Raw genomic sequence first — 168,550 nt, 5'->3', positions numbered from 1 at the left:
TTGAGCTTTAATTCGCCTCTGGAAACGGGTGGAATTGTCGTTGGAAATGAAGTGAACATCGAGCTTTATATCGAAGCAATTCGAATAGAATAGCATTGTTACATGATATCTGAACATGCACTCGCCATAATTATGGCGAGTTTTTCGTTGTGTATACCACAGTCCTATTTCTAGTATTTTTTGCCTATACATTAATGCGAATGTGTATACAACTTTTTTACCAAAATATATACAAGTTGTTCGTTTACTGTATACTCTTTCGATGTTATACTCACAGTATTCAAAAAGAATTTGTGAAAATATGTCGAATTGAGGCTTAACTAGGATGATTATAGATAAAAGTGAAGACGGCAAAACGATCATCCTTATTCCATCGCTTGAGCCAGATGAGAGACTTCTAGCCTATGTACGGCAATTGCGAGAATATGGCTTGACCCATATTGTCATTGTGGACGACGGATCTGGTGAGGCGTATCAATCGATTTTCGAAGAGCTGAGTGAGAACGGGTGTGTCTTGCTTCGGCATGCGGAAAATCTGGGAAAGGGTGCTGCACTTAAGACCGGATTTAAGTATATCGGACAGCAGTTCGGTGCGTCTTCGTTCGTCGTCACTGCGGACTCAGATGGGCAGCACGCAGCAGAGGATGTATACAGACTTGCCAAAGAAGCCAGACAGCACCCTGATGCATTGGTTCTCGGGGTAAGGAACTTCAGTGAGGGAGGCATACCGCCGAAATCTTTGCTGGGTAATCGGATGACGTCCTTTATTTTTGCTATGCTTTACGGTAAAAAGCTATCAGATACCCAAACCGGACTTCGAGCCTTTGGCCCCGGACTACTTGCTTTCATGCAAGATGTTCGCGGCACTCGTTTCGAATATGAGCTGCAGATGCTCATCTCGTGCATTCAATCTGGTATACCGATTCATACCATGCCGATTCAAGTCATCTATGAGAATGGAAATGCAGGGACACACTTTAAAGCTGTTCAGGACAGCGCTCGGGTAATGGGTGTGCTGTTTTCCAACTTCCTGCGCTTTATTTCCTCTTCCGTTGCGAGTTCTGTCGTTGATTTGGGAATTGCATGGTTTTTGATCGACTTTTTGCGGCCTATATTGGGTCAGCAGGATTATCTAAGAATTCTGCTCGCAACCGTGATTGCGAGAATTATTTCTATTGTCGTCAACTATGTACTAAATAGGCACTTTGTATTCCGTAAAGAGGATAGCCAGGGCAGTCTATGGCGCTATTTGACGTTGTGCGGATTCGTGATTGTGCTTTCCAGTACGGGGGTATATTTGTTCCATACGGTTTTCTTCGTGGATGAGAAAATCGCGAAATTTGTCTGTGATGCCTTGCTGTTCCTGCTCAGTTTTCAATTGCAGCGAAGATGGGTATTTGCAGCAAGGAGGAAGCAGCTGTAGTGCAAAACGAAAAAAGACAACATATTTTCTTTGTCATCACCATGATCCTGATGTCGATTTATTTGCTATGGCGGATGTTCTTTACACTGCCATGGGGAGAAGGTGTTCTGAACGTCATCTTCGGCATGCTCTTAATTGTGGCTGAAACGGTAACCGTACTGACCACCTTTGAATTGTTTTTTCAAAAGATGCAAAAGGAACGTACCCAGCTCGACTTTCCCATCGTCCCTCCCGATTTTTATCCTCATGTGGATGTGTTCATTGCCACCCATAACGAGCCGGTTGATCTTTTGTATAAAACCGTCAATGCTTGTACGTTCATGGATTACCCTGACAAGCAGAAGGTTCACATCTATCTGTGTGATGATGGAGCACGACCTGAGGTGGAGGAGCTTGCGAAGCAGTTTGGCGTAGGATATCTGGGTTTTCCCGGCAACAAACATGCCAAATCAGGTAACCTGAATAATGCCCTGAGCAAAACCTCTTCTCCACTCATTGCAACCTTTGATGCAGATATGATCCCGCAACACACCTTTTTGATGAAAACCGTCCCGTATTTCCTGCTCTCCACGTTTATAGAAGAGAACGGGAGATGGCGGCTTCGCCGTGAGGATGAAATAGATAAAAAGTTCAAGCTGGGGCTGGTACAGACCCCTCAAAGCTTCTATAATCCGGATCTGTTCCAGTTTAACTTGTATGCAGAGCAAGGAATTCCGAATGAACAGGATTTCTTCTCCAGAGAAGTGAACATCCTGCGTAATGCCTCGAATGCGGTAGCCTATACCGGAAGTAATACGATCATTTCCCGGCAAGGCATGGAAGACATCGGCGGTTTTCCGCTGAACACAATCACCGAGGACTTTGAGACAAGCATCCGCCTACAGCAGGAAGGCTATATTACCTATGCGACTCAAGAGGTTCAAGCTGCCGGGCAGACGACAACAACAGTCCCGAGCATGATTAAGCAGCGAATCCGCTGGGCAAGGGGGATTATTCAGAGCCTGCAGAATACACGTGCTCCTATATCCGAGAAGCTTCCTTTCTGGACGAGGGTAACCTATTTAAGCAGTTTCTTATACTGGTGGTCCTTCTTTAACCGTTTGATTTTCATTCTGGCTCCTATTTTATTTGCATTGTTTGATTTCAAGATTGTAAACACAACCTTCTGGCAAATCTTAATATTCTGGCTTCCGTCCTATTTCTTCTACAGTGTATCGATGCGTTATCTGTCGAGCAATATTCGGAATCAGCGCTGGAGTCAGGTTATTGATACGATATTTATGCCTTATCTGATATGGCCGGTTCTCCTTGAAACGCTGGGCATCCGCGAGAAAAAATTCAAGGTTACGAATAAAAGCAGAGCGAACGGTCGGAAATGGATGTCTGCTTTGTTATATGCACTTCCGCATATCTTCCTGCTTTTGCTTTCGATTGCGGCTGTGATTCGGTACGTTAACGGTAAATATGGCATCGCGCTGTTCTTCAGCAGTATCATTATTTTCTGGCTCATTCATAATATGATTGCGCTGTGTTATGCCCTGTTCTTCATGATCGGGCGTCGTGCGTATCGGGAGACAGAGCGGATTCGGGCGCAGGAGGATGTCATGATCCACGACCAGGACACGAATCTGCGCTATCAGGCCAAGACAGTAGATGTATCTGAACAAGGTATTGCCTTTTATGTGCCGTATCCCATTTATCTACCTGAACAGAAGACGATCTCTCTGGTCGTAAAATCCGAGCGGTATGAGGCCAATCTTCAAGCGGTCATTGTTTATGTGAAACAGGATGGAGAAGGCTGGCGTTATTCCGCGACGGTTCAGCCGATGGATGAGACGGATAACCGTCAATACATGCAAATCATCTACGATCGTAAACACTCATTGCCAGAGAAGATGAATCTGTGGGATACGGCTTACGACGATATGCTTCGCAATGTAAAAAAACGTATTGTTCAACCTAGATCGGATCAACGAAAAATGCCGAGGCTTTCCCTTCAGCTTCCAGTTCATTTCACCAATCATGCTGGATGTACGCTGCGCAGCTTCAATTATCGTTTCTTTTCCGCCACGGGTCTTCATGGTGATATTACGGCAGGAGAGGTCGTTACTTTTTATACGAAGAGTAATATTGAAGTCATCTTGCAGCATACAGGGAAAACAACAGCCAATCGTCGCGAAGTGCTTCTCTCGGTGGAGAATATTGATGATATCGTGGAGCGCGGTTTGATTGATCAATTGCTGAGTGATTTGACCCATCCACATGCCGAGCGTTTCACCAGAGAGGGTTAGGAGAGATAGATATGCTGTATTTGCTTCAATTTGTGATGGGAGTTTTATTGATATTCTCCTTTATGGGTTACATGCAGTTTGTTCGAAAGGCACTATCGATACGTTGGGAGTTCATCCCTGTATTTGTGTTTTCCTCCATAGCATGTATTGTCTTTCTTAGCGGTTTGGCAGGGCAGCTCTACATTGGCAGCCTTGTCCTTCTTTTCGTCGGATTACTATTGTATGGAGGAATGGTGTTTCTCGGAATGCGCCGAGGAGCATCCTTTCGCATTTCTTTTTCCTTATTCCAGTTTTCATTCCTGGCAGGGACGTTCATTTTCTTGCTGGTACTCTTCCAAAATCAACTAACGCACTACGATAATTTTTCCCACTGGGCGATTGTCTTGAAGCAGATGCTCAGCACAGATACTTTTCCGACACCGGATTCGAACCTAATTGATTTTAAAAATTATCCGCTAGGGACCTCATCATTTATTTATTACGTCTGTCGCTTCATGGGACATTCCCAGTCCGTGATGCTCCTGGCACAAGGTCTGCTCATCTTTTCCTGTTTTTACGCCATGTTTGGTATCGTATCCGAGAAGAAACGTTTTCTGCTGTATGCATTTCTTGGACTCGGGTTATCTACACTCTCTTTCTTCAACCTAACGATTCGGATTACCAACCTGCTTGTGGATTTCTTGCTTCCTATCTATGCGCTCGCCATCCTGACGGTCATATACCAATATCGTCATGATATCAAGCGAGCATGTATCATCATGCTCCCACTTGCAGGTGTGCTGACAGTCATTAAAAGCACAGGCATTATTTTCGCGGCCATCAGCCTGATCTTCCTGGTGTATACATGGCTAAAACACAGACAAGAGTTCAGTTGGAAAACTGCGCTGGCTGTTATTGGCACCATCTGCGGTTCACTGATTCCATACTTCGGCTGGAGCTGGCGGATGGCAACGGTGTTTCAGGGCGTCGATAACAAATTCGATGTGGCCACTTCCGGAATTCAATCCGGCAAAACGGCGGAGCAGATGCATGAGATTCTGTGGCTGTTCTTAAAATCGAGTACGGATATTACGACACGGCCGGTCATCGGTATTGTCATTTTCGAGATTGTAGCGATTGCGGCTTCGATATTTGCCTATGTGGTGCTCAAGAAGAAGTGGAATTTGTGGAAAGCACTGATTGCACTGGATGTTGTATTGCTGCTGTATTATGCAGGCATTCTGGCGCTGTATCTCTTCTCCATGCCGTTGGATGAGGCGATCGTACTGGCAGGTTTTGAGCGTTATGCCTCGAGTATTGTAGTGCTGTTCGCCGGCGGGCTGGTGCTGTGTGCTGCAATCGACCTGGAGCGTTCATTCCACTATCGGATTGGTGAAGTGCCTGATTATCAAGCCTTTAAGACGGTCGAGACGAAGGGGCACTATCAAAAAGGAATCATCGGCTGTATGGCGATTGCGGCGACCATCCTTTTATCGGAATACAACGGGATTGTCTCGATTGCCAAAACCTACGATACAACGCTCCCTTACAAAATCCATGCGGTTACCGGCGATCGCTGGTATAAAGATGGGCAGGAGGACAACAACAGATATCTGTTCTACGCCTCGGATAGGGACCAGCAGGTCACGAATTATTACATGCAGTATGTCGGGAAGTATTTCTTGTATGCTCCACATGTGGACGGGATCGTGTTGTTCTATGAGGATAATATGGACAACCTCCTGAGTGGCTACGATTATCTGGTCGTCGTGGAGACGGATCGTAACGCAAAGTGGTTGCTGAAAAAGCACTATGGCATTGATATGCAAGAGGGGATCTACAAGATTACCCGTTCCGGAGAACAGATCATTCTTACGCTGACTTGAGATCTTTAGAGTGGAGACTGATTTGGTCAAAATTCTTGGTATAATGTAAATAGCCTGGAAATGAAGGGACTGAACTATGCGCAGATATCAATATCTTAAACCTAACTATTAAATCCTAATGGAGGTAAAAGTATTGATTACAGAGTTACACACAGAACGTTTACAATTGAGAAAAATGAAGGTGTCGGATTCTTCGAGCTTGTTCACCGTTTGGTCTGATCCCGAGGTTACTAAATTTATGAATGTTAGTTGTTTTACTGACGTAGAGCAAGCGAAAGAAATGATCAAACTTCTGGATGATCTCTCTCAAGATCGTAAGGCTATCCGTTTCTCCATAATTAAAAAAGAGTCCAACGAAATTATAGGTTCATGCGGTTACAATTCTTTGGATTTTGACAATTTAAAAGCAGAAATTGGATATGATATTGCTAAATCTTCGTGGGGAAGAGGATATGCTTTTGAGGCGGTCTCTACTTTGGTAGATCATGCATTCTCATCTTTAAAACTGAACCGAATCGAAGCCAAGGTTGATCCCGAAAATGTGAATTCGATAAAGCTCTTACAAAAGCTCCGTTTCACATTAGAAGGAACATTTAACGATCTCCATATGTATTCAAGATTAGTAGATACATGAGTTTTATATAAAATTTAAAGAGGCCGTTCCGTAGCTGGAATGGTCTCTTTGTTAATATACAGAGAAACGGGTGAGTCACACGGTGTCTCATAGGCGAGTTATTCAATAAGGTTTTTCGTTGCGTTATACATAGTTTCTGCGTATTCATCGACTTCATCTCGGGACATGCGCAAACGAACGATAGAGGTACCATAGCCAATTTCCTTATGACCCTCCTGTAATCCTTCGAAAATTCCATCTGCAAAGGCATCCAATGGTTCTCCATGCGTGTGCAGTCCTGCTCCACCAAGATCTGTAATTACTGCTGGAGGAGCAACTTCAATGACCTCTACAGACGTATCTGAAAGCTGGTGTCTCAGGCTGATCGTAAAGGAGTGAAGTACCGCTTTGGTTGCAAGATAAGGAGCGAACAGCATGGATAGATGAAAAGGAGCGTAATTAAATTTCTCTTTAGGATAGGGATATACCCCACGGGTAAAGGAAAATCGGACTCAGTTATAGCTTATAACTATAACCTGCTATAGCCCATTCATAGAACATTAAATCCGATCGGATATGTTATATTTAATCTTATAATTAATTTACGGGGAGATTAAATGATGAGCATTCAAACAGAACCTAAACAGCGGACCGTCACTCCATTTCGATATGATATTGTAGGCAGTTTCTTGCGCCCAAGCACGTTGAAAGAGGCGAGAGCGAAATACCAAAACGGTGAAATTACTTCTGGGCAACTAGAGGAAGTAGAAAACGCTGAAATTGTGAAGCTCGTGCAAAAACAAAAAGAAGTTGGCCTTCAAGCTGTAACGGACGGGGAATTCCGTCGCTCTTGGTGGCATCTGGACTTCTTCTGGGGACTTGACGGTGTTGACCGGACCATCATTGATCAAGGCTATGAGTTTAACGGTGCCAAATCCAGACCCGAAACAGCACGTCTGACGGGCAAAGTAAGTTTCAGCAGCCATCCGTTTGTTTCACATTATGCATTCTTAAAAAGCGTTGCTGGCGATGACGTCGTTGCGCGACAATCTATTCCTGCTGCAGCACAATTCCTGTTTGAATTGGACCGGGCAGAAAATAAAGAAAGTACGCAAGCCATTTACCCGAACCGTAAAGAGTTGCTTACGGATATTGCTAAAGCTTACAAAGAGGCAATTCTAGCTTTGTATGAAGCGGGCTGCCGCAGCATTCAAATTGACGATTGCACGTGGGGAGCACTCTGCGACCAGCAGTTCATGGCATTCATGGAGCAGATTGGCGTAAAAGTGGCCGATTATGCGAACGAGCTTGCGAAGTTGAACGAGGAAGTTGTATCCGGTTTGCCGGAGGACCTCGTCGTAACGACACATGTATGCCGTGGGAATTACGTATCAACATATGCCGGTGTCGGTGGAGGCTATGAGCCGATCGCGCAAACGCTCCTGAACATTGATAACTACTCCGGTTACTATCTGGAGTTTGATACCGAACGGGCAGGCGATTTCAAACCACTTCGTTTCCTGAAGGACAACCAACAGGTCGTGCTTGGGCTGTTCTCTTCCAAATTTGGTGAGCTTGAAAACAAGGAAGATATTCTGAAGCGTATCGAAGAAGCGAAGCAATATGTGGATCTGGACCGGATTTGCCTGAGCCCGCAATGCGGATTCGCTTCCACGGAAGAAGGCAACCATCTGACAGAAGAGCAGCAATGGCAGAAGCTTGCGTTTATTAAAGAAATTGCTGAAGAGCTCTGGGAATAGTTCATAAGCTGAAAGCATATTTTCAACCAAAATTAGCCGTACGGACATTGATCCGTACGGCTAATTTGCATTTTGAGCCTTGCCCTAGTATGACCATTAATGGGTTTATGTTGTTGGGAATCGTTTATTTCAAATTTTCATATTATATAGGTAGTTAAATGAGATACAATGCTATTATAGATAAGGGCATCCAGTTGGATGCCTTTAAATATAGGAATGAAAAGGACTACATACATACCGAAGGTGTCGACATTAATTTAAAGTGGTGAGTGGATGAAAGAATTGTACAGTCAGGTGAACCGAAAAACATATTATATTTCGATGTTAACTCTCATTGCTCTTATGTTATCTGGATTAATCCTATCGACGACAGAATTAAGCGGAATTACAGTGGGCTATGTTATCCATTTTTTTTGTGTGGCCATTCTAGCGGTTTGTTTGTTGATCTACCCCAAGCATGAAACCTATGTTTTCAGAAAGATCATCATCCTGTTTGGCTTTGCTTATTTTTATACCATGTTCTTCTTATATCCAGAGACCTGGACTACGTACATTCTCATTTGTTTGATTCCCTTACTTGCCATTTTGTTTTTTGATTTAAAATTGTTTTATTTCTCCATCATTCTGAATGGAGTTTTAATTGTGATCACGTTTGGCTATATCATCCTGATTGATCAAGGTAAAATATATTCGTATGTACATCATGACATCGTGGGGAACCTCATTAATATTATAGCGAGTCAGGTATTATTATTTCTCATTTTCCATTTGTCCTTTAGTCGTATGAAAAAGCAGCAGCTCTATCATGAACAATTACAACAATCGGAGCGTTTAAAGATGATAGCCCATTTGACGGCAGCTGTGGCGCATGAGATTAGAAATCCAGTCACCGTTGTCCGAGGTTTTTTGCAGTTATACAGAGAAGATCCTGCATTTGATGATCCAATCAAAAAGAAGTTTAATTTAATGATTGATGAGTTAAATACCGTTGAACAGATTACCTCTCAGTTTCTAACCCTTTCCAAGCCCAATAGAGATCAGCAACCAGAAAAAGTGGATGTGAACGATGCTCTTCAGAGCGTGACAGGTCTGGTTCGTTCCTATGCGATGTTATCTGATAATCAGCTGAATATCGAGGCAGAGGAGAATTGCTTCATTTTTATTAATCCAATCGAGTTTAAGCAGCTGATGATGAATCTAATTAAAAACGCTTTGGAAGCCTCGACTATGGGGAAACCCGTCACTGTGATTGCCAAGAGGAATCATCATTATATCGAGATCAAAATCATTGATGAAGGAAGTGGAATGTCAGAGGATGAGGTGAAGTCACTCGGGACTCCGTTTTACTCATTAAAAAGTAATGGAACCGGATTAGGATTAATGATCTGTTTTAATATTGTAGAAAAATATGACGGGGAAATTAATTATGAAAGTACGAAAGGTGTTGGAACAACCGTTACGGTACGTTTCTTGGCTACGGATGGGAAGTAAAGGATACATGAAGGGTCTTATGTTAAAAGCTTACGATAAATGAAGGGCAAGTTAGCGTCAGTCGTGACAACGGCGCTAACTTGCCCTTTTAAGGTTAGAGATCTGTTGGGTTTAAATCCTGTTAGGAAGTTACCTCATGATTCACATGATATCGCCCTTTTGGTACAACCATCGGAGATCCCGAAATCGGGTCATCAATTACCGTGCAGTCCAGGCCGAAGATGTCTTTGACCCGTGTGCTTGTAATGACCTCTGAGGGTACTCCTTCAGCGACCAGCTTACCTGTATGAAGTGCGAAGATATGATCTGCATAACGTGCGGACAAGTTGATGTCATGAAGCACCATGACGATCGTTGTTCCGTGTTTCCGATTAAGCTCCGTGAGCAGGTCAAGAATCTCGACTTGATAGGTGATATCCAAAAAGGTTGTCGGCTCATCGAGAAACAGGATGTCCGTTTGTTGCGCTAATGCCATGGCTATCCAGACACGTTGTCGTTGGCCGCCTGAGAGCTCATCAATATTATGATTGGCAAACTCGGTGATATTCATGATGGTCATTGCTTCGGCAACGGCCTCGTAATCCTTTTTGGTCCAGCCACTGAACAAGGATTGGTGAGGAAACCGTCCTCTGCCGACCAGATCTGCTACAGAGATCCCTTCCGGGACAATGGGAGACTGGGGTAGCAGCCCCACCACACGAGCTAACTGCTTGGGTGGGATTTTGGATAGGGGCTTACCGTCTAAAGTGACCTTGCCGGATATGGGCTTGATGAGCCTGGCCATCGTTTTAAGAAGCGTGGACTTACCGCATCCGTTGGATCCGATAATAACGCTTATCTTATGACTGGGTATAACGAGGTCCACACCATGTATAATCGTTTTGTTCTCATAGCCTGCGACGAGTTGTTCGGCTTGAAAAACATGTGTTGCTTTCATTATAGTTCCCCCTTTCGATTCATTCGGATTAACAGGAAGATCAGATAAGGCGCTCCGAGTAATCCGGTAATGATGCCTACGGGGAATCTGTACTCAAAAGCAAATTGTCCGATAAGATCGGATGCCAGGACAAGGTTGACGCCAACAAGACCTGCCGGAATAATGTTGGAGGAGCCCACACCGACGAGTCTTTTGGCAATAGGGCCCGAAAGGAATGAGACAAAAGCGATCGGGCCTGTGGTAGCCGTAGCAATCGCAACCATACAGACAGAGCTTACAATAAGTGCAATTCTGGTCTTGTCCGTGTCTACGCCCAGGGAAAATGCCGATTGTTCTCCAAGCTCCAAAATGCTGAGATGTTTGCCCAGCAAGATGATGATCGGCGAACAGATGATGACGGTGATCACAAGAGGCGGAAGCTCGTGCATCTGTGAACCGTTAAGACTACCTGTGAGCCATCTGAGCGCTGAGGGAACATCCTTTTCAGAACTAACCAGAAGAAGATAGGAGATGACAGCATCAAGCATCGCTTGTATGCCGATACCGATCAGGATCAATCGTCCGATGGAAAATACTTTTCCTCTTGATAGTACATAAATGAACAGAACGGTGACCAGGCCTGCAATTACCGCAGCGAAGGACACGACGGCTCCACTTGCATGAAGAATGACGATGCAAAAAACAGCAGCAGCACTTGAACCAGACGTGATCCCGATGACATTGGGGTTTGCAAGGGGATTCCGCAACATGGTCTGGAACGTGTAACCTGCAATACCGAACGCAAATCCGGCAAAAAGGCCGGTCAGCATTCTGGGTAGACGTATGGTACTCACGGCAAAAGAGACACCCTTGATTTTTTCACCGGAAAGGGCTTGAATGACGTCCTTCACCGGATATATCGTGTTTCCTAATAAAAGCATGGCGCAGCATAGAATGCATGCCAGTACGGCAAGGAGACTAGTGACAAGGATCCATCGGCGGCGTCTTTGACGTCTTCCCGCCATAATAAATTCAATAGAATGATTGGTCATAATGAACGCACTTTCGATCGCATAGCTAGAATAATGAGTATGGGAGCACCTATAAATGCAGTCACTACGCCGACTTCAAGCTCGCCAGGGTTACTGATGAGTCTGCCCCCTACATCGGAGAACGTCAGAATGATCGCACCAGCAATGGCTGACATGGGTATGACGAAGCGTAAATCAGGCCCAATAATAAGGCGTATGACGTGAGTGGATAACAATCCGATAAAACCAATAGGTCCAGCTAGAGCGGTAGCCGCTCCGCATAACAGTACACCCGCAAGGGCGGAAATAAGCCTCAGTGTTCCGGTTCGAACGCCCAATCCCGTAGCCACATCATCTCCCAGCGCTAACGCGTTAAGTGCCGGAGCGGTAATAAACGCAATGAGAATTCCGATGATCAGAAACGGGATGAATGTGCCGATCCCACTCCAGGTTGCCGAGCCGACGCTTCCCACTTGCCAAAACCTGAATTGGTCCATGACATACGAGCGGGGAATCATGATGGCGGTGACCAGAGATGAAAGAGCAGCGCTTACAGCAGCTCCTGCCAAAACAAGCTTAATGGGCGTGGCGCCGCCACGCCCCATAGAGCCGATTCCGAATACAAACACTGCAGTAATCGCAGCCCCAGCCAAAGCCAGCCATATATATTGCCCCGCGCTGCTGATGTTCAGGAACGCAATGCCGCATACCACAAACAAAGATGCGCCTGTGTTAACACCCAATATACTTGGGTCAGCAAGCGGGTTTCGCGTGACGGCTTGCATAATTGCTCCCGATACTCCGAGTGCCACCCCACATAATAAACTGAAGACAGTTCGGGAAATCCGTTTGCGCACGATGTTTGCCCCATAGGAGTCTACTTCCGGGTGAAATAATCCGTCGATTAGTTCATGAAACCCCACTGGCCGAGAACCGAGGACCAGTGAGGCTACCACACTTACGATGAGCAGGATAAAGCAGATGACCAGAACCAGCCCGAAATTTTTCGGGATATTCAAGCGTGGTTGATTGTTATTCGGAATCGATGAACTATTCATTTATTTTATCAATAGCTCCGCCGATCAGTTTCAGATAATCATCGATCGTATAAGAAATCGACAGTGGGTTTGGCGTTCCAGCAGCAACCAAAGGTGTATCTGCTTCAATGAATGCTACTGAACCACGTTTAACTGCTGGAATTTTACCAAGAAGCGGATCAGCCTGAAGAGCTTTCAACAACTCGGCATTTCCGTATCCAACAAGGATATCCGCATCATTAAGGGCTTCAGCATTCTCAGCACTTAGACTTAGGGAGTAGCTGTTAGGGTCCGTAATTTGGCTAGTGATGCTTTCTGGAACAACCAGTCCCAACTCATTCAGGAATGAGACGCGGGAGTCTACAGGTGTATAAATATGCAGTTTAGACATATCTTCAGCTGAGAAGTTTACCCAAACCACTTTTTTGTCTTTAATCTGAGGATAGGCGCTTACTTTTTCATTAATCATAGCCTCAGTGTCTTTAATCAGTTGCTCGCCTTCTGCTTTCATGCCCATACCTTCGGAATTGAAGAGAACCTGTTCACGCCAAGTTGTTGCCCAAGGAGCAGTCGGATAAGCTACAACTGGAGCAATCTCACTAAGAAGATCGTAATCTTCCTGAGTAATACCGGAGTAAGCTGCAAGAATAACATCCGGGTTGGAATCGGAAATGGCTTCAAAATCAAGACCGTCTGTGTCTTTGAAAACATTCGGGTCTGTTACGCCGAGATCTTCGAGTTTTTTCGCAGTCCAAGGCAGCAATCCGCTGTCATCCTGAACGCCGAAGTTTGCCGCCGAGAAGCCTACAGGTACTTGTCCAAGAGCGAGAACGACATCATGGTTAGCCCATTGAACCGTAGCTACACGTTCAGGCTTTTTCTCAATAACGGTTTCTCCCAAAGCATGCTTGATCGTAATCGGATATTCAGTATTCTCATCTTGAGCGGCTGGTGTTTCGGTCGTTTCGGTCGTTTCGGTCGTTGCTGAATCACTCGCAGCCGGACTCGCTGCAGGAGTTGCTGGCTTGCTTCCACAACCTACCAGGGCTAGGATCAGCACTACCGAAATAAGTAGTGTCATTAAAGAGAGCTTTCTTTTCGTGTTCATGTGTTTCCCCTTTCTAATCTGTAATATATTTGTTGATTCTGACTTTCAGGCTGTGAAAACTCATCAAAGCAGATGAATATAAAACGTTTTACATATGAGAATGATTATCAACATCAATAAATATATCTTTATTTGAAAGGGAGTGTCAATGAAAAATTTGTAAATGGTAACCTCCGGTTAAGTATCAATTTCTTCATTAAACAAGTGAATATCGATGGAAAAGTGCAGTTTTACGACTCGAAATAATTGACATAATATCCCTTAACTAATATAGTGTATCTAATTACTTTGCAATTAAATGCAATGAAGAGGACAAGTAGATACGGAAATGCCATTCAGAGAACTGCCGGTTGGTGCGAGGCAGTGGGTATCCGGATCAAAAATCGCCTCAGAGCAGGCCTTCGAAATAATAGTAGACGGGCCCGGTACTCTACCGTTATATAGAAGCATCGTTGTTGGACGATGGCAGAGAGGGTGTATTCATTCATACACCAATCAGGGTGGTAACGCGGAATAGACTCCGTCCCTAATGGGATGGGGTTTTTTGTGTTTTTTATGAACCGAGGAGGAATGGGTATGTGGCAAAAGTTTGGTGTAAAAGATCCAGTACTTCGTCAGAATATGTTTATGGCCGATGAAGTTCAGTACAATCTTATCCATCGTATTTGCGAGTCAGAGCGTTCAACCTGTCTAAAAGCATCTAATGAAACAATGATCTTTGCCCAGACCGAAGGACACAACGCTTGGTTGTGGATTTCCAAAGAACTTGCAGCTGAACCAAAGAACAAGCTCTTGCAAGAACTTTTAGAAATTCTCAAGGGAAATGAGCTTCCAGGTATATCAGGAGATCGGGCGACTGTTGAACATTTTGCTAACGTATATTCAGAGGCTAATGGGCTCCAATTCGTTCCTTATATGATTATGGAATCCTACGTTTGTTCAGAGGTAAGAAAGCCAGCTCATATAGAAGGTATATTGCACCTAGCTACAAGAAAGCATTTGGAGACCGTGGCGGAATTTTTAGCTGGCTTCTCAGAAGCAGCTTATGGAGTCAAAGTAGAACCGTCTAGTCAAATCTCAGCAGCAGAGTCGGCTATAGAAACAGGTAATTTGTATCTATGGTTAGTAGATGGTCACCCTGTATCCATGGCTAATATTGCACATCGCTCTCCAAGACATGCGAGAATTAATGCAGTATACACACCGTCTGCCTTTCGTAAGAAAGGATATGCAAGTGCAGTTGTGGCAGAATTATGTTCTATCCTCATATCAGAGGGTTTAGATCCGATGCTATACGCTGATTTGAAGAACCCTGATGCGAATAAGGTTTATCAAAATATAGGTTTTGTTAAAAGTGGTCAAGTGGCTGATATTAAATTCAAATAGGAGAAAAGTAGTTTAGAGCAGTTCAAATTTCTTCATCATGGACAAAGTTGTAGAAAGGAGGTACCATCGTAAAAGATGTACTTTTCTGGGAATTTCATATAAACATATGACACATAATCTAAGATGCTTAAAGGAGACTGAAATGCCTACTCAATTCGTAAAAAATATGATTGTATTTTGTTTGGTTCTCATATTATTACCGGCAACAACCATGTCGGCTGCACCTGTTATTAAAGATGTGGCTCTGTCAAAAGTTATTCGGACAACATTGAAGATATCATCTAAAAAAGAAGTCAAGACGAGCGATCTGAAGAAATTAAAATCGTTATATGCCGAGGATACCAAAAACAAGATTTCCAATTTGCAAGGACTTGAACATGCCGTTAACCTGGTGGATCTAATTATGCCCGGTCATAAAATAAAAAATATTACATCGCTCAGCAAGTTGAAAAAACTAGAGTTCTTAGTTCTTGAAGGGAATCAGATCTCAGATCTATCCCCACTCTCCGGGTTAAGTAATCTAGAAAGTCTCTTGATTAGTGGTAATCAAATTAAAAATCTAACACCATTGAAAAATTTACATAAGTTGACCAGTTTGCTTGCCAGCGGCAATCAGGTAGCAGACCTAAGTCCTCTTCAGAAACTAAATCTAGAGTGGATCATTATGGATGGTAATAAAATTCAAGATTTAAGTCCGTTAAAGAACCATCCGACACTGGAGTATCTTTATGTGGAGGATAACCTCATTCAAGATATTGCAGTGCTCGACACCATACCCCATTTAATAGAGGTATCGTTGGCCGGCAATCCGTTGAATGAACAGGCGGAGCAGGTTATAAAAAAACTGGAGAAGAAAGGCGTCATTGTGAGTTTGGGATATGACGATGAAGCTGAAACGAAGTAGATTCGGTTTCTCTTCAGTGGGAGTAATTTAATCACTTATATATGGATAGGAGGCCGTTGAACAATTCAACGGCCCTTTTTTCATGCTTAGTCCCAAAACTATTCCAGCACAATTTCTTTTACTGTCTCGCCCTCAATCAGCACGGGCTGGTAATAGGTGTTGGTGGGCAAATCCTTTTTGCCTTGTAGTTTCTTGATGACCCAATCCGCAGCATCACGGCCCATTTGCTCTTGGGGGTGAGTTAACGTCGTGAGTTTGATGTTGGCGTTCTTGGCGATATAAGAATTATCCTGGCCGATAATGGATAACTCGTCTGGAATGGAAATGCCCAGCTTTCTACATGCATGTACGACTTCTAGCCCCACCTCATCGTTGTAACAGACAAGGGATGTTAGCGCATCTCTGTTTTCCTCCAGGAACACCTCCAGATTAGTGGAGAGGTCCGGCTTCGATGCCGTATCGAACGAAAGCACTTGCTCGGGATGAAACCGCAACTTGGCTTCGCCCAGCGCTTTGATATATCCCTTCATCCGATATTTCCCTTGTAAATCATCCATTTTCGCGATAATGCCGATCTGGCTATGTCCCTTGGCGATCAGTTCCCGAGTAGCTAGGTAGCTGGACTGCACGTCATCCAGACAGAAGAAAGGCACCTCCAGCTCTTCATAAAAGGCATTAATCATTGTAAACGGTACATCCTGCTCTTTAAAGGAAAGGTAGTACGCTATGTTGGGATTGTACAAATTACTCTTGGTCGGTTCGACAATTAGGCCATCCACACCGTAGGACAGCATCATCTCGAGCGCCTTTTTCTCTTGTGCAACGTCGTTGTTGGTGCTGGCTAACAGCAACGAATAATTGTCCTCATTCAATCGGCCTTCAATGCCGCGGATGATGGAGGGGAAGATGTAATCGGAAATATACGTCGTGATGACGCCGATTGTTTTTTTCATCGTGTTCCCGCCGGTTCTGGATCGATACAGATTGCTTACATAGGTGCCGGAACCTTTCTCACTTCTCAAAAAGCCCTCGTTTGATAGCTCCAAAATGGCCTTTCGCACCGTCTGGCGGCTCACGTTGTAACTGTCCTGAAGTGCGGATTCGGTAGGGATTTGTTCGCCTACGCTATAGGTTCCCGATAGGATATTGCTTTTGATATCGTCAATGATGACCTGATACTTTGGCTTCACGCAGTCCACTTCTTTCATCGTTACTTATCTATAAAAAAACATCGTCATATTCATAGTTGTACGTACATATTTTATCATGATTCGAATAGAATGGCTATGTAACAGCCAGTTTCACAAAATAAACCGTACAATTCCCATCCTTAAACAGAAATGTGTACCCTACAAAATAACCTTTTAAGCAAAGAAATGAGATCGTTTAGACGTTATATCTTAACTAATGTAAGTATAACTATTATATATTATTGACAAATGTACGTACAAAAAATATACTAAGGCTGTCAGAAAAGGAAAGCGCATTCTTTTCAATAAACCGAAATATGAATCCAATTTAATCATCTTTAAGCCAATTATATTTTTACTTTTACCTAATGTGGTCAGAGAGGGGACTACGTGATCATGAGTCATGTGGATATGAAAGAAGCGATTACCAAGGGAACCACTTCACTAGGCATCGAATTTGGATCGACGCGGATCAAGGCGGTGCTGATTGACGAACGTTTTGAGACCATCGCGTCAGGCAGTTATGAATGGGAGAACCTCCTGAAAGACGGATATTGGACGTACAACCAAGAGGATATTATCACAGGTCTTCAGACTGCGTATCGTGAGATGAAGCAAGACGTAGAGCGGAAATACGGAATCACGTTGCAAACGGTAGGTTCCATCGGATTCTCCGCTATGATGCATGGATATATCACATTGGATAGCGAAGGAGAACTGCTGGTACCGTTCCGGACGTGGCGTAACGCGACCACCGGGAGGGCTGCGAGGGAGCTGACGGATCTTCTACATTTCAATATCCCGGAACGTTGGAGCATCGCTCATTTGTACCAAGCGATCTTGAACGAAGAGACCCATGTGCCTCGCATCAACCACCTGACAACTCTGGCTGGTTACATACACTTGCTGCTGACGGGCAATAAAGCCATCGGTATCGGCGATGCTTCGGGCATTTTCCCAATCGACGAGTCTACGCATAACTATCACCCATCCATGATCAAGCAGTTCGATGAACTGATCGCAAGTAAAGGTTATCCGTGGAAGGTCGAGGACCTTCTTCCCAAGGTTTATCTCGCTGGTGAGAATGCTGGTGAGTTAACCGAAGCGGGAGCTAAGCTACTCGACCCTTCGAATGATTTACAGTCAGGCATTCCGCTCTGTCCGCCAGAAGGCGATGCCGGAACGGGCATGGTAGCAACGAATAGCGTGAGGAAGCGTACGGGCAACATCTCCGTCGGCACGTCCGTTTTCGCAATGATCGTCTTGGAGAAGGAATTATCCAAAGTGTATCCCGAGATCGATATGGTTACGACGCCGGACGGCAGTCCGGTAGGCATGGTGCATGCCAATAACTGCTCCAGCGACATCAACGCCTGGCTTGGATTATTCCGTGAATTTTCAGAGGCGATGGGATACGAAGTGGATACTGGCAAATTGTTCAGCGTGATGTTCAATAAGGCTTTGGAAGCTGACCCGGATGGTGGCGGTTTGCTGAGTTACGGTTATTATTCGGGTGAAAACATTACGGGCATCGACAAAGGCCGTCCATTGTTCGTCCGCTCACCGGAAAGCAACTTCAATCTGGCGAACTTCATGCGTACACATCTGTTCACCGCTTTTGGTGCCCTCAAGCTTGGCATGGACATTTTGACGAAGAACGAGCATGTGGCGATTGACAGCATTTTGGCTCATGGTGGTCTGTTCAAGACCCCTGTCGTCGGTCAGCGGATTGTAGCCGCAGCGATGAACGTGCCGGTGTCAGTGATGTCTACAGCGGGTGAAGGCGGCGCATGGGGTATGGCGCTTCTGGCCTCGTACATGATCAACAAAGATCAGCAGGAGAGTCTGGATGTGTTCCTAGAGCAGAAGGTTTTTAGCGATGTCCAGGGTGAGGAAGTTGCGCCGGATGCATCGGATGTCAAAGGGTTTGAAGCATTTATCGAACGTTATCGGAAGGGCCTCGCGATTGAGCAGGCGGCGGTAGATCATCTGGTAGAGAACGGGAGGGACTAACACATGTTAGAACAACTGAAAGAAGAGGTCTATGAGGCGAATCTGGAGCTGCCGAAGCACGGACTCGTGAAGTTTACATGGGGTAATGTCAGCGCGATGGATCAGGATAGCGGCCTGTTTGTCATCAAACCGAGCGGTGTCAGCTATGACAAGATGAAACCAAGCGACATGGTTGTGGTTGATCTGGACGGCAATGTGGTGGAGGGCGAAATGAGACCTTCTTCTGATACCGCCACACATGCTGTGCTATACAAACATTACCCGGAAATCGGTGGTATTGTGCATACTCATTCCACTTGGGCGACCATCTGGGCGCAAGCTGGTCTGGACGTACCCGTGATGGGGACGACGCATGCTGACACCTTCTATGGTGCCGTACCTTGTGCCCGTTTCTTGAACCAGGATGAAGTTGATCGCGGATACGAAGCGGAGACGGGCCGTCTCATTATTGAAACATTTGAACAGCGCGGGCTGGATGTGATGGCAATCCCGGCAGTTCTGCTTCATGGTCATGCACCGTTTACATGGGGGAAAGACGCCAAGTCGGCGGTTGTGAACAGCGTCGTGCTGGAGGAAGTGTGCAAAATGAACCTGTATGCGCGGCAATTGAATAACTTTGCAAAAGAACTGCCGCAAGGCATTTTGGATAAACATTATTTGCGGAAACACGGAAAAGACGCCTATTACGGACAGAAGTAATTTGGTTATGTAGCGATCGGTTGATAATAATTCAAGCGAATAAGTTGTTTGTTACTACTTCCAATGAAGTTGTATAAAACTTTTACACGATAACGGAGAGTGCAGTACCAATTTGTAGAAGCGAAGCGCTCGCCTTTATAACCGGATATCATCCTTATTAAAATTGATCAAAGAAATCCGGGGATAACCAGCGATCGGAAGATGGTACTGCAATCGGAGTGGTAAGTGTAACCCATTTGTTCAACTATAAAAATGAAATGAGGATGATTACATGTCAGCAACAGCAGCTAAACAGTTTTGGTTTGTCGTAGGTTCGCAGCATCTGTACGGGGAAGAAGCGCTGGGTGAGGTTAAAGCCAACGCACAGAAAATTACGGATGCCCTTAATGCAAGTGGCGTTCTGCCATACCCGCTCGTATTGCAGGATTTGGCCGTAAGCGCAGATAAAATCACGAGCATTATGAAAGAAGTGAACTATCGCGACGAGGTAGCGGGTGTGATCACTTGGATGCATACGTTCTCACCTGCGAAAATGTGGATTCGGGGTACGAAATTGCTGCAAAAACCGTTGCTTCATCTCGCGACACAATTCAATGAAAGCATTCCATGGGCGACCATCGACATGGATTTCATGAACCTGAACCAAGCGGCTCACGGTGATCGCGAATATGGCTTCATCAATGCACGCCTGAGAAAACAAAACAAAATCGTCGTTGGTTACTGGGAACGCCCTGAAGTGCAACAGCAGGTTGCTGACTGGATGGACGTAGCCGTAGCTTATAACGAAAGCTTTAACATCAAGGTTGCTCGCTTCGGTGATAACATGCGCAATGTGGGCGTAACCGAAGGCGATAAAGTGGAAGCACAGATCCAATTCGGATGGACAGTCGATTATTTCGGTATCGGCGACCTCGTGCAATACGTGAATGCCGTAACGGAGCAAGAAATCGATGAACTAATCGCTCAGTATGCAGAGCTGTATGAATTCGATTATGGCACGAACAGCAAAGAAGCTTGGGAAGCTAGCGTACGTGTACAAGCAAGTTATGAAATTGCGATCAAACGTTTCCTGGACGAGGGTGGATACAGTGCCTTCACCACGAACTTCGAAGATCTGCATGGCATGAAGCAGCTTCCGGGTCTGGCTGTTCAACGCCTGATGGCCCAAGGATACGGCTTTGCTGGAGAGGGTGACTGGAAAACGGCTGCACTCGATCGCCTGCTCAAAGTCATGGCCCATAACGAGAACACGGGCTTCATGGAGGATTACACGTACGAGATGGCAGCTGGTCAAGAGGCTATCCTTCAATCCCACATGCTTGAAGTTGACCCGACACTCGCCAGCAACAAACCTAAAATCATCGTGTCCCCACTGGGTATTGGCGATCGTGAAGATCCTGCACGTCTCGTATTCGATGGCAAAGCAGGAGAAGGTGTCGTGGTATCCATGGCAGACTTCGGTACACATTACAAACTGTTAATCAACGAAGTATCCGCATTTGAACCGACCGTTCCAGCACCTAACCTGCCGGTAGCGCGTGTATTGTGGAATGTGAAGCCTAACTTCCAGGATGGGGTTAAAGCCTGGATCGAGAACGGCGGCGGTCACCATACCGTAGTATCTTTGAACCTGACTACTGATCAAATCGTGACCTATGCGAAATTGGTGAACCTGGAGTACGTTGTGATTAAATAGTTTTGTTATTCAGGAACTTATACAAATTCTTTCCTTATGGCCGGGGGGTTCCCCGGCCCTTTGTCTTGCCATGAGGCGCATGGTGTATGGCCTGAAACGGATCTTGTGCTCTCTCCAATACAAAGGATAACGTTAGTACCGTCGTCTACGCTCTATTTTGCTATAATAGCCCAAAGGAGGTTATCTATTCATGATACATACCCAAGAAAGTTTGCTCCACCAACTGCGCCAGCTTGGCATTGACGATCAAGGGACGCTGCTCGTTCACTCTTCCATGAAAAGTATGGGCGAAGTCGAAGGCGGTGCGGATACGGTGTTGGATGCATTGACCGAGTATATGAAGGACGGACTGCTGGTATTGCCAACCCATACATGGTCCACGATCAATGCGGACAATCCGATGTTCCACGTGGAATCTTCGCCATGCTGCGTCGGTATTCTTCCAGAACTATTTCGCAAACGACCTGAAGTAGTACGTTCTTGGCACCCTACACATTCGGTAGCCGCTCTGGGACACGACGCCGAAGCATTTACGAAGGACGATCATCTTTTCGATACACCATGCGCACGAGGCTCAGCCTGGGGCAAGCTGCTTGATCGGAAGGCAACCATCTTGTTGGTCGGCGTTGATCTGAAACGGAACACGTTTATCCATGGTATCGAAGAATGGGTCGACATCCCGGGCAGATTAACGGACGGGCGTGAGATGTTAAAAACGGTTTTACCTGATGGAACCGAAATTTCGGTGCCTTCCCGGAGACATTGCGGATTGTCGTGGTCGGAGCATTTTTGGAAAGTAGATGACGTTCTAGAACGTAAAGGTGCGATGCGTAAGGGGATGCTTGGCAATGCGGTTGTCAGAGTGTGTGATGCAGCCTTGTTGACGGAAGTAATCACGAGCATGCTCCAAGATAATCCGGATTTGTTCTCAGACAATTTGCCTTTGGCTTCTGTATACGAATGAGGAGAGGGCCGTCCGGTGACGGAGGGCTCTACATATGTACCTACTTGCCTCTTACGACAGCTAACAAGGTCTTCTTTCCCCCCCGGTTTACATCCAAACGTTCAATTTCATTCACAAAAACGCAAAAATTGCGCAAAATTCAATCAGAGGTTGGTTGGTTTGCCATTGTATGGGCTACTCACCCCATTAGCGGTGTGATAAGATGTGGTTAAATTAACCAATAGCAATAATATAGGAATATCTTTTATAGGTTTATCGAAGGTTCATATAGCGTTAAGGAATACCCTAATTCAATACTATCTTCGTTGTCGCATGCAAAAAGGAGAAGATTCGTGAGCCCATTAGTATGGTATGATCTCTTTCTATTCGTCCTATTGTTTGGTGTATACGTATATGTTTTTGCAACGGTTAGAATTACGAACTTACATAAGGTTTACTTTTTGTTTCATGGGTTGATGATGCTCTGGCCATTCTGTCAATTTGCGAGTACGTTGACGAAGGACCCCGGCTTGCAGTTGTTCTATGTTACGTTATCTTTTGTCGCCGTTTCCTTACTAGGGAGTGGTTGGCTGCTGCTTACGATCTTCATTACGGGTGAAGCGGAGCGATTAGGCCAAAAAAAATCCTTCCTATTGTTCATCCCTGCGGTTATTGGAGCGGTTGGCGTGATCCTGAACCCGTGGGGCTGGTTTGTAACTCCGCTGGAAGGCGGTTATATCGAGCGGGAATATGGACACTGGTTCTGGGTTGTCATGGCTATACTCGTGAGTTACTTTGTAACGTCCCTCTTTATTTTGTTCCGGGCACTTTATTCTTCTCGAACGTCCTCCATGATTAAAAATCAGGTGAAAGTTACGCTCTGGGGCATATTCGTGCTGGCTGCTTTTGCAACAATCGACGCTCTGCTTAATGTGGTTCTAAGAGCGTATTTACCGTTCATTATTCCCGGACTGACTTCGCTGGGGATTTTCGTGTCCGACCTTTTCTTCGTCTATGTCATTAAAAGGTACAATGTGTTCGATCTGGTTTCCATCGCCCATGAGGATGTGATCAATACCATTCCTTACGGCATCCTTGTACTGGATGAGAATGAGATGATTATTGAATTGAACAAAGCCTCCCGATCCTTCATGGATCTGCATGTGGGGGATTCTTTTGATATGGAGGCATTTCTGGGTTCTGTTCGTGTAGAGGGCAGCCGCCAGAAGTTTCTGGACGAGTATAAGCAAAAGGACAATACCTTGTCTCAAATTGAAGTACTCGTGGGGCGGGATGACATCCGTCATTATATCCTCCAAGCGTCTCCCATTGTTGATGCTGCTCGCGCGCCTATTGGACATATCCTTACGTTCCAGGATGTCTCTCAAGAGCGCTTCTATGTTAAAGAAATGAATCGGCAGAACGAGACGCTTCAGGAGCGTAATCATGCCCTGGATCGCATTCGTCTGGAGTTGTCCGAGGCCAATCGCAAGCTGGAAGAACTCGCCCTGACGGACAGTCTAACCAACTGCTATAACCGTCGTTATCTGACCCAACATCTGAATCACGAGGTCATCACCAACATTCAATATAAAACGCCGTTTTCACTCATACTGCTGGATATTGATTACTTCAAAGCGATCAATGATCGCTACGGACATGTCATCGGCGATGAAGTGCTGCATCGCACGGCTCAAGCTGTCAAAGAATCCATCCGGAGTACCGATATTCTAACGCGATATGGCGGGGAGGAATTTATGATCTACCTTCCACACACAGAGCATGATTTGGCGAACCAAATCGCGGAGCGCGTAAGATTAGCTGTGGAATCAAACCTCATAGTAGTGGATCACGAGATTGAACAGGTGTCCATTACGATTAGTATAGGCATTCTATCGATTGAGGATTTTGAATTGGAGCATGTACCGGACAATCCGGAGGGGTATCTGATTCAGCTGTTCGCTGCGGTAGATAAGGCATTGTATCAGGCGAAGCAGAATGGGCGTAATCGGATTGAATTTGCGGAGTTTGAGCGGGTGGTTTTGTAGATTCATGAAATTAAAAAAGAGTGTGAGGGTTACTCCACTCTTTTTGATTTCGATGCTGATGTGTTTAATCAGAGCTTTTTTGTAGCTTTTCTATAGTATTCAGAATCTCTTTATTGATTTTCGTTAATGATGCGATTTCATCTGCGCTTTTACCACTTATTAATGTTATATGTTCATCCAAAGCTCTTTTGTACTCGGATTCTTCGTTGAATTTGAAGATTTCTTCAGCCGGAACCTGAAATCCATTTATTATTTTTTCTAGAGTCTCCAGAGAAATATTTCGATCTCCCCGTTCAACCCCACCAATATAGCTGTAATGAAGACCTGCTGCTTCTGCTAGTTGTTCTTGAGTCCAACCCTTGGCCTTTCTTAACTCGCGTATTCGATTCCCTACACTTTCTGGTAAATTCATATGATCACCTCCACTTAAGGTTAGAAGAGGTTATAGAATCGTTACAGACTAACAGATACAAATTGATTGTGAATATAATAGTACTTATAAGTACAATTTATATTGATCTTCTTTTGATTTAACTATACAATTATTTGATAATGGATAATTAAGGAGGAATCCCTTTTGCGAACTTCTATCTTGAAATCACTTAAACCGGACATCATTGTTGAAATGTTGGACATGGCTTATGCTTTTGAAAATTGGAGCAAAGTGATGGAGAGGGCGGACATGTTGTACCAGTGTGTGCAGTGCATCCATGAAGAGCGACAGGAGCATCGAACCAAGGGGTTACCTTTACCCTATATTCATACCGAGCGTCCGTTGATCTATTATCACGGGTTCAGTCTCCAAATGCGGGGCGTGGCTCACCAGAAGATGGGGCAGGTGGATCAAGCGCGGGCGTGTATCATCCGGTATGCAGAACTAGCATGGATAGAAGAGCTGGATGAGGCGGGAATGCAGGTAGTGCAGGAGTTTAGGCATCGAGCCCAGGTGAATCGGTATGCGTTGGAGATTGAAGTGGGGCACGCAGAGATGCTGGAGGAGTATGTGAATATTCTGCTAGAGCATCCAGAGGAATGTATAGCAGGACTGAGAACGATTGTGGAGGCGGCGGTTCGGTATCGTTGGCAGATTGATCGAGTTTTACATATGTTTGCGAGTCAGGATCAGGTTGTCGGCAGACAAATAGATTCTTCAAAAAAAGGAAATATGTACCATTACTGTTATCACCGGGCTTTATACGAACAATGCATGGGAAGGCAAAAGAAAGCGGTGGAGTTCATTTTGCAGGCACTCAGATTAGCAGATGAGCTTGAGATGAATCGGTATTTCAAAAAATGCGTGGCCCTATTGGAATCGTTGCGGGAATGTGCGACGGAGGAGCAGGTTGGGCGGTATCGGGCGTTTTTGGAGGAGATAGGGTAAGGGGATTATTTGCTGGTGATAAGTGCTTTGAAATGGGTAAAGGCATATAGGACCATAGCACCGATGAGGGGTACAGCATCTGTTTTAAAATGGTCAAATCAGGATGTTAGCCGGATGGTCTGTATTAAAAACTTCTGCTAACATAGGTTAATCATATATTAAATGAGCGGAGAAACGTATGAGTACAATCAAAGTTACCCCTGAACAACTGCATCACGTATCGAATCAGGTGGATCAAGCCAGACAACAGTTGGAGAGTATACGTGGTGATCTGACGAGACAGATCATGTTCATTCAGATGATGTGGATGGGTGCGATGCAGGAGCGGTTTTACTATGAGTTTGAGCAATCACGCCCTATACTGGATAAAGCGCTGGAGAGTATGGTGAATACATCCAAGGAATTGAAGGACATCGCTACGCGCTTCCAGGATGCAGATGCTCAGTTGGTAAGTCTGGGTGGTGCAACTGGAGCAGTCGGTGCCGCAGCAATCATGACCAATTCAGCAGGTGATTCAAGCTCGGGTGATAAGGGATATCGGATGGCACGAATCAATATGTTTGGAAAGTGGGTGTGGATGCCTGTCAACGAGGATGGTGATGCGGATCAGGCTGCCCTTCAGGCGTATGAGAAGGATCATGGACATCTGGATGTTAATCGCATGGAAGGTGTGAAGGTTGAACCACCTGGGGATGATATATTTGCGTTACAGATCAAGGCGTTTGAGATGGGGATTCATCCTACGACAGGAGAGCCTGTATCAGATAAGTATGCTCAGATGATGGTGACCTCTCTGAAATTTAGTCAGATATTCATGGCGATTCAGATGGTTCGTGGGAGTATGCCCGGTGGTAAAGGGCCTTATCGATTGCCATCTTCTAATCCCGCAGTGGCGAAGATTAAGCAGAATATTGAGGCTGCAAGTACAGGTGGTAAGAGCCCGAGAAATATAGTATCATCACAAAAAATCAATAATAGGTTTCCTGATGATGCTCAAGCTGGGAAAGAGTTCACCTTTAGTATAGAGAGCGGAAGACTGAAAGATGTAAATGGACTTAATGAGATGGATTTTGTTGTAGACATGAAAAACAAACTTCATATAGGAAGAGGTCATTCTTTTCTAGCAAATGGTGAGTCTGTTCAAGCAGCAGGGAAGCTAAAGATAAATGCGGATGGACAGGTTAGAAGAATCACTAACTTATCTGGACATTACACGCCCTCAGTTGAACAAACAAGAGCATTTCCACAAATTCTGGAACAGGCTGGGGTAAAAACCAAAAATGCATGGTTAGAAATATTCTCTATAGATACAACTCCTTCAGGATATGTTAATACCAATGAACTTGTTAAAGTCTCAAGTACGAAAATTTCAGGGAAGTAGGAATGACTTTGGAACAGATAAAACAGATGAATAAAGAAATATTCAAAGAAAATTTATTAAAGACAATTCAAGAAATTTCGAATGAAATTGGGTTAACATCTAATGAATATAGATTCATTATCGAGCCTGTTAGGGAAAAGGATAAGCCTTTGAATAGTGCAGATGATATGATGCGATTGAATATTTTGAGTGAGGATAATATAGGAGGAAAGCAGTTACCGTTAATCAATACGGTGAATGTTCTTTGCGGTTTAGAGCCAATGGTGCCTATATGGATTAATGTAATCTTTATAGGTTTAGATGAAGCAACAGCGATCTTTAAATTACAGTGTAGTCTAAGGTTTAGAAAGCCTACTTTGTTGAGAAATGTTGAAACAGGACATGCTCCCTTTAAAGCGATTATTGAAAGAACAGATTAAAGATAATGACTTTTATAGTCAACTAACCCACATAGATACCGATGAGGGGTTGTGAAAAGATTATGTATGAATATCATGGCTGGGCAACCATTAGAGAAAGTGCGTCGTTTGAAGACGATGAGTATCACTATGGTTTAGTTATTCAACATCTGCGTAAATATGTAGAGGAGCTAAATTGGCCTGCGGGTGTTTTGGACTTGAGAGCAGTTAATGGTGACTTTCAACTATGGATAGCGGGCCTAGATAATCGCAAACCTGTATCAAAGTATGATCCCGCTGAAGTGTTGAAAAAGGTAGGCGAAATAGCTCCGGGCTCCTATGGAATTCTTTATGTAAGAGATAGTGATGATCCGTTTCTCTCCCCATTCATACCTAACATAGAGGATGAAGAGCCATAAAACAAGAGTTAGATCTTAAATTTGAGCTTCAAAAAAAGTGGTTAGAGACTAGTGGTCAAGAAGGTGAGAAGCTACGATTACGGGAAGTTGATTTTCAACATTATGAGTTATCTGGTGGGTGTTTGGAACAATCGTATATGACTAGCTGTAATATTGATAATCTTAGTCTGAACAACATGGATTTCCATGCCTCAGTTTTAAGTTCGGTGGCTGATTACGATTGGGTCTTCACCTGGGAAGATACACAAAAGATACATTCAATGAGTTATGACTCTGATTGGTGCTATAAAGATCCGAAGATGATTTAATATTACAAATAGAGCTGAACCTTTTGTTTATCTTTGAATAATAAGTTAATCCTGCCAGCGGGAGATTAGAATAAATGAACAAGCCAATTAAAGAGATTTACGCACTAAATCAAAATATTCAGACCGAAGAATCTGAGTATCCTTTGGATCAGTGGTACAACAGACTTATCGATAAAACAATAGATGAGATAGAATTAGAAGATGTTAGTAGAATGCTAGCTCAAAATGTTTTTATGGATCTTGGTATAAAAAAAGCTTTGGAAATTTTAAAAGGTGATCCACTTGCTGGGGAAATGTATGATGGTCATTTATTAAAAATACTCTACTCGATTGAATTAAATCAATTTGAAGAATTATCACAGCTTGCATCTTTGCTCCAGGATATTAACAGAAACCTGTCTAATATTGAATGGGCTGACGAAGAGGATCAGGAAGAGTATACTGAATTATTGACTAATTTCATGAAAAAATTAGAACTTTATCAGGGATAACATTGGAGAGTAGCATCTTGATCTTTTTTTAATTATTAAAGGCAAAGGTACCAACACGCCCAACTTTCAGAGACAATTCAGGGAAAGCAACCAGAATTGTCTCTTTTTATTGAACAAATTAATCTTTCAGCCCTATAACCGGGTTATCTATCTGACATAAACTAGCGTATACTGATGGAATAGCAAATATCTTCAAATTGCATATTTAAATTGACCCATATTATTGATACACTAGATCAAGGTTATATCATTCAGAGAAGGGGCGGGCCTGTTCAAGAATGGGGCTTGCTGCAATGCCAAATCGATAACGCTTACATCCTTTTGGCAAATATAGGATATAAGGACGGTAGACATGAGCCAGGGACAAACGAGTACAGATGTTATCTTGATTGGTGCCGGAATTATGAGTGCAACTTTGGGAACTTTGCTTAAACAATTGGCACCAGACTGGAATATTAAGGTTTTTGAGAAGCTCGCCAGTGCGGGGGAGGAAAGCTCCAACGAATGGAATAATGCCGGAACCGGGCATTCAGCATTGTGCGAACTTAACTATACCGTTGAACGACCAGACGGATCCGTAGATATTAGCAAAGCGATTAAGGTGAATGAGCATTTTCAAATCTCAAGGCAATTTTGGTCCTATCTCGTCAAAAGCAATCTGATTCGTAATCCACGGGACTTCATTATGCCGCTTCCTCATTTGAGTTATGTACATGGAGAGCAGAATGTCCTGTTTCTAAAAAGACGCTTTGAAGCGTTATCGAAACATCCGTTATTCGTTGGCATGGAATTCTCGGATAATAAGAAAAAACTGGCGGAATGGATTCCGCTGATGATGAAAAACCGCATGGGCAATGAACCGATTGCAGCCACCAAAATTGACTCCGGTACGGACGTTAACTTTGGTGCTTTAACGCGTATGCTAATGGAACACTTAAAGAGCCAAAACGTGGATATCCACTACCAACATAGCGTGAAGAATATGAAACGCACAAGCAATGGATCTTGGGAATTAACAGTGAAAGATCTGGGCAGTGGTGCAGTCAAGCGCCATACGGCGAAATTTGTGTTTATCGGGGCAGGGGGCGGCAGCTTACATTTGTTGCAAAAATCCGGCATTCCTGAAGGTAAACATATTGGCGGTTTCCCGGTTAGCGGCATCTTCATGGTGTGCAAAAATCCGAAAGTCGTGGAACAGCATCATGCCAAAGTATATGGAAAAGCTTCGGTGGGTGCTCCGCCAATGTCTGTTCCGCATTTGGATACCCGATTTATTGAGAATCAGAAGTCGCTGCTATTTGGACCGTTTGCCGGGTTCTCGCCAAAATTCTTAAAAACAGGCTCCAATGCCGATCTGATTACGTCCGTGAAGCTGCACAATTTGCTCACGATGCTCGCGGCAGGCGTCAAAGAAATTTCACTAACCAAATACCTAATCCAACAACTCATGTTATCCAAGGAACAACGCATGGCCGAATTGCGTGACTTTGTTCCAGATGCCAAGAGCGAGGATTGGGATATGGTACTGGCGGGCCAGCGTGTGCAGGTAATTAAGGACACGGCTCAAGGCGGCAAAGGAACCCTTCAATTCGGCACGGAGGTAGTTACTGCGGCGGATGGCTCGATTGCAGCATTGCTCGGAGCTTCACCGGGGGCTTCAACTGCTGTTCACGTGATGCTGGAGATTCTCCAGAAGTGCTTCCCGCAGCATATGGATGCCTGGGAACCAAAGATCAAGGAAATGGTTCCTTCGTATGGCGAATCACTGGTTGACAATCTTAGTCTTCTAAACCAAGTACATGCTTCAACCGCTCGGGTGCTTGGGCTGACGGCTGAGAAATCAGTCGTTCGGATGTAACGAGCTGTATGTAACCTGTTTACCATGCGTGTGTTAAAGAGCTAAGCCGGCTAAAAACCGTGCTTAGCTCTTTTTTTATGTACCATCAGTTGTATGCTGTTCTTCAGTACTGCTCGACACAAGTCAGAGAATTCTCCATTAGTTTCGCATGTCGTAATACTTTCGCCCTGTTGGGAGATCGTGGAATCTGAGATGATGGGTTCATCAAAGGTTCGGGTCACAAGCTTCGGACCTTTGGCCTTCAGGCTATGGCGATCCTTCCTTCTAACTTCATTGGCGAACTTAGGGTCGCCGCTTTCCTGAAGATCTCAATTCAGAGAGGAGGCGTCCAGGCTATCATATTCCTTCCTTCTACAGCAGACCACCAATTGTAGGGATATGGCTTTCCTGGACTCTTTTATCATGAACAACACAATCTATTTGCGCAGAGCGAACAAACTCATAATCGAGCAAGAACAAGGGGAGAAACAGCTGCCGAAGGTTTATTTGGCGACTGCCCTTAAAAATATAGAAACGCTTGGATACACATTCTCGGATGAATTGATGCAGGCCGTGCGAACATTATCCAAGGAACAGTTTGAAGCATTTGTTGCCCAGGTTGTGGCTGATCTGAGAATCATGGTCGGTGCACATGTGGACTACAAACCGATGTACCCTGGATTCCCGGCGCAGGTGATGGAGGAAGATGAGGTGGAACTCTACCTGAATGCTATCCTTCATTATCTGACCTTGGTATATCCGAATCATGAACCTGTGGAAAGAGTACCTTTACTGGATAAAATAAATCTAAAAGTCATTGACCTTGGAGACAAGGCAGACTTTCAGACGCTCATCCGCCAACTGATCGAAGCCAACGGCTCCATCTCGGAGACAGACAAAGCAGATATCGATACTGTGCTGGAACTTGCGGAACCGGATGAAGTGGATGCGCTGTTGCCGGCCGAGATTCCTTTCAAGGAAAATGTGGGGTTTGTAGTAGCTTCCTTATTAAAGTATGAAAAGGCTAATATCGACCGAATCGGCCCGTATTTCAGAACGGCAACGGATGTGCTTCGTCTTGCTGTGGCCTGGTCGGATGGTGATGTCAGCCTGGCTCTGGCTTCGCCTTTTCGCAAATTCAAGCGGCGTGAGAGACGCCTGTTGCTCGGTTTGCTGGAGCAATGCGGTTCAATTACGGAAGACATGCTTCGATATAAGGATCGCTGGATTCGTCTGGGCGAAATTCTGCATCCATCTGAATATAAGCTGCGGTACCCGCGATGCGAGGAAGCTTTTGATATTTTGCGTAATAACAAGTCGTTTACGACCTTTAACGGGAGTGTGGAGCTTGCCTTCCAATACCAGAATGTGTGGAGTTTGATTGAGCTGCTGAAGCAGCGCCCTGGTGAATTTGCGAGAAGATTGGATCACTTGTTGCGCTCTACCACGGATAAGGAGTATGTATTGCTGGCGTTCGGAGAAATTCTGGAGCACGTATCGACCCCGGTTTTGTTGCAGGTGAGGGAGCATTTTGCCCGGCGTAATGAACCGCAGGATCTGCGTGTATTTTTTCCGAAAGGCAATGTAGCGAAGGCTTTCGCCATTCCGAATCAGCTTCCCGAGATGGACGATGACACTTGTCGTGCCGTCGTGCAGATGTGTGAGCAGGCGCTGGTGCAGCGTTTCGCCGCCCTTCCTTCGCTTGGAAAGACGTATGTTGATCCACAGCTCCATGATTATCTGGTTCCCTTTTCCCAAAGATCGGCGAGCAAGGCCCTTCATACGATTGTTCGGGGAAGCCGGGTGCCGATGGCCGAGGGAGATACGATTCGTTTCTTCAACTGGTGGAAGGAAGGCACCGTGAATGGTCAAGCAACGGGGCGTGTAGATATCGATCTGTCTGCGGTGATGTACGATGAGAACTGGAACTATGTGGAGCATATTTCCTATACGAATCTGCGTTCATCCAACTACAAGGCCGTTCACAGCGGGGATATCGTGACAGCGCCTCATGGTGCGAGTGAGTTCATTGACCTGCATATTCCGTCGATTGTTGATTATGGTGGGCGTTATGTGGTGGCGAGTCTGCTTTCCTTTACGAGTCATCCATATTGCGATTTGCCGGAATGCTTTGTGGGCTGGATGATGCGTAAGAAGCCGGGTTCTGGCGAGATCTTCGAGCCGTCCACGGTGGCAAACAAGATTGATATCACGGCAGATACACAGATTGCCATTCCCGTCATTATGGATCTAGTGGAGCGTACGGTCATTTGGACGGATCTGGCACTGACTAGGCACCCGGAATATTACAATAATGTCGAGGGTAATCAAAAAGGGATGGTCCTGATGGGCAAAGCACTGACCACGCTACGCAAACCAGATCTCTACGACTTGTTCACGCTTCATGCCAAGGCTAGAGGTGAACTGGTGGATACGTTGGATCAGGCCGATACAATCTATTCGGTGGAGCAAGGAATTACCCCGTTTGATATCGAGCAGATTATGGCTGAATATTTGGCTTAAGTACATCACATATGAATACCGGGATCGAGAAAAGAGAAGAGCAGCGAAATGCTGCTCTTTTTTTGATATTCAACCTGCCGTTAACAGAATCATCGATCTGTAATTGCTAAATAAAGTTATCGGGTTGGCATATAAATTTTCTTGGGTTTCTCACTTTCAGCACTTTAACATTTCTTGTTAAAAGCTCTTTATCGCTTACGATCCACGTATGATCTTTGGAGTTCCTCCTGCGAATCGCAAGGAAATGGGATGAACCTCCTGAATAAATTTTATAGCCCTTTGCCAGGCTGTCCGAACAAAACGTCACGCATTCCCCTCGATTTTGGTCGGGAAAGCCAACCTCGCTTATTACATGTCGTTTTACGAGCAGGGTCGCTCCTTGAATCAGGGGAACATATTGATTCGCCTTGGTAGGGTAACGTAGCAGAAGGAGTTTTTTGCTGCTCAAGTACATGTAGTGGGCTCGTTTCCCTACAATATCTGCTCTGGTCTTTCCCAGGGTATGCACGCTATCTGTTAAATAGAGAGGAGCATAATAATCATCGTCATCAAACTTAGCGATGAGATTGAAATTAGATAATGAAGCTCCATAATTTAGGCAATGTCCAAGCGATACTTGTTCCGGCAGAGAAACTACCCTTACATTTATATATTGTTTTGCCGCCTGGATATATTCGTTTACACGCAGATTATTATTATTTAATATGATGATAAGCTCTTTGATCTTGTAATTCTGTCTGCTGTAGTTACGAAAAAGGTTGCCCATGCATTGTCGCCGTTTGGTACAAACAATGATAGAAACTCCATTCAAATCAAGAGAACGGTCTGGGTTCACCATTATAATAAGCCCTTTGGCTTTTTCTGCACATATTTCTTGTAATTCGTAACAGAAGGTATTTTTCGGCTCTGAGAGATCAGTTCTTTATCGCTAATGATCCATGTATGGTTGGATGAGTTTCTCCTGCGGATCGCGACAAAGTTATTTTTTCCAGCAGAATAAACGCGGTATCCTTTTCGTTTGCTTCTAATGCAAAAAAGATCATCCTCACCGACGCTTTGATTTGGGAAAGGCACTTTGTTTATCACCTTGCGTTTAAAAACTAGCGTTGCGCCAGGGATTAGAGTCACAGGTCGATGTTCATCTTGTGGAAAACGAAGAATAAACGTCTTTGACCCACGTAAATACATATAATGAGACCGCTTGCCAATGACATCGGCTTTGGTTCTTTGAAAGGTCAGCAAACTTTCCGTCAAATAATAGGGAGCGTAGTAATCATCATCATCAAACTTGGCAATATAGTTGTATTTCGTTTTCTTGATCGCGTAATTAAGACAGGCACCTAGGGAGATACGTTCCGGAAGACGATATACGTGTACGTTTGGGAACTTTTTCGCTAGACTGAGATAAGGCTTGAGGGGGATGTTATTGTTGTTGATAATAATGATAAGTTCTTTCTTGGCGTGGATCTGTCGGCTGTAGTTCTTAAATAGGTTTCTTATATAGCTTTGGCGTTTCGTGCAGGCAATAATAGAAACTCCCTGCTTTTTGATAGAGCTTTTTGGCATGACTCCCATGTGGACCGCTCCCCTTATCCGTTATGTTCAAAACTATCTCTCTTCAAAATATGTGGACAGCAAATAAGAGGAACGGCATATCTACAAAATGGAGAATTCGCACATAAGGCTCTCTTCAACTAATAGTGGTGAAATAGGAGACTCCATTTTACAATTGGTGGTGAGAGAATGGAACGATTAAAGAACAGTGGATTTTATAAACTGAAATTTTTCATTACGCCTGAAGAGCTCAAAAGCCTGCTAGCCCTTTTCGAGCAGAAACAGGTTCAATTTATCAGACCCAATCATGCGCAGACCAAGTATGATTATGATCAGGTATATGAAACGTATAGCCGATTTTATCAATCTTTTACTGCTACGAAGGAAGAGAACAGAGAGGAGATTCCCCCTCATTTCGTATATTCGCTCTTGAGTAAGCTGGATCAGGGGAAGTCTGGATTTTTCTTGAAAAACGAGGGTGTCAGCTTCCCGTATCTTGGACAATGGGCGGAGGATGAATTGCCGTCTATCGTGCTATCGTTTCCTAAAGGGGTCCAAATGGATTTGGAAGATGAGATTGGGAAATATTATATATACGAGGATATTCGGGAGCATCGGCCGTTAACGTATGGGTTATATCATGAAGTAGCAAATGAAATAAAAAAAATAGCCAAATTGCTGCGGTTTTCCGTACCTGCACCAGAAGGTTTACACGAGCAAAAGACTTCTGTTCGGGTTAGCAAAGAAGCTATGAATGATATGAGGGAGTCTTGGATTTTCAATAAATATTCGCTTGTTATGAATACCAAATAGGTTACAGCAAGGTAGGCGTAAATTATCGATATCTATCATTCGATCACTTCACGATGATTATTGTTCGCAGCTCGATGAAGCTGCGTTTTTTTTATTCATAATTTATTGATATAATTTCTACAACGAATAAGACAGGGAGGCAAGGTCAATGAATGATGAACTCTTGGAACGGCTAGAGGCTTGGCATGAACAGGATGAGTATGAAGAGATTATAGATGCGATTACAGAGGTTCCGGAAGAGGATCGGAATTATATTCTGGTCAACCATCTGGGTAGAGCGTTGAATAATATGGAGCGTTACCAGGAGGCGGTGGAGCAATTCCTGTCGGTTGAAGAAGAGGGACAAAATGACCCGCTTTGGCATTACCGCATTGGTCTGGCGTATTATTATTTGGAGCAATATGAGAACGCGCGTGAAGCTTTCGAAGCAGCGGACCGATTAGAGCCGGGAGATGAGGATACACAGGAGTTCCTGGAATGGATTCGGAATAAAACAGCAGACGAGCTCACAGAAGAAGCGGTAGAGGTGCCTGTGGATACAGTCCATTCAATCACTGAAACCACCATCGAAGCTGCACCTGGTATCCACCCCGAATCGACGAGCTTCTGGAATGACAGTCCAGCAAACGTCGATCAATATGTGTTGTCCCCTCCTACCGATGAGCAAATTGAAGCAGTGGAGGATCAATTGGTGTTCAAGCTGCCGACATTCTATGTGAACATGATGAAACTACATAATGGTGGTGTGCCCCACTATCGTTATTTTCCGGTTAGTCAGGCGGAGAGTGATGGGAAGATTCAAGTTGAAATTTCCAATATCCTGGGTGTTGGACGGGAAAAGGCACATTCACTGTGTGGAGAAGCGGGCAGTCGAGCGATCATAGAAAAAGGGGGTTATCCTGAGATTGGTGTCATTCTATGTGAGTGTTCTTCCAATTCAGAGGTCGTGATGCTGGATTATCGTGAATCCGGCAATGCCGGCGAGCCCGAGGTTGTCCATGTGAATAAAGCAGAAGGCTACAAGATCACTTGGCTTGCGCCCAATGTTGAGACCTTTATTCAAGGTTTGGTGAATGAGGGAAATCAACCTGCAAACCTTGAGGGTTCACTGTAAGAAGGTGATAGCTTCCTGTGATATAAAATATTGAAGAGGCTGCATCCGTAACAAAGGGTGCAGCTTTTTCAGTTAAAACCTCTCATTCATGCTGTAGAAGAAGAACGTAATGTTAATGGTGAGATCACCGGTGTATTGTTTAGCTGCGTTCAGGTAGCTCAGTCGTCAGATCTTCCCCATAAAGCTCGTTCAAATGATCGATGTGACCCTCGCCCCAATCATTCATGGCCTGTAATAAAGGGGTCATTCGTTGACCGTACTCCGTGATGGAGTACTCTACTTTGGGAGGAATCTGCTGATAGACCTCACGATGGACGATGTCGTGGTACTCCAATTCCCTTAATTGTTGGGTGAGCATTTTCTTGGTAATGTCAGGGATGGCCCTCTGAAGCTCGCTAAATCTCATGGTGCCATTGGCGAAAAGCCGAAGTAAGATCACCGGTTTCCATTTTCCAACAAGAATGTCCAACGCCGTTTCAAACTTGCAGTAAGTACTCATATGATGCCCTCAACTCCTTTATTTATCTAAGGTTTCTTTTTGTATACTATGTTTAGTTTAAGTGCCTACTTCCAAATAGTTACCCCATAAAATATTATATGCCTAGGTGTTGATCATATACAAGAAGAGGGGCTTACGAGTTATGAATATGGCGTTATGGATTGTTCAAGGTATATTGGGTTTAGGATTTATTTTCTCGGGATGGATGAAGGCGTTCCAGTATGAACAGGCAAAGAAATCGTGGCCTTGGGCAAGCGAAGTTTCGAGAGGGTTAGTATTTTTTATCGGGATCTTGGAACTAGTTGGGGTCATTGGACTTATTGTTCCTCAAGCAACAGATATCGCCCCTGGATTGACGCCACTGGCGGCCATTGGTCTTGCTGTCGTTGTACTGTTAGGAGCCATATTCCACATTGCCCGTAAGGAGTATAAGCAAATTGGCGTGAATATCGTGTTCCTGGCGTTAGCCGTGTTCGTAGCGATAGGCCGCTTCTAAGTTCTAAGATCACGATAGGGACAATGAACAAATATTTTGGATAACGGGAAGTAGAGGCGAGGCGATTGATTTCCGGTAGGGTTACGGAGAGCGGTCGCTATTTTTTATCTGGATAAGATACAAAAAAACAGAGAGAGATTACGGCAGGCTGATAGCTATTTTCATTGCCATGGCATGTAATATAATGGTATTATTTTAATGATATTACCAGTAATTTGGATCTATATTATTTCTATATAGGAGGTGGTGGTATAAGAGACTGATATGGAAGAAAGTTGACCCGGTTGATATGCCGCATGCAGCAAGAATACCGAGATGAGACATAGGCTCGTTTGTCATACATTATAATGTAAGCGCTTTACTTTTAATTCAGCTATCACATATACGATATTTAAATCTGATTTTGGCTCATTACGAAAACGTTAAAAAAACTATTCCAGGGAGGGATTAGCTCGTGAGCAGACGTTTAATGAAGAAGGCATTCAGTTCGTTTCTATTACTGGTGATGATGGCAGCAGCGGTATTATATCCAACATCCACCGGACACGCGGCCACCATCTATGTTACGGATAACGGGTCGAGGATTGAAGTGAACACAGGAGCAGGGCTGGTATACACGGTGAATAAAACCAATGGAGATATCATATCTGCCAAAATGAACGGAACGGAGCTGAACGGCTCCAGCAAGGCGTCCCATATCGGCTCTGGTTTGGGCTCAGCCAATGTAACCTGGAACACATCTCCTTCGGGATCAACTGTATTGATCACCGTATCAACCAGCACGCTTACCCACTATTATGCGTCACGGGGCGGTGAGAACATTATCTATATGGCCACGTATGTCACAGCAGAACCGTCTGTGGGTGAATTACGCTATATTTTCAGGGGCAACGGCAGCGTATTAACAGGAGTTCCGGCCAATTCGAATAATCGGAATAACACCGGCGGGATTGAGAGCCAGGACGTTTTTGGTTACGCTAACGGACAGAGTACATCGAAGTATTACGGCAATGATCAAGCTAAGGATCTGACCATTCGAGGCGTTACGGGTAGCGGTGTGGGTGTGTTCATGGCCTATGGCGACCGAGAGAAAAGTTCGGGAGGTCCGTTCTTCCGTGATATTCAGTTCCAGAGCGGTGGAGATACGGAGGTCTACAATTACATGAATTCAGGACATGCCCAGACTGAAAATTGGCGCATGGGTCTGCATGGGCCGTATGCCTTGATTTTCACCACCGGTGCAACGCCAAGCGTACCTGATTTTAGCTGGATGTCGGGTCTGAACCTGACAGGTTGGGTATCCAGCCGAGGTAATGTCGTGCTTAATGGGCTCTCTGGCATGGATACGGGTTATGCGTATACAGTTGGTTTTGCCAATAGCAACGCCCAATATTGGGTGAATGCCTCTTCGAGCGGGGCAGCTGCCAAATACAGCATGATTCCAGGTACATACACCATGACGGTGTATAAGGGGGAACTGGCCGTCTATACGGAAAGTGTGAACATCACTGGAGGATCAACGACAACGCTGAATACGCGTACGATCAACAATGACCCAAGTAAAGCATCCAGCATCTGGCGCATTGGGAATTGGGATGGTACACCGTCAGAGTTTCTAAACGGCCAGACGATTCCAATCCGTCATCCTTCCGATAGCCGTAATCCAAGTTGGGGCCCCGTCAGTTATGCGACTGGCAGTGCAACCAACAAGTTTCCAGCGATTCAATTCCGCGGCCAAAACTCACCGACAACCGTTACCTTTAGCTTGAACTCTTCCCAAGCGGCATCTTCGCATGTTCTTAACATCGGTATTACGGCAGCATACAACAATGGAAGACCGAGCGTAACGATTAACGGTCATACGTTAACCAATCCAGCAGCCTCATCCCAACCGAATTCGCGGAGCTTTACGATTGGGACCTATCGGGGCAACAATACAACCTTTTCCTGGAATATCCCGGCATCCTATTTCGTTAATGGGTCCAACACGATAACCATTACGCCAATCAGCGGATCCAGCGACTTGGGCAATTGGTTAAGTGCTGGGTGGGTGTATGACTGTGTTGAATTGTTGAATTAATTTAGTCGGGGTGCTGAGGGAGGTTTATCTGCATACGTTCATATATATTAAATAAAGCCGGTGACTATATGTCTGGCATCAAACATTGTTCAGGAATATTGCACGTAGTGAATATTCTAGCTCTGATTCTTTGCTTGACGGCCTGCCGATTCTGGTAACGCGACATATGCTCAGTGGTACGTTCAGACACCAGATGATACGGTGGGCAAGCCTTACCCTTACTCTGGGATGGAGAATGAAAAGTGACATTATCAAAATTTTCAGAAAACTTGGATCAATTTATTGATTAAGAGACTTGATGCTATACAGCCCTCAAATCCATGAGGGCTGTATTTATATAACACTTCGCTTGTTTCGCTAAAGGCATCCAAAATAAGGATACAGGGCCGTATGCGTTGCAGAAAGACCATTCCTCTGCTATTATTTAGACATCTAATATTTAGTCATCTAAATAACTGAATAATAGAGCTGCTATTTATTTTCGGTTTCTTTATGAAAGGAGCTTGAGAACCATGTTGAGAATGAAAGACAAAGTAGCCCTTGTAACTGGAGGTGCTTCTGGAATAGGATTGTCCGCAGCCCAATTGATGGCGAGAGAAGGAGCGAAAGTCGTTATTGCTGATTTCAATGTCAATGGGGCAAAAGAAGCGGCAGCGAACATTCAAGCTGAAGGCGGAGATGCAGTAGCCGTTTTTGTTGATGCGGGAGACGAATTTTCTATTAAGGAAGCTGTGGAATTTACGGTGCAACAATATGGTAAACTCACGAGTCTGTTCAACAACGTTGGCCTGACCAACCTGAAGAAGGATTTGGACGTGGTTAACGTGGATCTGGACGAGTGGGATCGGCTGATGAACGTGAATCTGAAAAGCGTGTTGCTCGGCTGTAGATTCGCCATCCCTCATATGATTGAAGCGGGTGAGGGTTCCATCATTAATACGGCCTCCATGGCTGGCTTTACAGGCGATGCGGTTCGGGTTGCTTACGGTGCCTCAAAAGCAGGAGTAGTGAATCTAACAAGGTATATTGCCACCCAATATGGCAAGCATAACATTCGTTGCAATGCTGTCGCACCTGGATTGATCTTGACCCCGGCAGCCCAGAATAACATGCCTCCAGATGTATTGGATATGTTCGCAAAATATAACGCACTGCCTTATCACGGGGAACCCGATGATATTGGATACACCGTCGTATTCCTGGCCTCAGATGAGTCCAAATTCATTACCGGTCAGACCATCCAGGTTGAGGGCGGCCATTATATTGCCAACCCAACCGTTCCGGATTTTGAACAGTTTATGAAATCACACAATACGCCTAGCAACTAAAGCAGCGTCGTATAAATAAATTACGTTAGGAGCGTTTCATATGGGAAGATTAGACAATAAAGTAGCTATTATTACTGGTGGAGCATCAGGAATTGGTGAAGGCATGGTGGATCTCTTTGCAAAGGAAGGCGCCATCGTTATTGCTGCAGACATTAATGAGGAAGCACTGGAGAAAGCAAGCCAAAAAGAGAATGTGTATGGAATGAAGTTGAATGTTTCCTCGGATGAAGATTGGGAGATATTAGCGAAAGTAGTTAACGAACGTTTTGGTAAAATTGATATTCTGGTCAACAATGCAGGTATTTCTTCAGAGAAGCCGTTTGAGGAAATCAATGCGCAGGATTGGCAGAAAATGCTCTCCATTAATGGCTTTGGCCCATTTGCTGGCATGAAACATGTAGCTCCTTATATGGCAGCACAAAAGAAAGGTTCCATCGTCAATATCTCTTCATACACCGCATTGATTGGACAAGGCTTTAACCACTATTCGGCATCCAAAGGGGCAGTGCGCGCCTTATCCAAAGCAGCGGCGACAACCTTTGGTCGTCAAGGTGTTCGGGTGAATGCTCTCTTCCCTGGGATCATCGAAACACCAATGACTCAAGCCTTGAACACGTCGAAGGAATTGCTTGATCGACTCGTTCAGGCAACGCCTTTGCAACGTCTGGGGCAGGCTATCGATATTGCCAACGCTGCATTGTTCCTGGCATCGGATGATTCTTCGTACATTACAGGATCTGAGCTGGTTATCGATGGTGGATACTCAGCCCAATAGCGTGTAAAATGATGACAGCCCTTAAGTAAAATGAGGGCTGTTGTTTTATTTTTGCGAGGAGGATCACATGGAAGAACAGAACATTTTTGAGCTCATACACAACATGGACAATTTCACCAATAAATTGATTATACAGTGGAACAAATCGTTTAATGAGGACCTCGGCGTCTCTCATGTGCTGGTACTCAGTCATCTCAATCAAAATGGAAAAAGCCGACCTTCAGATATTGCTAAACTATTGGGCCTTACCCCACCTACACTCAGTTATTTAGCTGATAAGTTGGTTGCCAAGAAATTAGCCGTCAGGATTATAGATGAAGCTGACCGCCGCATTATATATTTGAACATTACCGATAAAGGGATCGAAGTCCTCGAAAGAGCAATATTGGAGGGGCAGAAGCTGCGTAAAAATTTATTCCAGAAACTGACCCAAGAGGATCGAGCACAATTAGTTAATATTTTTGAGAAGATGAATCGGGATGATTGAAGAATAGCCTGGAAGGGAGACAGAGGGTGATATGGAGGAACCGCTCAAAGTATATAACACCGCAGTTGAAGCTTTTCTTGAAGTGATCGGGGGAAAGTGGAAGCCCGTTATTCTATTCCATCTTACCTTTGGCAAGAAACGTAATGGTGAGCTGATGAAGCTGATCCCTGCAATCACCCAGAAAGTGTTGACTCAGCAACTTGGTGAACTAACGGAGGCGGGGGTCATTGTCCGTATTTCCCATCACCAGGTCCCGCCTAAAGTGGAGTATGAATTAACAGAGTATGGGTGGAGTCTTAAAGAGATTCTTCATCTGATGTGTAGGTGGGGCGATATACACGTGGAGAATGTTTATGGTGATCGAGGAAAAATTCTGTTTAAGCCGCCAACTACTACGGACCGTTGAGGAACTTATATAAGCCGATTCTGGAATTCACGAATCGGCTTATTATGCATTTTATTTACTTTACGGAAGGATCTTGCGCTCACGTAGATTTCTGAAAATATCCATAAACATAGCCTCAGTGTCAATAAAATCATGAAATCCGAAGCGGCGAGCTTTGGAACCATCTGCGAAGAAGTCATAATCCCACGAGAAGACAAAGTCACCAAATACCCAGGAAGAGACATCATCATAAGGGGTGTTTACCATACCATACTTTTCAATCATGGAATTCCAAAGCACCTCTTTATCTGCCATAACGGTTGCAAGCGAGAGAGGCAGGGGTGGCGCCGTTTCCAGTTCGAAAAATGCAGCAATTTTGGGCCAAAGTTCATTCCAGCGAAACAGATCGCCGTTGGTGATATTAAACGCCTGATTAGCACAGCGTGGATCGGTTGCCGCCCAGACAGTCGCACGAGCGAGCAGTGATGCATCGGTCATTTCAAGTAGGGAGTGGTAAGCTCCGGGTTTTCCGGGAAAACGAAGTGGCAAGCCAAGCTCCTTGGAGATTGACGCATACACCCCAATAACCATGGCGAGGTTCATTGGATTACCCAGAGCAAATCCACATACAACGGATGGACGCAGAGCAGACCAGGTCCAACTGCTTCCAGATTGCCGTTCCTCGAGAAACTGCTGCTGGTCGATATTGAATTCAGGGGGCATATGATATGCATCCGTTTCCCTGGCAGGTGTTTTAAATGGGCCCAGATGTGCACCGTACACCTTATAACCTTGCATTAGACTGATATGTTGGAGATTGGGGGCGATCGGTTCAATGGTATTCACGACATTGACGAGCATGTCGAGATTGGGCTGGACCAATTCGGCCCAGGTCGGGCGATCCTGATACGCGGCGTAGAAAATATGCGTAACGGTCGTTAAATGACTCAGTTTGTCTTGTGTGTCTGCTTCGTTCAGTAAATCAGCTGATATATAACGTAACTTGGTGGCATCTTCTCCTCCGCGGCGAGATACACCAATGATATCCCATTGCGGAAGTGTCATCAGATAATCGATGAGGTTTCTTCCAATGACACCTCCAGCACCAATGACAAGCGCGGTGTAACGGGTAACCAATTGTTCGGTTTTCAATGGACATGCTCCTCTCTTCTTCTGTTCATATTGTGGGTCAGAAAAAGAAGGATGAGAAGTACGCACCTCAAAGTCATATACGTACTTTGAAGTAATATATGAGCCTGGAGCAGGATATGAGCGTTATAATCTGCACTTCAATGGATGTCACTTGCCTATAACCACAAGAAGCTGTAAAAGGAACAATCGTCCTTTCACAGCTTAGATGTATGTGTCTGTAAATTCGTCCAATTGATCGGATGTAAATAGGGTTACGCTGGGAAACCGCCTCCTGGTGGTGGCCATGCCCCGTAGAAGCGACGCAGCAGCACAATCTCGCCCAGATGGTACGAGTTATGAGATGCGATGTTGCGCAAAAGTCCGGCTTTGGTTTCGCCTGGGAAATACGGCAGAGAATCATCCAACTGCACCGTTTCGGCAATCGTTACTGCTCGATCTACCCCGTCCAGGAAGGCCTGAATATCTGCCTCCCACGCTGCTTCATCCTGAGGACCCGTATCTTCTGGCCAACTCTCCATCACATTCGCTGGAAGCTGCGGCTTTCTTCCTTCCAAATGCTCCAACATAAATTGTTGCCAGTAATGCATATGTTTCACCAATTGATAGATACTGTATGGCATATGTTCGTGTTTGCGACTAGCTAGTTCTACGCTAATGTCCGGTAGAGCGCGTGCAATACGAATATGTCCGCGTTCTCCGACTAGTGATTTGACTAGGGCTTGTCCGAACAGTTGATTGGTTTCCGACATGTGAAATCATCCTCTCTTTGTTCATCTGGTTGAGCTTAATGGATGTGTAATTAATAGTATACAATTAAATTTTGCAAAATCAAAATGTGTAACTATTTTCAGCCACAGGATTTCTAAAGGATTCTTCATATGTTAGTATTTTTACTTAATCGGATGTATGGTGGGTGGAATATGATGCGCAATTGGGTTCGTAATGAAAATGTGCAAATGACTGCAGTTGCTTTTGCGACTGCTGTGGGGGCGCTTTTTAAAATAAATCCTTTTCGGGAGGATTACTTCCGGATTGGTCTGGGTGTAAGTATACTTTTATTTTTGCTGATGCTTATGCCGCATCTGCCTTATGTAAAGACAGGGATTTTGGCGGGGATTGCGAATTTCATTTTTCAATCGGCTGATTTACTGAATCATGTGAATTCGATCTCGGTCATCGAAAGCATGCAGGATAATCTCGGTGCAGGAATGTATTATGTCGTGTTCACCTATGGCCTCAGCAAACTCAAGAACAGATTCCATGAGATACCGCCTCTTGTGCTGGGTGGATTGATTACGTGCATTGATTTTTCCTCTAATCTCGTGGAGCTATTCATTCGTGGTGTGTTGAGTGGGACAAATATCTTTTATATGAAAGAATGGCTTTATCTGCTGGTGCTCGGTGGTTTGCGAAGCTACTTTATCATCGGGCTGTATAACAGCTTTGCGGTGAGGCAGATGCGATTGCTACATGCTGAACAGGAGAAGCGGATGGAGCAGATGCTGAGCGTTAACTCTGGTCTGTACGGTGAAGTCTTTTATCTGAAAAAAGCCATGAATACAATTGAAGGCATTGCCGTAGACAGCTACGACCTTTATCGTGATCTCAGAGAGCAGGAATTGAACCATTATAGCCAGCGAACGCTCGGCATTGCTCAACAGATTCATGAGGTCAAAAAGGACTCCCAACGTATCCTTGCAGGTCTGTTGAAATTGTACGATAGCGAAAAATCAGTGAATATGAGCCTTTCCGAGGTACTGAACTTTGCAACCAAAGGAAATCGGAAATATAGTGAAATGCTGAACAAAAAGATTGAGATTCATATCGACCAGCAATATGATTGCGACTCCCCTTACTATATTCCTCTCTTAACTGTAATGAATAATCTGATCGCCAATGCCGTGGAAGCCATTGAGAACGACGGAACAATTCGGATTCGAGTATTGGAAGAGGGAGCGGATGTGCAATTTGTGGTTATCGATTCTGGAAAAGGTGTACCCGAGGCGAAGCGAGAAGTGATCTTCGAACCGGGTTATACAACCAAATTCAATGAAGTGGGCATTGCAGCAACCGGAATTGGCCTGTCCCATGTACGTGATATCGTTCAGTCTCTGGAAGGCCGAATTAGCGTGAAATCAGCGCCGCAAGGCGATAGGGGCTCCGCGTTTGTCGTATCGATTCCGAAAGCTAATCTTGTTAAGGAAGATGGTGCAGACGATGCTTTCTATCCAGATCGTGGGTGATGAATATAGGGTGTTATTTTGTGGCAGTCTTTATATTTCAAAAGTAAATGTATTCCCCGTCCTCAGGAATCACGACTGAATCTAATAACTGCTGCTGTTCTATGTACTGTAATAGATCCTTTCTTGATGAAGTACAATGTCGGATGGCATCCATATGTACAGCGACAACTTTGGTGGAGGGTGAAGTCTTCAGGATTGTACCGATATCCTCGGGTATCATTGTAATGACGGAACCAAATAACAATTGAGCATTTGGTGCATTGACGATGCATATCCGGGGTTTGTGCTGCTCAAATACTTGCTTAATCTGATCTGTAAGGACACAATCACCCACAATATACAACGATCCGTCGTCAGGTGTATTCAGGATAAACCCGGATACGGGGCCAAGCAGTTTGGAGATGTTTCCTTTTGCGTGCTGACCACGAATTCTTGTAAAATCTATCCCCTCCCAGTGTTTGAACTGCTCGATAGGGAATACATTCTCGAACCCCCACGATAAAATGCGTTGTTGATCTTCCGGCTGACAAAGTACAGGCATCTTTTTGTTGAGTATTTTCTTTGCCGTTTTGTCAAAGTGGTCAACATGTAAATGTGTAACGAGTATCGCATCAATGTGTTTGAAAGTTTCTAGTGGCACAGATAATGGGACGGTTGGGTTTCTACGAACGTGACGTGTAAAGGGGATAGGCGGAAGTTCTCCCGTATCACTTAACATTGGATCGAGTAGAATCGTTTTTCCTTGTATGGTGATCAGGGAGGTAGCATGGCGGATATGCTGAATGGTTAGCGTCATGGCGAATATTCTCCTTAGATGGAACGTGTATTTGTTTAATAATACCGACCGGTCTGTTTTAAAATAACATAAACTACGCTCCTCATGCAATATCCTTGAATTTCAGTTTTCATGTACAGCATACGTATGAATACATGCTTGTATTAGGCCATAGGCGTATGATATTTTAAGACCAATCGGTATGAATGGAAAAGGAGGGAGCATTGTGCGCAAAGGCCAAATCACCAAAGAACATATTATTCGTGAGTCGGCAGCACTTTTCAACACGAAGGGATATACCGGTGCCTCCCTGTCTGAAATTATAGAACGTTGCGGCGTTCGCAAGGGCGGGATTTATAATCATTTTGAAAGTAAAGATGAGATAGCACTGGCTGCTTTTGATTACTCGGTATCACAGATGCTGCAATTCCACTCACAGGCTCTTGAAGGCGTCACAAGTTCCAAAGACAAACTACTCGCCATATGCGGTGTTTATATTGATATGATGGAAAACAATACGCTGGAAGGGGGATGCCCCCTACTAAATACTGCGGTTGAAAGTGATGATGCACACCCTTTGCTGAAAGAAAGGGCACAGCATGCCATGACCAATCTGCTGAATGAGCTGACACAGGTCCTTATTCAGGGTACGGAGCAAAAGGAATTCAGAACAGATATTGCACTAGAGGAAGTGAGCAGCAACATCATCGCCATTATTGAGGGAGGCGTTATGTTAAGCAAGCTTTATGAAGATAGCAAGTATATCCGGCATGCCGTACTTCATATCACTCAATTTATGGATGACCGAATATTAATCCAATAATTTAATAGGAGAAAGGTGGATTAAAATGAATATAATCATTGATCAACAGGGCCGCTCCAAGGTCGCTATCGTCGAAAGCAATGACATCGTTATTAACAATGTTCAAGACGCTCTCGATCTGATGGCCTCAGTGAACTATACAGATGACGCACATAAAATCTTGATTGATAAATCCAACCTCACCGAAGATTTCTTCGAACTGAAGACCAAACTTGCAGGTGATATTTTGCAGAAATATGTGAATTACCAGGTTAAACTTGCCATAGTCGGAGATTTTGAAGGATACAACAGCAAAAGTCTCAGAGACTTCATCTATGAGTGCAACCATGGCAAGCATGTTTTCTTTTTGAAAAACAAAGAGGAAGCGCTTAAGGCTTTGCATAATATCGATTAATTCCACATGCAGAGCGGCAAGTCATCGATTAATTCCTTATGGAGGAGGTACTATTATGATTGCAAATTTGAAGCGAGTACCGAATGGCACCCTGGCTTGTTTTGAACGTCATTGGAAGCACGCTGCGGAGGATGTATGGTCCTTTTTGACGGAAAACGAAAAGCTTGCAAAATGGTTCTCCGAACTCGAAGTAACGGATCTTCGGGAAGGTGGAAGCATCAAGTTTAATATGCCGGATGGCACCTTTATGGAACTCAACATTATCGAGCTTATCCCTGGCTCTGTTCTCGAATATACTTGGGCAGAAGACCGGGTTCGATTTGAGCTGTATCCAGAGCCGAATGGGTGTCGTCTGCTACTGATCGAAACCATTCATCACATCACAAGCCATACACCTAAGGATCTAGCGGGGTGGCATGTCTGTCTGAACGTCATTGAGGCATTACTGGATGGCAGTACCTTGGAATCTCGTGAAGCAGAATGGAAAATCTGGTACGGGAAGTACCAGAAGCATGTAGACCATTTTCTCAAAATCTAGTCATATGAGACCGCCCTTTGGGCGATAATCATACGGGAGGAATACATCGTGAAGGCTAATGAGAAATTACAGACGTACGCGTTATCTGATGTCAGCAATCTTAAAGTACATGGCAGAACGACAGGACAACGGTCGCCCCTAACCTTGTTTTGGACTGGAAGTGCGGTTGAACTTAATGTAAAAGGCTCTGAGTTGTGGGTGGAATTCGAATCTGATTATGACCTGTATGAACCTTGGATCAGCATTCTGATTAACGGTGTCCCGGTGAGCAGACAGATGTTAACGGCGGGAAGGTATTGGATCTGCGTATTCCGAGGAATGAACGAGAATGTGGTGAAAAATGTACGCATCGTCAAAGATGTACAGGCCATGAATGGAGATCCGGGCTGTTCCTTGCAGATTAATGCAGTGAAGTCCGATGGTGTCTTCGTGCCTGTTGAGAAGAGACCGTACAAGATTGAATTTATCGGCGACAGTATTACATCCGGAGAAGGCGCAATTGGAGCCAAAGCGGAAGAAGATTGGATTCCGATGTGGTTCAGCGCCATACATAATTATACGGCCATGACAGCAGAAACGCTGAATGCAGAATACCGCGTCATCTCACAGAGCGGCTGGGGTGTGCTGACGAGTTGGGATAACAATCCGAATGCAAATATCCCTGCTTATTACGAGCAAATCTGTGGATTGGTGACCGGAGATAAGAACGCAGCGCTTGGGGCAGGGGACAAGCATGATTTTAACGCCTGGCAGCCAGATGTAGTGGTGATTAACCTGGGAAGCAATGATGGAGGAGCTTTTCAAACCCCGGCATGGAAGGACCCCGCTACCGGAAAGGTGTACAAGCAACGCCTTAACGCAGACGGGACTTACCATGAAGAGGATCTTGCTGTTTTTGAGAATGCTGCGACCCGATTCCTAATTCAACTTCGAAAAAACAATCCTGAGGCGCATCTCGTATGGGCATACGGCATGCTTGGGTTCCCGATGATGCCAGCGATTTATCGTGCTGTTGACGCTTATACGAAACAGGCTGGAGATACGAAAGTCTCGGTGATACAGCTTCCCAATACGAACGAGGAGACGGTAGGCGCCAGAAGCCATCCGGGTGAGTTATCTCATCGAAGAACTGCTGATGCGTTAGCGGAATATCTAAAGGAAATTTTAAAATAAATTTTAATTTACATTTGAAATCGGAAGAGCCAGACCTCTCTTAGTTAGAGAGGCCTGGCTCTTCTTTTAGTACACCTTATACATCGAAAGGGATGTGTTAACTACGCTAAAGTTACTTCCCTTGTACCTGATAGCGGATCGAAATGATCTGCCCCAGCGTGTACGTATGAATCATTTTGAAATGAGTTGGTACCGTTCCTATTGGAAAGAGGGGAATTCCTTCACCCAGAACCTTCGGAATAATGGCAATCTCAACCTCATCGAGCAAGTGTTGTTCCAGAACGGCTTGCACCAGCTGGCCTCCGCCAACAATCCAAATGTCACCGCTGGAGTCCTGCTTCAACCGAGGAATCAGGTTCTCTACAGCTTCGTCCGTAAATTGTACGTGTGGAGCAGGGGCTTGTTGGGAACGGGAAAGTACATATGTCGGGCGATCCGCATAGGGGAAATCCTCTGACAGCTTGAGCACCTCTTCATACGTAAGACGTCCCATAACCACCGATCCAATCGTTGAATAGAACTCGCCATACCCGTTATCGCCACCATCACCTTCCACATCGAACAGCCAATCCACCGAACCATCCGGTCTTGCAATGTATCCATCCAGACTCATCGCAATATATAGCACAACTTTATTGTTAGACATATCAATCGCTCCCTTCTGAAATGTATGATACACTCCAACTATGACAAAAGTTGACGTAGTTAGGTGGGGTGAATATGAATAATCGAAAACTCGCATTAATGCGACTCATGGATTCGAGAAAGAAGTTTACGGCTCGTGAATTGGCGGAGCGTTTTCAGGTGTCGATCCGTACGATCCAGCGAGATCTGAATGATCTGCAGGAGTTGGGCTTTCCTTTGTATACGGAGGTTGGAGTGAACGGGGGTTATCGAGTGCTTCCTAATCGGATTTTGCCACCTCTTCAACTCACACAGCATGAGGCGTTGGGTTTGTTTATGATGATTGAATATTTGGAGAACGTCCCGGATTTTCCGTATGGATCGATTCGTGAGCATCTCGCCGAGGAATATTATTCAACTTTACCTCAGGATGTACAGGATCTGATTACACGGATGAGGCAGCACATTACGTTCCTTCAACATCATGCTGTGCAGGTCGAGGCACTAACAACAGAGATATTAAGCGCGGCAGTAGATAAAAGAGAGATCGAATTTATATATCATTCCCGGCAGGGACATAAAAAAGTACAGGCTTTCCCCATAGGCATCTATTACGATCACGGGTATTGGTATATGCCAGCCCGGAGGAAGGATCGGGTGCTGTTGTATCGAGTGGATCGAATGCAGGAGCTGGTTATGCTGGATTCTATCGACGAGTCGGTTCCTAGTTTGAAAGAGTGGCTGAATTATAAGGAAAACAGAAAAAGCGTAGAAGTCGTACTACAATTCACGGATTTTGGGGCGAGAATGGCAGGATCAGATGTTCTGTTCAAGTCGGTTGAAGGGAATGAGTGGAGAGGACTTGTCCCTCCTGAGGAGTTTCCTTTTACAGCGCGGAAGCTGCTCTCCTACGGACCAGAAGTGAAGGTGATTGAGCCGCTGGAGCTGCAACAACAAGTGAGAGAGATGCTGGAGCGGAGTTTGAACCAGTACTGAATGTTGTAAAGGATATTGTGTTCTCATATGGAACATATAAGAGTACCATGAAAGTAACTAATATAGGATTCACCGAATGGGGGGCTACCATGATTCAATTCATAAGAAGTTTCACGATCCGCTCTATGCAGAGTCCATGCGATGAACAACGGCGGTTGTTTGTATAGAGCTTGAAATCTATTTCCGCCACACCACTATAATGCGTATAACAAGTGTTCATCGGTTGACTCTGCTGCCTTAAAGATCTTAACTTTTAAGGAGCGGAGCAAATATGAAATATATTAACGCAGACACGATCTTTCCGGAATCATTGCTAAAGGAGATCCAGCGCCACATTCCTGGTGGATTGGTGTATATCCCTAAACCGAAGGAAACCCATCAAAAGTGGGGCGAGAGTTCGGGCAGTCGGATGATTTTGAAGCAAAGAAACGATGAGATTCGCCAGCTATTCGCTGCGGGCATGTCCATCGACCAACTCATAGAAAAATATTGTTTGTCCATCGACAGCATTAAGAAAATTGTATATTCCAAAAAGTGATTTAAGGGTTAGAGCTGCATTCGAGATATCGAATGTGGCTTTTTGTGTAGGGATTAGTTTAAATGGTTTGCTGCCTATATTGTGCGAAAGGAGACCAATACAATGAGTTTATAGAACTGTTACTAACAAAACATTACGTTATCTGTGGGGGAACAACATGAAAATTGAAGTACAGTTAGCGCATAACCATGAGGCATATATCATCAAAAACATGTATCCTCTATACCTTCATGATTTATCCGGACATTATGGGCTGAAAACAGAACACACTCCGAATCAACATGGGATTTTCGAAATGGGTGATGATTATAAAACGTTGCAAGATCAATATGATGTCCAGAACATATGGTGGGAAAAACCGAATGTCCTCTATGCATTTTTGATTAGAGTAGATGGCGTACCAGCAGGTTTCATATTTGTTGCTACTGCGCCGCATTGTTCGGCAGACACGGATTTCTTTGTACATGAATTCTTTCTAATGCAGCCATTCAGAGGTGTGGGGATTGCAGAGCACGCTGCAAAAGAGGTATTCCAGAGGTATCGGGGCCGGTGGGAGTTGTTCACGAATCCTTCGGAGAAAAATAAAGTAGGTCAACACTTTTGGCGAAAAACTGTATCGAACTATACCCAGGGAAACTATGTGGAGCTTCAGGACCAAACGCATGATGGAGAAAAGTTGATCTTCAGATTTTCAAACCGTTAATCTTTATTTTAGATAATATATTTGATTATATCTAAGGGCCTAAAAAGTAATCTGGTAGGCTCTTTTTTTGTTTGTGGATATTTCTACGCTTTTAACCAGCAGCATTCGCAAGGTTTGTCCTTCCGGAATATGATATAGCATGCCAAGGTCGCAAATCTTCATTATTCTTCTTAGTTTCATCGACTGCTTCTTCAGATTTGAATTCTATACGGATCTCAGAAATCAACTTAGGGGGTCGGACAGCATGGAGTGGTTATCCTTTTTGAAGCAATACATCCAGGGTCCCCGATGGATTGGGGCCATTGCCCCCAGCTCAAAATATCTAGCAGCTAAAATGGTGAAAGACATCGCATTTGACCGTGCATCATGCATTGTGGAGTATGGGCCAGGCACGGGGGTATTTACGGAAATGCTGCTTGCGAACATGCAGCCAGGGACGGTTCTGATCCTGATTGAAAACAACGCCCGCTTCTGCCAGTTGCTTCGCAAAAAGTACGGTCATCTTCCGAATGTACACATCATTCACGATTCTGCCGTGCATGTCGATCAGCACATACAACAATATGGACTGGATAAGGTTGATTACATTGTATCCGGACTGCCTTTTGCGAGTCTGCCTGCGGAGGTATCACTGGACATTTTATCTAAATCAAGGCAATATTTGAAACAAGATGGCAAGTTCATTACTTTTCAGTACACGTTACTTAAACGGGGATTACTCAAGCAATTTTTCGAAAACGTAAGCATGACAAGGGTGTACCGTAACCTGCCGCCTGCTTATGTATTCAGCTGTAGTCAATAACAAGAACGCACAGGATGGAGGATGATTTTGCGTAAATTAAATTATATCATCGGAACAGTTACTCTGATGTCTGTCGTAATGATGGGGTGTAACGAGTCCCCAAAACCCGAAAGTATTCAAGAGCCAGCTCCATCTTCAACGAGTCAGTTGAGTATATTGACGAACCAAAAGGCATCTGCCCAGGAAGAGCAGCAGGCTCTTGAAATGAGCTTGGAATATAAAAAGGCGGAGTTTGCAGTGGATAACACGAAGGGTGAAGAATTATTAACCGTAGAAAAGGTGCTAGCCAAAAAAGAGATCTTGAAGCCCTTCCTGACTGAACGGAATCTTGAAAGAAACAGTATGGGTTTGCCTTTTCAGGTGGCAGACAAAGAAGATGCGTCACTGCATGCTGAAGATATAAAGGCAAAGATGAAAGAAAGTAAAAATGATTGGATGCTCGTGGAGTACACGCTAAATTTGGTATTCACGAATTATGATGGAGTAGAAACGAAGACCATTCCGTTAGAAGGGGAGATTACCTTTTTACAAGAACAAGGAGAATGGCGTATTCAGGACGACACATACAATATGAAGGCATTCTTGGATATCGTCAATAAGTCTTCCAGCCAATGATGGACTGGTGTAGTCAAATGGGTTCAGCGCTTCCTCGTACACACCAATCACAAATTTTATATAGCAAACGAGGCCACGTCTCCAGTTAAGATTCCTGAAGAAGCAGCCTCTCTCCCGAGATGTGGATGTGCATTCTCATCTCCAATTTCTAAACTAAAAATCAGCTCGCCCAAACGTGGCATCACTCTTCACCGTTGCACTACTGGAGGCATTGATGGCATCCAGCTGCAATACATAGTCGTAATGCCGGATGTAGTATCCGGGCTGGCTGTACGACTGGAGGGATACTTTGGAGCTGTCAGCCCAGCCGGCGCTGCTCAGGAAAGTGGCATCTCCTTTGTAGGTGGCGGTATCCGTGTACGCTTCAAGTAAGATTTTGTTGCTGGCATTGCGCTTCAGGAAGTAGCCAGGGAAGTTGATGGACTCCAGGGAGATGCCTGTAGAGCTTGCCAAGCCGGTTACAACGCGGAACTGGGAATCCAGTACAGGTGAGACGTTGGCGTCGATCCGTGCAGTGAAGTTGGAATGACGGATGTACCGATCCGGATAATTGAAGGAGCTGAAACGGCTGTAATTCGTCGCATCAGGTGTTGCTGGGCCTAGCATTTTGACCTCGTGAAGGGTTGGGGTGTACCAGTTACCCGGATTGTTCCACAGGACAGCGTTGACCATATTGATACGTACATACCGGGCGGTAAAATGAACAGCGTCGGTCGTAAACCCATAGGTGGTATTGCTGGTTCGATCCAGCGAAGAGTAGTTGACGCCATCGTTGCTGATCTCAATTTTGTACTTATAATAGCCTTCCGATCCTTTATACATAAACCAGGAGATATCGATCTCTGTGATAGTCTTCGGTGCACCGAAATCGACCTGCCACCAGGCTGGCCAAGTATTGGACGACGCTGTCCAAGAAGTCTGATAGTTGCCGTCATTAACATTGGATGCAGTTGAGCCAGAGGCTGTGGAGATGGCGGTAGCTGTTTTGCCTTGGGCATGATTAACAAGAGAAGGTGGCGTTACCGTGCCTGTTACAGCATCGATATTCCACTCTTTGTACCATTCCAGTGAGGCGGTTCCGTTTGAATCATTCAAGGTTAAAGGAAGCCAAATATGTTTATGTTCACCAAGATTGAGTGGATTCCAGCGGTCGCCCATATAAATATACGATGTGGTGTTGCTGCCTGTAATCGTGGCAATATCATGGATCTGGGAGCCGAAGGCCGATGGATTGCCATAAGGTGTAAGAGCGGACCATGTGCCTGTCATAGACGATGCGGTTGCATACGCGCCCTGATTCGGATACCAGCCAGCAGCCTGGGAGGTGAAGAGGTAATATCGATTGCCCTTTTTCACAACGGCAGGAGCTTCGCGATAGGCGTTCTCGAATTGCCAACCCACAAAGGATTCCACACCGGTATAGCTGGCATTCATTTTGAAAATAGCCATGGTATCATTGGCCCCGCCATTCTTGCGGGATGCTGTGATCAGATAACCTGTACCGTCTGTATCTACAAAAACAGTCATGTCGCGTGACTCGTAATCCAAAGGCCGAAAACTTCCCTCATACGTGAATTTACCGTTTGGTGTGCTACTCGTTGCTACCGCGACCCGTCCCAGATTGTAATCTGTACCGTTCTCGTAATGTGCCCATAGCACATACTGCTTTGTGGCGGCGTTGTAGATGACTTTGGGACGTTCGATTTTGCTGGAGGCCAGCTCGGTGGCTGAATCCTTGGTCAGAATGGCATTGCTGAACGTCCAATTCTTCAGATCGGTTGAAGTATAGACATTAACGCTGTCAAACTTGCCACCGACCGCATGCTCGCCGTACCAATAATACGTGCTACCGACTTTCAGAATGTTTCCGCTATTGGCCTGAATGGGGTTGCCTGCGGTATCCAGCCAATCGGAACCGTTAGTGATGGTCACGCTTGCCGCACTGGTCCGTTCGGGATGAATGCCAAACATGGTTAGCGTGAGCGCGAAGACCAGAAACCAGACTGCTTTCCTATTGCCCATTACACACACCTCCTAATATCGGTCCTTTGTGAAGCGTTTACATATTTAGTGTAATTAAAATGGAATCTTGTACAAGTGAACAATGTGTACCCTGATGAACAAATGGAACTTTATCCCGAATATAGCGGCGATAGCGAGTAATTTACCTCATTCAATATATAAAAAAAGGGATTGTAGACTTATAAAATAAGCCACTATCCCTTTTTGAATAACACTCTATTTAAAAAGATTCAAAATCTATTTATGACCTTTGCGAACCTTGAGCTGCATCTTTTTGATCGTTGTATTCTGCATAACCTCAAGCACGAGTGGGCCTTTGCCGTTCAGAATTTCCACATCGGTTACATTATCCAGAATGGTAATAATCCCGATGTCGTCTGCAGTGACGCCTTCAATCTTGGCGATGGTGCCCACGAAGTCTACCGCACGGAGTTTCTTTTTCTTGCCTCCGTTGAAGTTCAGCTTCATGATCTGTTGGTTCAACTGTTCACGCTTGTCCTTTTTGCGTTCAGGCACGATCTTCAAACGCTTCTCGAACTCTTCCCGACGACGGTCAACAGCTTCCTCGGAAGGAGCTTTAACGACAGGGATCTCAAATCCGATATAAGATTCGATCTCGGCCAGACGTCTGCCATCCTTCGGGGTAACCAAGGTAAAGGCTTTGCCTGTTTTACCAGCGCGACCTGTACGACCTGTACGGTGTACGTATCCCTCTTTTTCCAAAGGAATATCGTAGTTGATGACATGGGTAATATTCGTGATATCAATTCCGCGTGCGGCTACATCCGTTGCAATCAGATAACGGAATTGTCCTCTTCTGAATGCATTCATCACTTCGATGCGCTCATCTTGTTCCATGCCTCCGTGGATGCGATCCGCTGGATAATCGAGGTCAGCCATGACACGGAACAGTTTATCCACGTTCTCCTGCGTACGACAGAACACGATACAGCTATCTGGATTTTCAACAATAAACAGGTCTTGAAGCAGCGCCGTTTTGTTCACCTCTGGCACGTGAATCACGGCATGTTCAATCGTTGCTGTGGTAAGACCACTTGCCTTGATCTCAATCTCCACCGGATTGTTCATGTATTTGCGAGACAGCTTGGCTACATCTTCAGGGAACGTAGCGGAAAATAACATCGTCACTCGCTCGCTAGGCAGTGCTTGAATAATGGATTGCACCGTCTCGATGAAGCCCATGTTCAGCATCTCATCGGCCTCGTCAATGACAAGGTATGAGATCCGATCCAGCGGCAGGGTGCCACGTTCGATATGGTCCAGTACCCGTCCCGGTGTGCCTACAGCGACATGCGTTCTTTGTTTTAACTCGGCTTTTTGAACATGAAAAGGAGACTGACCGTATAGTGCGGTTGCTTTAATACGCTTAAAGCGTCCGATATTGGTAATATCTTCGTTCACTTGCAAAGCCAACTCGCGGGTTGGCGTGAGAATCAAAGCCTGCGGTTTATTTTCGTTCCAATCTACCAGCTCACAGACTGGAATACCGTAGGCGGCTGTTTTCCCGCTGCCTGTTTGGGATTTGACTACAAGATCTTTATTTTCAAGGGCAACTGGAATAACTTTGGTTTGAACCTCCGTTGGGGTTTCATAGCCCAGGCTATCCAGCGCTTTTACGATTTCTTCGCCAAGTCCATAATCTTTAAATTGTTGCTTACTCATCGTTAACCTCTTTTACGTTAGTTTTGAATACAGGGGCGTTTGGAATCGCATTTTGCGATATGCTTACATATAAGCATTGCACCGTACATTTATCGTATACCTCTTCATTATACTCTATATATAGATGCGCTAACGGAGTAATTGCTATAATCATCTAGTTTAATGCTGCCAAACTTCATTTTCCGAGAAAAACTGTGAGCAGCACCTATGGGAAGTGGCTTACCTCCGAAGGGGGAAGGTGTATCAAAGCGTTCCACGTGAAACGAAATGTATCGAATGTTATGCTTTCTATTAATGGATGACCATCTTCAAAGCCTTAGTCTGCGGAGGATAAGATTTGGCGATAACCCCACCTGTCCATACATCTGCACTTCGACCAACCAGTGTATCATCCAAAGGTGCTGCGACAATCTCTCCTTCAATGATAAGTTCGGCATTTGTATGAAGAGAAATCAAGATGGGGCCTGATTTATTACCGTTATCTTCTTCATTATCGATGAGGACCTGTCCCTTTTCTTCATAAAAATCCGTGATCACCCCGCTAACAGAAGCTTTCCCCTCCTCCTTTTCTGCTGATTCTTCTGAACATCCTAGCGTTAACAGAAGTAAAATGAGCGGCATTAGGGATAATTTTCGCACAATGGACATTCGTTGCTCACCTCATTCTTTGTAATGTATCTATACGTATGACGGTTTTTGAGCTACCAAGGTTCCTACACATCGCTTAAAAAATAACAGAAAAACTGCTATTTAAGCTGGAACTAGAAAATGGAATATGTTAACATATGGTTAACTTACGGAACGGAGGGATATGTGTGGTAAATTTTTTCCGATTGAGATAGTATGGCGAAACGTTTGTTTGCGCTTGCTGTATTTCTGCCTGTGTGCAGCTCATCGGGATCGGTTTGCCTATTTACACGTATGCCGCTAGTCATTAAAGAAACGCTCTTTAAGAGTGGTTCTTTAGTGTACTACTATTTTTTTGGCGAGCATTCAGGTACACCCAATATCCGAAATGAACTGCACAGGCATGGATGTCTGTGTTTTTTATTTTATTGAGGAAAAGGGGAGAGCCTGAAATGACAAAATTGAACGTGAATGAGCAGTTGGAATTTCAAAAGGAACTAACATCTTTAGCTGCACAGAATGGGCTTCATATTGCTGAGGAATCCATGAAAATTAACGAGTCCGGTATGGACTTTCGGGTAGCGTTTGCCACCGATGAACAGGGACAACAGTGGATACTGCGCCAGCCACGGCGCGAGGATGTATGGGAAAGAGCCGAAAATGAGCGCAAGGTGCTGGAGGTTGTTAAAAGCCGTCTGCCGGTAGAGGTACCAGAGTGGCGGATTTGTACACCGGAACTGATCGCTTATCCTTTACTTGATGGAGAACCGATTGCGGTCGTTGATCCGGCAGGGGGAGGATACGCATGGCGATTTTCACAGGATAGCTTATCCGACGATTTCTTCGATTCGCTCGCTACTTCACTAGTGGCATTGCATAACATTGATCCTGATGAGGCGATAAAGGGCGGAGTGCGCAGCAAGACGCCTACAGAAGCTCGTGAAGCTTTTGCAGCCAATATTGAAGAGATTAAACAAAGCTTTGAGGTGCCAGAACAACTGTCCAAGCGGTGGGAAGCTTGGCTGACAACGGACAGCTATTGGCCTGAACACTCAACGTTCAATCACGGTGATCTGCATCCGCCGCACATTATCGTCGACGATGCCCAGCGGGTTACCGGGCTGATTGATTGGACGGAGGCAGAGATTGCCGACCCGGGTAAGGATTTTGTCATCTATTATGCGCTCTTCGAAGAGGAAGGCTTACGGAATTTGCTTAATCGCTATGAGAAGGCAGGGGGAAGGACATGGCCGCGGATGCTGGAGCATATTCGGGAGCAGTGGGCGGCATACCCGGCAATCGTTGCGCAGTTTGCATTAATCACTGGGGAAGAATCCAATATGGAAATGGCGAGAGGCATGCTTGCGAGCTGGGACGTTAAGCGGGATTAATATAAGGTTGAGGAAACGCTGGGAGGAGAAGGGTGCGTGACACAACTTCGTGTAGTGTGTTGGTTGTTTGCAATCACGTTAACATTCGGTCTATTGGGTTGCTCGGCCTCTTTTTCTAACTCGGATGCTGAATCAGATTTTTTAGATGTTCTCTCCCAAAAACGGTTACAGGAGCTGAGGGAGGAGTACCCATTCTCACCACAGTCTCTCGTGACTCCATGGATGAAAAAAGTGACCTTTAGAGAGATCATGGACTTCGCAGATGCAGTTGTTGTGGCAGAGGTTGTGAGCGTTCTTCCGGATTTCAGCATGGTGATAACCACTGAACCAGATACACCCGAACGCACAATGACAGAAAAGCAGGAGACTACGGGAATGACTCCCTACGAAGCTGAGTTCGTCTCTTACAAAGTAAAGGTGCACGAAGTGATTACAGGAGGAGATGTAGCCAAGGAAACATTTCTGTTCTATAACGCAGCGTTTGCGGCGTTCGATCCAAAACTTATGCCTGGTCAGAGAATAGTTACAGCAATCAAAAAGGGAGTAGAGTCCGAGCAACGTGGAGGTTATTACTCCTCTCGTTATGGCACGTACTATATCGTCGATGGGGATTATGTCCTTTCTGCCTACGAAGGGTTCTCCAATGAGGCGCTTGAATTCACCAAACAAACGAATGGAATCAAGCTGGATCAGTTTGTGAAAAAGGTTCGAAGCTTGGCGCAGGAGTAGGTGGACACGTAACGTATGGCTCTAATATCCAAAAAAGAAAAGACCTCTTCCACATGCATTGTGGAGGAGGTCTTTCAATCTATTTCAGCATACTTACATATTTTCCGTAGACATAAGCTACGCGTCCATCCAGTTTCACTTTGACCCAACCATACTTATCTGTACTGATTACTTCAAGGACGGTGCCTTTCGGTACGGCAGTAACTACTTTGGCTTTGGATGAAGCGCTAGAGCGCATGTTCAGGTAGGCTGCAGTAACCTTGGCTTGTTTACCTTTTACGACTGTACCCGGTTTACCTGTACTTGGTGATGTAGATGGTTTGCCGGGTTTCGATGTGTCTGGTTTCGGTACCGTTGGTGTTGTCGGCTTCTCAGGTGTATTAGTCTCTTCCTCAGCACTGCCAGTGGACGCCTTGCGAGCTTTATTCAGCTCTTGATAGAACTCACCTTTGGTTTTTACGCCAGAGAATTTCGCGATACTTACGTTCGCTTTGGCGGCAAGTGCAGTCATTTCTTCTTCAGTCACCGCATCCAAAATGTTAATGGACGCAATATTGGTATACTTGCCATCTTCCGTTGTCGGAACAGACATGATGCCATCATTAATCAGCTCTACGATATCTGCACGTGCAGGTGCTGTCAGATCAACACCCGTGATTTTCCAGTTGTGCTGGATTTTCGGTTCATAAACGCCTTTCATCACGTCTTTGAGATAAGCAATGGACAGATTACGGATCGTACCTTGAATCTCGCCAAATGCCGAAGCATCCTTGGAGGACCACAATTGCTTGAACTTACGTCCTTCCAGTGCCCCACCTTTGGCAATCAGGGCTTCCATCCGGTAGGCATTCATGCCGAGCTTGAGTGTATCTTCTTCTTTAATCACTTTGCCATTGCTGTATTTGAGGTTCGTAATCCGACTGCCGTAAGGCTTGGTCAGGTCAATTTCATACGTCACCCCGCCAAAGAAATCGTCGGTGCTGTATTTGGAAGCACGTCGTTTCGGATCAAAACTGATCGTCACATCACCAGGGCGTGTGGAGTTAAAATAACCCGCAGACCATTCCATGTAATCCTTCAGATCACGTCCGGTCACTTCATATACCGTTACTTCACCAAAGGTAAATTGGTAGTTGAACGCAATATCCTTTTTCTTGATCGGTCCGACATCCAGCTTGGCCTTATCGTTATCGATCTGGTGAGCGACAACATCGGCATCGCTATAATGCAGCATGACTTCAGTGAAGAAGTCAGAGAGTGGTGTCTCCTGAATCTGCACAGCAGGAATGCCCTTGATCTCATCTGCTGGTACCAGATTGGTTCCTTTTAGCTCGGCTACTTCAATGTTGGCATCGGCACGAGCGAACTCGTGGAACGGATGCAGTGTATCTTCCAGTCCGGGATCGGACACTTCATAAGAGCCATCAGCTGCTTTTACAGCGAGTGCTTGTGCTTCCTTGCTTTTCAGTACAACCTTGTCGCCTTCTTTGGCAAACGTGAGGTCAATCCGTGAAATGTGTGAACCATATTTGTTCGGCTCGGAGATCAATACGCCGTTAACCGTTTGGGATTCAATCAGCGTATGCATGTGTCCGGCAAAAATAGCAGCCAGCTCCGGGTTGGCATTGGCAATATCCGTAACCCCGGTGCCCGGGTTCCCGTTCTCGTTATCGAGCCCCATATGCATAAGTCCAACCATGACGTCCACTTTGCCTTTCAGCTCAGCGATGGCCTTCTTGGTCTCCTCTACCGGGTCTTTGACAATGATGCCGTCCAGGTGATCCGTACCTTTTTCGAACTCGGTAATCATAGGTGTGTTCATTCCGATGACGCCAACCTTGATACCGTCCTTCTCAATAATCGTATAAGCAGGCATGTAGCGGTCGCCGTTTTCTTTGAAAATGTTACCTACCAAGGGTTGTCCCTTGAACTGTGAGGAAATCTTCTCTAATACGTCCAATCCAAAGTTAAATTCATGATTCCCCATGACCCATGCGTCATATTTCATTTCGTTCATTGCGACCATCATGGGAGATTGAGGTTGATCGTTGAACAGTTCAGCAGAATTGTCCTGAATCATATCGCCTGCATCCAACAGAATCGTATTTGGATTCTCAGCACGTACTTTTTTCACGATCGTATACAACTGCGTCATGCTGCCGGTTGGATTTGGACCGTCCAGGGCATAGTCCCACGGCATAAATCGGCCATGAATGTCCGATGTTCCCAACAATGTAATCTTGGTTTCCTTGTCTGCTTCAGCAGCCTGAGCCGGAGTGGAGGCAAAAGGTGCGAAGAGGATGGAGGCACATAAGAGGAATGATAAGGGCCATCCGGCGTAACGTTTTGGTGAAAATTTGCGCATGTTGTAATCTCCCTTGTTATCTAGTGTTATGTAAAGATATGTATCATTGGAGTTAATACTAGATAAACATTTGGTAAATGTAAACCACAAAATGACAAATAAAAGAGACTACTCTGGATCATCCGATAGGAATTCACTGGAAATGATTAGAGTAGTCTCTACACGTCTCTTTATATGTTTAAACTTCTTCCTCAACAACACCCAAATCATATTTGATTGTAGATGACGCTGGGCACTTAACTTTTAAACCGTCTCTATTGAACTACGACTACGAGAGGTGAAAAATTTTATTTTGACAACGATGGATACCAAAGCAAGCAGACCAAAGATTATTCCGCTCCAGATGACCTGATGAATTCCAAGTTGGGCAATGAACCAGCCACCAATGGAGGTTCCGAGGGTAATCCCCAGATTAGAGAAAGAGACAAAGAGGCTATTTCCGAATTCAGGTGCTTCCTGAGACTCCGTCGTAAGCCAAGTTTGGCTGACAATCAGACCGCCAGAGTGAATCGCACCCCAGACGAACACCATGATAATCATCGGAATGAAATAGGAACCTGCATAGAAAACGAGTAAATAAGCCGCCATGTATAGCACCGGGAAGAGGAGAACAGTTCTCGGAATATTCCGATGCAGAAGCTGTCCGAATACCAAATTTCCGGCAATCATAATAACACCAAAGGCCAAGAGCATCACACTAATCCATGAACCGCCCATTTGGGTGACTTGCCCTAGGTATTCGGCGAAATAACTGTATACGGAGAACATCGCTGCAAAAATAAAAATGACAGTAGCAATATTTAGCCACAGTGCAGGTTTACGCAAAATGCCGATCTGTTTGCCATAAGACATCTTCTCTTGCACAGGCATTGAGGGCAGCCAAATCCATATACCGATGAAAGCAATGAGACTGACAACCGCTCCGAACCAGAACGCAACCTCCAACGAGAAGCGTTCTGCAAGGTAGGAAGTTAAGGGCACGCCAAATGCAAAGCCGGCAGTGATCCCGGTAAACACTTTGGCAACGGCCTGACTGCTTTTTTCCGGTGGGACCAGCTTGGCACCCGTGACGAGAGCAACGGAGAAGAAGATCGGATGGAAAATGGCCGGGATAATCCGAAAGATTAGCATCATGTCGAACCGGGTTGTGTAGGCATATACTACGTTGGAAATGGCAAACAACAGCACGGCAGTTAACAAAATGGTTTTACGATTGATACCAGATACAAGCAAAGTCAGAAAAGGGCCAGAAACGGCAACGACGAGAGCGAAAATACTTACCAGCCACCCAGCTTGTGCAGCGGTGATGTTGAATTTCTGTGTGATCAACGGAAGCACTCCGATAATGCCTACTTCTGTAGTGATGATGGCGAACACACCCAGCGCCAGAATGAGGATGAGTAACGGATTAACCTGTTGTGATTTCGATTTCATGTAAAGTGTAGACCTCCAAATTAATTTATATATATAGAAAAATAGATATAATGGACTAAAAAAAGCCTCCTTACCTATAGAAAAATATACGGCCGATATAATAAGTTCTCAGAATTACATTATATCTATATTTATAGATTTGTAAATATAATAAAATGTAACTCATTTTAGATAAGTCACCATTTTAGTGCCCCAACATCTATACTTTCTGAGGGACAAGCTATACTTTCTACGTGGACGATTACATATTTATCCAGTAAAATGGGATTTGTAAGCGCTTACTAATAAATCGAATACTAAAATTCAAAGGAGGAAGATCATGTTCAAGTCCAAATGGTTTAAGACTGTCGGTTCACTGGCTTTGGTAGGTGTGCTCGCTACCTCAGTAGCCGTTGGCAGTGTGAGTGCAGGTTTGGCCAAAGGAAGCAAGTTTTTGGGCAATATCATTGCAAGCAGTGTTCCCTCCAATTTCAGTCCCTATTGGAACCAGGTAACCCCGGAGAATTCAACGAAATGGGGCGCAGTCGAAGCCACGCGTAACAATATGAACTGGTCTCAGGCGGATATCGCCTACAATTATGCCAACAACAATGGATTTCCGTTCAAGTTTCACACGCTTGTCTGGGGAAGTCAGGAGCCAGGTTGGATTAGTGGACTCTCCGCTGCAGATCAGAAGGCTGAAGTAATCCAGTGGATCAAGGCAGCAGGCCAGAGATATTCCAAATCAGCGTTTGTCGATGTAGTCAATGAACCATTACATGCCAAACCTTCCTATCGTAACGCCATTGGTGGTGATGGAGCGACAGGGTGGGACTGGGTTATTTGGTCTTTTGAGCAAGCAAGACAAGCTTTCCCGAATGCCAAGCTCCTGCTGAACGAATATGGGATTATTGGCGATCCGAATGCAGCTGATCAATACGTTCAGATCATCAATATTTTGAAGAACAGAGGCCTGATTGACGGCATCGGCATCCAGTGCCATTACTTTAATATGGATAACGTCTCTACCAGCACAATGAACACTGTATTGAACAAACTTGCGGCAACCGGATTGCCGATCTATGTATCCGAACTGGATATAACCGGCGATGATAACACACAGCTGCAGCGCTACCAGCAGAAATTCCCTGTCCTCTGGCAGCATTCGGCCGTTAAAGGTGTGACGTTGTGGGGCTTCAATCAAGGTCAGACTTGGGTGAGCGGTTCCCATTTGGTGAATACGAATGGTACAGAACGTCCAGCGCTGCAATGGCTGAGAAATTATCTTGCGAACAATCCTTAAGCTAGGCAGGCAGAACCATTTACAGAATCATTTCTTTCCATAGCTTACACAAAAATATAGCGTCATGTGCCCACATCAAGTAGGGCGACATGACGCTATTTCGTGGTTTGAATGGGTATTAGGATTGAGGAATGATAATACTGTTGAAGGAATCCGCCTCCAGCTCGAACCGGAGTGTCTGTCCTTCATACGCCAAATGCAGGTCCCGGCTGTCCTTGAACGGATTGTTGATGACAATGACGAGACTATTGTCCGGGTTGCGGAAAGCCACGGCTTTGCCACTCCAGGCTCCAGACAGTCCGACTCTTCGTGCACCAGGCACGACATCATGAGCAAAATGCTTCATCACATAATACTCGGGATTCCGAATGATTCCTTTGGCATCCGGGTCTACCGTAATCATAGAGTTTTGCTCCCACCCCCATGTGCTGCGGCCTTTTGGCTCCAGAACCATGTTCCAGTAAATATACGCATTCACTCCATTACTGAAATAGTGCTGGTACAGATTAAATACATACTTGGCGTAGTTCCACGAGTTGTTACCGTCACCGCACTCATTCTCGGTCTGCATGTAACGAAGCTCCGGGTAGCTCGCGGCTGTACGTTGGATGGCATTTTTGCCTGCCCACTGATAACCGACTCCCTTGATATAGGCGTAGGCTTTGGGATCACTAAGCACCAGTCCGGCATATTCGTCAAAATCATTTGTTTTCTTTTTGATCAATTCTTCCCATGGATCAGGTGCGTTGATCGTTCCCAGCCAAATTTCCGTATCCAGACCGTGCTGATCAAAAGCAGGGCCCAGGTAATCGGCGATAAACTCACGCAGCTGCTCACCTGTCCACATGCAGGAAGGGAATTTCTGATCCGCGATGACTTCGTTTTGTACATGGACCTGATGGATGGTAATGCCAGCGTCCTTGTACGCCTGTACGAATTTGACGAAATACAGCGCATAAGCTTCCAGAATATCCTTCTCCCAGCGCAGCGTTCCATAGTTATAGGCTTTTGGTGACTTCATCCAGGTAGGTGGGCTCCACGGTGAGGCGAAGAATTGCAGATTCGAATTATAGGTCAGGGCCTCTTTGATGTATGGAATCAGATATTTGAAATCGCGTTCGATCGAAAAATGTTCCATGGCCACATCGCCGTCCACCTCATTGTGACTGTACCATTGCTCTGCATAATCACTCGCGCCAATGGGCAGGCGACAGATGTTGAATTTATGTTCTCCTTCCGGGTGGAAGAGGGAATGAAATACGTCATGACGCTGCTCCTCATTCAAGTGGGACAGGGCAATATAACCAAGCTCATTAAAGCAACCGCCAAATCCTTCTACAAGCTGATGCTGTTCACCTGTGAGCTTTAAGTTAGCGTTTTCATTTGTAGTTGTATAAGAAATCTCTTTCCACGCATGATCTGGTGTAGTGGAATAACCATGTAATGTCAGGGACATTGGAATTTCCTCCTCGCTTGAATCTCAGGTATGATGTACAGTCAGTATATCAAGTCCCTTTGCAAAAGAAGATACGCTGAACCGCGTAAAATTTGCCCTAATCCAAGGTGGTGAAATGCATGATCATTCCTGAATCATACCGTTCTTATCTATCTCCGGAGAGCCGATGGCTACCTGCGACGGACTGGAACGTCAAGCTGTTTGGTGCTCATATGCAGAAGGTGAAACAGGGCTGGCAAGTGCCGCTGGAATCGCATTTGGCCTTTGAATTGATATTGATTCTGGAAGGGTCGCAGACGACGATACTGGAGAATATTCGTTATGATCTCCACGCAGGAGATATATTGCTCATCCCGCCTGGGTGCAAACATACCAATGAATGTAATCAGGAGCAAGGGCTTACCTACTTTATTGCCCATTTCAATGTTGATGAGATTCTGTTTCGCCAGGAGATGAGTAGACATGTGCAGATGTTGTTTCCATGTGGCGGCGAGGATAATCAGCGATTAACGGAAGTCATGATGAAATGGGTGGATCTGCTTCAGCACAAAGAAGAATATACAACATCAGATTTGTTCCGTATGCAGGCTGGTTTGTTGGAGATTTTGGCGATATTGGCAGAGCAAAGCTCCTCCCGTTCCCAAGAAGGCGTATCGCCTACTGTGGCGCACTATGCAACACTGATTGCCGAGGCAATCAAAAGCCGTTTCAATGCCGGGAACATCCAGCGGGAAGGGCTGGGGGATAAGGAAATTCGGATTGAAGAGATTGCGGCCTCGCTTCAAATCAGCCCTGGATATGCACTGGAGACATTTCAGAAAGTATACGGCATCTCTCCGCGCAGATATTTGTCCGAACTGAAGCTTCACGAAGCCAAGCAGCTGATACACCAGCCTGATCTTAATCTCACTCGGGTTGCCACCATGCTTGGGTATTCCAGTCTTGCGCACTTCAGTCGGCAGTTCAGAAGATGGACTGGCATGAGTCCCAGTGAATACAGGCAGACCCTGGGCAGCATCCGTTTTTTTGATTAAATAATCGCTATTCCGCCAATCGTATTACTGCCAGCTCGTATCTTGTATACTGCTCACCAAAAATCCCCGCTGATGTTCAGACGGGGACTTCGCTGTGCATGTAATTGTGCATTTGAGAAAAGTTGAGATAAGTGCTCGGTGCTTGATGATGCTTGGCTTAATTAAGGCTGTACATTCTCGGCCTGCGCTTTGTTTTCGAAGATCAGAATCGTTTTGCTGCTTCCGATATACGCAATCGTCGTATTGAATTGCTCCGAAATAAAACGTACCGGGACAAACGCCTTTCCATCCTTCATCAACAGTGGTGCATCGTTTATCGCAAGTGTATCGTCTACAATCACCTGTTTGTTGCCCACGGTCCACCGAACCACTGTACCATTCTGCGCAATCTGAACCTCCTGTGTATCCGGATTCCAGTTCACGCTGGCATTCAATTGCTCGGAGACAAAGCGGAGTGGTACATAGGTCCGTCCTTCATCGATAAAGGGGGCAGCCTCCAGTGCGTAAGCACGATCCCCGACATAGGCTGTGGTAGATCCTTCAATAAGCCGCTGGAAGCTGCCCTGTGGAGTACGTTTCTGCTCCCGCACATTCATCTGGTTTAGCAGGCGCATCGTGTCACTGCCGCTCGCAACATCCAGATAATTATTTTGTACCGTGAGTCCGGCAGGTTCCGGTTCAGAGACCGAGGTCTGCGTACCGGAGGATAAGGAAGTGGAAGCCGAGATATCCGTTATCGTATTTGTATTTGCAGAGCTGTTTCTTGTAAAAGTAAAACCGGCAATCGGTGACAGATCCCACACCCGGTTATTGGACAGTTTCAGTACTTCCAGCTTGGACAGCTGGCGTAACGGCTCCAGATCATAGATCTGATTGGACTCCGCATTCAGTTCTTTCAACCCTACCAGGTCTTCCAAGGGTGCCAGATGCTGAACCTGATTCCCGGAGAAGTCTAGCGCCTGCAGGCGTGTCAAATGCTTCAAGGGCATCAGATCGGAGATCTCGTTGCCTGCCACATTCAGCTTCTGAAGTGTATTCGGCAGATCAGCCAGTACATCCAGTGTATGAATGTGGTTGTTGGCCACATTGAGCTGTTTCAGTTTTCTTTTATCCGCCAGTGGTGTCAGGTACGTTATCGCATTATTCGAGATTTCAAGCCATTGAAGATCATCTGCATCCGCCAGTGCGGAGAGACTGGTAATCTGGTTGCCGCTGGCGTGAAACGTATGTAAACGGGTGAATCCACGTACAACTTCTATGGAAGAAATGGAATTGTTGCTGATATACAGCCGTCCCAGGTCTTTCAAATCAGCGAGTGCATCAATCGATGTAATGTAGTTATTGCGAACGTCAACCTCGCGAAGCTGAGTCAGATGCGCCAGCGGTGTTAGGTCTTCAATCTCATTGCCATATAACCGGAGGTGTGTCAGATTCGTGGCGTATTCCAGGCCGGACAGGCTTTGAATGCCTGCATTGCTGAGATCCACTACGTTCAACTGCTCCAGATCGGAAGAGGTTAGCGGGGAATCTACCGGTTTGTTCAGAATCAGCTTCAGTCCGTTCTCTAGTGCAGGATCTTTGATGATTCCTTCGCCCAAGTCTGCCGTAGTATAGGCCATCGCTTGCCCAGCCGCCCCGAGACTCAGGATGAAGACTAGAAATAGTAGAGTCATTCTTCTCATTGCATGAATTCCCTCCGATTCCGATTTTGATGATAGGTAAGTGTACCGTTCTTATGTAATTTGTGAGTACCAATTTATGTCGGTAAACTACTATAGTTACGATATGGACAGATATAATAGATAAACACATCTATAGTTATTAACCCATCATGGGGCAAAAGGAACAAGAAATTCATGACAGGCAGAACATCTACTTCTATTCTATATGATACAAACCCCATACTGCACTCTTCCAGTCATCTTTTTCAAAAAAAATTGTACAACTCCCCCAGATGCTATTCAACTCCATGGCAGAAAGGGTATAGATGAAGTAAGAAAGCCATTTGGAGGAGAAGATGCAGGTATGCGCCAAGCCATGATCATTAGTAATCCATCGTCGGGTAAAGAAGAGGCTCAGCAATATGTGTCCCAGGTACAAGAAATTCTTGAATCACAGCAGTATGAAGTGGTGGTCAATGAGACGGCTGGTGAGGGTGATGCGACCAACTACTGTCTGAGTGCCTGCAAAGATGGCTGTGATCTCGTCATTTCCATCGGAGGGGATGGGACGCTGCATGAGACGATTAACGGCATGATGGATCAGGAGCATCGTCCCAGACTGGGAGTGGTGCCGCTGGGTACGGTGAATGATTTTGCGCGTGCGCTGAATATCTCGCTTGATCCGGAGGAAGCCATTCGGCAGTTACGTTCGGAGCAGATCCATAAGGTGGATCTTGGTAAAATCAACGATCGTCTGTTTGCTAACGTGGTGGCAGCGGGTTCATTGGCAGAGGCGTTATTCTCGGTATCCTCTGAAGAGAAGTCGAAGCTGGGTTCATTCGCTTATTTGAAAGAAGGATTGAAAGATTTGATGAACACACCGGCCAAGCCACTCACTATTGAGTATGATGGGCAGTTCTGGGAAGGGGAGTCTCCACTTTTTCTCGCGGCACTGACCAATTCGGTTGGAGGTTTTGAGAAATTGTCCCCGGAAGCAGCGATGGATGATGGATTAATACATTGTTTTGTAATCCGTAGCATGAATGTCTTTAATACGGTAACACTCGGAACGTCCCTGTTGTTTGGCAATCTGAAGAATCATAAGGATGTTGATTATTTTACGGCAAAAGAAGTTCACGTCCGTTCTACAGAAGCCATTCGCACAAATGTGGATGGAGAAGAAGGGCCCTCTCTGCCCATTCAAATCAGTGTATTGCCTCGGCATATTGAAGTGATAGTTCCGGAAGAAGTATAGGTGGAGGAACGATGCAGAAAAAAACCTCCATTATTCCATATAAGAAATCTAAAATTCCATTGAAACCGATTGCAGTTCTGTGTCACAATCATAGACGGAAGACAAGTATATACTAGTTGGCAAAGATCATGAGAATGAATGTACGATACTATTCGAATATGGAGGGAAATCATCTTGAGAACAATTAAACTTGGCAGCAGCGCACTTGAAATACCGGTTGTAGCCGTTGGCTGCATGAGAATTAATTCATTAAGCAGCAAAGAAGCTGAACATTTTGTTCATTCCGCCATGGAAGCAGGCGCGAACTTCTTCGACCATGCTGATATTTATGGAAACGGGGCTTGTGAGGAGATCTTTGCAGAGGCTGTGCAGATGAATCCCCAAGTTCGTGAAAATATGATTCTTCAATCCAAATGCGGTATCCGCAAAGGCATGTTTGATTTCTCCAAAGAGCACATCTTGAATTCGGTGGATGGCATTCTGCAACGCTTGAAAACCGATTACCTGGATGTTTTATTGCTGCATCGCCCGGACACCTTGGTGGAACCGGAAGAAGTAGCTGAAGCCTTTGATCAGCTGGAACGCGAAGGCAAAGTGCGTCACTTCGGGGTATCCAACCAGAATCCGAACCAGATCGAACTGTTGAAAAAATACGTTAAACAGCCACTGGTAGCCAACCAGCTGCAGTTGAGTATTACCAATACCACGATGATTGATAGTGGAATCAACGTAAATATGGAGAACGATGCCGCGGTTAACCGTGATGGCAGTATTCTTGATTATTGCCGCCTGCATGATATCACGATTCAACCATGGTCCCCGTTCCAATACGGTTTCTTTGAAGGCGTATTCCTGGGCAGTGATAAGTTCCCGGAACTGAATGCGAAGATCGACGAGATTGCTGCAAAATATGAAGTGAGCAACACGACCATCGCAATTGCCTGGTTGCTGCGTCACCCGGCACAAATGCAGCCAGTGACAGGTACAATGAACATCCAGCGTTTGCAGGATTGCATCAAAGCTGGCGATGTTCACCTTACACGCCAAGAGTGGTACGAAATCTATCGTGCAGCTGGCAATGTGCTGCCTTAAACCCAAATCAATACATAGCAGAATGATCTGCTGTATTGCATATAAAACACGAGCGTATATAGCGCTCGTGTTTTTATTTTATCCTTTATTTGATGCTTATTCGTTCCCGGTATAAAATAAGGGTAGGGCCTCTATTTTAACAAAAGGATTATTTTGTAATTAATACAAATTAGTTGAATTTATCTTATTGACCCTTGCTTAATTATTACATATAATTACTTTTGCATACCGTTAATCCTGTTTATGGTTTTTTATTTTGGAGGGTGGTGTTAGTTTGGAGCCGACAACCACGATACGCGATCATTTAGAGAGTTATCTGAAGCGTGAGCAGATGTCCATTAGTCTTTTTTCGGAAACGTCAGGAATTAACTCGGGTACGCTGAGCAACATTTTGAACAAGAATCGTCCGATTGCGATGCAGCAGCTGGATCGAATCACTTCAGCTATGAGACTTGAAGAAGGTTACTTCTATGAATTGTATATAGATGAGTGTTTTGTCCATGCTGCCCCTGACTGGCGAAGACTGGGACCATTCCTTCATCGATGTGCAGAATTGAATAAATTGAATTGTATTGAAGATGTTATCCGGTTGATGATGGATAATCTATCTTATATTCCTTTGTTATTTGATCTGGCTGAAGAATTCTACCATGCTGGTAAATTCAAACCGGCCGTTCTACTATATGAAACGATAGCCGAAAGTGAGAAAATGCAACACTCCGAACGGCTTGCACTATGTCAGTATCGACTATTCAGATTGGGGCTGAGCAATGATCAGCAACGAAATTTAATCATTGCGGCCCAATTCGAATACTATGTGGATCGGCTGGATGAACGCTATCAGCTGGATGCGCTCAACGAACTGATCAATGCCTTCGCATCTCTTCACAGGTGGAGCAAGGTTCAGGAGCTCTCAGAAAAGTTAAAAGTAAAAGCGACCATTCATTATGAGTTGAATGGAAGACGGAAACAGGAAGAGACGAAACGACCGATTATCTTTTATATTATGTATGCCTATTTGGCATCTGGAAGTGCTAACTTCCATCTAAATAATTATGAAATTGCACTGAAATATGTTTCTTTATATACGGACTACAGTTGGGTGAAAAAGCCTGATCCGGATGAGATGGTTGTCATTAATCAATTCCAGGAATGGGCTGAAGGAAATCGCTATATATATCAATTAATGGCTGGACAGTTTGAGATATTGCCTGACTATCTCGATTACATCTCAACGAAGGAAAATGAGATTTTCCCTGCACTATGTGACATTGTAACTGCTGCAAACCGCTATGATATGAATATTGACTATGTACTAAAGGAATACGAATCCTACTTCACTTATCAAGAACAAAGTAATCGAATTGGGAAAGTTAGCAAACAGGTAACGGATGATCGTTATGTTCGGCTGTTGGCAGGATTGGGAACCTATTACCTTAAAAAAGATGAATTTGCCAAGGGAATAGATTTTGTTCTTAATAGTTTGAGGTTTTCACTTGAAATTAGCGACGGACGAGGTATGCTTAGAGGTGTCGGGCTATTTGAGCAATATAGGGATTATGCGTCTGACACAGCTATACAGCAGTACAAAATTTTAATTAGTGAGGTGCAGAAACTCAATGAAGAGAAAGCTGGCTTTGCTGATAGTTACATGTAGTATAGTGGTGAACATCGTTGCTCCTGTTATTGGACCTGTCCCCACTGAGGAAGTTCCGAACCCTTCAATTTACCGAACTAATGACCACGGTTTAGGGACATAAGCCTAAACCAAGGGACGCTTCTGAATATTCATTCAGAGGCGTCTTTTTTTGCGTCTGGTGGAAGAATAAGTATGTCGTACCCCTTGCGGCCTATCGATTGGCATAATAAACTAAAATATGACAAAAAGGAGGGGTACTATGGATTGCCTGGAGTTAATGTCACAGATCGAAGAAGCCAGACAACAGCTTCACCGCTTGCAGTCGGAATACGGCAGTTTGCTTCATCCTGAAGTCATCCAGCAATCTGTAGTTCTGGACGGTCTTATTAATCAATACAATCGAGCCAAAATGAAAAAGTTGATTAATTAGTGCTTCGCCTATTTACATATTGGTTTCCGTATACTATAGTTAGTCACATGAGTAACTAACCGACTAACTAATTAACAATGAATGAAAGTTGGAATCGCATGAAATCGAATTTGGATGAATCTCAGCCTATTTTTCATCAGATATCCATGATGATTATGGATGACATTGTAGACGGCAGATTGAAGGTGGAGGAACAGGTCCCTTCAACCAATGAACTCTCTCGCTTTTACAATATTAATCCAGCCACGGCACGCAAAGGGCTTCAAATGCTCGTGGACAAAGGTATCATTTACAAACAGCGAGGTGTTGGAATGTTTGTTGCGAAGGGAGCCAGAGAAGCATTGCTTGTTGAACGAAAGCAGCATTTCTACGAAGAATATATCAAACCTTTACTTGAAGAGGCCAGACGGATTCACATGAATGAGGACATGATTATCGATTTGATCCGGGGCAAGAAAGATAAGGAGAGTGAGTTATGATTCAGATCGAGCAGGTGACCTACAGCTATCAACAGACGCCGGTGCTAAAAAACGTGACGTTACATGAGAGTGAGCCGATCATTAGTGCAATGTGGGGAAGAAATGGTGCAGGCAAAACAACCCTGATGAGTCTGCTCGCAGGCCATAACCGGCCTGATACTGGAACCATTGAAGTGATGGGCCAGGATCCATACAACAACTTGGCTGCGCAGGAGAATCTGTGTTATATCCAGGAGAACCATCCCCTGGGTAGAAATTGGACGATCAACGACATGGTTCGATTCGGTCAATACTTCCATCCTCAGTGGAATCAGGGTCTCGCCGAGCAATTAATCGACATGTTCGAACTGCCAGTGAAGAAAAAGATCACCAAATTCTCAAAAGGCATGAAGACCGCCGCTCAGATGATATTGGGTCTTGCCAGTAACGCAAGAGTAACGATTCTGGATGAGCCCACCAATGGACTTGATGCTGAGAAACGTAAATATTTCTACAATACTTTACTGGAGACGTATGAAGATAACCCGCGTCTAATCCTAATATCAAGCCATCATATTGAGGAGATTCAGCCTTTATGTGAGTCCCTCATCGTTCTGCAAGCCGGGGAAGTGTTATTTAATCAGCCGATGGAAGAGATGCGCGAAAAAGGAGTTCTTCTAACAGGGAGAATTGAAGATGTCAATCGAGTCACCGCAGACGTGAAGGTCATAGAATCTTCCCAGATGGGATCGACCTTGAAAGTGATGATTGATGAGCCATACTCGAAAACGTGGAAAGACATCGCTCATACGCAGGGGCTTTCCATTGAGAAGGCAACATTACAGGATTATTTGGTCAACAGGACGCGTAATCAGGAGGGGATTAAGCGATGAACTCGGTGAAAGGTACGAATCGGCTGATTCTGGACGATATGCGCTGGTATTTAATGATTTTCTCGTCAATTACACTCATGCTTACAGTTGTCTATCTGGCCATTGGATTCATCTTTGATGTGACGTATACTACTCAACTATTCGGTCCAATGTACGGAGGAATCTGTGCTTTTGCGGTCGCGGGCATCATCACATTGTTTCCGGTTGCGATCGGTATGGGCAGTACACGAATACAGTTTATGAAATCCTTTTATATCATTTCTGTATGGATGGTCGTAGGAACAATTACGATACTGAACGTCATCTATTTTATTATGCATCTTCTCCATGAATATGGGACGCTTGGCGTAACCTTTTATCAACCAGGTATGCTGTATTCAAGTGAATATCATTTTTTTTCCTATCTATGGTTTGATCTGATGATTGGTTTTCTGGTGCTGGGGTTATCCATCTTCTCAACTGTTTGTTGGATTAGATTGGGGATGCGCAACTTTTTTGTCCTGTTCTTTGGGGTTAGCTTAATCGTTACGCTGGTAATTGTTCTATCAGATCTGAGCACGTGGGTCCAGTGGTTTACAAATGTCAATCTCATCGCATTGTTCACCACTCTGGGGGTCATTGGAGGTGCTTTGCTTCTGAGCACGTACCCGATGATGAAGAATGCGCCGCTTACAATGAAAGGCAGAAAAGACTGATCAGATCAGAAAAACACGAGTGTGTACATACACGCCTCGTGTTTTTTTGTATAGGTTAGGCTTGAGCTTGTGGTTTGAATCCTTCTTCTTTGAGATACTCGCCAGCTTCGCTACGTGTTTCGAAAGCCATATCCAGATTAACACCGGAATACACATACCACATGTCATCTTCATATTTTAAAGTCAGCGTATGTCCATCTTCATCGACCCATGTTCCGCCACCTGTAGAGGTTGTAGCCAATGCAGGAGCAGCAGTTTTTACTTGTTCTGGCACCTCGAATTCAACTGCGTTGGGATTGTGAGACATCGCTTTGATTGTCTCATCTAATAATGTGCGTAGATCTTCTTCGGAGTAATCACGAATATTGACGAATCCTTTAGCATCGGTCTCATAGTTGGGCAGTAGCCCTGCATAGATATAACCGTTACCGTTAGGGTGAATATGGAGAGCAACAATCTTTTTATCATACGCACTTTCTTCGTAGTGGAAATTAACACGACCGAGAGAAACATCTTTGCGTTGCAGTTGGGGATACGATTGTAGCACTTCAAGCTTTTGTTCAACGTTAAGCATATTTTCCTCCTGTTAGTGTTGGGTAGTGGTGATTATAACATACATAGGTGAAAAGATAAGCATCAAAAAACAGGCGCAGTCTAGCACCTGTTTGAGGATTCACATCATAGATGATCGCTTATAATAGTAGCATTAATTGAATATCGTGAAAAAGTACGCTTCCCTCTGGTGAAAAATGAGAAGCACGCCTTTGTGTTAGTTTCCAGATAGAATACTTTGTCCCAGTTCTTTCAGGTATTCCATTGCTTGCAGATAAGGATAAGGCCCATAGCTTACGCGTGCCACACCCAGCCCAGCAAGTTGTTTTGGTGAAGGCTCATGGGATGTAACCATCACGTTGACCGGAAGCGACGAACGTTCACACAATTCCTGAATCAGTTGTAGATTCTGTAAGCCTGGAACGAACAGACCACTGGCGCCTGCTTCTGCATATGCCTTGGAGCGAATAAGTGCTTCTTCCAGGAGTGCGTGATTGTGTCGTTCAGGTGCATTTTGCAAAAAGATATCTGTGCGGGCGTTAATGAACAGCGGAATGCCTACCTGCTCCGCAGCTTCTCGGGCAGCCGACAGTCTCAGACAGTGCTCCTCCACAGCGTACAGTCCCGCGCCAGAGGGGAGCTGATCCTCAATATTAATTCCTACCGCACCGTGATGGATCACTTGGCTCACATTTCCCTTCACTTCTGACGCAAACCTGCCATACCCTCCCTCAATATCGATCGTAACAGGCAAATCCACGCTCGCTATAATACGGGCCAGATTGTCCAGTACCAGCTGGAATGGCATCGCCTCTCCATCTTGTTCACCGTGGGCAGCAGCTACAGACCAGCTTCCAGTAGCGATTGCTGCTGCTCCAGCAGATTGGATGGCGAGTGCACTCCCGGCATCCCAGACATTGACCAGAATCAATGGATTGCCTTTCGTATGGGATTGGTGGAACATCGCCGCTTTTTCTTGTTGCGTACTCATAAGACTTATCTCCTCCGTTACATAGCTAATCCTTTTCATACCACATGCCGTTCATTTCATATCTCTTGAGTTATTCAGGAGCCTGCTTCTCGTGGGTTAAAAGCCAGTTTTTGCGTGTCAGGCCTCCTCCGTATCCTCCCAGTTCTCCACTGGCATTGATCACACGGTGACATGGAATAACAATGGCCAGCTGATTGGCTCCATTGGCCTGTGCTACCGCCCGACATGCTGTAGGTTTACCCAGTGCATTCGCGATATCTTGATATGACCTCGTCTCGCCCGGTGGGATCGCAATCAATTGCTCCCATACACTCTTCTGGAATGGTGTTCCTAACCAGAACAACGGGGTATGGAATACAGTTAGCGTGCCCTCAAAGTACTGCGCAAGTTCCCGTTCAATGGAACGAATCGGTTCTGTTACTCCAGGTACAATGGCTGACTTCGTTCGTTTACGCAAACGTTCCACCTCACGCTCCAGACCTCTGCGATCCACGAATTCGAGCAGATATAGCGCCTTCTCATCGGCTACAGCCATCATGGGTCCAAGACGTGTGTCGATCCAGGACGCCTTCAAGACATTTTGTTCATCTACTTGTGTAGGCGCTGCGCCCATGATTCGCGAGAAGGCATCCCGGAACCCGCTGCCGGACTCGTAACCGGTGGACAGCTGGGCATCAATGACCGTTCGACCGGAGCGAATATTTTTCAGGGCCAGTCCCATACGACGGGCGCGGGCATACTCCACAAAGGTCATGCCAAATCGCTTCTTGAACTGACGTCTGGCCGTCGATTCGTCGATAGATAATGCCTTGAAATCCTGGCCTTTCCAGCGTTTCTCCGGATGGTTCTCCACGGCTTCCACCAATACGCGTACCACATCAGATACCTGATTGGGATGAGACAACGGGCGGCAGCGCTGGCAAGGACGATACGAAGCAAGCAAAGCCTGCTGAGCCGTCTCATAGAATTCGCAGTTTTCGAACTTTGGCTTCCGCGCGGGGCATGTAGGTCGGCAGAATACACCCGTCGTTTTGACGCCTACATAGAATAAACCTTCGTATTCCGAATCCTTAGCCACAAGAGCCTCATAGTATTGTTCTTTCAGTTCAGCAGAAATCATTGGGCGCACGTCCTTATATCAGTAAAGTTTATCCTTGTTGATATTATAAAAAAACGATGCACTGGGCATCGCCGAAAATCAGGCATGAATATTTTATTTTATCAATACGTCCTTATTATTTGCTCGTCCAGTCCAGTTTACCAGAAAGATCCCCAGGAATATGCATAGCCCGCCCATATAAACGTAATCCCGAATGACTTCGCCCAGAAGCAGCCAACCGGATAAGACACCGAAGAAGGGAGCAAGAAACAAAAACGCACTTGTCTTGCCCGGATCGCCCTTGCTTAACAGGTAAAACCACGTAGCAAACTGAACAATCGAACCGAGAATCGCCAGATACAGAATCACCCCTATGGACGTGGTGTTCAGGATGAGTTTTGTTGATTCCATGGTAAAACTGAGCAATAACAGTGTTAATCCGCCGAATAACATCTGATATGCCGTTAGGACCCATGTGCTGAAGCGTGAGCCCCATTGTTTGACCAAGAGAGTAGCGATTGCCCAGGACAAGGCAGAACCCACACCAAGTAATGTTCCTCCGGAGAATTGAAGATGGAATCCAAGCGTGATGAACACCCCCGTTATACCGATGAGCACCCCAAACCACTGGTATGCCCGATATTTCAAACCAAGAAATAAACTTCCGAGAAGAACCACCAATAGCGGATTTGTAAACGTGAGAATGGACGTCTGCCCGGAAGGTATGGTGCGCATACTCAGGAAAATGCAGGCCATTACGCCCGTCGTCTGGAACAGACCGATGACGAACAACCGGAGCCAGTCAGGCGAGGTTACGGGAAGGTTTTTATTTCGTACCCACAGCGCCATTAGTCCTCCAGCGAGCGTAAATCGAATGCCAACCAGCAGTATTGGTGAGATATAAGCCAGTCCGATTTTGCCCACAGCAAAGGATGAACCCATAAGCGAAGTGGCGAGTATAACAAGCATCATAAAAGCAAAGCGATTCAACCTTTTTCCTCCCTCATATAACTTATTTTCTAACTCTTTCAGGGTAACACGCCAACATTTCAGGGTTCATCGAAGTGTAAAAACGAACTGAATTATAACCCATTTACATAATATGGAGCTTAATGTGAGACGATATGGTGTAGTAATTACTATAGAAGGTGCTGATTGGAAAGTTCTCTTTGGATGAATGCATCGTGCTTGTTACTTTAGATCAATGGAGGGAGTTCCAATGATGAAAAATAATAAAAATAAATCTATACTCTGGGTGTCTGCTCTATGTATTCTGCTGTTGACCAGTGCATGTGGGGCGAAAAACAACAACGAATCCGTACAGGAACACGCCTATCCACAATCAAAGCAGCCCATAGAGGAAGCGGGAAGTAGTTCCGTCCCCAATATTGAGGCGAAGAATAACAATAATCAGGCGAATGAAAGTGGGAATGAAGGCAAGCCTACGGCCCAATCGGAATCCGCTGATGCGGAAGGACAGGTCATGATCGTCATTGACCAGACGGATAAGCCGTCCGAGGGCAATAGCTTTGATTTTGCGATAAAACAAATTCCTGAGGGCTATGCTTTATCCGAGATGCGCTGGACGTCCAACACGGTAACGATTGTGAATTCCTACAAGGAAGCGATCGAGCATGGCGCGAATGGAAAAGAAGGATTTTATATCAGTGGTGACGGGCAATTCTCCGGATTTATCTATTCGGATGAGATGAAGGGTGAACGCGGCAAAGCGACGTTTGTGTTTACCAATGAAGAGGGGAAAGAAGTGACCTCGGAGAAGGAAATTAAATTAAAATAATCAGGCATATCATAGCCGTGTTCGGTGCTTTCTGTTAATTCAAAAATGGAAAATGAAATAGGCACATTATACGTATGCCTTCATTTCTCCCATAAATGAGTAAAAGCAGCCGTAAAGGCTGCTTTTTATTGATGACGCGAGCTCTCACTTTGTTCTATCGACTGAGCGTCTCCGCACCTCGTATCTGTAACAGATACTGCTGTTCCTACATAAAGTCGAAGAAATAACGCACCACGTGGAACATGACTGGAGAGGTGTACGTCAGGCTGTCGACCCGGCTCAGGTAGCTTTTTTTCAGCGCATCGAACTTATTGTCATCCCCAATTAACAAATCCCGCTTCAGAACAGAAACCGTCAGACTTCCGAAGAACCCAGCCAGAGCGATTAACACACCGATGAAAAGCGCGAAACGTGCATCAAACGGAGTCAGGAAAGGGTGAATGAAATAAGAGGCGGCGGTGGTTACAACGAATGCACAGGCGAACCCTTCCCATGTCAAAAAAGGATTGGCCGTGGGCACCACTTTTCGTTTGCCCAGATAGAGCGAGGCCAGATAATGCACCACATCATTCAGCTGGGTTAACACGACCAGGAACAGGACCAGCTTTGAACCATATTCCGGTGTTGCGAACGGGAAGTAGGCCAGATGACTAAGTCCAAATACCATTAGCATCAAACCCCATTGCGTCGAGCTAACACTGCGCAGGAAACCAACCGTGCCCTTATTAATTAGACGTGGCAGGGGTAACACCAGGAAGACATAGAGCGGAATAAACACGATAAACATCCCATACCATCCAATATAGATCCAGTAGAACTGTACCGGAATCGCCAGATACGCCCATAGAAACAACCTGCGATCAGCTTTGCGGGTGCTGCGGATCATGGAGAAGTACTCTTTCAGCGCGAAAAAGGTAAGTACCATGAGGGAGATCAGGGAGACAATCGGATTGAAGAGGGTGGCGAGACAAAAGATGACAAACATGCCCCACCAGGTTTTGATTTTGTTGCCAATGCCCGAATAATCCTTGTCCGGCTGAAGCCTCGTAATGATTTTGTACACGATATGTATGACCAATAAAGCAATAAAAATCAGTGTTAAGGTAAAGAGTGAACTGCTCAAGTACAATCACCTGCTTATCCAGAAGTAAGATTCCAATATAGGGTACCTATGTTATTATGAAGGAATAGTACCAACTTGATAAGGGGAAATTTCGTTATGACAGAACCACGCTCCATCTATATCCTGCTTACGAATACGGGAACGTTGTTTACCAAAGTCATTCAGAGTTACACCAGAGCACCATACAATCATGCCTCCATCTCATTTGACCGCGAATTATCCGAGCTGTACAGCTTTGGGCGCAAGCATCCCAGCAATCCGCTGAACGGCGGGTTCGTGAAGGAAGATATTCAGACAGGTACATACAGTAAGTATCCAAATACCACATGTGTGATTTATGAGCTTCAGGTGACGGAGCGTGAAGTGGAAAAAATGAAACGAGTGCTGCACATCTTCATTCGCAGCCGCCAGAAATATATGTACAATCTGCTTGGTGTGATTGGCATTACGTTGAAGGAGCCAGTAGAGTTCAGCAACTCCTACTTTTGCTCGCAATTTGTTGCCGAGATTCTGCAACGTTCAGGCATCAAGCTGTGGAACAAGCTGCCTGCGCTGGTGACCCCGGATGATTTTCGCCAAAGTGAACAACTGCAGCTGGTGTATGAAGGGAAGTTAAGCGATTATACGCCGGATTGAAGAGAGGAAATGAGGGCAAGGAGTATGTCTTATGCCCATACGCTCGCTGTCCTATTGCTCAAATAACATAGTATAAAACAGCCTGCCGCCACGGATTTCCGTGCAACAGGCTGTTCGGTTTGTGTAACGCTAGATAGATGATATAGAGGAACGGTCAAAATCAACCTCTTCGAGGAATTCGATCACTTCACCATTCGGGCTATGCACAACCGCATTTCGAACTTGAAGCGGGGGTTCACCAAGTGAGATCCAATCGGGTTGAATATAAGGTTTAGCACCATGAGCAAGCGCTCGCTCGTATATCTCTTCCACATGGTCTACGTAAAAGGCGAAATGCAGCAATGCCCCATGCTTCACTGCTTCCGGAGAGTCTGCTGGTTCGCCTTCTGCCGCGATTACGGCTCCGGGGTCAAACAGTTCAATGCAGGTGCGTTGATCCGGTGAGATCAGCATGCACGCCTCGGTAATTTGAAAGGCGGGCAGACTCCAGGAGTGACCAACTTTAAATCCTAATACATCGGTATAGAATGAGAGGGTATCCTCATAATTACGTGCTTGAATGGCTACGTGAGCAAGTCCGTTTACACTCATACTCATCACTCCTTCTACAGATTGTTTTCTAAAGTATAAAGGGAACGCTGCATTGGAACCATGCGATATCAAAGGATATAATGGGGTGAGAGTTGCAATTTATGAGCTCTTTTATCTCAAAAAGCTTATTAAATTAGCCTGATGCTCAGGAGGGTCTACAAATGGGTTATGTTATAGATGAGATTGACCAGCAAATTATGCGACTGCTGCAGCACCATGCACGCATGCCAATTGTACAGATTAGCAAAGAGGTGAACATGTCCCAACCTTCGGTCAAGGAAAGAATCCTCAAACTGGAGGAAAATGGGGTCATATCGGGATATTCAACCATCTATGATCTGGCCAAACTAAATCGTGGGACAACGACTTTTATTTTACTCAAAACAGAGCATTGTGAGGAATTCGTTCACTTCTGTGAACAGGCTATTGAGGTCACGGATTTATATCGGATTAGCGGTGAGTACAATTATCTGATCAAGGTTCAGACGGCAACCATTGAAGAGCTTGCTGAGTTCCAAGACTCGCTTGTGAAGCTTGGTCCATCCAAATCCCATATCAGTATGAAAAATATAATGGAACACCGTGTGCTGCTCTAGGAAGCAGCGACGCACGTTAGTGTAATGGTGGCAGGATATTCGGTCTTGCCACTATTCGTTGTGCATATGCACAACGAATTTCGTCTGATCATCAATATTTATTTGGCTCACCAGCAACTATAATGAAAGCGTGTTCAACAAGTGCATGGGGGGCAATGAACAATGGAACCTTTAACAATTAGCTGGATCGGCGCGCTGGCAGGACTTGCAATTGCGATTATACTGATTCTGAAGAAGCTTAATCCGGTCTACTCTTTATTTCTGGGCGCAATTGTAGGCGCTTTAATTGGCGGAGCTAATCTAGAAGAGACTGTAAATATACTAGTGAACGGCACTCAAAGTGTCATGGGCACCGTGCTTCGTGTACTGGCTGCTGGGGTATTAGCTGGAGTCATGATGGAGTCGGGGGCAGCAGAGACAATCGCCCAGGCCATCGTACGAAAGTTTGGCGGCAGTAAGGCCATTCTGGCTTTGGCACTGGCAACGATGATTATTACAGCCGTTGGGGTATTTATTCCCGTGGCCGTCCTGATCGTAGCGCCAATTGCGCTGTCTGTTGGTAACAAAATGGGTATATCCAAGCTGGCCCTTTTGCTTGCTTTATCCGGTGGAGGCAAGGCGGGTAATATTATATCCCCGAATCCGAATACGATCGCTGCAGCACGGGGGTTCAATCTGGATCTCAGCAATGTCATGCTGGCAGGCGTGATTCCAGCCATCTGCGGGTTAATTGTAACCGTTATCGTAGCTTCAATGCTTAGAAACAAAGGTGTAATGGTAACCGATCAGGAAGCAGAGCAGGGTGAAGTGGACACTTCACAGTATCCACCACTGAGAAAAGCGATTGTGGCACCGTTGGTTGCGATCATCCTGCTGATGATTAATCCAATCGGCTCCATTACAGGTATCACAGCACTATCCACATTCAAAGTGGATGCGATGTACATTCTCCCGATTGCGGGTATTATCGGCATGCTGGCGATGGGTCAGGGCAAAAACATTGTGAAATACACGACATCCGGATTGAATAAAATGACTGCCACCGTGCTTATTCTGATCGGAGCCGGGGGCATCGCGGGACTGATCTCTGCATCCGATCTGTCTGGTCAGGTGGTTAGTCTTATTGAAGCGTCCGGGATATCCGGTACCTTCCTGGCGCCGATTGCTGGTATTCTGATGGCGGCAGCGACGGCTTCCACCTCGACAGGAGTTATACTAGCCACCGGTTCATTCGGAGATGCAATTCTGAACATGGGAACCGCTCCGCTCGCGGCGGCGGTTATGGTACACACGGGTGCGACAGTTATTGATTCCCTGCCACAGGGAAATTACTTCCACGTCTCGGCTGATAGCATGAAGATGACAATCAAGCAGCGGATGGGCGTTATTCCTTATGAAGCAATCGTGGGTGGAACGATGGCGATTGTAGCGACGTTAATCTACGGATTTATCCTTTAATAACACGGATGGGGTGGGAGAAGATGAGAGAGACAACATTTGTACTGGCACCGGATTCATTTAAAGAGAGCATGACAGCGAAAGAAGTATGTGTGGCCATGGAAAAAGGATTGCGTAAAATCTATCCAACCGCCAACTATATTCATGTACCGATGGCTGACGGAGGCGAAGGCACCGTGCAGTCGCTGGTGGATGCTTCTGGCGGCGTAATTCACCAGAGAGAGGTGAGCGGGCCACTAGGGCAGCCTGTATCAGCGCAGTATGGCATTCTGGGCGATGGGTTAACGGCGGCGATTGAGATGGCATCGGCGAGCGGCATTCATCTGGTGACCAAGGAAACCCGGAACCCGCTTCGCACGTCAACCTATGGCACGGGAGAGCTGATTCGAGCGTGTCTGGATCAGGGTATTCGTAAAATCATTATCGGAATCGGTGGCAGTGCGACCAACGATGGGGGTACAGGCATGGCGGAAGCGCTTGGTGCAACGTTTCTGGATGCAAACGGACAGCCACTTGCACGTGGAGGCGGCGAACTTGATCAACTGGCGCATATCGATGTGACTGGGCTGGATGAACGATTGCAGGATGTGGAGTTCATTGTCGCCTGTGATGTAACGAATCCGTTATGCGGAGAGCATGGCGCCTCCCGGGTGTTTGGACCGCAGAAGGGTGCTACACCGGAGATGGTGCAGGTGCTGGATGCTAATCTTTCCCATTATGCAGATGTGGTGAAGCAGCAGCTACACAAGGATATACGTGATGTGCCGGGTGCTGGTGCGGCAGGTGGTTTGGGCGCAGGGCTTTTGATTTTTACACAGGCTGTGTTGCGCAAAGGCATTGAAATTGTCATTGAATACACTGGATTGCGTGACAAGCTGGTACATGCGGATGTGGTGTTTACGGGCGAAGGCGGCATTGATTTTCAAACGAAATTTGGCAAGACACCTTACGGTGTAGCGCGTGCTGCAAAGGAAGCAGGCAAGTCGGTTATCGCCATTGCAGGTTACGTTGGTGAAGGGATAGATACGTTGTACACTGAAGGTATTGACGCGGTGTTTGGTATTGTGCCGGGGGCGGCTGATCTGGAACAACTTCTGCGCGAAGGCCCAGAGAATGTGGAGCGTACAACCGAGAATATTGCGAGAGTGCTGAAATTGGGTCTGATTTCTTAACATTCTGTGGTTCGGTTAGTGGGGTTCGAAGAGTATAAAGAGACTGAACGTAGGGACGTCCACAAGGAACAGGGCATTCCGGTTCAGTCTTTTTTTGTTGTGGACTCTATTGATAAGACGCGAGTAGTCCGTGCGTAAGTTCAATGAGCTCCAGCCAATTGCGCGGGTCTTTGCCTGTAAGGGTTTGGATCCGTTTGAGCCGATATTGCAGTGTATTGCGGTGGATGTTGAGATCCTCTGCAGTCGTTGACATGCTGCCATTGTGATGAATGAAACTGCGAAGCGTGTCAAGCAGATCGGCTGTGTCCTCCAGTTTACTGACGACGTTGTTATGGCGAACTAGGTTGGCCGTGCTGAAGCGCACCAGAAACTGCACATCATCATAACGGATCAATGGTGCCGCAGGTCGAAGTGCGAGCAAGATGTTCATTGCAGATCTCGCTTGTTCGTAACAGATGGCAATACTGGCGTCACGCCTACTAACAGAGATGAAGGCTTGAGGTTGTTCCTGATGTACAAGCTGGATTATCGAATCAACGTCCGATTCGCTCTGGATCAGAATAAGCTGCACGTGGCCATCCTCCTCCATTGAGAACGAGGGAAGCTGTAGGAATACCCGGCTTGTCTCCGTGCCAAAATCAGGGGCTTCATGGGGAAAGCGAATGTATAGAAGAACCGTTGGCAGCTGCAGATCGATATGGTATTGCGCCGCTTCCCGCCGGATCTTCTGCGAATAGGAACCCGAGTGGGCAAGCAACCGTTCCAGAAAGGCTTTTTTCCGAGAAGCTTCATGGGCCAGACTTTCCAATTGATTACGTTGTTCGATCAGGAGAGATACGGTTGTGCGCACAATGTTGCAGAACGGACGGACTTCATCCGGATGCCCGGAAATGCCGATGACACCGACATACTGATGATTGATCCGAATCGGTTCGTTGGTGCCCATCTTTTCCAGTCTGCCATCCTGCCAGACTTCGACGCGGTCTCCGGTGGTCAGGGCACGGACCGCTCCCTGGTGAATCGTGCCTACGCGTTCCTTCTGTCCGCTTCCAATGATAATGCCCTGTTCATTCATGATATTGATGTTGTACGGAATGTCCTGCATCATTTTATCGACAATATCCTGTGCCTGTTTTTCCGAAAGTTGCAACATTACATATCCCCCTCTCCCGTTGTGCATCTGAACGAAAGTATAGCTGACGTGCTTGTCTTAAACAAGTTTGTTTCCTAAATGGTAAAAGGCTAAGAGGGCTACCTTGTTGTTTTTTTATTAAGCTTTTGCCTCGTTATGGGATTCCCCGGCTAATTTCTCTGCATTAATCATCTGCTGATTTCCGTTCAAGTATTCCAGATGCGCCTTGCCCCAGCCGCACATGCCATCCAACAGCGTACCAATCGTCTGCCCGTGTTCGGACAGTCTGTACTCGACCTTCGGTGGAACATCGCCATAGAGAGTGCGCACAATAATCTGATCCTGTTCCAGCTCGCGCAGCTGTTTCGTTAACGTGCCCTGCGCTACATCAGGAATCATGCGTCTTAGTTCACCAAACCGTTTCGTGCCTTCCTTCAATAAAATAAACAGGATGAGTGGTTTCCATTTTCCATTAATGGCTTCCAACGTAACAAGAACACCTTGTAACCGTGGCTCCTGCAAATCCATAGTATTCACCTCGATTTAAACAACTATATATAACTCCATCATACCTGATTTTTTCGCGTTCCGCTTGTTTTGTCTATGTGAATAGGGCAGGAATAACTGTGTCATCTGGTTCCAATAGTACGAATTTTCGTACCTGGTACGATCCAATTGCGTACTGTTCAGCGCTAATCTTTTCAATAATAATGAACAAAACAAACGCTGGTACAACGAAAGTTCTGGCGCTACGAGGAGAAGATGCAGAATGAGTCCATTTACATTGGAGAATAAACGTGTCGTGATTATAGGAGGAAGCTTTGGAATTGGACTTGCAACAGCTGTGCAGGCTGCTGAGGCTGGTGCACATGTAGTTATCGCGGGACGATCGGAGAACAAGCTAGAGGAAGCAAGGGAGCAGATTGCGCAAGTCGCAGGCGAAGGCAAGACTGGAGCGTTATCCATCGAAGTTTATGTGTTGGACAATCAGGATGAACAGCAAATCGAGCAATTTTTCATTCAGGTTGGCAAATTCGATCACCTGTTTACCCCTGGAGCTGCATACACCCGTGGTCCGTTAACTTCAGATCGGGAGACGGCCGAAAGCTGCTTCAAGGGCAAGTTCTGGCCTCAGTATTTTGCTGCCAAATACGCAGCTCCATATCTATCGGCTTCGGGTTCGATCACGTTAATGTCGGGTGGCTTCAGCCAACGCCCACTGGATGGTGGCGCTTCTTACGCAGCGTGTAACGGAGCGATTGAAAGTCTGGGCAAAGCACTTGCAGTGGAGCTGGCGCCTGTTCGTGTGAATGTCGTATCCCCCGGAACCATCTGGCGTGAGGGGCAGGAGGGTACACCTCGCGGCGAACATTTCAAAGACTATGAGAAACTGTCTGTGCTCAAGCGTGTGGGCTACAATGAGGAGATTGCACATACAGTTACGTATCTTATGACAAATACATTTACGACAGGCAGTACGTTATTTGTGGATGGCGGCTATACGATGATTTGATGCGTCTACTTGTTTGTTGTGCTAGGAGCGGTGGGATGAGTACAGGGACGACGTGACAAGAATCTTGAATTTTATGGAATATAGGACTCTATAATTAAATACAGAAGTAAAAATGATGAATAATGACGAAAAATATTTGAAATCCGGCCTGTTTTTCACCTACAGGCCGGATTTTTTTCCGTTTATTGGAGTGAATGTTCAGAATCCGTTCAGAGTTGCGTACTACACTAGACCTAGATTGATAGGCAATTAGACATGATGCCTAAAAAACATGAGACAAGGAGGACAACGTTTTATGTATTACAAGAAGCTTATAAGTTGTTTATTAGCTGTAGTTTTGGTATTACAGGTAGTTAGTGTGGGAGGGGTTGCAAGTGCGGGTCCAGCTCCTACCGCATTGGAGCAGCTTAATGAAATAAGGAATTCATATGAGGATATTGAAGGAGCAATTTCAAGTGTCCAAAGTATCCTGACAAGCGGAAGTTTAATAGATATTACCGATATAATGACTACCTATAACCTGCTGACTCAAGAGCAAAAGAATGAACTGGTACGAGGAATGATTCTTTTGCTGCCACGTGAGATAGAGTATGAGAATCAAAGCCAAGTAGAGTATGTTTTTGCACTATTATATAACTTGGTCAAGCTGCCTAAAGAAACTAGTCCAGATACTGTACAGTATATTGTAAATGAGATATATGGTTTGTATAGCCATGCTGGTGGTTTTCTCCCTTCTGACCAAGCAGAACCAATGGTTGAGGCAAGTGCTGCCTACAACATGTTAAGAGGCGCCGATAAGGTGATGTATACAAATATCGTGATGTTCGAACCTGTTTTAGGTGAATATAAAACGCCGATTGACTATAATGGACAACTTCAAGCTATGATAATTAAGCTATCAGAATACCTTTCAATTAATGCTGCAAGCACTGTTTCAGAGATGGATGCCGTGCTAAATGGAATGTATTGGAGCCACTTTATGAGTGTGAGTTTTGCTCAGGCACATCATGAACTTAACTTTTACACTTTCCCAGTGGATATGGAGAAAATGTCTACAATTGAGAATGAATTCAGGAGATCCGAATTGGCTCAATGGATGATTGATCACAAGCCGCAGAACGGTTATGAAACGGTATCGGAAGTTCAGGCAGCCTTTGATGCGTTCTTCGAGCCTGAAGGTGATTCTTTGTTGGAACAGTATAACGAAATTAAAAAGAATGCAGACCGGGGCAATACCGATGACTTTATCCAGGACATGATTACAATACTGAGCAATGAACAATTCATAAGTGAACTTGATTTCAAGTCTTTACCTGTTCAAGATCAGGAGGACATCGCAGTATATTTATTGGGCATAGATCCGCCAACCAATGACGGTTATGAGAACAGGGAGCAAGTTCAATATTTGGCGCAATTGGCTCAGAAAGCCCTTGAAGTGACTCGCCAAATCGATGGACCGAATGCACTAGTTGCACTTAATGACCTGTATAGTAAGCAAGCAGAAAGAATAAATCATTTTGATTATCCGAGTGCTGAAGATAATTTCTATCCACTCATTGCTGCATATAGCACTGCCTCCGAGGTAGATAAACACACAACTGCTTATGTATATGAATTGAGACTGAAAAGAAAATCATCCATTTCACGTGTTTTGAAATATATAGACACAGCTGTGGAAAAAACACCTTTCATTAACCGTGCAAACACGACTGAGCAAATGTTAACGTCATTGGATAAATTCCAAAACATTTATGAGGATACGAAGGCTTACAACAGCGAGTATATCGAAAGTCCGATAACGAGCTTCGCTTTGGACACAGGCAAGATGGATAACCTGACGCCAGAACAGAAGGAGCAGTTGGCTGATCATATGCTTACTGAAAGACCGATTGGTGGATATGCAAGTTTTGAAGCCATTCAGACTGCATTTGATCAATTTTTCCCTGGTAATGAAGTTGATGCGTTGGCCGCTGTAAATGCTGCAAAGAGCAACAGCGATAATATTAATGATATGATTTTGGCCATGGAAAATCCTGATCTGAAAATTAATTTTCCTAATGGATACTATGAATCTTTGCAAGTTAAGAAATTCATTGCTAAATTCCTGATCGATTATGTGAAAAATGATTATAAGAATAAAGATCAGGTTCAATATATGGTTGATCTGGGAGTTTTGGCGCAATCCATTTGGGGGCAGAAGGAACTCGATCTTATCCAGAACAAACTGGATTTATTTGCACAGCAGCTGATGGATGGAACGAAATATTTTAATGACCAACAAACATATGTGCTGCGCAGCCTGGGGCAACAACATCTGGACCGTAGCCAAGTAGATAAAGGTGTTTTTGCTTATAAATACCTGCATCAGGTGGCTTTTGAAAGGTTGGAAGGAGAATTTAAAGGGAATATTGTTAATCCGGAGATTGTACTGAGTCTCTTTTCTATGCCTTTGGAATCCTTTGAGAATGCTACTTCTATTCCGCTAATGGATGAATGGCTTGATCATGCCATGAACGAATGGATTGCAGGGGAAGCATTCTTCGATAACTATAAATTTAGACGTACAGGTGCCCTTGATTTATCCAAGAGAGCTGATCTTAGCCCGGAAGGCAAGAAAGAACTGGCCGAATGGGTGCTTAATGAACAAGACAGATACGAGGATGTTGGGAATTTACAATATGTAATCAACCAATTTTTCACGGCCCCTAATGTAACGGGAAATGATATCAACAACACCATAACTGGCTTGGATGACACGATGGAGATCTCCCTCAATGGTAAACAGACCTGGATTGATGTTGCTTCCATTCAGAAATTTGATTTTAGCGGTGACAAAACGGTATGGGTTCGTTACAAAGCCATCAGTGACTTATTACCAGGACGCGCGGTGAAGATTGTCTTCACGGCAAATGGCGATAGCAATAACGGAAATGGTTCAACACCTAACCCTAACCCGGGTGGAAACACAGGTGGAGGATCGTCAGCGACTACACCTGTAACGACTACACCGACGACGAAGCAGGAACAAATCGTTGTGGACGTGAACGGAGCGAATGGCACCAATTTGACCAAAACGCCAATTACACGTACAACCGAAGTCGACGGCACGATCAAGGACCTTGTGAAAATGTCTGAGGCGATTGCCAAGGAATCAGTGGAAAAAGCGAAGCAATTAAACATGAACACTGCACGCATTGTCATCCCTGACGCCAAAGATGCTGTATCTGAGACACGCATCGAACTGCCAAAAGCAGCGGTGAAACAGCTGAATGATGGTGGGCTTAACCTTGAGATTTCCACAGAGAACGCTATTATCTCGGTTCCAACGAAGTCGATTGCCGGATTCGACCAGGATCTATACTTCCGCGTCGTTCCGTTGAAAAAGGAATTCGAGCGTAAAGAAGTGGAAGAACGTGCGAAGAAGGAGCGATTGATTCAACAGATTACTCCAAATTCAAACGTGAAAGTACTGGCTCGTCCAGTTGAAATCGAAACCAATATGCAAAGCCATGAAGTAACACTGACATTGCCGCTGCGCGACAGTCTGCCAACTGATCCTGCTGCCCGCCAGCAAGCTTTGGACAACCTGGCTGTGTACATCGAACACAGTGACGGTACGAAAGAGTTGATTCAAGGCAAACTGGTGAAACTCAGCGATTCCAGTGAAGGCATCGAGTTTACAGTTAACAAATTCAGCACGTTCACGCTCGTTGTGGTGGATGGGCTGAAAGCTTCCCAAGGTTCGCACAACCCGTATATCAACGGATTTGGTGCTGATTTCCGCCCGGATGCATTCGTAACCCGTGCGCAAATGGCAGCGATGCTGGCTCGTAATCTGTCTGATGATGCGGGAACTGCATCTGCGAACGTTGTAAACTACGACGATGTATCTGCAACTCATTGGGCAGCAAGCGATATTGAAAAAGCGCAATCCGCAGGCATCATGAACGGTATGAACGCTACTCAATTTGTGCCAGAGGGTTCAATTACCCGTGCACAAATGGCGACCATTGCATACCGCTGGATACAGCAACAAAGCGCAGATGCATCAAGCAGCACAACACAAGCAACAGATGGTGCTGGATTTACAGATGTGTCCGCCGACCTTTGGGCTTCCGATGCGATTGCTTACGTACTATCTGCTGGCCTGATGACCGGATATAACGATGGTACATTTAAACCGGACAGTAAACTGACCCGCGCTGAAGCAGTGAAAGTACTAAATGTACTGTTCAAACGTACGCCGGCAACAGGCGTAACTACGCCAACTTTTACAGACGTACCAGCAACACACTGGGCTTATGCAGACATTGAGGCTGCGGCGCAGAAATAAGATAACCATATCTATAACAAAAGGGGAGCCCCAACCATGAAAACATGGCGGGGCTCCCCTTTTAATTATTTAAAGCCAGCTCAGCAAGCACATCGTTGCTCGCCGAGTTGGCTTTTTTTATAAGGTGTATACACTTTATTAATCACTTTCATGTGGAGCGTCTTTGTAAAAAACACCATCCCGCAGTTGGTCTACAAATCCCTGCAACCAATCATAATACTGCTCGGCATGCTGAAGTTTATGCAAATCCCGCAAAGCGTCTTCCCGTTCCTCCGGCGGAGTTGTTCTGGCGAGAATAATCTCCGATAACTGCGGAATGACCTCCCGAAGGCTTTCCTGCATCACGTCGATTTCCCGTTGAAGCTTGGCCCCGAAGAAGTTCTGAAACGTACGGAAAAAGTTGGTTTCGGCCAGATACTGATCCTGACGTTCCCGCTTTTCCTCCAATTTATAGATCATCTGAGATTCGGTAAGCGAACGTACAGCATAACTCATATTACTTTTGCTCATGTTCATGGACGTTTTCATCTCTTCCAGCGTCATCGGGCGATCTTCAAAATACATAATGCCATACAGTTGACCAAATGAATGATTGACTCCATACAGATCCATGGTATTGGCAATGGCGTCAATGACTTTCTCCCTCAGCTCGGGCCGATAGGACAACGAGGAATGGTTCTGGTCCTCGGCAGCTTCTTTTCCCACAATCTCACCTCTAGTATATGGATGGGACTCCCTGTTTCCTTTTCATATTTTACATGACCTCGCGTTATTTTAACATAACCCGGAATTAGTTTTTTCAAATGTATTATACAATCATTTTTGTACAGAAGAGATTAAAGGGAGTTTGAAGGCATGATTTTTAGAGAAATTAAATAAAATTTGGACGATTAGGAGTGTGCAAATTGCGTGTGAAATTATGGAGGGAGACAGAAGCGGTTCTCTTCACCCTTCCTGCCCTTATCCCATTACTCATTTTCTGGCTGGGGCCTTTGGGATACATTGTATATCTGAGTTTTACGGATTGGGACTTCATGAGTCCTGACAAATTATTCGTCGGTTTGGATAACTACAGCTATCTGCTAACCAATTCTGAATTTTACCGTTCATTAAAAGTTACGCTGTTGTTCGGTCTTGGAAGTGTAGTGCCTACGATTGTGGGTGGATTGGCGCTGGCCATGCTCATGAACAGCAAGATGAAGTCCTCCGGCCTGTTCCGGACCCTGCTATTCTCCCCTTGGGTGACTCCGACTGTCGCAGTCTCCATTGCGTGGTCCTGGATTTTCGAACCTGAAGTGGGGCTGGCCAACCTGTTGCTTGGATGGGTCGGCATATCCCCGATCGGCTGGCTGAAAGATCAGAACTGGGCACTGGTAGCTGTGCTCATCGTCACGCTGTGGAAGTCGATTGGCTGGTCCATGGTATTTTACCTGGTTGCATTGCGTAATCTGCCATCCGATTTACTTGAAGCGGCATCGATTGATGGGGCAGGCAGTTGGGACAAGTTCCGAAGCATTACACTGCCGTTGATTTCACCCACCACGTTCTTCCTGTCCATCATCCTGACGATCCAGTCGCTTCAGGCTTATGACCAGATTAACGTGATGACGCAAGGGGGACCGGCGGGATCAACAAGAACACTGCTTTATATGTATTATCAATCTGCATTTGAGTCCTTCAATGTGGGCGAGGCTTCTTCCATCGCCGTCGTTATTATTCTGATCTGCGTTCTGCTGTCGGGAGTATCCTTCCTGCTCGGCCGACGCCTGGTGCATTACTAATGAACATGACCACTTTAACCAACCAAACAAGAAAAGATAATAGTCGTGAAGAAGTGCAGAAACGGAAGGTCCCTCGTGCAGGAAAAGGATTTGCTACTGCACTTCGCTATCTGCTGCTTGCTCTGGTGAGTCTGACGATGGCATTTCCGTTCTACTGGATGGTCATTAGCGGTTTCAAAACGAATGACGAGATCTGGCAGTTCCCGCCAACCTTCTGGCCCGAAACGTTCCGTTGGAACAATTATGTGGATGCGTGGCAAGCTGCTCCGTTTGCCCGTTACATTCTGAATAGTACAGGGGTAGCGGCTGCGATCTGTCTGATCCAGGTCATTAACTCCAGCATGATGGCCTATGCACTCACCCATATGCGATTTCGTATAAAAGGGGTACTCACCGGACTGATTCTGGTAGGCTACATGATTCCGAGTACCGCCGTTTATTTGCCCAGTTATTTGGTGCTCAGCGAACTTAAATTACTGGATTCCTACACCGGACTGATTGTGTCCAACTGTGTCAGTGTGTTCTCTATCTTCCTGATCCGTCAGGCGTTCATGCAGGTATCCCACGAGTTGGTGGAAGCCGGCCAGTTGGATGGAGCGTCGCACTTCCGCATTCTGTGGACCATTATGACGCCGCTGGTTCGTTCGTCATTTGCCGTGATGGTGTTGATTACATTCATTGACCAGTACAACAACTATTTCTGGCCGATGCTCATTACCAAAGACCCGAATCTGCAATTGGTATCCGCAGGTCTGCGCAGCTTTTTCGTGGAAGGTGGAGCCTACGGTCTGGCATGGCCGCAGATCATGGCTGCCAGTGCTTTTACCATCGCACCGCTGCTTATCCTTTTCCTGTTTACCCAGAAAACGATCATGCAGAGTGTGAATATTACTGCCGGCGTGAACAAGAACTAATTTTCACAACATACTTTATATAGGAGGAATCAAAATGAAATTGGGTCAAGCGAGTATGAAATGGCGGAACAAATTAAAGCTCAGGTGGAGAGGGGGTATGTCGCTGGTACTGGCTGCGAGTTTTGCCCTGATCACCGCCTGTGGTTCCTCTGCTGATAGCGGCACGGGCACGGGTTCAGATGCAGCTGCTGCGAATGGAGCTGATTCTGCATCAAGTAGTCCGGTCGAGATTGAGTTCTGGTATGGTCTGGGTGGTAACCTGGGAGATAACATGAAGAAGACGATTGACGCCTTCAATGCATCCCAGAACGAAGTTGTTGTGAAAGGGATTGTACAAGCAGATTACACGGAGACAGAACAAAAACTGCAGGCAGCCATTGCCTCGAAAAAAGTACCCGCCGCTGTACTAAGCTCCAATATCGACTGGGCGCGCAAAGGCTACTATGCGCCTCTGGATGAGCTGATCGCTGCCGATCAGAGCTTTAACAAGGAAGATTACGTGCAAACCTTCCTGGAGCAGGGAAAAGTAGACAGCAAGCAATATTTCTTACCGATGTACGGAACAACCCAGATCATGTATTACCGTATGGATGCGCTGAAAGATAATAATATCGACCCTGCCACTCTGACCACGTGGGAGGCACTTGCTGAAGCGGCAGCGAAGATGAGCAAGCAGGAGAATGGCAAGACAACCTTCTACGGCTGGGAGCCGATGTGGGGTAGCGATAACATGATCGACGCCGTGCTGGGTAAAGGCGGGAAAATTCTGAGTGATGACGGCAAGACCGTAACGATTGATTCACCGGAATGGGTAGAGACGTGGGAGCTGTTCCGCAAGTGGATTAATGAGGACAAGACCATGGGTATTCATTTTGGCGGCCAAGGCTGGGAGTACTGGTACAAAACCATTGATGATGTGATGAAAAATAAAGCAGCTGGATACACCGGTTCCAGCGGTGACCAGGGAGATCTGGATTTCAGCATCGTTGCAGCTATGGAACAGCCAGGCTGGGAAGGTGTAGGCCAAGGCAAACCTGTAGCGAGTGCGATCATGGCTGGTATCCCGGCCGAAGCAAGTCCGGAACAGCAGCAAGCAGCTTATAAATGGCTGACGTATTTCTCGGAAACAGCGAATACAGCAGCTTGGTCCATGAACACAGGTTACATTGCAGTCCGTCAATCTGCTCAAGAAGATCCTGCTTTCAAAACGTTCAGTGAAGAGAACCCGCAAATCAAGGTTCCACTGCAGCAGGCTTCCCATGCTTCGGCTCCGTTCCAGGACCCGACTGGAGGCAAAATCAATGACGCACTTAAGGATGCAGCAGATCAGGTGCAGATTAATAACATTCCAGCGGCACAAGCGCTGAAGGAAGCCAAAGAAAAGGCTCAAAAAGAATTGGATCGCGTGAAATAACAAGGGAAACAAGCTTAACTTGGAGGAGCGGTGCAGTCATGTGCCGCTTTTCTGACTTAGTAATTCAGCAGACAAGGAGCGTAACCGATGCCCGATTTAATGCTGGGGAGCCTTTCTACCCCAATTGAGGCTATTTTATTTGACAAGGATGGGACATTGCTTGATTTTACAGCGATGTGGGGCTTCTGGACCGATCGTGTGATGGAGAACTTCCGGGAAGAGCTTGCTGCTCGTGGCCTTCAGTTCAATGCAGCAGAGATTCCTCATATATGGGGAACATTCCATGATGAGCAGGGACGAATGAACGGTTATGATGTGCGAGGGCCCCTTGCCATGGGAACGATGGAGGAAGTTTATGCCGTATTAACTTGGCATGGCTATCGTGCAGGATTAAGCTGGGCGGAAGCGAAAATTATTGTGAGGGAATGTTTGCTACAGGCAGAATATGCAATGAATAAGGAGCGCCCTGCTCAGCCCCTCCCAGGCGTCCTTGCCTTTCTTGAGCAGTGTCGCAGCAAAGGACTGAGAATGGGCGTCGTCACAGCGGATGAGACAGAAAATGCGCTAAGTCATTTGAAGTGGATGGGGATTGAATCTTTTTTCACCGTAGTTGTAGGAACGGATCAGGTTGGACGGGGAAAACCGTTTCCTGACATGTTGTTGCTGGCGTGTGAGCGTCTGGGTGTACCTACTGCAAGAGTTGTCGTGATCGGCGATACGGATGGTGATATGGAGATGGCTCGTGCTGCCGGAGCTGCCTGGAAAATTGCTGTCGGTGAACCTGCTCATATCAAACTCGCGGATCTTACGGTTCGTTCGTTTGATGAATTGCTGGAAGTCGAGGTAAACCGATGACGAGTCATTCATATACAGGATGGATACTGCTTGCCCTAGCGATTGGATTGGAGCTGAGCGGTACGATTCTGATGAGGGTCTCGGATGGTTTTACCCGCGTATGGCCTTCCATTCTTATGTTTGCTTGTTATGGAGCGAGCTTCACCCTGTTGAATTTTGCTGTGAAGTATATGCCGCTGGGTGTTGCTTATGCCATCTGGTCAGGCGTAGGCATTACATTGATTGGAATCGTGGGACATTACTTTCTGGGTGAACGTCTGAAGGCGATGTCGATCGTCTGGATGGGCTTTATTCTGATTGGCATTATTGGACTGAAATGGAGTGATTCCTGATGGGAAATGATAATAAACACGAACAACCGATAATCAGCTTCCAGGTCATCACAGATACTCATGTGAGAGAGCAGGCTGATCATATCCATAACCGTCATCTGGAGAAAGCGCTGGAAGACATCGCAACGTATAGCCATGGCAGCAGCGGAATTATGCATGTGGGCGATGTGACCGATCGTGGACTGCCTCAAGAATACCAAGAGTTGCAGCGTATATTGGAGGCTCAGGGCGATTCACTGCCTCAAATACGTTACACCGTAGGTAATCATGATATCGGAGCCATTCTATGGGGAGATCCGCCGCTGAACTTGACCACAATGAACCAGCATGAGGTGGGTGAGGTGTTGGGGCATTCAGGGGATATGGGCCAAGTCGAGGCTCATGATATTGAAAAACTGCAAGAATCGATCTCGATTGAAGAGTTATGGCAGAAGCGGTTGAGCGATTTTACAGCAATCACAGGTATGAACGGATCGTATCACGACCACTGGATCGACGGGTATCATTATATCTTCCTGGGTACGGAGCAGCCTCATCCAAAAGATTGTGATATGTCTGCAGATCAACTGCAATGGCTGGAAACGAAACTGTCGGAGCAAGCATTGCCGGAGCAGCCGATTTTTGTCTTTCTCCATCAACCACTGATGGATACAGTCGCGGGTTCCATGAAGGAACAGGGTTGGTATGGCGTGAGTCAGGACGCAGCATTAAAGGCTGTGCTAAGTCGTTATCCGCAGGTCATCCTCTTCTCTGGGCACACCCATTGGCAATTAGAGGCTAAGCATACCATCTACGAAGGTGGCGGACAGATGCCAACGATGTTTAATGCTTCCTCTGTAGCTTATCTCTGGACGGATGAGGACGAGCATCTGGAGGGAAGTGAGAGTTTGCATGTCGATGTATACCGTGATCGGGTTGTCGTTAAGGGACGTAATCATGTGACCGGGAGCTGGATTGAAGGCGCAGAATATACGGTTCATTATCCGATAAAAGTAAACGGCGGTAATTGATCCATACATCGGGTAAGTTGATGAAATATGCAGGGCAACAATAGAAGACTTCGCTCGTTAATTGAAGCGGAGTCTTTATTATTGCTGTAAAAGTTCCACGTGAAACGTAGCAGTGGTACTTGAATCTGGACAAACTTGTAAATGGGTATCGCGGAGATCTATACTCAAATAAGTGGAAACGCGCCTGCCAGTGAGCACGAAAGGGCGTTGAAGCAATACAAAATTATTCTTCGTGTACGTTATTAAACAAACCTTGAGACAGAATTTCATCAGCTCAAAGTTACACCCAGATCTGAACAATACCAGTCGTAAACTGGAACTATCGATCAGTAGAGAGGATGTATATGCGCATGAGGGAACTTCAAGTGAATACAAGATATGGAACGGTTCAAGGAGAGCTTCTGCATGGAGCACGTGTATGGAAAGGCATTCCTTACGCTAAACCACCCGTGGGTGAATTACGCTTCCAGGCTCCGGTCTCACCCGAGTCGTGGGATGGAGTCAGAGAGGCGACGCAATTCGGCCCTGAAAATATACAGCCAAGAAATCCTCAAACCGAGGCCATATCCGGACAGCCTCCGGTGGACTCGGAAGATAGTCTTTACCTGAATATCTGGGCACCTGAAAAAGAAAGCCATGATCCACTTCCCGTGATGGTATGGATTCATGGCGGATCGTTCGTTTCAGGCGCTGGCAGCCAGCCCATGTACGATGGAACACAACTTGTTCTCCGGGGAGACGTTATCGTCGTGACGATCAACTATCGTCTGGGGCCGCTAGGGTTCTTGCATCTGGCTCCGCTTGGGGAGGGTTTTGCATCCAATGTGGGTTTACTGGATCAGATTGCTGCACTGCAATGGGTACAGGACAACATCGAAGCTTTTGGCGGTGATTCGCATAACGTCACTGTATTCGGGGAATCTGCGGGCAGCATGAGTATTGCGGCTTTGATGGCGATGCCAGCAGCCAAAGGATTGTTTCATCGTGCCATTATGCAAAGTGGAGCCTCACAAGTCATGCCAGCAGAGCAGGCTTCAGCCATTCGTGATGGTATGTTGAAGGTTCTGGGTGTAACACCAGATGACCTGCACAAACTCAAAACCATTCCAGTGGAGCAAATCATCGCTGCTGGCGAGACGGTTAAACAACAAAGCGGTGCAGGGATGGCCCTGTTGTTCCAGCCCGTACTGGATGAAGTTACACTTCCGAAGTCGCCTCTTCAGGCGGTAGAAGAGGGCGCGGCACAGGATATCCCTGTACTGATCGGAACCACTTTGCATGAAGGCTCGTTGTTTATTCAACCTCAGGTGCCTTACTCCGAAGAGATCAACATGGTGAAGGCTGTTGATTTCATGACACCTGATCTGGAGAATCGGGTAGCAATTGCGGCCAGTTATCCCAAAACTGCAGATGGCCAGGCCCAGGTGATGACGGATCTGTTCTTCTGGCGCTCGGCTGTGCAATATGCGGCAGCTCAGCAGAAACATGCACCTGTATGGATGTATCGCTTTGATTGGGTGATGCCGGAGCACCCACTGCTGCATAAATCAATCCATAGCATCGATATCTTCTTTGCTTTTAATACGTTACCTGTATTGAAGTTTATGAATGCCGAACCGGATGCTGCCGCGGTAAAACTTGCAGGTAAAGTGCAGGATGCATGGATTTCGTTTGCCAAGCAGGGCAAGCCTGAGACAGCGGGAGTAAATTGGCCTGCCTACGAAGATGATCGCGCTACGCTGATTTTTAATCATGAATTGGAGTTGGTCCATGATCCGGAAGCTTCCAAACGTGAGCTGCTGGGGCTATAGTTCGGCGACCTCTGAACTTCATCTCAACATAGTTAAAAGGTGTGCCTCGTCATTAGTTGACGAGGCACACCTTTTTTTACGATGGACCAACTTGACGACTTTAATGGCAAACGATACAGTACTATCTTTCACCTGAACCTATGTGCTGTGAGTGGAATGAGTCCAGCATTTATTTTCGGGATGCTCTTGTCTTAGACACATCATCACAGTAAAAGGCTCGCTTGCCCCGGGAGAACAGCACCAGCATGACATGAACGAACAACACCAGAAGAATCAGCACATGCAAACCAACAATGCCAACAGAAAGCCATATTTTATAGGGCTCAAGCATCGCATTTTTGTTTAGCAAAGCATACTCGTTTATGATTTGAGCAATGGTCACAAACAGCCAAGGGACGTAAAGCGCGAGCAATCTTTTGAACAGGGAAGTGCTGGAAGGACCGCCTGTCCGTTGATCAATATATCTGAATCGCATCAGGGCTGAGCCTGGTGTTTTGCCTTCTCGCAGCGATGGGATAAAGAAAAATACAACCACCATCGCAATCATGGTATTTAGCATACTAATCATGGCATTTGTATGGGATAGATTGAAAATGGACATCAGATTGGACAGGAATACAACAACTACACTGTCGATAATGAGTGCGAGTACTTGGGCTACAGGGTAGACCTTGTTTTGTTCGATGATTTGTTCGCTTTTCGCCTGAATACTTGCACGAGATGGGAATAAGGCAAGCGCGATGGGTGCTGCGAAAAATCCCAGTACCGTTCCTGAAGTATTCAGCAGCAGGTCATCCACGTCAAACAGCCGATACGGGCAATCATAATAACCGTAGAAGCCGGTGATCTGGGTAATCTCAAAGAACAGGGATAAGCCGAATCCGCTTAACAAAGCCTGTTTCCAGTAAGATCTCTTTTGCCAAAAATAACGGATATACACGCCAAGTGGCATGAGAAGCAATACGTTGAACAGAACCTGCAGAAAAGCTCTGCCCTGAATCATTCCCATATAGCTGGCGGGTTGAGACCAGACAATTGGTGTTTCTTTCATAATATCTTTTACAAAGGTGAATGGAACAAGGTTGTAATAGACGGTATCCGCTGCTTGCTGTGCACATGTATTACGAGTCGTCGGGAAAGGAAGAATAACCAGACAATATGCAGCCAGTAGGTAGAAAATAAATGAAAAGCTGACGCCAAACCGCGACCAGCTAAAAAATCCATCTTTTCGATATCCGTAGATTAACCAAGGCACCAGCAGAAACATGGCGATAAGGACAAAAATAAAGAAAGCCGTTTGGACAGGAAAAACATAGGGTGACATGAGCAGAAACTCCTTTTATAGGATGTATATCAGCATTTCGTGTGAGACACGACTTTTAAGAATAGTATTTCGTTGTGATACTCCACCATTTTTCTTCTATAGCTTCAGTATAAGGAACCTTCCTTAAATCAGGGGGCGGGGCAATCTTAAATTTAGTTTAAAATCAATTAACCACTGTGGCCTATGTGGAACAATGGACTGCATTCCCGTATACTTGCGAGGAAGCCACAAAATGAATGGAGAGTTTAATACATATGTCTAATTTGCCTAATTGCCCCAAATGTAATTCCGAATACACTTACGAGGACGGTAATCTGTTGGTGTGTCCAGAATGTGCGCACGAATGGGCGCTAGCATCAGAAGAAGAGAATGCGGAGGAAACTAAAGTAGTACGCGATTCCAATGGTAATGTCCTGAATGATGGCGATACCGTTACGGTCATTAAGGATTTGAAGGTGAAAGGCAGCTCGCTGGTAGTTAAGCAGGGAACCAAAGTCAAAAACATCCGACTGATTGACGGTGACCATGACATCGATTGCAAAATCGACAGCCTAGGCGCAATGAAGTTGAAGTCCGAGTTTGTGAAAAAAATCTAGCTTCTCTTTAGGCATGGCTGGATTGCCATGTTAGTGGACTTGTCTTAAACCATAAAGAACGTTCATTTCTGCAATGATGTGGAAGTGAAGGTTCTTTTTTGTTGTGTGGAGAAAGGACCCCAGATGAATAAAGTAGTATTATAATGTTATAATTAAGTGATTATAATGATATCGGAGGGAAGTTATGCAGATCAAACCATCAACTACAATACGCAAGGACTATAATGGGTTCTCTAAATATTGTCATGAGCTGGATGAGCCCGTGATACTTACCCGCAATGGAGAAGCTGATTTAGTTGTGATGAGCCATGAAGCGTACCGAAGAATGGAAGCCAGAACCGCGTTGCAATCCAAACTACTCGTCGCTGAGAAACAGGTGGCCGAAGGTGAAGAGTTGCCCAGTCACGAGGAAGTGATGACACGATTACGGAGAAAATTGGATGCTTCCAAAACAGAGTAGCATCCGATATACTCCTGCTGCTGTTGATGATCTCGACGAAATTTTCTCTTATATATCTAAGGACAACGTAGAACAGGCAGAGAAGATGCTTGATAAACTGGATGGAAAAATAAGGAACATCGCCGATTTTCCCAATATAGGTTCTGTTTTGTCAGAGGATGATTACAACCTGATTCAGCGAGGATACCGGTTTATCGTCGTTTCTCCCTATCTGGTTTTCTACCGCATTACTCTAGAGGGTATTATCATTTATCGCATCTTACATGGGCGGAGAGATTACCTCAGAGATTTATTTGAGATGAATTGACAGGAAATATTTAGAAGTACTATACTGGATAAAATTTAACAGTCAAATGCAATGATCAGGAGTAATAAGGCACAAGGTTTGGTCCAGAGAACTGTCGTTATGGTGCAAGGCAGTCCAACCTATCCCCAACTCACCTGTGAGCAGCAGAATCGAACCGTAGTTACGTGAATATCGTCATTGCTCAGCAAACAAAGGGCTGGATGTTAAAAATGATGCTATACGCTGACTTCATGTAGATTCTGACGGTTAACCTCCGTCATCAGGTCCTGAGATGTTATGGCAGGGTAGGTTGGAGTATGATGTAACCAATCCTGTTCATGGATCAAGAAGAGTGGTACCGCGAAGGTCAGACCTGTCGCCTCTTAGTTGAGGTGGCAGGTTTTTGTTTTTTTATATGGCCTTAATGTTGAGAAAAGGCAGGTGCAGAATCATGGAAAGATCACGTGTGATTGAGTATTATTCCAGATTTGACGAGTGGGGAAGGCTGGACCGAGAACCGCTGGAATTCATCATTAATATGCATTATGTCCGAGAGTCACTTCCGGCAACCGGACTTGTGCTGGACAATGGCGCAGGACCAGGCAAATATGCCATGGAGCTTGCCAAACTTGGATACCATGTCACGCTGTCAGACTTGACCCCTGCATCTGTGGATTTGGCTCGACAGAAGGCAAAGGAATTGGATTTGACACAGCAGTTTGACGGATTTCATGTGTTGGATGCGACCCATCTGAACGGTATTGCAGATGAGACATATGATGCGTCTCTGATGCTGGGGCCGTTGTATCATTTGCAGACGGAAGAAGAGCGAGTGGCTGCGGTACGGGAGCTGCATCGGGTCACCAAGCGTGGGGGAACTGTGTTTGTAGCGATGCAGAGCCGTATGCGAATGGGCATTACCTCTTTACAATTCCCGCAGCAATGGAAACCACATGACCACATGGAAGCTATCCGGTCTTTTGTGGAAAAGGGTACATTCGATCATCTGGATCAAGGGCGGTTTACAGGGGCGTACTATTTCAACATACAGGATATTAACCCTTTTATGGAGCAGCACGGATTCGAAACGGTAGACCTGATTGGATCGTCCAGTCTGAGAGCTATGCTCACAGAAGAGCAGCAGCAATATTGGAAAGAACGAGGAGAATACGATGAGTTGATCCAGTATATGATTGAGGCGGCCAAAGACCCGTCAATACTGGGAATCTCGTCTCATCTGTTGTACATTGGGAAAAAGAAATAATTATGAAATCATTGGATTTTGAGAAGAATATGTCACGAAAGTGCCCTCTGGAAAACAGGGGGCACTTGTATTTTTCCTCAAAATAGTTCAATATTAAGATAAATAACAAAAGGTGATCTACTTACAATAGGTTAGATGGACGACGGATCGCTTCATAACAGGGAGGAATAGACAATGGAAATTGGAATCAGTACATTTGTGGAGACGAATCCAGACGTAAACACAGGAGAACTTATAAGTCATGCGCAGCGTATTCGCGACGTCGTTGAAGAGATTGTTTTGGCAGATCAGGTGGGGCTGGATGTATACGGCGTGGGAGAACATCACCGTGCCGACTATGCCGCTTCATCACCAGCTATCATTTTGGCCGCCGCAGCTTCACAGACCAAACGCATTCGCCTAACCAGTGCTGTAACGGTGCTATCTTCGGCTGATCCGGTACGGGTTTTTCAGGATTTTGCAACGCTGGACGGCATTTCGAATGGGCGTGCAGAGATTATGGCAGGGCGGGGATCATTCATCGAATCATTCCCATTGTTCGGGTATGATCTGAATGATTATGATGAATTATTTGATGAAAAATTGGAGCTCCTCTTAAAGCTGCGTGATTCGGAAAAAGTAACTTGGGAAGGCAAACACCGCCCTTCCTTTAATAATCTAGGCATCTACCCGCGTCCGGTACAGGAAAAACTTCCGGTATGGATCGGCAGTGGCGGTAACCAGGAATCGGTTGTCCGCGCAGGTCTGCTTGGATTACCGCTTGTACTCGCCATTATTGGTGGTCGCCCCGTTCAATTTGCACCACTGGTGGAGTTGTACAAAAAAGCAGCTGCACATGCAGGTCACGATGCTTCCAAACTGACTGTGGCTTCCCACTCTCACGGCTTCATTGCAGATACAACAGATGAAGCCGTGGAGAAATTCTTCCCTCCAGCCCAGGCTGTAATGAACATACTGGGCCGTGAACGAGGCTGGGGACACTATAGCCGTGCAACATTTGATGCGGCACGTAGTCTGGAAGGTGCGCTGTATGTGGGTGATGTGGATACCGTTGCTCAGAAGATTATCTATCTGCGTAAAGAAGTTGGTATCACACGCTTCATGTTACACACTCCCCTCGGCACGATGCCGCATGAGGAGGTAATGAGAGCCATTGAACTGTTCGGCAAAGAAGTCGCTCCCAAAGTCCGTGCAGAAATCTCGCGTTGGGAAGCTGAGAATGAAGCCGGGCGTTAATTAGCGATAGTAATCCCTTATATATAATGATAAAAAGGAGCAGGTCCTTCATCCGAGCGATGAAGTGCCTGCTCCTTTTTCGTTTCCTTATCAACTATGGCTTAGCTATGTCCACAGCTGAAATACTCCATTGGCAGCGTCTTTATTTGAACAATCTTCAAAACTGTGTAGGTCATGCTGCATCCAGCAGCGCCCATTGCAATCAACGGGGCGTTCAATCTCAACTCAACCTGGGAACAGTTTCAATTATTTCGTACCTTGCCAATCACCTGATTTCCGTTCTTAATCAGAGTGTAGCGAATGAGCTCACCACTCCAGAAGTGAAATGTCAGCTCGATCTGTCCGTCATGCAGTTCTTTGAGCCAATCGGGCTGTAGCTTAATTTTATTCGTTTCATAAGAAGGAGCAAATGTGGTCAAAAACTCTTTGAACGGTGTCCAGTCCTGTGGCGCTGTGTTCTCACCGGATGTATACACAGCCTCCATCGTGGCAAGCTGATCACCTTGAAACTGGGTGGGAATGGAGAAGGAGTCTACTATACCTGTTGCGTCGCCCAACTCGGGCTCCGTGGACACAATCACATTCCATTTCCATTTTGCGCCCTGATTGAACTTCGCTGTGAGTATCCCATTGTTCCCAAGCGTCTGAGTTGAGCTGATCATCCGGGATAACGCAGTGGATTTGACGGTTAAGGTGTTGCCAATGAACGAATAATCCGTGCCGGCTTTCAGCAATTGATCACCCGCATACAGGGCAACTAACTTGTTTCCGTTTAATTTGATCGTCAATTGTCTGTCTGCTACAGGCGAACCTTGTCTGAAATAGAGCAGATCGCTTTCTCCTACGGCAGAACGTCCTGTCCAGGACGCTTGAATCATCTGAAATAAATCCGGGTCAGCCCACTGGAATGTTAGTCGATTCAGATGCTGACCGTTGTCCCATAACATGGACGTGATCTTTTTTTCTTTTAACTGATGACCAATGAACTCAAAATATTTCAGCTTCTCTCCCTGTTCGATGACATCCGTATGTTTGTCAAAACCGAGCAGGCCGTATTCGCCCAGAATAACCGGAATGCCCTGAATAACCAGTGTGTTGTACACATTATTGAACGTGCTGGCCGCATCATTTTTCGTATCCGTATCGAAGGTGGTGTGCCCTGCAATGTTAACGCTGAACGGCCAATATCCGTAATAATGCACCGTAGCAATCAGATTGTGATCCTTTAGGCCAGCTATCGTCTGTTGCAAACTGTCGAGTCTTACCTGTGTTGGTGAACTTTCCAGCGTAGGCAGGACCAACGGGCGCTCGCTGTTATTTCCACCTGTTTCTCGTACCAACTTTACAAATGCAGTGTTCAATTCATGCAAAAGCTCTAACTGCCGTGCCTCATCAATATTGCTGCCTGAGCCCATGTCGCCTGCATTTGTTGCTCCGCGGTTAAAGCGCGGTTCGTTAACACTTTCAAACATCAGCTTACGTGGTTCATCTTTGAACTGCTTGGCAATCTGAGTCCATACTGCTTTATAACGGGAAAGCACCTGATCATGGTCCGTCTCCAGTTGGCTGATCCAGAGGTAGGAATCATGGTGAACGTTCACGACGACATAGAGGTTGGCATCCAGCGCCCATTGGACAACCTCCTGAACACGACCCATGTAGGCTGGATCAACAGTGTAGTCTGGTGCGTCCCCAATATGCCCATCCCATGTGACGGGAATGCGAATACTTCGGTATCCCTGAGCAGCGATCTGCTGTATCAGTTCGCGGGTAACTCGCGGGTTGCCCCAATACGTTTCATCAGATCCGACCGTATCCAGGGAATTTCCCAGGTTCCATCCCGGCTGCATCCCGTCAACATCGCTTTGTAGCGGACCAAAGGCCGTCATTTCATGTTGTCTGGCAAGTTCAGACTTGGCTGCAGATGCAGGCAAAGGAAGCAGAATAAACAGACACAGGGTCATGCAAACAAGCGTCAGGATGAAATGGTGGCTAGGTGGGTTCATAAGGGCTCCTTTGGATGGGCGTACATCGTTAATCTCGTGTGTGAAGCTTGATGTATTGCATTATATCAAAATGAACATCTGCATGAATCATGTATTTTCACCCATGCTCCTGCACGTTCTCTGACTCGTACTTTTCCCGGTGCTTCTGCTTCATTTTCACATAATCCGGGTCCGTTTTGGCGATCTCCCATTGTGCTTTGAAAATGGCTGCTGATTCAGCCTTCACTTTATTATTCTGATAAGGCAGGATGGAGCCGTCCTCCTTCGAATATTTGCGTCCGCCTTTATGATTCGTATACCGCCGGGCCCGCGTATAGCCCATTTGCAGAAACTTGCGTGCCATATCCATACCGACAAAGTCATCCTTTTCCTTATACTCCAAAAATAATTCGTAGATCTTCTGCGAGGATTCTTTCGCAATTTCGGGTGTTTTGAACCGCCAGTACGGTAGGATCTCGCTTTTGTAGGGCTCCACCATTAATACACCTTGCTCTCCCCGGCCAACGGTATATAGTTCAGGTTGCTTGCGCAGATCAAGCTCCTCGTAATTGAGGCTGTAATCAAACTTTTTCATGGATTCCGCTCCTCCTTGAAGATTATTGTTCCTTTCCACCTCTTTACCCCGATTCTTGTACAACATGCACGGTTAATGGGAAAGAAGAGAAGTATATACATAGGAGGGATAAGGGTATGGGCATGTCCGGCAGATATCTTGTTGTCACCAATGAATTGGTCGCATCCATTAAGTCAGGTGAAGTCAGTGTACATGATTGTTCGGTCGAGCTGGATATCGATAAAATGTGGCAGATGCTTCAGTTTACGTTGACTGGTGAAGTGGTAGAGGGGCAGCCTCCTCTGGGATATGTGGTCCCTTTGGCAGGCGAACAATATCTGGGCAACTATTCAGACATGGATCTGTTCCTGCTGAACAATGAACAGGTGCTCGAGGCGTACATGGCTTTAGAACAACTGACACCTGAAGAATTGAAGAAACGGTTTAGCCTGGAACAAATGGTAGCTGAGGGCGTGTATCCTGTCATGGAGGATTGGGACGCAGAGGAGACATTCCAGGAGATCGTTCAGACACTGAATGATGTTCAGGCTTTATATCAGGCAACGGCTGCAAGCGGAAACGGAATTGTCTTTTATATTTTCTAAGATCCCACCTCTGTCTGTTTAATTTGTCATTATTCCGGTTATTGATAGAAACAAGGCACAGACTGTGCCTAAAATCCGGTAGAAGAGAGGGAATACGATATGACACAAGACCAGAATGAAGAGAACAAAGCCATTCAAGACGACGAGCCGGATCAATTTGAAACCCCTGCACGTACCGATGGTAAAGAATCCGATGAGGACACTGAGTCCAAGGATACGGAAAAAGAATAAACTGAACTGTTTATGGTTCGACTAGGCATATTGTTGTTGAAGCGAATTACACCAAATTTTAAATATACGTCATACTCGAGGTCGGACCATTGTTCGGCCTTTTTTTGGTATTTATTTATGGATCCGGTTTACAACAATTACCTATAACCCTCATAATAGGAGTGAACCACATTTTTCCTAAGGAGGAGATCGTATCAAAAATCACAAGCTATTGAAGTGGATTGCCGTACCACTCGTATTGATGATGGTTGCGCTTACGGGATGTCAGGCCGTAGGTGGCGTAGATATTGGCAAAGCCGTTGTCAACAGTACAACCGTCAAGTCCGGTGAATCCAAACAGTCCATGCATATAAAAATTGAACCTACAGCAAACCTCGTCGATGAGGATGCGCTTCAAATGATTGAACTCATTAATTCCGTTTCATTGGATATTGAAGATGCCAAAGTGAAGGACTCCAACACGGCGTCTGTCAAAGGCACACTGAGTATGCAAGGAAAGAAATTGCCTTTCCATCTGTCGATGGATAAATCGGAAATGGTCATTGATGTAGACGGAGCGCAAAAGCCTCTATACATATCTTTGCAGGATGACACACTTCCTATGCTAGATACGAAGGCGTTGGAGAAGCAGATCGAGGAGCTTTCCCCGAAATTGCTGACCTTTGCGCTGAAGCATTTGTCCAACCCGAAAAATATTTCCGTAACCCCGGTAGAGGAATCGGTTAATGGTGAATCGCTGAGTCTCTCCAAGCTGCATGTGGAGATCAGTGGAGAAGAGCTTCTTGCCATGGTTAAACCGTTTCTGACAAGTGTTGCTCAGGATGAGCAAGGACTCAAGGATCTGATTGGAGATCTGTATGATGTGTTCTACCCTATCCTCGTTACATTCAACACGGTTGATATTGGCGACGGCAGTGCCCTTCCTTCTACGATTAGCGAATCACGGGATGCCGAAGTTGCTTCATTGTATGAAATGATTAAGGGCGGTCTTGACGAGATTCTTGCTAATTACGACAAGGAACTAGCCAACTTGTTGACCGAAACACCTGAATTGAAGACGGTGTTCGGAACTGAGACCAATCTCAAATTGGACTTTTATCTGGACAGCGCACTGAATATCCGTAAACAGAATTATGATTTCAAAGTAGCGTTGCCTGCTTCTGAAGATCTGCCGATCAAATCGGTATCTGTATATGGTGACAGCGAACTTTGGAATATTGGTGGACCAGTAACTGTGGATGCCGTGGACAAAACGGCTGGTGCAATTGATCTGATGCAGGGAGATATCACGCCAGGTCAGATGTTGCGCAATTTTGATTCCAATTCACTTGTGTATCAGCTGTTGAAAGATGAAGCGGGAATCACCCGTAAATATGTCATGTTGTATCCGGACGACGAATCCTATGGCGCAGTCACTGTTAAAAATACAACATTTGTTCCTCTTCGTTATCTGTCCGAGGAATTGGATGCTGAAGTGAAATGGACCAAAGGGTCGGATAAAATCGTCGTTATTGACGATATCACCGGCGATGAGATTGTCCTGACTGTAGGTTCCAAGAAGGCCACTGTTGCAGGCAAGGAAGTAACAATGGTTGAACCCGCTTATGTGGGCAAAAACGGCAAAACTTACGTCCCACTGCGCTTTATGGCCGAATCTCTTGGGGCATCTGTAGATAAGGAAAAAGAAACAGGCTGGATTTTTATCGACCGGCCATAAGTAAGATTTGTATATTATAAAAAATGCCCGTTTCCGACCTTTGTGTTGGAAATGGGCGTTTTTTTGATGTTACATTGCAAACAGTCAGCTATGCTGCAAAGCCTGCGGCTTTTTGCTAAAGCCGGTGCTTCCCGCAGTAAAGCCCATCTGTTGGTAGAATTTATGCGCATCTTCACGATCCGGGCGATTGCCGCTGTTCAGGGATAAGGAATCCACGCCATGAGTGGCTGCCCATTGCTCTGCTTCCAGAATAAGCTGACGACCGATGCCGGAGCTTCTGAACTGGTCATGCACGATAAGAGCCATAATACGGCAGTGCTTTCCGTTTTTTTCATATAGATAAGATGTTTGGAGTCCGATCAGTCCAACGACACGGCCACGGACTTCGGCAACCAACGTTGCAAAGTTTGAATCCGCAGCGATGTGCGAATAACGCTCCTTCATCTCGGCATACGTGGTTGGATAACCGAGTTGATCCATAAGAATGACCATGTCCTGCAGATCTTCAGGGGTACTGTTACGAATTGTTATATTCAGACTCATGATCGCGTTGCCTCCTTTTGACGTTCTTTTAACGAGAGATCAATGATGGAATCCAGCAAACCGGCAAAGGAGATACCAGCCGCGGCTGCACTTTTGGGCAGCAGGCTATTTCGGGTAAGACCTGGTAGCGTGTTTACCTCAAGCACATATGGCATGCCATCCCGAATCATCATGTCCACACGGGCATAGACACTGCATTTTAACACCCGGTAACAGGTTAGTGCTGCCGCTTCTACACGTTTGTGCAAATCCGCAGGCAAATGAACGACCTGCTCATCAGCGCCGCCGTCATTATATTTAGAAGTGTAATCGAAAAAATCAGCATTTGAACGAATCGAGATAACTGGAAGCATCTGACCATCCAGAACGGCGCAGGTAATCTCCTCACCCTCAATATATTGCTCAATCATGACGACTTCGTCCCAGACGAGTGCCGCTTCTACAGCCGCATGAAGAGTCGAGGGTTCCTGTACCACTTGCGTACCAATGCTGGAACCGCCTGAATTGGGTTTTACTACAACGGGATACGTTAACTGCTGCACAGCGGTTGATGACAATTCATCCAAACTGCTTACCTGAAGCCACTCGCCAGTAGGTACACCCGCATGCTGGATGAGGCGTTTGGACATATCTTTGTCCATGCATACGCTGCTCGCGAGGACACCACAGCCTGTATAAGGAACACCCAGCGACTCCAACGTACCTTGAATCGTACCATCCTCGCCATATTTGCCGTGCAGAGCGAGCAGTGCTACATCCAATCCTGCGGCTTTCTCAATGAGATCACGTTTGCTGTTGATCTCTACCGGAATAACCTCATACTTCTGTCCATCCAGATGGTTAATCATCTCCTGTCCGGTGAGCAGAGAAACATTCCGCTCCGAAGATGTGCCACCCATTATCACGCCAACTTTCATGTGTAATCCTCCTCATTTCATTTGAGCAACCGTCTCGCCAATGATGCGAATACCTTTGCGAATGTTCTCATCGCTGACTCGGGAGAAGCCCAAACGCATCGTGTTTTGTCCCTGGCCAGGTTCAAGATAAAAAGTATCCCCGGGCATGAAGGTAACGCCTTTTGCCTTGCAAGCCGCCAGCAGCTCCCTCGTGCGGTATTCTGGTGGGAATTGTACGAACAGGTGAAGTCCGCCTTCACCGGAAACCCGGCACATCGGCAGATACTGCCGCAAGCAGCGGACGACCAGCTCATATTTTCGCTTGTACTCCGTGCGAGCCCGCTTCAAATATTTCTCGAAATTGCCGTTGCTCAGATATTGATAGAGCAGGGACTGATCCAGCGTCGAGGTATGAATGCTGCGCGCCCGTTTCATGCTTTCCAGATAATCAATCAGTGCCGCATCCGCAATGACCCAGCCTACGCGTAATCCCGGAAACAATACCTTGGAGAAGCTGCCCAGATACACGAGTCCGTTCCCTTTGCCCACACTGGCAATCAGAGGGGAGACATGGGAACCGGAATAGCGCAGTTCCTCGTTAAAGCCGTCTTCAATTATCGGCACATGGTACTGGTTCATCAGTCGAATGATCTCTGTCCGTTTGGCAGGTGATGTGACGATCCCAGTTGGATTGTGGTAGGAGGGCACAAGGTAGGCCAGATCATACGGGTTGGCTGCAAGTTCCCGTTCCAACTGCTTCAGGTCCAGACCATCTGATTCCATATCCACACCGGTGAGATGGAATTGATGAAGTCTCAGATTTTTAACAGCGGTATGATGTGTCGGGTTTTCACACAGAGCCCTGCCGCTTTTTTTGCGAAGTGCGCCCAGTACCAGATCAAAACCTTCCGTAAATCCGTTGGTAATCAGAATATCCTTGCCGGATAGGTCGACACCTTTATTTTCCATATAACGCAGTAGATACTTCATGAGAGGCCTGTAGCCTTGCGCATATCCGTAATTCAGCAGCACTTCACCTTCAAGCGACATCCGGTCGAGAAAGGCTCTTTTGACATTGTGCATGTCAAACAGCTTCTCATCCGGCGCAATGCTGGTAAATGAAATCTCACCACGCTCTGAGCCAGAGCCATGTTTCATCAGATCATACTGCTCTGCCTGGATTGCATAATCGCTGACACGTTCGTTCCAGTCCAGCTGCCACCCGGATGTTGCCTCAGGTGCATCAATGGTGGAGCTTACGTAATTGCCTTTGCCTTTGACCGCGTAAATCAGGCCTTCCTCCTCAAGTTCAGCATAGGCCAGCAGAATCGTGCTGCGGCTTACTTTCATGAGTGTACTGAGTTCGCGGGTGGAAGGAAGCTTTTGTTTGGCTTGCAGGCCGCCTTTGAGCATCAATCGCTTCATATAATCTTTGACTTGTATATATACAGGGCGGTCCTCCGTCAGTTGCAGATCGGAATACATCCCATCACTCCCTTATTTGCTATCTTGCCATATTATAACCCCCGCAGAAAGAACCACGATACCTCTGTTTCCCTGCGGAGGTGGTTGGTTGTTTGCGCAAACGTAAAAAAGCCCTGGCATCATGCCGGGCTGGGGTGAAACGTGATCCATCTTTTATAGTGCTGCTGCTTATAACTTTCTAGGTTGGCGTTGCATGACTAGTCTCTCTAGGATCGATAGCTATCTGTCCTTCTACGTGTGTCTATTTACTCTCGTACGGCTATAATTGCAGGCTTTCTAGGTCAATCCAGTTCTATACTTTCTTCGTAAAGCTAGGATCTTTCTACGTTTGCTTGCTGCAAGGGTCGAATAGATGATGAATCGTAAAGCTATAAAGCTAGGTTCTTGCTAACTGTACTCTTGTCGTGCGCACGTAACAGAATTCAGTATGAAAAAGATGATCAATCATAGGGTACAATAGACGGAAGTAGATATAAAGACATATGTCTTAGTGCCCAAATTCTTCCTCATACCCCTATAGTACCACTTTGAATCAGGGAAGTTAACCTTTTTTTTGAAATATTTGTCGTAATAGTTGAAAAAAGCTTGAATCTTGCTTCTTATTAATGAAATGGTTTCCCTTTATAATATATGATAGGATGTAAACCTATAGATAATGAGGAAGTGAACCTATTGATTAATATTACTGTGCCAACACCAGATGTCATCATCACGAAGCAGGCTGATCCACAGCTTAGCCACATTTATGGATTCACCGATTTCCACCTGATTACACGGGAAAAAGGCGGTATCTTCATGTTTTACAATGCCGATGATGAGTTGTTATTTGTCGGGAAAGCACGAAAATTAAGACCGCGCATCAAGAAACATTTTGAAGATACGGTATCACCAATGAAGTCACACCGCGAGGAAGTAACTACCATCGAAGTGTGCGTAATTGAAGATCCGGTGGACCGCGAAATTTACGAGACCTATATCATCAACACGATGCGTGCGAAATACAATGTAGATAAAGTGTTGTACAAATAAGTATCTCGAATGTGCCCCAAAAGCGATAAGAATTGGAATCAAATGATGGAATGTGCTGAATAAAGTGTAAAGTATTTTTCGCAAAGTTTTGGGACATATAGCCTATGGCTTGCTTCAACAGACAAGGATGTGATCTGCGGATTGCATCCCACGTCTGCTTAGAAGCATTAGAATTTTTATTTTTCAATATGTAATTTAATATGTAGTTCGTAGAAACAGCAATGTAGAACCTAGAGATGGTAGTACAGGATTAACCAAATACATAGAAGAGGTGATTGTTTTGATCGGACGTAGCGGTAACCCTACACTCAAAGATAGTACGTTTGAAGACTCCAGAGGTTATGGAGATGATCGGTATCAAACCAGAATGACGATCAACGGTACGGTAAACAAAGCGTTTATTACGTTGGTAATTCTGCTGGGCAGTGCATTTGCATCCTGGATGATGTTTTTCAATGGGCAGGAAGTGCTTCCTCTTGCATATGGAGGGGCAATCGTCGGTTTTATCCTCGCATTGATTATTTCATTCAAACCTGTTGCGGCGCCTTACCTTGTGCCGATCTATGCCGTTGCGGAAGGCATGTTCCTCGGAGCACTCTCGGCTACGTATGAATACTTGTATAACGGCATTACGCTGCAAGCTGCTTTACTGACCATGGCCGTCTTTATTGCTCTGCTGATGGCATACAAGACAAGATTGATCAAAGCTACGGAGAATTTCAAGCTTGGGGTTGTCGCAGCAACCGGAGGCATCATGATTATGTATCTCCTCAGTTTTGTTCTTGGTTTTTTCGGGATCACCGTTCCCTATCTGCATGACAACAGCCTGATCGGAATCGGCATTTCTGTCGTTATCGTCATTGTGGCCGCACTGAATCTGGTACTTGATTTTGATTTTATTGAAAGTGGTGCCGACAACGGTGCTCCGAAATATATGGAGTGGTACGGTGCATTTGGATTGATGGTTACGCTGGTATGGCTGTATCTTGAAATTATTCGTCTACTCGGCAAGCTGCGGAGCCGGGATTAATTCAATTCAAATTTTTGCAAACTTAACCATGCAACTCATCATCAAAAGCTAACTCGTGCCCCAAACACGTAGTTGGCTTTTTTACTGTTTACTGGATAGTCCTAACATCGAACTGTGTACATTCTTCCATATATGGATTGACTGAATGGAAAAGAATGTGATATTTTAATTGATAATGATTATCATTTTCGTTAGTCTAATATAGTACCGGCTGTATTGCCCTGTACATTTCATATCAAACCGATCAAGCAGATCGAAAGGAGTGGCCTTATGTTACTGGAAAATGATTCGCAGACCCCTGCGCACTTGCCCGTTACCGGCCGCAGTCCCAAGACGGATCTTGCCAAGGTAAAAGTATATATGGACGAGCACTATGACGAACCATTGTCTATTGCAGATCTCGCCCACAAAGCCAATATCAGTGCGAAATATTTCGTGGATCTATTCAAGAAGACCTACGGGCAGAGTGCAATGGAATATCTGACCGATCTTCGCATCAATCGTGCGAAACGATATCTGAAAGAAACAGGGTACAAACTCCGTGAAATCGCGCTGAAAGTAGGGTATAGCGATGAGTATTATTTTAGCCGCAAATTTAAAAAGGAAGTGGGCGTATCTCCTTCGGATTATGCCAAAAATGCAAGAAAACGCATCGCCACCTGCTCCTCCAGCATCATTGGACAGTTGCTGGCGCTTAATGTCATGCCTGTCGCTGCGCCGATTGATCCCAAATGGACCGCTTATTATTATAACGCGCACCGAACAGAGATTCAGTCACATTTGAGACTGACAGACCCGTATACCAGCTTGAGATTTGAAGCCAACGTGGAGCGTTTGGTTCATATCCGGCCGGACGCTATTGTCGGTACGGATCAAATCAGTGACCCGGATCAGGCCAAACTGGCTGAGATTGCACCTTGTTGTTTTGTACCGAAGTATCACTTGGATTGGCGTGCGCAGTTACGCATGATTGCTGCTTTTCTGGAACGGGAAGAACAGGCAGAGCAGTGGATTGGTGTATACAATCAGCGAGTCGAGAAGGCACGGGATTCCGTAAAACAGAAAGTGGGCCGAGAGAAGGTCATCGTTGTCCGAGTGTATGGGCAGCACCTTTATCTGTATCGAAATCCGGGTATTGAAGAGGTGTTGTACAACAATGGTTTACAACTGGAGACGTTCCCCGATGTTCAGGCCAATACACGGTTAACATTGGAACAACTGGCTGCGCTAAATCCAGATCGGATTCTTGTTATGGTGTGTCCTGAGGCCGCATCGCGTGCATACTGGCTCAGTTTGCAACACTCGCCAGTATGGCGTCAGCTTAAGGCAGTAAGGCAATACCAGATTCATCTGATTACAGGTGATCCCTGGTTTGACTACTCTGCCGTAGGCGTGATGCGTATGCTGGATGAAGCGCTGCTGATTTTCACGGGATATTGTCCAAATGTATATCTGGATAACGTCCATGGTGATTCTCGGGCTACATGACATATAATCCATCTATCTAAATGAGAATGTTTATCAAGGGGGATATGTCATGTTTCAACAGAAAAAAGGTAACGGACACCGTTCCGTTCGTCCATTTCGTAGTGCCGGATTCTCGGCCTTGCTCGTACTGGTATTGATTACGGGTTTGCTATCTGCCTGTGGCTCAAAATCAGAAAATGAGGGGGAAGCACAGAAAGAGCAGCCAACAACGGAGGCTTCGACCACGGCCACATCAGGGACTGCTGTAACCGAAGAGAACACGGAAGAAACCAAAGGAGAACGAACTGTCAAAGATGATCTGGGACATGATGTTATCGTTCCTGAGCATACAGAGCGTGTTTTTGCACCTTATCTGGAAGACTCTCTGCTGACACTGGGTGTCAAACCGGTAGCTCAATGGGCGAGTGGTACGCAAGGTCATGTTTACCTCCAGGACCAGTTGAACGGAGTGCCAACACTGGATTTCTCCAGTGGTTTGCCTTCTCCTGAAGCACTAATGGCGTACAATCCGGATTTTATTATTCTACACACGGCCCAATATGCCGAGAACGGTGTATATGAGAGTTATTCGAAAATTGCACCAACCTACGTATTTACGAATGCTTCGGGTGATGTCGAGAAGTCTTTGCAGGTAATTGGTGATCTGCTGGGCAAAACGGCTGAGGCCGAAAAAGCCATTGCAACGTATCATGCGAAGGTAGACGATGCTAAGGCCAAGCTCGCCAAAGTTACCGAGGGCAAGAAAGCAGCGATCATTCGTTTTGCACCTCGTGGGATCAGTATGATGGGTGGTAACTACTTTAGTGGTTACGTGGTATATCAGCAATTGGGACTTGGCAAACCAACACTGGTACAAACGGAGAACAGCGCAACGGTATCGACCGAGGTGTTGCCTGAGATTGATGCAGACTTTATTTTCACGGTGGAACAGGGTCCGGGGAGCATGAAGGAAATGACAGATACAAAAGTATGGAACAGCATGCCAGCTGTTAAAGCTGGACATGTGTACGCAGTAGAGCCAGCTCCGTGGCTGGGCGGCGGATTGATTGCTTACGGTCATGTCATTGACGACACGCTGAAGGCGTTAACGCAATAATAGAGGTAATCCATTGATGTATTGATCACAATATGAGAAATGTAGCTCCCTGCGGAGTGCCAGAAACCGGACAAATTCCACCGTTTCAGGTATTCCGTGAGGGAGTTTTTTTATTTTAGGAGTAACCAAGTGAGTTACAGAAATGTGGGAATATGGAGATAATCAAAATCATTTCTGGATATCGTCCATGGGACAGCCGGATTTACTCTTTTATAATTGGTAATGAGAATCAATCTCATACATTTCAATAATTATATTAAACATAACAGTATAAGTTGAGTTTATGAACTACACAGAAACGGAGACGTCAGAAAAAACCTGGAGAAGCGAAGCGTTCGCCTTTATCTCCGGATTTCTCCCTTTATAAGAGGGGATAGAGGAAATCTGGAGATAACAGCGATTGGAAGGTTATTCTGACGGTGGAGTGTATGTGTAATTCAATATTCAACTTATATACGCAGAACAACGAGGAGGAACCATCCGTAATGACGTTTCAGCCCAATCAATCCGCATCTGGCACCCTTGAACATATCGCACGCAGTACCGTACAGATTCCACGCGCCGAACAATGGACGATGAAATCACGCCACGGCAATCATGCCTATCAGATCATGGTATTCCAACCGGCAGAAGCGCCACCGCCTTCGGGGTATCCGGTGATCTATCTGCTGGATGCCAACTCGGTGTTTGGCACGATGGTCGAAGCTGTTCGTGTACAGGGCCGCAGACCGGAGAAGACAGGAGCACTTCCGGCCATTGTTGTTGGCATTGGGTATCCAACGGCGGGCCCTTTTTCGCCGCACCGTTACTATGACTTTACACCGCAGGCCACAACGGAATATACCCAGAATTCGGACGGAACACCTTTACCGAAACAGGGTGGAGCCGATGAATTCTTGCAGTTTATCGAAGAAGAGCTGAAGCCGGATATGGAACAGCAGTATCGGATTGACCGGAGCAGACAGGCTATTTTTGGTCATTCCCTTGGTGGATTGTTCGTATTGCATACGCTGTTCAAGAAACCAGAAGCTTTTCGCTATTACATTGCGGGTAGCCCTTCCCTTCACTGGAACCAGAACGTCATGCTGGAGGAGGAACAGGAATTTGTCGCACGGCTGGAAGAGCATCCCGTGAACGTCAATGTGTGGATTGGCATGGGTGAACAGGAGAAGACGCATCCTGCCCGCAACAATGATAAAGCTTCGAGTCTTACAGAACGGTTATCTGCGCTGAATCAGCCGGGTCTGGACATTAAATATACCGAGTTTGAAGAAGAAAACCATGTATCCGTATTGCCATTTCTGATTAGTCGTGCTATTCGTTTTGCCTGCAGCCCGGAGTCGTAGAAGGGAAGAGGCGACAGTATTTCTCAATTAGTGGTATCGGTATGGGAGATTGGGCGAAAGGCAAGTGGAGTGAAATGTTATGGATTTACGGATGATCCAATCAGATTCAGCAGGATAACATATCTCTCCAAACAGGAGAGGGAGCAGTGATGCAAGGGAGGAACGGGAGTGAGTTACACAGGAATTGATGGAAAAGTAGCCGTAGTCACCGGTGCTGCACAAGGCATTGGTGAAGCCGTGGCGAGATTGCTTGCCGAGCAAGGCGCTATTGTTGCAGCTGTCGATATACGAGAGGATCAGTTGAATCAACTGGTCACAGATCTGCATAGTCAGGGTCATCAGGCAACAGCCTTTCCTGTGGACATATCTAATCATCAATCCGTTGAAGATGCAATCCAGCGTATTGAGGAGATATTAGGTCCGATTGGCATTCTGGTGAATGCAGCGGGAGTACTATACACGGGGGCTGTGAGTGAGCTCCGTGATGAAGAGTGGACAAGAACTTTTGACGTGAATACACATGGTGTATTTTACATGTCACGTGCTGTGGTGCGTTACATGGCCGAACGTCAATCAGGGGCGATTGTTACTGTCGGTTCAAATGCTTCTGGCGTGCCCCGGATGCACATGTCTGCCTACGTGGCCTCCAAAGCGGCTTCAACCATGTTCACCAAATGTTTGGCGCTTGAATACGCCTCAGACCATATCCGCTGTAACATTGTATCTCCAGGTTCGACGGATACCGATATGCAGCGTGCATTGTGGGCAGATGAGCAGGGAGCACAGGCCGTTATCGCAGGTTCCCAGCAAGCATACCGACTGGGCATACCACTGAACAGGCTGGCGTTACCATCGGATATAGCGGATAGTGTGCTTTTTTTGGTATCGGATCAGGCTAGACATATTACGATGCATAACTTGTGTGTGGACGGAGGCGCCACGTTAGGTGCCTGAATCAAGATAAGGAGATGATAATCATGTCAAAAGCGGGTACGGTTGCTGCAACTTCCGCCTTACACCTTCTGGAACAATATCGGGAGGGGACGTCCTTTTTCTGGTCTTCACCGCAACATACCCTGTTAGCTCAAGGGGAACAGATTCGATGGTCTGCCATGGAGGTATCGGAAGAGAATACAACTGATTCCATGGGCGCGGTTAATGTTACTGAACAAAAGCGGAATGAAGAAACGCAGCTTTTCATTAACCAGATGGAGCAGTTGATGGAAAAGGCGAGACGCTCGGGCCAAACGAAACCGATTGTGGTCGGCGCCATTCCGTTCGATCCGATACATTCTTCTGCAGAGCTATTCGTGCCAGAGAAGATCCAATGGGCTGAACCCCTATCCCCGGACTCCAGAGCAGCGGTGGAAAAACGCCCGGCCGCAGTGGGTTGTGAGGTGCGTGAAGAACCTGCCGGAGCCATATTCCAGCAAAGTGTAAACAACGTTTTGAGGGATCTGAATCAAGGCGTTCTCCACAAAGTGGTGTTATCCCGTACACTTCATGTGACTTCACAGGCGTTGGTGAACACGCATCAGTTACTCCGTAATTTGTTCAGGGATAACACACACGGATATACATTTGCTGTTCCGATGACGAAACTCTCTCTAGCAAAAAGTAATATAACAACGGATAAACGCGCTGACGTGGAGACGGAAAAAGAAACTCATCGGACTTATATCGGAGCGAGTCCCGAATTGCTGGTTACCCGGAAAGGGTCCAAAGTGAGAGCCAATCCACTCGCCGGGTCTGCTGCCCGGAGTGATGATCCGGCTGAGGACCGTCGCCGTGCAGAAGCACTGCTGGCTTCCGCCAAAGATCGCCATGAACATGCAGTAGTCATTGAGGCTGTGGCGGAAGCGCTGCGTCCGTTGTGTAAGCAGCTATCCGTCCCGGCAGAACCCTCCTTGATCCAAACAAGAACCATGTGGCACTTATCTACGGAAATTCACGGGGAGCTTGCTAATGTGAACACATCATCATTGGAACTTGCGTTTGCTCTCCACCCTACACCAGCAATTTGTGGAACGCCTGTACAGGCCGCTCGGGAAGCCATCCGAGAACAGGAACCGTTTGAACGGGGATTATTCACCGGCATGGTGGGCTGGTGTGACAGTGAGGGTGACGGCGAGTGGGCTGTAACGATCCGATGTGCGGAAGTGGAAGGGAATACGCTTAAACTGTTCGCTGGCGCGGGTATTGTGGCAGGTTCTACAGCCGAAGCGGAGCTGGCAGAGACCTCAGCGAAATTCGGAACAATGCTGCTCGCCATGGGTTTGGATTCATCTGTGTCCAGTATGAAGGAGGAATGAATGATGCTGTCAGGATTTCAGGCCTGGCCTGAGGAAGTTGCCGAACGTTATCGTCAGGAAGGCTGCTGGGAAGGAATTACGTTTGGAGAAATGCTCCGCCAGCGCACAGAACGATATGGCAATCGAGTAGCCGTTATCAGTGGTGAACAACAATTAACCTATGCGGAGCTGAACGATCGGGTGGATCGTCTGGCCGCTGGCTTATATGCCAAAGGAATACGACAGCATGATCGAGTTATTATCCAGCTGCCCAATATTACGGCGTTTATCGAGGTGTGTTTTGCCTTATTCCGCATTGGTGCACTGCCTGTATATGCACTTCCCTTACATCGGAAGAGTGAGATTACGTATTTTGCCCGTTTCTCTGAGGCCGTAGCATACGTGATACCTGATCAGGATGGAGGGTTTGATTATCGCACACTGGCCGAAGAGGTTCAGGCAGAGGTTCCGGGACTTCGGCATGTATTCGTGGCTGGAGAAGCGGGGCGATTTACGGCTTTGGAGGATGTTTATACAGCACCAGTCACACTGCCGGATGAGCCAGTTTCTTCGGATGTTGCTTTTCTACAGTTGTCTGGTGGAAGTACCGGGCTGTCCAAAATGATTCCCCGCACTCATGATGACTACATCTACAGTTTGCGGAGAAGTGTGGAAGTCTGCGGACTTACCCCAGATAGTGTCTACCTGGCCGTTCTGCCTATAGCACATAACTATCCCATGAGCTCACCCGGCTTTCTGGGTACGCTGTATGCGGGTGGAACCATTGTACTGTCACGCGGGTCCAGCCCGGATGAAGCTTTTCCACTCATTATGCGCCATAAGGTAACCATAACGGCTCTTGTACCACCACTTGCACTTATATGGTTGAATGCGGCGGCTACCCGGGGGATTAAACTTCCTTCACTTGAGGTGCTTCAGGTTGGTGGAGCCAAATTCAGCGCCGAGGTGGCTGCACGTGTCCAACCCGTCCTAGGCTGCACCTTACAGCAAGTGTTCGGCATGGCGGAGGGGCTGGTGAACTACACCCGTCTGGATGATCCGTTGCATGTGATTGTTAACACTCAGGGCAAGCCGATGTCTCCGTATGATGAAGTACGAATTGTGGATGACGAGGACATGGAAGTGGGACAAGGACAATCGGGGCATTTACTGACAAGAGGGCCTTATACGATTCGAGGTTACTACAAGGCTGACGAGCATAATGCCAGATCGTTTACCACGGACGGTTTCTATCGTACCGGAGATATTGCCAGTCTTACGGCTGATGGATATCTCGTTGTGGAAGGACGGGCGAAGGATCAAATCAACCGTGGCGGCGACAAAGTGGCCGCCGAGGAAGTGGAAAATCATCTGCTGGCCCATCCTGCCGTACATGATGCGGCATTAGTATCCATGCCGGATGAATATCTGGGCGAGCGCTCCTGTGCATTTATCGTGCCGAGCGGTGAAGCTCCGTCAGCTGCCGAAGTGAAATCTTTTCTGCGTAACCGGGGCCTGGCGAACTATAAAATACCGGATCGGATTGAGTTTGTGCAGTCTTTTCCCAAAACTCAAGTTGGCAAAGTAAGCAAAAAAGCGTTGCGTGAGATGATTACGGCTAAACAGCCCATCTCCTGATTGTAACGACTGATAGATAGCACTACAGCGCAGTGATGAACATGATTGTGATAAATAAAGCTGAAAAGAGGGATATTCATGGCACTTCCAAAGATTCAACCCTATGCAATGCCTGTAGAGTCGGAGCTTCCTGTCAACAAGGTAACATGGACACCGGATACGAAGCGCTCGGTACTCCTGATCCATGATATGCAGCAATATTTTATGAACGCCTTTACGGCAGGACAATCCCCTGTTGTGGAGCTGATCGATCATATTTCACAACTTCGTTCAAAGTGTCATGAGCTGGGCATTCCGGTGGTCTACTCCGCACAACCGGGCGGACAGACTCCGGAGCAGCGCGGGTTACAGCTGGACTTTTGGGGTGCGGGAATAGATGGAGGACCTGTGCAAAAAGAAATTATTGATGCGCTCGCACCCGCTCCGCAAGATACGTTCATGACCAAATGGCGATATAGCGCCTTCCAGAAAACAGACCTGTTTGAACTAATGCAGAGGGATGGCCGCGATCAACTGATCGTTTGCGGTATTTATGCTCATATCGGATGTCTGATGACCTCTTGTGAAGCCTTTATGAGAGACATTCAGGCGTTCCTGGTTGCGGATGCAGTAGCTGATTTCTCGGCGGAAAAACATCGCATGGCCCTGACGTATGCAGCAGAAAGGTGCGCGGTAACACTGACAACCGGACGTTTACTTGAGTCGCTAAATGATTCTGGCGCTGACGGAAATGAAGGAGCACTGAAATCCGAAGTGGGTGAGCAAGGGGAGCGCTCCTATGCTGCATCTGCTCAGGTGGCTGTATCGGAGGCTGAGCAGCAAACGGCATCCGCAGCAGAGCCAATTCAGGACGGAAGTCATGGCATTGAACAAGTCACGTTGGAAGCATTGAGAAATCAGGTCGGAGAGATGCTCCAGGAGCAGCCTGGCAACATTGGAGAGCACGATGATCTGATTCAGATGTGGGGACTGGATTCCATTCGTATTATGAGTCTGGCTGAGCGCTTTCGAGTGGAAGGAGCGGGGGTAACGTTCGTGGATCTGGCGGAGCTGCCTACATTGGCTGCATGGGCAGCATTGCTGGATAAGACCAAAAATAAGGTGCTCCCGAACGGAGACTACTTTTGAGCGGGGCCGTGCATACGTCGCACAGTCGGGACACGGCTTGGCCCCTGTCCTCTGCACAGTCCGGCATCTGGTTCGCTCAGCAGTTGAATCCGGACAATCCGATGTACAATACAGCCGAGTATGTGGTCATCGAGGGTAGCGTAGACAAAGGACGCTTCGAAGAAAGTGTGCGACAGACCGTTTCGGAAGCAGAGTCGCTGAATATGGTTTATGGCGAAAATGAACAAGGTCCATGGCAGTTGTTGAACACCAACCCGAATCATTGGACATTTCATGTCATCGACGTGAGGGGGGAATCGGAGCCCCACACAGCAGCACTAAACTGGATGAAAAAGGATCTGGCCAATCCCGTCAATCTGGCGACAGGTCCACTCTTTACGGAGGCATTGTTCCAGCTGAGCCATGATTGTTATTACTGGTACCAGCGCATCCATCATATCGCGATTGACGGATACGGTGTTTCGCTGATTACCCGCAGGGTGGCGAGCCTATACTCTGCAAGGGTAAGAGGAGAAGGTGTAGATCAAGTCCAGCAGGGGGCGTCGTTTGGCTCATTGACGGCTGTACTTCAGGAAGACGAGGCTTATCTTGGCTCCGTGGATAAAGAACAGGATCGTCAGTTCTGGATGGATCGATATGCTGATGAACCGGATGTTATCAGTCTGGGTGAACGGGCTCCGCGAACCTCTACCTACTTCCTGAGACAGAGTGGTCTGCTTACACAGCCGCAGCGCGAGCAAATGCAGGCGGCAGCGGCAAGGTTCGGTGTGACCTGGCCGGATTTGTTTGTAGCGGCAACAGCCATTTACGTACACCGCATGACAGGGGCGACCGATGTTGTGCTGGCCCTGCCCGTGATGTGCCGATTGGGATCAACATCCTTGCGGGTTCCGGGTATGGTCATGAATGTACTTCCGCTGCGTCTCAACGTAGAGTCAAATCTGACCGTGTCAGAGTTGCTGAAACAGATTGTCCAGGAGATACGGGCGGTACGCAAGCATCAACGCTATCGCCACCAGGATCTGCGGCGTGATCTGAAGCTGCTTGGAGAGAATCGTCGCCTGTTCGGACCCATGATTAATGTCATGCCATTCCACCATGAATTAAACTTTGCAGGGCAGCGCGGCATGATTCACAACCTGTCCACGGGCCCGGTAGACGATCTGTCCATTCATGTGGTGGACCAAGGGCATGGTCATGGGCTGAGTATTGATTTTGATGCGAATCCGTCTATCTACAATGATTCCGAACTGCAGAACCATCAGCTTCGTTATATGCAGCTGCTGAACTTGGTAATGCAGGAAGGCATGGAGACGGAGACGGTGGGACGACTGGAATTGCTGCTCCCTGCCGAACGTGAACAAGTATTGGTGACATGGAATGGAACGGGATGGGTGACGGCCGATAGCAATTCAGCAGCACTGTTTGAACAGCAGGTCCGCCGCACACCTTCTGCAACGGCGCTGACATTCGAAGGGGAGTCCCTGACATATGCGGAGTTGAATGAACGAGCGAATCAGTTGGCTCATGAATTGATACAACGATATCAGGCAGGACCGGAACAGCGGGTGGCTATTGCTCTGCCTCGTTCGCTCGAAGTGGTCATCGCCATTGTGGCTGTCCACAAAACGGGGGCCGCCTATCTGCCGCTTGACCCTGACTATCCCGAAGAGCGTCTGATCTACATGTTAGAGGATGCCAAGCCTGCTTGTGTGGTGACGGTGATGGACCATGTTTCCAGTCTGCCGACAACATCCAGTGTACCGATGATGGTCATGGATGAACCAAATACTGCTATGGCAGTGAGTCGCCGGCCTGGAAGTAATCCCGAAGGTGATGATCTGACAAGTACAGCTTCTCTGCACAATCCTTCGTATATTATCTACACTTCAGGCTCCACAGGTAAGCCCAAGGGCGTAGCCGTAACCCATCTGGGGCTGGCGAATCTGCTTGAGGATATGAAGACGAGACTACAGGTTGGTCCGCAGGACCACTGGCTGTCGGTGACTACGATTGCTTTTGACATATCCGTACTGGAAGTATTTCTGCCGCTTACGACGGGTGCCCGGCTGGATATTGCACACAAAGAGACGATTCTTGATCCGGTAGCTCTGGCTGGGAAGATGAGAGAGCTGGGAACCACCATCATGCAGGCTACGCCTACGTTATGGCAGTCTTTGGTGACGAGCCGGCCAGGGCGATTCGATGGGCTAACCTTGATTACTGGAGGAGAGGCGCTGACGGAGGAACTGAAGCTTTCTTTGCAGGAACTGGGGTGTCACGTTAATAACCAGTACGGCCCAACCGAGACAACCATTTATTCCACAGCTGCCTCGTTCGACACAGGGGAAATGGGGAAACCGTCGATTGGTGGTCCGGTTCGCAACACGCAGCTATATGTGCTGGATCAAGGCTTAAAGCCAGTACCCTCGGGTGTAGTAGGGGAACTCTATATCGCAGGCGAAGGGCTTGCGCGCGGGTATTTGGGCAGGCCTGATCTGACTGCAGAACGCTTTGTAGCCAATCCCTTCGGTCAGCCAGGCAGTCGGATGTACCGTACAGGAGATTTGGCGAAATGGCTGCCGGATGGTTCTATCGATTATTTGGGTCGTGCAGATCATCAGATCAAAATTAGAGGTTTCCGGATAGAACTGGGCGAGATTGAATCGGTAATCTCCAGGTATCCTGGCGTAGCTCAGGTCACGGTCATGGCTCGCGAAGACCAACCGGGAAACCAGCGATTGGCAGCGTACGTAGTGGGTGAGTCTGAACTCGAGAATCGTATGGATCTGGCAGAACTAAGAGCTTACGTGGCGGATGCGTTGCCGGATTATATGGTGCCTGCTGCATTCACACTACTGCCTGAGATGCCGTTGACACCGAATAAAAAGATCGATCGCAAACAGCTTCCTGTGCCTACTTTGCTGTCCAATGCCAATGGACGGGAGGCGCGCACGCCACAAGAAGAAATTCTATGCAGTCTGTTCGCTGAGATTCTTGGTGTTGGTCGTGTGGGCATTGACGATGATTTCTTTGAACTGGGTGGGCACTCCCTGCTGGCTGGACGAATTACAGCACGTATCCGTGATGTATTCGGTGCAGATCTAACGATCGGCAGTGTATTTGAAGCTCCAACCGCAGCAGGCCTAGCCAAACGATTGGATCAGGCGAAATCGGTGAGACCTGTTATTCAGCCTGTTTCACGTCAGGGGGAGCTTCCGCTCTCCTTTGCCCAGCGGAGGTTGTGGTTCATGTATTGTCTGGAAGGCGCCAATCCGACGTATAACATTCCGCTGGTTGCCCGGTTGGCCGGGAAGCTGGATACGGATGCTCTGGAGAACGCCCTGCAGGATATTGTAGACCGTCATGAGACATTACGAACGTTGTATCCGCCTGAAATGGGTTCTGCGAGCCAGCATATTCTGAATGCTGCTGACGTCAAAGTGAAATTGAATATAACCGCTGCTACGGAGCAGGAGCTTCCCGAGCTTCTGACAGAAGCGTCACGCTACAGTTTCCAGCTTTCCACTGAACCAGGCATTCGTGCCGAGTTGTTCAGAATCGGCGCTGATGAGCATGTGCTGTTGTTGCTGCTGCATCATATTGCCGGGGATGGATGGTCATTGTCACCGCTCATCCGCGATCTGTCGGTGGCTTATGCATCACGCTTGCGGGGTTCTTCACCTGCCTGGGAGCCGCTGCGCATTCAATATGCCGACTATGCGGTGTGGCAGGAGAGATTGCTAGGGAATGAGAAACAGCAGGACAGTCTGATTGCAAGACAGATGGAATTCTGGAGCAACCAGCTGGCCCATTTACCGGAGCAGGTTACATTCCCTACGGATTACGCACGTCCAGTCGTGTCCAGTTATCGCGGTGGGTCAGTGCCTTTTACGATCAGTCAACGTTTGCATGAGCAATTAATGATCATCGCACGTGAGAATAAAGTCAGCCTGTTCATGGTGCTGCACTCGGCACTGTCCTTGCTGCTTACCCGAATGGGTGCAGGAACGGATATTGCGATAGGAACACCGATTGCCGGACGGAGCGATGATGCGCTGGATGAAGTCGTAGGTATGTTCATTAACACCCTTGTGCTGCGTACAGATACTTCAGGTGATCCAACATTCCGTGAGCTGCTGGCTCGTGTGCGGGAAGTCGATCTGGCTGCATATGAACATCAGGATCTGCCCTTTGAACGGTTGGTTGAAGTATTAAATCCGCCTCGGTCGCGTTCCAAACATCCGCTGTTCCAAGTGATGCTTGTGCTGCAAAATACACCGGATATTCGTCTTGATCTACCGGGTATTGCGGCGGAAACCTGCATGCATGGTGTGGGTTCATCCAAATTTGATCTAACCCTTGAGCTGACAGAGCAGCGTGAGCATAATGGATCTCCAGGCGGAATTGAAGGTGTGCTGGAATATAGTGCAGATCTCTTCCGGGAGTCTACTGCAGGTGAACTTGTGGTCCGATTGATGCAGGTGCTTGAAGATGCAGTGCAGCAGTTGGATGAGCGAATCAGCAGATTTCATGTCGTGACCCCAACAGAGCAGGCCCAGCTTGAAAAAGAATGGTCCTTTACGCTGAGTGAGGATGCACAACTGACCATAGCCGAGCGCTTTGAGATACAAGCAGCTGCTCATCCGGAAGCGACTGCCATGACCTGTGAGGATATCACCTTGAATTACAGGGAGCTGAATGCAAGAGCCAATCAGCTTGCCAGATTACTGATCGCTCAAGGCGTGGCACCGGAACAAATGGTTGCGCTAGCCTTGCCTCGTTCCGTTGAAATGGTTGTGGGCATTCTCGCTGTGCTAAAAGCAGGAGCCGCTTATCTACCACTTGACCCCAATTATCCGGCAGATCGGTTGACACATATGCTGACAGATGCAGCACCGAAAGTAATGGTAACGAGTACAGAGGTATACACCTTGCTTCCGCAGGTGGCAGAAATTCAGTGTATTAATATGGACGATTTGCATACTTTGCAGCAATTGGAGATGCTGGATGATCGAAACCCTGCGGATAGTGAACGCAATGGGCGTGTAACACCTCTGAACCCGGCTTACATGATCTATACCTCGGGTTCGACAGGCAAGCCTAAAGGGGTCGTTATTCCGCATTCCAATGTCATCCGTTTATTGGATGCCACGCAGCACTGGTTCCATTTTGACGCGAGTGATGTATGGACCTTGTTCCACTCCTATGCATTTGACTTCTCCGTATGGGAAATCTGGGGACCGCTGCTGCATGGAGGGCGATTAGTCGTTGTTCCTCATGAGATTAGCCGTTCACCTGGAGCGTTCCTGCAGTTGCTTGCTGAGCAAAAGGTGACCGTATTGAACCAGACGCCATCCGCATTCTACCAACTCATGCAGGCTGACAGGGAAAATCCGGCCTGGGGACAGCAGCTTGCACTCCGTTATGTCATTTTTGGAGGCGAGGCACTGGAGCTTGGGCGCTTGGATGATTGGTATGAACGTCATGCTGCTGATGCGCCAAGACTCATCAATATGTATGGCATCACTGAGACGACGGTTCATGTCAGCTATCAGGAACTGCATGCAGGCAGTTCTACGGAAGGCGCGAGCAGCTGGATTGGATGCGCCATACCGGATCTTCGGGTATATGTGTTGGATGATCAACTTGAGCCTGTACCAACAGGAGTAACCGGAGAGATGTATGTAGCCGGAGCGGGTCTGGCTCGTGGTTATTGGAATCGACCTGATCTTACAGCTGAGCGATTCGTTGCTGATCCATACGGTCCACCAGGCACACGTATGTACCGGACAGGAGATCTGGCGAAGCGTTTGCATGATGGCTCGCTTGATTATTTGGGGCGGGCGGATCAGCAGGTGAAAATACGGGGATTCCGCATTGAGCTTGGCGAGATTGAAGCGGTGCTGGCAAGGCATTCAAGCGTGGCCCAGGCTGCTGTAATTGTCCGTGAGGACCAGCCTGGGGATAAACGTCTTGTAGCTTATATCGTTCCGGCTTCGGACACAGGGACGATACCGGAATCGACTGCCTTGCGTCGTCATGCGTCTGCCAGACTTCCGGATTATATGGTTCCATCTGCGGTTGTAGCGATGGAGAGCCTGCCGCTTACAGCTAATGGAAAGCTCGATCGCAAGGCACTACCCGCACCGGAAATGCAATTAACGACAGGTGGCAGAGCGCCTCGCAACCCGCAGGAGGAGATCCTCTGTGATTTGTTTGCCGAAGTATTGGGCATGCGGAGTGTGAGTATTGATGACAGTTTCTTCGAGCTGGGTGGCCATTCGTTACTGGCTGTTCGCTTGATGAGCCGCATTCGTGAAGCGATGGGAAGGGAGCCGGGCATCGGCATTTTGTTCGAAACAGCTACCGTAGCGGGACTAGCGGAGCGACTGGAGATGGATTCGGATTCCGGAAAAAGCTCGCTTCAAGTGCTGTTGCCGCTCAGAACGCATGGGGAGCATCTGCCTATATTCTGTGTCCATCCTGCAGGAGGACTTAGCTGGTGTTATGCTGGGCTGATGAAACATCTGGGCATGGAATATCCGCTCTATGGGTTACAGGCCAGAGGAATTGCTGAGTACGAGGAACTTCCGTCTACACTGGAAGATATGACAGCAGACTACATCCGCCATATCCGCTCGGTACAGCCTGAGGGACCTTACCGTCTGCTGGGCTGGTCTCTCGGAGGTAACGTAGCCCAGGCTATGGCGGTACAACTGCAATCGGAAGGGGAAGAAGTGGAGTTTCTTGCCATGCTGGATGCGTATCCGAGCCACTATCTGCCGATTCGCGGAGAACCGGATGAGGAAGAAGCCTTAACGGCATTGCTTGCACTGGGTGGTTATGATCCGGACAGCATTGGGGATGGGCCGCTGGATATGGCAACGGCTATGCGCATATTGCGCAGTGAGGGCAGTGCACTGGCAAGTTTGGACGAAGATACGATCATGAAGCTGCGGAAGACCTATGAAAATTCCGTACGGATCTTGGGGGCCTATACGCCATCCCGATTCGAGGGGGATCTGATCTTCTTCCGTTCCACCATTATTCCGGACTGGTTCGACCCGATTGAACCGGAAATGTGGAATGCGTATATCGGGGGCCAATTGGAACGTCATGATATCGCTTGCCGTCACAAAGACCTCTGTCAGCCTGGACCGCTGGAGGAAATCTGCCGAACACTGGCCGCCAAGCTGGAAGAGCTGAACAAGCGCGAAATTCAACATAAATAGGAGGATAAGGCGATGAGCAACCCATTTGAATATGAAGACAGCAATTATCTGGTGTTAATCAATGAGGAGGGGCAATACTCCCTCTGGCCTGCATCCCTTGAAGTACCCGCAGGTTGGACCGTGATGCTTGGCAAGGCCAAGCGCCGGGTGTGTCTCGATTACATCGCCGAGCAATGGACAGATCTGAAACCGTTAAGCCTCTGTGATGAAATCGGTATGCCTGGAGCCGTTCATGAGGCTAGCAGATGAAATTCGGTCTGAATCCCAAGGTCATTGTCAGCATCGTCTATGTGTTAGCGATGTTTATGGTGGCTATGGATGGAACGGTCTTGAACGTAGCATTACGAACCATTAGTGAGGAGCTGGGGATTCCCCCGGCTGCTTCGGGTACCTTGAATGTGGGGTATTTGGTGAGTTTGGCTGTATTCCTGCCTGTCGCCGGGTGGCTTGGTGATCGATGGGGAACGAAACGAGTTTTCTTATCGGCACTGGCACTGTTTACGGTATCCTCTGCATTGTGTGCGACGGCCGATCAATTAAGTACGCTGACGTTCTTTCGCATTTTGCAGGGTGCAGGGGGTGGTCTGCTTACTCCTGTAGGGATGGCGATGCTGTTTCGAACCTTTCCTCCCCAGGAACGGGCTAAGGTATCTCGAATGCTCGTACTGCCCATCGCGCTGGCCCCGGCCCTAGGGCCGATTGTGAGCGGATTGATTGTGGACCAGCTCTCTTGGCGATGGATCTTCTATGTGAATCTACCCGTAGGCATTCCAGCGGTAATCTTCGGAATGATTTATCTGAAGGAACACAAAGAACAGGGAGCCGGCCCACTGGATGTACCGGGGTGGTTATTATCTGCTCCAGGGCTCGCTCTGACGATGTACGCTCTTAGTCAGGGTCCGCTGCGAGGGTGGACTTCCCCTCTTATTATTGGAGCTGGTCTGACGGGAATCATCCTGCTCACGTTGCTCGTGGTTGCCGAACTGCGCGCGAAGCAGCCTTTGCTTGATCTACGTTTGCTGAAAGACCGTTTATTCCGCTATTCCGGTCTGGTGTCCGTATGTGGAGCAGCGGGTCTGCTGGGCATGTTGTATGTATTTCCACTGATGTATCAAAACGTGCTAAACGCCTCTGCGCTGGAGACAGGACTAACCACATTCCCTGAAGCTCTGGGACTTATGATCGCTTCGCAGCTTGTGCCCTGGACATATCCGCGACTGGGTCCGCGTAAGCTGATATCCATGGGTTTGATCTGCACGGCTGTGATTTTCATTACGCTTAGTCAGATTACAGTGGATACGAATCCGTGGTTCATTCGTTCATTATTGTTCGGCGTGGGGATCTTCCTGGGGCAGACGGTAGGCGCGGTACAGATTGCTTCGTTTGCCCGAATACCGCCTCCTTCAATGGGACGAGCCTCCACCTGGTTCACGGTGCAAAATCGGCTGGGCTCCGCCATTGGACTGGCTTTATTGTCTGCTGTTCTGGCTGGCGTAGGTACAACGACGGTTACTGCGGCTGGAGCGATGGAGCCGAATATGCTGGCGTACCGTTTGGCTTTACTGGGTGCTGCTGCGTTTCTCTTGATTGGTTTATGCTTTGCCCTGAAAATCAGCGATGCTGACGCGGCTGCAACGATACGGAAAAACAGCGGTCAGGGTCTCTTCCGGAGGCAAAAGAAATCTCCATCATTGACGCAGGAATCACAATAGTTCCAAGTTTTGAAAAAATCCCTGGCGGGCTCGCCAGGGATTTTTAAGCATGATTGTTATTGGAGAAGAGGGGTTTATAACCCCTCCTTCATAATAATGCCTGATACAACTCTTCGATTGTGATGACATCCGGCTGGGAAGGTAAAGCTTCTCCTGCAGAACAAGCAGCTATCATATGCCCTTGATCCAGTCGAAGGCTGAGGAATGGATAAGCGGCTGCTTCTGGCGAGTGCCAGTTCCCGTCAGCATTACGGATCATGGAGAATGAATCCAGTGGCATGGACAGGCCCATGCCGACGGCCTTGATGTAGCTTTCCTTTAACGTCCATAGACGGTAAAAGGTCTCCAGCTGCATTTCGGCGGGCTCCGCAGCCAGGAATCCACTCTCCGTGATAGAGAAGAAGCGCTCGGCAATCTTCATGTCGATGGGCGATATTTTTTCCACATCCACACCCAGATCGGCGTCACCGCCAGAGATTAAAGCAATCCAATCGCCAGAGTGCGAAACATTAAATTGAACATCAGCATAGTTACTGAGACTGAGTGAAGGTTTGCCGTATTTGTTACGTGTAAAGGAAAGTTCTCCCGGCCTCAGGCCAGTTAACTTGCTCAGCGTCACACGGGTCAACACTTCACCCAGTACAGAGCGATAAGCATCCACCTGATGTACAAAACGTGCAGCTTGTCCTCGTCTTTCCTCAGATACGTAAGACAAAAAAAGGTTCCAGTATGTCTCCGGCAATTCTGCCGGAACTTGAAGAACTTGAATCGTTATCATCATTTATCACCTGACGATGTATTCGGCATGGATTACACACTTTCCTTTATAATCATCGGGTTATCGGGTCTGCCCGTGCCGCTTCATACCTGCTGTGTTCTTTTCCATTCTTCATGTGCAGCCTGTACCCGTCCCCACATTTCTTTGCGTTTCACTTCTGTGTAATTCACCAACGGTTCGTGGAATTTCTCAGCCAATACGTCTCTCCACTCAGTGTAAGTTTGAATCTCCTTCTTGCGGATACCATCGTGGTCATGCGTCCGGAGCATACATCCACGTAGTTCGTTGCTTTGGAGAGCATGCCTCTGACGGAGCAAAAATGCGTTATGCCAAGGCGAATCGACTGACTCGCTGTAGAATTCATGCTTGGGAATGAACTCTTCCAGGCTGGTAAGCTCTTCGGGAGCGTAGTCGACACCCTCACTTGGTCCGTTCGGCTCATATTCAAGTCGCCATCCGCCAGGGGCAACGGATGAAGGCATTAATGTATAAGTAAACGGGGCCGATCCGTAGGTTCCATAACGAAGGGGAAGCGGTTCAAAGGGCATGCCGCCCAGACCGACGTCCACAATCCAACGTTCCACATTCGGGTCTGCATCTGGCAAAGAGACGGAAAGACCGAGATGGAACGAGTTCACACGTGGCTGCTCTCCGAATGGCTGAACTCCGGCACGATGCCAATGCACCGTATATCCCAGAGAGCGAAGCAGAACGCTGAAAGCGCCATTCAGATGAAAACAGTAACCACTGCGGCCTTGCAATATAAGCTGGACCGATTCTTGAAGATCAATGCCCGTAGGTCGACCTGCAAAAATATCGACCGTTTGCCAGGATAGATACTGCACATGTGTCTGCTGGATTTCAGATAGGAATGCCAGTGTGGGTTCTTTGATATCATGGATGCCTATCCGTTTCAGGTAGGCCATTATTTCAGTTGGAGTCAATGTAACATTCATCCAGATCACCTCGAGTCATGTAGTGAGCGTGTTATAAACTGCTGCCCTGAATTCATTGTAAAAGTGAACGGATGAAATGAATACACTGGTTTGCTTCAATTGTACCGGTACAGTCTAAGAAGACACATACACATCTTTCCATCAATGGGAGCGTTATTTCTTTTTCTTGGTATGTTAACCGTTTGGAGTGGATATAGGTTAGAATATAGATAGAAAGCAGGATTAGGAGATGGAAAAAATGGCTAATGATGAAGTGATTTTGACACAGGAAGGCTTGGAAAAGCTGGAGGACGAACTGAGGGAATTAAAGACGGTGAAGCGTAAGGAACTGGCGGCGCGTCTGAAACTCGCGATCAGTTACGGTGACCTGAAGGAAAATAGTGAGTATCATTCAGCCAAAGATGATCAGGCTTTTATGGAAACACGCATTTTGATTCTGGAGAAAATGCTGACCAAAGCAAGAGTCATCACTTCGGACAATATCGACTCGAACAAAGTAAGCATTGGCTCAACCATTCTGCTTAATGATATTGAATTCGCCGAGAAGATTGAATACATGTTGGTTGGTCCAGCCGAGGCGGATGTTGCTGATAACAAAATATCGTATGAGAGCCCGCTTGGTAAAGAACTGATGGGCAAAGAAGTAGGCAGTGTCATTCATGTAAATGCGCCTATGGGCATTATCAAATATGAGTTGCTTGAAATTAAAATTTAATCCAAATAGAGGTGTTTCGGTAACCATGTAAGTGGTTGCTGGAACATCTCTTTTTTTATTATTGCAGGATCATATTCAGCTACGTTTCTTCCGTCCATTTAGAACTTCACGGGTCATGGCATATACAACCCAGAGCAGAATCACGATATGGATCCCAGCCACCTTTGGAATTACCGATCTACACGGCAGGGTTGGCATGCTCCTTTTTATCACATACTGTATATTAGAAAGTTCAGTGGACAACACGTCGCTGGCTGCTTCCTATGTTAAATGAAGAAGGAAAGGGCAACCTATTTATTGCACAAGTACCTGTAAATAAATAACATTTCGACAAATTTCGATTTTCGAATGACCTGACACGTGGAGTAGTATATAATTACGGGAAAACTTTAAAGTGATGGAGTAGATACGATGAATTTTAGTAAGCCTAATCTGGATCAAGACGGACCCAACAAAGGTGAACGCTTCTCGCAGGCCGGATTTATTCTGGCTGCCATTGGTAGTTCAGTGGGTCTCGGCAACATGTGGAAGTTTCCTTATATTACGGGAGAGAACGGGGGAGCGGCGTTTTTCCTGCTCTTTATCGTTTGTCTCCTGTTGATTGGTCTGCCCGTATTGCTGGCTGAACTTGCGATTGGTCGCAGCGGCAGAGGAAGCGCGGCTACGGCCTTTATTAAAGCGGGTGGGCAAAAAGGTTGGCTTGCGGCTGGATTGCTGCAAGTACTGACGCCATTTATCATTCTTTCCTTTTATGTGATCATTGCAGGCTGGACGCTGCAGTACGCAATCACGTCCTTTAGTGGCACGTTGTATAACAATCCGGATTATGCCGGACAGTTCGGTGACTTTGTTGGCGGCTATATGCCGATTGTGTGGCAACTGGTTTCGGTTCTGATTACAGGTTGGATCGTAGCCAAAGGGGTATCGAACGGAATCGAGAAGTTTAACAAAGTGCTGATTCCAGCGATGCTGGTTCTGCTCATTATCCTGATGGTTCGTGCAGTGACTTTGCCAGGAGCTGGTGCGGGAGTTTCCTTCTTCCTGAATCCAGACTTCTCGCAACTTACGACCGAATCTGCGCTGGTAGCGCTTGGACATGCATTCTTCTCCCTATCACTGGGTATGGGTATTCTTGTGACATACGGTTCCTATGTTGATAAAAATCAATCACTGGGTGCAGCAACCGTTGCTGTAGGTGCGGGTGATCTGATTTATGCGTTCATTGCAGGTCTGATCATTTTCCCAACGACCTTCTCCTTCGGGATTGCACCAGATCAGGGTCCATCGCTGATCTTTGTGGCTTTGCCGGCAGCCTTCTCGGCTATGCCGCTAGGCTTCGTGTTTGGCGGGTTGTTCTTCGTGCTTCTGGCGATTGCGGCGTTAACATCGGCTGTATCCTTGCTGGAAGTTCCGGTGAAATATTTCATGGAGAGACTATCCTGGGGCCGGAGTCGCTCGGTATGGACCATCTCACTTGCCGTCTTCATCGTTGGGCTTCCTTCGGTATTGTCGCTCGGATTGTTCCCTGAATGGACGATTGGCTCGAAGAGTGTGTTCGACTGGATGGACTTCATGGCGTCCAACATTTTACTTCCGATTGGTGGATTGCTTGTTACTATTTTTGCCGGATACTTCTGGAAAAAGGCTGCCGAAGCATCCGGCTTGCGTGCAGGCTGGTTCCGGATATGGCTGTTCATGCTGCGTTATGTAGCGCCAATTCTGGTGCTTCTGGTTCTGCTGCATACCTCAGGTATTATTCACTTCTAAACGGTTGGGCATTGGAGTGAAGCGATAAGTTACTGTGCAGATTTGCCATTGATAAAACCTCTTGGAAGAAATGCAAAAGCCCTTGTGTTCCCTCGTCAATTTTGGGACAATACAGAGTAGAGGTTTTTTCAATAGACCGATGAGCCATATGCTTTTTGCGAAAAGAGGACAATAACATGATTAAATCATCCATATATGGATTAACATTAGAGCAACTACGTGACTGGCTGCCGGAGCATGGGCAGAAGAAATCCCGTGCTTCCCGCATCTGGGAATGGTTATATCAGGAGCGAGTGCATGATTTTACAGAGATGACGGATGTGCGTCAGGAATGTCTGGATGTCATTTCAGAGCATTTCACGATGAACTCACTGAGTGAACATGTGAAGCAGGAATCTGCTGACGGCACGGTGAAATTTCTGCTGCGTATGCAGGACGGAAATCTGATTGAAACGGTTTTAATGCGCCAAAAATACGGTCTCACTGTATGTGTAACCACTCAAGTGGGATGTAATATTGGTTGCAGCTTCTGCGCGAGCGGGCTGATCAAGAAAAGTCGCGATCTATCCGGTGGTGAGATTGTCGAACAGATTATGCACGTACAACAGTATCTTGATGCAGCTGGTCAAGGCGAGCGGGTAACTAACGTGGTCGTGATGGGAATTGGCGAACCGTTTGACAATTTCCAGAACATGACTGATTTCATTGAAGTGATCAAGCATCGTAAAGGGCTGGCGCTTGCGGCCAAACGGATCACCGTATCCACGAGTGGGCTGCCTGACAAGATCAAGGAATTTGCAGACAGCAGTCTGCAGGTTAATCTGGCGATCTCCCTGCACGCACCGAACAACGAACTGCGGACACAGATCATGAAGATCAACCGGGCCTTCCCGATTGAACAATTGATGGACGCGGTGGATTATTACCTGGCTACGACGAACAAGCGTATTATGTTTGAATATATTTTGCTTCGGGACGTCAACGATCAGCGGGAACATGCGGCCGAACTGGCTGAACTGTTGTCCAGCCGCAAGAGTATGGTCAGTATCAATCTGATTCCGTACAATCCGGTGGATGAGCACAGTCAGTATCAGCGGAGCACGGAAGAGTCCATTCTGGGCTTCTATGATACATTGAAAAAGAATAACATTAACGCAACTGTACGCATGGAACATGGTACCGATATCGATGCGGCCTGCGGACAATTGCGCAGTAAACAGATGAAAAATAACGCCACTGAATCTCAGCCAGGTCGTCTGGCTTTGGGATAAGGATGTAAGCCAAGAAGTCAGGTTAACGCCTGGCTTCTTTGTCATCTTATTTACTTAGTAAATATCTCTCCCAATGTGGCGTTACATCTAACGAACTCTTCGCACCTAATTGGAGCAAAATACGTGAATTAGAAATGCTAACGAACTTCAATCAAGTTATTTCAGTCAAATTCACATTAAAAAGGTGCAAGTAGGTTGCAAAAACAGAAAATAAGGTTTGTACGATTCGTTACACTCCCAAATACTTGAATCTCCATTAATAGCACGGGCTGGGTTCATTAGAAACCAAAAAGAGCATCCCAAAGTCTTGTTCTTGAACTTTGAGGATGCTCTTTTTGGTATTTATTTTAAGTTCTTGGTCATCAGTAGATGTGGAATGCCATCTTCCATGAATACGTCCGAGGCTGCCGTGTATCCGAGACGTTCGTAGAACCCTGAGGCTTGTACCTGTGCATGCAACTTGGCCTTCTCGAGTCCTTGAGCGAGTGCCATTTGCTCCAGCTTATCGATCAGCACACGACCAAGTCCGTGTTTCCGATAATCGATCATGACACAGATCCGTTCCAATTTGGCAACATTTTCGACCACACGCAGCCTGGAAGAGGCAGCGGGAACGCCGTCTACGTAGAGCAGAATATGTTTTGCTACCGTCTCCAGTGCATCATAAGCGTCGAATTCGTCCTCAGCCGGCACCCCTTGCTCTTCAACAAAAATAGCGGTACGAATGGCGAAGCAGGCGTCGAGCAATTCCTGGTTATTAGCTTCAACAATAGTTGTATTCATGAATGTTTCCCCTTTAGTCAATAGTAATTCTATTATGGCATGGTAAACTGGTAGATAGCATGAACGTATACCTGTTCCATGTGTTATCATGGTTAAAATTTAAACTGATTTAAATCAGTTATATCATCAATTATGTTGCGAATGCAACAATTTTATAGAGGAGTGAATCCATTGACTGAAAAAAAAGAAGTGTTGCGTGAAATCGGCATGATTGCCCGCTGTCTGGATTCGATCAGCAACGTTGAATTCCAACATCTAAACTTGTCTCGTGGACAGTATTTGTATCTTTATCGCATATGTGAGAATCCTGGTATTATCCCCAACCAGCTCGCTGAATTAATCAAAGTGGATCGGACCACTGCGGCTAGAGCCATTAGCAAACTGGAAGCGGACGGGTTTGTCGTCAAACAGTCGGCAATGGGTAATAAGAAGAATAAGCTGTTATATCCGACAGATGCTGGTCTTGAAGCCTGGGAGTTCATCCGCAGGGAGGGTGTTCATTCTGATCAGGTAACGCTGGAGGGCTTAACGGAGGAAGAGATCGAGATTGCGGTTAAGCTTCTGCGGCGGATGCGCCACAACATTGAAGTCGATTGGAAATTCGTCAAAAAGGGCGGCCGCCGACCTTATATGGACCAATCTGAATGAGCGAAGAGTGATATTCCAGAGCTGTAACAACACAGGAGGGAAATATGCAGGTCATGAACTGGAGAAGACTGGTGTGGTTGGTCATACTGGCGGTTGGTATCGCGGCAGCATGGATTATTTTTATGAAGGAGCGGTTTGTGATGAACGATCCATCCCCGACAGCTTCTTTTGTACAGAAACATATGACCAATTCGAATGGCACACTGGCCACCTATCTTCAGGATGCTTCGTCAGTAGATCCAAATATTGTTGCAGGTCGGGAGGCTTTGTCTGAATCCATCGGACTGTGGATGCAATACGCCGTAGCCAAGAACGATCAGGTGTTATTTGAGCAGAGTTATGATCTCTTAAAGACCTATTTCCTGATGCCTCAAAACTATATTGCCTGGAAGCTGGATACGGAAGGGAAGTCTCATGTGACCACCAATGCGCTTGGCGATGATTTTCGAATCGTTGGGGCATTATTGAAGGCGGCAGATCAATGGGAGCAGGGCCGGAAGGAGAAGCTGGCAACAGCCAATCATATTGTCCGTACACTTACGCAGTCCGTTCAGACCAAGGGGTATTATGTTGATTTTCACGATTTCGCCAATGGACATTCACCGGATATATTAAGTCTGGTTTATGTTGATCTGCAGGCGCTGCAAGCGATGGAAGAGCATGAAATGCTGGAACCAGGAACCTATACCAAATACGAATCTCTGCTGAAAAGCATGCCGGATGACGGCATATTTTACCCTAAAACCTTTAATGTTGAAACGAAAGAATATACATATGATGATACGGTCAACCTGATCGATCAGCTAATTGTCGCCAACCATTTAACGGCAACCAACCGGACGCCGGACAAGCTTATTTCTTTTCTGAAAACTGAATTCAATACCCGTCATCAGTTGCCGGGCCAATATAAACGTACGGGGCGTACACCCGCCGTATCCTATGAATCTCCATCCGTTTATGGACTCGCCATGCTGCTCGCTGTTCAAACAGGTGATCCAAAATGGGCCAAACAGCTGTATAACCATATGATCACCTTGCGCAGTCTGGATAACGCTTATCCAGGAGGGTACGTATTTGATGGCGATACACATATGTTTGATAACCTGTTCCCTTTGCTTGGTGAGACTGAATTACAAAAGTTTCTTGAAAAATGATAATTCTGTCATTTTATGTGTTTAATATTGTGTTAGCATAATATTTGTCTATTCATGTCGTAATTTGTTGAATTCTAATGATCACTATTAAATTCTACTGGAGAGAAGGTACTTATGAGGAATAAAGCACCCATTCGTCGTATTGCATGGGGATATGCCAGTTTGATCGGATTAGCCGTGATCCAGCAACTCGTTGTCTATCTTAAAATTTATATGAATCAGAGTTATACCACACTGGATGTGGTGTTTAGTATCGCAACGCTCGGTGCGCTGGTTCTTGGTTTTGCGATACCTGTCGGAGTGTCTGTCGTCGCCGGATTTGTATATCTGGTCTCTTACTTTGTCTGGCTTGTTACCTATGCAGATGTGAATGTGCTTACGTTCTCATGGTGGCTATTAATTCCGGCTAATGTGGCTGTGGCTGCTTTTATTAAGGCAAGTCTTGTGCGCAGTGCCCGTGTCATGGAACGTCTGCAGGAGCTGCAGGAACGTAATCCGCAGATTGATCCGGATACATCCTTGGGCAACAAGGAAGCTCTTACCGATACGGTCATTAAACAAAGCAATCTTGCCAGACGTTATTCGGAGCAATATGGGTTCAGCATGGCCATGTTCAAGATTGATTTTTTGCCATTGGTACTGGAGTCACTTGGTTCCGTAAGATATGCACAGTTTCTGCTGGAGCTGTCCAATACGATCCAGAAGCAAATACGGTATGAGGATTACAAGTTTTATGTGGATCGGGGACGGTTTGTGATCATTTGCCCGATGACCGATGTGGGGTACTTGCCAGTGCTTACAGGACGGATCAAAAAAGCGATGATGGATCTGCAGATGATTGATAAAAAAGGAAATGAACTACAGACGGTTATTCGATCCGGTGCATTGGTATTCCAGAAGGAACAGTTCGGCAAGTATGAGGATATTGATGCTGTTATTGCCGCGCTGGAACGGAACACGGAGACAGATCTCATTGGAGAGTATATCTAAAACTAGCGTGAAAGGAGAGATGCTCTGTGGACTACATGTCATGGTTCATCCCGATTTGTATCGCCGTCAGCTGTATGTTCGCGGTTTTTACAATTGTATTAACGATTGCCACTCTTCGCTTTCGATCCAAGGTGATTCGTAAGTACGATCGGAGGAAGGTAAGTGGCTGATTTTATATTACTACTATCCATATTTAGTATATGGATTGCCGTATTTGAATCGATAGTCATTATGGCTGGAGCCGTTCGTTTTATTCAAAAACAGGACAAAAAAGGGATTCAGATTCCTAAAAACATGGATCATTATCCAACCGTAACCGTCATGGTACCTGCACATAATGAAGGATTGGTTATTGTAGCTACCGTGGAGCATATCCTGCGTCTAAATTATCCTGAAGATAAGGTTCAGGTCATCGTTATTGCGGATAACTGCACGGACGATACAGCGGAGAAGCTGCGGACATTTCTCAGCCAAACCAGTTATATACATCGGAATGTGACCGTTATGGAGCGTAAGGGTACGGGAGGCAAGTCTGGTGCGTTAAATGACGGTTTGGAGATATCCACGGGTGAGTGGATTTGCATCTTTGATGCAGATGCTGCCCCTGAGCGAAATTCCCTGATGTTTCTGACACAGAAGTCGTTGGAAAACCCGGAGCAATACGGTGTCGTATTTGGCAGAAATAAAGCAAGGAACCGGGGGCAGAACTTCCTTTCCAAATGCATTAATCTGGAGATTATCACATCTCAACGAGTCTACCACACAGGGCTGTGGGAATTATTCCAGCTCGGTTCCATTCCGGGGACTAATTATATTATTAAAACGGAGCTGATTCGTGAGATTGGCGGCTGGGATGTTACCGCGATCACGGAAGATACGGCTTTATCCTTTGAGATTTTGAATCGAGGGCAATTCGTTGCCCTTGCGCCCCAGGCAGAAGCCTACCAACAAGAGCCGGAAAAGGTCAGCGTGTATATGAAACAGCGTGAACGATGGGCAAAAGGGAACTATCAGGTTGTTTTGGATAATATCCATAACCTGTTCAACCGGTCCAGCTGGCGTAACAAGTTGTTGGTTATCTATTATGCGGTCAGTTACTTTTGGTTTATGCTGGCCATCATTGTATCGGATATTATCTTTCTCGTTAATCTGGTTTACCAGATCATTGCGATGTTCAAACCGGGAGTGAGTTCACCGTTCCAATTTGCCGGAGATGCGTATGTATTTCTCGTCATTGGATGGGCGTTTATGTACTTTATATATGTATTGCAGATCAATCTTGCACTCGCGGCAGACATTGGACAGAGCAATACTCGTAATTTCATATACGCCTGTGTATCCTATTTTACGTATGCGCAGCTGTTTATTCTCATCTCGATCAAAGCCTTTTACTCTTTGGTCATGGACAAGATCAAGAAACGTGAGAGCAAATGGTACAAAACGCAGCGCTTTGGCTGAGCCAGTATAACGAAAATTTACTAATGCATAGGGCTGTCTGCTGGATTATTTCGGGCAACAGCCTTTTTGCTGTAGAAACCTATGCCGATATTCTGTATAATCTTCCAGGCTGAATATGAGAGCTGGCTTCATTCCAGTAACGGAGGGGTTGCGCAATGATCGAACGGGGATCGGATTTTTACGACGATGGGGCCAATTTCGAGAAGTATATGGAACGCCGGCAGTGGCAGGAGAATGCCAATGATACGTTGGAGAAGCCTGTAATGCTGGAGTTAGTCGGAGACGTTGGGGGCAAGAGCATATTGGATCTCGGCTGTGGTGATGCGAGGTTCGGAGCAGAACTGTTGGGTCCCGAGCACCGTGGTGGCAGTTATACAGGAATTGAAGGTTCATTGAATATGATTCAGGTTGCCCATGAATCGATAAAGGGTCAGAACGCCCAGATTGAGCAAGCGTATATGGAAGATTGGAGCTATCCCGCAGATACATATGATCTGGTCATATCCAGACTGGCGATTCATTATATTGAGGATGTGGACAGCCTATTCCGCAAGGTATACCACACGTTAAAAGAGAATGGCACATTCGTATTTTCGGTAGAACATCCTGTGATCACGTCGACGCTGCAGCCTTCGGGGGTCCGAACCAACTGGATTGTCGATCAGTATTTTGTGGAGGGATTTCGGGAGCAGCAATGGCTTGGAGGTACGGTGAAAAAAATGCATCGCTCCATCGAATCCTACTATATGGCATTACAGCAGGCAGGATTTCAAGTACAGCATCTGCGGGAATCGGCGCCTCAGCGTCAGCATTTTGTGAACGAGGAGACGTACCTGCGCAGACAGCGGATTCCGTTGTTTTTATTCCTCTCTGCCCGGAAATAGTACACAGAATACTGTGGATAATTCATAATATAGCCAAACAGCCCAAAAACCTGTCCACATGTGGATAAGATTTTGGGCTGCTTCGACTGTTCTGACTGTGAATAGATATAGAAAATTATTTATCCGATGCTCTGACATAGACACGTTCTCCATGCCGGTCCACATCCACAGGTGCTTCAAAAAAGTTACTCAGTACGTCTTTGTTCATCAACTCGCTGGTTAATCCGCTATTCACGATCTCGCCCCGTCGGAGCAGCAGGCTGTGACTGAACACAGGCAATATTTCCTCCGTATGATGAGTCACGTAGATGAGCGAAGGGGTATCCGGCTTCTGCGTCAGCTCACTGATACTTTCAAGTAGCCGCTCTCTGGAGAACAGATCGAGTCCATTACAGGGCTCGTCCAGGATGAGTACACGCGGGTTAGCCATCAGGGCTCGGGCAATGAGCAGCTTCTGCTTCTCCCCCTGAGAGCAGGTACGGTATTCGCGATCCCACAGATGCTGACAGCCGAGTGTATGCATCAATTCTCGTGCCTGATCCAGGTCCTCGTCTGAAAGTTTATCGTACAGTCCGATGGTGGCGTGTTTGCCGCTGATCACGACATACTGGGTGCGGTCGGTGCCATACAATTTCTCCTGAAGGGAGGAGCTGACCCAGCCAATCGACTTTCGCAGCTCACGCAAATCTACATCCCCGTAACGGTGTCCGAGCACGGATATCGTACCTTCTGTGGGCCAGAGATATCCGGTGATCATGTTCAGGAGTGTGGTTTTACCGGAACCATTCAGGCCAAGCAATGCCCAATGTTCGCCTTCGTTTACATGCCAGCTGACATCGTGCAGCAGGGTGATTGGTCCCCTTTTCCAAGTAACATGCTGTACATCAATGATCATGGGTTATTCCTTCCTTCTAATTAGCCTCTGTCTCGATTATCCTGACCTTATTGTAGTCACAAAACGACTGACGTTTCAATGCATATTAGGCGTTTCTTGGCCGATCCCGGCGCAGGAATACAGCACACACCCCGAGCAGCGGCAAAAAAGAACATAGCTTGATGACGAATGAAATGCTGGTCACATCAATCAGGGAACCGAGCACAACCGAACCGAGTCCCGCCATGCCGAACGACAGGCCGAAGAACAATCCCGATACCGTCCCAATATGACGCGGCAGCAATTCCTGTGCGTAGACAATGATGACACTGAAGCCGGACATTAGAATCAGACCGATGATGCCGCATAATACCATGGATAGAGCAGGTCCCGCATAAGGCAGCAACAGTGAAAATGGTGCAGTACCCGCGATGGAGAACCAGATCATCGGTTTACGTCCATAACGGTCAGCCAGTGGGCCGCCGAGCAAGGTTCCAACCATACCCGCAAATTGCAGAACGAACAGGCAAATCTGTGCCTGCGAAAGAGGTAGGTTATACGCATCCGCGTAATAAAAGGCATAGTACCCGGTCATACCGGCAATATACACGAATTTGGAAAATAGCAGCAGGATGAGAATACCCATTGTAAAAGCGATAAATCCCCGACTTAAGGGCTGGGCAGTAGGCTGCACAATGCCATTTGCCTGTACAGACTGTTGCTGACGGCTGCGATTATCCGCCAATTTGTCTCTATACCAACGGCTAACGGAAGACTGGATAACGATCCCGATTAGGGCAAAAGCCATTAGCCACAGAAAACTAAGCTGTCCATGCGGGAGCAGGATAAAGGCAACCAGCAACGGGGCGAGAGCCTGACCTGTATTGCCACCGACCTGGAAGATGGACTGTGCCATTCCACGTCCTCGACCTGCCGCCAGATGGGCGACGCGTGAGGATTCAGGATGCAGGATGGATGAGCCTATCCCAATCAATGCTGCGGAGACAAGCAGCATCCATAACTCAGAAGACAAGGCAAAGCCGAGAACACCGATCAGGGAGAACAACATGCCTGCGGGCAGTAGGATTGGCATGGGCTTGCGATCAGACATATAACCGACCAGCGGCTGTAGAACCGATGCGGTAATATTCAATGTGAAGGCAATCCAGCCCATCTGGGCGAAACTGAGCTGCATGGTCTGCTGGAACAGCGGAAAAGCAGACGGAACAACGGTCTGCATCGCATCATTCAGCAGATGGGCGAAGCTGACTCCGGCAAGCGCCCAATTGGCGGAGTGATTGATTTGCATTTTGCTTACAGCGGCTTGTGCCACGGGAGATCACCTCGAATTATTTTTTACCATGATAAAAGATACGGACAGATATTGTCTTTGTGAAAAGTGCTTGGAAAGTGAGCACGATTTGCTATAATGTCAGCAGGTGAGGAAACGATGGAATTAAATATGATGCTGAATGGATTGGAATTGTGGAAGGCCTCTGGCGGATTCGCCAATGAACCCCATGTGCATGATGATTGGTATCAGGTTACGTTGCCTGTAAGAGGACAATGTCATCTGGTGCAGGAACAACATGCTTATCCACTACAAGCAGGACTAGGGATTATTGCACATCCCCGGATGGAGCACTTTTTCGAGATTGGTTCGGATTCGGCGGTTATCGTTATCAAGTTTCGTAATCCGCCAGTTGGCGGCTTGGAGGATTCAGGGGGGCAAGGGGTGCAGACCGAATTTCGGACTACGCAAACCTTCGATCCTGCTGAAATTAGCAGACTGTTTCGAGGCTGGAATGCCATTTTGCTGGACGATGCGCCTGAACCATTGCGGATACAGGAAGCAGAGCTTGCAGTAGAGACATATCTTAGACGGATGCTGACTGGTCAACCGGATGGGAGTAACCTGACGCTGGCAACCGCAGGAATAGGTGTGGCGGGGAGCGTGGGGACCGGTCTGGTTTATGGGCAGCTTCAGAATCTGTATCAGCAAACAAGCAGCCACGGCAGCGCGTTCATCGACCCCCATCTGCGGCGCGTGCTGGAGTATATACACAGTGACTATACAAGTCCAATGGACGTTGAATCGATGGCGGCGGTTGCGCACCAGAGCAGATATCATTTTATGCGTTCCTTCAAGGCACTGACAGGTTCAACGCCGTATCAGTACGTGTTGAATTTGCGTGTGGAGGAAGCCACCCGACGACTGCGCCATACAACAGATTCTGTGACCACCATCAGCTTTGGGCTGGGGTTCTCCAATGTCAGTCAGTTCTACAGGGCGTTTCAGCGCGTGACGGGTGTAACACCGATGGAGTATCGAAACCAGATGTAGAAGCCGAAGAGGTTGAAACCAAGGGTGAACGTTTCAAAAATAAAACAATCCTGCGCTGCGCCAGAAAGCTGGCTTAGGCAGGACAAGAACCGGGCAGAACGAAATACGTTCATTGCCCTTTTTTCGCGCATTTTTTGCCCGCTAACATGTCTCCCAGATCGGCAACAGCATGTAGACCTCTTCGCAAGCAAACACTGATTTTTGTTGTTGCCAAACCAGTTGGTCTTTGCTAAGATGGGAAAAATAGTTTTTGTAAGCGTATACATTTGGTGTAAAATTACAACGTTGTAATTTTGGTATTGTGTTTATATCTACGTATTCAAGCGTTTGTTATTTGTTGTAATATTCTATTTGGAAAGGGGTTTTATGAATTATTTGTTTAAGGGAATGAACTGAATTGTGCATGAAGTGGTATGTTTATGCCCAAAAATTCAAACGTTGTAATTTTAATGCGAAGGGGAGTCTAAAAGGTGAAGAATCGCATGTCCACGCTGTTCAGCCTGATCAAACGGGATAAGTATTTGCTGCTGATGTTCTCACCCATTTTTCTGTATTACGTCATCTTCATGTATGTTCCCATGCCGGGTATGCTGCTGGCCTTCCGCAATTTCATGCCTGGGCAGGGAATGTTCAGCGGGGAATGGGTGGGCCTAAGGTGGTTTGATCAGTTTGTGAATTCCATCTACTTCTGGAGGCTGCTGCGCAATACGTTTTTGCTCGCCTTCCTGCCGCTCCTGTTTGGCTTCTCCATCCCCATTCTGTTCGCCGTCTGTATTGTAGAAATCAAGAATCAGACGTTCAAGCGGTTCGCCCAGACCGTCACCTACCTTCCGCATTTCATCTCGACCGTCGTTGTCGCGGGCATGATTATTAACTTCCTGTCACCCACGGACGGGATCGTGAACACCCTGATTGCCAAGCTCGGTATGGAGAAAGTGAACTTCATGATGGATGCCGGATGGTTCCGAACGATATTCACCAGCTCCGATATCTGGCAGAGCTTTGGCTTCAGCTCCATCATCTACATTGCGGCCATTATGGGCATTGACCCCGAAATGTACGATTCCGGCAAAATTGACGGCGTCAACAAATTCCAAGAGCTATGGCACCTGACACTTCCCAGCATCAAGCCAACGATTGTCATCCTGCTGCTCCTGTCGCTTGGCGGCATTATGAGTGTAGGCTTCGAGAAAGTATATCTGCTCTATAACGGCGCTACCTATGAGACTGCAGACGTGTTATCTACCTACGTGTACCGGATGGGGATTGAAGGACAGAACTACGGATTTGCGACAGCCGTCGGCCTGTTCAACTCTATTATCACCTTTGTGCTTGTGTTCGCGGCTAATACGATGACCCGGCGTCTGACCAAGATGTCACTCTGGTAAGACCACATCCCGACCCAAAGGAGACCTGTATGCAAAAATCAAGAAGTGACCAGTTATTCTATGGATTTGTCTACCTGCTGACCATATTGGCAGTCGTCGTTACGCTGTATCCTTTTCTGTACGTGATCAGCATTTCATTCAGCTCAGTTGATGCGATCGACAAACAAAAGGTTGCGTTGTGGCCGGTAGGATTCACTTTGTCCGGGTACAAAATGGTGCTCCAATACCGGGAGTTGTGGGTGTCCTTCTATAACACCCTGTGGTACACCGTTATAGGTACTCTCCTGAATATTGTTGCTACGTGCCTCGCAGCATTTCCGTTATCCAGGCAGCAATTTTTCCTGCGCAGAAAGCTAAACTTTTTCATTGCCTTCACCATGTATTTCTCGGGTGGACTCATCCCGGTTTACATGCTGATTACGTCATTGGGGCTATATAACACCCGCTGGGTAATGGTGCTCCCTGTGCTGGTCATTACGTTTAATGTCATGATCTGCCGCTCAGCCTTTGAGGGAATTCCGAATGAAATCTTCGAAAGTGCAAGCATAGACGGGGCCAATGAACTGACGATGCTGTATCGTCTGGCGATACCCATTATCAAGCCAACGCTTGCCGTGCTGACGTTATATTACGCCGTATTCCACTGGAACAACTTCTTCTCAGCCCTGTTATATCTGGGCAAACAGGATATGCAGCCTTTGCAAATGTTCCTGCGCAGGGTGCTGATCATGGCATCACCGGAGGTCATGCAAAAAATGGGCGGCACAATGACCACGGGCGCGCTCGCGGTGTCCACACTTCAGGTTCGGTATGTGTCGATTGTGGTCAGCATTCTGCCAATCGTTACGATCTACCCTTTTATCCAGCGGTACTTCGTCAAAGGGATTACCCTCGGAGCCGTGAAAGGATAGCCTTATCGTCACCATGCATTACCCAAGGTTGTTCATAATAAGGAGGAATAACGGATGATAATCAGAGGGGCCGGAATAAAAAGTGTTCTCGCGGTGATTCTTGCTATCAGTCTCGCCGGATGCAGCAGTAGTACAGGAGCAGGGGGAGATAAGGGCAGTGCTTCACCAAGCTCGGAGCCAGCGTTCAACTACACAGGGGCAGGTCCGGTAACGGACCAGAAAGATGCCAAGCTGTCGATTCTCGGGACCAACGCATGGACGACCAATGTGGATCTCTCAACTGCGGGAATTGTGAAGAAAATTGAGAGTAATGCCGGGGTAACAGTCGATTGGGATCTCATTCCGCCGCAGAATTATGCAGATGCAGTGAATCCAAGGCTTGCGGCAGGAACAGGATTGCCAGATATCGTCTATCTGCCGGATCAGGATAAGCTCATGAAATACATTAACAGTGGTCTGTTTATTCCGCTGAATGACCTGGTGGAGAAGTATGGTGTGAATCTCAAAAAAATATACGACAAATCCCCCTCCGTCAAAGCCAGTTTAACGACGCCTGATGGTAAAATGTATTATGTTCCGCAGCAAACGCTTACGAAAAACTACATGCCCTTGTTTATGGTGAATGAACGCTGGCTGAAGAAGCTGGGATTGAACGAACCTGCGACACTGGATGAGTTCACAGCGATGCTGCGCAAATTCAAGACAGACGACCCGAACGGTAACGGCAAGGCGGATGAAATACCGTTGTCCATGGAATCCAAGTTTGTGCCGATGGCATTTGGTCCTGCTTTTGGTCTTGATCTGTCCAATCAGTTCTATGCGGATGACCAGGGTAAGGTACATTTCAGCTATTATGAGCCTGCCTACAAGGAATATCTCACATACCTGAACGGGCTGTACAAAGAAGGACTGCTCGGGGTGGACTATGCCAGTACCACAAGTGATCAGGTGACCTCTCGCATCTCGCAGGATGTAACCGGAGCCACGTTTAATTTTAGCTGGTACATGTCGATGGTCTACAGTCCGTTGTTCAAAGATTACGATCCGGTGGAGCCCATCTTTAAAGGCATTCTGCCACTGAAAGGACCGCATGGAGACCAGTTTTATATTGGACGTACGCCTGTGAGTGGAATTTTTGGAATCTCCAAAGATAGCAAAAATCCGGAGCTCGCCTTCCGTTTCCTGGATTATGCGGTTAGTGAAGAAGCGCAGACGTATTATACGTGGGGAATCAAGGACGATACGTACACCGAAGAGAATGGCGTGAAGACATTCACGGACAAAGGCAAAGATAATGACTATATCCAGAAACTCGGCATTGGTCCCGTGAATCTACCGAACATTCAGTCTACCGATTCGGCGGATTCCGTTGTGGCCGAATGGCATGCCAAGCTCGACAAGGAATTGGAGCCTTACATCCACGAACCGTTCCCATTTGTATATGCTTTGCCAGATGAGGCGAGTGTAGAGAGCATGTCCATGCCGGATATTACGACATATGTGGAAGAGATGAACTTCAAATTTATAAGCGGAGATGCTAGTCTGGATCAGTTTGACAGTTATATTGAGACTTTGAAAAAAATGAACATTGAGCAGGTTATTGCCGGCAGACAGGCGCAATATGACCGGTATAAGGCTGCACAGCAATAAGCTTCCCAAGGGTTGAGAGGTGTTGATTGATTTTGATAACCATTAAGGACATTGCCAAACTGGCGGGAGTGAGCTACAGCACGGTATCCAAGGCGCTAAACGGTGATCCCCGCATCAAACCGGCGACGCGGCAGAAGGTGCTCGCGGTTGCGGAGAAGCATCAATATCGAAAAAACATTATGGCACAGCAGCTTTCCACCGGCAGAAGTAACATTATCGGCTTTGTTCTTGATGAACTGAGCAATCCGCTGTTCTCGAATATTTCGGGCAATCTGCACGCGGAGCTGAAGAAGCGGGGATACCAGATGATTTTGGTCGTCGCGGATGATGGGCTGGATGTCTTCAGCCAGCTTCGCGTGGATGGATGTATCCTGTGGGATTATGCTCTGGACAATCGGGATGCCTTCTGGAAAAAATTCGCGACACTCAACATGCCATGTTTTGTGCTTGGTACAGATGAAGCCCCGAATTCCCCTTACATCAAGATTGACCGGAAAGAAGGTATATACAAAGCGGTTGAGCATCTGAAATCACTGGGCCATAGCCGAATTGGTTTCATTGGAAACTCCCAAAATATCAAGCTTGAAGGGTATCGGGAAGCGTTGTTGCGCACAGGCCTTAATTTTGATCAACGCCATGTGCTGCCTGCATATTCCTCTTGGGAGGACGGGTATTTTGCCATTCGGAATTATACGTTTGAACCTGATTCACCAACGGCATTTATTGGCTTGAACAACCTGGTAACTCGAGGTGCATTGCGGGCTTTGCTGGAAGCTGGCTACAATGTGCCAAATGATATCTCGTTAATCGGTTATGATGATCTGCCGGATATGCAGTATGCCGAGGTGGCGCTAACAACTATTGGCCCACCACTGGATGAACTGGCAGCACAGGCAGCAGAATTGATCGTATCGTTGATCCGTGATGAGCAGGTGGACTATCCGGTGATTATCCAACCGAAGCTGAATCATCGCAACTCGACGGCGATTTGTCGGCAGCAGGTGTCTGAGTATTAATGATAGGCTGAGTACAACATTCAAGGTCCAGGGAGGGTTCTTTTATGCAGGTACAGACGCAGTTATCTTGGTCGGAGCGAATAGCGGAGATGATTTACCAGCAATGCGATGGAGAGGGCTATCATGTGTTTCCTTCGGAACGTTGGGCATATGTTCAGGGGATGACGTTAATGGCGATGTCACGCACTGGCAAGCAATACGGCAAGGACGAGTATGTTTCTTTTATGAAAAGACATATGGATCTGTATGTTCATGAGGATGGTTCCATCGGAACGTATTCCCTGGAAGAGTACAACCTGGATCAGATCAATCAGGGCAAGAACCTGTTCGAACTGCTGGATACCACAGGGGATCAGCGGTACGCTGAAGCTGCGCATCTGCTCGCCGCCCAGCTCGCAGGACAGCCCCGAACGTCGGAGGGCGGATTCTGGCACAAAAAAATCTATCCGTTCCAGATGTGGCTGGATGGATTGTATATGTCGTCGCCTTTTCTGGCGCAATATGCCAAGATATTTGACCGGCCTGATCTGTGGGATGAAGTGGCTCATCAGATTTTGCTAATCGAAAGCAAGACGCGTGATCCGCGCACGGGTCTGCTCTATCATGGCTGGGATGAATCGAAGGAGCAGATCTGGGCCGACTCCGTAACCGGATGCTCCGCACACTTCTGGAGCCGGGCGATGGGCTGGTATGCGATGGCGATCGTGGATAGTCTGGAGCACTTTCCGATTCATCATCCGAAACGGGGCACAATCATTGGCATCTTCGAGCGCATGTGTAATGCATTGGTACGTGTACAGGAGCAGGAGAGCGGGCTCTGGTTCCAGGTGCTGGATCAGGGATTCCGCAAGGGCAATTATCTGGAAGCTTCCGGTTCAAGCATGTTTGTGTATGCCATGGCGAAGGGCGTTCGCTTGCGCTACCTTGAGCCGCATTTCAGGCAGGCCGCAGAGAAGGGATGGCATGGACTGACGTCCCGTTTGATGGAAGAAACGGAGGAAGGCGTGAAGCTGAACGCGATCTGTCACGGGGCAGGGCTCAGTCTGGATCGGGATGGTTCATACAGTTATTATGTCGGCGAGCAGATTGTGAGTGACTCGTTCATGGGCATGGCGCCACTCCTGCTGGCCGCGCTGGAAATGGAGCGATTGTCATGAACAAACCTCTGTCACATGGATCAGATGTGGACCTGTACAGGAATGGTTACCTGGTTGCTGCAGACGGAAGCGGCGATTTTCCCACTATTCAGGCTGCCATTGATGCGATTCCGGCAGAATGCACTGAAAAGTATACGATTCGCATAAAGCCAGGCACCTATATTGAGAAACTGCACATCGAGAAGCCGATGGTCCACCTCGTTGGTGCGGGAGTCGATCAGACTATCATCACGTATGATGATTATGCGCTCAAGAAGTTCCCGAACGGGGAGTTGTATCATACCTTTCATTCGTACACGGCCTTTATTGGTGCAGATGATTTCACCGCTGAAGGACTTTCCTTCATCAACTCGGCTGGGCCTGGTCGTGAGGTGGGTCAGGCGTTGGCTGTATATGTGGATGGGGATCGGGCAGCCTTCCGGCATTGCCGATTTATAGGTCACCAGGACACGATCTTTACCGGACCATTGCCCGAGCAGCCGATTGACCGGAGTTTCTTCGGGGGACCGCGTGACGGGGCAGAGCGGCGGAAGCTGCGCCAATATTATGAAGATTGTTACATTGAGGGCGATGTCGATTTTATTTTTGGCTCGGCTACGGCAGTGTTCCAGGGCTGTGAAATCTTTGCGAAGAATCGGTTGAGTGATGCTGCTGCAGAGGGAGAAGTGAATGGTTGGATCACGGCTGCTTCCACACCAGAGGGCGCACGATATGGCTATGTGTTTATCGATTGTGACCTGACCAGCAACGCCCCCGCTCAGTCCGTATATTTAGGCAGACCGTGGCGTAATCATGCCAAAGTCTGTTTCCTGAACTGCTGGATGGGGGCACATGTGAAGCAGGAGGGCTGGCATAACTGGAACAAGACCGATGCGGAAGCAACAGTTGCGTACGTTGAATATCATAGTGCCGGACCTGGTGCAGGAAGTGTGATGGGGAGAGTTCCGTGGGCGAAAATACTCAGTGATCAGGAAGCGTCCGAATATACTGTTCCTGTTATTTTATCTGGTAATGATGGGTGGCAACCTTTCGAAGGTATGTTGTCATTTGAACTATCCTCCTCGAAGTTAAAACAAACTTAGGAATACATCCGTTAATTTATAAAATGAAAATAAAAAAGGCTGTCTATCAAGTCTCTTAATGACCTGATAGACGGCCTTTTTGCGCGGTATATTACATTTTTCGCCCCCCATAGAAATAATTTATCCCTTATCTCAATTGCATTTTACTGATTAAATACAGGGTGAGGATCTGTAAATTCCCTGTAAATTTGGATGATGTCTGCAAAAAAAAGAAAACGAGAGGGAAGGTCCATTTTGATAAAGAAAGGGAGTGAAACGATACTCATCGTCAGACGGCTTTATAAGCTCTAAGATTGCGGATCACATGTAAGTGCACCAGTGAAGCTTTGTTTGCAAGGTGAAAATAATCTGAATACAGGAGGGATTTTGCTTGAATCAAGCTGTTCGATTCCGCCCGGTCATTACATTCGCTTTGGCATTTCTTCTGATTATTACGTGGTTTGCACCAAGAGCAGACGCCGCTGCCCAGTGGCAGGCAGGCACCGCATACAAACAAGGAGATCTAGTAACCTATTTAAATAAAGATTATGAATGTATTCAGCCCCATACGGCTTTGACCGGATGGGAGCCCTCAAATGTTCCTGCATTGTGGAAATACGTGGGGGAAGGTACGGGAGGAGGAACTCCAACTCCAGATACGACACCACCTTCCGTTCCTGCAAGTTTAACCTCATCCTTCGTCACGGAGACATCGGTCAATCTTACCTGGAACGCATCCACGGACAATGTAGGTGTAACCGGATATGAAGTGTACCGGAACGGTACTCTCGCGGCGAACACTTCAACGACTACGGCTGTAGTAACAGGACTGACAGCCGGCACCACATATGTTTTTACAGTCAAAGCAAAAGATGCAGCAGGCAATCTGTCCGCAGCAAGCACCTCTCTCAGCGTTACCACTTCCACCGGATCTTCGAATCCTGGGCCTAGCGGCAGCAAATGGCTGATCGGCTACTGGCACAACTTCGATAATGGTTCTACCAACATTAAACTGCGCAACGTGTCAACAGCCTATGACGTTATTAATGTCTCCTTTGCCGAGCCGATTTCACCCGGCAGCGGAACACTCGCTTTTACTCCGTATAACGCTACGGTAGAAGAGTTCAAGTCGGACATTGCGTACCTTCAAAGCCAAGGGAAGAAGGTACTGATATCTATGGGAGGAGCCAATGGCACAATTGAGCTCACAGATGCGACCAAGAGACAACAGTTCGAGGATTCCCTTAAATCCATTATTTCGACTTACGGATTCAATGGTCTCGACATCGATCTTGAAGGAAGCTCCCTGTCTTTAAATGCGGGCGATACCGACTTTCGCAGTCCAACGACTCCGAAGATCGTTAACCTGATTAACGGCGTGAAAGCGCTTAAATCACACTTTGGTGCCAATTTCGTCCTGACCGCTGCACCGGAAACGGCCTACGTACAGGGCGGATATCTGAACTATGGTGGTCCTTGGGGGGCGTATCTTCCAGTGATTCATGCCTTGCGCAATGACCTGTCCCTGCTTCATGTGCAGCACTATAACACCGGTTCGATGGTGGGGCTGGATGGACGTTCTTACGCTCAAGGGACAGCCGATTTCCATGTCGCCATGGCCGAAATGCTGCTTCAAGGGTTTAACGTAGGTGGAAGCTCGGGTCCATTCTTTAGCCCTCTGCGTCCGGACCAGATTGCGATTGGCGTACCAGCTTCCCAGCAGGCGGCTGGAGGCGGCTATACGGCGCCAGCTGAGCTGCAAAAGGCATTGAATTATTTGATCAAAGGAGTATCATACGGCGGTTCCTATACCTTGCGCCAGCCGGCGGGCTATGCCGGACTCAAAGGCATCATGACCTGGTCAATCAACTGGGACGCGTATACGAATAACCAGTTCTCGAACGCACATCGTCCATTCCTGAATGGATTTAGCACGCAAAAGACAGAGGAGGTTGTGTATTAAATGATAAATTCAAATAAACACACTGTATTTAAGAAGACTGCAAAGTTTTTCCTTGGTCTGTCCCTGCTCTTATCCGTCATCGTACCTTCCTTTGCGCTCCAACCTGCTACGGCCGAAGCAGCAGATTCTTATAAAATTGTTGGTTACTATCCGTCCTGGGCTGCGTACGGGAGAAACTATAATGTAGCTGACATCGATCCGACCAAAGTGACACATATCAACTATGCATTTGCTGATATTTGCTGGAACGGCATTCATGGAAATCCGGACCCTTCGGGACCCAATCCTGTAACCTGGACCTGTCAGAATGAAAAAAGCCAAACGATCAATGTACCGAACGGAACAATCGTGCTCGGCGATCCATGGATCGATACGGGCAAGACATTTGCTGGGGATACGTGGGATCAGCCCATTGCAGGCAATATCAATCAGCTTAACAAGCTGAAACAAACCAATCCTAACCTGAAGACCATCATCTCCGTTGGTGGATGGACGTGGTCCAACCGCTTCTCCGATGTAGCCGCGACTGCTGCAACCCGAGAGGTCTTTGCTGACTCTGCCGTAGACTTCCTACGGAAGTACAATTTTGATGGGGTAGATCTGGACTGGGAGTACCCGGTATCAGGCGGACTCGATGGTAACAGCAAACGTCCTGAAGATAAGCAAAACTACACATTGCTCTTGAGCAAAATCCGTGAAAAGCTGGATGCGGCGGGAACTGTGGACGGCAAGAAGTATCTGCTTACGATTGCAAGCGGTGCGTCTGCAACCTATGCTGCCAATACGGAGCTTGCAAAAATTGCTGCCATCGTCGACTGGATTAACATTATGACATACGATTTTAACGGCGCTTGGCAAAAAATCAGCGCACATAATGCGCCATTGAATTATGATCCTGCGGCTTCAGCTGCTGGCGTGCCAGATGCCAATGCATTTAATGTGGCAGCCGGAGCACAAGGGCATCTGGATGCAGGCGTACCGGCCGCTAAACTCGTGCTTGGTGTTCCATTCTACGGTCGTGGCTGGGATGGATGCGCACAAGCAGGCAACGGCCAGTATCAGACGTGTACGGGTGGTTCTTCCGTTGGAACATGGGAAGCAGGCTCCTTTGACTTCTATGATCTGGAAGCCAATTACATCAACAAAAACGGGTATACACGTTACTGGAATGACACGGCCAAAGTGCCATATCTCTATAATGCGTCCAACAAGCGCTTTATCAGTTATGACGATGCGGAGTCCATTGGATATAAAACGGCTTATATCAAGAGCAAAGGACTCGGCGGAGCGATGTTCTGGGAGCTCAGCGGTGACCGTAACAAAACACTTCAAAACAAACTGAAAGCCGATCTGCCTACCGGAGGCACAGTGCCTCCAGTAGATACGACAGCACCAAGCGTACCCGGGAATGCCCGTTCGACAGGCGTGACAGCAAACTCGGTGACGCTAGCCTGGAATGCTTCAACGGATAATGTAGGCGTTACCGGTTATAACGTCTATAATGGCGCTAATCTTGCGACATCCGTCACCGGAACGACAGCAACAATTAGTGGACTTACAGCGGGTACCTCATATACCTTCACGGTAAAAGCAAAAGATGCGGCAGGTAATCTGTCTGCAGCCAGTAATGCTGTAACCGTAAGCACAACGGCTCAGCCGGGAGGCGATACGCAAGCACCAACTGCACCAACGAACCTTGTGTCCACCGCGCAAACGACATCCAGCATAACGCTGAGCTGGTCGGCATCCACTGACAATGTGGGTGTAACGGGTTATGACGTGTACAACGGAACGACACTGGCAACAACGGTAACCGGTACGACCGCAACGATTAGCGGGCTTACGGCGGATACCTCGTATACATTTACAGTAAAAGCAAAGGATGCGGCAGGCAACGTATCTGCAGCGAGCAACGCGGTAAGTGTGAAGACAGCCGCCGAAACGACGAATCCTGGTGTATCCGCATGGCAGGTCAACACAGCTTATACTGCGGGACAATTGGTCACATATAACGGCAAGACGTATAAATGTTTGCAGCCCCACACCTCCTTGGCAGGGTGGGAACCATCCAACGTTCCTGCCTTGTGGCAGCTTCAATAGTTAAAAATTGAAATACAACATTTTTAATTGAAGCGTGTAGTGTTGGCGAGCTTAGTTAATGGAAAGAGAATATGACACATGGATTGTTTCTCGGCGTTAAACAGAAATTGATAAGAAAAGGGAAGATCAAAAACCACCGGATCTTGATCCGGTGGTTTTTGGCTATGGTATGTCAAAGCAGGCTCCAACATGGATTTGCCCTACTTATTTTATCTGGAATTTTATACTGACATAATTAGAATCTTCAATTAGAAATCAAAGTTGTCCGGGTCAGGTCCAACGCGAACATCTTCGTTCAGAGCGCTAATACGCTCCATCTCATCATTGGACAATTCAAAGTCGAAGATGGAAGAGTTCTCAACGATACGTTTTTCCTTGGTAGACTTCGGAATAGTAATAACACCGTTCTGCAAGTCCCAGCGCAGGATGATTTGTGCTACCGATTTACCTTTCGCAGTGGCAATCTCGGTCAGGACCGGGTTGTCCAGAAGTTGACCCTGCATCAGCGGGGACCAAGCTTCCAATTGAATTCCGTTTTTCTCACAGAACGCTTTGAGCGGAGCTTGAGTCAGACGAGGGTGGTACTCCACCTGATTAATGGCTGGCTTCACTTCAGCATCCTGCAACAGATCTTCAAGGTGATGAATCTGGAAGTTACTGACGCCAATGGCTTTAATGCGGCCTGCTTTGTACAGCTGCTCCATCGCTTTCCATGCGCCTTTATATTTGCCTTCTTTTGGCCAGTGAATCAGATACAGGTCCAGATATTCCAGTCCCAGTTTGTTCAGCGTGACATCAAAAGCAGAAAGAGTTTCCTCATATCCGAGGTCTGCATTCCACACTTTAGACGTAATGAACAGTTCTTCACGTTTCAGATTATTCTCTTTCAATGCCTCAGCAATGGCTTGTCCTACACCGGATTCATTGCCATAGATAGCGGCTGTATCAATGCTGCGGTAACCGTGAGCAATCGCTTGTTTAACAGCCTCGATTAATTCAGATCCTTCTTCTACCTGAAATACACCAAGTCCGAACCAAGGCATATGAACGCCGTTATTTAAAGCTACTGTAGATTGTAAATGTTGTGCTGTCATGTGAAGTCCTCCTCATATTATGAATCAAAATGGTAGTAACGATGTAAACGATAAATCCTAGTATCCTTCATTAAGTCATAGTAGATTAAATTCGAATTAACGTATTATACTAGATTACAATAAAAGGCGAAACCGGTTCCGAGTTGTAGCTTCAACACTGGAAAGATACGTGTTTACGCTGATCTCTGACTGAACCTGTCTTACGTCTCTGATGGGGAATAGGGATCTTTACGATCAAGTGCTCTTGCCCAACCAGTTAGAAGAACAGCAGCCAGAACCATAATTGCACCAACCCATGTGGTATGAATCAGACCTATGGAATCTGTGATTACACCACCCAAATATGCACCAATAGCGATACCTGCGTTAAAGGCTGCGATGTTGAAGGCAGAGGCGACGTCTTTGGCTTGTGGAGCATAACGTTCTGCGAGCGTCACGACGTACATCTGAAGCCCTGGCACATTCATGAAGGCAAGCAGACCCATGCCGAGTATGGTGAGTAACGCTGCCAGCTTAAATGGAACTGTGAAATACAGTATGCCCAAAATGACGGTCTGAATGATAAACATATAGAAGAGTGCTCGGAGTGGATTGCGGTTGGCGGCTTTCCCTCCAATAATATTGCCGATAGCAATGGCGATCCCGTACAGCAGCAGAATTCCCGCGACCGTTTTCTCGGAATACCCGCTGATATCATGCAATAGTGGGGACAGGTAAGTGAATACCACAAACGTTCCCCCATATCCCACGGCTGTAATGGCAAAAGCCAGCAGCAACCGTCCGCCTGTCACCAGCTTCAGTTGTTCTCGGAATGCAGTTCGCGTTCCACGTTGCAACGTGGATGGCACGAGAAGCATGTTGCCGATGAAGGCCACAACACCTACGACAACGATAAGAATGAAAGCTGCGCGCCAGCCCCAGTTTTGACCGATGAGTGTACCCAGGGGTACGCCAGTTACTGTAGCAATGGTCAAACCAGAGAACATGATGGCAATAGCGCTCGCCCGGCGGTTTGCAGGAACCAGGTCTGCCGCAATGGTGGAACCAATGGACATGAATACTCCGTGTGCTAGAGCGGAGACAATTCGCGCAATGAGCAGCATGGTAATTCCACTCGAGAGCGCCGCCATGGTGTTACCAGCGATAAAAACAACCATAATGGCAAGCAGCAGCGTCTTGCGTGACACCGTTGACGTCAATGAGGTCAGAATCGGTGCCCCGAAGGTTACGCCTAATGCATATAAAGTAACGGTCAGTCCCGCTGTCGTTACGGAAATGCCCAGGTCATCTGCAATAAGGGGCAGCAGACCAACGCTGATAAATTCAGTGGTGCCGATGGCAAACGCACTGATTGCCAGCGCCAGCAGTGCCCAGGTACTGCGTTTTGAATCTTGTAGCATGTTTTGTTCAACTCCCCAGAATGTAGATTTACGTACCGGCAAATGCTATTATGAGTTATTCGACATAAAATGAATAGTACGTACTTTTTAGTACCCTACGTACTTTTTAGTGCCTATATAGCAATTGCTTTTATGAATAACAATTCCAGGGAGGACATTCAGCATGATCAGAAAGAAATATAATATCTCAGTTGAAGCAACGCTTGAAGTCATCGGTGGCAAATGGAAATGCGTCATCCTCTGCCATCTGACACACGGGAAGAAGCGGACTAGTGATCTCAAGCGTATTATGCCCGCAATTACGCAGAAAATGTTAACGCAGCAGCTAAGGGAGCTTGAAGATGACGGGATAGTGAACCGCATTGTGTATAATCAGGTACCTCCCAAGGTGGAGTATGAACTGAGTGAATATGGCCGAAGTTTGGAACCAATTCTGAATGCCCTATGTAACTGGGGAGATCAACATATAATTAAGGAATACGGAGACAAATTCTCTGTGTTGGAGGATAATGGGTTAAATGATTTTAACACGGACAATAAGGAGCTGATGAAGCCATGAACTATGAAATTCTATATGATGGTGCATTTGCGATGCTTAAAGTGCAATTGCAACGGGGAGAACGGTTCAAGGCAGAAAGCGGGGCCATGGTATCCATGACACCAACCGTTGAATTGAAGGGATCTGCCGAAGGCGGTATGTTTGCCGGATTTGGACGTATGATCAGCGGCGAGAAATTCTTTTTTCAGGAATTGACGGCTGCAGGCGGATCTGCGGAAATTCTGTTGTCACCCTCCAGTATGGGGGATGTGGAAGCAATTGAACTTGATGGTTCCTATTCGCTCTACGTACAGAAAGATGGATTTCTGGCCGGAACGGAAGGCATCCAGGTGAATACCAAAATGCAAAACTTGAAGAAAGGTCTCTTCTCAGGAGAGGGTTTCTTTATTATAGAGATCAGTGGGCGAGGAACAGTGTTCCTATCATCCTATGGTGCAATCCATGCGATCAATCTGGCTGCGGGTGAAGAAGTGATCGTGGATAATGCCCACTTGGTCGCATGGCCCAATTATATGGATTATCGCATTGAGAAGGCTTCACAAGGCTGGTTATCCAGCGTGACCAGTGGAGAAGGATTAGTATGCCGATTCCGTGGTGAAGGGACAGTCCTGATTCAGAGCCGTAATCCTCATGGATTTGGTCAATGGGTCAAGCAATTTATTCCTTCGCGCTAATGTTATCTGCTGAAAATGTACAATGTTGAAACGCATACGTTCCGACAAGCGTTATAAGAAATGATGAAGCTCAAGGTGTAATGATGGAGGTATATTGAGATGGAAAGCTCACGGTATAAAAATGCTCAGGAAAGTCCAGGATACTTGCTATGGCAGGTTACTACAATGTGGCAAAAGGAAATACGCAGGGTGCTCGAGCCTCTGGAATTAACACAACCCCAATTTGTATTATTGCATGCCTGTGTGTGGCTCAATGAACGCGACACAGAGGGTAAGGGAGTAACTCAGGTCCAGCTTGCGCAATTTGCCAATGTGGATGTTAACGTTACTTCTCAAGTTCTCCGTGCTCTTGAAAAGAGAGAGTTGATAACTCGGAAGCGTCATCTTACCGATACCCGTGCGAATATTATTACAACAACGCCGGAAGGAACTCGCTTGGCTCTTGAAGGTATTCATCTTGTTGAAGCCGCGGACAAGGTTTTCTTTGATAATATAAGTGATCGTAAGGACGAATACATGGAAATTATGCAGGAATTTATTCGATATAAAACAGATGTTTAAACCATAGAAAGATTTTTTTCTATGATTTATTAGACTACAATGTGTAGTGAAGTTGTACCTCCCGGGCTTTTTAGCCGGGAGGTTTTTTCTGTTGGTTCAATCCAACCGATAAGTCGCGAATGGCTTACCGTGACGGAAAGAGTCGCTGAGTTGATCGAGCTCGGAGATCATATCATCGCTCAGTTTCATGTCCAGGCTAGCCAGATTATGCTCCAGCTGTTCGGTACTCGTTGCCCCAACGATAACCGTTGAAACAGCAGGGCGGGCCAGTAGCCATGCAAGCGACAGGACACTTGGGGAGCAGCCATACGCCGATGCCTTTTCACTGATCTGCTCACCTAATTTAATATTGTGTTCCAACAAGAAACGATTGAAGGCTGGATCAGTATCCGCTCTGGAACCGGAAGGCACGCCAGCTTCACCATTGTATTTGCCTGTCAGAATGCCACCTGCGAGCGGAAAATACGGGATAATACCGACGCCTTGATCAAGGCACATCGGTACAAGTTCAAGCTCAGGCGTGCGATCAGCCAGAGAGTAGCTGGTTTGGGTCGAGATATAACGTACATATCCTTTTAGTTCGCTGGTACCAAGAGCTTTCATCAGTTCCCAGGCTGCATAGTTGGAAGCTCCGATATAGCGGACTTTGCCGGAAGTGACCATATCGTCTAATGTGCGCAGCGTCTCATCCAGTGGTGTATGCGGATCAAAGGTATGGATCTGATAGAGATCCACATAGTCCGTTTGCAGACGCCGCAGGCTATGTTCAAGCTCTTGCTGCAAATGATAGCGGGATGAACCGCGTCCATTGGGACCCTCATGCCGGGGAAGTCCGGCTTTGGTAGCAAGCACAGCGTTTTCACGTCTGCCCGTCAGGGCTTGTCCAATAATCCGCTCCGATTCCGTTCCGGCGTAGATGTTGGCGGTATCGATAAAATTGATTCCCTGATCCAGTGCCGCATGAATAATGCGGATAGAAGTGGGGTCATCCGCCCGTTTACCAAAGGCATTGGTACCGAGTCCAAGTGCGGAAACGCGCAGACCACTATTCCCCAAACGTCGATATTCCATCGTTCATCGCTCCTTCTGTGTCATTTCTTGTATAGCAGATTATAACGTAATCTATTGAAAACGTGTTATTAATATAGTTAAATGATTCTAAGACCGTTATTAAAGGAGATATGATGGAGAACAGTGCCGCACATTTAACCAGACGGAAGCCGAAGAAACCGAAGAAGAGATGGAAGAAACCTTTGATTATCATCCTGAGTACTTTGATTGTGCTGGGGGGACTTGGATTTATCTATCAAAAGCAACTCGTTGTGTTTGCATTTAATCTGTTTGCTTCGGAAACCGTAAAGGAAACGCTCGATGAATCCTTCAAGCCTGTTGGCGATAAGGATGCACCCGTTGTAGAACATACCGATCCATTCTCGCTGTTGTTGTTAGGAATTGATCAACGGGATAACGAACCAAGCCGTTCGGATACCATGATCTATTCTGTTGTGCGTCCGGAAGAAAATAAAGTGTTGCTGCTGTCGATTCCACGTGACTCCTACACCGATATTATCGGCCGGGATGTAAAGTCGAAGATTAATTCAGCCTATGCGCATGGTGAAGCCAAGATGGCGATGGATACCGTAGAGCATTTGTTGGAAAACAAAGTCGATTTTTATGCCGCGATTAATTTTAACGGACTCAAGGATATTGTTGATGCGGTTGGCGGTGTTGAATTGCCGATCAAGAAAAATATTGAGAACAAATTGAAAATCCATGAGAAACTGTTTGTTGAAGCGAACAAACCGATCTACAGCGGCGAAGAAGCGCTGGGCTATGTCCGTTACCGGGAAGATTCCGATTTCAATCGGACGATGCGGCACCGTCTTTTTCTAAGTGCTTTCATGAATCGTGCGCTTGAGGTCAAAAACCTGACTAAGATCCCGGACGTTATCCAAATCGCTGGATCGAATTTTACAACCAACATGAACTCGGATTTCATCGTGAAATTTGCCGAGTCTCTATATATGAAAGACAGCACGCCAACAATCAGCAATTACATGCTGAAGGGTGAAGGCGCAACGCGCAGCGGAACGTGGTACTATGATTTGTCAGAGAGTGATCTGCAATATGTGCGAACCCTGCTAGCGAACTGGCTGGACCCGGATACCACCGAAATTATGGAGCCGGAGACGGCGGATACGAAAGATCCGGCGTAAGCAAGTATCCAAGGCTCAGTAAGATGACCAGAAGTTGTATACATGTACAGAATGACTATATCAATGAATAGAGTCCAGGAAGCTGATGCTTCCCGGGCTTTTTGTAATGTAAGCATTTTGCAAAAATCCCGTAACGACTTCCAATTCGCAGAGAACGGTTGAATGATTCTATTCCTTAAACCCCATTTTATGGCATACATATAGTAAAATATAGGGAACGACATCAACATCACCCAACGGAGGAAACTCATGAAAGAGTTCAAGGATCGGCTTCACCAGGTTCAGGAGCAGCAGAAGCAGCTGGTAAAGGAATATAATGCACTGCTTCAGGAGTATCAATCGGATGATCTGATCGTGCAGAACGAACAACTGCGAACGCAATATGAAGCGCACCAACTCAAGCTGCAACATCTTGAAGTACGCACACGGAAAATGGAAGAGGAGAATGCCCGTCTTCGCATGGCTCTGTCTGAACAGATGCTGGATGAGAAATTGAATCTCATTCGTGTATCCCAGGAGAAGATGGAGACCTATTTTCGGGGAAAGACGAGTGTACATAATGATCGGCTTGCGGCGCATGAGCACCGCGCCAAAGTGAATTTGAATACCATATTTAACAGGGCTTCAGAGGAACTTCAGGGTGACGCCAATGAGATGAAGGAGAGAATTGCTCATCTGGCTACTGAGGTGCAGGAACGAATTGAGCTGCACAGACAGGTCCTGTGGGAGAGAGAAGAGGCGCTACGCGGGCAGATGCAACAAGGATACGAACATATGGCGGAAGAAGGCTTAAGCGAAGAGACCATTCAGCGGCGTATTCGCCAGAACCGGATGGAGATGAAGATTGGCCTAAGCTGGATCAACAAGGTCGCCATCCTGCTCATTATTCTTGGCGTTGGTGCAGCCTTTCAGTACTCCTACAAGACCTGGTTCAGCGATGAGGTGAAAGGCGTAGCGTTCTTCCTGCTTGGTGCGCTTATGCTTGCCGGGGGAGAATGGCTGTTCCGGCGTAAAAGACAGACGTTCGCGATGGGGCTGCTGGGCGGCGGGATATCGGTTCTGTTTGGCTCCATTTTCTACAGCTATTTTCTATTGCATATCATCGGATTATATACGGGACTTGCCTTGTCGGTGTTAGTTTCGGCCATATCCGTGCTGCTATCGTTGAGGTATCAGTCCAGGACGATCTGCTCACTTGGTTTGGTTGGAGGTTATTTACCATTAATCTCCTACATGGCCTATTTCGGCCTTCAAGGTTCGGCTGTGTATGTTGCCATGATCTATCTTTTGCTCTTAAACGGAATTATTGTTTTGATTTCATTTGGTAAACGGTGGCCGATTGTGCATTATATCAGTTTTCTGTTCAACACACCGTCCATGCTCATCCTGTTATGGCTCTCACCAAGTGAGAAGATCGGCATGGTGTATTCCATTGTGACATTTGCATTATATCTCGGCATTACACTGGCGTATCCCTTCAAACATCGCGTGAAGTTAACCTGGTGGGACTTCGCACTGCTGGCCATGAATACGAGCATCAGCTGCCTGATGTTGTATGTATTGTTCGATGCCGCAGGGTGGAATGACGCACAAGGCTTGCTTGCTCTGATTTTCGCTCTGGTCTATTTCGGGCTCGCCCGTTTTATCCAGCAGAGGATGCCTCAGGA

The 168,550-nt window shown here is 46.5% G+C and carries 148 protein-coding genes, 2 pseudogenes and 1 other annotated feature (1 of these 151 only partly in view); of the genes and pseudogenes, 106 read left to right on the top strand and 44 right to left on the bottom strand.

Annotated features, from left to right (window positions below):
- Nucleotides 1–325 precede the first annotated feature (325 nt).
- The 4 genes from HP548_RS13950 to HP548_RS13935 all read left to right on the top strand — a co-directional run bounded on the left by HP548_RS13950 (nt 326) and on the right by HP548_RS13935 (nt 6,213).
- Nucleotides 326–1,423, top strand: coding sequence for a bifunctional glycosyltransferase family 2/GtrA family protein (locus tag HP548_RS13950; RefSeq protein WP_175382018.1), 1,098 nt, complete (start codon nt 326–328; stop codon nt 1,421–1,423).
- On the top strand, nt 1,423–3,714 hold the full coding sequence (locus HP548_RS13945) for a glycosyltransferase family 2 protein (RefSeq protein WP_175382017.1): 2,292 nt from the start codon (nt 1,423–1,425) through the stop codon (nt 3,712–3,714). Before HP548_RS13950 ends, HP548_RS13945 begins: the two co-directional genes overlap by 1 nt.
- Before the next feature lie 11 nt (nt 3,715–3,725).
- Entirely contained in the window at nt 3,726–5,579 is a 1,854-nt protein-coding gene (locus tag HP548_RS13940; RefSeq protein ID WP_175382016.1) for a hypothetical protein, read from the top strand.
- A gap of 133 nt (nt 5,580–5,712) precedes the next feature.
- Entirely contained in the window at nt 5,713–6,213 is a 501-nt protein-coding gene (locus HP548_RS13935; protein ID WP_175382015.1) for a GNAT family N-acetyltransferase, read from the top strand.
- 98 nt (nt 6,214–6,311) lie between these two features.
- On the opposite strand, the pseudogene HP548_RS13930 reads toward HP548_RS13935, so the two are convergent.
- A pseudogene (locus HP548_RS13930) lies at nt 6,312–6,647 on the bottom strand (SDR family NAD(P)-dependent oxidoreductase); the annotation flags it as partial.
- 162 nt (nt 6,648–6,809) lie between these two features.
- Here HP548_RS13930 and HP548_RS13925 point away from each other — a divergent pair.
- Both HP548_RS13925 and HP548_RS13920 read left to right on the top strand, forming a co-directional pair.
- On the top strand, nt 6,810–7,952 hold the full coding sequence (locus HP548_RS13925; RefSeq protein ID WP_409347654.1) for a 5-methyltetrahydropteroyltriglutamate--homocysteine S-methyltransferase: 1,143 nt from the start codon (nt 6,810–6,812) through the stop codon (nt 7,950–7,952).
- A 294-nt stretch (nt 7,953–8,246) separates the two neighbouring features.
- Nucleotides 8,247–9,443 carry a HAMP domain-containing sensor histidine kinase gene (locus tag HP548_RS13920; protein ID WP_343054841.1) on the top strand — a complete coding sequence of 399 codons (1,197 nt, stop codon included), beginning with the start codon at nt 8,247–8,249 and terminating at the stop codon, nt 9,441–9,443.
- Nucleotides 9,444–9,564: 121 nt separating this feature from the next.
- Here the strand turns inward: HP548_RS13920 and HP548_RS13915 are convergent, their stop codons facing one another.
- Genes HP548_RS13915 through HP548_RS13900 form a run of 4 tightly spaced genes read right to left on the bottom strand, consistent with a single transcriptional unit; the run spans nt 9,565 to nt 13,535 of the window.
- Nucleotides 9,565–10,380, bottom strand: a complete 816-nt coding sequence (locus HP548_RS13915; protein WP_076287220.1) for an ABC transporter ATP-binding protein — start codon at nt 10,378–10,380, stop codon at nt 9,565–9,567.
- Nucleotides 10,380–11,411, bottom strand: coding sequence for a FecCD family ABC transporter permease (locus tag HP548_RS13910; RefSeq protein WP_076287221.1), 1,032 nt, complete (start codon nt 11,409–11,411; stop codon nt 10,380–10,382). Before HP548_RS13910 ends, HP548_RS13915 begins: the two co-directional genes overlap by 1 nt.
- Complete coding sequence (locus tag HP548_RS13905) at nt 11,408–12,448, bottom strand: FecCD family ABC transporter permease (RefSeq protein WP_175382013.1); 1,041 nt, start codon at nt 12,446–12,448, stop codon at nt 11,408–11,410. Before HP548_RS13905 ends, HP548_RS13910 begins: the two co-directional genes overlap by 4 nt.
- Nucleotides 12,441–13,535: an iron-siderophore ABC transporter substrate-binding protein gene (locus tag HP548_RS13900; protein WP_175382012.1), complete on the bottom strand. Its 1,095-nt coding sequence runs from the start codon at nt 13,533–13,535 to the stop codon at nt 12,441–12,443. The genes HP548_RS13905 and HP548_RS13900 overlap by 8 nt, the downstream gene beginning before the upstream one ends.
- Before the next feature lie 294 nt (nt 13,536–13,829).
- Nucleotides 13,830–14,066, top strand: a binding site (T-box leader).
- A gap of 45 nt (nt 14,067–14,111) precedes the next feature.
- Between HP548_RS13900 and HP548_RS13895 the strand changes: the two genes are divergently transcribed.
- Nucleotides 14,112–14,921, top strand: a complete 810-nt coding sequence (locus tag HP548_RS13895) for a GNAT family N-acetyltransferase (protein ID WP_175382011.1) — start codon at nt 14,112–14,114, stop codon at nt 14,919–14,921.
- A 142-nt stretch (nt 14,922–15,063) separates the two neighbouring features.
- Nucleotides 15,064–15,825: a leucine-rich repeat domain-containing protein gene (locus HP548_RS13890; RefSeq protein WP_175382010.1), complete on the top strand. Its 762-nt coding sequence runs from the start codon at nt 15,064–15,066 to the stop codon at nt 15,823–15,825.
- Between the two features lie 98 nt (nt 15,826–15,923).
- Here HP548_RS13890 and HP548_RS13885 read toward each other — a convergent pair whose 3' ends face one another.
- On the bottom strand, nt 15,924–17,015 hold the full coding sequence (locus tag HP548_RS13885; RefSeq protein WP_175382027.1) for a GntR family transcriptional regulator: 1,092 nt from the start codon (nt 17,013–17,015) through the stop codon (nt 15,924–15,926).
- Nucleotides 17,016–17,411: 396 nt separating this feature from the next.
- Between HP548_RS13885 and HP548_RS34115 the strand changes: the two are divergent.
- The 6 genes and pseudogenes from HP548_RS34115 to HP548_RS13860 all read left to right on the top strand — a co-directional run.
- Nucleotides 17,412–18,122 (top strand): annotated as a pseudogene (locus HP548_RS34115) (FGGY family carbohydrate kinase); the annotation flags it as partial.
- An 81-nt stretch (nt 18,123–18,203) separates the two neighbouring features.
- The gene (locus tag HP548_RS34110; RefSeq protein ID WP_409347657.1) at nt 18,204–19,028 is read left to right on the top strand and encodes an FGGY-family carbohydrate kinase; all 825 of its coding nucleotides are present in this window, start codon (nt 18,204–18,206) and stop codon (nt 19,026–19,028) included.
- Between the two features lie 3 nt (nt 19,029–19,031).
- A complete protein-coding gene (locus HP548_RS13875) occupies nt 19,032–19,727 on the top strand; it encodes an L-ribulose-5-phosphate 4-epimerase (protein WP_175382008.1) in 696 nt (231 codons plus the stop codon).
- A 271-nt stretch (nt 19,728–19,998) separates the two neighbouring features.
- A complete protein-coding gene (gene araA / locus HP548_RS13870) occupies nt 19,999–21,423 on the top strand; it encodes an L-arabinose isomerase (RefSeq protein ID WP_175382007.1) in 1,425 nt (474 codons plus the stop codon).
- A 193-nt stretch (nt 21,424–21,616) separates the two neighbouring features.
- Entirely contained in the window at nt 21,617–22,387 is a 771-nt protein-coding gene (locus HP548_RS13865; protein WP_175382026.1) for an AAC(3) family N-acetyltransferase, read from the top strand.
- Nucleotides 22,388–22,719: 332 nt separating this feature from the next.
- On the top strand, nt 22,720–24,414 hold the full coding sequence (locus HP548_RS13860) for a diguanylate cyclase (protein ID WP_175382006.1): 1,695 nt from the start codon (nt 22,720–22,722) through the stop codon (nt 24,412–24,414).
- A gap of 64 nt (nt 24,415–24,478) precedes the next feature.
- On the opposite strand, the gene HP548_RS13855 is transcribed toward HP548_RS13860, so the two are convergent.
- Nucleotides 24,479–24,826, bottom strand: a complete 348-nt coding sequence (locus HP548_RS13855; RefSeq protein WP_076287231.1) for a helix-turn-helix domain-containing protein — start codon at nt 24,824–24,826, stop codon at nt 24,479–24,481.
- A gap of 165 nt (nt 24,827–24,991) precedes the next feature.
- On the opposite strand from HP548_RS13855, the gene HP548_RS13850 reads away from it, so the two are divergent.
- The 7 genes from HP548_RS13850 to HP548_RS13820 all read left to right on the top strand — a co-directional run bounded on the left by HP548_RS13850 (nt 24,992) and on the right by HP548_RS13820 (nt 33,152).
- Complete coding sequence (locus tag HP548_RS13850) at nt 24,992–25,795, top strand: DNA-binding protein (RefSeq protein ID WP_175382005.1); 804 nt, start codon at nt 24,992–24,994, stop codon at nt 25,793–25,795.
- A 178-nt stretch (nt 25,796–25,973) separates the two neighbouring features.
- The gene (locus tag HP548_RS13845; protein ID WP_175382004.1) at nt 25,974–27,176 is read left to right on the top strand and encodes a WXG100 family type VII secretion target; all 1,203 of its coding nucleotides are present in this window, start codon (nt 25,974–25,976) and stop codon (nt 27,174–27,176) included.
- 2 nt (nt 27,177–27,178) lie between these two features.
- Complete coding sequence (locus HP548_RS13840) at nt 27,179–27,595, top strand: hypothetical protein (protein ID WP_083678715.1); 417 nt, start codon at nt 27,179–27,181, stop codon at nt 27,593–27,595.
- A 62-nt stretch (nt 27,596–27,657) separates the two neighbouring features.
- A complete protein-coding gene (locus HP548_RS13835; protein WP_175382003.1) occupies nt 27,658–27,993 on the top strand; it encodes an Imm7 family immunity protein in 336 nt (111 codons plus the stop codon).
- A 382-nt stretch (nt 27,994–28,375) separates the two neighbouring features.
- Nucleotides 28,376–28,792 (top strand): contact-dependent growth inhibition system immunity protein, encoded by a 417-nt coding sequence (locus tag HP548_RS13830; protein WP_175382002.1) that lies wholly within the window; start codon nt 28,376–28,378, stop codon nt 28,790–28,792.
- A gap of 352 nt (nt 28,793–29,144) precedes the next feature.
- Nucleotides 29,145–30,650: a malate:quinone oxidoreductase gene (locus HP548_RS13825; protein ID WP_175382001.1), complete on the top strand. Its 1,506-nt coding sequence runs from the start codon at nt 29,145–29,147 to the stop codon at nt 30,648–30,650.
- 402 nt (nt 30,651–31,052) lie between these two features.
- A complete protein-coding gene (locus HP548_RS13820; protein WP_175382000.1) occupies nt 31,053–33,152 on the top strand; it encodes a TerD family protein in 2,100 nt (699 codons plus the stop codon).
- 106 nt (nt 33,153–33,258) lie between these two features.
- Here the strand turns inward: HP548_RS13820 and HP548_RS13815 are convergent, their stop codons facing one another.
- Both HP548_RS13815 and HP548_RS13810 read right to left on the bottom strand, forming a co-directional pair.
- Entirely contained in the window at nt 33,259–33,990 is a 732-nt protein-coding gene (locus tag HP548_RS13815; RefSeq protein WP_175381999.1) for a glycosyltransferase family 2 protein, read from the bottom strand.
- Nucleotides 33,990–34,727 (bottom strand): glycosyltransferase family 2 protein, encoded by a 738-nt coding sequence (locus HP548_RS13810; protein ID WP_175381998.1) that lies wholly within the window; start codon nt 34,725–34,727, stop codon nt 33,990–33,992. The genes HP548_RS13815 and HP548_RS13810 overlap by 1 nt, the downstream gene beginning before the upstream one ends.
- A gap of 168 nt (nt 34,728–34,895) precedes the next feature.
- Between HP548_RS13810 and HP548_RS13805 the strand changes: the two genes are divergently transcribed.
- Both HP548_RS13805 and HP548_RS13800 read left to right on the top strand, forming a co-directional pair.
- Nucleotides 34,896–35,519, top strand: coding sequence for a hypothetical protein (locus tag HP548_RS13805; RefSeq protein WP_175381997.1), 624 nt, complete (start codon nt 34,896–34,898; stop codon nt 35,517–35,519).
- Nucleotides 35,520–35,667: 148 nt separating this feature from the next.
- Nucleotides 35,668–36,633, top strand: coding sequence for an SMI1/KNR4 family protein (locus HP548_RS13800; protein WP_175381996.1), 966 nt, complete (start codon nt 35,668–35,670; stop codon nt 36,631–36,633).
- A 139-nt stretch (nt 36,634–36,772) separates the two neighbouring features.
- Here HP548_RS13800 and HP548_RS13795 read toward each other — a convergent pair whose 3' ends face one another.
- Entirely contained in the window at nt 36,773–37,132 is a 360-nt protein-coding gene (locus tag HP548_RS13795) for a winged helix-turn-helix transcriptional regulator (RefSeq protein ID WP_076287241.1), read from the bottom strand.
- A 142-nt stretch (nt 37,133–37,274) separates the two neighbouring features.
- On the opposite strand from HP548_RS13795, the gene HP548_RS13790 reads away from it, so the two are divergent.
- From HP548_RS13790 to HP548_RS13765, 6 genes are all read left to right on the top strand, one after another.
- A complete protein-coding gene (locus HP548_RS13790) occupies nt 37,275–37,628 on the top strand; it encodes a DoxX family protein (RefSeq protein ID WP_175381995.1) in 354 nt (117 codons plus the stop codon).
- 454 nt (nt 37,629–38,082) lie between these two features.
- Nucleotides 38,083–39,708, top strand: coding sequence for a rhamnogalacturonan lyase B N-terminal domain-containing protein (locus HP548_RS13785; RefSeq protein WP_175381994.1), 1,626 nt, complete (start codon nt 38,083–38,085; stop codon nt 39,706–39,708).
- A gap of 512 nt (nt 39,709–40,220) precedes the next feature.
- The gene (locus HP548_RS13780; protein ID WP_175381993.1) at nt 40,221–41,036 is read left to right on the top strand and encodes an SDR family NAD(P)-dependent oxidoreductase; all 816 of its coding nucleotides are present in this window, start codon (nt 40,221–40,223) and stop codon (nt 41,034–41,036) included.
- 40 nt (nt 41,037–41,076) lie between these two features.
- Nucleotides 41,077–41,811: an SDR family NAD(P)-dependent oxidoreductase gene (locus tag HP548_RS13775; RefSeq protein ID WP_076287245.1), complete on the top strand. Its 735-nt coding sequence runs from the start codon at nt 41,077–41,079 to the stop codon at nt 41,809–41,811.
- Between the two features lie 67 nt (nt 41,812–41,878).
- Nucleotides 41,879–42,298 carry a MarR family winged helix-turn-helix transcriptional regulator gene (locus HP548_RS13770; RefSeq protein ID WP_175381992.1) on the top strand — a complete coding sequence of 140 codons (420 nt, stop codon included), beginning with the start codon at nt 41,879–41,881 and terminating at the stop codon, nt 42,296–42,298.
- A gap of 31 nt (nt 42,299–42,329) precedes the next feature.
- The gene (locus HP548_RS13765; protein WP_063565814.1) at nt 42,330–42,704 is read left to right on the top strand and encodes a winged helix-turn-helix transcriptional regulator; all 375 of its coding nucleotides are present in this window, start codon (nt 42,330–42,332) and stop codon (nt 42,702–42,704) included.
- A gap of 60 nt (nt 42,705–42,764) precedes the next feature.
- On the opposite strand, the gene HP548_RS13760 is transcribed toward HP548_RS13765, so the two are convergent.
- The gene (locus HP548_RS13760; protein WP_175381991.1) at nt 42,765–43,835 is read right to left on the bottom strand and encodes an SDR family oxidoreductase; all 1,071 of its coding nucleotides are present in this window, start codon (nt 43,833–43,835) and stop codon (nt 42,765–42,767) included.
- Nucleotides 43,836–44,086: 251 nt separating this feature from the next.
- On the bottom strand, nt 44,087–44,584 hold the full coding sequence (locus HP548_RS13755; RefSeq protein ID WP_079697042.1) for a DinB family protein: 498 nt from the start codon (nt 44,582–44,584) through the stop codon (nt 44,087–44,089).
- 171 nt (nt 44,585–44,755) lie between these two features.
- On the opposite strand from HP548_RS13755, the gene HP548_RS13750 reads away from it, so the two are divergent.
- Nucleotides 44,756–46,078 carry an ATP-binding protein gene (locus HP548_RS13750; RefSeq protein ID WP_246318055.1) on the top strand — a complete coding sequence of 441 codons (1,323 nt, stop codon included), beginning with the start codon at nt 44,756–44,758 and terminating at the stop codon, nt 46,076–46,078.
- Between the two features lie 37 nt (nt 46,079–46,115).
- On the opposite strand, the gene HP548_RS13745 is transcribed toward HP548_RS13750, so the two are convergent.
- On the bottom strand, nt 46,116–46,874 hold the full coding sequence (locus HP548_RS13745) for an MBL fold metallo-hydrolase (protein ID WP_175381990.1): 759 nt from the start codon (nt 46,872–46,874) through the stop codon (nt 46,116–46,118).
- Between the two features lie 205 nt (nt 46,875–47,079).
- On the opposite strand from HP548_RS13745, the gene HP548_RS13740 reads away from it, so the two are divergent.
- The 4 genes from HP548_RS13740 to HP548_RS13725 are packed head-to-tail and all read left to right on the top strand — an operon-like array spanning nt 47,080 to nt 49,781.
- Nucleotides 47,080–47,676 carry a TetR/AcrR family transcriptional regulator gene (locus HP548_RS13740; protein WP_076287251.1) on the top strand — a complete coding sequence of 199 codons (597 nt, stop codon included), beginning with the start codon at nt 47,080–47,082 and terminating at the stop codon, nt 47,674–47,676.
- Between the two features lie 25 nt (nt 47,677–47,701).
- Nucleotides 47,702–48,070: a DUF4180 domain-containing protein gene (locus HP548_RS13735; RefSeq protein WP_175381989.1), complete on the top strand. Its 369-nt coding sequence runs from the start codon at nt 47,702–47,704 to the stop codon at nt 48,068–48,070.
- 55 nt (nt 48,071–48,125) lie between these two features.
- Complete coding sequence (locus HP548_RS13730; RefSeq protein ID WP_175381988.1) at nt 48,126–48,608, top strand: SRPBCC family protein; 483 nt, start codon at nt 48,126–48,128, stop codon at nt 48,606–48,608.
- A 48-nt stretch (nt 48,609–48,656) separates the two neighbouring features.
- Nucleotides 48,657–49,781, top strand: coding sequence for a GDSL-type esterase/lipase family protein (locus tag HP548_RS13725; protein WP_175381987.1), 1,125 nt, complete (start codon nt 48,657–48,659; stop codon nt 49,779–49,781).
- Nucleotides 49,782–49,893: 112 nt separating this feature from the next.
- On the opposite strand, the gene HP548_RS13720 is transcribed toward HP548_RS13725, so the two are convergent.
- On the bottom strand, nt 49,894–50,427 hold the full coding sequence (locus HP548_RS13720; protein WP_217504702.1) for a dihydrofolate reductase family protein: 534 nt from the start codon (nt 50,425–50,427) through the stop codon (nt 49,894–49,896).
- Between the two features lie 74 nt (nt 50,428–50,501).
- Here HP548_RS13720 and HP548_RS13715 point away from each other — a divergent pair, with 74 nt between their 5' ends.
- From HP548_RS13715 to HP548_RS13695, 5 genes are all read left to right on the top strand, one after another.
- Nucleotides 50,502–51,401 carry a helix-turn-helix transcriptional regulator gene (locus HP548_RS13715; protein ID WP_175381986.1) on the top strand — a complete coding sequence of 300 codons (900 nt, stop codon included), beginning with the start codon at nt 50,502–50,504 and terminating at the stop codon, nt 51,399–51,401.
- 271 nt (nt 51,402–51,672) lie between these two features.
- A complete protein-coding gene (locus HP548_RS13710) occupies nt 51,673–51,939 on the top strand; it encodes a CD3324 family protein (RefSeq protein WP_099857844.1) in 267 nt (88 codons plus the stop codon).
- 157 nt (nt 51,940–52,096) lie between these two features.
- On the top strand, nt 52,097–52,642 hold the full coding sequence (locus HP548_RS13705) for a GNAT family N-acetyltransferase (protein ID WP_175381985.1): 546 nt from the start codon (nt 52,097–52,099) through the stop codon (nt 52,640–52,642).
- Nucleotides 52,643–52,886: 244 nt separating this feature from the next.
- Entirely contained in the window at nt 52,887–53,444 is a 558-nt protein-coding gene (locus HP548_RS13700) for a class I SAM-dependent methyltransferase (RefSeq protein WP_175381984.1), read from the top strand.
- A gap of 27 nt (nt 53,445–53,471) precedes the next feature.
- Entirely contained in the window at nt 53,472–54,059 is a 588-nt protein-coding gene (locus tag HP548_RS13695) for a hypothetical protein (RefSeq protein ID WP_175381983.1), read from the top strand.
- A gap of 153 nt (nt 54,060–54,212) precedes the next feature.
- On the opposite strand, the gene HP548_RS13690 is transcribed toward HP548_RS13695, so the two are convergent.
- From HP548_RS13690 to HP548_RS13680, 3 genes are all read right to left on the bottom strand, one after another.
- The gene (locus tag HP548_RS13690; RefSeq protein WP_246318062.1) at nt 54,213–56,030 is read right to left on the bottom strand and encodes an AbfB domain-containing protein; all 1,818 of its coding nucleotides are present in this window, start codon (nt 56,028–56,030) and stop codon (nt 54,213–54,215) included.
- 288 nt (nt 56,031–56,318) lie between these two features.
- A complete protein-coding gene (locus HP548_RS13685) occupies nt 56,319–57,764 on the bottom strand; it encodes a DEAD/DEAH box helicase (RefSeq protein ID WP_175381981.1) in 1,446 nt (481 codons plus the stop codon).
- A gap of 291 nt (nt 57,765–58,055) precedes the next feature.
- Nucleotides 58,056–58,412, bottom strand: coding sequence for a hypothetical protein (locus HP548_RS13680; protein ID WP_175381980.1), 357 nt, complete (start codon nt 58,410–58,412; stop codon nt 58,056–58,058).
- A gap of 431 nt (nt 58,413–58,843) precedes the next feature.
- Between HP548_RS13680 and HP548_RS13675 the strand changes: the two genes are divergently transcribed.
- Together HP548_RS13675 and HP548_RS13670 are read left to right on the top strand one after the other, a co-directional pair.
- Nucleotides 58,844–59,782 (top strand): macrolide 2'-phosphotransferase, encoded by a 939-nt coding sequence (locus HP548_RS13675; RefSeq protein WP_175381979.1) that lies wholly within the window; start codon nt 58,844–58,846, stop codon nt 59,780–59,782.
- A gap of 36 nt (nt 59,783–59,818) precedes the next feature.
- On the top strand, nt 59,819–60,511 hold the full coding sequence (locus HP548_RS13670; protein WP_175381978.1) for a hypothetical protein: 693 nt from the start codon (nt 59,819–59,821) through the stop codon (nt 60,509–60,511).
- Between the two features lie 79 nt (nt 60,512–60,590).
- On the opposite strand, the gene HP548_RS13665 is transcribed toward HP548_RS13670, so the two are convergent.
- Together HP548_RS13665 and HP548_RS13660 are read right to left on the bottom strand one after the other, a co-directional pair.
- Nucleotides 60,591–62,876, bottom strand: coding sequence for a 5'-nucleotidase C-terminal domain-containing protein (locus HP548_RS13665; protein WP_175381977.1), 2,286 nt, complete (start codon nt 62,874–62,876; stop codon nt 60,591–60,593).
- A gap of 243 nt (nt 62,877–63,119) precedes the next feature.
- Nucleotides 63,120–64,310, bottom strand: a complete 1,191-nt coding sequence (locus tag HP548_RS13660) for an MFS transporter (RefSeq protein WP_175381976.1) — start codon at nt 64,308–64,310, stop codon at nt 63,120–63,122.
- 319 nt (nt 64,311–64,629) lie between these two features.
- Between HP548_RS13660 and HP548_RS13655 the strand changes: the two genes are divergently transcribed.
- Entirely contained in the window at nt 64,630–65,592 is a 963-nt protein-coding gene (locus HP548_RS13655) for an endo-1,4-beta-xylanase (protein ID WP_175381975.1), read from the top strand.
- A 118-nt stretch (nt 65,593–65,710) separates the two neighbouring features.
- On the opposite strand, the gene HP548_RS13650 is transcribed toward HP548_RS13655, so the two are convergent.
- Nucleotides 65,711–67,048 (bottom strand): glycoside hydrolase family 30 protein, encoded by a 1,338-nt coding sequence (locus HP548_RS13650; RefSeq protein ID WP_175381974.1) that lies wholly within the window; start codon nt 67,046–67,048, stop codon nt 65,711–65,713.
- 119 nt (nt 67,049–67,167) lie between these two features.
- Here HP548_RS13650 and HP548_RS13645 point away from each other — a divergent pair, with 119 nt between their 5' ends.
- Entirely contained in the window at nt 67,168–68,082 is a 915-nt protein-coding gene (locus HP548_RS13645; protein WP_175381973.1) for an AraC family transcriptional regulator, read from the top strand.
- A gap of 161 nt (nt 68,083–68,243) precedes the next feature.
- On the opposite strand, the gene HP548_RS13640 is transcribed toward HP548_RS13645, so the two are convergent.
- Nucleotides 68,244–69,764, bottom strand: a complete 1,521-nt coding sequence (locus tag HP548_RS13640) for a leucine-rich repeat domain-containing protein (RefSeq protein WP_175381972.1) — start codon at nt 69,762–69,764, stop codon at nt 68,244–68,246.
- Nucleotides 69,765–70,107: 343 nt separating this feature from the next.
- Between HP548_RS13640 and HP548_RS13635 the strand changes: the two genes are divergently transcribed.
- The 7 genes from HP548_RS13635 to HP548_RS13605 all read left to right on the top strand — a co-directional run bounded on the left by HP548_RS13635 (nt 70,108) and on the right by HP548_RS13605 (nt 76,205).
- Entirely contained in the window at nt 70,108–70,998 is an 891-nt protein-coding gene (locus HP548_RS13635; RefSeq protein ID WP_175381971.1) for a diacylglycerol/lipid kinase family protein, read from the top strand.
- A gap of 174 nt (nt 70,999–71,172) precedes the next feature.
- Entirely contained in the window at nt 71,173–72,090 is a 918-nt protein-coding gene (locus HP548_RS13630; RefSeq protein WP_063565845.1) for an aldo/keto reductase, read from the top strand.
- Nucleotides 72,091–72,364: 274 nt separating this feature from the next.
- The gene (locus tag HP548_RS13625; protein ID WP_175381970.1) at nt 72,365–73,747 is read left to right on the top strand and encodes a transcriptional regulator; all 1,383 of its coding nucleotides are present in this window, start codon (nt 72,365–72,367) and stop codon (nt 73,745–73,747) included.
- Nucleotides 73,748–73,988: 241 nt separating this feature from the next.
- Entirely contained in the window at nt 73,989–74,159 is a 171-nt protein-coding gene (locus HP548_RS13620; protein WP_076287270.1) for an aspartyl-phosphate phosphatase Spo0E family protein, read from the top strand.
- 98 nt (nt 74,160–74,257) lie between these two features.
- Nucleotides 74,258–74,638 (top strand): GntR family transcriptional regulator, encoded by a 381-nt coding sequence (locus HP548_RS13615; RefSeq protein WP_063565917.1) that lies wholly within the window; start codon nt 74,258–74,260, stop codon nt 74,636–74,638.
- A complete protein-coding gene (locus HP548_RS13610) occupies nt 74,635–75,510 on the top strand; it encodes an ATP-binding cassette domain-containing protein (RefSeq protein WP_076287271.1) in 876 nt (291 codons plus the stop codon). The genes HP548_RS13615 and HP548_RS13610 overlap by 4 nt, the downstream gene beginning before the upstream one ends.
- Nucleotides 75,507–76,205: a hypothetical protein gene (locus HP548_RS13605; protein ID WP_099857876.1), complete on the top strand. Its 699-nt coding sequence runs from the start codon at nt 75,507–75,509 to the stop codon at nt 76,203–76,205. Before HP548_RS13610 ends, HP548_RS13605 begins: the two co-directional genes overlap by 4 nt.
- A gap of 55 nt (nt 76,206–76,260) precedes the next feature.
- On the opposite strand, the gene HP548_RS13600 is transcribed toward HP548_RS13605, so the two are convergent.
- From HP548_RS13600 to HP548_RS13585, 4 genes are all read right to left on the bottom strand, one after another.
- The gene (locus tag HP548_RS13600) at nt 76,261–76,779 is read right to left on the bottom strand and encodes a hypothetical protein (RefSeq protein ID WP_076287273.1); all 519 of its coding nucleotides are present in this window, start codon (nt 76,777–76,779) and stop codon (nt 76,261–76,263) included.
- A 195-nt stretch (nt 76,780–76,974) separates the two neighbouring features.
- Entirely contained in the window at nt 76,975–77,748 is a 774-nt protein-coding gene (locus HP548_RS13595) for an isocitrate lyase/PEP mutase family protein (protein ID WP_175381969.1), read from the bottom strand.
- A 70-nt stretch (nt 77,749–77,818) separates the two neighbouring features.
- Nucleotides 77,819–78,868 carry a bifunctional transcriptional activator/DNA repair enzyme AdaA gene (locus tag HP548_RS13590; RefSeq protein ID WP_099857877.1) on the bottom strand — a complete coding sequence of 350 codons (1,050 nt, stop codon included), beginning with the start codon at nt 78,866–78,868 and terminating at the stop codon, nt 77,819–77,821.
- Between the two features lie 93 nt (nt 78,869–78,961).
- Complete coding sequence (locus tag HP548_RS13585; RefSeq protein ID WP_175381968.1) at nt 78,962–79,837, bottom strand: DMT family transporter; 876 nt, start codon at nt 79,835–79,837, stop codon at nt 78,962–78,964.
- Between the two features lie 232 nt (nt 79,838–80,069).
- On the opposite strand from HP548_RS13585, the gene HP548_RS13580 reads away from it, so the two are divergent.
- Nucleotides 80,070–80,645, top strand: coding sequence for a hypothetical protein (locus HP548_RS13580; protein WP_175381967.1), 576 nt, complete (start codon nt 80,070–80,072; stop codon nt 80,643–80,645).
- 205 nt (nt 80,646–80,850) lie between these two features.
- On the opposite strand, the gene HP548_RS13575 is transcribed toward HP548_RS13580, so the two are convergent.
- On the bottom strand, nt 80,851–81,768 hold the full coding sequence (locus HP548_RS13575; protein ID WP_175381966.1) for a phosphatidate cytidylyltransferase: 918 nt from the start codon (nt 81,766–81,768) through the stop codon (nt 80,851–80,853).
- 96 nt (nt 81,769–81,864) lie between these two features.
- On the opposite strand from HP548_RS13575, the gene HP548_RS13570 reads away from it, so the two are divergent.
- Nucleotides 81,865–82,404: a C40 family peptidase gene (locus HP548_RS13570; protein WP_076287277.1), complete on the top strand. Its 540-nt coding sequence runs from the start codon at nt 81,865–81,867 to the stop codon at nt 82,402–82,404.
- A gap of 129 nt (nt 82,405–82,533) precedes the next feature.
- Here the strand turns inward: HP548_RS13570 and HP548_RS13565 are convergent, their stop codons facing one another.
- Nucleotides 82,534–82,995 carry a VOC family protein gene (locus HP548_RS13565; protein WP_076287278.1) on the bottom strand — a complete coding sequence of 154 codons (462 nt, stop codon included), beginning with the start codon at nt 82,993–82,995 and terminating at the stop codon, nt 82,534–82,536.
- A 161-nt stretch (nt 82,996–83,156) separates the two neighbouring features.
- On the opposite strand from HP548_RS13565, the gene HP548_RS13560 reads away from it, so the two are divergent.
- The 3 genes from HP548_RS13560 to HP548_RS13550 all read left to right on the top strand — a co-directional run bounded on the left by HP548_RS13560 (nt 83,157) and on the right by HP548_RS13550 (nt 86,221).
- The gene (locus tag HP548_RS13560; RefSeq protein ID WP_175381965.1) at nt 83,157–83,591 is read left to right on the top strand and encodes an Lrp/AsnC family transcriptional regulator; all 435 of its coding nucleotides are present in this window, start codon (nt 83,157–83,159) and stop codon (nt 83,589–83,591) included.
- A 162-nt stretch (nt 83,592–83,753) separates the two neighbouring features.
- Nucleotides 83,754–85,049: a GntP family permease gene (locus tag HP548_RS13555; protein ID WP_076287280.1), complete on the top strand. Its 1,296-nt coding sequence runs from the start codon at nt 83,754–83,756 to the stop codon at nt 85,047–85,049.
- Nucleotides 85,050–85,072: 23 nt separating this feature from the next.
- Complete coding sequence (locus HP548_RS13550; RefSeq protein WP_175381964.1) at nt 85,073–86,221, top strand: glycerate kinase; 1,149 nt, start codon at nt 85,073–85,075, stop codon at nt 86,219–86,221.
- A gap of 106 nt (nt 86,222–86,327) precedes the next feature.
- Here HP548_RS13550 and HP548_RS13545 read toward each other — a convergent pair whose 3' ends face one another.
- On the bottom strand, nt 86,328–87,374 hold the full coding sequence (locus HP548_RS13545; protein ID WP_076287282.1) for a CdaR family transcriptional regulator: 1,047 nt from the start codon (nt 87,372–87,374) through the stop codon (nt 86,328–86,330).
- Between the two features lie 117 nt (nt 87,375–87,491).
- The gene (locus HP548_RS13540) at nt 87,492–87,881 is read right to left on the bottom strand and encodes a winged helix-turn-helix transcriptional regulator (RefSeq protein ID WP_076287283.1); all 390 of its coding nucleotides are present in this window, start codon (nt 87,879–87,881) and stop codon (nt 87,492–87,494) included.
- Between the two features lie 241 nt (nt 87,882–88,122).
- Between HP548_RS13540 and HP548_RS13535 the strand changes: the two genes are divergently transcribed.
- Both HP548_RS13535 and HP548_RS13530 read left to right on the top strand, forming a co-directional pair.
- A complete protein-coding gene (locus tag HP548_RS13535) occupies nt 88,123–88,866 on the top strand; it encodes an SDR family oxidoreductase (protein ID WP_175381963.1) in 744 nt (247 codons plus the stop codon).
- Nucleotides 88,867–89,161: 295 nt separating this feature from the next.
- Nucleotides 89,162–93,199 (top strand): S-layer homology domain-containing protein, encoded by a 4,038-nt coding sequence (locus tag HP548_RS13530; RefSeq protein WP_175381962.1) that lies wholly within the window; start codon nt 89,162–89,164, stop codon nt 93,197–93,199.
- Nucleotides 93,200–93,337: 138 nt separating this feature from the next.
- Here HP548_RS13530 and HP548_RS13525 read toward each other — a convergent pair whose 3' ends face one another.
- Entirely contained in the window at nt 93,338–93,904 is a 567-nt protein-coding gene (locus HP548_RS13525) for a GbsR/MarR family transcriptional regulator (RefSeq protein WP_076287286.1), read from the bottom strand.
- A 200-nt stretch (nt 93,905–94,104) separates the two neighbouring features.
- Between HP548_RS13525 and HP548_RS13520 the strand changes: the two genes are divergently transcribed.
- The 7 genes from HP548_RS13520 (at nt 94,105) to HP548_RS13490 (ending at nt 101,316) form a co-directional block, all read left to right on the top strand.
- Entirely contained in the window at nt 94,105–94,980 is an 876-nt protein-coding gene (locus HP548_RS13520; RefSeq protein WP_099857897.1) for a carbohydrate ABC transporter permease, read from the top strand.
- Nucleotides 94,980–95,894 carry a carbohydrate ABC transporter permease gene (locus HP548_RS13515; protein ID WP_240342990.1) on the top strand — a complete coding sequence of 305 codons (915 nt, stop codon included), beginning with the start codon at nt 94,980–94,982 and terminating at the stop codon, nt 95,892–95,894. The genes HP548_RS13520 and HP548_RS13515 overlap by 1 nt, the downstream gene beginning before the upstream one ends.
- A gap of 34 nt (nt 95,895–95,928) precedes the next feature.
- Nucleotides 95,929–97,308, top strand: a complete 1,380-nt coding sequence (locus tag HP548_RS13510) for an ABC transporter substrate-binding protein (RefSeq protein WP_099857899.1) — start codon at nt 95,929–95,931, stop codon at nt 97,306–97,308.
- Between the two features lie 87 nt (nt 97,309–97,395).
- The gene (locus HP548_RS13505) at nt 97,396–98,163 is read left to right on the top strand and encodes an HAD family hydrolase (RefSeq protein ID WP_175381961.1); all 768 of its coding nucleotides are present in this window, start codon (nt 97,396–97,398) and stop codon (nt 98,161–98,163) included.
- A complete protein-coding gene (locus tag HP548_RS13500; RefSeq protein WP_076287289.1) occupies nt 98,160–98,495 on the top strand; it encodes a DMT family transporter in 336 nt (111 codons plus the stop codon). The genes HP548_RS13505 and HP548_RS13500 overlap by 4 nt, the downstream gene beginning before the upstream one ends.
- Nucleotides 98,495–99,505, top strand: coding sequence for a metallophosphoesterase family protein (locus HP548_RS13495; protein ID WP_175381960.1), 1,011 nt, complete (start codon nt 98,495–98,497; stop codon nt 99,503–99,505). The genes HP548_RS13500 and HP548_RS13495 overlap by 1 nt, the downstream gene beginning before the upstream one ends.
- A gap of 350 nt (nt 99,506–99,855) precedes the next feature.
- Nucleotides 99,856–101,316, top strand: coding sequence for a carboxylesterase/lipase family protein (locus HP548_RS13490; RefSeq protein ID WP_175381959.1), 1,461 nt, complete (start codon nt 99,856–99,858; stop codon nt 101,314–101,316).
- Nucleotides 101,317–101,485: 169 nt separating this feature from the next.
- On the opposite strand, the gene HP548_RS13485 is transcribed toward HP548_RS13490, so the two are convergent.
- Nucleotides 101,486–102,640 carry a VanZ family protein gene (locus tag HP548_RS13485; RefSeq protein ID WP_175381958.1) on the bottom strand — a complete coding sequence of 385 codons (1,155 nt, stop codon included), beginning with the start codon at nt 102,638–102,640 and terminating at the stop codon, nt 101,486–101,488.
- A 254-nt stretch (nt 102,641–102,894) separates the two neighbouring features.
- Between HP548_RS13485 and HP548_RS13480 the strand changes: the two genes are divergently transcribed.
- From HP548_RS13480 to HP548_RS13460, 5 genes are all read left to right on the top strand, one after another.
- Complete coding sequence (locus HP548_RS13480) at nt 102,895–103,236, top strand: zinc ribbon domain-containing protein YjdM (RefSeq protein WP_076287691.1); 342 nt, start codon at nt 102,895–102,897, stop codon at nt 103,234–103,236.
- A gap of 184 nt (nt 103,237–103,420) precedes the next feature.
- A complete protein-coding gene (locus tag HP548_RS13475; RefSeq protein WP_175381957.1) occupies nt 103,421–103,696 on the top strand; it encodes a type II toxin-antitoxin system Phd/YefM family antitoxin in 276 nt (91 codons plus the stop codon).
- Nucleotides 103,677–104,003, top strand: coding sequence for a type II toxin-antitoxin system RelE/ParE family toxin (locus HP548_RS13470; RefSeq protein ID WP_175381956.1), 327 nt, complete (start codon nt 103,677–103,679; stop codon nt 104,001–104,003). The genes HP548_RS13475 and HP548_RS13470 overlap by 20 nt, the downstream gene beginning before the upstream one ends.
- Before the next feature lie 430 nt (nt 104,004–104,433).
- Nucleotides 104,434–105,246: a class I SAM-dependent methyltransferase gene (locus HP548_RS13465; protein WP_175381955.1), complete on the top strand. Its 813-nt coding sequence runs from the start codon at nt 104,434–104,436 to the stop codon at nt 105,244–105,246.
- Between the two features lie 174 nt (nt 105,247–105,420).
- The gene (locus HP548_RS13460) at nt 105,421–106,482 is read left to right on the top strand and encodes an LLM class flavin-dependent oxidoreductase (RefSeq protein WP_175381954.1); all 1,062 of its coding nucleotides are present in this window, start codon (nt 105,421–105,423) and stop codon (nt 106,480–106,482) included.
- 242 nt (nt 106,483–106,724) lie between these two features.
- On the opposite strand, the gene HP548_RS13455 is transcribed toward HP548_RS13460, so the two are convergent.
- Nucleotides 106,725–108,488, bottom strand: a complete 1,764-nt coding sequence (locus tag HP548_RS13455) for a cellulase family glycosylhydrolase (protein WP_175381953.1) — start codon at nt 108,486–108,488, stop codon at nt 106,725–106,727.
- 97 nt (nt 108,489–108,585) lie between these two features.
- Nucleotides 108,586–109,062, bottom strand: a complete 477-nt coding sequence (locus HP548_RS13450; protein WP_175381952.1) for a DUF4385 domain-containing protein — start codon at nt 109,060–109,062, stop codon at nt 108,586–108,588.
- 116 nt (nt 109,063–109,178) lie between these two features.
- On the opposite strand from HP548_RS13450, the gene HP548_RS13445 reads away from it, so the two are divergent.
- From HP548_RS13445 to HP548_RS13440, 3 genes are all read left to right on the top strand, one after another.
- Nucleotides 109,179–109,646 carry a YfbM family protein gene (locus HP548_RS13445; protein ID WP_076287299.1) on the top strand — a complete coding sequence of 156 codons (468 nt, stop codon included), beginning with the start codon at nt 109,179–109,181 and terminating at the stop codon, nt 109,644–109,646.
- Between the two features lie 99 nt (nt 109,647–109,745).
- Nucleotides 109,746–109,877: a hypothetical protein gene (locus HP548_RS33730; protein ID WP_256222229.1), complete on the top strand. Its 132-nt coding sequence runs from the start codon at nt 109,746–109,748 to the stop codon at nt 109,875–109,877.
- A gap of 211 nt (nt 109,878–110,088) precedes the next feature.
- On the top strand, nt 110,089–111,594 hold the full coding sequence (locus HP548_RS13440; protein WP_246318054.1) for a copper amine oxidase N-terminal domain-containing protein: 1,506 nt from the start codon (nt 110,089–110,091) through the stop codon (nt 111,592–111,594).
- An 84-nt stretch (nt 111,595–111,678) separates the two neighbouring features.
- On the opposite strand, the gene HP548_RS13435 is transcribed toward HP548_RS13440, so the two are convergent.
- From HP548_RS13435 to pdxR, 3 genes are read right to left on the bottom strand one after another with little or no spacing between them, the layout of a single operon-like run.
- Nucleotides 111,679–112,137, bottom strand: a complete 459-nt coding sequence (locus tag HP548_RS13435; protein WP_076287300.1) for a GNAT family N-acetyltransferase — start codon at nt 112,135–112,137, stop codon at nt 111,679–111,681.
- Nucleotides 112,134–113,054 carry a D-alanine--D-alanine ligase gene (locus HP548_RS13430; RefSeq protein ID WP_076287301.1) on the bottom strand — a complete coding sequence of 307 codons (921 nt, stop codon included), beginning with the start codon at nt 113,052–113,054 and terminating at the stop codon, nt 112,134–112,136. The genes HP548_RS13435 and HP548_RS13430 overlap by 4 nt, the downstream gene beginning before the upstream one ends.
- Before the next feature lie 12 nt (nt 113,055–113,066).
- Nucleotides 113,067–114,518: a MocR-like pyridoxine biosynthesis transcription factor PdxR gene (gene pdxR / locus HP548_RS13425; RefSeq protein WP_076287302.1), complete on the bottom strand. Its 1,452-nt coding sequence runs from the start codon at nt 114,516–114,518 to the stop codon at nt 113,067–113,069.
- 672 nt (nt 114,519–115,190) lie between these two features.
- Between pdxR and HP548_RS13420 the strand changes: the two genes are divergently transcribed.
- From HP548_RS13420 to HP548_RS13365, 12 genes are all read left to right on the top strand, one after another.
- On the top strand, nt 115,191–115,547 hold the full coding sequence (locus HP548_RS13420; RefSeq protein ID WP_090902968.1) for a nucleotide excision repair endonuclease: 357 nt from the start codon (nt 115,191–115,193) through the stop codon (nt 115,545–115,547).
- Nucleotides 115,548–115,827: 280 nt separating this feature from the next.
- Nucleotides 115,828–116,577: a Bax inhibitor-1/YccA family protein gene (locus HP548_RS13415; protein WP_063565881.1), complete on the top strand. Its 750-nt coding sequence runs from the start codon at nt 115,828–115,830 to the stop codon at nt 116,575–116,577.
- Nucleotides 116,578–116,847: 270 nt separating this feature from the next.
- Entirely contained in the window at nt 116,848–118,065 is a 1,218-nt protein-coding gene (locus HP548_RS13410) for an AraC family transcriptional regulator (RefSeq protein WP_175381951.1), read from the top strand.
- Nucleotides 118,066–118,114: 49 nt separating this feature from the next.
- Nucleotides 118,115–119,161 carry an ABC transporter substrate-binding protein gene (locus HP548_RS13405; RefSeq protein ID WP_175381950.1) on the top strand — a complete coding sequence of 349 codons (1,047 nt, stop codon included), beginning with the start codon at nt 118,115–118,117 and terminating at the stop codon, nt 119,159–119,161.
- Nucleotides 119,162–119,646: 485 nt separating this feature from the next.
- The gene (locus tag HP548_RS13400; RefSeq protein ID WP_175381949.1) at nt 119,647–120,507 is read left to right on the top strand and encodes an alpha/beta hydrolase; all 861 of its coding nucleotides are present in this window, start codon (nt 119,647–119,649) and stop codon (nt 120,505–120,507) included.
- 168 nt (nt 120,508–120,675) lie between these two features.
- Nucleotides 120,676–121,461 (top strand): 2,3-dihydro-2,3-dihydroxybenzoate dehydrogenase, encoded by a 786-nt coding sequence (locus HP548_RS13395; protein WP_175381948.1) that lies wholly within the window; start codon nt 120,676–120,678, stop codon nt 121,459–121,461.
- 23 nt (nt 121,462–121,484) lie between these two features.
- On the top strand, nt 121,485–122,819 hold the full coding sequence (dhbC, locus tag HP548_RS13390) for an isochorismate synthase DhbC (RefSeq protein ID WP_175381947.1): 1,335 nt from the start codon (nt 121,485–121,487) through the stop codon (nt 122,817–122,819).
- Nucleotides 122,820–122,822: 3 nt separating this feature from the next.
- On the top strand, nt 122,823–124,436 hold the full coding sequence (locus tag HP548_RS13385; protein ID WP_175381946.1) for a (2,3-dihydroxybenzoyl)adenylate synthase: 1,614 nt from the start codon (nt 122,823–122,825) through the stop codon (nt 124,434–124,436).
- A 78-nt stretch (nt 124,437–124,514) separates the two neighbouring features.
- Nucleotides 124,515–125,564 (top strand): isochorismatase family protein, encoded by a 1,050-nt coding sequence (locus tag HP548_RS13380; protein ID WP_175381945.1) that lies wholly within the window; start codon nt 124,515–124,517, stop codon nt 125,562–125,564.
- Nucleotides 125,561–132,799 carry an amino acid adenylation domain-containing protein gene (locus HP548_RS13375; RefSeq protein ID WP_246318053.1) on the top strand — a complete coding sequence of 2,413 codons (7,239 nt, stop codon included), beginning with the start codon at nt 125,561–125,563 and terminating at the stop codon, nt 132,797–132,799. Before HP548_RS13380 ends, HP548_RS13375 begins: the two co-directional genes overlap by 4 nt.
- A 12-nt stretch (nt 132,800–132,811) precedes the next feature.
- Nucleotides 132,812–133,048, top strand: coding sequence for an MbtH family protein (locus HP548_RS13370; protein ID WP_072733826.1), 237 nt, complete (start codon nt 132,812–132,814; stop codon nt 133,046–133,048).
- Nucleotides 133,045–134,511, top strand: coding sequence for an MDR family MFS transporter (locus HP548_RS13365; protein ID WP_175381944.1), 1,467 nt, complete (start codon nt 133,045–133,047; stop codon nt 134,509–134,511). Before HP548_RS13370 ends, HP548_RS13365 begins: the two co-directional genes overlap by 4 nt.
- Before the next feature lie 88 nt (nt 134,512–134,599).
- Here HP548_RS13365 and HP548_RS13360 read toward each other — a convergent pair whose 3' ends face one another.
- Nucleotides 134,600–135,289: a 4'-phosphopantetheinyl transferase family protein gene (locus HP548_RS13360; protein ID WP_175381943.1), complete on the bottom strand. Its 690-nt coding sequence runs from the start codon at nt 135,287–135,289 to the stop codon at nt 134,600–134,602.
- Nucleotides 135,290–135,372: 83 nt separating this feature from the next.
- Nucleotides 135,373–136,215: an arylamine N-acetyltransferase family protein gene (locus HP548_RS13355; RefSeq protein ID WP_246318052.1), complete on the bottom strand. Its 843-nt coding sequence runs from the start codon at nt 136,213–136,215 to the stop codon at nt 135,373–135,375.
- A 268-nt stretch (nt 136,216–136,483) separates the two neighbouring features.
- Between HP548_RS13355 and greA the strand changes: the two genes are divergently transcribed.
- From greA to rlmN, 3 genes are all read left to right on the top strand, one after another.
- Nucleotides 136,484–136,960: a transcription elongation factor GreA gene (greA, locus tag HP548_RS13350; protein ID WP_063565893.1), complete on the top strand. Its 477-nt coding sequence runs from the start codon at nt 136,484–136,486 to the stop codon at nt 136,958–136,960.
- 411 nt (nt 136,961–137,371) lie between these two features.
- Complete coding sequence (locus tag HP548_RS13345; RefSeq protein WP_175381941.1) at nt 137,372–138,727, top strand: sodium-dependent transporter; 1,356 nt, start codon at nt 137,372–137,374, stop codon at nt 138,725–138,727.
- Nucleotides 138,728–138,903: 176 nt separating this feature from the next.
- Nucleotides 138,904–139,998 carry a 23S rRNA (adenine(2503)-C(2))-methyltransferase RlmN gene (gene rlmN, locus HP548_RS13340; protein WP_163755728.1) on the top strand — a complete coding sequence of 365 codons (1,095 nt, stop codon included), beginning with the start codon at nt 138,904–138,906 and terminating at the stop codon, nt 139,996–139,998.
- Nucleotides 139,999–140,340: 342 nt separating this feature from the next.
- Here the strand turns inward: rlmN and HP548_RS13335 are convergent, their stop codons facing one another.
- Entirely contained in the window at nt 140,341–140,781 is a 441-nt protein-coding gene (locus HP548_RS13335) for a GNAT family N-acetyltransferase (protein ID WP_175381940.1), read from the bottom strand.
- 207 nt (nt 140,782–140,988) lie between these two features.
- Here HP548_RS13335 and HP548_RS13330 point away from each other — a divergent pair, with 207 nt between their 5' ends.
- The 5 genes from HP548_RS13330 (at nt 140,989) to HP548_RS13310 (ending at nt 145,915) form a co-directional block, all read left to right on the top strand.
- Nucleotides 140,989–141,429 carry a MarR family winged helix-turn-helix transcriptional regulator gene (locus HP548_RS13330; protein ID WP_240343003.1) on the top strand — a complete coding sequence of 147 codons (441 nt, stop codon included), beginning with the start codon at nt 140,989–140,991 and terminating at the stop codon, nt 141,427–141,429.
- Between the two features lie 53 nt (nt 141,430–141,482).
- Entirely contained in the window at nt 141,483–142,583 is a 1,101-nt protein-coding gene (locus HP548_RS13325) for a glycosyl hydrolase family 8 (RefSeq protein WP_343054838.1), read from the top strand.
- Nucleotides 142,584–142,697: 114 nt separating this feature from the next.
- On the top strand, nt 142,698–143,573 hold the full coding sequence (locus tag HP548_RS13320) for a diguanylate cyclase domain-containing protein (protein WP_076287317.1): 876 nt from the start codon (nt 142,698–142,700) through the stop codon (nt 143,571–143,573).
- 162 nt (nt 143,574–143,735) lie between these two features.
- A complete protein-coding gene (locus HP548_RS13315) occupies nt 143,736–145,031 on the top strand; it encodes a glycosyltransferase (protein ID WP_175381938.1) in 1,296 nt (431 codons plus the stop codon).
- A gap of 155 nt (nt 145,032–145,186) precedes the next feature.
- Nucleotides 145,187–145,915 carry a class I SAM-dependent DNA methyltransferase gene (locus HP548_RS13310; protein WP_099857927.1) on the top strand — a complete coding sequence of 243 codons (729 nt, stop codon included), beginning with the start codon at nt 145,187–145,189 and terminating at the stop codon, nt 145,913–145,915.
- A 115-nt stretch (nt 145,916–146,030) separates the two neighbouring features.
- Here the strand turns inward: HP548_RS13310 and HP548_RS13305 are convergent, their stop codons facing one another.
- Both HP548_RS13305 and HP548_RS13300 read right to left on the bottom strand, forming a co-directional pair.
- Nucleotides 146,031–146,810, bottom strand: a complete 780-nt coding sequence (locus HP548_RS13305) for an ABC transporter ATP-binding protein (protein ID WP_099857928.1) — start codon at nt 146,808–146,810, stop codon at nt 146,031–146,033.
- A gap of 85 nt (nt 146,811–146,895) precedes the next feature.
- Entirely contained in the window at nt 146,896–148,122 is a 1,227-nt protein-coding gene (locus HP548_RS13300) for an MFS transporter (RefSeq protein ID WP_099857929.1), read from the bottom strand.
- A gap of 117 nt (nt 148,123–148,239) precedes the next feature.
- Here HP548_RS13300 and HP548_RS13295 point away from each other — a divergent pair, with 117 nt between their 5' ends.
- The 9 genes from HP548_RS13295 (at nt 148,240) to HP548_RS13255 (ending at nt 160,379) form a co-directional block, all read left to right on the top strand.
- Nucleotides 148,240–149,133: a helix-turn-helix domain-containing protein gene (locus HP548_RS13295; RefSeq protein WP_175381937.1), complete on the top strand. Its 894-nt coding sequence runs from the start codon at nt 148,240–148,242 to the stop codon at nt 149,131–149,133.
- Nucleotides 149,134–149,603: 470 nt separating this feature from the next.
- On the top strand, nt 149,604–150,521 hold the full coding sequence (locus HP548_RS13290; RefSeq protein ID WP_063565906.1) for an ABC transporter permease: 918 nt from the start codon (nt 149,604–149,606) through the stop codon (nt 150,519–150,521).
- 29 nt (nt 150,522–150,550) lie between these two features.
- Nucleotides 150,551–151,432: a carbohydrate ABC transporter permease gene (locus tag HP548_RS13285; protein WP_175381936.1), complete on the top strand. Its 882-nt coding sequence runs from the start codon at nt 150,551–150,553 to the stop codon at nt 151,430–151,432.
- 54 nt (nt 151,433–151,486) lie between these two features.
- Nucleotides 151,487–153,082: an extracellular solute-binding protein gene (locus HP548_RS13280; protein ID WP_175381935.1), complete on the top strand. Its 1,596-nt coding sequence runs from the start codon at nt 151,487–151,489 to the stop codon at nt 153,080–153,082.
- 32 nt (nt 153,083–153,114) lie between these two features.
- Complete coding sequence (locus HP548_RS13275; protein WP_175381934.1) at nt 153,115–154,098, top strand: LacI family DNA-binding transcriptional regulator; 984 nt, start codon at nt 153,115–153,117, stop codon at nt 154,096–154,098.
- A gap of 44 nt (nt 154,099–154,142) precedes the next feature.
- Nucleotides 154,143–155,255 carry a glycoside hydrolase family 88/105 protein gene (locus HP548_RS13270; protein ID WP_175381933.1) on the top strand — a complete coding sequence of 371 codons (1,113 nt, stop codon included), beginning with the start codon at nt 154,143–154,145 and terminating at the stop codon, nt 155,253–155,255.
- On the top strand, nt 155,252–156,337 hold the full coding sequence (locus HP548_RS13265; RefSeq protein WP_175381932.1) for a pectinesterase family protein: 1,086 nt from the start codon (nt 155,252–155,254) through the stop codon (nt 156,335–156,337). Before HP548_RS13270 ends, HP548_RS13265 begins: the two co-directional genes overlap by 4 nt.
- 370 nt (nt 156,338–156,707) lie before the next feature.
- Complete coding sequence (locus tag HP548_RS33725; RefSeq protein ID WP_217504701.1) at nt 156,708–158,279, top strand: chitinase; 1,572 nt, start codon at nt 156,708–156,710, stop codon at nt 158,277–158,279.
- Nucleotides 158,280–160,379, top strand: coding sequence for a glycosyl hydrolase family 18 protein (locus HP548_RS13255; RefSeq protein ID WP_175381931.1), 2,100 nt, complete (start codon nt 158,280–158,282; stop codon nt 160,377–160,379). It begins immediately after the preceding gene.
- A 248-nt stretch (nt 160,380–160,627) separates the two neighbouring features.
- On the opposite strand, the gene HP548_RS13250 is transcribed toward HP548_RS13255, so the two are convergent.
- Both HP548_RS13250 and HP548_RS13245 read right to left on the bottom strand, forming a co-directional pair.
- Nucleotides 160,628–161,473, bottom strand: coding sequence for an aldo/keto reductase (locus HP548_RS13250; protein WP_175381930.1), 846 nt, complete (start codon nt 161,471–161,473; stop codon nt 160,628–160,630).
- Between the two features lie 200 nt (nt 161,474–161,673).
- A complete protein-coding gene (locus tag HP548_RS13245; RefSeq protein WP_175381929.1) occupies nt 161,674–162,873 on the bottom strand; it encodes an MFS transporter in 1,200 nt (399 codons plus the stop codon).
- 163 nt (nt 162,874–163,036) lie between these two features.
- On the opposite strand from HP548_RS13245, the gene HP548_RS13240 reads away from it, so the two are divergent.
- The 3 genes from HP548_RS13240 (at nt 163,037) to HP548_RS13230 (ending at nt 164,667) form a co-directional block, all read left to right on the top strand.
- Entirely contained in the window at nt 163,037–163,432 is a 396-nt protein-coding gene (locus HP548_RS13240; RefSeq protein ID WP_063567750.1) for a winged helix-turn-helix transcriptional regulator, read from the top strand.
- Nucleotides 163,429–164,106 (top strand): TIGR00266 family protein, encoded by a 678-nt coding sequence (locus HP548_RS13235; protein WP_076287331.1) that lies wholly within the window; start codon nt 163,429–163,431, stop codon nt 164,104–164,106. The genes HP548_RS13240 and HP548_RS13235 overlap by 4 nt, the downstream gene beginning before the upstream one ends.
- Before the next feature lie 99 nt (nt 164,107–164,205).
- Nucleotides 164,206–164,667 (top strand): MarR family winged helix-turn-helix transcriptional regulator, encoded by a 462-nt coding sequence (locus HP548_RS13230; protein ID WP_099857938.1) that lies wholly within the window; start codon nt 164,206–164,208, stop codon nt 164,665–164,667.
- 96 nt (nt 164,668–164,763) lie between these two features.
- Here HP548_RS13230 and HP548_RS13225 read toward each other — a convergent pair whose 3' ends face one another.
- A complete protein-coding gene (locus tag HP548_RS13225) occupies nt 164,764–165,738 on the bottom strand; it encodes an aldo/keto reductase (RefSeq protein ID WP_175381928.1) in 975 nt (324 codons plus the stop codon).
- 113 nt (nt 165,739–165,851) lie between these two features.
- Between HP548_RS13225 and HP548_RS13220 the strand changes: the two genes are divergently transcribed.
- Together HP548_RS13220 and HP548_RS13215 are read left to right on the top strand one after the other, a co-directional pair.
- Nucleotides 165,852–166,883 (top strand): LCP family protein, encoded by a 1,032-nt coding sequence (locus tag HP548_RS13220; protein ID WP_175381927.1) that lies wholly within the window; start codon nt 165,852–165,854, stop codon nt 166,881–166,883.
- Between the two features lie 249 nt (nt 166,884–167,132).
- On the top strand, nt 167,133–168,550 hold the 5' portion of the coding sequence (locus HP548_RS13215) for a DUF2339 domain-containing protein (protein WP_175381926.1). It continues 1,171 nt past the right edge of the window; 1,418 of the gene's 2,589 nt are visible here — the first part of the coding sequence; it begins with the start codon at nt 167,133–167,135; its stop codon lies beyond the right edge, outside the window.

The organism is Paenibacillus taichungensis (assembly GCF_013359905.1).
Lineage (GTDB): Bacteria > Bacillota > Bacilli > Paenibacillales > Paenibacillaceae > Paenibacillus > Paenibacillus taichungensis.
The sequence above is the reverse complement of the archived record's forward strand: the minus strand, read 5'-3'. Positions and strand labels throughout refer to the sequence as shown.

Bases quoted from the DNA above. Each gene is read 5' to 3' on its own strand.
- HP548_RS13750 (WP_246318055.1), top strand. From the start codon at position 44,756: ATGATGCGCAATTGGGTTCGTAATGAAAATGTGCAAATGACTGCAGTT.
- HP548_RS13505 (WP_175381961.1), top strand. From the start codon at position 97,396: ATGCCCGATTTAATGCTGGGGAGCCTTTCTACCCCAATTGAGGCTATT.
- HP548_RS13910 (WP_076287221.1), bottom strand. From the start codon at position 11,411: ATGACCAATCATTCTATTGAATTTATTATGGCGGGAAGACGTCAAAGA.
- HP548_RS13715 (WP_175381986.1), top strand. From the start codon at position 50,502: ATGAATAATCGAAAACTCGCATTAATGCGACTCATGGATTCGAGAAAG.
- HP548_RS13245 (WP_175381929.1), bottom strand. From the start codon at position 162,873: ATGCTACAAGATTCAAAACGCAGTACCTGGGCACTGCTGGCGCTGGCA.
- HP548_RS13360 (WP_175381943.1), bottom strand. From the start codon at position 135,289: ATGATAACGATTCAAGTTCTTCAAGTTCCGGCAGAATTGCCGGAGACA.
- rlmN (WP_163755728.1), top strand. From the start codon at position 138,904: ATGATTAAATCATCCATATATGGATTAACATTAGAGCAACTACGTGAC.
- HP548_RS13465 (WP_175381955.1), top strand. From the start codon at position 104,434: ATGGAAAGATCACGTGTGATTGAGTATTATTCCAGATTTGACGAGTGG.
- HP548_RS13335 (WP_175381940.1), bottom strand. From the start codon at position 140,781: ATGAATACAACTATTGTTGAAGCTAATAACCAGGAATTGCTCGACGCC.
- HP548_RS13925 (WP_409347654.1), top strand. From the start codon at position 6,810: ATGATGAGCATTCAAACAGAACCTAAACAGCGGACCGTCACTCCATTT.
- HP548_RS13835 (WP_175382003.1), top strand. From the start codon at position 27,658: ATGTATGAATATCATGGCTGGGCAACCATTAGAGAAAGTGCGTCGTTT.
- HP548_RS13615 (WP_063565917.1), top strand. From the start codon at position 74,258: ATGAAATCGAATTTGGATGAATCTCAGCCTATTTTTCATCAGATATCC.
- HP548_RS13305 (WP_099857928.1), bottom strand. From the start codon at position 146,810: ATGATCATTGATGTACAGCATGTTACTTGGAAAAGGGGACCAATCACC.
- HP548_RS13605 (WP_099857876.1), top strand. From the start codon at position 75,507: ATGAACTCGGTGAAAGGTACGAATCGGCTGATTCTGGACGATATGCGC.
- HP548_RS13555 (WP_076287280.1), top strand. From the start codon at position 83,754: ATGGAACCTTTAACAATTAGCTGGATCGGCGCGCTGGCAGGACTTGCA.
- HP548_RS13600 (WP_076287273.1), bottom strand. From the start codon at position 76,779: ATGCTTAACGTTGAACAAAAGCTTGAAGTGCTACAATCGTATCCCCAA.
- dhbC (WP_175381947.1), top strand. From the start codon at position 121,485: ATGTCAAAAGCGGGTACGGTTGCTGCAACTTCCGCCTTACACCTTCTG.
- HP548_RS13640 (WP_175381972.1), bottom strand. From the start codon at position 69,764: ATGAGAAGAATGACTCTACTATTTCTAGTCTTCATCCTGAGTCTCGGG.
- HP548_RS13250 (WP_175381930.1), bottom strand. From the start codon at position 161,473: ATGACAGCACAACATTTACAATCTACAGTAGCTTTAAATAACGGCGTT.
- HP548_RS13530 (WP_175381962.1), top strand. From the start codon at position 89,162: ATGTATTACAAGAAGCTTATAAGTTGTTTATTAGCTGTAGTTTTGGTA.
- HP548_RS13790 (WP_175381995.1), top strand. From the start codon at position 37,275: ATGAATATGGCGTTATGGATTGTTCAAGGTATATTGGGTTTAGGATTT.
- HP548_RS13385 (WP_175381946.1), top strand. From the start codon at position 122,823: ATGCTGTCAGGATTTCAGGCCTGGCCTGAGGAAGTTGCCGAACGTTAT.
- HP548_RS13660 (WP_175381976.1), bottom strand. From the start codon at position 64,310: ATGAAATCGAAATCACAACAGGTTAATCCGTTACTCATCCTCATTCTG.
- HP548_RS13610 (WP_076287271.1), top strand. From the start codon at position 74,635: ATGATTCAGATCGAGCAGGTGACCTACAGCTATCAACAGACGCCGGTG.
- HP548_RS13825 (WP_175382001.1), top strand. From the start codon at position 29,145: ATGAGCCAGGGACAAACGAGTACAGATGTTATCTTGATTGGTGCCGGA.
- HP548_RS13475 (WP_175381957.1), top strand. From the start codon at position 103,421: ATGCAGATCAAACCATCAACTACAATACGCAAGGACTATAATGGGTTC.
- HP548_RS13230 (WP_099857938.1), top strand. From the start codon at position 164,206: ATGGAAAGCTCACGGTATAAAAATGCTCAGGAAAGTCCAGGATACTTG.
- HP548_RS13895 (WP_175382011.1), top strand. From the start codon at position 14,112: ATGTGGCAAAAGTTTGGTGTAAAAGATCCAGTACTTCGTCAGAATATG.
- HP548_RS13795 (WP_076287241.1), bottom strand. From the start codon at position 37,132: ATGAGTACTTACTGCAAGTTTGAAACGGCGTTGGACATTCTTGTTGGA.
- HP548_RS13580 (WP_175381967.1), top strand. From the start codon at position 80,070: ATGAAAAATAATAAAAATAAATCTATACTCTGGGTGTCTGCTCTATGT.
- HP548_RS13690 (WP_246318062.1), bottom strand. From the start codon at position 56,030: ATGTTTGGCATTCATCCCGAACGGACCAGTGCGGCAAGCGTGACCATC.
- HP548_RS13490 (WP_175381959.1), top strand. From the start codon at position 99,856: ATGAGGGAACTTCAAGTGAATACAAGATATGGAACGGTTCAAGGAGAG.
- HP548_RS13720 (WP_217504702.1), bottom strand. From the start codon at position 50,427: ATGTCTAACAATAAAGTTGTGCTATATATTGCGATGAGTCTGGATGGA.
- HP548_RS13235 (WP_076287331.1), top strand. From the start codon at position 163,429: ATGAACTATGAAATTCTATATGATGGTGCATTTGCGATGCTTAAAGTG.
- HP548_RS13675 (WP_175381979.1), top strand. From the start codon at position 58,844: ATGACAAAATTGAACGTGAATGAGCAGTTGGAATTTCAAAAGGAACTA.
- HP548_RS13565 (WP_076287278.1), bottom strand. From the start codon at position 82,995: ATGAGTGTAAACGGACTTGCTCACGTAGCCATTCAAGCACGTAATTAT.
- HP548_RS13655 (WP_175381975.1), top strand. From the start codon at position 64,630: ATGTTCAAGTCCAAATGGTTTAAGACTGTCGGTTCACTGGCTTTGGTA.
- HP548_RS13710 (WP_099857844.1), top strand. From the start codon at position 51,673: ATGAAATATATTAACGCAGACACGATCTTTCCGGAATCATTGCTAAAG.
- HP548_RS13220 (WP_175381927.1), top strand. From the start codon at position 165,852: ATGGAGAACAGTGCCGCACATTTAACCAGACGGAAGCCGAAGAAACCG.
- HP548_RS13620 (WP_076287270.1), top strand. From the start codon at position 73,989: ATGGATTGCCTGGAGTTAATGTCACAGATCGAAGAAGCCAGACAACAG.
- HP548_RS13430 (WP_076287301.1), bottom strand. From the start codon at position 113,054: ATGAAAGTTGGCGTGATAATGGGTGGCACATCTTCGGAGCGGAATGTT.
- HP548_RS13455 (WP_175381953.1), bottom strand. From the start codon at position 108,488: ATGAACCCACCTAGCCACCATTTCATCCTGACGCTTGTTTGCATGACC.
- HP548_RS13450 (WP_175381952.1), bottom strand. From the start codon at position 109,062: ATGAAAAAGTTTGATTACAGCCTCAATTACGAGGAGCTTGATCTGCGC.
- HP548_RS13745 (WP_175381990.1), bottom strand. From the start codon at position 46,874: ATGACGCTAACCATTCAGCATATCCGCCATGCTACCTCCCTGATCACC.
- HP548_RS13535 (WP_175381963.1), top strand. From the start codon at position 88,123: ATGAGTCCATTTACATTGGAGAATAAACGTGTCGTGATTATAGGAGGA.
- HP548_RS13680 (WP_175381980.1), bottom strand. From the start codon at position 58,412: ATGTCCATTGTGCGAAAATTATCCCTAATGCCGCTCATTTTACTTCTG.
- HP548_RS13545 (WP_076287282.1), bottom strand. From the start codon at position 87,374: ATGTTGCAACTTTCGGAAAAACAGGCACAGGATATTGTCGATAAAATG.
- HP548_RS13685 (WP_175381981.1), bottom strand. From the start codon at position 57,764: ATGAGTAAGCAACAATTTAAAGATTATGGACTTGGCGAAGAAATCGTA.
- greA (WP_063565893.1), top strand. From the start codon at position 136,484: ATGGCTAATGATGAAGTGATTTTGACACAGGAAGGCTTGGAAAAGCTG.
- HP548_RS13510 (WP_099857899.1), top strand. From the start codon at position 95,929: ATGAAATTGGGTCAAGCGAGTATGAAATGGCGGAACAAATTAAAGCTC.
- HP548_RS13800 (WP_175381996.1), top strand. From the start codon at position 35,668: ATGAATGATGAACTCTTGGAACGGCTAGAGGCTTGGCATGAACAGGAT.
- HP548_RS13950 (WP_175382018.1), top strand. From the start codon at position 326: ATGATTATAGATAAAAGTGAAGACGGCAAAACGATCATCCTTATTCCA.
- HP548_RS13765 (WP_063565814.1), top strand. From the start codon at position 42,330: ATGGAGGAACCGCTCAAAGTATATAACACCGCAGTTGAAGCTTTTCTT.
- HP548_RS13345 (WP_175381941.1), top strand. From the start codon at position 137,372: ATGAATTTTAGTAAGCCTAATCTGGATCAAGACGGACCCAACAAAGGT.
- HP548_RS13470 (WP_175381956.1), top strand. From the start codon at position 103,677: ATGCTTCCAAAACAGAGTAGCATCCGATATACTCCTGCTGCTGTTGAT.
- HP548_RS13500 (WP_076287289.1), top strand. From the start codon at position 98,160: ATGACGAGTCATTCATATACAGGATGGATACTGCTTGCCCTAGCGATT.
- HP548_RS13940 (WP_175382016.1), top strand. From the start codon at position 3,726: ATGCTGTATTTGCTTCAATTTGTGATGGGAGTTTTATTGATATTCTCC.
- HP548_RS13840 (WP_083678715.1), top strand. From the start codon at position 27,179: ATGACTTTGGAACAGATAAAACAGATGAATAAAGAAATATTCAAAGAA.
- HP548_RS13635 (WP_175381971.1), top strand. From the start codon at position 70,108: ATGCGCCAAGCCATGATCATTAGTAATCCATCGTCGGGTAAAGAAGAG.
- HP548_RS13815 (WP_175381999.1), bottom strand. From the start codon at position 33,990: ATGGTGAACCCAGACCGTTCTCTTGATTTGAATGGAGTTTCTATCATT.
- HP548_RS13665 (WP_175381977.1), bottom strand. From the start codon at position 62,876: ATGCGCAAATTTTCACCAAAACGTTACGCCGGATGGCCCTTATCATTC.
- HP548_RS13370 (WP_072733826.1), top strand. From the start codon at position 132,812: ATGAGCAACCCATTTGAATATGAAGACAGCAATTATCTGGTGTTAATC.
- HP548_RS13270 (WP_175381933.1), top strand. From the start codon at position 154,143: ATGCAGGTACAGACGCAGTTATCTTGGTCGGAGCGAATAGCGGAGATG.
- HP548_RS13445 (WP_076287299.1), top strand. From the start codon at position 109,179: ATGGGCATGTCCGGCAGATATCTTGTTGTCACCAATGAATTGGTCGCA.
- HP548_RS13410 (WP_175381951.1), top strand. From the start codon at position 116,848: ATGTTACTGGAAAATGATTCGCAGACCCCTGCGCACTTGCCCGTTACC.
- HP548_RS34110 (WP_409347657.1), top strand. From the start codon at position 18,204: ATGGTAGCAACGAATAGCGTGAGGAAGCGTACGGGCAACATCTCCGTC.
- HP548_RS13595 (WP_175381969.1), bottom strand. From the start codon at position 77,748: ATGAGTACGCAACAAGAAAAAGCGGCGATGTTCCACCAATCCCATACG.
- HP548_RS13735 (WP_175381989.1), top strand. From the start codon at position 47,702: ATGAATATAATCATTGATCAACAGGGCCGCTCCAAGGTCGCTATCGTC.
- HP548_RS13295 (WP_175381937.1), top strand. From the start codon at position 148,240: ATGGAATTAAATATGATGCTGAATGGATTGGAATTGTGGAAGGCCTCT.
- HP548_RS13890 (WP_175382010.1), top strand. From the start codon at position 15,064: ATGCCTACTCAATTCGTAAAAAATATGATTGTATTTTGTTTGGTTCTC.
- HP548_RS33730 (WP_256222229.1), top strand. From the start codon at position 109,746: ATGACACAAGACCAGAATGAAGAGAACAAAGCCATTCAAGACGACGAG.
- HP548_RS13485 (WP_175381958.1), bottom strand. From the start codon at position 102,640: ATGTCACCCTATGTTTTTCCTGTCCAAACGGCTTTCTTTATTTTTGTC.
- HP548_RS13900 (WP_175382012.1), bottom strand. From the start codon at position 13,535: ATGAACACGAAAAGAAAGCTCTCTTTAATGACACTACTTATTTCGGTA.
- HP548_RS13480 (WP_076287691.1), top strand. From the start codon at position 102,895: ATGTCTAATTTGCCTAATTGCCCCAAATGTAATTCCGAATACACTTAC.
- HP548_RS13405 (WP_175381950.1), top strand. From the start codon at position 118,115: ATGTTTCAACAGAAAAAAGGTAACGGACACCGTTCCGTTCGTCCATTT.
- HP548_RS13845 (WP_175382004.1), top strand. From the start codon at position 25,974: ATGAGTACAATCAAAGTTACCCCTGAACAACTGCATCACGTATCGAAT.
- HP548_RS13225 (WP_175381928.1), bottom strand. From the start codon at position 165,738: ATGGAATATCGACGTTTGGGGAATAGTGGTCTGCGCGTTTCCGCACTT.
- HP548_RS13755 (WP_079697042.1), bottom strand. From the start codon at position 44,584: ATGTCGGAAACCAATCAACTGTTCGGACAAGCCCTAGTCAAATCACTA.
- HP548_RS13875 (WP_175382008.1), top strand. From the start codon at position 19,032: ATGTTAGAACAACTGAAAGAAGAGGTCTATGAGGCGAATCTGGAGCTG.
- HP548_RS13730 (WP_175381988.1), top strand. From the start codon at position 48,126: ATGATTGCAAATTTGAAGCGAGTACCGAATGGCACCCTGGCTTGTTTT.
- HP548_RS13325 (WP_343054838.1), top strand. From the start codon at position 141,483: ATGAACTGGAGAAGACTGGTGTGGTTGGTCATACTGGCGGTTGGTATC.
- HP548_RS13650 (WP_175381974.1), bottom strand. From the start codon at position 67,048: ATGTCCCTGACATTACATGGTTATTCCACTACACCAGATCATGCGTGG.
- HP548_RS13310 (WP_099857927.1), top strand. From the start codon at position 145,187: ATGATCGAACGGGGATCGGATTTTTACGACGATGGGGCCAATTTCGAG.
- HP548_RS13820 (WP_175382000.1), top strand. From the start codon at position 31,053: ATGAACAACACAATCTATTTGCGCAGAGCGAACAAACTCATAATCGAG.
- HP548_RS13400 (WP_175381949.1), top strand. From the start codon at position 119,647: ATGACGTTTCAGCCCAATCAATCCGCATCTGGCACCCTTGAACATATC.
- HP548_RS13365 (WP_175381944.1), top strand. From the start codon at position 133,045: ATGAAATTCGGTCTGAATCCCAAGGTCATTGTCAGCATCGTCTATGTG.
- HP548_RS13775 (WP_076287245.1), top strand. From the start codon at position 41,077: ATGGGAAGATTAGACAATAAAGTAGCTATTATTACTGGTGGAGCATCA.
- HP548_RS13515 (WP_240342990.1), top strand. From the start codon at position 94,980: ATGAACATGACCACTTTAACCAACCAAACAAGAAAAGATAATAGTCGT.
- HP548_RS13570 (WP_076287277.1), top strand. From the start codon at position 81,865: ATGACAGAACCACGCTCCATCTATATCCTGCTTACGAATACGGGAACG.
- HP548_RS13590 (WP_099857877.1), bottom strand. From the start codon at position 78,868: ATGATTTCTGCTGAACTGAAAGAACAATACTATGAGGCTCTTGTGGCT.
- HP548_RS13460 (WP_175381954.1), top strand. From the start codon at position 105,421: ATGGAAATTGGAATCAGTACATTTGTGGAGACGAATCCAGACGTAAAC.
- HP548_RS13255 (WP_175381931.1), top strand. From the start codon at position 158,280: ATGATAAATTCAAATAAACACACTGTATTTAAGAAGACTGCAAAGTTT.
- HP548_RS13855 (WP_076287231.1), bottom strand. From the start codon at position 24,826: ATGAATTTACCAGAAAGTGTAGGGAATCGAATACGCGAGTTAAGAAAG.
- HP548_RS13780 (WP_175381993.1), top strand. From the start codon at position 40,221: ATGTTGAGAATGAAAGACAAAGTAGCCCTTGTAACTGGAGGTGCTTCT.
- HP548_RS13560 (WP_175381965.1), top strand. From the start codon at position 83,157: ATGGGTTATGTTATAGATGAGATTGACCAGCAAATTATGCGACTGCTG.
- HP548_RS13540 (WP_076287283.1), bottom strand. From the start codon at position 87,881: ATGGATTTGCAGGAGCCACGGTTACAAGGTGTTCTTGTTACGTTGGAA.
- HP548_RS13915 (WP_076287220.1), bottom strand. From the start codon at position 10,380: ATGAAAGCAACACATGTTTTTCAAGCCGAACAACTCGTCGCAGGCTAT.
- HP548_RS13810 (WP_175381998.1), bottom strand. From the start codon at position 34,727: ATGGGAGTCATGCCAAAAAGCTCTATCAAAAAGCAGGGAGTTTCTATT.
- HP548_RS13495 (WP_175381960.1), top strand. From the start codon at position 98,495: ATGGGAAATGATAATAAACACGAACAACCGATAATCAGCTTCCAGGTC.
- HP548_RS13830 (WP_175382002.1), top strand. From the start codon at position 28,376: ATGAACAAGCCAATTAAAGAGATTTACGCACTAAATCAAAATATTCAG.
- HP548_RS13380 (WP_175381945.1), top strand. From the start codon at position 124,515: ATGGCACTTCCAAAGATTCAACCCTATGCAATGCCTGTAGAGTCGGAG.
- araA (WP_175382007.1), top strand. From the start codon at position 19,999: ATGTCAGCAACAGCAGCTAAACAGTTTTGGTTTGTCGTAGGTTCGCAG.
- HP548_RS13265 (WP_175381932.1), top strand. From the start codon at position 155,252: ATGAACAAACCTCTGTCACATGGATCAGATGTGGACCTGTACAGGAAT.
- HP548_RS13435 (WP_076287300.1), bottom strand. From the start codon at position 112,137: ATGAGTCTGAATATAACAATTCGTAACAGTACCCCTGAAGATCTGCAG.
- HP548_RS13805 (WP_175381997.1), top strand. From the start codon at position 34,896: ATGGAACGATTAAAGAACAGTGGATTTTATAAACTGAAATTTTTCATT.
- pdxR (WP_076287302.1), bottom strand. From the start codon at position 114,518: ATGTATTCCGATCTGCAACTGACGGAGGACCGCCCTGTATATATACAA.
- HP548_RS13280 (WP_175381935.1), top strand. From the start codon at position 151,487: ATGATAATCAGAGGGGCCGGAATAAAAAGTGTTCTCGCGGTGATTCTT.
- HP548_RS13550 (WP_175381964.1), top strand. From the start codon at position 85,073: ATGAGAGAGACAACATTTGTACTGGCACCGGATTCATTTAAAGAGAGC.
- HP548_RS13355 (WP_246318052.1), bottom strand. From the start codon at position 136,215: ATGGCCTACCTGAAACGGATAGGCATCCATGATATCAAAGAACCCACA.
- HP548_RS13645 (WP_175381973.1), top strand. From the start codon at position 67,168: ATGATCATTCCTGAATCATACCGTTCTTATCTATCTCCGGAGAGCCGA.
- HP548_RS13770 (WP_175381992.1), top strand. From the start codon at position 41,879: ATGGAAGAACAGAACATTTTTGAGCTCATACACAACATGGACAATTTC.
- HP548_RS13240 (WP_063567750.1), top strand. From the start codon at position 163,037: ATGATCAGAAAGAAATATAATATCTCAGTTGAAGCAACGCTTGAAGTC.
- HP548_RS13285 (WP_175381936.1), top strand. From the start codon at position 150,551: ATGCAAAAATCAAGAAGTGACCAGTTATTCTATGGATTTGTCTACCTG.
- HP548_RS13700 (WP_175381984.1), top strand. From the start codon at position 52,887: ATGGAGTGGTTATCCTTTTTGAAGCAATACATCCAGGGTCCCCGATGG.
- HP548_RS13905 (WP_175382013.1), bottom strand. From the start codon at position 12,448: ATGAATAGTTCATCGATTCCGAATAACAATCAACCACGCTTGAATATC.
- HP548_RS13705 (WP_175381985.1), top strand. From the start codon at position 52,097: ATGAAAATTGAAGTACAGTTAGCGCATAACCATGAGGCATATATCATC.
- HP548_RS13330 (WP_240343003.1), top strand. From the start codon at position 140,989: ATGATTGCCCGCTGTCTGGATTCGATCAGCAACGTTGAATTCCAACAT.
- HP548_RS13320 (WP_076287317.1), top strand. From the start codon at position 142,698: ATGAGGAATAAAGCACCCATTCGTCGTATTGCATGGGGATATGCCAGT.